General features: G+C 69.1%; 167 protein-coding genes, 8 tRNA genes, 3 rRNA genes, 1 pseudogene and 3 riboswitches (2 of these 182 only partly in view). Of the genes and pseudogenes, 123 read left to right on the forward strand and 56 right to left on the reverse strand.

The genetic code is table 11. From position 1 onward, the window contains the following. The 3 genes in view from serS to HRL51_RS00480 are tightly spaced (at most 6 nt apart) and all read left to right on the forward strand, a layout consistent with a single transcriptional unit that may run on beyond the window. Positions 1–473, forward strand: partial view of a serine--tRNA ligase gene (gene serS / locus HRL51_RS00470; protein WP_172120584.1) — the end only. It extends 802 nt beyond the left edge of the window; only the last 473 of its 1,275 coding nucleotides appear in the window; its start codon lies beyond the left edge, outside the window; it ends in the stop codon at positions 471–473. A 6-nt stretch (positions 474–479) separates the two neighbouring features. After that, positions 480–1,541 carry an HAD family hydrolase gene (locus HRL51_RS00475; protein ID WP_172192869.1) on the forward strand — a complete coding sequence of 354 codons (1,062 nt, stop codon included), beginning with the start codon at positions 480–482 and terminating at the stop codon, positions 1,539–1,541. Next, the gene (locus HRL51_RS00480; protein ID WP_172120582.1) at positions 1,535–2,917 is read left to right on the forward strand and encodes an extracellular solute-binding protein; all 1,383 of its coding nucleotides are present in this window, start codon (positions 1,535–1,537) and stop codon (positions 2,915–2,917) included. Before HRL51_RS00475 ends, HRL51_RS00480 begins: the two co-directional genes overlap by 7 nt. Positions 2,918–3,022: 105 nt before the next feature. Here HRL51_RS00480 and HRL51_RS00485 read toward each other — a convergent pair whose 3' ends face one another. From HRL51_RS00485 to HRL51_RS00505, 5 genes are all read right to left on the reverse strand, one after another. Beyond that, positions 3,023–6,046, reverse strand: coding sequence for an alpha-mannosidase (locus HRL51_RS00485; RefSeq protein ID WP_172192867.1), 3,024 nt, complete (start codon positions 6,044–6,046; stop codon positions 3,023–3,025). Positions 6,047–6,061: 15 nt separating this feature from the next. Then, the gene (locus tag HRL51_RS00490; protein ID WP_235954302.1) at positions 6,062–6,910 is read right to left on the reverse strand and encodes a carbohydrate ABC transporter permease; all 849 of its coding nucleotides are present in this window, start codon (positions 6,908–6,910) and stop codon (positions 6,062–6,064) included. Between the two features lies 1 nt (position 6,911). Next, positions 6,912–7,841, reverse strand: a complete 930-nt coding sequence (locus HRL51_RS00495; protein WP_235954282.1) for a carbohydrate ABC transporter permease — start codon at positions 7,839–7,841, stop codon at positions 6,912–6,914. After that, positions 7,841–9,214 (reverse strand): extracellular solute-binding protein, encoded by a 1,374-nt coding sequence (locus tag HRL51_RS00500; protein WP_235954276.1) that lies wholly within the window; start codon positions 9,212–9,214, stop codon positions 7,841–7,843. The genes HRL51_RS00495 and HRL51_RS00500 overlap by 1 nt, the downstream gene beginning before the upstream one ends. 140 nt (positions 9,215–9,354) lie before the next feature. Next, on the reverse strand, positions 9,355–10,599 hold the full coding sequence (locus HRL51_RS00505; protein ID WP_172120580.1) for an ROK family transcriptional regulator: 1,245 nt from the start codon (positions 10,597–10,599) through the stop codon (positions 9,355–9,357). Between the two features lie 172 nt (positions 10,600–10,771). On the opposite strand from HRL51_RS00505, the gene HRL51_RS00510 reads away from it, so the two are divergent. The 7 genes from HRL51_RS00510 (at position 10,772) to HRL51_RS00540 (ending at position 15,956) form a co-directional block, all read left to right on the forward strand. Beyond that, positions 10,772–12,121 (forward strand): AGE family epimerase/isomerase, encoded by a 1,350-nt coding sequence (locus tag HRL51_RS00510; RefSeq protein ID WP_172120579.1) that lies wholly within the window; start codon positions 10,772–10,774, stop codon positions 12,119–12,121. Positions 12,122–12,286: 165 nt separating this feature from the next. After that, positions 12,287–12,372 (forward strand) — tRNA-Ser (locus HRL51_RS00515). An 83-nt stretch (positions 12,373–12,455) separates the two neighbouring features. After that, entirely contained in the window at positions 12,456–12,659 is a 204-nt protein-coding gene (locus HRL51_RS00520; protein WP_172192729.1) for a hypothetical protein, read from the forward strand. 36 nt (positions 12,660–12,695) lie between these two features. Continuing rightward, positions 12,696–12,782 (forward strand) — tRNA-Ser (locus HRL51_RS00525). A 328-nt stretch (positions 12,783–13,110) separates the two neighbouring features. Further along, positions 13,111–13,518 (forward strand): helix-turn-helix domain-containing protein, encoded by a 408-nt coding sequence (locus tag HRL51_RS00530; RefSeq protein WP_172192865.1) that lies wholly within the window; start codon positions 13,111–13,113, stop codon positions 13,516–13,518. A gap of 512 nt (positions 13,519–14,030) precedes the next feature. Continuing rightward, positions 14,031–14,106: transfer RNA gene (locus tag HRL51_RS00535), tRNA-Arg, on the forward strand. Positions 14,107–14,510: 404 nt separating this feature from the next. After that, positions 14,511–15,956 (forward strand): GuaB1 family IMP dehydrogenase-related protein, encoded by a 1,446-nt coding sequence (locus tag HRL51_RS00540; RefSeq protein ID WP_172192863.1) that lies wholly within the window; start codon positions 14,511–14,513, stop codon positions 15,954–15,956. Between the two features lie 34 nt (positions 15,957–15,990). Here HRL51_RS00540 and HRL51_RS00545 read toward each other — a convergent pair whose 3' ends face one another. Together HRL51_RS00545 and HRL51_RS00550 are read right to left on the reverse strand one after the other, a co-directional pair. Then, positions 15,991–17,199: a PLP-dependent transferase gene (locus HRL51_RS00545; RefSeq protein WP_172120576.1), complete on the reverse strand. Its 1,209-nt coding sequence runs from the start codon at positions 17,197–17,199 to the stop codon at positions 15,991–15,993. A gap of 79 nt (positions 17,200–17,278) precedes the next feature. Continuing rightward, a complete protein-coding gene (locus HRL51_RS00550) occupies positions 17,279–18,604 on the reverse strand; it encodes a MalY/PatB family protein (RefSeq protein WP_172192861.1) in 1,326 nt (441 codons plus the stop codon). Between the two features lie 676 nt (positions 18,605–19,280). Between HRL51_RS00550 and HRL51_RS00555 the strand changes: the two genes are divergently transcribed. Both HRL51_RS00555 and HRL51_RS00560 read left to right on the forward strand, forming a co-directional pair. Beyond that, the gene (locus HRL51_RS00555; protein WP_194256528.1) at positions 19,281–21,224 is read left to right on the forward strand and encodes an ABC transporter transmembrane domain-containing protein; all 1,944 of its coding nucleotides are present in this window, start codon (positions 19,281–19,283) and stop codon (positions 21,222–21,224) included. A gap of 5 nt (positions 21,225–21,229) precedes the next feature. Continuing rightward, positions 21,230–22,984 carry an ABC transporter ATP-binding protein gene (locus HRL51_RS00560; RefSeq protein ID WP_172192927.1) on the forward strand — a complete coding sequence of 585 codons (1,755 nt, stop codon included), beginning with the start codon at positions 21,230–21,232 and terminating at the stop codon, positions 22,982–22,984. Positions 22,985–23,104: 120 nt separating this feature from the next. On the opposite strand, the gene HRL51_RS00565 is transcribed toward HRL51_RS00560, so the two are convergent. Then, positions 23,105–25,876, reverse strand: coding sequence for a YhgE/Pip domain-containing protein (locus tag HRL51_RS00565; protein WP_172192859.1), 2,772 nt, complete (start codon positions 25,874–25,876; stop codon positions 23,105–23,107). A 174-nt stretch (positions 25,877–26,050) separates the two neighbouring features. Between HRL51_RS00565 and HRL51_RS00570 the strand changes: the two genes are divergently transcribed. The 5 genes from HRL51_RS00570 to HRL51_RS00590 all read left to right on the forward strand — a co-directional run bounded on the left by HRL51_RS00570 (position 26,051) and on the right by HRL51_RS00590 (position 33,073). Beyond that, the gene (locus HRL51_RS00570; RefSeq protein WP_172120573.1) at positions 26,051–26,776 is read left to right on the forward strand and encodes a TetR/AcrR family transcriptional regulator; all 726 of its coding nucleotides are present in this window, start codon (positions 26,051–26,053) and stop codon (positions 26,774–26,776) included. Between the two features lie 196 nt (positions 26,777–26,972). Then, the gene (gene pulA / locus HRL51_RS00575) at positions 26,973–29,804 is read left to right on the forward strand and encodes a pullulanase-type alpha-1,6-glucosidase (RefSeq protein ID WP_172192857.1); all 2,832 of its coding nucleotides are present in this window, start codon (positions 26,973–26,975) and stop codon (positions 29,802–29,804) included. 225 nt (positions 29,805–30,029) lie between these two features. Beyond that, positions 30,030–31,412 carry a replication-associated recombination protein A gene (locus HRL51_RS00580; protein WP_172120571.1) on the forward strand — a complete coding sequence of 461 codons (1,383 nt, stop codon included), beginning with the start codon at positions 30,030–30,032 and terminating at the stop codon, positions 31,410–31,412. A 148-nt stretch (positions 31,413–31,560) separates the two neighbouring features. After that, positions 31,561–32,247: a membrane protein YczE gene (gene yczE, locus HRL51_RS00585; RefSeq protein ID WP_172192855.1), complete on the forward strand. Its 687-nt coding sequence runs from the start codon at positions 31,561–31,563 to the stop codon at positions 32,245–32,247. Next, a complete protein-coding gene (locus HRL51_RS00590) occupies positions 32,240–33,073 on the forward strand; it encodes a uracil-DNA glycosylase (protein ID WP_172192853.1) in 834 nt (277 codons plus the stop codon). Before yczE ends, HRL51_RS00590 begins: the two co-directional genes overlap by 8 nt. Before the next feature lie 17 nt (positions 33,074–33,090). Here HRL51_RS00590 and HRL51_RS00595 read toward each other — a convergent pair whose 3' ends face one another. The 3 genes from HRL51_RS00595 to HRL51_RS00605 all read right to left on the reverse strand — a co-directional run bounded on the left by HRL51_RS00595 (position 33,091) and on the right by HRL51_RS00605 (position 37,496). Then, positions 33,091–34,389 (reverse strand): MFS transporter, encoded by a 1,299-nt coding sequence (locus tag HRL51_RS00595; RefSeq protein WP_172120568.1) that lies wholly within the window; start codon positions 34,387–34,389, stop codon positions 33,091–33,093. Between the two features lie 242 nt (positions 34,390–34,631). After that, a complete protein-coding gene (locus HRL51_RS00600; RefSeq protein WP_172192851.1) occupies positions 34,632–37,130 on the reverse strand; it encodes a (Fe-S)-binding protein in 2,499 nt (832 codons plus the stop codon). A gap of 63 nt (positions 37,131–37,193) precedes the next feature. Further along, positions 37,194–37,496 (reverse strand): DUF4235 domain-containing protein, encoded by a 303-nt coding sequence (locus HRL51_RS00605; protein WP_172120566.1) that lies wholly within the window; start codon positions 37,494–37,496, stop codon positions 37,194–37,196. Between the two features lie 218 nt (positions 37,497–37,714). Beyond that, positions 37,715–37,819, forward strand: a riboswitch (TPP riboswitch). 58 nt (positions 37,820–37,877) lie between these two features. On the opposite strand from HRL51_RS00605, the gene HRL51_RS00610 reads away from it, so the two are divergent. The 8 genes from HRL51_RS00610 to HRL51_RS00645 all read left to right on the forward strand — a co-directional run bounded on the left by HRL51_RS00610 (position 37,878) and on the right by HRL51_RS00645 (position 48,686). Continuing rightward, positions 37,878–39,005 carry a thiamine ABC transporter substrate-binding protein gene (locus HRL51_RS00610; protein ID WP_172192849.1) on the forward strand — a complete coding sequence of 376 codons (1,128 nt, stop codon included), beginning with the start codon at positions 37,878–37,880 and terminating at the stop codon, positions 39,003–39,005. Then, a complete protein-coding gene (locus HRL51_RS00615; RefSeq protein WP_218957640.1) occupies positions 39,002–40,810 on the forward strand; it encodes an ABC transporter permease in 1,809 nt (602 codons plus the stop codon). The genes HRL51_RS00610 and HRL51_RS00615 overlap by 4 nt, the downstream gene beginning before the upstream one ends. Beyond that, on the forward strand, positions 40,807–41,619 hold the full coding sequence (locus HRL51_RS00620; RefSeq protein WP_172192847.1) for an ABC transporter ATP-binding protein: 813 nt from the start codon (positions 40,807–40,809) through the stop codon (positions 41,617–41,619). The genes HRL51_RS00615 and HRL51_RS00620 overlap by 4 nt, the downstream gene beginning before the upstream one ends. A gap of 274 nt (positions 41,620–41,893) precedes the next feature. Beyond that, positions 41,894–42,952 (forward strand): ABC transporter permease, encoded by a 1,059-nt coding sequence (locus HRL51_RS00625; protein ID WP_172192845.1) that lies wholly within the window; start codon positions 41,894–41,896, stop codon positions 42,950–42,952. Next, positions 42,949–43,935 (forward strand): ABC transporter permease, encoded by a 987-nt coding sequence (locus tag HRL51_RS00630; protein WP_172192843.1) that lies wholly within the window; start codon positions 42,949–42,951, stop codon positions 43,933–43,935. The genes HRL51_RS00625 and HRL51_RS00630 overlap by 4 nt, the downstream gene beginning before the upstream one ends. A 205-nt stretch (positions 43,936–44,140) precedes the next feature. Then, positions 44,141–45,817, forward strand: coding sequence for an ABC transporter substrate-binding protein (locus tag HRL51_RS00635; protein ID WP_172120561.1), 1,677 nt, complete (start codon positions 44,141–44,143; stop codon positions 45,815–45,817). Continuing rightward, positions 45,817–47,643 (forward strand): dipeptide ABC transporter ATP-binding protein, encoded by a 1,827-nt coding sequence (locus HRL51_RS00640; protein WP_244960193.1) that lies wholly within the window; start codon positions 45,817–45,819, stop codon positions 47,641–47,643. Before HRL51_RS00635 ends, HRL51_RS00640 begins: the two co-directional genes overlap by 1 nt. 167 nt (positions 47,644–47,810) lie before the next feature. Next, positions 47,811–48,686: a glutathione S-transferase C-terminal domain-containing protein gene (locus HRL51_RS00645; RefSeq protein ID WP_172192841.1), complete on the forward strand. Its 876-nt coding sequence runs from the start codon at positions 47,811–47,813 to the stop codon at positions 48,684–48,686. Positions 48,687–48,801: 115 nt separating this feature from the next. Here HRL51_RS00645 and HRL51_RS00650 read toward each other — a convergent pair whose 3' ends face one another. After that, positions 48,802–50,181, reverse strand: coding sequence for a DUF4921 family protein (locus HRL51_RS00650; protein ID WP_235954271.1), 1,380 nt, complete (start codon positions 50,179–50,181; stop codon positions 48,802–48,804). Positions 50,182–50,417: 236 nt separating this feature from the next. Here HRL51_RS00650 and HRL51_RS00655 point away from each other — a divergent pair, with 236 nt between their 5' ends. The 5 genes from HRL51_RS00655 (at position 50,418) to HRL51_RS00675 (ending at position 57,063) form a co-directional block, all read left to right on the forward strand. After that, positions 50,418–52,112, forward strand: a complete 1,695-nt coding sequence (locus tag HRL51_RS00655; RefSeq protein ID WP_172192839.1) for a cation:proton antiporter — start codon at positions 50,418–50,420, stop codon at positions 52,110–52,112. A gap of 29 nt (positions 52,113–52,141) precedes the next feature. Next, positions 52,142–55,714, forward strand: a complete 3,573-nt coding sequence (locus HRL51_RS00660; RefSeq protein ID WP_172192837.1) for a DEAD/DEAH box helicase — start codon at positions 52,142–52,144, stop codon at positions 55,712–55,714. 160 nt (positions 55,715–55,874) lie between these two features. After that, positions 55,875–56,171 carry a DUF4244 domain-containing protein gene (locus tag HRL51_RS00665; RefSeq protein WP_172192835.1) on the forward strand — a complete coding sequence of 99 codons (297 nt, stop codon included), beginning with the start codon at positions 55,875–55,877 and terminating at the stop codon, positions 56,169–56,171. 62 nt (positions 56,172–56,233) lie between these two features. Beyond that, positions 56,234–56,548 carry a TadE family type IV pilus minor pilin gene (locus tag HRL51_RS00670; protein ID WP_172120556.1) on the forward strand — a complete coding sequence of 105 codons (315 nt, stop codon included), beginning with the start codon at positions 56,234–56,236 and terminating at the stop codon, positions 56,546–56,548. Then, positions 56,545–57,063 (forward strand): Rv3654c family TadE-like protein, encoded by a 519-nt coding sequence (locus HRL51_RS00675; protein WP_172192833.1) that lies wholly within the window; start codon positions 56,545–56,547, stop codon positions 57,061–57,063. Before HRL51_RS00670 ends, HRL51_RS00675 begins: the two co-directional genes overlap by 4 nt. Here HRL51_RS00675 and HRL51_RS00680 read toward each other — a convergent pair. Then, positions 57,060–59,687: a DEAD/DEAH box helicase gene (locus tag HRL51_RS00680; RefSeq protein ID WP_172192921.1), complete on the reverse strand. Its 2,628-nt coding sequence runs from the start codon at positions 59,685–59,687 to the stop codon at positions 57,060–57,062. The genes HRL51_RS00675 and HRL51_RS00680 overlap by 4 nt on opposite strands. Before the next feature lie 305 nt (positions 59,688–59,992). On the opposite strand from HRL51_RS00680, the gene HRL51_RS11960 reads away from it, so the two are divergent. From HRL51_RS11960 to HRL51_RS00730, 10 genes are all read left to right on the forward strand, one after another. Beyond that, positions 59,993–61,342 (forward strand): ATP-binding protein, encoded by a 1,350-nt coding sequence (locus HRL51_RS11960; RefSeq protein WP_425321744.1) that lies wholly within the window; start codon positions 59,993–59,995, stop codon positions 61,340–61,342. 623 nt (positions 61,343–61,965) lie between these two features. After that, positions 61,966–63,927, forward strand: a complete 1,962-nt coding sequence (locus HRL51_RS00690) for a ribonucleoside triphosphate reductase (RefSeq protein ID WP_172192829.1) — start codon at positions 61,966–61,968, stop codon at positions 63,925–63,927. Positions 63,928–63,984: 57 nt separating this feature from the next. Next, a complete protein-coding gene (locus HRL51_RS00695; protein WP_172120553.1) occupies positions 63,985–64,761 on the forward strand; it encodes an anaerobic ribonucleoside-triphosphate reductase activating protein in 777 nt (258 codons plus the stop codon). 223 nt (positions 64,762–64,984) lie between these two features. Then, positions 64,985–68,089, forward strand: a complete 3,105-nt coding sequence (locus HRL51_RS00700; protein ID WP_244960251.1) for a family 20 glycosylhydrolase — start codon at positions 64,985–64,987, stop codon at positions 68,087–68,089. Positions 68,090–68,473: 384 nt separating this feature from the next. Further along, on the forward strand, positions 68,474–70,333 hold the full coding sequence (dnaK, locus tag HRL51_RS00705) for a molecular chaperone DnaK (protein ID WP_172192825.1): 1,860 nt from the start codon (positions 68,474–68,476) through the stop codon (positions 70,331–70,333). After that, entirely contained in the window at positions 70,330–70,932 is a 603-nt protein-coding gene (gene grpE, locus HRL51_RS00710; protein WP_172192823.1) for a nucleotide exchange factor GrpE, read from the forward strand. The genes dnaK and grpE overlap by 4 nt, the downstream gene beginning before the upstream one ends. Before the next feature lie 157 nt (positions 70,933–71,089). Further along, positions 71,090–72,112, forward strand: coding sequence for a DnaJ C-terminal domain-containing protein (locus HRL51_RS00715; protein WP_172120549.1), 1,023 nt, complete (start codon positions 71,090–71,092; stop codon positions 72,110–72,112). Further along, a complete protein-coding gene (locus HRL51_RS00720; protein ID WP_280528703.1) occupies positions 72,109–72,537 on the forward strand; it encodes a heat shock protein transcriptional repressor HspR in 429 nt (142 codons plus the stop codon). The genes HRL51_RS00715 and HRL51_RS00720 overlap by 4 nt, the downstream gene beginning before the upstream one ends. A 77-nt stretch (positions 72,538–72,614) precedes the next feature. Continuing rightward, positions 72,615–78,605: an endo-alpha-N-acetylgalactosaminidase family protein gene (locus tag HRL51_RS00725; RefSeq protein WP_194256529.1), complete on the forward strand. Its 5,991-nt coding sequence runs from the start codon at positions 72,615–72,617 to the stop codon at positions 78,603–78,605. Positions 78,606–78,825: 220 nt separating this feature from the next. Further along, positions 78,826–79,608 carry a hypothetical protein gene (locus tag HRL51_RS00730; RefSeq protein ID WP_172120547.1) on the forward strand — a complete coding sequence of 261 codons (783 nt, stop codon included), beginning with the start codon at positions 78,826–78,828 and terminating at the stop codon, positions 79,606–79,608. Positions 79,609–79,665: 57 nt separating this feature from the next. On the opposite strand, the gene HRL51_RS00735 is transcribed toward HRL51_RS00730, so the two are convergent. The 4 genes from HRL51_RS00735 to lysX form a co-directional block, all read right to left on the reverse strand. Further along, positions 79,666–81,957: a prolyl oligopeptidase family serine peptidase gene (locus HRL51_RS00735; protein WP_172192819.1), complete on the reverse strand. Its 2,292-nt coding sequence runs from the start codon at positions 81,955–81,957 to the stop codon at positions 79,666–79,668. A gap of 78 nt (positions 81,958–82,035) precedes the next feature. Beyond that, positions 82,036–82,800: an alpha/beta fold hydrolase gene (locus HRL51_RS00740; RefSeq protein ID WP_172120545.1), complete on the reverse strand. Its 765-nt coding sequence runs from the start codon at positions 82,798–82,800 to the stop codon at positions 82,036–82,038. 107 nt (positions 82,801–82,907) lie between these two features. Further along, positions 82,908–83,519: a DUF998 domain-containing protein gene (locus tag HRL51_RS00745; RefSeq protein WP_172192817.1), complete on the reverse strand. Its 612-nt coding sequence runs from the start codon at positions 83,517–83,519 to the stop codon at positions 82,908–82,910. Positions 83,520–83,653: 134 nt separating this feature from the next. Then, a complete protein-coding gene (gene lysX, locus HRL51_RS00750; RefSeq protein WP_172192815.1) occupies positions 83,654–86,959 on the reverse strand; it encodes a bifunctional lysylphosphatidylglycerol synthetase/lysine--tRNA ligase LysX in 3,306 nt (1,101 codons plus the stop codon). A gap of 527 nt (positions 86,960–87,486) precedes the next feature. On the opposite strand from lysX, the gene HRL51_RS00755 reads away from it, so the two are divergent. From HRL51_RS00755 to HRL51_RS00770, 4 genes are all read left to right on the forward strand, one after another. Next, positions 87,487–88,422, forward strand: a complete 936-nt coding sequence (locus tag HRL51_RS00755; RefSeq protein WP_172192813.1) for a hypothetical protein — start codon at positions 87,487–87,489, stop codon at positions 88,420–88,422. A 523-nt stretch (positions 88,423–88,945) separates the two neighbouring features. Continuing rightward, the gene (locus HRL51_RS00760; protein ID WP_172192811.1) at positions 88,946–91,657 is read left to right on the forward strand and encodes an ATP-dependent Clp protease ATP-binding subunit; all 2,712 of its coding nucleotides are present in this window, start codon (positions 88,946–88,948) and stop codon (positions 91,655–91,657) included. Positions 91,658–91,873: 216 nt separating this feature from the next. Further along, positions 91,874–92,572: a TetR/AcrR family transcriptional regulator gene (locus HRL51_RS00765; RefSeq protein WP_172192809.1), complete on the forward strand. Its 699-nt coding sequence runs from the start codon at positions 91,874–91,876 to the stop codon at positions 92,570–92,572. Between the two features lie 426 nt (positions 92,573–92,998). After that, positions 92,999–97,060 (forward strand): Rib/alpha-like domain-containing protein, encoded by a 4,062-nt coding sequence (locus HRL51_RS00770; RefSeq protein WP_194256530.1) that lies wholly within the window; start codon positions 92,999–93,001, stop codon positions 97,058–97,060. A 391-nt stretch (positions 97,061–97,451) separates the two neighbouring features. Here the strand turns inward: HRL51_RS00770 and HRL51_RS00775 are convergent, their stop codons facing one another. Then, entirely contained in the window at positions 97,452–98,276 is an 825-nt protein-coding gene (locus tag HRL51_RS00775; protein ID WP_172192805.1) for a glycerophosphodiester phosphodiesterase family protein, read from the reverse strand. Between the two features lie 130 nt (positions 98,277–98,406). Between HRL51_RS00775 and HRL51_RS00780 the strand changes: the two genes are divergently transcribed. The 3 genes from HRL51_RS00780 to HRL51_RS00790 are packed head-to-tail and all read left to right on the forward strand — an operon-like array spanning position 98,407 to position 101,634. After that, the gene (locus tag HRL51_RS00780; protein WP_172192803.1) at positions 98,407–100,611 is read left to right on the forward strand and encodes an NAD(+) synthase; all 2,205 of its coding nucleotides are present in this window, start codon (positions 98,407–98,409) and stop codon (positions 100,609–100,611) included. A gap of 7 nt (positions 100,612–100,618) precedes the next feature. Further along, complete coding sequence (locus HRL51_RS00785) at positions 100,619–100,804, forward strand: hypothetical protein (RefSeq protein WP_172192801.1); 186 nt, start codon at positions 100,619–100,621, stop codon at positions 100,802–100,804. After that, a complete protein-coding gene (locus HRL51_RS00790) occupies positions 100,801–101,634 on the forward strand; it encodes an HAD hydrolase family protein (RefSeq protein WP_172120535.1) in 834 nt (277 codons plus the stop codon). Before HRL51_RS00785 ends, HRL51_RS00790 begins: the two co-directional genes overlap by 4 nt. A gap of 57 nt (positions 101,635–101,691) precedes the next feature. Here the strand turns inward: HRL51_RS00790 and HRL51_RS00795 are convergent, their stop codons facing one another. Further along, on the reverse strand, positions 101,692–102,141 hold the full coding sequence (locus tag HRL51_RS00795; protein WP_172192799.1) for a GNAT family N-acetyltransferase: 450 nt from the start codon (positions 102,139–102,141) through the stop codon (positions 101,692–101,694). A gap of 245 nt (positions 102,142–102,386) precedes the next feature. Between HRL51_RS00795 and HRL51_RS00800 the strand changes: the two genes are divergently transcribed. Next, positions 102,387–103,763 carry a PAS domain-containing protein gene (locus HRL51_RS00800; protein WP_172192797.1) on the forward strand — a complete coding sequence of 459 codons (1,377 nt, stop codon included), beginning with the start codon at positions 102,387–102,389 and terminating at the stop codon, positions 103,761–103,763. A 97-nt stretch (positions 103,764–103,860) separates the two neighbouring features. On the opposite strand, the gene HRL51_RS00805 is transcribed toward HRL51_RS00800, so the two are convergent. Then, a complete protein-coding gene (locus HRL51_RS00805) occupies positions 103,861–105,189 on the reverse strand; it encodes a methyltransferase domain-containing protein (RefSeq protein WP_172192795.1) in 1,329 nt (442 codons plus the stop codon). Positions 105,190–105,223: 34 nt separating this feature from the next. On the opposite strand from HRL51_RS00805, the gene ispF reads away from it, so the two are divergent. The 4 genes from ispF to HRL51_RS00825 all read left to right on the forward strand — a co-directional run bounded on the left by ispF (position 105,224) and on the right by HRL51_RS00825 (position 109,779). Beyond that, the gene (ispF, locus tag HRL51_RS00810) at positions 105,224–105,727 is read left to right on the forward strand and encodes a 2-C-methyl-D-erythritol 2,4-cyclodiphosphate synthase (RefSeq protein WP_172120531.1); all 504 of its coding nucleotides are present in this window, start codon (positions 105,224–105,226) and stop codon (positions 105,725–105,727) included. A 93-nt stretch (positions 105,728–105,820) separates the two neighbouring features. Further along, complete coding sequence (gene cysS / locus HRL51_RS00815; protein WP_172192793.1) at positions 105,821–107,311, forward strand: cysteine--tRNA ligase; 1,491 nt, start codon at positions 105,821–105,823, stop codon at positions 107,309–107,311. A gap of 100 nt (positions 107,312–107,411) precedes the next feature. Beyond that, on the forward strand, positions 107,412–108,401 hold the full coding sequence (gene rlmB / locus HRL51_RS00820; protein WP_172120529.1) for a 23S rRNA (guanosine(2251)-2'-O)-methyltransferase RlmB: 990 nt from the start codon (positions 107,412–107,414) through the stop codon (positions 108,399–108,401). Between the two features lie 136 nt (positions 108,402–108,537). Continuing rightward, positions 108,538–109,779 carry a hypothetical protein gene (locus tag HRL51_RS00825; protein ID WP_172120528.1) on the forward strand — a complete coding sequence of 414 codons (1,242 nt, stop codon included), beginning with the start codon at positions 108,538–108,540 and terminating at the stop codon, positions 109,777–109,779. Between the two features lie 19 nt (positions 109,780–109,798). On the opposite strand, the gene HRL51_RS00830 is transcribed toward HRL51_RS00825, so the two are convergent. Both HRL51_RS00830 and HRL51_RS00835 read right to left on the reverse strand, forming a co-directional pair. After that, positions 109,799–111,175, reverse strand: a complete 1,377-nt coding sequence (locus tag HRL51_RS00830) for a DUF4032 domain-containing protein (protein WP_172120527.1) — start codon at positions 111,173–111,175, stop codon at positions 109,799–109,801. A gap of 200 nt (positions 111,176–111,375) precedes the next feature. Continuing rightward, positions 111,376–112,503 (reverse strand): ABC transporter ATP-binding protein, encoded by a 1,128-nt coding sequence (locus tag HRL51_RS00835; RefSeq protein WP_172192791.1) that lies wholly within the window; start codon positions 112,501–112,503, stop codon positions 111,376–111,378. Positions 112,504–112,725: 222 nt separating this feature from the next. Between HRL51_RS00835 and HRL51_RS00840 the strand changes: the two genes are divergently transcribed. The 3 genes from HRL51_RS00840 to HRL51_RS00850 all read left to right on the forward strand — a co-directional run bounded on the left by HRL51_RS00840 (position 112,726) and on the right by HRL51_RS00850 (position 115,712). Next, complete coding sequence (locus HRL51_RS00840; RefSeq protein WP_172192789.1) at positions 112,726–114,573, forward strand: serine/threonine-protein kinase; 1,848 nt, start codon at positions 112,726–112,728, stop codon at positions 114,571–114,573. Between the two features lie 133 nt (positions 114,574–114,706). After that, on the forward strand, positions 114,707–115,534 hold the full coding sequence (locus HRL51_RS00845) for a DsbA family protein (protein WP_244960195.1): 828 nt from the start codon (positions 114,707–114,709) through the stop codon (positions 115,532–115,534). Between the two features lie 102 nt (positions 115,535–115,636). Continuing rightward, positions 115,637–115,712 (forward strand) — tRNA-Thr (locus HRL51_RS00850). A 39-nt stretch (positions 115,713–115,751) separates the two neighbouring features. Here HRL51_RS00850 and HRL51_RS00855 read toward each other — a convergent pair. From HRL51_RS00855 to HRL51_RS11965, 3 genes and pseudogenes are all read right to left on the reverse strand, one after another. After that, the gene (locus HRL51_RS00855; RefSeq protein WP_172192785.1) at positions 115,752–117,083 is read right to left on the reverse strand and encodes a tyrosine-type recombinase/integrase; all 1,332 of its coding nucleotides are present in this window, start codon (positions 117,081–117,083) and stop codon (positions 115,752–115,754) included. A gap of 298 nt (positions 117,084–117,381) precedes the next feature. Next, positions 117,382–117,579, reverse strand: coding sequence for a hypothetical protein (locus HRL51_RS11625; protein WP_244960196.1), 198 nt, complete (start codon positions 117,577–117,579; stop codon positions 117,382–117,384). Positions 117,580–117,681: 102 nt separating this feature from the next. Next, positions 117,682–117,972 (reverse strand): annotated as a pseudogene (locus tag HRL51_RS11965) (helix-turn-helix domain-containing protein); the annotation flags it as partial. Between HRL51_RS11965 and HRL51_RS00865 the strand changes: the two are divergent. The 10 genes from HRL51_RS00865 (at position 117,971) to HRL51_RS00910 (ending at position 124,030) form a co-directional block, all read left to right on the forward strand. Then, positions 117,971–118,228 carry a helix-turn-helix domain-containing protein gene (locus HRL51_RS00865; RefSeq protein ID WP_172192781.1) on the forward strand — a complete coding sequence of 86 codons (258 nt, stop codon included), beginning with the start codon at positions 117,971–117,973 and terminating at the stop codon, positions 118,226–118,228. The pseudogene HRL51_RS11965 and the gene HRL51_RS00865 sit on opposite strands and share 2 nt — an antisense overlap. Positions 118,229–118,397: 169 nt before the next feature. Next, positions 118,398–118,910: a hypothetical protein gene (locus HRL51_RS00870; protein WP_172192779.1), complete on the forward strand. Its 513-nt coding sequence runs from the start codon at positions 118,398–118,400 to the stop codon at positions 118,908–118,910. Then, entirely contained in the window at positions 118,907–119,356 is a 450-nt protein-coding gene (locus tag HRL51_RS00875) for a hypothetical protein (RefSeq protein ID WP_172192777.1), read from the forward strand. Before HRL51_RS00870 ends, HRL51_RS00875 begins: the two co-directional genes overlap by 4 nt. Further along, positions 119,353–119,670, forward strand: a complete 318-nt coding sequence (locus tag HRL51_RS00880) for a hypothetical protein (protein ID WP_172192775.1) — start codon at positions 119,353–119,355, stop codon at positions 119,668–119,670. The genes HRL51_RS00875 and HRL51_RS00880 overlap by 4 nt, the downstream gene beginning before the upstream one ends. 87 nt (positions 119,671–119,757) lie before the next feature. Beyond that, the gene (locus tag HRL51_RS00885; protein ID WP_172192773.1) at positions 119,758–120,255 is read left to right on the forward strand and encodes a hypothetical protein; all 498 of its coding nucleotides are present in this window, start codon (positions 119,758–119,760) and stop codon (positions 120,253–120,255) included. After that, positions 120,252–121,631 (forward strand): AAA family ATPase, encoded by a 1,380-nt coding sequence (locus tag HRL51_RS00890; protein ID WP_172192771.1) that lies wholly within the window; start codon positions 120,252–120,254, stop codon positions 121,629–121,631. The genes HRL51_RS00885 and HRL51_RS00890 overlap by 4 nt, the downstream gene beginning before the upstream one ends. 179 nt (positions 121,632–121,810) lie before the next feature. Beyond that, positions 121,811–121,981, forward strand: coding sequence for a hypothetical protein (locus HRL51_RS00895; RefSeq protein WP_172192769.1), 171 nt, complete (start codon positions 121,811–121,813; stop codon positions 121,979–121,981). Beyond that, complete coding sequence (locus tag HRL51_RS00900; protein ID WP_172192767.1) at positions 121,978–122,418, forward strand: hypothetical protein; 441 nt, start codon at positions 121,978–121,980, stop codon at positions 122,416–122,418. The genes HRL51_RS00895 and HRL51_RS00900 overlap by 4 nt, the downstream gene beginning before the upstream one ends. Positions 122,419–122,534: 116 nt before the next feature. Further along, a complete protein-coding gene (locus HRL51_RS00905) occupies positions 122,535–123,440 on the forward strand; it encodes a phage major capsid protein (RefSeq protein ID WP_280528704.1) in 906 nt (301 codons plus the stop codon). A gap of 521 nt (positions 123,441–123,961) precedes the next feature. After that, positions 123,962–124,030: transfer RNA gene (locus HRL51_RS00910), tRNA-Ser, on the forward strand. Positions 124,031–124,446: 416 nt separating this feature from the next. Here HRL51_RS00910 and HRL51_RS00915 read toward each other — a convergent pair. Continuing rightward, a complete protein-coding gene (locus tag HRL51_RS00915) occupies positions 124,447–125,124 on the reverse strand; it encodes a uracil-DNA glycosylase (protein WP_172192765.1) in 678 nt (225 codons plus the stop codon). 127 nt (positions 125,125–125,251) lie between these two features. On the opposite strand from HRL51_RS00915, the gene HRL51_RS00920 reads away from it, so the two are divergent. After that, positions 125,252–125,881 (forward strand): LytR C-terminal domain-containing protein, encoded by a 630-nt coding sequence (locus HRL51_RS00920; protein ID WP_172192763.1) that lies wholly within the window; start codon positions 125,252–125,254, stop codon positions 125,879–125,881. 334 nt (positions 125,882–126,215) lie between these two features. Continuing rightward, positions 126,216–127,835 (forward strand): chaperonin GroEL, encoded by a 1,620-nt coding sequence (gene groL, locus HRL51_RS00925; RefSeq protein ID WP_172192761.1) that lies wholly within the window; start codon positions 126,216–126,218, stop codon positions 127,833–127,835. Between the two features lie 196 nt (positions 127,836–128,031). Here groL and HRL51_RS00930 read toward each other — a convergent pair whose 3' ends face one another. The 7 genes from HRL51_RS00930 to HRL51_RS00960 form a co-directional block, all read right to left on the reverse strand. Next, positions 128,032–128,325, reverse strand: coding sequence for a WXG100 family type VII secretion target (locus tag HRL51_RS00930; RefSeq protein ID WP_172120520.1), 294 nt, complete (start codon positions 128,323–128,325; stop codon positions 128,032–128,034). 232 nt (positions 128,326–128,557) lie between these two features. After that, on the reverse strand, positions 128,558–129,898 hold the full coding sequence (locus tag HRL51_RS00935; RefSeq protein WP_172192759.1) for a hypothetical protein: 1,341 nt from the start codon (positions 129,896–129,898) through the stop codon (positions 128,558–128,560). A 125-nt stretch (positions 129,899–130,023) separates the two neighbouring features. Further along, the gene (locus HRL51_RS00940; protein ID WP_172120518.1) at positions 130,024–131,565 is read right to left on the reverse strand and encodes a sensor histidine kinase; all 1,542 of its coding nucleotides are present in this window, start codon (positions 131,563–131,565) and stop codon (positions 130,024–130,026) included. 121 nt (positions 131,566–131,686) lie between these two features. Beyond that, positions 131,687–132,433 carry a response regulator transcription factor gene (locus tag HRL51_RS00945; RefSeq protein WP_172120517.1) on the reverse strand — a complete coding sequence of 249 codons (747 nt, stop codon included), beginning with the start codon at positions 132,431–132,433 and terminating at the stop codon, positions 131,687–131,689. A gap of 84 nt (positions 132,434–132,517) precedes the next feature. Continuing rightward, positions 132,518–133,129, reverse strand: coding sequence for an NYN domain-containing protein (locus HRL51_RS00950; RefSeq protein ID WP_172120516.1), 612 nt, complete (start codon positions 133,127–133,129; stop codon positions 132,518–132,520). Positions 133,130–133,282: 153 nt separating this feature from the next. After that, positions 133,283–134,110 carry a PspA/IM30 family protein gene (locus tag HRL51_RS00955; protein WP_172192757.1) on the reverse strand — a complete coding sequence of 276 codons (828 nt, stop codon included), beginning with the start codon at positions 134,108–134,110 and terminating at the stop codon, positions 133,283–133,285. Positions 134,111–134,359: 249 nt separating this feature from the next. Continuing rightward, positions 134,360–136,552: a TPM domain-containing protein gene (locus HRL51_RS00960; protein ID WP_172192755.1), complete on the reverse strand. Its 2,193-nt coding sequence runs from the start codon at positions 136,550–136,552 to the stop codon at positions 134,360–134,362. 182 nt (positions 136,553–136,734) lie between these two features. Between HRL51_RS00960 and HRL51_RS00965 the strand changes: the two genes are divergently transcribed. Next, the gene (locus HRL51_RS00965) at positions 136,735–137,688 is read left to right on the forward strand and encodes a type 1 glutamine amidotransferase (RefSeq protein WP_172192753.1); all 954 of its coding nucleotides are present in this window, start codon (positions 136,735–136,737) and stop codon (positions 137,686–137,688) included. Positions 137,689–137,840: 152 nt separating this feature from the next. Here HRL51_RS00965 and HRL51_RS00970 read toward each other — a convergent pair whose 3' ends face one another. Continuing rightward, complete coding sequence (locus tag HRL51_RS00970) at positions 137,841–139,535, reverse strand: DNA repair helicase XPB (RefSeq protein ID WP_172192751.1); 1,695 nt, start codon at positions 139,533–139,535, stop codon at positions 137,841–137,843. A gap of 127 nt (positions 139,536–139,662) precedes the next feature. On the opposite strand from HRL51_RS00970, the gene HRL51_RS00975 reads away from it, so the two are divergent. Both HRL51_RS00975 and HRL51_RS00980 read left to right on the forward strand, forming a co-directional pair. After that, positions 139,663–141,765: a helicase-associated domain-containing protein gene (locus HRL51_RS00975; protein ID WP_172192749.1), complete on the forward strand. Its 2,103-nt coding sequence runs from the start codon at positions 139,663–139,665 to the stop codon at positions 141,763–141,765. 81 nt (positions 141,766–141,846) lie between these two features. Beyond that, positions 141,847–143,232, forward strand: a complete 1,386-nt coding sequence (locus tag HRL51_RS00980) for a DUF3027 domain-containing protein (RefSeq protein WP_172192747.1) — start codon at positions 141,847–141,849, stop codon at positions 143,230–143,232. Here HRL51_RS00980 and HRL51_RS00985 read toward each other — a convergent pair. Further along, positions 143,229–144,206 (reverse strand): NAD(P)-dependent oxidoreductase, encoded by a 978-nt coding sequence (locus HRL51_RS00985; RefSeq protein ID WP_172192745.1) that lies wholly within the window; start codon positions 144,204–144,206, stop codon positions 143,229–143,231. The two genes, HRL51_RS00980 and HRL51_RS00985, sit on opposite strands and share 4 nt — an antisense overlap. A gap of 110 nt (positions 144,207–144,316) precedes the next feature. On the opposite strand from HRL51_RS00985, the gene HRL51_RS00990 reads away from it, so the two are divergent. From HRL51_RS00990 to HRL51_RS01030, 9 genes are all read left to right on the forward strand, one after another. Further along, entirely contained in the window at positions 144,317–145,780 is a 1,464-nt protein-coding gene (locus HRL51_RS00990) for an NCS2 family permease (protein WP_172192743.1), read from the forward strand. A 240-nt stretch (positions 145,781–146,020) separates the two neighbouring features. After that, positions 146,021–147,409: an MFS transporter gene (locus HRL51_RS00995; RefSeq protein WP_172192741.1), complete on the forward strand. Its 1,389-nt coding sequence runs from the start codon at positions 146,021–146,023 to the stop codon at positions 147,407–147,409. 153 nt (positions 147,410–147,562) lie between these two features. Next, positions 147,563–148,237 carry a metal-dependent transcriptional regulator gene (locus HRL51_RS01000; protein WP_172120507.1) on the forward strand — a complete coding sequence of 225 codons (675 nt, stop codon included), beginning with the start codon at positions 147,563–147,565 and terminating at the stop codon, positions 148,235–148,237. A 167-nt stretch (positions 148,238–148,404) separates the two neighbouring features. Further along, a riboswitch (cyclic di-AMP (ydaO/yuaA leader) is annotated at positions 148,405–148,559 on the forward strand. 2 nt (positions 148,560–148,561) lie between these two features. After that, positions 148,562–149,233: a C40 family peptidase gene (locus HRL51_RS01005; protein WP_172192739.1), complete on the forward strand. Its 672-nt coding sequence runs from the start codon at positions 148,562–148,564 to the stop codon at positions 149,231–149,233. Between the two features lie 254 nt (positions 149,234–149,487). Next, positions 149,488–149,638, forward strand: a riboswitch (cyclic di-AMP (ydaO/yuaA leader). 4 nt (positions 149,639–149,642) lie between these two features. Then, entirely contained in the window at positions 149,643–150,398 is a 756-nt protein-coding gene (locus tag HRL51_RS01010; RefSeq protein WP_172192737.1) for a C40 family peptidase, read from the forward strand. Positions 150,399–150,574: 176 nt separating this feature from the next. Then, positions 150,575–151,516, forward strand: a complete 942-nt coding sequence (locus HRL51_RS01015) for a universal stress protein (RefSeq protein WP_172120504.1) — start codon at positions 150,575–150,577, stop codon at positions 151,514–151,516. 79 nt (positions 151,517–151,595) lie between these two features. Further along, positions 151,596–151,668, forward strand: a tRNA-Arg gene (locus HRL51_RS01020). Positions 151,669–151,811: 143 nt separating this feature from the next. Beyond that, complete coding sequence (locus tag HRL51_RS01025; RefSeq protein WP_172192735.1) at positions 151,812–156,182, forward strand: DNA helicase; 4,371 nt, start codon at positions 151,812–151,814, stop codon at positions 156,180–156,182. After that, entirely contained in the window at positions 156,175–156,399 is a 225-nt protein-coding gene (locus HRL51_RS01030; RefSeq protein WP_216666301.1) for a transcriptional regulator, read from the forward strand. Before HRL51_RS01025 ends, HRL51_RS01030 begins: the two co-directional genes overlap by 8 nt. A 181-nt stretch (positions 156,400–156,580) precedes the next feature. On the opposite strand, the gene mscL is transcribed toward HRL51_RS01030, so the two are convergent. From mscL to HRL51_RS01045, 3 genes are all read right to left on the reverse strand, one after another. Continuing rightward, the gene (mscL, locus tag HRL51_RS01035) at positions 156,581–156,976 is read right to left on the reverse strand and encodes a large conductance mechanosensitive channel protein MscL (protein ID WP_172192733.1); all 396 of its coding nucleotides are present in this window, start codon (positions 156,974–156,976) and stop codon (positions 156,581–156,583) included. 97 nt (positions 156,977–157,073) lie between these two features. Further along, positions 157,074–157,745: an SAF domain-containing protein gene (locus HRL51_RS01040; RefSeq protein ID WP_172192731.1), complete on the reverse strand. Its 672-nt coding sequence runs from the start codon at positions 157,743–157,745 to the stop codon at positions 157,074–157,076. 168 nt (positions 157,746–157,913) lie between these two features. Further along, the gene (locus tag HRL51_RS01045; protein ID WP_172120500.1) at positions 157,914–158,567 is read right to left on the reverse strand and encodes a 5-formyltetrahydrofolate cyclo-ligase; all 654 of its coding nucleotides are present in this window, start codon (positions 158,565–158,567) and stop codon (positions 157,914–157,916) included. Positions 158,568–158,710: 143 nt separating this feature from the next. Here HRL51_RS01045 and HRL51_RS01050 point away from each other — a divergent pair, with 143 nt between their 5' ends. The 6 genes from HRL51_RS01050 (at position 158,711) to rrf (ending at position 167,354) form a co-directional block, all read left to right on the forward strand. Beyond that, on the forward strand, positions 158,711–159,922 hold the full coding sequence (locus HRL51_RS01050) for a molybdopterin molybdotransferase MoeA (RefSeq protein WP_172120499.1): 1,212 nt from the start codon (positions 158,711–158,713) through the stop codon (positions 159,920–159,922). A gap of 212 nt (positions 159,923–160,134) precedes the next feature. After that, complete coding sequence (locus HRL51_RS01055; RefSeq protein WP_172120498.1) at positions 160,135–161,238, forward strand: hypothetical protein; 1,104 nt, start codon at positions 160,135–160,137, stop codon at positions 161,236–161,238. Between the two features lie 107 nt (positions 161,239–161,345). After that, positions 161,346–161,421: transfer RNA gene (locus HRL51_RS01060), tRNA-Ala, on the forward strand. 622 nt (positions 161,422–162,043) lie between these two features. Then, a 16S ribosomal RNA gene (locus HRL51_RS01065) occupies positions 162,044–163,580 on the forward strand. Between the two features lie 345 nt (positions 163,581–163,925). Next, positions 163,926–167,083 (forward strand): 23S ribosomal RNA (locus HRL51_RS01070). A 154-nt stretch (positions 167,084–167,237) separates the two neighbouring features. Then, a 5S ribosomal RNA gene (gene rrf / locus HRL51_RS01075) occupies positions 167,238–167,354 on the forward strand. The 16S, 23S and 5S rRNA genes sit together here, the layout of an rRNA operon. 396 nt (positions 167,355–167,750) lie before the next feature. Here the strand turns inward: rrf and HRL51_RS01080 are convergent. Beyond that, a complete protein-coding gene (locus HRL51_RS01080) occupies positions 167,751–169,784 on the reverse strand; it encodes a dolichyl-phosphate-mannose--protein mannosyltransferase (protein WP_425321739.1) in 2,034 nt (677 codons plus the stop codon). A 34-nt stretch (positions 169,785–169,818) separates the two neighbouring features. Between HRL51_RS01080 and rsmI the strand changes: the two genes are divergently transcribed. Beyond that, positions 169,819–170,733, forward strand: coding sequence for a 16S rRNA (cytidine(1402)-2'-O)-methyltransferase (gene rsmI, locus HRL51_RS01085; protein ID WP_172119940.1), 915 nt, complete (start codon positions 169,819–169,821; stop codon positions 170,731–170,733). A 126-nt stretch (positions 170,734–170,859) separates the two neighbouring features. On the opposite strand, the gene HRL51_RS01090 is transcribed toward rsmI, so the two are convergent. Next, complete coding sequence (locus tag HRL51_RS01090; protein WP_172192058.1) at positions 170,860–171,591, reverse strand: hypothetical protein; 732 nt, start codon at positions 171,589–171,591, stop codon at positions 170,860–170,862. A gap of 161 nt (positions 171,592–171,752) precedes the next feature. Here HRL51_RS01090 and metG point away from each other — a divergent pair, with 161 nt between their 5' ends. The 7 genes from metG to HRL51_RS01125 all read left to right on the forward strand — a co-directional run bounded on the left by metG (position 171,753) and on the right by HRL51_RS01125 (position 180,669). Beyond that, positions 171,753–173,594 (forward strand): methionine--tRNA ligase, encoded by a 1,842-nt coding sequence (metG, locus tag HRL51_RS01095; protein ID WP_172192060.1) that lies wholly within the window; start codon positions 171,753–171,755, stop codon positions 173,592–173,594. A 15-nt stretch (positions 173,595–173,609) separates the two neighbouring features. Beyond that, positions 173,610–174,539, forward strand: coding sequence for a TatD family hydrolase (locus HRL51_RS01100; protein WP_172192062.1), 930 nt, complete (start codon positions 173,610–173,612; stop codon positions 174,537–174,539). Between the two features lie 194 nt (positions 174,540–174,733). After that, complete coding sequence (locus HRL51_RS01105; protein ID WP_172192065.1) at positions 174,734–175,642, forward strand: aggregation-promoting factor C-terminal-like domain-containing protein; 909 nt, start codon at positions 174,734–174,736, stop codon at positions 175,640–175,642. Positions 175,643–175,866: 224 nt separating this feature from the next. Then, entirely contained in the window at positions 175,867–176,751 is an 885-nt protein-coding gene (locus HRL51_RS01110) for a resuscitation-promoting factor (protein ID WP_172192068.1), read from the forward strand. Between the two features lie 38 nt (positions 176,752–176,789). After that, positions 176,790–177,728, forward strand: coding sequence for a 16S rRNA (adenine(1518)-N(6)/adenine(1519)-N(6))-dimethyltransferase RsmA (gene rsmA / locus HRL51_RS01115; protein ID WP_172192070.1), 939 nt, complete (start codon positions 176,790–176,792; stop codon positions 177,726–177,728). Then, a complete protein-coding gene (locus HRL51_RS01120) occupies positions 177,725–178,765 on the forward strand; it encodes a 4-(cytidine 5'-diphospho)-2-C-methyl-D-erythritol kinase (protein ID WP_172192073.1) in 1,041 nt (346 codons plus the stop codon). The genes rsmA and HRL51_RS01120 overlap by 4 nt, the downstream gene beginning before the upstream one ends. Further along, positions 178,765–180,669 (forward strand): ABC-F family ATP-binding cassette domain-containing protein, encoded by a 1,905-nt coding sequence (locus HRL51_RS01125; protein WP_172192075.1) that lies wholly within the window; start codon positions 178,765–178,767, stop codon positions 180,667–180,669. Before HRL51_RS01120 ends, HRL51_RS01125 begins: the two co-directional genes overlap by 1 nt. A 23-nt stretch (positions 180,670–180,692) precedes the next feature. Here HRL51_RS01125 and HRL51_RS01130 read toward each other — a convergent pair whose 3' ends face one another. Then, positions 180,693–181,349, reverse strand: coding sequence for a TetR/AcrR family transcriptional regulator (locus HRL51_RS01130; protein ID WP_172192078.1), 657 nt, complete (start codon positions 181,347–181,349; stop codon positions 180,693–180,695). A 104-nt stretch (positions 181,350–181,453) separates the two neighbouring features. Between HRL51_RS01130 and HRL51_RS01135 the strand changes: the two genes are divergently transcribed. The 13 genes from HRL51_RS01135 to pth all read left to right on the forward strand — a co-directional run bounded on the left by HRL51_RS01135 (position 181,454) and on the right by pth (position 196,325). Beyond that, positions 181,454–181,525, forward strand: a tRNA-Gln gene (locus tag HRL51_RS01135). Between the two features lie 136 nt (positions 181,526–181,661). Continuing rightward, the gene (locus tag HRL51_RS01140; protein WP_172192081.1) at positions 181,662–182,702 is read left to right on the forward strand and encodes a bifunctional UDP-N-acetylglucosamine diphosphorylase/glucosamine-1-phosphate N-acetyltransferase GlmU; all 1,041 of its coding nucleotides are present in this window, start codon (positions 181,662–181,664) and stop codon (positions 182,700–182,702) included. 66 nt (positions 182,703–182,768) lie between these two features. Further along, complete coding sequence (locus HRL51_RS01145) at positions 182,769–183,752, forward strand: ribose-phosphate diphosphokinase (RefSeq protein ID WP_172119929.1); 984 nt, start codon at positions 182,769–182,771, stop codon at positions 183,750–183,752. 231 nt (positions 183,753–183,983) lie between these two features. Then, positions 183,984–185,252, forward strand: coding sequence for a hypothetical protein (locus HRL51_RS11630; RefSeq protein WP_172192083.1), 1,269 nt, complete (start codon positions 183,984–183,986; stop codon positions 185,250–185,252). Positions 185,253–185,386: 134 nt separating this feature from the next. Further along, on the forward strand, positions 185,387–189,136 hold the full coding sequence (mfd, locus tag HRL51_RS01155) for a transcription-repair coupling factor (RefSeq protein WP_172192087.1): 3,750 nt from the start codon (positions 185,387–185,389) through the stop codon (positions 189,134–189,136). Between the two features lie 140 nt (positions 189,137–189,276). Beyond that, positions 189,277–189,822, forward strand: a complete 546-nt coding sequence (locus HRL51_RS01160; RefSeq protein WP_172119926.1) for a hypothetical protein — start codon at positions 189,277–189,279, stop codon at positions 189,820–189,822. A gap of 131 nt (positions 189,823–189,953) precedes the next feature. Beyond that, positions 189,954–191,240 carry a phosphopyruvate hydratase gene (eno, locus tag HRL51_RS01165; RefSeq protein ID WP_172119925.1) on the forward strand — a complete coding sequence of 429 codons (1,287 nt, stop codon included), beginning with the start codon at positions 189,954–189,956 and terminating at the stop codon, positions 191,238–191,240. A gap of 445 nt (positions 191,241–191,685) precedes the next feature. Further along, positions 191,686–192,204: an FtsB family cell division protein gene (locus HRL51_RS01170; protein WP_235954094.1), complete on the forward strand. Its 519-nt coding sequence runs from the start codon at positions 191,686–191,688 to the stop codon at positions 192,202–192,204. Between the two features lie 92 nt (positions 192,205–192,296). Next, on the forward strand, positions 192,297–192,809 hold the full coding sequence (locus HRL51_RS01175) for a DUF501 domain-containing protein (RefSeq protein ID WP_235954107.1): 513 nt from the start codon (positions 192,297–192,299) through the stop codon (positions 192,807–192,809). A gap of 85 nt (positions 192,810–192,894) precedes the next feature. Then, the gene (locus tag HRL51_RS01180; protein WP_172192089.1) at positions 192,895–193,881 is read left to right on the forward strand and encodes a Ppx/GppA phosphatase family protein; all 987 of its coding nucleotides are present in this window, start codon (positions 192,895–192,897) and stop codon (positions 193,879–193,881) included. Then, positions 193,878–194,807: a type I 3-dehydroquinate dehydratase gene (gene aroD, locus HRL51_RS01185; RefSeq protein ID WP_172192091.1), complete on the forward strand. Its 930-nt coding sequence runs from the start codon at positions 193,878–193,880 to the stop codon at positions 194,805–194,807. The genes HRL51_RS01180 and aroD overlap by 4 nt, the downstream gene beginning before the upstream one ends. A gap of 230 nt (positions 194,808–195,037) precedes the next feature. Beyond that, positions 195,038–195,664 carry a 50S ribosomal protein L25/general stress protein Ctc gene (locus HRL51_RS01190; protein ID WP_172119921.1) on the forward strand — a complete coding sequence of 209 codons (627 nt, stop codon included), beginning with the start codon at positions 195,038–195,040 and terminating at the stop codon, positions 195,662–195,664. A 64-nt stretch (positions 195,665–195,728) separates the two neighbouring features. Further along, positions 195,729–196,325, forward strand: a complete 597-nt coding sequence (gene pth, locus HRL51_RS01195; RefSeq protein WP_172192093.1) for an aminoacyl-tRNA hydrolase — start codon at positions 195,729–195,731, stop codon at positions 196,323–196,325. A gap of 132 nt (positions 196,326–196,457) precedes the next feature. Here the strand turns inward: pth and HRL51_RS01200 are convergent, their stop codons facing one another. The 4 genes from HRL51_RS01200 to HRL51_RS01215 all read right to left on the reverse strand — a co-directional run bounded on the left by HRL51_RS01200 (position 196,458) and on the right by HRL51_RS01215 (position 200,629). Then, complete coding sequence (locus HRL51_RS01200; RefSeq protein WP_280528712.1) at positions 196,458–197,174, reverse strand: response regulator; 717 nt, start codon at positions 197,172–197,174, stop codon at positions 196,458–196,460. Then, the gene (locus tag HRL51_RS01205) at positions 197,171–198,697 is read right to left on the reverse strand and encodes a sensor histidine kinase (protein WP_172192097.1); all 1,527 of its coding nucleotides are present in this window, start codon (positions 198,695–198,697) and stop codon (positions 197,171–197,173) included. The genes HRL51_RS01200 and HRL51_RS01205 overlap by 4 nt, the downstream gene beginning before the upstream one ends. A gap of 114 nt (positions 198,698–198,811) precedes the next feature. Further along, positions 198,812–199,651 (reverse strand): ABC transporter permease, encoded by an 840-nt coding sequence (locus HRL51_RS01210; RefSeq protein WP_172192099.1) that lies wholly within the window; start codon positions 199,649–199,651, stop codon positions 198,812–198,814. Between the two features lie 36 nt (positions 199,652–199,687). Next, on the reverse strand, positions 199,688–200,629 hold the full coding sequence (locus HRL51_RS01215; protein ID WP_172192101.1) for an ABC transporter ATP-binding protein: 942 nt from the start codon (positions 200,627–200,629) through the stop codon (positions 199,688–199,690). 324 nt (positions 200,630–200,953) lie between these two features. Here HRL51_RS01215 and HRL51_RS01220 point away from each other — a divergent pair, with 324 nt between their 5' ends. The 5 genes from HRL51_RS01220 (at position 200,954) to HRL51_RS01240 (ending at position 206,859) form a co-directional block, all read left to right on the forward strand. Next, positions 200,954–201,898 (forward strand): Bax inhibitor-1/YccA family protein, encoded by a 945-nt coding sequence (locus tag HRL51_RS01220; RefSeq protein WP_172192103.1) that lies wholly within the window; start codon positions 200,954–200,956, stop codon positions 201,896–201,898. A gap of 29 nt (positions 201,899–201,927) precedes the next feature. Further along, positions 201,928–202,335, forward strand: a complete 408-nt coding sequence (locus HRL51_RS01225; protein ID WP_172119914.1) for an FKBP-type peptidyl-prolyl cis-trans isomerase — start codon at positions 201,928–201,930, stop codon at positions 202,333–202,335. A gap of 208 nt (positions 202,336–202,543) precedes the next feature. Then, entirely contained in the window at positions 202,544–204,430 is a 1,887-nt protein-coding gene (ilvD, locus tag HRL51_RS01230; RefSeq protein ID WP_172192105.1) for a dihydroxy-acid dehydratase, read from the forward strand. Between the two features lie 148 nt (positions 204,431–204,578). After that, positions 204,579–206,144 (forward strand): threonine ammonia-lyase, biosynthetic, encoded by a 1,566-nt coding sequence (gene ilvA, locus HRL51_RS01235; protein WP_172119912.1) that lies wholly within the window; start codon positions 204,579–204,581, stop codon positions 206,142–206,144. A 157-nt stretch (positions 206,145–206,301) separates the two neighbouring features. After that, positions 206,302–206,859 carry an NADPH-dependent FMN reductase gene (locus HRL51_RS01240; RefSeq protein WP_172119911.1) on the forward strand — a complete coding sequence of 186 codons (558 nt, stop codon included), beginning with the start codon at positions 206,302–206,304 and terminating at the stop codon, positions 206,857–206,859. Between the two features lie 242 nt (positions 206,860–207,101). Here HRL51_RS01240 and HRL51_RS01245 read toward each other — a convergent pair whose 3' ends face one another. Both HRL51_RS01245 and msrA read right to left on the reverse strand, forming a co-directional pair. After that, on the reverse strand, positions 207,102–209,036 hold the full coding sequence (locus HRL51_RS01245; RefSeq protein ID WP_172192107.1) for an ABC-ATPase domain-containing protein: 1,935 nt from the start codon (positions 209,034–209,036) through the stop codon (positions 207,102–207,104). A 190-nt stretch (positions 209,037–209,226) separates the two neighbouring features. Beyond that, positions 209,227–209,934: a peptide-methionine (S)-S-oxide reductase MsrA gene (msrA, locus tag HRL51_RS01250; RefSeq protein ID WP_172119957.1), complete on the reverse strand. Its 708-nt coding sequence runs from the start codon at positions 209,932–209,934 to the stop codon at positions 209,227–209,229. Between the two features lie 234 nt (positions 209,935–210,168). On the opposite strand from msrA, the gene HRL51_RS01255 reads away from it, so the two are divergent. Continuing rightward, a complete protein-coding gene (locus HRL51_RS01255) occupies positions 210,169–210,732 on the forward strand; it encodes a GNAT family N-acetyltransferase (RefSeq protein WP_172119909.1) in 564 nt (187 codons plus the stop codon). 83 nt (positions 210,733–210,815) lie between these two features. Beyond that, positions 210,816–211,313, forward strand: coding sequence for a GreA/GreB family elongation factor (locus HRL51_RS01260; protein WP_172119908.1), 498 nt, complete (start codon positions 210,816–210,818; stop codon positions 211,311–211,313). A 144-nt stretch (positions 211,314–211,457) separates the two neighbouring features. Here the strand turns inward: HRL51_RS01260 and trhA are convergent, their stop codons facing one another. Further along, the gene (gene trhA / locus HRL51_RS01265) at positions 211,458–212,141 is read right to left on the reverse strand and encodes a PAQR family membrane homeostasis protein TrhA (protein WP_244960252.1); all 684 of its coding nucleotides are present in this window, start codon (positions 212,139–212,141) and stop codon (positions 211,458–211,460) included. A 290-nt stretch (positions 212,142–212,431) separates the two neighbouring features. Between trhA and HRL51_RS01270 the strand changes: the two genes are divergently transcribed. Then, positions 212,432–213,217 carry an isoprenyl transferase gene (locus HRL51_RS01270; protein WP_172119906.1) on the forward strand — a complete coding sequence of 262 codons (786 nt, stop codon included), beginning with the start codon at positions 212,432–212,434 and terminating at the stop codon, positions 213,215–213,217. Between the two features lie 136 nt (positions 213,218–213,353). Here the strand turns inward: HRL51_RS01270 and HRL51_RS01275 are convergent, their stop codons facing one another. Genes HRL51_RS01275 through xseA form a run of 3 tightly spaced genes read right to left on the reverse strand, consistent with a single transcriptional unit; the run spans position 213,354 to position 215,989 of the window. Continuing rightward, positions 213,354–214,322, reverse strand: a complete 969-nt coding sequence (locus tag HRL51_RS01275) for a carbohydrate kinase family protein (RefSeq protein ID WP_172192111.1) — start codon at positions 214,320–214,322, stop codon at positions 213,354–213,356. Positions 214,323–214,358: 36 nt separating this feature from the next. Next, a complete protein-coding gene (locus HRL51_RS01280; RefSeq protein ID WP_172192113.1) occupies positions 214,359–214,622 on the reverse strand; it encodes an exodeoxyribonuclease VII small subunit in 264 nt (87 codons plus the stop codon). A gap of 35 nt (positions 214,623–214,657) precedes the next feature. After that, entirely contained in the window at positions 214,658–215,989 is a 1,332-nt protein-coding gene (gene xseA / locus HRL51_RS01285; RefSeq protein WP_172192115.1) for an exodeoxyribonuclease VII large subunit, read from the reverse strand. Positions 215,990–216,071: 82 nt separating this feature from the next. Between xseA and HRL51_RS01290 the strand changes: the two genes are divergently transcribed. Further along, on the forward strand, positions 216,072–217,103 hold the full coding sequence (locus tag HRL51_RS01290; protein ID WP_172192440.1) for a 4-hydroxy-3-methylbut-2-enyl diphosphate reductase: 1,032 nt from the start codon (positions 216,072–216,074) through the stop codon (positions 217,101–217,103). Positions 217,104–217,171: 68 nt separating this feature from the next. On the opposite strand, the gene HRL51_RS01295 is transcribed toward HRL51_RS01290, so the two are convergent. Beyond that, entirely contained in the window at positions 217,172–218,416 is a 1,245-nt protein-coding gene (locus HRL51_RS01295; protein ID WP_172192117.1) for a DNA recombination protein RmuC, read from the reverse strand. A gap of 274 nt (positions 218,417–218,690) precedes the next feature. Here HRL51_RS01295 and HRL51_RS01300 point away from each other — a divergent pair, with 274 nt between their 5' ends. From HRL51_RS01300 to HRL51_RS01320, 5 genes are all read left to right on the forward strand, one after another. Next, positions 218,691–220,322, forward strand: a complete 1,632-nt coding sequence (locus HRL51_RS01300) for an alpha/beta hydrolase (RefSeq protein ID WP_172192119.1) — start codon at positions 218,691–218,693, stop codon at positions 220,320–220,322. Between the two features lie 108 nt (positions 220,323–220,430). Then, the gene (gene ychF, locus HRL51_RS01305) at positions 220,431–221,516 is read left to right on the forward strand and encodes a redox-regulated ATPase YchF (RefSeq protein ID WP_172192121.1); all 1,086 of its coding nucleotides are present in this window, start codon (positions 220,431–220,433) and stop codon (positions 221,514–221,516) included. Positions 221,517–221,760: 244 nt separating this feature from the next. Next, on the forward strand, positions 221,761–222,732 hold the full coding sequence (locus HRL51_RS01310; protein WP_172192123.1) for a diaminopimelate dehydrogenase: 972 nt from the start codon (positions 221,761–221,763) through the stop codon (positions 222,730–222,732). Positions 222,733–222,830: 98 nt separating this feature from the next. Then, a complete protein-coding gene (locus HRL51_RS01315) occupies positions 222,831–223,715 on the forward strand; it encodes a patatin-like phospholipase family protein (RefSeq protein ID WP_172119898.1) in 885 nt (294 codons plus the stop codon). Positions 223,716–223,897: 182 nt separating this feature from the next. After that, entirely contained in the window at positions 223,898–224,746 is an 849-nt protein-coding gene (locus HRL51_RS01320; protein ID WP_172119897.1) for a DUF3152 domain-containing protein, read from the forward strand. Here HRL51_RS01320 and HRL51_RS01325 read toward each other — a convergent pair. Further along, entirely contained in the window at positions 224,743–225,630 is an 888-nt protein-coding gene (locus tag HRL51_RS01325; protein WP_172119896.1) for an alpha/beta fold hydrolase, read from the reverse strand. The genes HRL51_RS01320 and HRL51_RS01325 overlap by 4 nt on opposite strands. A 400-nt stretch (positions 225,631–226,030) precedes the next feature. Between HRL51_RS01325 and HRL51_RS01330 the strand changes: the two genes are divergently transcribed. Then, positions 226,031–227,080 carry a hypothetical protein gene (locus HRL51_RS01330; RefSeq protein ID WP_172192125.1) on the forward strand — a complete coding sequence of 350 codons (1,050 nt, stop codon included), beginning with the start codon at positions 226,031–226,033 and terminating at the stop codon, positions 227,078–227,080. A gap of 268 nt (positions 227,081–227,348) precedes the next feature. On the opposite strand, the gene HRL51_RS01335 is transcribed toward HRL51_RS01330, so the two are convergent. After that, positions 227,349–228,482 (reverse strand): M48 family metallopeptidase, encoded by a 1,134-nt coding sequence (locus HRL51_RS01335; RefSeq protein ID WP_244960254.1) that lies wholly within the window; start codon positions 228,480–228,482, stop codon positions 227,349–227,351. Between the two features lie 330 nt (positions 228,483–228,812). Between HRL51_RS01335 and HRL51_RS01340 the strand changes: the two genes are divergently transcribed. Then, positions 228,813–229,538, forward strand: a complete 726-nt coding sequence (locus tag HRL51_RS01340) for an aminoacyl-tRNA hydrolase (protein WP_172192444.1) — start codon at positions 228,813–228,815, stop codon at positions 229,536–229,538. Between the two features lie 49 nt (positions 229,539–229,587). Here HRL51_RS01340 and HRL51_RS01345 read toward each other — a convergent pair whose 3' ends face one another. Together HRL51_RS01345 and HRL51_RS11920 are read right to left on the reverse strand one after the other, a co-directional pair. Next, the gene (locus HRL51_RS01345) at positions 229,588–230,172 is read right to left on the reverse strand and encodes a GtrA family protein (RefSeq protein ID WP_172119894.1); all 585 of its coding nucleotides are present in this window, start codon (positions 230,170–230,172) and stop codon (positions 229,588–229,590) included. Positions 230,173–230,203: 31 nt separating this feature from the next. Beyond that, positions 230,204–230,521: a hypothetical protein gene (locus HRL51_RS11920; RefSeq protein WP_172192127.1), complete on the reverse strand. Its 318-nt coding sequence runs from the start codon at positions 230,519–230,521 to the stop codon at positions 230,204–230,206. Positions 230,522–230,585: 64 nt separating this feature from the next. Between HRL51_RS11920 and HRL51_RS01355 the strand changes: the two genes are divergently transcribed. Continuing rightward, on the forward strand, positions 230,586–230,686 hold the beginning of the coding sequence (locus tag HRL51_RS01355) for a M18 family aminopeptidase (RefSeq protein WP_172192129.1). It continues 1,318 nt past the right edge of the window; 101 of the gene's 1,419 nt are visible here — the first part of the coding sequence; it begins with the start codon at positions 230,586–230,588; its stop codon lies beyond the right edge, outside the window.

The raw sequence follows: 230,686 nt of genomic DNA on the forward strand, positions 1-230,686 counted from the left end.
CAGGAAAGGACACTCGCGGCATCATCCGCGTCCACCAGTTCAACAAGGCGGAGATGTTCGCCTACGTGCGTCCCGAGGACGCCGCGGCCGAGCACGAGCGCCTGCTGGCCATGGAGGAGGAGATGCTCCACCTCGTCGGTCTGCCCTACCGCGTCATCGACACCGCGGCCGGGGACCTGGGGTCCTCTGCGGCCCGCAAGTTCGACTGCGAGGCCTGGCTACCCACACAGAACCGCTGGATGGAGGTCACCTCGACCTCGAACTGCACGACCTACCAGGCGCGCCGCCTGCAGATCCGTGAGCGCCGCGACGGCCGGACCTCACCGGTCGCGACCCTCAACGGGACGCTGGCCACCACTCGCTGGATCGTGGCGCTGCTGGAGAACAACCAGCAGGCTGACGGCACCGTCGTCGTGCCCGAGGGGCTGCGTCCCTACATGGGTGGCCTCGAGGTCATCACCCCGCGCTCCTAAGGGACGATGACCGCAGTGACGGATCATCGGCATCACGAGGAGGACAGCTCCGCCCTGCCGGTGGGGACCTCCCCGGTCTTCAGCGCCCCGGCCCAGCAGGAGCCCGACGGCGAGCAGCCGCTGGGTGGCTCGTGGGAGTACCTGCGTGGGCACGAACGTCCCGTCCCCCTGGGGCATGACGCCTACCACGCCCTGGTGCGTGAGCGCATGGAGGACCTGGACCGGCTAGACCCTGGTCGCGACCGCCTGGTTGCTGACCCCCGGCTCATCGTCGCGCTCGACGTGGACGGCACGATCCTGGACATGGACGGGCGCGTCTCGGAGAGGATGATGACCTCGATCGCCAGGATGCGGCACTACGGCGCCCAGGTGGTCATCTCCACAGGGCGCGGTATCCAGGCCGCGCTGCCCGTGGCGCGCCACGTGGGGCTGACGGACGGCTGGATGGTCTGCGCCAACGGTGCGCTGACTCTTCGCATGGACCCGACCGCACCGGGCGGCTACCGTGTGGTGGACTCGGTGACCTTTGACCCGACACCGGCGATCCGGACGCTGACCCAGGCCGTGCCGGACGGCATCATCGCCGTGGAGGACCTGGACGCCGGGTTCCGCACCACTCGGCTCTTCCCCGAGGGGGAGCTCATTGAGGAGCAGACCCTGGCGACGCTCGACGAGCTGTGCTCACGTCCCGTCACCCGTGTCATCCTGCGGGCGCCGGGGATGGGCGTGGAGGAGTTCAGCGCCCTGGTAGCCGGTTCCGGGCTGCACTCGGTGGAGTACGCCATCGGCTGGACCGCGTGGCTCGACGTCGCCCCGGAGGGCGTGACCAAGGCTTCTGCCCTCCAGACCCTGGCTGAGCGCCTGGGGACGGACTCGGACCACGCTCTGGCCGTAGGCGACGGCACCAACGACATCGAGATGCTCAGCTGGGCTGGCGCCGGAGTGGCGATGGGAAGCGCGCCGCAGGAGGTGGCCCAGGTCGCCGCCATGGGGACCGAGCCGGTGTGGCGTGACGGGTGCGCGGCGGTGCTGGACGCCGTCGTGGAGAGGAAGCGAGCAGCGTGCTGAGCAAGGTCCTGGGACGTCGTCTCCTGGCGGTTGCGACGACGTTTGCTCTCGGCTCGGCCTGTCTGGCGGCCTGCTCCTCCGAGCCGGAGACGCCGCGGGCTCAGGCGAGCGCGACCTCCTCCGTGTGCGCCGAGCTGACTGAGCTGACCAAGGAGTACGGATCCTTTCCCGCAGGGACCGCGGTCATGGTCGCTGTGCAGCGCTCCTGGGTAGGTGCCCAGGCCATGCAGGCCTCCTTGGAGCGGCTCTCACGGTGCACGGGTGTGGACGTGGAGGTGGTCGAGGTTGAGGACGTCGTCAGCGCTCTGGAGCAGGGAGACCTGCAGGCGGACCTGGCGCTCCTGCCTGAGGCCGGGGTCCTGCCCTCTGTGGTGGACCAGGGGCTGGTGCGGCAGGTGCCTCAGGCCGTGGGTGCCAACGTCGAGCTGGGTTGGGACCGGGTGTGGGCCGAGGCCGGAACCGTCGACGGCGTCCTGTACGCCGCACCGCTGACGGCCAGCCTGGACTCTCTGGTCTGGTACCCGCCCCAGACCTTCACCCGGCTGGGTTACGAGGTTCCGCAGACCTGGGAGCAGATGCTCTCTCTGACCACGCAGGTGGTGGACGACTTCCCGGACGGTGACGTGGCACCGTGGTGCCTGAGCCTGGAGGGATCCGAGGCGGAAGGCAGCCAGTTGACTGGATGGCTGGCCGACGCGCTGGTGCAGCTCAGCGGCCCTGTCGCCTATGACCAGTGGACCTCGGGAGAGGAGCCTGTGGACTCCGCTGACGCGGTGGCTGCCCTGGACGCGCTCGGCACGCTGCTGCTGACGGACGGGCACGTCGCCGGTGGGCGGCAGGCTGCGCTCACGACGACGCCGCAGCAGGCGGTTGAGCAGCTCGTGGACGGTCAGTGCCTCATGCTTCACGCGCCGTCCTCTCTTGAGGCCCTGTTGACGGACGGGGTCGTGGCAGACGGCGACCTGTCAGCCTTCCCTACTCCTTCCGGAGGCAGGGGCGAGGAGACAGCCTCGGTAGCCAGTGCTGACTTCCTGGTGATGGTGCGCTCCGGTCAGGGCGCTGACGCGGTGATGAGCTACCTGACGAGCGCACAGTGGGCGCAGGCCTATGCCGCGCTGAGAACGGGAGCCAGTGCCCACCACGGCGTGGACGCGGCTGCGACGGGGTCCGCCGTCGTACAGCGTGCTTCGCAGGTCCTGCAGTCGCGTCAGTCGCTGCTCCGTCTTGACAGCGGCGAGCTCCTCCCGGCTGAGCAGATGAAGGCGCTCCACCAGGCTCTCGCCGCGTGGGCAGCAGGAGACGCCGATGCCGCTACCGCCCTGGGCCGGGCGGAGACCGGTCTAGGCACCGAGCCCGAGGCCGACGGCGAGCAGTAGCGACTCTGCGAAGGTTCACGTGGTGCCGCAGCGGGCTGAGTGGGTGAAGGGGCCGGCTGATCGGAAAGTCAGCCGGCCCCTTCACTCACCGTCTGGTGGTGAGCGTCAGCGAGCGATCCTCAGGGTGATGATCTGGAACGGGCGCATCTGGAAGGTCGTGGACAGGCCGTCCTGCGTCGTGGTGGACAGCGTGACGTCGTCGACCTCGCGTTCGAGCAGGTCCGTGGCGACGACGCCCGTGGCCTCGAAGCCGGCTGTGACGGTGGCCCGGGTACGGGCCCCCAGGGACTCGTACAGACGCACGATGACGTCCCCTGAACGGTCCTCGGCGAGCTTGACGGCCTCGACGACGACGCCCTGCCCGGTGACGTCGACCAGCGGCTCGACGGCGTGGTCGCCCTCCACGGTGCGCACGGGCAGGTTGAAGGCGTAGCCCTCGGTGACCGCGTCGTCGATCGAGGCGCCCGGCCGCAGGGCCACGCGCATCACGTGGCGACCCTGGTCGGCCTCGGGGTCCGGGAAGAGGGGCGCGCGTACCAGGGACAGCCGCACCGTCGTCGAGGGGTTGCCCGCCTCGTCCAGGTCCCTGGTGACGTCGTGGCCGTAGGTCGAGTCATTGAGGACTGCGACGCCGTACCCCTGCTCGCCCACGTGGATCCAGCGGTGGGCGCAGATCTCGTAGCGTGCCGCGTCCCACGAGGTGTTCTGGTGGGTGGGTCGCTCGACGTGACCGAACTGCATCTCCGAGGTGGACACCGCTGCCATGACGTCAACGGGGAAGGCGAGCTTGAGCAGCTTCATTCGCTCGTGCCAGTCGACGTCGAAGCGCAGCTCGACCTGCTTGGAGCCCGGCCGTAGCCGGATCTCCTCGCGCAGCGTCGAGGCCTCCCCGACCGTGCGGGACAGGGTGATGACGGCGTCCGCCCCGTCCTGGGTCAGTGCCAGATCAGAGACGTTGGTGGCGTCCTCCACCGTGTTGCGGTACTCAGGGTCGATGTCCCAGGCGTCCCACTGGCGCGGGGCGTCGTGGTGGAGCTGGAGCAGGCCGCCGGTGGTACCGGGGGTGAGGACCTCGCGCCCGGCCTCCAGGTCGAGCACGGAGGTGAGCAGACCGCGGGAGTCGATGGTCACGCGCAGCCGACCGTTGTCCAGGACCGTGGACTGGCCCTCCTGGGTGGCGCTGACGCTCTCACCGGGAACCTCGGCCGGGGCCACGGCCAGCGAGGCGACGCCGTCAACCGCCGCGGGGGCGGCGTTGAGGAGCAGCGGCGTCGAGCCCTGGCCGACCAGCGTCGTGGCTGCCGTGGCGATGACCTCCTCCAGGTCGGAGGCGACCTGTCGGTACTCCTCCTCAACCCGGTCATAGACCCAGCCGATGCACGAGCCGGGCAGGATGTCGTGGAACTGGTTGCGCAGCACCGTGCGCCAGCAGTCCTTGAGGACCTCATAGGGGTACTCGGCACCCTCGCGAACGGCAGCGGTGGCAGCCCACAGCTCGGCCTCGCGCAGCAGGTGCTCGCTGCGACGGTTGCCCTGCTTGGTGCGCAGCTGGGAGGTGTAGGTACCCCGGTGGAACTCCAGGTACATCTCACCGCTCCACACCGGACGGTGGGTGAGCTCCTCCTCGGTGCGCTGGAAGAAGGCGTTGGGACTGGCGATCTCCACCGTGGGGGAGCCCTCGAGGTTCTCCAGCCGGTGGCCGGCGGCGAGCATTTCGCGGGTCGGGCCCCCGCCGCCGTCCCCCCAGCCGAAGGGGGCGATCGAGGAGCTCGCGACGCCCTTCTCGGCGAAGTTCTCCTCCGCGTGGCGCATCTCAGCGACGGACAGGCGCGAGTTGTAGGTGTCGACTGGTGGGAAGTGCGCCAGGACGCGGGATCCGTCGATGCCCTCCCAGTCGAAGGTGTGGTGGGGCATCTTGTCCGTGTCGTTCCAGGACAGCTTCTGTGACAGGAACCAGCGTGAGCCTGCGGCCCGGATGATCTGGGGCAGGGAGCCGGTGTAGCCGAAGGAGTCGGGCAGCCACACGTCCTGGGTCTCGACGCCGAACTCGTCGATGAAGAACTGCTTGCCCTCGATCATCTGGCGAGCCAGGGCCTCGGAGCCGGGCATGTTGGTGTCCGACTCCAGCCACATGCCGCCCACCGGGATGAAGCGCCCCTCGGCGATACGCTTCTTCATGCGTTCGTAGAGCTCGGGCTGGGTCTGCTTGACCCACAGGTACTGCTGGGCCGAGGAGCAGGCGAAGACGTAGTCCGGGTCCTGGTCCATGAGGTTGAGGACCGAGGAGAAGGTACGCACGCACTTGCGCTTGGTCTCGCGCACCGGCCACAGCCAGGCGGAGTCGATGTGGGCGTGTCCGGTCGCCATGACGTGGTGGGCCGAGGCGTTGGCCGGGGACGCCAGCACCCCCTCCAGCTCGGCGCGGGCAGCACCAGCGGTGGCAGCGATATGACGGGGGTCGAGGGCGTCGATCGCCTTTTCCAGAGCCACGTCGATCTTGGCGCGGCGCGTGGAGGTGGGCGGGAGCTCGTCCGCGAGCTCAAGCAGCACCGTCAGGTCCTGGGCCAGGTCCCACACCGTGAGGTCGCGCAGGGCGACGTCGACTCGGCGCAGGGTGTAGATCGGGTCGGTGCCCGAGGTCTCCATGCGCCCGAGCATGGTCGGGGCGTAGCCGTCTGAGGTGACGGTGGGGTTGGAGGCGGCCTCGATGTAGACGTCGATCTCGTCTGGCTCCTCGGTCCAGCGCACCGCCTGGTTGCGGGGGTGGATACCTTTGACCGCTGAGCCGTCGGTGTGGCGGACCAGTCCCTCGGCCTGGAAGCCGGGGCCGGCGTCGGAGAAGCCCAGGTCGATGACGAGCTCTACCTCGTGGTCGGGGCGTGTGCGCCAGCCCTCAGGGACGGTACCGGTGGCGTGGATCCAGGTGGTTCGCCACGGTAGTCCCCAGGTGTCCCCCACGGCGAAGGGCTGGTAGTCCTGGCTGACGGCCTCCTCGAAGGGGACCGGCTCGTCCGCGACGGACCAGGCCCTCAGGCTCAGCGGCACGGACTCGACGTAGATGGCGTTCTGGATGCGCTCGTCGAGCATACGGCGGGCGCGCTGCTCGGTCAGCAGCGGGTTGCGGTGCATGGTGAACCTTTCGTGTCAGCCCTTGACAGCGCCGGACATGGCGAAGCCGTTGCCGGAGCGCAGCTGAGTGATGACGTAGAGGAGGAGTACGGGCAGTGAGTAGATGATGGAGAAGGCGGCCAGCTTGCCGTAGGCGATGGAACCGTTGGTCCCGAAGAAGTTGTAGATGGCGACGGCTGCCGGCTGGTTCTCCGGGGAGAACAGGAGGATGAAGGGGACGAAGAAGTTCCCCCACGCGCCGGTGAACACGAAGATGAAGACGACGGCGATACCCGGCTTCATCAGGGGCACGACGATGCGCCACAGCGCCTTCATCGAGGACGCGCCGTCCACCCAGGAGGCCTCCTCCAGGGAGACGGGAACGGAGTCCATGAAGTTCTTCATCATCCAGATCGCCATGGGCAGGGACGTGGCCGCCATGAACGCGATCGTTCCCGGCAGGGAGTCCAGCAGCTTGAAGGAGACGAAGAGCGTGTAGACCGGCACCATCATGGCGGTGATGGGCAGACAGGTACCGAAGAGCACGGTGTACATGAAGCCCTTGTTGAACCTCAGGCAGTAGCGCGAAAGAGGGTAGGCGGCCAGGATCGCCACCACCACGGTCAGGGCCGCGGTGCCCAGGGAGATCACCGCAGAGTTCCACAGCGGCCGGAAGGTGTCGGTCGGGTTGAGGATCTCGGTGAAGTTCTCTGCGGTCCATACCTGGGGCAGTCGCACGCTGAGAGTGGCCTTGTCGTCCATGCTGGCCAGGACGATCCACGCCAGCGGCAGGAGGAAGATGATGCCGATCAGCACCATGGTCGTGGTGGCAGCGATCCTGGCCCCTCGCTTGCGCGGCGAGGCCAGGGACATGGAGGCACTCATGTCAGTCCACCTCCGGCTTGAGGACGCGCATGTAGACGATGGAGAAGAGGGCGCCCACCACGAGGGTGACGGTGGCGATGGCGGTGCCGTAGCCGACCTGGGAGAACTTGAAGGCCTCCTGGTAGGCCAGTACCGGCAGCGTCGCCGAGTCCGTGCCGGGGCCGCCGCCGGTCATGACCCAGATCAGGGTGAAGACGCCCAGGGTCTGAAGGGTGGTGAGCATGAGGTTGGTGGCGACCGTCCGGCGGATCATGGGCAGTGAGATGCGGAAGAAGGTCTGGACGGCGTTGGCGCCGTCGATCTGGGCGGACTCCTTGACCTCAGGCGGGACCTCAGCGAGGGCCGCGTCGTAGTTCATCATGGAGAACGCTGTGCCACGCCAGATGTTGGCCAGGATGACGGACAGCATCGGGAAGGTGAGAAGCCACTTCGGGCCGCTGAGCCCTACCGTGGCCAGGATCGAGTTGAGCGTGCCCTTGGAGGAGAAGAAGGCGTAGCAGGCGAAGGCGGCCACGATCTCCGGCATGACCCAGGCGCCCACGATCGTGGCGCCGACGACGGAGGCCACGGGCTTGGGGCAGTGGCGCATGAGCACGGCCACGAACATACCGAGCACGTTCTGCCCTACGAGCGCTGAGGCGAAGAGGAAGAGCGTGGTCAGCAGGACCGACTTGACGAAGTTGGGGTCTGTGAAGAGGGTGACGTAGTTGTCCAGCCCGACGAACTGGGGTGCTGCTGCCCGGTAGCCGCTGATGGTCCGGTTAGTCAGCGAGCCGTAGAGGGCGTAGAGGATCGGCCCGAGCATAAAGAACGCGAGCAGGATGAAGGCGGGGAGGAGCGGAAGCTCCCGGAGCAAGGTTCTGCCGGCATGGCGACGGCGGGGAGCCAGGGTGGTCCCCGCCGTCGGGCCGGCGGTTGCCGGCTGAGTCATCAGGCCTCCTGGGTCATGTCGTCGCCGACGATCTGGACCAGGCCCTCGTCATAGGCCTTGGTGGCCTCCTCCGGTGTGGAGGCCTGGGTAGCGACGTCCTCGCAGGCGATCTGGATGTTGCCCGAGATCTGCGAGTAGTCCGGCGTGGAGGGCCGGAAGTGGGTGAAGTCCACGCAGCCGGAGAAGAACTCGAAGGAGGGGTTGAAGGACAGGTAGGCCTCGTCCTCAGCCACGTCCTTGCGCACGGCGATCTGAGAGTTCTCCGTGTCGTACTTCAGCGAGTTCTCCTTGTTCAGCGCGATCGAGATGAAGTCGAAGGCAGCCTTGGCGTTCTTGGTCTTGGAGCCGATTGCCAGGGTCCATCCACCTGACATCGAGGTGAAGCCGTCGCCCTGGCCGTTCTGGGTCGGCATCTTGGCCAGCCCGATGGTCTCCTCCCACTCGGGCCAGGCGTTCTCCCCGGAGATCCAGCCGCCGGGCATCCAGGAGCCGTCGACGGCCATCGCCAGCTTGCCCTCCGGCAGCAGCTCGGTGGACACGCGGCTGCCGATGTTGACGTCCAGCGCCTGGTCCAGCTCGGGGCCGAGACCCTCGGAGTAGATGGTCTGTAGGAACTCCAGGGAGTCCTTGAAGCCCTGGGAGCCGGTGACCCACTTCTTGGCGTCCGTGTCGTAGAGGGTGTCGTCGGTGCCGTAGAGCAGCATCTCGAAGGACTGCATCGAGGTGCCCTCGCCCACCGCCTTGGCGACATACATGTTGAGGGGGATGACGTCCGGCTTCTTGGCCTTGATGGTGCGAGCCGCCTCAAGGATCTCCTCCCAGGTGGTTGGCTGCCAGTCCTGCGGCAGGCCGACCTCGGCGAAGATCTTCTTGTTGAAGTAGATGGCACGCGTGTCGGTGCCCATGGACACGCCGTAGAGCTTGTCGTCCTCTCCCTTGCCGGCCTCCTTGACGGAGTCCATGAACTGCTCCCAGTCGGCCCAGTCGGCCACGTACTCGTCGATGGGGAGCAGGTAGCCGGCAGCGGCGTCGGTGCGGATCTGGAAGGCGTCCTCGTACATGACGTCAGGCGCGGTGTCGTCCGAGCCGTTCATGAGGGCGAGCTTGGTGAAGTACTGGTCCTGCTCAGCCTCGATCGGCACCAGCTCGATGGTGACGTCGCTGTTGGCGGCCTCGAACTCCTCCTTGGCCTTGGTCATGAGGTCCTCGAGCTGGAAGAAGGCTGCGGTCTTCTGGTAGACGACGCGCAGCCTCGACTCGGAGCGGGAGGACGAGCCTGCGCCGCAGGCGGCGAGCGTGGCACCGAGCGCAGTGACGCCGGCTGCGGTGAGCAGGGTCCTGCGGCTCATCATGAGAGGACGGCGAGTAGTCATATCGGAGCTCCTTTGCGCCTGTGATGTCCGCCAGCGGCGGTACGTGACGCAATTAACTACAGCGCTTTGATAAAATCCTGTCAACCCTTTCACGTGACGTGAGGCAAACTGTCGGACACTCACGGTGGTCGTCGTGAGCCTCAGTGTGCCGGCGGCGGCTGGAGGCGCCGAGCTCCGGCGGAGTAGGTCTCAGCCAGGACCAGGCAGGCGGCTCCGGTCGCGGCGTCGCGTGCTCCCAGAGGGGAGGAGATGGCGTGGATCGGGCGGTGCTCACCGTAGAAGACCCGTTGGGACAAGGGCAGGTTGAGCAGGGGCTCCATCTGCTTCTGCATGACCGGCCAGCGTGGGCCGCCGATGACCAGGGTGTCGAGCTCGAGCAGCTCGGAGAGCACGGTCGTGACGCGGACGATGACGTCCGCGGCCTGGGATAGGACGTGCTGGGCAACGGCTTCGCCTTGCTCAGCGAGTTCGAGCAACCGGGCGAAGATCGCGCGCTTCCCTTCCGGGCTAGGGTCGAGGAGGTCTCCGGGTAGGTGAAGCCCGAGCGTGCGTGCATGCTCGATCATCTCCTTCTCGCCGAGGCTGACGCCAAGGCAGCCGCGCTGGCCGCAGGGGCAGGGCAATCCGCAGGAGCTGCCGGACAGGTGGCCAGCCTCGCCGGCGTTGCCGCTGCGGCCGCGCCACACCTGCCCGTCAAGGACGGCGGTGAGTGCGACTCCGGCCCCGATGTACAGGAACATGAAGCTGTCGGAACCGGTGCCCGGCGTGGTGGGCCGGCGCCACAGGTGGGCCTGGGCGGCAGCGTTGACGTCCTTGTCCAGCAAGGTCGGCGAGCGCGTGAGGTGGGCGAGCCGCGACCTGAGGGGGAAGTCCTGCCAGGAGGGCAGCAGGGGTGGGCGCGTCATGCGCCCGTCCTCGATGGGGCCGGGGGTCGCGATGCCGATTCCCAGCATCCGTTCCCGAGGCTGGTTGGTACGGGCGATCGCCTTCTCGGTCTGTGCGGCGATCTCGGTCAGGGACCGGGAGGGGTTGTCCGGAAAGGGAAGAGGCTGGTAGTGCTCGTACAGAAGGTTCCCGCGCAGGTCGACGGCGACGACCTCGAGTGCCGAGGGGTCGACGTGCACGCCGACGGCGAAGCGTCCGTGCGGGTTGAGCTGGATGGTCGTGCCAGGACGTCCGCGTCCCTCTGGGGCCACGGTCCCGGTCTCCAGGACGAGGTCGTGCTTGAGCAGGTACCGCACCACATTGGAGACCGTCTGTGGTGACAGGTGGGTGAGGCGCACGATATCGGCACGGGTGAGGCTCTCAGCGTGGCGGATCGTGTCCAGAACCAGTGAGCGATTGACCTCCGCCTGACGGGGAGGGCTGTGGGGTTCCCTGGTCATCTTCCTGGCTGCTCCTGGTTACGGGGAGCGATGCGGTGCATCCTCACACCTTGGTGTGGGTCCTATTGTGCCCTGTCTGTCTGAGGTCGAGATCATGCATGGCTGAGTTACTGTTCAGCATGAAGGCGTCGTGTCGGCGACCCCGCGAGCAATGCGAAGTCGAGGAGGACTCATGGGACTGGGATGGTTTGGCGCGCCGGAGCACAACCGCTGGCTGGCTGAGGAGACGCACGCGCTGCTGCGCTACGGGCGCGCTGCGTGCGTGCCGGCAGGATTCGGCTGGATCGGTTCTGACGGCACGCTCGACACGAGCCACCCGGTCGAGCTGTGGATCACTGGTCGCATGACCTTTGCCTTCTCACTCGGTGCCCTCATGGGCGTTCCCGGGTGCCGTCGCTACGCCGACCACGGTGTACGGGCCCTGTCCAAGGTCCTGCGGGACTACGAGCACGGCGGGTGGCACTCGGCCGTACGTCACGAGCTGGACGAGGACGGGCACGGCGTGCCCGTGGACGCGAACCAGCGTAAGGAGTGCTACCAGAACGCCTTCGTCATGCTCGCGGCGGCGACTGCGACCGCGGCTGACCGCCCGGGTGCCCAGGAGCTGCTGCGCGACGCGATGGCGATGCAGGACAAGCGCTGGTGGGACGAGGCCTACCACATGCCGATCGAGTCCTTCGCCGCTGACTTCACTGACCCCGAGCGCTACCGCGGCATCAACGCCGCGATGCACACCGTTGAGGCCTACCTGGCGGCTGCTGACGTGAGCGGCGACGTCAAGTGGCTCAACCGCGCCGTCCAGATCATCGACTTCGCCGTCAACCGTCAGGCGCGCGCTAACGACTGGCGACTGCCTGAGCACTATGACGCCTCGTGGCAGCCGGTGCTGGACTACAACAAGGAGCAGCCGGCTCACCCCTTCCGCCCCTACGGCGTGACGCCTGGCCACGGCCTGGAGTGGTCACGCCTGACTGTCCAGGCCCGCTCGGCACTAATCAACCGCTCGCTGCCGGTGCCCGAGTGGATGCTCGACGCCGCCGAGGAGCTCTTCGAGAGGGCTCGCGTGGACGGCTGGCGCGTGGACGGTGGCCCCGGGTTCGTCTACACCACGGACTTCACCGGTGAGCCGGTGGTGCACGAGCGCATGCACTGGGTCGTGTGCGAGGGCGTGAGCGCGGCTGCGGCGATCCGTCGGGCCCTGCTCGACGACGGGCGCGGTGAGATCGAGGTCGAGCACTACGAGCACTGCTACCGCTCCTGGATTGACTACGCCGAGCAGTACCTCATCGAGGCGCCGGGTGTGTGGACCCACGAGCTGGACCAGTCCAACCAGCCCTCGACCCGTACCTGGGAGGGCCATCCGGACATCTACCACGCGCTGCAGATGACGCTCATGTCCCGTCTGCCTGTGTGGCCGGCGATGGGTCAGGCTCTGGCTGAGGGACGCCTGGACGACCCGGCGACCACCATCCCGGTCAGTGCCCAGAGCGGCCGTCGTCGCGGGCTGTTCAGCAGGGGCTGACGAATGTCTACGGTGGCGGCCTGATTAGCAGGTCCGGCCGCCACCGTCGCCCGTCAGCGGTGGCGGCCTGCGCCGTCGTCCTAGTGCCTTGAGGGCTTCCTGCGTGCCTGTTCGTGGCGGCTGGATCGGCGATGGTAGTGTCGGCACCGGCCTGTCAGGGCCGATGGAGAGATGACAGAGCGGCCGAATGTGGCGGTCTTGAAAACCGCTGTACGCCTGGCGTACCGGGGGTTCGAATCCCCCTCTCTCCGCGAGAACCGAAGGGGTGGCGTCATCTCCGCGAGAGCCTGGGGCTGACGCCGCCCCTTCCGCCTGTCCGGAGGTTCCCGTTCTATTGATCGCCGTTCTCGGCGTGGTCGTCTGTCTCGCCATGCTGGCCGACGCCGTCGACACTGTCCTCGCCATCATCTCGCCCGAGGCGGCGGAGAAGGTGAGTGAGGAAGGGCTGTGCCTCGTGACGGCCCTCCGCCGGGCTGTGGCCTGGTGGGCTGGAGGAAGATCACGCCGGGTGAGGGCAAGGCGCTTTGCTGCTGCCTGACGATCTGGGGTAACCTCATGCTGCCTACCAGGCCTTGGAGATGTCGCATAGTGGCCTAGTGCGCCTTCCTGCTAAGAAGGTTGGGGATAAAACCCCTCGGGAGTTCGAATCTCCCCATCTCCGCCGAGGAATCCGCAGGATTCCAACGATCCGGCATTAATGTCGGACTCCGTTGCTACAGGGGAGGGGCAGCCGCTCCTCTGTAGCAAGGAGAACGCCGTGGCCATCACTCCTAAGCCCCGCCGCCTGAAGAGCGGGCAGGTCGTCTGGGACGTTCAGTTCAGGCCCGTTACCTTGTTGGTGGTCGCGGGCCTCATCCCGCGACCACCAACAAGGTAACGGGCAGCCACAGCAAGGTCCGCATCGGTACCACGCTGCTCATCGTCCCGCGACACAAGGAGATCAACGAGATGACTGCCCGGGCCGTCATCCGTAAGGCGGAGGAGAACCAGTGACCACCATCCAGGCCACCGCCACACGCTCCGGCTCCTGGTGGGCCGTCGAGGTCCCCGTCGCAGGAACCACCCAGTACACCCAGGGACGCACCCTCACTGAGGCCCTGGACATGGCGCGCGGCGTCGTCGCCATCATGGCCGAGGAAGAGGGCGACCCCGCCCTGGCCGACGCCACCGTCGAGCTGCAGGTGGCCGGGCCGCTGCGCGAGGTGGCCGACACCGCCCGCACCGCCCAGGACGTCGCCGAGGCGGCCCGCGTCAGAGCCCGAACCACCCAGGCTCGCGCCGTGACGGACCTGCTTGCCCAGGGGCTGACCATGCAGGACGTGGCCACCCTGATGGGCATCACCAAGGGGCGCGTCTCCCAGATCGCGAAGGCGGCCTGGCTCCTCCCGCCCCCTTGAGGAAACCGTGACCGAATGGCTGCAGTAGACCCCTTTTCGGGGTGCCGTTTGGCGTGATTCTGCGGTTTTACTGGCCTAGTGTGCCTTCCTGCTAAGAAGGTTGGGGATAAAACCCCTCGGGAGTTCGATTCCCCCCATCACCGCCGACAATCCTCGGAATCTCCCGGATTCCGAGGATTTTTGCATCCCGTTGCGGGATGGCGGGACTGGGTGGGGATCGGTTCCCGGTAGCGATGGTCGGGCTGTGTGGGGACGTGCTCGCTCCTGTCACGATTGACACCAATCTTCTCTGGCCTCTCGGCCGGCTTGGCTGACCTCGCTGGGGATCGTTGGAACGAAGGCGTTTCTCAGGACCGTGATGGCGCTCGGAGAACGCGGCGGAAAAATTGGTGTCAATCGTGACAGTCCCGTGCTGTGCCACACTCCGGGCTGGGTTGTGCCGATCCTCACGGGCTGAGGATTTGGCCTCGTGAGGGAGGCTGAGTATCGTTTCTGCCTGTCGGAAACGACATGCGCCAGTAGCTCAACGGATAGAGCATCTGACTACGGATCAGAAGGTTGGGGGTTCGAATCCCTTCTGGCGCACCAAAGCCCCGCCCTCGGCTACCACAGTCGGGCGCGGGGCTTTTTCCATTCCCGGCAGCGCCGGAGCCCACTCATCGCCCGCTGCAGGCTGGGTCAGCGCCCACGGCGTCGTGCCAAGCGCTAGAGCCACCGCGTCCAAGTCCTCTAGCTGCCACTGCTGTGCTCCCCTCCAACGGTGAGAGAGGGAGGAGTCGGCATGCCTAGTCGAAATATGTCCATCAGTGTCATATCCCTGAGAGGTGGGTGATTGACGGCGTGTATGTGGGTGGTGAAGGCGTGCTTGTATCGAGGGGGCGTACCTGAGGACGCTCTCAGGTACGCCTTCACAACACACGCACGCCGCGATGACATGGATACACGCCGCCAATGCAGACAGGCCGGTCCAGCCTGCTGGCTAGACTCCCCTGGTGAAGTTTCTTAACGGCCTCCGGCCGACCTTCGACCTGACCTACGACGACGTCTTCATGGTCCCCTCGCGCTCCAGCGTCGGATCACGTACCGGCGTGGACCTGACGACGGACGACGCCACGGGCACCACGATCCCGCTGGTCGTGGCCAACATGACCGCCGTCGCTGGCAAGCGCATGGCTGAGACCGTCGCCCGCCGTGGCGGACTGACGATCATCCCCCAGGACATCCCTGTTGACGTCGTCGTTGACACTGTTGCCCAGGTCAAGGCCGCCCACCTCGTCTACGACACCCCGGTCACCGTCAAGCCGCACCACACCTGCGGCTACGCACTGGGCCTCATCCCCAAGCGCTCTCACGGTGCGGCGGTCGTCGTCGACCCGGTCACCAACCGCCCTGTCGGCATGGTGGACCTCAACGACGTCTCCGGAGTGGACCGCTTCACGCAGGTTCGTGAGGTCATGGCCACCGAGCTGCTGACCCTGCCGGCAGGGATCGACTCACGTGAGGCCTTTGACCGTCTGCGCGTCGCCCGCCGCAAGCTGGCCCCGGTCGTCGGAGCCGACGGCGAGCTCGTCGGCCTCCTCACGCGCTCAGGTGCTGTGCGCTCGACCATCTACGCCCCTGCCGTCGATGACTCCGGGCGCCTGCGCGTCGGCGCGGCGATCGGCATGAACGGCGACCCGGCGGGCAAGGCGGCTGAGCTCGTCGCGGCAGGTGTGGACGTCATCGTCGTCGACACCGCCCACGGGCACCAGGACCGCATGATGGACGCCGTCGCCGCCGTCCGCTCGGCGCTGCCGACCGGTTTCCCGATCGCTGCCGGCAACGTCGTCTCAGCGGATGGCGTGCGTGACCTGGTTGAGGCCGGCGCCTCGATCGTCAAGGTCGGCGTGGGCCCGGGCGCCATGTGCACCACCCGTATGCAGACCGGCGTCGGCCGACCACAGTTCTCCGCCGTCCTGGAGTGCTCGCAGGCTGCCGCTGCCCTGGGTGCGCACGTGTGGGCCGACGGCGGGGTCCGCCACCCCCGCGACGTCGCCCTGGCCCTGGCCGCCGGTGCCTCCAACGTCATGATTGGCTCCTGGTTCGCAGGCACCTACGAGTCTCCCGGGGACATCCAGCACGACGCCGATGGCCGCGCCTACAAGGAGTCCTTCGGCATGGCCTCCAAGCGGGCCGTCACCACGCGTACCGAGGGGGAGGACCCCTTTGACCGCGCCCGCAAGGCCCTGTTTGAGGAGGGCATCTCCGCCGGCCGCATGTACCTTGATCCCCAGCGCCCGGGGGTGGAGGACCTCATCGACAACATCATCGCCGGCGTGCGGTCCTCCTTCACCTATGCGGGGGCCGGCTCGATCGCTGAGTTCCGTGAGCGGGCCGTCGTCGGGCTGCAGTCGGCCTCCGGCTACCGCGAGGGAGCGCCGGTTCCGGTCAGCTGGTGAGCTCGGCCCGTCAGGCCTTCGAGACCGCCGCTCCTCAGCCGCGTGCGCTGGCCTCGAAGGCCTGACGCAGGTCCTCCACCAGGTCCGAGGGGTCCTCGATCCCCACGCTCAGCCGCAGCAGGCGGTCTGTCAGGCCGTAGCGTGCGCGGGTGGCGGGAGGGACGTCGGCGTGGGTCTGCACGCTCGGACAGGTGACCAGCGACTCCACCCCGCCCAGCGACTCGGCGAAGGTGAAGACCTGGACCGCCCCCAGGAAGGCGGCGATGTCCACGTCCTCGGCGAGGTCGAAGGACACCATGCCTGAGTGCCCCGGGTAGAGCACACGGGTGACGTGCGGTGACTTCTCCAGGAAGGCCACGACCTCCTTGGCGTTGGCCTCGTGCCGTGCCATGCGCAGGGACAGGGTCTTCAGCCCGCGCAGCAGCAGGAAGGAGTCGAAGGGTCCTAGCGTGGCGCCTGTGGTGTTGAGCCGGTACTGCAGGCGCTCACCGAGCGCCGGGTCGGCCACGGAGACCACACCAGCCATGACGTCGTTGTGCCCGCCGAGGTACTTGGTGGCGGAGTAGATCGCCACGTCCGCGCCCTCGTCCAGCGGGCGCAGGACAGCAGGGGTGTAGAAGGTGTTGTCGACGGCGAGCAGGGCCCCGGCCTCGTGGGCGAGCCGGGCGGTAGCGGCGACGTCGTAGCACTCCATCATCGGGTTGGTGGGGGTCTCGATGAGGACCAGGGAGGCTGGGCGGCTCAGCGCCTCGGCCAGCTCCGCCTGCCCGTAGACGAAGTCGACCTCGTAGGCGCCGGCTTCTGCCAGGACCTGGAGGTAGCGGAAGGTCCCGCCGTACAGGTCCTCCAGCGCCACGACGCGTGACCCGAAGGGTGCCAGGGTCTCGACCGCCAGCTGGACGGCGGCCATGCCCGAGGAGGTGACGAAGCTGGCCGCTGCGCCGTCGAGCCGGGCCAGCGCGTCCTGGAGGACGTCGCGGGTGGGCGAGGCGGTCCGCGTGTAGTCGTAGCCCGTGGACTGGCGCAGTCCTGGGTGGCCGAAGGCGGTGGACAGGTGGATCGGGGTCGTGATGGCGCCGGTGGCCGGGTCGGTGCCGGTGCCGACGTGCGCGAGTACGGTGTCCAGGCCCCAGGCCGAGGTGTCCGGGCCCGTCGAGGTGGAGGGGTGGTGGTGGATGGGAACGGCGCGCGTGGCGGAGCGGTCGTCGTAGGCGGGGTTGGAGTCCTCAGGGCGGATGGTCATAGCACGTGCTCTCTTCGTGTCAGGTGGGTGGACGACGGCGGTGCCCGGCGGTGTCCGTGACAGTCGGGCGGGGTGGGGGTCAGGCGGCGCGGGCAGGGGCGAGCGCCTCGGCCCGGGCGCGGTGGGACTGACGGGCGAGCAGGGCGGTGACGCCGGCCTCCAGGCGGTCCAGGGCCTGGTCGAGCGTGGCCCGCGGGCAGGCGATGTTGATGCGGGTAAAGCCTTCGCCTCCTGCGCCGAAGATCGCCCCGTCGTCCAGCCACAGCCCCGCCTCCTCCAGCATGACCTCGTCGAGCTCGCTGGGCTCCAGGCCGGCGAGGTCCAGCAGCCCGTGGCAGTCCAGCCACAGCAGGTAGGTGCCCTCGCAGGGAGCGACGCTGACTCCCGGCACGGCTGCGAGACGCTCAGCCACGTGGTCGCGGGCCGCGGCGAGGTGGCCGCGCAGCTCGTCGAGCCAGGCGTCCCCGCTCTCGTAGGCGGCCTGGCAGGCGGTCAGTCCCAGGGCGTTGGGCTGGGAGTAGCCCACGGCGGCCAGCTCGGCGCGGAAGGCCTTGCGCAGCCGCTCGCTGGGAATGAGGATGTTGGCCACCTGCAGCCCTGCGAGGTTGAAGGACTTCGACGGCGAGGTGCAGGCGATCGTGCGGGCGGCCGCGTCCGGGGACAGCGAGGCGAAGGGGGTAGTCCGGTGCCCGGGAAGGGCGAGGTCGGCGTGGATCTCGTCAGAGACCACCGTGAGGTCGTAGCGCCTGGCGATCTCGGCCAGGTCCTCCAGCTCGGTCCTGCTCCACACCCGCCCCACGGGGTTGTGCGGGTTGCATAGCAGCAGCACCTTGGCGCCGCTGGTGCGCAGCGTGCGCTCCAGGGCCTGCATGTCGCGGCGGTAGGAACCGTCGTCACCGCGTACCAGCGGGGCCGGGGCGACGACTCGACCGTTGTCCTCGATGACCTCCCTGAACGGGTAGTACACGGGCTCCTCGATGACGACGGCGTCGCCGGGAGCGGTCAGAGCCCGTACCGCCAGGGCCAGGGCCGGGACGACGCCGGGGGTGACGACGTTCCACGACGCCTCGACCTGCCAGTCGTAGCGGCGCGCGAACCATGAGGTCACAGCGGCGTCATAGGCGGCGTCGGTCTCGGTGTAACCGAAGATCCCGTGACGCACCCGCCACAGCAGGGCACTGGTGATGCCCGGGGCCACCTGGTGGTCCATGTCTGCTACCCATAGGGGGAGCACTCCGGCAGGACGGCCGCGTTCGGCGGCAAAGTCCCACTTGAGGCTGGAGGTGCCGGTGCGGTCGTGGACGAGGTCGAACTGAGAGAAGGAGGAGCCGGGAAGCGTGGTGCCGATCGGACAGTAGGGGTCGACGACGCTTCCGAGGTCAGAGAAGTCAGTGAGGGCAGGCATGTGCGTAGGTCCTGGGAGTCGGGCAGGCCGGTGGGGCCTGCCTGTCTGCCCGCGAGCGGATACGGGTAGGCGGCGGCGTAGTGGGCCGACGACCCGGCACGTGGGCGGACGGGGTCACGGTGGTCGGTGAACGCGGGCGGTTGGATGGCGGTCCCGCGGAGCCTGCCGGGCTCGACTCAACCCGGCGCTCTAGCCGTTATTCCTGCGACAGCGACGGCTGGCGCTGTCAGCGCATGCACATTCGACGCATCACCAGGGCGCGCACCGGGGCGGTACGGGGCGTGGGCGTCGAAGCGGTCATGGACGCAGGGTAGGTCTGCCACGTAGCCCCCTGTCAAGGTGGGCTCATCTGGCGGTATGCCGGTGATAGTGATGGGACGCTTGCTTCCCTGGCAGCTCGGGTGAGGTGATATCACGGGGGTCGGCACAGCGCACAGCGTTGCTTCCCTTGCTTCCCTTGCTTCCCTTGCCTGCCTGGGTGGCGTGGCCGTAAACTTACGCTCATGTGTGTGACACGCGTTCTCTTTAAGTGACTGGCGCTCCGGCTAGGCCGGAGCCTTGACGTCCACCGCTGGCAGCCGATGGTGGCTGGCCTGGTGGCGCGTCCCCATGAGGTCCCCACGGCTGCTGAGCCTGACTCGCGCCGTCCCCTAAGAGACGATTGTGACCAACGCCCATGAACACTGCTGCTGCGCGTCCTGACGCCTGCGCACCCACCTCTGCCTCCGCCACCTCCACTGCCTCTACCAAGGCGGTCCCCATCGCCTGGGCGCCACGACGCTGGCCTGCCTTCCTCACCATCACCCCGGCCCCGCGCACGCCCCTGAGCGACAGCCCGGGGCGCTACCTCGCTCACGTGCTGTGCGACGCCTGGCTGCCGCTGCTGGTCGGGGCGGTGCTGACGGCCCTGACCTATCTCTCCTCAGGTCTCATCCCCACGGTCCTGGGACGGGTCGTCGACCACGGCCTGTCTGACGGCTTGTCCTCACGCCTGGTGCCAGGCCTCATTGCGCTCGCGGCGCTGGGGGTGGCCGGCGGGCTCGTGGGAGGCGTGACCGAGATCTTCGCCTTCGGCTCGTGGACCAGCGGCTGGCAGCCCTCCGTCCGCGGCGTCGGGTACCGGCTGGGCCTGCGCTCGCGGGCGGTGACCCGCGAGGTGTCCTCCGGCGACGTCGTGTCCACCGCGACCTCGGACGCGGACTCCATCGGCGCCCTCATGTACTTCATCGTGACTGTGGTGGGCTCCGTCATCTCCACAGTGGTGGTTGCTGTCCTCATGCTGCGGATGGACACCGGTCTGGGGCTGCTGGTGCTGCTCGGGCTGCCGGTGGTCCTGCTGGGCGTGGGCACGCTGCTCAAGCCTCTGAACAGGCGCATGTCCGTCCAGCGTGAGGAGCAGGGGCGGCTGACCACGGTGACGGCTGACGTCGTCGCCGGCCTGCGTGTGCTGCGCGGTATCGGGGGCGAGGACGTCTACGCCGCCCGTTACGCCGAGCAGTCGGCCAAGGTGCGTGCTGCGGGGATCAAGGTCGCCTCCACCCAGGCCATGCTCGCCGCGATCCGCGCCGGCGCCCCGATGATCCTGACCGCCCTCGTCGTCGGTGCCAGCGCCACCGCGGCGCTGGAGGGGCGGATCACGGCCGGTGAGTTCGTCACCTTCTACGGCTACACGACCTTCCTCATCTGGCCGCTCGGGGCGCTGGCTGACCTCATGCAGTTCATGACCCGCGCGTGGGTGGGCGCGAAGAAGGTGGCGCGCGTGGCCGCCGTCGAGCCTCTGGTCACTGATGACGCCGTCGACCCGACCGCGGTCCTGGACCCCACCGGCGACCTGGTGGACGAGGCCAGTGGGGTGCGCCTGTCCGGGGGCCGCATGACGGCCCTGGTGTGCGCGCGTCCGGCGGTCAGCGCGGCCCTGGCTGAGCGGCTCGGGCGGCCCGACGACCATGCGGCAGTCACCCTGACGGGTACCGACCTGCGCCGCCTGCCGGTTGCGCAGGTGCGCCGCGCCGTCGTCGTGTCCGGGGCCCATGCTGAGGCCTTCGCCGGCCCGCTGGCCGGGGAGGTCCTGGGCGAGCAGGTGGAGCTGGCTCCCCAGCGCGGGCTGGTGGAGCTCATGACCCTGCACGCCGGCAGGGACCGCCCTGACGCCACTCGCGCGGACGTCCCCCTGACGACGACGCAGGTGGAGTCTGCCCGCCGCGCTCTGGAGGTCGCCGTGGCTGGCGACGTCCTGGACTCGCTGGGAGGGCTGGAAGGACAGCTGACCGAGAAGGCTCGCAACCTCTCCGGAGGCCAGCGCCAGCGCCTGGCACTGGCCCGCGCCGTGGCTCGGCAGGCGCCTGTGCTCGTGCTGGTCGAGCCCACCAGCGCCCTGGACTCCCACACCGAGGACCTGGTGGCCCAGAGGCTGCGGGAGGCCCGCGCCGGGCTGACGACCGTCGTCGTCACCTCCTCGCCCCTGCTGCTCAGCCGCTGTGACGAGGTGGTCCTGCTGGAGGCGGTCGACGCCGCAGCCGGCGAGCCCGTGCGGGTGGGCGAGCGGGCGCGCGGCACCCACCACGAGCTGAGCAGCCTGCCTGCCTATGCCGACGTCGTCGAGAGAGGAGCCGGTGCATGAGCGCCATGCGTCTCCCCGTCGCGGACGGGCGCACCGTCCGCCGTCGTTTCCTCTCCCTGCTGGGCGAGCACAAGCGTGCCTTCGCCGTGGTCACCATCGCTCAGCTCGCCGCCGCGATGGCGAGCGTGGGCATCCCCAAGGTGCTCGGTCTCATGGTGGACGCCGTGCGGGCCGACGCCGGGGCGCAGCACCTGCGCACGCTCATCGCCGTCGTGGTGGTCCTGGCCGTGGTCAACGCCGTGCTGACCGGGGTCGGGGAGTACCTCGCCCGGATCCTGGGGGAGAAGATCTTCGCCGAGCTGCGTGAGCGTCTGGTGGGGGCCGCGATGCACCTGCCGCTGAGCGTGGTGGAGTCCGCGGGCACAGGTGACCTGCTGGGACGCACGAGCCACGACCTGGAGAACATCCGCTTCGTGGTCCAGCGCGGCGTCTCCCAGATCCTCGTCATCGTGCTGACGATCCTCAGCGTGGTTGTCGCGGCCCTGCTGGCCTCGCCGCTGCTGGGCGTGTGCATGCTCGCCTCGGCGGTGATCGCGGTTCCGCTGGCGCGCTGGTACCTGCGCCACGTGGTCCCCGGCTACCAGACGATGAACGCCCTGTGGGCGGAGGTCGACGGCGTCATCGCCGAGACCGCCGACCAGGCTGAGACCGTGGATGCCCAGTACCTGGGGCAGCGTCGCAACCGCGTCCTGGACCGGGCGCTGAGGGAGGCGTGGCAGACCGAGCAGTACACGATGTGGCTACGCGTCGTGCTCATCACGGGCCTGGGGGTCGCCGTCATGCTGCCGCTGCTGGCGGTCCTGGCCTGGGGGGCCTGGCTGCTGGGCCACGGCGTGGTGACGCTTGGTGCCGTCACCACGGTGGCGCTCTACTCCGTCCAGGTGCGCGGCCCCGTCCACGAGATCACCTTCTGGCTGGACACCGTCCAGTCGGCCTCGGCGGCGCTGGCGCGCATCGTCGGGGTGGAGCTGGTCGAGCCCGACCGTGAGGCCACGAGCGACGTGGTGGTCCCCGAGCCGCCGCGCGTGTGCGGGGTCTCCTACGCCTACCGCGCCGGTCACGACGTCCTGCACGACGTCGACCTGGAGATCGTTCCGGGTGAGCGTCTGGTGGTCGTCGGCCCGTCGGGCTCAGGCAAGTCCACGCTGGGGCGCATGCTCGCCGGGATCCACCCGCCCACCCGGGGACGGGTCACGGTGGGCTCAGACGGTCCCGACGATCAGGGCACGGACCTGACGGCGCTGACGGAGCAGGCCCTGCACCGTGAGGTCGCCCTGGTGACCCAGGAGCACCACGTCTTCGCCTGCAGCCTCGCGGACAACCTGCGCATCGCCCGCGCGGACGCCACGGACGTCGAGATCGCTCGCGCGCTCGACGTCGTGGGGGCGAGCGCGTGGGTCGAGGGACTGAGCGACGGCCTGGACACCCTGGTGGGCAACGGCGGGGTGGTCCTCGACCCTGGCCAGGCCCAGCAGGTCGCGCTGGCTCGGATCGTGCTCATGGACCCGGCCACGCTCGTCCTGGACGAGGCGACGAGCCTGCTGGACCCGACCTCGGCGCGCTCTGCCGAGCGCGCGCTGGACGCCGTGCTCGCCGGACGCACCGTCATCGCGATCGCCCACCGCCTGGACACGGCTGCTGCCGCGGACCGGGTCGCCGTCGTCATCGACGGCCGGATCGTCGAGCTCGGTCCCCACGAGGAGCTGGTGGCCGCCGGAGGGGAGTACACCCGGCTGTGGGAGGCGTGGACAAGCGCCTAGCCCCTTCTCCTCCAGCTCGCTCCTCGGGGCACGTGCAGGACGTCGGGGCCGTATGAGACTGCGTCTCTCATACGGCCCCGGCGTCGTCATGCCTGGGGAGCCGCGCTCCTGGCCCAGCGGCTACGCGGCCGTGGGAGCCAGGGCGTTGTCCACTGGCAGGGGCTTGTGACCTCGGCGCAGCTTGGCACCCACCAGCGTGACCGCGACGGCGATCACGGTCCAGATGAGCAGGACCCCCAGGGTCTGCAGGTGGATCCCGTCCAGGCCGCCGCCGGCGATGAGGCGGCGGAAGGACAGCTGGGTGTAGCTCATGGGCAGGAGCGGGTGGATCCACTGGAAGAAGCGCGGGGCCGTCTCGATCGGGAAGGTCGCGCCCATCGAGGTGATCTGCAGGCTCAGCAGCACGATGGAGACGAAGCGTCCACGGAAGGCCAGCGAGGCCACGCAGGCCTGGTTGATCGCCATGAAGCACACCGAGGAGGCGATAGCCATGAGGGTCAGCCCCAGCAGGTTGCTCGCGTGCAGCTCGCCGGCGGCGTTGACCACGACCATCATGATGACGGCCTGGGCCAGGGCCAGGAGCAGGGCCGTGGTGGCCGGGCGGATCGCCGAGGCCCACCAGCGCTCGCCGTGGTCGCGCTTGTCCAGCGCGGGCAGCACCAGGAACAGGGCGATCGCGCCGACCCACAGGGCCAGGCTCATGAACATCGGGGTGAAGCCGGCGCCGTTGTTGACCACGGCGTTGTCCCGTACCGTCTCCACCCTTGCCACGTCGGAGGCGACGGCGGCCATGGAGGAGCGCTGCGCGTGCGAGTAGCTCGGGATCTTGCCCACGCCCTCGGCCAGGCCCCGTGAGAGCGTTGCTGCGCCCTCGTCGAGCTGGTCGGCGCCGTCCTTGAGGTCGTGGGCGCCGGTCGCCAGGCGGGTGGCGCCCACGGACAGCGTCTGCGAGCCGGTCTGGGCGGTGCCCAGCCCGTCGGCCAGGGTCTGCGAGCCGGTCTGGGCCGAGGAGGCGCCCGAGGCCAGGCGGGCGACGCCGTCGGCCAGGGTCTGGGCCGAGGTGGCGGCGGTCCCGGTGCCCTGGTCGAGGGTGACCAGGCCTGAGGCCAGGCTCGTGGCGCCGTCGGACAGCGACGCGGAACCGGAGTCGAGCCGGCTGATGCCAGTGGTCAGAGCCGGGACCTTGTCGTTCATGGTGGCCAGGCCTCCGGCGACGTCAGAGGCGCCCTGCCGCAGGGACGCGGAATTGTCCACGAGATGGCCGTCGACCGTGGAGGTCGTGACCTGGCCCAGGCCGCCGGCGACGGCGTTGATGCCACCCAGCAGGGTCTGTGGGCTGGAAGAGTCGCCTGGGACGGTGACGTCGCTCGGGCTGCCGACGGCGGAGCCCAGACGGTCCACGCCCTCGCGCAGGGTGGTGGTGCCCTGGGACAGGGCTGAGGTGGAGGCCGCGAGCCGGGCGGCGCCGTCGGCGGCCTGGCTCACTCCGTCAGAGACCTGCGTGGCGGCTGAGGAGGCCTCGGACATGCCGGCGTTGAGCGCGGCGGACTGGGAGGAGACCTGCTGCAGGGCGACACAGAGCGCGGGGGCCGCGCCGCTGGCCGAGCACTGGGCGGCGAGCTGGTCGACGGCAGCGGTGTAGCCGGCCACGCCCTGCTGGGCGGTGGTGATTCCCGAGGCGAGCCCGGCTGCGCCGTCCTTGAGCGAGACCCCGCTGGCCTGCGGGCTGTTGAGCCCGGCAGACAGCTGAGCGGCTCCGGCGTCGAGGGCGGCCGCGCCACCAGCCAGGGTGGAGGTGTCCGTGGACCCTGCCTCACCGATGCCGGCCTTGAGCTGGGCGATACCGGCAGCCAGTCCGTCGGCGGGGTCGGTGGCCCTGACCTGGAGGGCGGCAGCGCCCGCAGCGACCTGGTCCACTCCCTGGGTGTAGCGGGTGACGCCGTCGGCCAGGGTGCCCGAACCGGTGGAGAGCCGGCCGACGCCGTCGGCCAGGGTCCCGGCGTTGGCGGCCAGGGTCGAGGTGCCCTCGCTCAGGGTCCTGGCACCGTCAGCCAGGGTAGAGGCCCCGGTCCGGGCCGAGGAAGCGCCCGAGGCCAGGCGGGCGACGCCGTCGGCCAGCTGCTGGGAGCCGTCCGCGGCGTCAGTGGCGCCCTGGGACAGGGTGGTCAGACCACTGGCCAGCGTGACGGAGCCGTCAGCGAGCTGCTTGACACCGACCGTCAAGGAGGAAGCGCCGGAGCTGAGCGAGTCGGTGCCGTCAGCGAGCGTCGTGGCGCCGTCGGACAGCGTGGTGGTGCCGTCCGCCAGGGTGGTTGCACCGTCGGAGGCCGTGACCATGCCCTCGCGGATCGTCGAGACGCTGAGCAGGAGGGAGTCGACCACCTCCTCGGAGCCCTGGGAGGAGAGCTGGTTACTCAGCTCGGAGGCGACAGTGAGGGCCATGGTGCCGGCGAGGTAGTTGATGCCATCATCAGTGAGCAGGTGCAGCTCCTGGGTGGCAGCCTTCGAGGGGTCCTCGGTGCCGACCAGGGAGACCTTCTGGGAGAAGTCGGCCGGGATGAACAGGATGGCGCGGATCTTCTCCTCGCCCATCTGGGCGCGGGCCTCGGACTCGCTCATGGAGGTCCAGGTGAAGCCGACGTCCTGGGAGCCGTCGGGCTCGGTGAGGGCCTCCTCCAGGTCGGCGCCGAGGTCGAGGGTCCTTGTCTCACCAGAGGCGAGGGTCGCCGTGTAGGGCGAGTCCTCGTTGACGACGGCAGCACGGATGTCGTCGAGGCGGTTGGTGGGATCCTGGTAGGTGAGCGTGAGGAGTCCCGCGTACAGCAGCGGGATGATGACGACTGCGGCGACAACTACGAGGTTGCCGATGCGCGAGCCGGTGAGCTTCTTCATGGCGGGCCTTCCGTTATCAGTTCCGGAGCGAGACGATACAGGTCTGTATTTACCGAGACAATACAGACCTGTATCGTGTGGGCAAGGAGACAGGATCGGGGTGACAGGGAGGCGCGTGGCTTGGTAGACAGGACCTGCAGTGAGGACGTGGGCGCGAGCACGGAGGGGAAGCGCGTGGCCGCAAAGATAAACGGGGCGAGAAAGGCCGCTGAGCGGCTGTCCGCCCGACGTGCGGCGGTGCGACGTATCGCCGCGGCTGATCCCTCGGACAAGCGTGCCCAGACCCAGGCCCTGCTGCTGGAGGCCGGGAGGGAGCTGTTTACTGACCAGGGCATCGGGGGCACGAGCGTGGGCGACCTGTGCTCGCGCGCCGGTTTCACGCGCGGTGCCTTCTACTCCAACTTCGCTGACATGGACCACTTCGTGAGCCAGGTGGCTGAGCGCGAGTGGGAGCAGATGACCGACTACGTGCGCAAGGCTGTTGACCAGGCGCTGCCGGAGACCGTGCTCCAGGACTCCTCGACGGAGGAAGGTGTGCTCCATGCGCTGGAGGAGCTGGCGGCGCGCATCCTCCGGGCGATGCCGGTCTCGCGCCAGTTCTATCTCCTCCAGAGCGAGATCGTGGCCTACGTCCTGCGCAACGAGGAGCACGCGGCGGCGCTGCGTGGTGGGTATGAGACCTTCAGGTCCTCGCTGCAGGAGATCGTGGTCTCGGGCCTGGCGGCGATCGGGCGCGAGTGCCTGCTTAGCGCTGACGACACCACCGAGCTTCTCTTCGCGGCCGCTGAGCGCTCGATGCGTACCGCGCTCCTGGCTGGCAACGAGGACGATCTCACCGCGCTGCTCGAGCGCAGCCTCCCCGAGCTCCTCATCCACATGAGCCGGCCCCTGGAGGGGTGAGGGGCTGCTCGTGCGCCTTGCTGTCCGGCGGCAGGGACCCTCAAGGGCTCATCGCCTCTGGCGGGTGGCACCGTGGCGTGAAAGAGTGGGCAGCGTCATCCTCATGAGGTGGCTGCTTCCGAGAGGTGGAGCGTCTGGCCACAGCGTGCCCGCGGAGGTGAGCGGGCTCGGCCAGCGGGTAGGAAAGGTGGTCGTCATGACCAGCGCTCATACGCACCACGAGGCGCCGGTGCACCACGAGGTGCCCGGTGAGGGCCAGATGCGCGCCTACTGGGTCGACGAGTCCACCCTGGCGTGGCCGGCCGACCTGCTGCCGCCAGGCGTCTGTGTGGAGGACTGCCTCGGACCGGACGGGGGTCGCCCGGCCTCGCCGCCGCTCAGCTTCGGCCTGGTCGCCTCGTCTGACGGCGGTGCCGGCCTGGTCAACGGGCTGCTCCAACGGGGAGAGCGTGGTAGCGAGGTACCGCTCGGGCTCATCGGCCGGCTGGACGGCCGGCTTGTGTCCGACCACCCCCAGCTGGAGGGGTACCTCGCCCTGACCACCCTGGACGAGTTCGGGGCTCCTCGGTTCACCGACGACGACGTGGCCGTCCTGCTGACCGGCCAGCTCGTGGTCGTCCAGCGCACCTCAGCAGCCGTGGGCGGCTGGGTGACTGCCTGCACCGGGGTGCAGACCTGGCCGGTAGTCGACCGCTTGTGGGGACGGGCCGCCAGCGCTCGTGACGGCAGCGCGCCGCTCGGTGCCACGTTTGCCGATGGCGGCCAGGCCGCTCCCTCGTTCGCCCTGTGGGCCCCCACCGCCCTCGCCGTCGTCCTGCTCGCGTGGCCGTCCCAGGACCCTACTGGTTCGCAGCCGCTGGTCGACGGCGACCCGGTCCGGATCAAGGCAGGGCGCTACCCGGACGGGCGCTGGGAGGTCGGGTCGGCGAGTGCTGAGGCTGCCGGCGTACGTGGAGGCTCCCAGTACCTGTGGGAGGTCACGGTCTACGTCCCGGGTACCGGGAGGATCGAGACCAACGTTGTGACCGACCCCTACTCGCGCGCCCTGACGGTGGACTCGCGGCGCTCGGTCGCGGTCGACCTGGGGCTTGAGGTCCTTGAGCCCAGCGTGTGGCGCTCGAGCCCCAGCCCGGTGGTCGCCGTCGACGCCGCACGGGCGATCTACGAGCTGCACCTGCGGGACTTCTCCGCGGCGGACCCCACGGTGCCTGCCGGCCTGCGGGGTACCTACGAGGCCTTCAGCATCGACTCGGCCGGGACCAGGCACCTGCGCGAGCTGGCCGGTGCGGGGATCGACACCGTGCACCTCCTGCCGGTCTTCGACTTCTCGACCGTGCCCGAGGACCGTCGTCGTCAGCAGGCGCCTGAGGTGCCGGAAGGGGTCTCACCGGCCTCCCGCAGGCCGCAGGCTGCCGTGGCCGCCGTCGCTGACCGTGACGCCTACAACTGGGGCTACGACCCCTTTCACTGGATGGCTCCTGAGGGCTCCTACGCCACTGAGGGGCACCAGGACGGGGGAGCACGCACGGTGCAGGTGCGCGCGATGGTCGGGAACCTGCACAGCATGGGGCTGCAGGTGGTTCTCGACCAGGTCTACAACCACACGGCAGGAAGCGGGCAGGAGCCCACCAGCGTGCTCGACCGTATCGTGCCGGGCTACTACCACCGCCTTGACGCTGCGGGGAAGGTCGAGAGCTCGACCTGCTGCAACAACGTGGCCACCGAGCGGGCGATGGCGGAGCGGCTCATGATCGACGCCTGCGTGTCCTGGGTCCGTGACTACCACGTCGACGGCTTCCGCTTCGACCTCATGGGCTACCACTCCACCTCCACGATGAAGCGCTTGAGACGGGCCCTGGCGCAGGTGGGCAGGGACGCCGTCGGGCACGAGCCCTATCTCTATGGTGAGGGCTGGAACATGGGAGAGGTCGCGGACAACGCCCTGTTCCGGCAGGCGGTCCAGGGTCAGGTCGGTGCTGAGGAAGGCCTGCACGTGGGGACCTTCAACGACCGGGTCCGCGACGCGCTGCACGGAGGCAGCCTCGGGCCGGACCCGCGCGTCGGTCAGGGACTGGGGACCGGCGCCGCCTCGCACCCGACAGGACGGGGTAGCGAGGCAGAGCAGGCCGGCCGCGAGGAGCTGCGCTGGCGTACGGACCTGGTCCGGCTGTCGATGGCAGGGAACCTGCGTGAGACCGAGCTCCTGGGGGCTGACGGGAGATGGAGAAGGGGGGAGGACCTGCGCTACGGCAGCGCCCCGGCCGCCTACGGCGACGAGCCGGTGGACTCCATCGCCTACGTCGAGGCGCACGACGACGAGACCCTCTTCGACCGCCTGGTCTACAAGCTTCCCCCCGATACCTCGATGGAGGACCGGGGACGCCTGAGCACGCTGTGCCTGGCGGCGGTCACACTCGGGCAGTCACCGTGCTTCTGGGCCGCAGGTACCGAGATGCTGCGTAGCAAGTCCCTGGACCGCGACTCCTACAATTCCGGTGACTACTTCAACGCCATCGACTGGTCCGGGCAGGACAACGGCTGGGGACGCGGCCTGCCTCCGGCAGGACGCAACTTCGAGCGCTGGATCATCCAGGCCGAGATGCTCTCTCGTCCCGGCCTGCGGCCCGGTCCTGACGACGTCGCCGCCGCCTATGCCCGCGCCCTGGACCTGCTGAGGCTGCGGCGCTCGACCCCGCTGCTGACCCTGGGCTCGGCCGAGCTGGTCCGAGAGCGAGTGTCCTTCCCTGACTGCGGGCCTGAGGCCCAGGCCGGTGTCATCATCATGGTGGTCGACGACGGTGCGGGCCAAGCGGATATCGACCCCACCCTGGACGGGGTCATGGTGGCGATCAACGCCACCGCGCACGAGGTCACCCAGCGGGTCGAGCCCCTGGTCGGACGGTTCTTCGGTCTCAGCGAGATCCAGGCCAACGGTGCCGACGAGCGCGTACGGGAGACCAGCTTCGACCCGGAGACCGGGGTGCTCACGGTCCCGGCGCTCACGGCCGCGGTCCTGGTGGAACATTAGGCTTGAGGGGATGGCGGGGCCTGGGAGCTGACGTGCTCGGGCGCAAGGGTGGGGCGGCGCTGGGTCCGCAGCATCCCTGCTGGCGTCCTCTCTGACCACCTGTGCCCAGTCCGACCACGGTATTCACGCTCATACGGAGGTCGGCCGGGGCTTACATGGTCGGCGGGGGATTTTGTGGTCGGCCGGCCACCTTTTCGTGTCGGTACCCCGCCCTAGGCTCAGAACATGACCAGCACACCAAACCTCTTCGATGCTGCTGCGGCTGACGGCTCAGACGTTGACGACCCCACACGCCCGCTGGCTGACCGGCTGCGCCCACGTTCGCTGTCCGAGGTGGTTGGCCAGGACCATCTGTTGGCACCCGACGCACCGCTCGGGCGCATGGTTGAGACCGGCCGGCTGTCCTCGATCATTCTGTGGGGTCCGCCCGGTTGCGGGAAAACTACGATTGCGCGCCTGCTGGCGGAAGGTACGGGACTGGCCTTTGAACAGGTCTCCGCCACCTTCTCGGGGGTTGCCGAGCTGCGCAAGGTCTTTACCGCTGCCACCCAGCGTCGTCAGATCGGCCAGGGAACGCTCCTGTTCGTCGACGAGATCCACCGGTTCAACCGTGCCCAGCAGGACTCCTTCCTACCCTACGTCGAGGACGGCACGGTGGTGCTCGTCGGAGCGACGACGGAGAACCCGTCCTTCGAGCTCAACGGTGCCCTTTTGTCACGTTGCCAGGTCATGGTCCTGCACCGACTGTCTGAGGAGGCCCTCGGCGAGCTGCTGGAGCGTGCCGAGAACCTGACCGGGCGGACCTTGCCGCTCACCGACCAGGCACGTTCCGCCCTCATCGCCATGGCCGACGGCGATGGTCGCTACCTGCTCGGCATGGTTGAGCAGGTCCTGGGTATGGCTCAGCGGCCCGCCGAGAACCTCGACACGCCTGTGGACGTGGACGAGCTCACCGCCGTCATCTCCGCACGAGCACCCCTGTATGACAAATCTAGTGAGGAGCACTACAACCTCATTTCAGCCCTTCACAAGTCCATGCGCGGTTCAGACCCAGATGCTGCCCTGTACTGGCTGGCACGGATGCTGGGTGGCGGTGAGGATCCCCTGTACGTGGCCCGCAGGATCGTGCGTTTTGCCAGTGAGGACATCGGCATGGCGGATCCCGGTGCGCTACAGATGGCCTTGGCGGCCTGGGACACCTACGAGCGTCTGGGCTCACCCGAGGGTGAGCTTGCGATCGCCCAAGCCGTGGTCTACCTGGCCACAGCTCCCAAGTCGATCTCCGTCTATCGGGCCCTGGGACGGGCGCGTCACGCTGCGGCAGCTACTGGTTCACTCATGCCACCCGCTCACATCCTCAACGCCCCTACCCGGCTCATGAAGGAGCTGGGTTATGGCGAGGGCTACCAGTACGATCCGGACACCGTTGAGGGTTTCTCCGGCGCGGATTACATGCCAGCCGGCTACCCGCCACGTGAGGAGCGTGAGCCCTTCTACGAGCCGACCGACCACGGCCATGAGCGCCGTATCCGTGAGCGCCTGGAGTATTGGGACGGTCTGCGTGAGCAGATCCGCCGTCGTCCCCCACAGACTCAGGAGCACGACTAGGCCCACCTAGACCTGGGCCGACCACAAGATCCCCCGCCGACCATGTAAGCCCCGGCCGACCTCCGTATGAGCGTGAATACCGTGGTCGGACTGGGCACAGGTGGTCGGAGCGGGCACAGGCGGGAGGAGCCCTTACTAGGATCCTCATGTGATCCTGGACGACCGAGGCCCGCTCGCACAGCTGCGCGCCGGGCGGCTGCCCCGCCGGCTGTGCCAATTGCTCGTGGGCCAGGTTCTCCTAGGTGCCTCCCAGGGCATGCTTGTGCGCTCATGCCTGGGCAACGCGCCCTGGGATGTCTTCCACCAGGGAGTGTCCCTGCACAGTGGCATGAGTATCGGGACGGTCACGATCATCGTTGGAGTCCTGGTCCTGCTCGCCTGGATCCCACTGCGTATCTGGCCGGGGCTGGGCACCGTACTCAATGCGGTGCTCATTGGCCTTTCCCTGGACGTGACCGTCAGCCTCCTGCCCGTGTGGCAGCACGCGGGAGCACGCACCGCCCTCATGGTTATGGGCGTCCTCCTTAACGGTTTGGCTGGCGGCCTGTACATCGGCGCCCAGTTCGGCCCCGGCCCGCGCGATGGCCTCATGACCGGGCTCCATGCTCGTACGGGAGTCTCCATGAGGCTCGTGCGCACGGGCGTCGAGGTATCTGTGGTGCTCATCGGCTGGGCGCTTGGCGGGATCATCGGTGTGGGAACAGTGGTCTATGCCCTGGCGATAGGCCCGCTCACCCAGTTCTTCCTCGAGCGCTGCATTGTCAGGCTTCCCAGGGCCGGCGCGAACAGGCCCGCTCCTGCCGACCTCGATGAGAACGGAGCTGACCATGCCTGACGCCCATCCCGTGACCTATCAGCTCTTTACCTCTCCCGTTCCGCCGGGCACAGGCTGGCCTGGGGACCCGGCAACACCCACCACACCCGTTGCCCGTACCCTGCAGCAGGTCAAGGATCTTGCTAGGCAGGCCAGTCTGTGTGAGGTGGACGCTCTGGTCTCGGTGTGCCGGGCCTGTCCGCGCCTGGTGTCCTGGCGCGAGGAGGTTGCCACCACTGGGCGGCGGGCCTCCTTCGCCCACCAGCCCTACTGGGGTAGGCCTGTGCCCTCGTTTGGCCCCGGGGACGCGCCGATCTACGTCGTTGGGCTGGCCCCAGCCGCCAACGGAGCCAACCGCACCGGCCGCATGTTCACGGGCGACCGTTCCGGTGACTGGCTGTGGGCAGCGCTCTACCGGGCGGGACTGGCTGAGCAGTCTGACTCCCTCCATGCCGGTGACGGCCAGGGGCTACGCGGGGTCCGGATGGGGGCCGCTGTGCGCTGCGCTCCTCCGGCCAACAAGCCGACGACGGCGGAGCAGGCCACCTGTCTGCCCTGGATCGCCCGGGAGCTGGAGCTCGTGCAACCACGTGTGCTGCTGGCCCTGGGAGGCATCGCCTGGACCACGGTGCTGCGCCTGGCCCGAGGAGCCGGCTGGCAGGTGCCTCGACCAGCCCCTCGCTTTGGCCACGGCGCGGAGAGCCGGCTCCTCCGGCCCGACGGCGATGCCGTGATCCTGCTGGGCTGCTACCACCCCAGTCAGCAGAACACCTTCACCGGGCGGCTGACCGAGGAGATGCTTGACGAGGTCCTCGCCCGGGCGAAGGCGTTGTCCGGGCTGCGGTAGCGAGCCAGACCTGCCTCCTACTGCTCGCCCTCAAGGATCGCCTTGGGCACGGAGGGAAGGGTCGTCGCCTTGCGGATAGGGCGCATCGCGATCAGCCCGATCACGAGCGCAGAGACCGCGAAGCCGGCCAGGCTCAGCATGCCACCGTGGGAGCCGAGCACGTCCACCATGCGCCCGGTGAGGAGGTTGGACGCCGCCATCCCGATGACGAACATGGCGCCGAGCATCGCCATGGCCTCGGTGAACCGTGAGGAGGGCGTCATGGAGATGAGCAGCTGGTTGACGTTGACGACCGTCGGCGCCTGAGCCAGACCGGCGACGAAGAGCACGGCGGAGGCGGAGGCCAGCGAGTGCGTGAACAGCAGTAGGGCCGACCCTGCCGCGACGACGGTCATGCCGACGTAGAAGCGGATCCACAGCGGCGAGGTCCACACGCGTGCTCCGTAGCCGACGGCTCCCAGCATGGAGGCGCCGGAGAAGCATGCGATCACCAGGCCGGCTCGGCCTGGCGTGCCCAGCTCTGCGGACAGGGCCACCACCGAGACGCTGGTGGAGGCGATGAAGGCCCCGTAGGCCACCTGGATGGCGAGCAGCGCCACAAAGCCGATGGTGAACAGCTGCTCCTTACCAGCAGGCGCCGCCTCGGCCACGTCCTCCAGCACCTCGGCGGGGGCGGCACGCCGGCGCGGCCGGCCGGTAGGCGGAGGCTCGATGGCGTCGTCGAGCAGGAAGCCCCAGATCGAGATGAGGATGGCGACGACGGCCGCGGCCATGGGAGAGAGCATCGCCACGGAGGTGGCGAGCACCGTGGCCGTGGGGTTGCCGATGACCCACATCATCTCCTCCAGCGTGCTGGTCAGGGACAACGCGGAGTTGAGCTGGCCGGGCCGCTTGCGTAGCACGTAGGTCCACCGGCCGCGAATCATGGAGGAGTAGGGGACCGAGGTGCCCAGCAGCACGCCACCGGCCACGATCACCCATGAGGGCCAGTGCAGGTGGAGAGCGGCGGACATGAACAGGATCGAGAAGATCCAGAAGCCTGCGAGCGGCAGTCCGACGCGGCGCTGGCCGTAGGTGTCGATCAGGCGCCCGACCACCGGGCCGGTGAAGGCCGAGGTCAGCGCCATGACCGAGGAGACGACGCCGGCCAGCGTGTAGGAGCCGTAGCCGTCACGGATGCCGATAAGAAGCCCCATCCCGAGGAAGGGGAAGGGGAACTGACCGATGACGCCGGAGATGACAGAGCGGGAAGCGTGGGGCAGGCGCAGGAGGGAGACGTAGACACCCAGGCCGCCGTCGTGACCATGGTCAGCCACGGGGACTCCTTGCGAGGTGGCAGGGAAGAATTCAGTAAGCGAGGGACAACGCTAGTGGACCGGGTGGGGCGTGTCAGCACCTCAGGTGGCATGAGTACGCTCACGCAGCAGGAGACGGACCGCGCACCATCCCTGGAGACAAGGCACGGTAGGGACGGCGAGCCCTGTCCCCGGTTCCGGATGGGTGGCGCCGCCAGCGGCTCAGGTCGTGAAGGGAGCGCCCGGGTCAGGACGTGCCCGAGTCAGGCGTCCTGCCCGCGCCGGACGGCCTCCAGCATGAGGGTGGCCACGTCCGTGACCCGCACGTCTGAGCCCTCGCTGGCCACCCCGTCAGAGAGCATGGTGGTGCAGAAGGGGCAGGCGGTGGCGATGACCTGGGCGCCGGTACCAAGCGCCTCGCGTGAGCGCTCCACAGCGATCCGCGTCCCGATCGACTCCTCCATGAAGGCTCGTGCCCCGCCTCCGCCGCAGCAGAAGGAGCGCTCGCGGCTGCGTGGCATCTCCACGGTCTGGGCCCCGGTGGCCTCCACCAGCTCGCGCGGGGGCGAGTAGACCTGGTTGTGCCGGCCCAGGTAGCAGGCGTCGTGGACGGTGACAGTGGGTGGCGGCGTGGCCAGGGCCAGGGAGGTACGTCCCCCAGGCCCAGACGGTTGCAGGGAGGAGCGGCCGGAGCCTGCTGGACCAGCAGACGCGGTTCCTGCGCTGCTCGTGGCCGCCTGCTCCGTGTCCACGGGTGGTGCTGCGGCACCGGCCGGGACCGGGCGCAGCCTGCCCTCACGCACGAGGCGGGACAGCAGCTGGGTGTGGTGGAGGACCTCGTAGTGCCCACCCGCCTGGGGGTACTCACGGGCCAAGGTGTTGAAGCAGTGGGCGCAGGTGACCACGATCCTGTGTGCCTTGACCTCGTTGAGGGTCTCGACGTTCTGTCCCGCCAGCATCTGGAAGAGGATCTCGTTACCGGCGCGCCTGGCCGGATCACCGGTGCAGGACTCAGCGTCTCCCAGGACCGCGAAGGAGACCCCGGCAGTGTGCAGCAGCTCGGCCACGGCGCGGGTGGTCCTCTTGGCGCGGTCCTCGTAGGCGCCGGCGCAGCCGACCCAGAACAGGTAGTCCACCTCGCTGGCGTCCTCAACGTCGACGCCGACCACCGGTACCTCGAAGTCGAGGTCCTTGGCCCACTCCATGCGCTTGCGCGGGGCCAGGCCCCACGGGTTGCCCTTGGACTCCATCTTGCGGAACATCTGCCCCAGCTCCTTGGGGAAGGCAGACTCCATGAGGACCTGCTGACGGCGCAGGTCGATGATGTGGTCGACGTGCTCGATGTCGACCGGACACTGGTCCACGCAGGCCCCGCAGGTGGTGCACGACCACAGGACCTCGGCCGGAATCACCTCACCGGCCAGGGGTGCGGGCTGGGTGGCCACGCCGGAGTCGGTAGGCGCGGCCTTGGCGGCCAGTAGGGTACCGAGCACGTCCTGGGTGTGGGCCGAGCCCTCGGCCAGTCTGCTCCGCGAGCCGCGCAGGATGCCGCCGTGCGCAGCCGCCTGCTCGTCGGTGACCTCCTGGCTGCTGACACCTAGGCGGGCCGCGGCCTGGAGGAAGGGGGCGGCCGCGGCGTGGTGGTCGCGCAGAGCGAGCGTGAAGAGCTTGGGAGACAGGGGCTTGCCGGTGTTCCACGCCGGGCACAGGTCCTGGCAGCGTCCGCACTCGGTGCAGGTGGAGAAGTCCAGCAGCCCCTTCCAGGTGAAGTCCTCAATCCGTCCCACGCCCAGGGTGACTTCGCGGTCCTGGTCCTCGGCGGCCTCCATGGCGGCGTCCAGGTCGTCCAGCGTCTGGGCCGTCAGAGTCGTCGGCTGTCCCTGCGCGTTGTCAAAGACCAGCTCCTTGGCAGGCCCCAGGGCCTTGGCCGTGTCCCGGCGCGCCCAGACGTTGACGACGGCCAGGAAGCGGTGCCAGGCCACGCCCATGGACGGCTGTAGCCCGATCACGACCATCCAGCTCATGGAGACCACGACCTTGACCGTGGCCACGGCGACCGTCGCAGCCTCGACCCCGGCGACGCCGAGACGGCTGAGAGCGGAAGCGGCCCAGACGGTCAGCGGGTAGTGCGACCAGGAGCCGAGCGGTGATCCGGGCTCGGTCAGACGCAGGTGGGTGACCTCCAGCATCCGCAGCACCAGGACGCAGGCGACGACGATGAGGACCACGGCCTCGACGAAGACGGCCTGCCCGGCCGAGGAGCCGGAGAAACGGGGTGATCGGGTGCGCGTACCCGCCTCGCTCGTGGCGTCGAAGGGCGGGCGGGCAGCGCCACCGGCGGTGAGACGACGGCGCACGAGGCTGAGCCCGACGATTCCTGCCAGGCTCAGCCAGGCGATCCCCTCTACGACCCAGCTCCACCAGGCCTGCTGGTCCAGCCACGGCAGGGTGAAGGAAGGGCCGGCCAGCACCTGCCCGTAGCCGGTGACCAGGGTGAGGGCGAGCAGCGGGAAGCTGACCATCACCAGCCAGTGGGCCACCCGGATCCAGGGCCGGCCGCGGAAGGACGTGTGGCCCAGCACCTCACCGAGCATGACGACGGTGCGGTGCCAGGGGCGCTCGTGACGGTCCGGGGCAGGGCGCCCCAGGCGCATCCGGGCGATGATGACGAGGCAGGCGCGTGCGAACAGGACGACGCCGACGACCGTGAAGGCGCAGACGACGGCCGCGCACACCAGGCGCAGGATCATCAAGGAGGTCATGCCGCCAGCCTACTCAGGGGGTACGACGTCCTCGCGTGCGGGGCAGGAGACCCGCGCTGCAGGTCAGTCCTTGATCGTCTCGATGGTCTGGGGGCGCAGCGGGTTGAAGTCCTGCCCGCCGTACCAGGCGGCGGCCTTGCGCAGGCTCAGCTGCTGGACGACGGCGGCGATCGCCCCGGACACCGCAGCGAAGGCGACGACCTGGAAGACCGGGGTGTCCAGCAGGTCCTCGTCGGTGGGGACAGGCTTGCCGCTGCCCTTGCGCCAGGCGGTGCGGATCGCACGGTCAGCCAGGAAGCCTGCGGCCAGGGTGGTCAGCGCGGCAGTCGCCTGCCAGGCGATGCCAGCGGAGGGGGTGCGTGACATAGGTCCTCCCAGAGTCGTCGGTGACGCGCACGGCTGTGCTGACGCGATCCTACCTGGGTCTGCGGGCACCGCAGGGGAGTGGGAAGGCCGACCGGCCACGCACCTGCGTAGCCCGGCTGGTGACAGCTCGGGTGCTGTCGCTCCTGACGGCCAGCCGCGCACTCGCTCACCCGGGATACCCCCGTTTGCCCGCACCACCGTGGTACGGGCTAGACTCTGCCCTACGACAGGGGAGCGCCGTTGGGCGCTGAGAGTGCAGAAGACTGCAGACCCTCGAACCTGCTCCGGTTCGCACCGGCGAAGGAAGTCGAGCTTCTCCCCGCGCTCGCGGAGCCACCGTGTGCGCGGGCCCTCCTGACACCTATCCAGGAGACTCCACACATGCCTCAGGCTACCCACCCCATCACCCACCGTGTCCTCACCCCCACCCGCCGCCAGGTCCTGGGTGCCCTGGGCCTAGGTGCCGTCGGAGCGAGCCTGGCCGCCTGCGGCTCGAAGAAAGCGGGTGGCACCGCCTCCTCCACCTCCAGCCAGGCAGCAGGAGCAGGCTCCGGCAGGAAGGTCACCGTGCTCACCCACGACTCCTTCCACGTCCCCGACGAGCTCGTGGCCGCCTTCGAGAAGGACACCGGGTACACCCTGGAGATCGTCCCCAGCGGCGACGCCGGCGAGCTGGTGAACAAGCTGGTCCTGACCAAGGACGCCCCGCTCGGGGACGCCGTCTTCGGGATCGACAACACCTTCGCCTCCCGTGCCCTGGACGAGGGCGTCATCGACACCTCGGTCACCGTCACCCTGCCGGGAGAGGCGGAGCAGTACGTCGTCGGCTCCACCCCGGCCCTGACCCCTATCGACTTCGGCGAGGTCTGCCTCAACGTCGACACCGCCTGGTTCGCCGACAAGGGACTGACCCCGCCGGCCACCTTCGAGGACCTGACCAAGGAGGACTACAAGGACCTCTTCGTCGCTATCAACCCCTCGACCTCGTCCACGGGCCTGGCCTTCCTCCTGGCCACGATCGGCCACTTCGGTGAGGACGGCTTCGCCGGCTACTGGAAGGATCTGGTGGCCAACGGCGCCAAGATCGACGAGGGCTGGACCGACGCCTACTACACCGACTTCTCCGGCGGCGGCGAGGGCGGCACCTACCCGATCGTCGTGTCCTACTCCTCGTCGCCAGCCGCCACGGTCAGTGAGGACGGCACCTCCTCCTCCACCGCCTCGGTGCTGACCACCGCCTTCCGCCAGGTCGAGTACGCCGGCGCGCTGGCTGGCGGTGCCAACCCCGAGGGCGCCAAGGCGTTTATCGAGTGGATGCTGTCTGCCGACGTCCAGACCTCGATCCCGGACAACATGTACATGTACCCAGTCAACCCCGAGGCTACGCTGAGCAAGGACATCATGGCCTTCGGGCAGGTCTCTGACTCGCCGATCACCGTCGAGGCGGACGCGATCGCAGCCAACCGCGAGGCGTGGCTGGCCACCTGGACGGAGGCTGTCGGCGCGTGAGCGCCTCGCCCGGCTCCGACCGCCGGCCTGCCCGTGTGCCGCAGGCCGGGTCGGCACGGCGCGGTCGGGACCTGTGCCGCGGCCCTCGTCGCCCCCGGCGCGGCCCTCGGACGACGACGGCCCAGCGCCTGGGCTGGACCCTCGCCGTGGTGCTGCCGGTCGTCTTCCTGGCCGTCTTCTTCGCCTGGCCCGTGGCCAGCCTGATGGCCAGAGGGCTGGCGCCCGAGGGCAGCCTGGACCTGTCTGGCTTTGCCGAGGTCCTGGCGCGCCCGCGCACCTGGCGCATCATCCGCCAGACCCTGCTCCAGGCGGGAGCCGCCACCGCGATCTGCGTCCTGCTGGGCGTCCCCGGCGCCTGCGTGCTCTACCGCCGCCGTTTCCCGGGCCGGGACCTGCTGAGGGCGGTGGTGACCGTTCCCTTCGTCCTGCCGAGCGTCGTCGTCGGCATCGCCTTCCACGCGATGGTCACCCGTGGTGGCCCGCTCGGAGGCGTGGCCGACGGTGCCCTGGACGGCTCGGTCATCACCGTCGTCGCCGCGCTGGTCTTCTTCAACTACGGGCTCGTGGTGCGCACGGTGGGGACCATGTGGTCCCGGCTCGACCCGCGCGCCGTGGAGGCGGCGCGCACGCTGGGTGCCTCCCCCTGGCGCGCCTTCCGCACCGTCACCCTGCCCAGCCTCGTCCCCACGATCGCGGCTGCCGCCTGCCTGACCTTCCTCTTCTGCGCCACGGCCTACGGGGTGGTCCTGGTCCTGGGGGGCACCGGCATCGGTACCATCGAGACTGAGATCTACGTCCTGACCGCCCAGTACCTCGACCTGCGTGCGGCGGCCGTCCTCTCAGTCGTCCAGCTGCTCGTCATCGCGGCCGTGCTGTGGCTGGCCGAGCGGGCTCGTGCTGCCTCTCAGGCCTCGTTGCGGCTCCACCTGGACGTGCCGGCCACGCGCCTGCGCCCTGGTGACCTGCCGGCCCTCGCCCTGACCCTGGCCGTGGTGGCCGGGCTGCTCGTCGGCCCCGTCGTCGTCCTCCTGGCACGCTCCCTGCGGCGGGCCGGGCGCTGGACCCTGGCCAACTACACCGACCTGTCCACGACAGGAGGCCGCAACGCCCTGCTCGTCACCGTGTGGGAGGCAGCCGGCAACTCGCTGCGGGTGGCGCTGGCCGCCGCGGCGATCGCCCTCGCAGTCGGCACGGCGGTCAGCCTCGTGGTCTCCCGGCGGCCACGCTCGCCCTGGCTCAGGCGTGGCGTCGTCGTCCTCGACTCGGTCTTCATGCTGCCGCTGGGGGTCTCTGCGGTGACGGTCGGCTTCGGCTTCCTCATCACGCTGACCCGCCCGCCCCTGGCCCTGACCCGTAGCTGGTGGGTCCTGCCGCTGGCCCAGGCCGTGGTGGCGGTGCCGCTGGTGGTGCGGACGCTGCTGCCGGCCCTGCGAGCGATCGACCCGCGCCAGCGCGAGGCTGCTGCCGCCCTGGGTGCCGGACCCGGACGGGTGCTGGCCACGGTGGACGGCCCGCACCTGCTGCGGGCCGCGGGGCTCGCTGCAGGTTTCGCGCTGGCCACGAGCCTGGGTGAGTTCGGGGCGACGTCGTTCCTGGCACGGCCCCAGACCCCTACCCTGCCCGTGGTCCTCTACCGGCTCATCGGGTCCCCGGGGGCCCAGAACCAGGGGATGGGCCTGGCGGCCGGCGTCGTGCTGGCCGCGGGGACGGCCGCGATCATGCTCGCCTGCGAGCGGGCGCAGACCACGCACCTGCGGCGCAGCCGTGAGGCGGTCACGGTGCGCAGCGAGAAGGAGACCGTATGAGCTCGACCGTGGGTGCCCCTGACGGACGGGTACCGCAGGCAGCCGCCGCAGGCGCCGGCCTGGAGGTACGTGACCTGGACGTCGTCTACCCGGCTCCGGCCGGTCGGCGACGGTCCGGGCCCGTCGACGGCCCGGTCCGCGCCGTCGACGGCGTCAGCCTCACGGTGTCCCGCGGGGAGGTGGTGGCGCTGCTCGGCCCCTCAGGCTGTGGGAAGTCCTCCCTGCTGCGGGCCGTGGCCGGGCTGGAGGACCTGGCCGGTGGCGAGATCTGCTGGGACGGCGACGACGTCGTCGCCCTACCGGTCCACAGGCGCGGCTTCGGACTCATGTTCCAGGACGGTCAGCTCTTCCCCTTCCGGGACGTGGCCGGCAACGTCGCCTACGGGCTGGCCGGGGTGCCACGCGCCCAGCGACGTGAGCGGGTGGAGGAGGTGCTGGCCCTGGTGGGGCTGTCCGGCTACGGCGCGCGGGAGGTCACGACCCTGTCCGGAGGCCAGGCCCAGCGCGTCGCCCTGGCCAGGGCCCTGGCCCCGCGTCCGCGCCTGCTGCTGCTGGACGAGCCGCTCAGCGCCCTGGACCGCACCATGCGCGAGCAGCTGGCCCAGGATCTGCGACGTATCCTGACAGGACAGGGCACCACCGCCCTCTACGTCACTCACGACCACGCCGAGGCCGCCACGGTCGCTGACCGCGTGGGCGTGATGGAGGCGGGGCGCCTCCTGGCGACCGGGACGATGGCCGAGCTGCGCCGTCATCCCGGCTCTGCGCAGGTCGCCCGCTTCCTCGGGGTCCCGGCGGACGGCGAGTGAGTCCCCTGAGACCGGGCGCTGCCTGCGCGAGCGTTGCCAGCAGGAGGCGTCTGGCTGAGACGCTTGTCTCTAAATGAGTACATGACTCGTCAACCACTTCTGGCGCTGCTAACGTTTCGCCAGTCATCACGACGCCGCAACCGGCGTCGCCCGCCACGGAGAGGTCCAGGTCGCATGACCAAGCGAATGTGTTGTTGTCGCTGTCGCTGACGGCAGCTTGACACCCATTCGCCAGAGCGTGGTGACGCTCGTAAGACCCCCGTGAGGTGCCCTCGTGCCCCTGTCCTCCCAGGACGCCCAGGACAACGCCACACCCGGTGAGCAGACCGCCCCGGGTGCCTCGGTGACGCTGTCTGGGGACCAGGCTCCTGCCCCCGTGCACGGTGGCCAGGCTGGCACCGCAGCACCGACGGCGGACCGGGACCGTGTCGGCGAGCGCCCCACCGGCTGGCGCCACGTGCTGCGTCGGCTGCGCCGTGACAAGGGAGCCGTCTTCGGCGCCGTCGTGGTGGTACTGACTACCGTGGTGGCGCTCTTCGCACCGCTCATCACCCGGCTCGTCGGCGTGGACCCCTACACCTACGACCTGGAGGCGCTGGACTCCTCCGGCCTGCCGCTGGGCAGCCTCGGTGGTGTGAGTGCCGCCCACCCCTTCGGCGTCGAGCCCCAGACCGGGCGCGACCTGTTCGCCGTCGTGGTCGAGGGCACCCGGACCTCCTTCTCCATCGGCATGGGGGCCACGGTCCTGTCCATGGTCATCGCCATCGCGCTGGGGCTCAGCGCCGGCTACTTCGGTGGCTGGTGGGACGCCCTGGTCTCCCGTCTGACCGACGTGACCCTGGGATTTCCGCACCTGGTCTTCATGATCGCGATCTCGGCGATCATCCCGGCCACCGCCCCGCGGGTGCCTGTCATGATCCTCATCATCGGGATCCTGGGATGGCCCTCCACCGCGAGAGTCCTGCGCAGCCGCACACTCGCCCTGCGCGGACGCACCTTCGTCGGCGCCTCGCGCGCCATGGGAGCCTCCCAGGGGCACGTCCTGCTCACCCAGGTCCTGCCCAACCTCGTGGCCACGATCATCGTCTTCACCACGATCTCGATCCCCGGCAAGATCACCGCCGAGGCCGCCCTGTCCTTCCTGGGTGTGGGTGTGGCCCCACCGACCCCCTCATGGGGCCGGTCCATCGGCAACGCCGTGACCTGGGTGAGCACCGACCCGTGGTACCTCCTCTTCCCCGGCGCCGCCCTGTTCCTGGTCACCCTGGCCTTCAACCTCTTCGGTGACGGCCTGCGTGACGCCCTCGACCCCAGGACCGGTGAGAACCGATGAACCGACTGCGCTTCCTCGCCTCGCGCCTGGCCCAGACCCTCCTGGTCCTGGTCGCCATCGCCTTCATCACCTTCGCGATCTTCTCCCTGTGGCCCTCGGACCCGGCAGGACTGGCGTGCGGCAAGCCCTGCACCCCGGACAACCTCCAGCGGGCGCGTGAGTTCATGGGGTATGACCAGCCCTGGTACACCCAGTTCTGGCACTACCTCGTGGGTATCGTCCAGGGCCGGACCTTTGGCCAGGGCGCCAGCGCCGTGGTCTGCTCGGCCCCCTGCCTGGGCTACTCCTTCCGCCTGTCCACCCCGGTCACCGAGCTCGTGGCCTCCCGGCTCCCGGTGACCGCCTCCATCGCGGTCGGCGCCGCCGTCCTGTGGCTCGTCGTGGGCGTGGGCGCGGGCGTCATCTCAGCACTGCGCCGAGGCTCGCGCCTGGACCGCTTCATCATGACGGGGACGGTCTTCGGGGTCTCAGCCCCCTCCTACCTCCTGGGCCTGCTGGGCATCCTGCTGTTCGGCTTCACCTTGGACATGGTCCCGGTCTCCGGCTACGTGCCGCTGAGCCAGAGCCCGGTGGACTGGGCCTGGCACCTCATCCTGCCCTGGACGGTGCTGGCGCTGATCTCCGCTGCGGTCTACGCCCGCATGGTGCGTGGCGAGATGCTGGAGAACATGGGCGAGGACTACGTGCGCACCGCCCGGGCCGTGGGGCTGCCTGAGAAGCGGGTCATCGGCCGCCACGTCATGCGCAACATCTCCCTGCCGGTGGTCACCTACTTCGCCCTGGACCTGGGCTCCATGCTGGGTGGCGCCGTCATCACCGAGCGGGTCTTCTCCATGCAGGGCCTGGGCGCCCTGCTCATGGACGCCGTGGGCACGGTCGACGTGCCCGTGGTCATGGGGGTCACGCTCGTGGCCGCCACCTTCGTCATCATCGCCAACCTCCTCGTCGACGCCTTCGCCGCTCTCATTGACCCACGGGTCTGAGAACGACGACGCAGCTGGCCTGCGCCGTCGGCCTACCGGCCGCGGCCGGGCAGCGGCCGGACCAACCGGTCCCGGCCACGGGCTGACCTGAGCCCGCTGCCGACGGCGGCCCTCGCCGTCGGACCACAAGCCCCCGGCCTGCGGGCCGGGACCACAAAGAACACGCAGCCAAGGGCTGCGTCCCCTGTAGGAAAAGAGCACCACCATGGCACGAACCTTCACCCTCAGCCGTCGCAACCTCCTTGCCGGCGCGGGCATGTCCGCCCTCGCCCTGACGCTCGCCGCCTGCGGGGCCAACCAGCGCTCCGCCTCCAGCCCGGCAGCCAGCACCGAGGCTACGGCCAGTGCGGGCGGCACCCTGAAGATCCTCACCTCCTCCACCGACATCAACTGGGACCCCGCCAAGAGCCAGTCGATGCCGATGACCTCCCTAGCCCTGGTCCACCGCCGCCTGACCACGTGGAGGCTCACCGAGGGTGCGGACGTCGAGGTGGTGCCGGACCTGGCTACCGACACCGGTACGGTCAGCGAGAACGGTCTGGCGTGGACCTACACGCTCAAGGAGGGGCTGACCTTCGAGGACGGCAGCGCCATCACCAGCGCAGACATCAAGTACGGCCTGGAGCGTTCCTTCGCCGCCTCCCTGGCCGGGGGCCTGACCTACCACAAGACCCTGCTGGCCGGTGCTGAGGGGTACCAGGGCCCCTACGAGGGCTCGCACCTGGACTCCGTCGAGACCCCGGACGACAAGACGATCGTCTTCCACCTCAAGCAGGCCTACGGTGACTGGCCCTGGATCGTGGCTCAGCCGGCCTTCTCCCCGGTTCCCCAGGACAAGGACGACCCCTCCTCCTACGCCCGCAAGCCTGTGGCCTCCGGCCCCTACCGGGTGGCCGAGTACTCCACCGGTGTCTCAGCGGTCCTGGAGCGCAACGAGAAGTGGTCTGCTGACACCGATGACATCCGCCTGGCCCTGCCTGACACCATCGTCTTCGAGCTGGGCCAGGACGAGTCCACAGCCACCCAGCGCCTCATCGCCTCCTCCGGTGAGGACGCCAACGCCTTCGGCGCGGACCTGGTGGCGGCGGCCCAGCTCGCCCAGATCTCTGGCAACCCGGACGCCAAGGCCCGCCTGGCCACCACCCCTGAGGGCGGCCCGCTGCTGTACCTGGCGATCAACACCGAGCGTGTCAGTGACCTGGAGGTGCGTACGGCGATCGCCCAGGCTGTCGACAAGGCCACCGTGGTCTCCGCCCTGGGCGGTGAGCTGGGTGCTGAGGCGGCCACGACCCTCATCGCCCCCGGTATCCCCGGGCGTGAGGACTACGAGGGTATTACTAGTGACGTTGAGGCGGCTCAGGCCACCTTCGCCTCCAAGGACGTTCCCCCTCTGGTCCTGCTGACAGCCAACTCGGCGGCCTACCAGGCCGTGGCCGAGGCCGTGGCGCAGTCCCTGACCGAGGCGGGCCTCAAGGTCACCATCGACCCGGTGGAGTCCGAGACCTACTCCGAGCGGGCCTCTCGTGGCGATGGCTCGACCTATGACCTCGTCATCGGCTCGTGGAACGCTGACTTCCCCTCGGCCGGCGCCTACATCCAGCCGCTCTTCGCCTCCTCGGAGATCGGCAACGGCGGCTACAACCTGGGTCGCTACTCCAACCCGGAGGTGGACGCGGCGATCGAGAAGGCCCTGGGGACCCTGGACACCGCGCAGGCCCAGGCCCAGTGGGTGGAGCTGGACAAGAAGATCGCGGCTGACGTGCCGGTCGTGCCCCTGGCCAACCGTCGCAACTCCTTCCTGGCGGGCTCGGGCGTGGTCGGGTTCTCCGTCGAGTCCTACCCGGCCTACCCGAGCTACCTCACCGTCGGGGTGAGCGCCTGATGAGCCAGGAGGAGACCCAGGGCGCCGGGACCGTCCGGGACGCTGCGCACGGCTCGACAGGCGCGGGTGAGCCGGACGGCCAGGCCGGTGCGTCGTCGTCGGCGCTCCTGGGCGGCGGCGCCTCGGCCGCGGCGACGGGGTTCGGCCAGGTGCCGGCCCTGTCCCTGCGGGGGCTCGGCGTGAGCTTTGCTGGCAGCCCTGTGCCCTCCAGCGCCGACGTCGACCTTGACCTCCTGCCTGGACGCGTGCTCGCCCTGGTGGGCGAGTCCGGATCGGGCAAGTCGGTCACGGCCATGGGCGCCCTGGGTCTCCTCCCCTCAACCGCTACCGTCAGCGGCAGCGCCCTGCTGCGTGACGGCGAGCAGCGCACCGAGCTGGTGGGAGCCGGGCGCGGCGTCCTGGACGACGTGCGCGGCCGGCTCGCCGGCATGATCTTCCAGGAGCCGACCACGGCTCTGGACCCGCTGGAGACCATCGCTTCCCAGGTGGGTGAGGCGGTGCGTACCCACGAGCCTCGCCGGGGGCGCCTGTCCAGGCGTGACCTGCACGCCCGGGTCCTGGGCCTGCTGGCGCTGGCGGGTCTGGGCGAGGGCGAGCAGGCTGAGCGCATCGCCCGCTCCTACCCCCACCAGCTCTCCGGCGGTCAGCTCCAGCGCGCCTGCATCGCCCTGGCCATGGCCTGCGACCCGCCGGTCCTCATCGCTGACGAGCCCACGACCGCTCTGGACGTCACGGTCCAGGCCGGCATCCTGGACCTGCTGCGCTCGCTGACGGAGCGCGGCGTCGCCGTCCTGCTCATCACCCATGACATGGCGGTGGTCGCCGACGTGGCTGACGACGTCGCCGTCATGCGCCAGGGGCGGATCGTCGAGCGCGGGAGCGTGCGCGAGATCTTCCACGCCCCGTCCCACCCCTACACGCGCGAGCTGCTGGCAGCGGTCCCGCGCCTGGACTCCCTGCGCCAGGAGAACCCCTTCGAGGCGGTGGCGTGCGAGAGCGCGCCGCAGCAGAGGGACGAGGGAGAGGACGTCGTCGTCATCAAGGACCTCGACGTGGTCTACCGCAACGGCCGGCGGTCGGTCCACGCGGTACGCGGGGTGAGCCTCAGTATCGGCGCCGGGGAGGTCCTGGGCCTCGTGGGAGAGTCCGGCTCGGGCAAGTCCACCATCGCCGGGACCCTGACGGGGCTGGTGCCGGTGGCTTCGGGGTCGGTGCGTGTGTGCGGCGTCGAGGTCGCGGGGGCCGGGCGGCGGGCCCTGCTGCCGGCGCGGCGTGCGACCGGGGTCGTCTACCAGAACCCGGCCTCCTCCCTGAACCCGCGGCGCACGGTGGGGTCCTCCGTCGCTGAGCCGCTGGTGGTCCACGGTGGGTACGACTCTGCGGCGCGCCGGGCACGGGTGGCTGAGCTGCTCGACGCCGTGCGCCTGCCCGCGTCCATGGCTGACCGTTACCCGCACGAGATGAGTGGTGGTCAGCGTCAGCGTGTGGCGATCGCCCGGGCGCTCGCGCTCGACCCGCGCCTGGTGATCGCCGACGAGCCGACCAGCGCCCTGGACGTCAGCGTCCAGGCCGTGGTCCTCGACCTGCTGCGTGACCTGCAGGCCGAGCTGGGATTCGCCTGCCTCTTCGTCTCGCACGACCTGGCTGTGGTCGACGCGGTGGCCAGGCGCACCGTGGTGCTCTCGGCCGGGCGCGTGGTCGAGGAGGGAGTGACCGAGCAGGTGCTGGCTCGGCCGTGTGAGGAATACACACGCCGGCTCGTCGCTGCGGTGCCGGTGCCTGACCCTGACGTGCAGGCGAGGCGTCGCGAGCTGCGAGCCGCCTGACTGCCGGGGCTGACGACGGTGTGGTCTCACGCCCGGTGCTTTCGCCTCCGGGGGAATCTCGGGTCACGGGCGACCAGGTCGGGGACCATGGAGGACAAGCGGGCTGGTCCCTGGCAGGATCTGCCGGACTGCCTGCGCTGAACCTGACCTGAGCTGAGAGGACCGCCATGGGCATCGCTACCTCCTACCGCTTCTCAGACAAGGGGATTGAGGGCACCCTGCGGCCGGAGGCTGGTCGTTACCGGCTGGTGGCCTCCGGGGCGTGCCCGTGGTGCCGGCGTGTGCTCATCGCCCGGCGCCTGCTCGGCCTGAGCGAGGCCGTCGCAGTCTCCTGGTCCTACGGCCGCGGCGAGGACGGCTTCTGGGAGCTGACCGACGCCAGCGGCGAGCCCGGTACCGACCCGGCCCTCCACGCCCGCTCCCTGGCCGAGGTCTACGCCACCACCCCTGGCTACACGCCGCCGCCCACCGTCCCGGCTCTTGTGGACATGACCACGGGCCAGGTCGTGTGCGACGACTCCGGCAACCTCCTGTTCGACCTCGCCACCTCCTGGTGGCAGCTGCACCGCCCAGGCGCACCAGACCTCTACCCGATCAACCGCCGCAACTCCACCGACGCCTGGGACGAGTGGGTGGGGGACCACGTCAACCGCGGTCACGGCGTGGCCACGCACTCCACGGACCCGGAGGAGGCCGAGGCTGCGGCCCACGGGGTGCTTGTCGCCTTCGACGTCATCGACACCCTGCTGGCACGCGCCACGCACATGGAGGCCTCCCGCGAGGCGGCCCTGACCATGCAGGACGGGCCGGCGCTGTCCGCCGTCGTCGCGGTGGGGCAGTACCTGTGCGGCGACCAGCCCACCGGCAGCGACATCCGCCTGTTCACCACCGTCCAGGCCTATGAGTACGGCGGTCGCCAGGCCTACCCCGGCGGCGAGGCGCCGTCGATCGCCTTCTGGCCGGCACTGGCCCGCTGGTTCCGTGCCCTGGAGAGCCGCTCAGGCTGGGTGGGCACCGAGGAGCGCAGCGCGCTCGGGCTCTAGCCCCCCATCTGAATCGTGGTTTCACGCTCAGGAACGCCCTGTGGGATGCGGCCTGGCACCGTTTCTAAGCGTGAAACCACGATTGTGATGGGTGAATGCAGTCTGCGCCGCCGTCTCAGCGTGTGAGGACCGGGTTGTACAGCAGCCGGTTGGGTGTGGTCGGGCACTCCTCACCCACAGCCATCGGCGCGATGAGCCGGTCAGCACGCAGGTCCTCCAGGCGCGCCACCACACGGTCGCGCAGGCTCCACGGGTCGATGGTGTTGAGGTAGATCTTCGTCCCGCCCTCAAAGCCGGCCAGCGTCGACACCCTCCACTTCAGCGTGATGTGCCAGGGCATGGGCTGGTCCACGTCCAGCGGTTTGTGGTGCCACTCCTCGTTGCTCGGCACGTCTGCGCCCGTGGCGGCGTGCAGGGCGTGGACGAGGTCGGAGACGGCGTCGACCTCCTCACGTCCCATGAGCCAGGGCTCACAGGTCGGCGAGGTGGAGTAGACCTCCAGGCTCGGGTAGCGGTGGCCGAAGCCGGCGAAGGCCACCGCGTGCTCGTTGGAGGCCACGAGCAGGCCGTGGTAGGCGGCGTAGTCCACGCCCATCTCGTTGTAGATGTTGGGGTTGGCTCGTACCCGCGCCAGCTCCAGCTCGCTGGCGACCCCGCGCTCGTCGATCCCCACCAGCTGCTTGTGCAGGTGGTCGAAGGACGCCCCAGCGGGTCTCAGCCAGTTCTGGAAGACGGCGACGTAACGCACCCAGCGGTTGGCCTCGTACAGCGACTGGGCGGACTGCACCGCCAGACGCGTGTAGGCGCGGTGCTCAACCGGGGTCAGCGTGCCCGAGCCGGCCAGTCCGGAGGTGTCGGTGGCGTCGTCGGTGAAGTGCCGGCGGGCGATGATGACGTCGTGACCGCCGGCGAAGAAGGGGGCGAGGTAGCCGCGCTGCTCGGCCGGGCTCATGGCCTCCCAGCGCTGCGGGTCGTCCCCGGAGGCGCGCAGCCTGGTCCGGGCGACGCAGGCCACGTGCGAGGCGCCCTCGGGGTCGGCGAGGTAGGCCTCCATGCGCTCGCGGGCGGCGTCGGGCAGCTCGTAGCCGTGGTTGGCGTGCCAGTAGTCGAAGGTGAGGATCTCGAAGAGGTTGGGGACACGGCGGAACTCGGCCACCGTGTCGAACAGCTCGCTGGCTGCCACTGCGTCCAGCCTCTCAAAGGCCGACGGCGACCCAGCGCCTGAGGTCGTGCTCTCACCACCTCGACGGGCCACCACCCGCGCCTTCTCCGGCGGGGTCTCCAGGTAGCGGTCGGAGCAGAAGGCGCAGGTCGCGGTGCGGTCGTGCTCGTCCAGCGGGTGGACCTCGTCAGCAGGGTGGGAGATCGGCCGGTTGCCGCGTCCGGGCACGGTCCACACCTGTGTCCCCGTGAAGGGGCTGATCTGCTTGATCGTCCCGTCCGCCAGCCGGGTCAGCGGAGCAGGGCCGGGGGAGTAGGGCATGAGCTGGGCCATGGCCCTATTGTGACGCTCAGTCCACGGTTCGGATGCGCAGCACGCAGACCGCTCCCAGCAGGCAGACGACGGCGGCCATGACGTACAGGGTCGTGTAGCCGCCCGGGTGGGTCACCACCGGTGCCGGTCAGCACGAGGCCGGCCTGGTGACCCAGGCCCTTGCCGTCGGGGCTGTTGTCACTACGCTCAGGGGCGCACCCGCTGCCGCTGGTGCAACGGTCAGGAAAGGAACCCAGGTGGGAACGACGTTCTTGTCCCTCTTCAGCATCGTGGTCGTCGCCTTCATCGCGCCCCTGCTGTCCTGGGTCGTGCCCAGGCGCATCGTGCCCGAGACCGTCCTGCTCATCCTGGGCGGGCTGGTCATCGGCCCCAGCCTGCTGAGGATCGCCTCGCAGACGACGTCGATCGAGTTCCTGCGGGAGCTGGGCCTGGCCTTCCTCTTCCTCATGGCCGGCTACGAGATCGACGTCAACGAGCTGCGCGGCTCGGGAGGCCGTCACGCGATGGTGGCGTGGCTGGGATCGCTAGGCCTGGCCTTCGCCGCGGTGTGGCTGATCGGTGTCAGCGGCGGGCCGCTGAGCGTGAACGGCATCGCTATCGCCATCGCCATGACCTCCACGGCGATCGGCACGATCCTGCCGATCCTGCGTGAGCGCGGCCTGCTCTCGACGGCGGTGGGCGCGGCGATCCTCAACCACGGCGCGGTGGGTGAGGTCGGTCCGGTCATCCTCATGGCCCTGCTGCTCGGCTCGCGCTCGACCTGGGCCTCGCTGGCCATCCTGCTGGCCTTCGTGGCCATCACCCTGCTCATCGTCCGGTTCACGGACAACGTCAAGCGGGCCGGTCGTCGTCTGGTTGAGGCGATCCACCTCGGCGGAACGACGACGGCGCAGACCACGATCCGCCTGACGGTCCTGCTGCTGGTGGGGCTGTGCACGCTGGCGGCGATCTTTGACCTGGACGTGGTGCTGGGCGCCTTCGCCGCCGGCTTCATCCTGCGCTACGCCGTGCCTGGTGGCTCGCGGGAGCTGGAGGACAAGCTGGACGGGCTCGCCTACGGGTTCTTCGTGCCGATCTTCTTCGTCACCTCGGGGATGGCGATCGAGCTGGAGCTGAGCGCCTCGGCCCTGGCAGACCTGGCTGCCTTCCTCGTGCTGCTCGTGGCCGTGCGCGGCGTCCCGGTGTGGCTGGCCTCTCGCCTGGAGCGCCGTCGCGACGGCTCACCGGCCTACTCGATGCGCCAGTCGCTCCAGGTCGCGGTCTACTCCACGACGGCGCTGCCGATCATCGTCGCGGTGACCCAGGCGGCGGTGAGCTCGGGCGCTATGACTCAGTCCTTCGCCTCGACCCTGGTGCTGGCCGGTGCGGCCAGCGTCCTCATCATGCCGGCTGCCGGTCTTGCGCTCGGGTCGCGCGCGGACCACGCCCCTGCGGTCGAGGCCCTGGCCGTGGCCCAGGGGCCTGTGGACGCCGAGGGGCGCGGTGCGCAGATCGCGGACTCGGCCGGGGTCGACGAGGTACCCGAGAGGCTGCCGGCCAGCGAGCCGCGTCGACCTGCAGGCCTGGGGCCGACGACGACTCAGCCGGAGTCTCGTACACGGGTGCCTGAGCACGCGGGCCTGGGAGGGCGCCGCCTGTCCGAGGAGGAGGCCCGGCACCTGGCCGCGCGCCTGGCCCAGATCGAGGCGGACCGGGTGCACTGGCGCACGCAGATGCGCCTGCAGCGCAGCCTGGACCGTGAGGAGGCTCAGCAGCGTCGCGCGGTGCGGCGCGCGCTGGCACGTGAGCGCAGGCGTGAGGAACGTGACCAGGTGCGTCAGCTGCGGGCGGAGGCCATCGAGATCCGCCGCCAGGCGCGTCAGCAGGACCGTGAGCAGGCGGGTGCCGGTGACAGGCCCTCGTGGCGCGAGCGGCTCCGACGTCGTCGATAAGTGTCACAACCCCTCCGTACGCTGACTCCATGGCACGCGACCTGAGCCCTACGGACTGGCCCGCGGACGTCAGCGATGAGCAGGTCATCGCGGTCGTCGGCGGGAGGACCTTCCTGCGTGGCCAGCGCTGTGCCGAGGAGGGTGCTGTCCGCACGGTCTCGGTAGCGGGAGCCGGCGGGGAGATCGTCTCCGGCAGCGTGAGCGGCTCCGGGTCGCGGGTCTACCAGACCATGGTCTACGCCCCGCAGGCCAGTGAGCGCAGCACGTGGTCCGGCACCTGTACCTGTCCGGTGGCGAGGAGCTGTCAGCACTGCGTGGCGCTGCTCCTGAGGGCCAGGGCCCTGGCGCTCAGGCTGCGGGACGAGGGCGGAGGCTGGGAAGAGGACCTGGCGAGCCTGCTGGCGGTGCGCCGTCACACCTACCGTGGCATGGCGCTGGAGGTGGCCCCGGACTACCACGGCAGGCTGAGCCTGCTCCCGCTCGTCGAGGGCAGGAGGGGATGGAACCGTCAGGGGGCCGCGTGGACGCAGGTGCTCGGTGGCGGGCTGGCTGATGAGGTCGACCCACGGGTCCTGGAGGTCGTCCAGGAGGTCGCCGGGATGTCCGGCCGTGGCTTCTACTACGCCGACGACCGTGCCTGCCTCAGTCAGATGCCGGCTCGGATCTGGCCGGTGCTGCGGCGCGGGACCGAGGTGGGGCTGGGCCTGACCACGGCACAGAGCAACGGCTCGGCGGTCCTGGTCGCCTCTGGGCTCCGGGCGGGTGCGAGCGTCCTGAGGCAGCCCGACGGCGCCGTCAGGATCTCTCCGGTGCTCAGCACCGAGCATGTCGCCGAGCTTGAGGCGAGCGAGGTCGCGCACGAGCCGGGGGCGGTGGGCGAGGCTCGCGGTGGCCTCCAGCCGATCGGTGCGCCTGGGGTCCATGCCTTCTACACCTACAGGCCCTCTGGGGAGCTGGTCCTCATGCCGATCGAGCCGGTGCCCTCGGAGGCCGTCTCCCGCCTGCTCGCCGACCCTTCCTACCGGATCATCGTCCCAGCCCCGGACGTCGCCCGTTTCGAGGCCGAGCACCTGGAGCGGCTCATGAGGGCCGTGCCGGTCCTGGTGCTCGACGACGCCGTGTCGGTCCCGGAGCCGACACGGCTGAGCGCTGTGCTGCAGGTTCGTTGTGACGGGAGCACCCACTCGGCCTCCACCCGGTGGCTGGTGCGCTACGTGGACGAGATGGGCGTGGTGCGCCGTGAGGAGCCACTGGGAGACCTCACGCCTGAGAGCCGTGACGGCGGTCCTGCAGCCAGGGGTGGCGAAGGTGCGGACGCCGGGGAGGCGTGGGCCGCACCGGTCCTGGACGGTTCCGCTCCCGCCCCGGTCCGTGTGCCGCAGCCGGGTGCGCCCGCGCGAGACGGAGAGGGAGTGCCGGTCGCGGAGCCGGTCGGACCTCGGAGGGTCCCGCGTGACCCGCAGGCGGAGCGCCTCCTGGCCCGGGAGGTCTTCAGCGCGCTCATCCCGCTGGTACGTGACCACGGCGTGCTGTGGCGCCGCAGACGGATGCGTGGGATCGAGACGGCACGGTTCATCACCCGGACCGTGCCGGTGCTGCGGAAGCTGGACGACGTCCAGGTAGAGCTGGTCGGTGAGGTCCCGGACTACCGCCAGGCAGGTGAGGACCTGGTCATCGCCACCTCCGTCACCGAGGACGAGGACCGCCCGGACTGGTTCTCCCTGCGGGTGCGCGTGCGCGTCGGGGAGGAGGAGGTTCCCCTGGAGCGGCTCATGGCCGCGGTGGCCGCAGGCGAGGCGGAGGTGCTCCTTGACTCAGGGACCTGGGTGGAGACCGACCGTCCTGAGGTCCACCGCCTGGCAGCGCTGATGGAGGAGGGGCGGGACCTGGCAGAGCCTCATGCCAAGGACCCGGGCCAGATGAGAGTGACGGCCTTCCAGGCCGGCTTCTACTCCGAGCTGGTCTCCCTGGGCGTCGTGGACGAGGCCGCCGTGCGATGGCAGGAGGGCGTAGGAAGGCTGCTCGGCACCTCTCCCTCGCAGCTCGTGGACGCCGAGGTGCCGTCCGGCTTCCGGGCCGAGCTGCGGCCCTACCAGCTGGAGGGCTATCGCTGGCTGCACCTGCTGCGAGGAGCGGGGCTGGGAGGAGTACTGGCTGATGACATGGGCCTGGGCAAGACGGTCCAGGTCCTTGCCGAGATCCAGAAGATGGCCGAGGAACCGGGCGGGCTCGCGGCGCCGGTTCTCGTCGTCGCCCCGACCTCCGTCATCGGAGCCTGGGCCGAGCAGGCGGAGCGCTTCTGCCCGGGTCTGCGAGTGCGGGAGGTCCGGCGTACAGCCGCCAAGCGCGGCACCACCATGGCTCAGGAGGCGGCCCGGGCGGACGTCGTCGTCACCAGCTACACCCTCATGCGCCTGGACGAGGAGGACCTGGCGCAGGTCGAGTGGTCCTGGGCGGTGCTGGACGAGGCCCAGTTCATCAAGAACCATGCTTCCGCCACCTACAAGGCAGCACGCCGGCTGCGTTCTCCCTCGACCGTGGCGATCACGGGTACCCCGCTGGAGAACTCGCTCATGGACCTGTGGAGCCTGCTGAGCGTGTGCGCACCGGGCCTGCTACCCGGGCCGGAGCGCTTTCGGCAGACCTACAAGTGCCCGATCGACCGGGGCGGGGAGAAAGGACACCAGCGGCTACAGCTCCTCAGGAGCCGGATACATCCCTTCATGCTGCGTCGCACCAAGGAGGAAGTGGCCCACGACCTGCCGGACAAGACTGACCAGGTCCTGCGGGTCGAGCTCACCCCGGCCCACCGCCGCGCCTACGAGGCCCGGCTCATCCGCGAGCGTCAGAAGGTCATGGGCCTGCTGGAGGACGACACTGCCCAGGCGCGATTCTCCGCCCTGCGGTCCCTGACCATCCTGCGCCAGATGGCTCTGGACCCGGCGCTGGTGCCCTATGAGGAGGTGACGGACCAGGAGGAGCAGACGGTCCGCGGTGGCCCGGACCCGGTCTCCGGCAGGACTGCGCGCCGCCCCCGGGCCACAGCCAAGGTGGAGCTGCTGCGGGACACCCTGGTGCCGATCGTGGCAGAAGGCCACCGGGCGCTGGTCTTCAGCCAGTTCACCCGCTATCTCAGCTCGGTGCGCGAGGAGCTGGAGGCTGCGGGACTGCGCACCCTCTACCTGGACGGCGCCACCAGCGACCGACAGGCCGTCGTCAGCCAGTTCCGCGAAGGTCAGGCGGAGGTCTTCCTCATCTCCCTCAAGGCTGGTGGCTTCGGCCTGACCCTGACCGAGGCGGACTACGTCTTTGTCCTGGACCCGTGGTGGAACCCGCAGGCTGAGGAGCAGGCGGTGGACCGTGCGCACCGCATCGGCCAGGACAAGCCGGTCATGGTCTACCGTATGGTCGCGGCGGACACCATCGAGGACAAGGTCATGGCGCTGAAGGAGAAGAAGGCCGGGCTGTTTGCCAAGGTGGTCGAGGGAACCACGGCGGAGCAGCTGGAGGAGCAGGCCCGGGACGGTGCCGGGACAGCCGCAGGCGCCGGCCTGAGCCGGGCCCGCCTCACGGCCCGGGAGATCCAGGAGCTGCTGGGCTGAGCCGGCTGCGTACCGCAGACCGGAGTCCGCTCGGGCTCCACAGGCGGGTGCCGTGACACCCTCGTCCACAGGGCTCACGAGGGCCGGGTGCACGTCGCCGCCTCCGTCCTCCAGGCTGGTGCGAGCGGACAGGATGTCCGCACCAACCCAAGGAGGAGACATGCAGCGCACCATCATTCACACCCTTGCGCGGGTCCTGGACCTGCGCCGGACACTGACGGCGAGGACGGCAGGCAGCGGGCCTGGCACAGCGGGTGCGTGCCCTGGTTCGGGCCTGACGCTGGCGGCGTCGTCTGGGGTAGACCCTGACCCTGAGGCAGGGATGGCCACGGCTGAGTACGCCGTAGGTACCTTGGCAGCCGCTGCCTTCGCGGGTCTGCTGCTGGCCGTGATGCGCTCAGGGTCCCTGCAGGGAGTCCTGCAGGGCCTGATCGAGTCGGCCCTGTCAGTGGGCTGAGTACCGTGCGACGACGACGTCGAGGAAGCCGGTCCCGGGGCTCCTGCGAGGGTGAGGACGGCATGGTGACTGCCGAGACCGCTGTCGTCCTGCCCTCGGTGGTGCTGGTTCTCGTGCTCGTCCTGTCAGCGGTCAGCGCAGGAGTGACTCAGCTGCGCGTGACCGACGCCGCCCGGGTGGCAGCGCGTGCCGCGGCCGTCGGGCGCACGGACCTCGACGCCGTCGTCGCAGCGGCTGCGGGACGCTCACACCTGGAGATCGAGCACGGGGCGCTGACGTGCGTCACCGTCTCCCGACAGGTACCTGGTCCTGCGGGGCTCCTGGGGGTCGCCGCGCACAGCCGGGCGTGCGCCTGGACCGAGCCGGTGCAGCCATGAGACGACGTCGAGCTGCTCGGAGCAGCAGGAGAGAGGCCGCCGGTAGGCCTGCGGGTGCAGCGGTCAGCACGGTAGCCGCAGGACGAACAGCCTGCGGGACGTGTGGTGAGAGTGGTTCAGGGACCGTGCTGGGCCTGGGCGTCATCGCCGTGCTGCTTGCGCTCGCGGTAGGACTGACCGGACTGGTCCAGGCGCAGGCCGGCGCGGGGCGAGCCCGGCTGGCTGCTGACCTCGCCGCCCTGGGAGGGGCGACGGCGCTGGCATCGGTGGTCGCCCCGGCCGCCCCCTGCGTGGTGGCGCAGGAGGTGGCCGAGGCCAACGCGGCACGGGTGGAGGGCTGTGAGGTCCAGGGTGAGGACGTCGTCGTGCAGGTGGGCGTGGGGCTCACGGTGCTGGGTGCTCCGAGGCTCGCTCGGGCGAGTGCACGAGCCGGGCCGGTTGACGCGGACTGGCCGGTGGACGCGGACTGGCCGGGCCAGCCGGCTGATGGCTGGAGAGGACCTGGACGGGGCTAACCGGCAGGAGCCGCGGCCAGTAGCAGGCGCAGCAGCGTGACGGCTCCGGTCTTGTCCAGCGGCTCGTTGTTGTTGCCGCACTTGGGTGACTGCACGCATGAGGGGCAGCCCGAGGTACAGCCGCACTGCTCGATGACCTCGAGCGTGGCCTCCAGCCAGTGACGTCCGGCCCGGTAGCCGCGCTCGGCGAAGCCTGCGCCGCCGGCGTGCCCGTCGTGGACGAAGACCGTGGGGGTCATGGTCTGGGGGTGCAGCGCTATCGACAGCCCACCGATGTCCCACCGGTCGCAGGTGGCCAGGAGAGGCAGCATCCCGATCGAGGCGTGCTCGGCAGCGTGCAGCGCCCCAGGCAGGTCGGCACTGGTCAGGCCTGCATGCTCGGTGAGATCGACGGGCACCGTCCACCACACGGCCGCGGTGGGTAGTACGTGCTCGGGCATGGACAGGGCGTGCTGAGAGACCACCTCCATACCGGGCAGCGCGTGCTTGGTGTACCCCACGACCTGGCTCGTGACCTCCACGGAGCCGAAGCACCAGGTGATCCCGTCCTTCCAGTCCTGTCGCTCCCGCTCGGCGATGATGCGGACGCTGGAGGCCTCCTTGGCTCTGGTTCGGTAGCCCACCGCAGCCTTCTGGGTGACAAGGGCTGCCTCATCGCTCAGCTCCTCCACGACGTAGGTGCGCCCCTGGTGGATGTAGACCGCGCCCTCGTGGACGGTGGAGTCGGCCGAGGCGCCAGGCACGGTGCCCACCACGGTGCCCGTGGCGGCGTCGACCACGGGCGTGTCCGGTGGCCCGTCCCCGCGCAGGGAGGTCAGGTCCTGGGCGCGTCCAGGGAGGCTCGTGTTCCAGAACCAGCCGCTGGGACGACGACGGAGCGCGCCACGGGCGGCGAGGTCAGCGAGGAAGGTGTCGTCGCTCAGGCCGAAGAGCGCGAGGTCGTCCTCGCGCAGGGGTGACTCCGAGGCTGCCGCGCACAGGTGCGGGGCGAGCACGTAGGGGTTGGCCGGGTCGAAGACGGTGGCCTCGGGCCCGGCGAAGACCTCCTCGGGGTGGTGCACCAGGTAGGCGTCCAGCGGGTTGTCGCTGGCGATGAGGACCGCGAGCCCGCGGCTGCCGGCTCGTCCTGCGCGCCCGGCCTGCTGTCCCAGGCTCACGCGTGTCCCCGGCCACCCGGCGATGATGACGGCATCCAGGCCGGTGACGTCGATGCCCAGCTCCAGGGCGTTGGTGGTCGCCAGGGCACGCAGGCGTCCGCGACGTAGGTCGTTCTCCAGCTCGCGACGCTCCTCAGGCAGGTACCCGCCTCGGTATGCCCTCACGCTTCCCACCAGCTCGGGCAGGGACAGGCTGAGAGTGTGACGCGCGTGCTCGGCGACCACCTCGGCGCTGCGTCTGGAACGTACGAAGACGAGAGCGCGCGCCCCCACGCTCATGAGGTCCGTGAGCAGCTCAGCGGCCTCGACCACGGCCGACCTGCGGGCCGAGGGGTAGTCGGTGGGGTCGCCGGTGTCCGGCCCGGCTGCCGCAGCAGCGTGCGGGGCCTGGAGGCTCTGTGGCTGACCGGGCGAGGGCTGGTTGAGCGGCGGGTCGGCAGCGGGGACGTCAGCGGCCTGGGCCAGTGCGGAGACAGAGGCCTCCCACGCGGTCCACGGGTCACGCAGGGCTGGTTGCCACAGGGCCAGGGTCCGCTCCCCGGCAGGGGCGTCGTCCTTGGTCACGGCGGTGACGGACTCGGGGTCCACGCCGATGAGGCGGGCAGCCGTCAGCGCTGGCTCAGCAGCCGTCGCCGAGGCGCACAGGACCACCGGGCCGGTTCCCTCCGGCTGTAGCCGACGCACCAGCCGCAGCAGGCGCCGCAGGACCAGGGCCACGTGGGCGCCCAGCAGGCCGCGGTAGGCGTGGCACTCGTCGACGACGACGTAGCGCAGCGAGCGCAGGAACCTCGTCCAACGCTCGTGGCCGGGCAGGAGGGAGAAGTGCAGGAAGTCAGGGTTGGTCAGGACCACGTCGGCGTGGGCCCGGGCCCAGTCACGCTCGGGCAGCGGGGTGTCGCCGTCGCAGGTCCCCACGCGTACCGTGCGCAGGGGAGCGCGAGCGCCGGAAGCGGTCGGCGCCGCGGGTCCGGCGGCCGATGGCGCGGATGACGGTGGTTCGCGGGAGGCGCCGCTGGCAGGCTCGGCCGCGCCGTCGTCGCCCGAGGAGGAGGGCGACGTGCGCTGGACGGCCTCCAGCTCGGTGACCAGTCGCGTCAGCGCGGCGGCCTGGTCGGCGGACAGCGCCTTGGTGGGGGACAGGTAGAGCACGCTCGGCCGGTGGCCGTAGGAGGAGATCCGGGACTCCTTCCCGGCCTCGGGCCGCTGGGCCGCCAGGACGTCGGACAGCGCTGGCAGCCAGGCGGCCAGGGACTTGCCGGACCCGGTGCCGGTGGCGATGACCGTGTGGTGGCCGGCGTGCAGGGACTCGGCTGCCTGGCACTGGTGCGTCCAGGGCTGGCTCACGCCCAGGCGCTGGTAGGCGGCGACGAGGTCAGGATCGGCCCAGTCCGGCCAGCGGCCGTGGTGGCCTGGGCGGGCAGGGGTGCGCTCCAGGTGGACCAGGCGGCCGTCGCGCTCACCCACCATCTGCAGGACCTCGGTGAGGTCGCGTGAGGGGGCGTGCTGCTGCGGAGTGGTCACGCGGGACAGTGTGCCTCAGGGCCGCAACGGGGTGAGCGTGGCCGAGTGCGGCCAGGTGTGACGGGTGTGGTGGGCGGCGGGCTGGGCACGGGCGTGCCCGGAAGATCTAGCCAGGCGCCGGCGACGTGGGAGAGCTGGTTCGCGATGACGTGCCTGCTCTCACGAGCTCTTAACTACTCTAACAATGTTAGAGTTAGAGTGTGGATACGGCAGCAGTTGACCATGCTCTCACTCTGACCCCCGATGAGGCGGTGACACGATTGCTGTCACTGCCTGAGAGTCAGTGGTTTGAGCGTAAGTCCGGGGCGATTCGACCGCAGGACCTAGCGATTCCCATGGTCGCCATGGCGAACTCGGAGGGGGGTGTGATCGTGGCTGGCCTGCACGCGGGTGAGGTTGTCGGCGTGGATGCGCGTGCTGACAACGCCTTGCGTCAGGCTGCGATCGACTTTACGGCGCCCCCGGTTCGTGTAAGAGTCACGGCTCTTGACGCCAGTGATGGACGTGTGCTGGTTTTTCGAGTCTCGCCGGGTGAGCTCGTTCATGAGACACATAAGGGGGAGTGCTACCTGCGGGTTGGCGATGAGTCTCGCAGGCTGAGTTTTGTCCAGCGTCAGGAGCTGGAGTGGGACCGGGGGTCGGCGAGCTTTGAGGGGACTGCGGTTCCTGGGGCGCGGGTTGATGACCTTGCGGGATCAGTACTTCAAGACTTTCAGGCGCGGCTCGGGTCCTCGTCGGCAGACCTGGCGCTAGGAGCGCGTGATCTACTGACTCGTGACGGAGGTGTGACCGTAGCAGGGTATCTCCTCCTGTCCGAACGGCCTCAGGTGACGTACCCCAATGCGCATGTCAGGGTGCTCAAGTACGGCAGCGTGGATCGAGGAGTTGGACGTTCTCTCGCCCTTGAGGAGGGGGGAGACGTGCGTTGCGAGGGTCCGATTGTGCAGCAGATTGACGAGGCTGCGCGAGCTATTGATCGCCTTCTGCCGCGCCGTCAGGCCTTGACTGATAGCGGTCGCTTTGAGGCGACGCCTGTGATCCCACGAGACGCGTGGCTTGAGGGGCTCGTTAATGCTGTCGTACATCGCTCTTACAGCATGAGTGGTGACCATGTACGTGTCGAGATCTTCCCTAACCGCATCGAGATTACAAGTCCGGGACGGTTTCCAGGTATTGCTGATCCCACTCGTGCGAAGGTGATCAGCCGCAACGCACGAAACCCGCGGATCGCGCGAGTGTGTGCGGATCTGGGGGTGACGCGTGAGCTTGGTGAGGGGATTCGGCGTATTTATGCCGAGATGAGGCGTGTGGGACTGTCAGAGCCGATGTATGTGCAGTCGTCGGAGGCGGTCAGGTTGACGTTGCTTGCGGCTCATGCGGTGTCCGATGACGTGGCTGAGCGTCTTGGGGGGACCGCGATACGGATCCTGGACGCGATGCGGCTTGCCCAGCGTCCGTTGGGTACGGGTCAGATCGTTGATCTTGTGGGTCTTGCTCGGCCGACCGTGATCCGCCACCTGGGCAGGCTGCGAGCGGCTGGGCTGGTGGTCTGGGAGGGGAGTCAGGCGCGTGATCCTCGTGCGACGTGGCGCGTGGTCTGAGGGGGCGGGTGAGTGCTCAGGTAGGCGCCGGCGGCGTGGGAGGGCTGGTTCGCGATGACGTGCCTGCCCTCACGAGCTCTTAACTACTCTCACAATGTAAGAGTGAGAGTTGAGAGCTCGCGAGGGTTGGCGCGAGTTAGTTGGTCAGAACCTGAGGTGCGGTCTGACTGCGGTGCAGGATCTTAGCGAGCTCCTCGGCGGCAGCAAGATCGTCGCTGTCTGCCGTGCAGCCTATCCGTCCTTGTGGCAGGGGCGGCCGGGGTGTGGGGCGGATGGCTGTCGCGAGGGCGGCACCAGTCCCGCGTGAGGTGTCTGGCACGCGTGCGCCGGGCCGGACGCAACACGCCGACGCGCCCGCAGGAAAGTGATGTCACTCACCCCAAGGTTGCGCGTGAGGGGAGGTGGGAATATCGCCGATTACTCACCCTTATAGGACTCCGGTCCTGAGGGTGAACCACAATATCTTGTGGTCTGGAGCGTTGGAAACCACCGGATGATGTGTTGCATGACTGTGATTCAGGGGTACGGTCTGGCCTTGTCGCCGTCGCGTACGGCTGGCCGCCCCGCTGAATGGGGCGGCCAGCCGTACGCGAGGGACAGCGCCCCGCCGACCTCACGAATCGATGGAGAAGACCGTGTCTGACGCCCCCCAGACCCCCACTGCCGCTCACCTGGCTGAGGCCCACCCCGAGCTCATCGCCCGGGGCTCGGCCGACTCCGCCGTCGCCCACGGCTCGCGTCCCCAGATTGACGCCGTCTCCACCATCACCGAGTACCTTGACCGCTCCGACTGGCGCGTCAACGCTAACGCCAACCAGGGGTACTCCCTGGGCGGGATGATCCTCAACACCTCTGGCAAGGTCATCGCCAACTACTGGCTCTCCCAGATCTACTCCCAGGAGGCCGGTGACGCCCACCGCGACGGCGACCTGCACATCCACGACCTGGACATGTTCTCCGGCTACTGCGCTGGCTGGTCGCTCAAGTCGCTCCTCCAGCAGGGCTTCAACGGCATCCCCGGCAAGATCGCCTGCAACCCGCCGCGCCACTTCTCCTCCGCCGTCGGCCAGATCGTCAACTTCCTGGGCACCTTGCAGAACGAGTGGGCTGGGGCCCAGGCATTCAGCTCCTTTGACACCTACATGGCTCCCTTCGTCCGCCTGGACTCGATGACCTACGAGCAGGTGCGCCAGTGCATGCAGGAGCTCATCTTCAACCTCAACGTCCCCTCCCGCTGGGGAACCCAGACCCCCTTCACCAACCTCACCTTCGACTGGACCTGCCCGGCGGACCTGGCTGACGAGCACCCGCTGGTGGGTGACGAGCTGTGTGACTTCACCTACGGGGACCTGGCCGAGGAGATGGCCGTGGTCAACCGCGCCTTCATGGAGGTCATGACCGAGGGTGACGCCGACGGACGTGTCTTCACCTTCCCCATCCCCACCTACAACATCACCAAGGACTTCGACTGGGAGTCCGAGAACGCCGACCGCCTGTTCGCCATGACGGCGAAGTACGGTCTGCCCTACTTCCAGAACTTCATCAACTCCGAGCTCGACCCCGGCATGATCCGCTCCATGTGCTGCCGCCTCCAGCTCGACCTGCGCGAGCTGCTCAAGCGTGGCAACGGACTGTTCGGCTCTGCCGAGCAGACCGGCAGCGTCGGCGTGGTCACCATCAACATGGCTCGCCTGGGCTACGCCCACGCAGGTGACGAGGCTGGTCTCCTTGCTGCCCTCGACCGTCTGCTGGCCATCGCCCGTGACACGCTGGAGCTCAAGCGCACCGTCATCCAGCACCACATCGACACCGGCCTGTTCCCCTTCACCAAGCGGTGGCTGGGCACCCTGGACAACCACTTCTCGACCATCGGCGTCAACGGCATGAACGAGATGGTCCGCAACTTCACCGCCGACACCTACGACATCACCGACCCGCGCGGGCACGACATGTGCGTGCGCGTCCTCGACCACGTGCGCTCGGCGATGGTGGAGTTCCAGGAGGCCACCGGTCACCTCTACAACCTGGAGGCCACCCCGGCCGAGGGCACCACCTACCGCTTCGCCAAGGAGGACCGCCGCCGCTTCCCGGACATCCTCCAGGCTGGCACCGAGTCCAACCCCTACTACACCAACTCCTCCCAGCTTCCTGTGGGCTACACCGACGACCCCTTCGAGGCCCAGGAGCTGCAGGAGGAGCTGCAGACCAAGTACACCGGCGGCACCGTGCTGCACCTGTACATGAATGAGCGCATCTCCTCCCCCCAGGTCTGCAAGGAGCTGGTGCGTCGGAGCCTGACCGCCTTCCGCACTCCTTACATCACCATCACGCCCACCTTCTCCATCTGCCCCACACACGGCTATCTCGCAGGAGAGCACACCACGTGCGGGAAGTGCGCCGAGCTCCACCCGGAGGCTGAGCCGGTGGCGTGTGAGGTGTGGACCCGCGTCATGGGCTACTTCCGCCCGGTCCAGTCCTTCAACATCGGCAAGAAGGGCGAGTATGCCGAGCGCACCATGTTCACCGAGTCCGCGGCAGCCGGTCACGGCCCGGCGACCTCGCGGCTGTCGGCGGTATCGGCCTGAGGCCGGATCCGGCCGGGAGCGCCCTCTCTCGCCTCCGGCTGGTCCGACGACGACGCCATGACTGACGCTGCTACCTCACCCGACGCCGTTCCCGGTCCCGGGACGACGACGGCGCACGGGCGCCCGGCTGATGGTCTCCAGGTCGCGGGGCTCGTACCCATGTCCACCGTTGACTGGCCTGACCACCTGACTGCCACGGTCTTCACCCAGGGCTGCCCGTGGAACTGCTTCTACTGCCACAACCGGGACCTCATCCCGGTCCGGACGCCCGGGGCCGTGGCCTGGGACGAGGTGCGCCGGCTGCTGCGCCGCCGTCGCGGGCTGCTCGACGGCGTCGTGCTCACCGGCGGTGAGGCCCTGCGCCAGGACGCCCTGGCCGATGCTGCCGCCGAGGTACGTGAGCTGGGCTTCGCCGTCGGGCTCCACACGGCAGGGGCGTACCCGCGGCGCCTGGCTGACCTGCTGGCAGCCGGCCTCGTGGACTGGGTCGGCCTGGACGTCAAGGCGGCGCCGGGGAGCTACGAGCAGGTCGTCGGGCGGCCGAACGCGGCCTCAAAGGTATGGGCGAGCCTGGAGGTGCTGGTCGCTGCCGAGGCTGACGTCGAGGTACGTACCACCGTCGTGCCTGGTGACGTCACGGCTGAGGACGCCTACGACGTCGCCAGGGACGTGCACGAGCGAGGGGTGCGGGTCTACGCCCTCCAGCAGGCGCGGAGTGAGGGCACGAGCGGCGACTTCCCCGTCACCGCAGCCGGGTGGGACGCGCAGTGCCAGCGCCTGGCCGAGCGCATCGAGGCTCTGGGCTGGGAGCGTTTCACCTACCGTCCGGCCTGAGAGGCTGGAACGCGCGCCGGGGCGTGCTACTAGGCGCCTGCATCGGTGACGTCACCTGTGATGGTGCCGCTGGAATCTGGAATAAGGTCGGAGTAATTCATTCAGTGAGGAAACGACCGACGCTTAGTTTCTTCGCCGTGCTAACTTAAGCTGCCAACGCAGCGACGATGACGTCCTGCGGTGCTACGACACAGGGAGCGACGCGTCAATGTCGATCAAGCATATGTGGAGGAGGCTCATCGCGATCTTGACCGCCGCTATTGTCGTCGGCGTGTACGGGGTCGCGGTTGCCGAGCCGGCTGCGAACACAACGAACCTGGCTCTTACATCCGTGGTGACAGCCTCTGGCCAGGAGGTGTCAGGACAATGGGGTCCAGAATTGACCGCTGACGGTCATGGGATCCCCCACGACGGTAACCTGCCAGCTGTCCACAACCAGCCCGGGGCCTCACGATGGAGTGCAGACAAGCAGGACAACGTCTGGATCGTCTACGACCTTCAGGCTCGAGCAGCACTGAGTTCGGTCGCTGTCTCCTGGGGAAATACTTTTGCACCCCGCTACCGGCTCCAGGTCTCTGACGATGCTGTCACCTGGAGCGATGTCGCGACTGATCTGGTGGGTAAGCGGGCTTCCACCGTCACTCACACGCTGCCTGCGGGGACGCAAGGACGCTACGTCAGGCTGGAGACCTTCTCCCGCTCCTCACAGTGGTCACTCTCGATCTGGGAGGTCGGCATCGACGGTAGCTACCTAGAACCCGAGGCCACCTCAGCCGCTGACCTCATCCTGCCCAGGCCCGTGTCAGTGGTCAAGGGCAGTGGGCAAGATCTGGTGCTGGAGGAGGACACCTGTCTGACCCTTGGAGACAAGGATGCCGGTGCAGCCGCAGACTTGCTACGTGCCACACTGTCGCGCTCCTACGGGATGGCCCTGGCTGACGGTTCTCCGGGTCAGGACTGTCAGGTCTCCCTCAATGTTGACACCTCCATGGCTGCCGAGGAGTACGAGCTGGCGGTGAGCGAGGAGGGCGTGAGCATCGTTGGTGGCTCGGGCCAGGGCGTGCTGTGGGGGGCGCAGACCCTCCTCCAGATGGCAGGCCCCTGGGCGCATGCTCCCCAGAGGGTGGCAGGGCGCGTCGTGCTTCCTGAGGTCACCGTCCGGGACAAGCCGCGTTATGAGTGGCGCGGTCTCCTGCTTGACCCGGCGCGCTCCTTTTACGAGGTGGCGGAGGTCGAGCGCCTGATTGACATCATGTCCAGCGTCAAGATGAATGTGTTGCATCTTCACCTGACTGAGGACGAGGGGTGGAGGATCGCCGTCGATACCCCCGCAGATAACCCGTCCGGGATTGACTACTCCCAGCTGACTGCTGTCTCAGGTGCGACATCGATGGCTGCCGGACGCTCCAAGTGGGCTCCGAGCAGTGATGGCCGGACGGGCTACTACACACGCGAGGACTACGTCAGGATCGTCAGCTATGCCGCCTCCCGGGGAATCGCCGTGGTGCCTGAGGTTGATGGCCCTGGACACACCCTGGGGGCGTTGCAGGCTATTGCGCAGCTCAACACGGGCAACTCCAACCCCAAGCCTGAGGCGGGATCGATGACGGCTCCCGCCATGAGGGATGAGTTCTATTACCACACGACCCTGGCCACCGACTCGGAGGTGACCTATGAGTTCCTGGGGACGGTTCTCAAGCAGCTGGCTGCTGACACTGCCAGGGGTACACAACAGTCTGCCCTGCCGCAGGTGGGCAAGACGTACCTGCATGTGGGCGGTGATGAGGCTAATTCCCCGACCGTGACGGCCAAGGACTACGCGCACTACATGGAAAGGGTGACAGGGATCGTCACGGGGCTTGATGCCACGCCGATCGTGTGGAACGAGGCTGCCACAACAGCCTGGTCCTCCTTGCCGCAGGGAACCGTAGGGCAGTACTGGCACGGTTCGGCCGAGGGCGTGCGCAAGCTCGTCAATGAGCGTGGTGGCAAGGTGATTGTCTCGAATGCCGCCAATGCCTACTTCCCGCAACGACCAGGAAGCGAGCTGGGCGGACCCAGTTGGGCCTGCGCCTCGGGAGCCTGCTCGACCACGGCTTTCTACAACTGGGACCCGACCAAAGTGGTGCAAGTCCCTGAGACTGCTGTCCTAGGTATTGAGGGTGCGATCTGGAGTGAGCACCTCCGCACGGAAAACGACATGCAGTTCCTCGCTCTTCCGCGGCTCTTCGCTCTGGCAGAGGTCGGTTGGACGCCGCAGAACCAGCGTGCGTACACGAACTTCAAGGCCCGGGTGCCCCACCGGGGCCTAGAGCTGATGATGCGGGATGCGACTTTCCACCTGGCCTCAGAAATCGGTGGATGGCAGGGGTCCTATGCGCCGACGGCGCTGACGGACGTCGGTGCCATGGAGCGGGAGTACGAGATCGGTCTGCTCGCTGTGCCTGGACTGACTGAGGACGAGCTTGGTGACCTGGCTTTGACAGCGACCCTGACTGACGCCAGTGGAGCAAGCCACGAGCTACCCGTGACCTACACGATGGCACGTTCTTTCCACTACACGGATGAGAACGTCATGACTGGGCGGGTGATGAACTCACTCGTGCATGTCACAGCAACTCTTCCGGCAGATCTGCCTGAGGGTGAGGGCAGCCTTCATGTAGAGGGCTCCGTCAACCCCTCAGGCCTGGTTGCGGGCACGGCAAGAACGGCAATGACCTCGGTGTCCGCTACCTCACCGGTGATGGTCAGGGCTGCTGACGCGGGAGGCGTGGTTGACCCCGGCCCGGAGCCGACGACGCCGGAGCCGTCTCCATCGGCTACGGAGGGTGGCAACGCTGGTGGTAGCGCTGCGCCGGTGCCGGGTGAGGTGGAGCCTTCTGCTGATCCTGGTCCGACGCCGGAGCCGTCGCCGTCAGCGTCGGCTACGGAGGGTGGCAGCGCTGGTGGTAGCGCTGCGCCGGTGCCGGGTGAGGTGGAGCCCTCCGCTGAGCCCAGTCCGGAGCCGACGACGCCGGCTACGGAGGGTGACAACGCTGGTGGTAGCGCTGCGCCGGTGCCAGGTGAGGTGAAGCCCTCCGCTGAGCCCAGCCCGGAGCCGACGTCGCCGTCGCCGTCAGCGTCGGCTACGGAGGGTGGCAACGCTGGTGGTAGCGCTGCGCCGGTGCCAGGTGAGGTGAAGCCCTCTGCTCGTCCGACCTCTGCGGAACGTGCCCAGGTAGCTCGTGGTGGGCGGCTAGCCAGGACTGGTGCGCCGGTACTGGTCGGAGTGTGGCTGGGCGTGTGCCTCGTGTCTGCCGGTGCGGCCCTGCGCCGTCAGCGCCCATGACATGCTCAGTGCCGGCTCCGGTGTGTGCGGCCCTGGCGGCGCCATGAGTGGGCACTGACATGGCTCCATGCGTGGATGGATCACCAGCCGGTGATCCATCCACGCATGTCCGGTGCTGTCACGGGTCCTCTTGTGGCTGCCGCGCTGGATGAGGCTTCGTGGCGGACTGCTTCGCAGTGAGTACCGCATGTGGATCACCCGTGTGATGAGTCTCATCCGCTGAGACTTCCGGCTCGGGAATGCTGGCGTTCGGTTCGAGGTTGAGCCATACAGACTCAAGAATTTGGTACTTAAAGTTGACAAGCCTCGACTCAACCACAATCCTGAGTGCATCACGCTTAACGTCATCAACCCGCTCCACCACGGAGCAGCAAGGAGCCAGACATGGCACGCGCCGTCGGCATCGACCTCGGAACCACCAACTCTGCTATCGCCGTCCTCGAGGGTGGCGAGCCCACCATCATCGCTAACGCCGAGGGTGGCCGTACCACCCCCTCGGTCGTGGCCTTCTCCAAGTCCGGCGAGGTCCTCGTCGGTGAGGTCGCCAAGCGTCAGGCGGTCACCAACGTCGACCGCACCATCTCCTCGGTCAAGCGCCACATGGGGACCGACTGGTCCGTTGAGATCGACGACAAGAAGTACACAGCCCAGGAGATCAGCGCCCGCATCCTGGCCAAGCTCAAGGCCGACGCCGAGGCCTACCTGGGCGAGCCCGTCACCAACGCGGTCATCACCGTCCCCGCCTACTTCAACGACGCCGAGCGCCAGGCCACCAAGGAGGCCGGCACCATCGCGGGCCTGACAGTGGACCGCATCGTCAACGAGCCGACCGCCGCGGCCCTGGCCTACGGCCTGGACAAGGGCAAGGAGGACGAGCTCATCCTCGTCTTCGACCTGGGTGGCGGCACCTTCGACGTCTCCCTGCTGGAGGTCGGTAAGGACGACGACGGCTTCTCCACGATCCAGGTGCGTGCCACCAACGGTGACAACCGCCTGGGCGGTGATGACTGGGACGCCCGCATCGTCGACTGGCTGGTCAAGCAGGTCAAGGACTCCTCCGGCGTGGACCTGTCCAAGGACAAGATCGCCATGCAGCGTCTCAAGGACGCCGCGGAGCAGGCCAAGAAGGAGCTGTCCAGCGCGACCAGCACCAACATCAACCTGCAGTACCTGTCCATGAGCGAGTCCGGCCCCATCCACCTCGACGAGCGCCTCACGCGCTCCCACTTCGAGGAGATGACCGCTGACCTGATCGAGCGCACCAAGGTGCCCTTCCACAACGTCATCAAGGACGCCGGCGTGAGCCTGTCCGACATCGACCACGTGGTCCTCGTGGGCGGCTCGACCCGTATGCCTGCCGTCTCCGACGTCGTGCGTGAGCTGACCGGTGGTAAGGAGCCCAACAAGGGAGTCAACCCCGACGAGGTCGTGGCCCTGGGCGCGAGCCTGCAGGCCGGCGTCATCCAGGGTGACCGCAAGGACGTCCTCCTCATCGACGTCACCCCCCTGAGCCTCGGTATCGAGACCAAGGGCGGTGTCATGACCAAGCTCATCGAGCGCAACACGGCCATCCCGACCAAGCGCAGCGAGGTCTTCTCCACCGCTGAGGACAACCAGCCCTCCGTGCTCATCCAGGTCTACCAGGGTGAGCGTGAGTTCGCCCGCGACAACAAGCCGCTGGGCACCTTCGAGCTGACCGGGATCGCCCCGGCCCCCCGCGGCGTGCCGCAGATCGAGGTCTCCTTCGACATCGACGCCAACGGCATCGTCCATGTCTCCGCCAAGGACCGTGGCACCGGCAAGGAGCAGTCGATGACCATCTCCGGTGGCTCCGCGCTGCCCAAGGAGGACATCGACCGCATGGTCAAGGAGGCCGAGGCTCACGCCGAGGAGGACAAGAAGCGCCGCGAGGACGCCGAGACCCGCAACTCCGCCGAGCAGCAGGCCTACTCCATCGACAAGCTCCTCAAGGACAACAAGGACAAGCTGCCCGAGGACGTCTCCAGCGAGGTCCAGGGCGCGGTCGACGAGCTGAAGAAGGCTCTTGAGGGCGAGGACATCGAGCCTGTCAAGGCCGCCCAGGAGAAGCTCAACGGCGTCGCCCAGAAGATCGGTGAGGCCCTCTACGCCTCCGAGCAGGCCGAGGCTGCCGCGGCTGACTCCGCCCCGGCCGGCGAGGGCGCCTCCTCTGAGGACGAGGACATCGTGGATGCCGAGATCGTGGACGACGAGGACACCAAGTGAGCGAGCAGACCCCTACGCCTGACGGTGGCCAGGGCATCGACCCGGAGCTGGCCGAGGCCGTCGAGTCCGCCTTCGAGGGTGTCGAGGCCGAGGTCGACGAGGTTGGCCAGGCCGACGCCGAGCAGCCGGCGGAGGAGCCGCTGAGCGAGCTCGACCAGGCCAAGGCCGAGGCTGCCAAGGCAGCCGACGACCTCGCCCGGGTACGCGCGGACCTGTACAACCTCCAGCAGGAGTACCAGGGTTTCGTGCGTCGCTCCCGCGAGGGCGCCGCCGGTCACCGCGAGAGCGGTCAGGCCAGCGTCGTCGAGGCGCTCATCCCGGTCCTGGACGAGGTCGAGCTGGCCCGTCAGCACGGGGACCTCACCGGCACCTTCGCCACCATGGCAGGCAAGCTGGAGTCGATCCTCGGAGAGAAGTTCGGCCTGGTGCGCTTCGGTGAGAAGGGTGAGGCCTTCGACCCCACCCTCCACGAGGCCCTCATGGCCGTGGAGTCGACAGAGGTCACCGAGCCCACCATCGAGCTCGTCCTCCAGCCCGGCTACCGGTTGGGAGAGCGTGTGGTGCGTGCCGCCCGTGTCCAGGTCGCCAACCCGGCCTGATCCGCTCTCCTCACGACGACGTCGGAGGCGGCCTGCGAGCGCACGGTCGCCTCCGCCGTCGGAAACCACCGCGCTCCCGACGGCGGAGCGCACACTGACTCACGAGAGAACACTGACGATTACCACGACGAGAACCACCAGCAGGAGGCGGTGAACCATGGCCAGCCAGGACTGGATGAGCAAGGACTTCTACGCGGTCCTCGGCGTCGCCAAGGACGCTGACGCCGCCACCATCAAGAAGGCCTATCGCACGCTCGCCAAGAAGTACCACCCGGACCGCAACCCTGACGACGCGGCAGCGGCAGAGAAGTTCAAGGAGATCGGCGAGGCCTACGCGGTCCTGTCCGACGAGAAGGACCGCCAGCAGTACGACGCGATCCGCGCTATGGCCGGCGGTGGCCCGCGCTTTACCTCCGGCGGTGCCGGGGGCGGCGCAGGCTTCGAGGACATCTTCTCCTCGATGTTCGGAGGCGGAGGCAACGTCCGCTTCTCGACCTCCGGCGGTGGGGCGAGCCAGGGCGACTACGAGGACATCCTGCGGATGTTCGGAGGCGCCCAGGGCGGAGCCTTCGGGGGTGGACGCTCGCGCGGACCCTTCGGCTTCGGCGGCTTCCAGTCCCAGCCCGAGCCTGTCAAGGGGCCGGACGTGCTGACCAATGCCACCCTCAGCTTCCGCCAGGCCGTGGCTGGGGACGAAGTTGAGCTACGCGCGGATGGGCGGACGATGCGGGTGCGTATTCCAGCTGGCGTCCACAACGGGCAGAAGATCCGCCTGCGCGGCAAGGGACGCCCGGGAACCAACGGCGCCCCGAACGGGGACATGGTCGTGACCGTGAGCGTGGAGAGCCACCCGGTCTACTCCATCGACGGCGCCAACCTGCGCATGGACCTACCGGTTACCCTCAAGGAGGCCGCGCTGGGGGCCACGGTGGAGGTGCCGCTGCTGGACGGCGGGGTCTCCAAGGTCAAGATCAAGGGCGGTACGCAGTCGGGCACCGTGCTGCGCCTGCGTGGCAAGGGCATCAAGACCGCCAAGACCACCGGAGACCTGCTGGTGACCGTCGAGGTCGCGGTCCCGCGCAAGCTGTCCAAGGACGCCAAGAGCGCGCTGGAGGCCTTCGACGCGGCGATGGGGGACACCGACCCCCGTCAGGTGCTGCGTGAGGAGGCTGGCACGTGAGCCGCCGCCGGACAGGTCAGGGCCTGGCCTTCCTGGCCGAGGACGCCGCGGAGCGGGCGGTCTACGTCATCTCCGTGGCCGCCGACCTGGCCGGCATGCACCCCCAGACCCTGCGTCAGTACGATCGCCTGGGTCTGGTCTCCCCGGCCCGCACATCAGGCCGGGGACGGCGCTACTCCTACCGAGACGTTGAGCGTCTGCGCCGCGTCCAGGCGCTGAGCCAGGAGGGAGTCAACCTGGAGGGTATCCGCCGCATCCTCGAGCTGGAGCGCCAGGTCGAGCGCCTGGAGCAGGACAACCGTCGGCTGCGGGCCCGCCAGGCGGTGGTGGAGCGTGTGTTCGCGGCCGCGGCCGACGGTGAGGTCCAGGTTGTCCCCTCGGCCCGGCGTAGGCTGAGGAGTGGTGATGAGAGAAAGTGGTACTAGTTTGTTCGGGGTCTAGCCAAATTTGATTTTCTCCGGCATGCTTGGACATGTCCCGTCCCGCATGCAAAGGAGCATCGATGAGGCTGCCACGTTGGGTGCGCCCAGTTTCCCTGGCGCTCGCCACGGTTCTCGCCCTACCGGCCACCACGTTGGTGGCCAACGCGGTGGAGACCCCGTTAGCCGGTCCCGCCGTCATCACAGCGAACGGACTGACCGTTCGCGTCTCTGACGCCTTCCCCCAGGTTCTGGGGTATACCTACGCTGGAAAGACCTTCGGAGCCAACGAGGACCCGGTGACCAGCGTCCTCATTGACGGTGCTGAGCGCCCGGTCAAGGAAGTCTCCGCATTTCAGAAGGATGGCGCCCAGGTTGACTACACGGTGCGCTTCGAAGGCACCGATGTGGTCATGAAGGCCACTCTTGTGGCTGAGAATGTCACCTCCCAGCAGGCTGGGACCAAGGGCGCGCTGCGCCCGTCCCTGACCTTCAGGATCACCGAGCTCAGCGGAGCCCACACGGTTGAGATCCCTGGCCTGGGGCTGGCCTCAATCTCCTCAGCGTCCGCTGACAACCAGTTCGCCAAGGCCACCACCAGTACCACGCGAGATACCAGGAGCTCGGCGGACTCCATCGGATCCCTGACGGCTCAGACCCCGGCCGGTCGTACGGGCAGTGCCTACACCTTCCTCTCAGCTGATGGGATCGCCGTTGGTCTGGAGACCAACGCCACCGCCTACAGCCCGGACGGTAAGACGGCTGGGACTACCGGGAACTTCAACGGCCGGTGGACCAACGACGTCGTCGCCAAGGACGGTGCCACGGTCATGTCCGTCCAGCCCGGCCAGTGGACCTATCGGGGAGCGGCTGCCACCGACGCGATAGGAGACGATCCGCGCCCCTACGCCACAGTCGTCTTTGCGGCGGACGCCAACAACGATGGTGCCGTCAACTGGCAGGACGGTGCTATCGCCTACGCGGACATCGCCGAGGAGATCCGTGGCACTGAGTCCAACCACAACTGGGTCATCACCCATATTCCCTTCAACTTTGCCTCCCAGGCGACGCACCCCTTCCAGCGCACGGCCGACGACGTCAAACGCGTCTCCCTGGCCACTGACGGACTGGGGCAGCGGGTCATGCTCAAGGGCTACGGCGCTGAGGGCCACGACTCTGCACATGTCGACTACGCCAACAACATCAACAACCGCGCTGGTGGTGAGGGCGGCCTGAAGGCGATGCTTGACGCCACCGAGGATGTCAACGCCATCTACGGCGTGCACGTCAACGCCACCGAGGCCTACGGTGAGTCACAGGACTTTGGCACCCTGCCCTTCACCGGGGGTCGCGGCTGGAACTGGCTGGGACAGTCCTACTATGTCGATCTCCACCAGGATCTTGGCAGCGGCGCGATTGTCAAGCGCTTCCAGGACTTCCGTGACGAGTTCCCACTCCAGGAGTACCCGAGCTTCCGCTGGATCTACCTCGACGTCTACTACGGCTCGGGATGGACGGCTGACCGCCTAGGCCATGAGCTCAATGAGATGGGTTGGGAGATTGGCTCGGAGTGGAGCGAGAAGTTTGAGCGCTACTCCACCTGGTCCCACTGGTCCAATGACGAGAACTACGGTGGTCACACCCTCAAGGGGATGAGCTCGGAGATCATCCGCTTCATCGACAATGCCCACAAGGACACCTGGAACCCGAACGTGGTCCTGGGCTACCCCCAGATCGTGGACTTCGAGGGGTGGACCGGGCACCAGGACCAGGTCGCTTTCTACCGCAACCTGTGGGGGAATAACCTGCCTGCCAAGTTCCTTCAGGCTAGCCGCATCATGAGCCAGACCTCCGAGGATGTCGACGGCGGCAGGAGACTGACGTACACCTTCGCCAATGGCACTGTGGGAACGGGTGTGACCACTGTCAACAGCGAGACCGCTGGTAACCAGGTCAAGACCGTCACTGACGCCGACATGGCTGCCTCGCGCTCCCTGACCTACGACGGCGCCCAGGTCCTCAACGGCACCTCCTACCTGCTGCCCTGGACTGACAACGGCACCGAGGCCGGTGCGCCGCGCCTGTACTACTACAATCCGGACGGCACCGAGAGCACCTGGACGCTGACCAACGCCTATAAGGACCAGGGTTCCCTCGCCCTGTACCGGCTCACTGACGCCGGCAAGGTCAAGGTTGCTGACCTCCCTGTCACCCATGGGCAGGTGACTATTCCGGCCTCGGCCTACGCGGACGTCCCGGCCTCGGAGTACTCGGCCACCGCTTTCGTGCTCTACCCGGCCTCCACGCCGTCGGCGGTCACTGCCCCCAGCTGGGGCGAGGGCAGCTTCCTGGTCAACCCAGGCCTTGACGGTGGGCTGGAGGGCTATGCCACCACTGGTGACGTCGTGGCCACCACGGACGCCCAGCGTGACCCGATTGCACGTCTGGGTGCAGGGGAGTCCTCGCTCAGCCAGCAGGTCATGGACCTGGCGGCCGGCACCTACCAGGCCAGCGCCTGGGTCGAGGTCGGTGGTGGGACCGGGACGCGCCCGGTGGACGTGAGCGTGTCTGGTCAGGGGATAGCTCCGGCACTGTCACAGCAGCTAGGGGCCTGGCAGGAGGCCACCGTTGACCAGCCCGTGACGACGGTCTTCGAGAACTTCGAGAACGTCACTCAAGGCTGGGGCATCTTCGTCAAGGGGAACGCGGGCGGATCTACTGACCCGCGTACCGTGATGGCTCCGCTCAACGCCCCGTGGACCCAGAAGGGCGCGACGATGCCTGATGGCAGGACCAAGCCGACTGATGACGTCATTGGTGGGCACTGGTCGCTACGCTCCCACGAGGAGAACAACGGGCTGATTTACCGCACCGTCCCCCAGACGGTCAGCTTCGCTCCAGGCCACCGCTACCGCGTGTCCTTCGACTACGAGAACGCGTACAACGGTTCCTACAACTGGATCACCGGCTACACCCGTACCGGTTCCCAGGGGGCGAGCGACTACGTCGTGGACCGGACGGTTATGCCACAGCGCACCACCGCCACCCGCTTCGAGTCGGAGTTCACGGCTGGAGCCTGTGGCTCCTACTACGTTGGTCTTGAGCGGGGGAACGCGAACGGCCCCTTTGACGATTTCACGATCGACAACGTGCGCGTGGAGGACCTGGGCGAGGTTGACAACGTCCCCGGTTGCCTTCTGCCGTCGGTCTCCTTCGCTCAGGCACCGCAGGCAGGTCAGGCCGTCACGGTCAGCGCCGTGCTGACCAATAACGGTGACTCCGAAGCCACCAACCTGACCGGATCCCTGAGCCTGCCTGCGGGCTGGAGCGTCCAACCCGCCTCTGTCACGGCCGCCTCCCTGGCTCCCGGAGCCCAGACGCGTATGACCTGGACGCTCACCGCTCCTCAGGACAGCGCTGGCCAGATGGTCCGTGCGGCACTGACCGTGGGATACACCGCGGACGGGCAGGAGCATGCTGTCGTTGGCAGCGCCCAGGCACAGGTCCTGCGCTCGGTTCACCCCAACGGCATGACCTATCTGTCTGACCTGCCCTTCTCCACGGTCTACCAGGTGAGTAACGGGTGGGGCCCGGTTGAGCGAGACACCTCCAATGGTGAGAACCAGGCCGGTGACGGAGCGACCATGACCCTGCGCGGTACGGAGTACGACAAGGGCTTGGGTGCCCATGCCTACTCCCGGGTAGCCTTTGACCTCAACGGTCAGTGCCACACCTTCGCCGCCACCGTTGGCGTTCAGGATGGCAGGGCTGGGTCGGTCTCCTTCAAGGTCAGCGCCGTCACCGGCGTCGCTAGCGGTACGCCGCAGCTACGTACCCTCCAGGAGACTGGGGTCCTCAGGCAGCAGAGCGACCCGGTTGAGCTCTCGGGTGATGTCACCGGTGCTGACGCCGTCCTGCTTGAGGTCTTTGACGGTGGGGACGGCAACGGTTCCGACCATGCCAACTGGGCCAATGCTCGCGTGGCGTGCGGCACTGGATCGATCGATGGTCCGGCCGGTGGCCAGGAACCGGTAGCGACCGTGGACTACGATGGCCCGCTCACACTCGTGGCGGCTCCGGCTGCCTACTCCGCCAACCCGACCGATCTGATGTTCGATAAGAACCCGGCAACCTTCTATGACAAGAACTGGGCCGGCAGCGTGGCACCGCACCCCTCGGACATTGACCTGGCGCTCCTGCCCAGTGCTGAGGCCACGAGCGGTGAGGCTCAGACCGTCCAGGGGATCTCAGTGCTCAGTCGTGCGGGCCAGGCCAACGGCCGGATCGCCCGTTACGAGGTCTACGCCGGCCAGGACGCTGGCAACATCACCACTCTGGTAGCCAAGGGGACGCTGCCCAACCAGGAAGCCGCTCAGAAGATTGTCTTCGATAAGCCGGTGGAGACCAAGTTCCTACGTCTGCGGGTCCTCAGCTCCTACCGGACCAAGGAGACTGAGCCTGAGGGCCTGCTCGCCGTCGCCGAGCTGGGTCTGCTCGCCCCGGACCTGAACGCCCCTGAGCCGAAGGATCCGGAGACCAGCGACGGTGAGGGCTCACACGAGCCGGACGCCGGGGAGACGGACACTGCGGCACACACTGGCCCGGTGACGGTACGCACCGACGCCGGACCCGCCCTGGGCCAGGATGACGCCGTCGTGACTGCCGCGACCACGGCCGGTGCCACGGGTACGGTGACCACCTCGATCAACCGCTCGACGGCACGCAACTATGTGGCCGCAGACCAGAAGCACGGTTCTTACTTCCAGCGGGTGCCGGTGACCTTCACTGTCCCCGAGGGAGGTGCCACCGTGACGCTGATGGTCAAGGCAGGTCAGGGCGACGCCCAGGTTCTCGTCGACGACCTGCGCCTGGTGTCAATCACGCCCGCGGTCAACGACCTGTCCGGAGTGGACTGCTCCGTCTCGCCAGTACCTGAGCAGTGCACCTCTAGATGGGCTAACGCCACGCTTGCTGAGCGACTGGTGACGGTCTCTGCCCGGGAGATCGCCAGCGAAAGTGTCCTCCAGCCCGGTGCCTTCGACCCGCTGCAGGCTGGCGTGCGTAACACGGCAGGTGTAGGCGTACGTGACGTAGTTGAGGACGAGCCCGCCTATGACGGTGCGCTCGATGTGACCGCGGCCAAGCCCGGGGAGACGATCACCGTCACCGGACAGGGCTGGCGCGCTGGCGAGCAGGTCACCTTGCTGCTGGATGGCACCCCCGTCCCGCGTGCCGCGGATGACGCTGCGGTGGTCTCCCAGGTCGCAGGTGATGATGGCACTGTCCGTTTTGAGTGGACCGTGCCTGAGGGCCTGGCTGGTGGCTCCCACCTGCTGAGCCTGCGAGGTGGTGAGAACAGTCGGATCAAGGACCTGCTGTTCGTTGTTGTGAAGCCTGCTGGTGTGCTCAGCGCCACCGAGGCACAGCCTGGTACCACGGTGAACGTGGTGGGTACTGGCTGGCAGCCTGGTGCCACGGTGACGCTGGCGGTTGGCGAAGACAAGGTCGAGGGCGCCTCGGCGGTGGTAGACAAGAACGGCTCGGTCACTGTCCCATGGACGGTACCGGCGGATGCGACGCCCGGTTCGGTGACACTGACCATCAGTGATGGAAACACGAGCATCGATCTGGCACTGACCGTTCTGGAGAAGACTGAGGAGCCTGGTGGTTCGGATGAGCCGGGTACTCCTGGTGAGCCTGGTGGTTCGGATGAGCCGGGTACTCCTGGTGAGCCTGGTGGTTCGGATGAGCCGGGTACTCCTGGTGAGCCTGGTGGTTCGGATGAGCCGGGTACTCCTGGTGAGCCTGGTGGTTCGGATGAGCCAGGTACTCCCGGCGAGCCCGGTGGCGCGGGTGAACCCGGTACCTCTGATGGGTCCAGCGGTTCGGGTGAGGCCGGAGCTACCAGCCAGCACCCCAGTGACGGCAGAACTGAAAGCGGTACGCCTACCAGGCCCGTCAAACGGGGCGGGTTCTCGCTGGCCAAGACCGGTGTGGCAGGCCTGGGCCTGCTCGCCGTGTCGCTGATGGTCGGCAGTGCGGGTGTGCTTCTCACCCGTCAGCGTGAGGACTGACTGGTTCACGATCCAGTCCCCCTGCGCCTGATCGGTGGGATGGTGGACTCGGCCTCTGGACTGAGACTGAGGCTGAGTCCACCATTCCTGCCTGTTGAGTGTCCGCGTCCTGCACCGGGGTATTCGAGCCGCTGGGATGATCCAGGTAGGCTTCACACAGGCCGAGCCGTGAGGGGCTTTGGCACAGTGAGACGAGAAGTCACCAGCGTGATGAGGACCTATGGCACAGCGAAACATGGACGACGACGGCCAGCCTCGCTACGGCCAGCGGGTGACCCCGGAGGAGCTGGAGCAGATCCGACGCGAGCAGGGGCTTGAGCCTCCGCCAGCCCGTGCCCCCCAGGGGGACGACGAGCAGAGGTGGAGCGCGCAGGCGTCCTCCCCGATGCAGCCGGGCTGGGGCAGTGAGGCCAACCCCTACGGCTACACAGGACAGCGTCCTGCTGCCGTGGGCGGGGCGCCGGGTGCCCCGGCGCCAGGCCAGCAGCCACCGGCCGGTGGCTGGTCCTGGCAGCAGGAAGCCGACCGCCAGCCCCGCAGACGTCGGTGGGGCATGCTCGTCACCGGCCTGGTCATGCTCATCGTCCTCCCGATCGCGCTGGGGGTGGGGGCCGTGCTGACGGTGGTCAGCGGGTCCTTGTCCACCGGTTCCGTGCTCACCGAGTCCGGCGAGGTCTACCTCGACCAGGGGCAGGCTGTGGGTCTGTACAGCTCGGACGCCTCGGTCTCCACGGAGCAGTGCTCCGTCACGGCTCCCTCCGGTGAGGCGGTGGAGGTGACGGCCATCGGCCAGGACCTGCCCTACGCGAGCCTCACGGCGCCTGAGTCGGGGAGCTACACGGTCTCCTGCCCGGCCGGGACGCAGGGCGTCATCGTCGGACCGGCGCTCAACACCGACCGGATCGTGCCGGCCGGGGCCATGCTGCTGGGCGCAGGAGTCTGCGCTGTCATCGGGCTGGGCCTGACGATTGCCGGCCTGGTGCGCCTGACCCGACGCCGGTAGAGGCTGGCTCGGCCAGCCAGATGGCCGGCTACGCGAGCAGGAACGTAGCGGGCCTGATCAGCCCAGCCGCCTCCAGGCAAAGGTGTGGATGAGGGCACCCACCCAGGCGCGCTGGGCGTTGGTCGAGGCGCGGCCGTGCCCACCCTCCGAGTTCTCGAAGTAGGTGACGTCCTGTCCCATGGCGAGCATCCGGTAGGCCATGGTGCGTGCGTGCGCCGGATGGACACGGTCGTCCCGCGTCGAGGTCACCAGCAGGACCGGCGGGTAGCCCACGCCCTCGCGCAGCAGGTGGAAGGGCGAGAAGGTACGGATGAACTCCCACTGGTCCGGGTCGTCCGGGTCCCCGTACTCGGCCTCCCAGGAGGCCCCTGCCAGCAGGTGGGTGTAGCGCTGCATGTCCAGCAGCGGGACCTCGCAGACCACCGCTCCCACGAGCTCGGGGTACTGGGTGAGCATGTTGCCCACCAGCAGCCCGCCGTTGGAGCCGCCGTGGACGGCCAGGCGTTCGGGGATTGTCACTCCGCGCTTAACCAGGGCACGGGCGACCGCAGCAAAGTCTTCGTACACCCGGTGCCGGTTCTCCTTGAGACCGGCACGGTGCCAGGCCGGACCGTACTCGCCTCCGCCACGGATGCCTGCGATGACGTAGGTGCCGCCGCGCTCCAACCAGGCCTTACCGGTCACGGCCAGGTAGCCCACGCCCATGGGGATCTCGAAGCCGCCGTAGCCATAGAGGATCGTGGGCGCCGGACCGTTCGTGGGGCGGCCGACCTGGAAGTACGGGACCCGCGTGCCGTCCGTGGAGATGGCCACGTGCTGGGTGGCGACCACGCCGGTGGCGTCATAGCGGCTGGGGGCCTGCCGCAGTACCTCGGTTGAGGCCAGGCGGCCGTCCGGGCCGAGCGAGCCCAGAGCCAGGGTGGTCGGCTGGGTGAAGGAGGAGATCGTCATCCACAGATCGTCGGACTCCAGGGAGTCGACGGCGCCCGCGGCCAGGTCCACCAGCGCACGTCCCGGGCGCAGCAGCGTGGGATCAGGGTCCCCGCCGGCGGCACCGTCCGGGGCAGGCGCCGGCGTCGAGGGCGTGAGGGCGGTGGGGTCCAGGTCCTGCCGGTCCCACGGCCCGTCTGTCGCTGCGCCCGGCTGTGGGGGAGTGAGCACCTGGAGGGAGGCGACGACGTCGTCGAGCAGGGACAGGACCAGGTGGTGGGCGGTGTGTGTCCAGCCCTGGAGGAAGGCGGAGGCGGTCGGCGTGAACAGCGTGGTCAGGTGGCGGTCGCCGTCGAGCCAGGCGGCTAGCGGCGCGGCCAGCAGGCTGCCGGTCGGGTAGGTCTGCTCCGGGGTGGTCCAGGGCTCGCGCAGGTGGATGAGCAGGTAGTCCCACGCTGCCGAGACCTCGGCTGACTCGGGGACCTCGATGAGGCGGGCGCCCTCGGCGCTGACGGTCGAGGCGCCGTCGGGCGTCCTAGACGCCTCCTCGGCCGCGAACCTGGTTGCGTCGTCGGGCAGCAGCCAGGTGCGAGAGGTGTAGAAGGTTATCTGCTCGCTCAGCCACGTGCGTCCCTGACGGTCGCGGGCGGCGCCGGCCACCATGGAGGTGGGCGGGACGCAGAGCAGGACCTCGGCCTCGGCCAGGTCCTGACCCCGGCGCGCCCGGCGCACCTGGCGGGGGTAGCCGGAGGTCGTCAGGCTGCCCGGTCCCCAGTCGGCGGTCACGAGTACGCTCTGGCCCTCGTCGTCCGCCCAGGTCATCGAGCCCTTGGAGGAGGAGCGGTAGAAGCCGCCGTCCGCGGGGTCGATGAAGGTCAAGGTGTCCAGGTCGAGCTCGCGTGTGACGTCGGTGTCTGAGCCGCCGTCGGACAGGTCAATGAGCGCGCGGTGGCCGGCCAGGGGACCTGTGCGCAGGACGCTGGCGCCGTGCCACACCCAGGTCACGCCCTCGGCCTGTCCCAGCGCGTCCAGGTCCAGCAGGATCTCCCACTGGGTGGTGCCACCTGCCTGCGGGCCGCCGGCACGGTAGGAGTCCCAGGTCGTGCGACGCCACAGACCGCGAGGATGCTCAGCGTCAGTCCAGAAGTTATAGAGGTAACCGGCAGCCAGGCTAACACCAGGGATCTTGTCGGTGGAGTCGAGGATCTCCTCAATGCCCTCGCGCAGCTGCTCGAAGATGGGGTCAGTCTCGTAGACGGCGCGGGTGGTGTTGTTACGCACATCGACCCACGCCAGGGCCTGCTCACCCTCGACCTCGTCGAGCCAGGCGGGGACCTCCGGCAGGCAAGGGGCGGGCGAGGAGGCGGCTGCCCCGGCGGAGGCCTCTGCCTGGGCGGGCTGGTGCGGCGTCGTCGTCATGGGGGAAGTCCACCACGGGGCCGCCCGCTTGGCGAGCGGATAGCCCCGCCTGTGAGCATGTAGCCCGCAGGCGCGCACTCAAGGGCATTCCTCCATGATTGGCCCCCGGTCGATCTGTCTGATCGCCGCCACGATCTGTGCGGGCGCGTCCAGCATCATGAGGTGGCGTGAGTCCGGCACCTCGTGCAACGTGACGTGGACGAAGGCCTGGCGTAGCGCCTCCTTCTGCGCCCTGCTCGCATAAGGCGGGGCCTGGAGGACGACGGCGCAGGTTGCCGCAGGAGCATCCTGGCGCCGACGCAACCGGTCCAGGTCGTCAGCCTGCTGACCGTAGGACAGCCACTCACCGGCTCCGGCCGCCAGTGCGGCACGCGAGTCCCACGCACCCGCCCACTCCTCTGCCACCACCTCGTGAGGGCGATGGGTCTGGGCGCGCAGGCCAGCCTGAAATCCCCTCCGCGCCAGGTGGCGTACCGGCCGCAGCGACAGCCCGTGACGGGCTGCCTGCCACAGGGGACCGGTCAACCCGGGCCGTCGGTTGGAGGAGACCAGCAACGAGGGGTCAACCAGGACGACGCCGTGGACGAGTCCCGGGCGTAGGCGTGCCAGGACCTCGGCCTGGAAGGCAGCCATCGAGTGGGCCACGACCGTCACCGGGCCCAGAGCGAGCCGGTCCAGGGCCGTCGTGAGCACCCGGACCTCGCCCGGCAGCGTAGGTAGATCGTGCCGGATGGTGCCGTGGTAGCCGGGGCGGTCAACGGTGACGATCTCACGCTCTGGTAGCGCCTGCCAGACCCTCCGCCACCCGCCGGAGACCAGGCCCGCACCGTTGAGCAACAGCACAGGTGCGGGACGCTCAGACCCCACTGGCGACGCCACGCCATCGCACTGCGCAGGACGGCGATACCTGAGGATGTGCTCCTCAGCTTTCCAGATTGCCCAGCACTGGCTCATAGGGACCCATCATCCAGTTGCCAGGCCAGCCACGCCACCCACGCCGAGCACAGAAAGACCTGGATGGCCTGCACCACCCCATGGGTGCCCAGTGCAACCCAGGGAGCGATGGCGCTGGTGAGCATGAGCAGTCCACACGCGGCGCCGACGCCCGCGACCACCAGGGCGGTGCGCGACCAACCTCCGCTCTCCACAAGAGCGGCCAGCACCAGGAGAAAGGTCGCTAGGAAGGCCAGACCGACGCACGTCGAGGTCACCGCATGCAGATCCCGGGCCAGGCTCGGCGTCGCCTTGCACACCGCATCGTGGCTCTCGGCGCAGGGCAGGGCAGCCACACAGTCCAGGGCGGTGGACACGGACGCCACCCCCAGGGCGCCGGCTGTACGGGGTGCCCAGCGTCCGAGCCAGGGCCACCAGGCCCATTGACCACTCCAGGCGACGACGGCGAAGAGCAGCGCGCTGACCAGATCCCCGCCACGGAAGAACCAGAAATAAGGTTGGTCAGAGGCGGCGAGCTCGGACAGGTACCCGGTCATCGCCCGGGGGTTGCCGTTCAGTGGCCAGGCCAGCCACGTGTTGTAGGCCAGGATCACGCCGATGGCGAGCATGCGTGCCTGAAGCCGCCTAGGACGCCGCAGACCGTGCGGGTTGGGCGGTTGAGAAGACTCAGCGGGTCCAGAGGTCTCAGTGGGGTTGGCGGGCGGAGTGGGCTCAGTGGGCCCGGTGCCGGACCATGACTCGCTCACTGGCCCGGCCTGACCAGCGGGAAGGTGATGGTCTCGCGGATCGAGGTACCGGTCAGCATCATGACGAGGCGGTCCAGCCCCACGCCCAGGCCTCCGGTTGGGGGCATCCCCTGCTCCAGGGCCTGGAGGAAGGCCTCGTCGAGCTCCATCGCCTCCGCGTCCCCACCAGCGGCCGCCAACGACTGCGCCGTCAACCGCTCGCGCTGGAGGACGGGGTCCACCAGCTCGGAGTAGGCAGTGCCTACCTCTGAGCCAAAGATGATGAGATCCCAGCGCTCGGCGAGCCGCGGCAGGCTGCGGTGCGGGCGCGTCAGCGGTGAGGTCTCGGCGGGGAAGTCAGTGAAGAAGGTGGGCTGCGCCGTCGTCCCCTCAGCCAGGTGCTCATAGAGGTGCTGGACCATCGTGCCCCAGCCCCAGGAGGGGGCATAAGCCAGACCCAGGCGGTCAGCAAAGGCCCGGAGCGTCTCCAGCGGCGTGCCCACATCCACCGGCTCGCCCAGGTGCTCGGCCACGGCGTCGCACACGCTCACCGTGCGCCAGGGGGCAGCCAGATCGATCTCATGCTCAACCCCGCCCACGGTGCCGTGGATGAGCGTGGTCCCCAACGCCGCCTTTGCGGCACGGACGGTCAGATCCTGGACGACCTCCTTCATCACGGTGTAGTCGGCGTAGGACTGGTAGGCCTCGAGCATCGTGAACTCCGGGTTGTGGGTGGCATCGGCACCCTCGTTGCGGAAAGAGCGGCCGATCTCGAAGACGCGGTCAGCCCCGGCCACCATGAGCCGCTTGAGATAGAGCTCGGGAGCGATACGTAGGTAGAGGTCGAGGTCGTAGGCATTGATATGGGTGCGGAAAGGACGCGCATTGGCCCCGCCGTGGACCGGGTGGAGCATCGGGGTCTCCACCTCCAGGTAGCCGCGGTCTAGCAGCGTGGAGCGCACGGCCTGGATGGCGTGGGAGCGAGCCATGAGCATCTGGCGGTCACGGGGTGAGGTGATAAGGGCCAGATGGCGCTGGCGTACCCGGGTCTCCGGGTCCTGTAGGCCACGGTGCTTGTCCGGAAGCGGACGCAGGGCCTTGGAGGTCATGGTCCAGGAGGAGACTAGGAGACTGGGTGTGCCATTGCGCGAGGCTCCAGGACGCCCGGTGATGGCTACCTGGTCCCCGATGCGCACCAGGCGGCGGAAGGAGTTCAGGGGCTCCTGACCAGTACCGGCGGCGTCAATGAGGAGCTGGAGGTCGGCGCTCCAGTCACGCACAGAGGCGAAGATGACCCCGCCATGGTCACGCAGTGACATGACCCGACCAGCCACCGTCATCGGTGGGCTGGGCCGGGAGGCCGGGGCGTCGTCGTCGGGTATGGTGCCGACGGCGGGCTGCTCTGCGCAGGCTGCGAGCGCGGCGGCACAACTGGCCGTTACGGTGACCGAGGCAGGATAGGGGTCGACGCCGTCGGACAGCATGCGCGTGCGGGCCGCCAGGCGCTCACGGACCTCGGTGGGCACGCGTGGTGGGCGGCGGTGCCCTACGGCTCCGGCAGTGACAGTGAGCAAACGCTCGGAGTCCACGTCGCTGCGGCGCGGCTGCGCACCTGTGTCTCCTCCCAGGCCGGCCGGGAGGCTGACGAAGCCCTCAGCCACGCCCATGGCCAGGGAGGCACGAGGCAGGTCCCCGGCGTCGGCGTAGCAGATCAGGCGTGGGAACCAGTCGGGGCTGTACTTCTGGTTGGAGCGGTAGAGCGACTCCAACTGCCACCAGCGTGAGGCGAAGAGCAGGATCTTGCGCCACAGGCTGAGTACGGCACTGGCGCCAATCTTCGCCCCCTGCTCGAAGGCGGAACGGAAGACGACGAAGTTGAGTGAGACCTGGTGGATGGACAGCTCGGAGCCGGCGGCCATGAGTGAGGAGACCATGAGCTCGGTGACACCGTTGTCAGCCAAGGGGTGGCGGCGCATGACGTCCAGGCTCAGACCGTCGGCGCCCCAGGGTACGAAGGAGAGCAAGGCAGCGACCTCGCCGCGCTCGTCGCCGTCGGGGAAAAGCGCCTCGACCATGACGCACTGGCCGTCGGAGGGGTCGCCCAGGCGGGACAAGGCCATGGAGAAGCCGCGCTCCGACGCGCCGCCAAGCCACTGATCGGCCAGGAAGGTCAGGTGCGCGAGCTCCTCAGCCGGGATCTGGCGGTGGCGTCGGATACGGACGGTGTAGCCCAGGCTGGTGACGTGCCGTGCCGCGCGGCGTACCTCGGGCAGCTCCGCCAGTCGGAAGGACGCGGGACGCAAGATCGCCTCGTCACCGATGCGCATGGCCTTGAGCCCTGCCCGGACGTAGGCCCGGGCGCCGGCCTCCGAGGCGCCGATGACGGCTGGCGCCAGGCCGTAGTCGGAGGCGTGGGCCACGAAGGAGCGGGCGGCGGCAGGCCATACCGAGGGATCCCCGAGGGGGTCGCCGGAGGCTAGGGCGACGCCCATCGCCGAGCGGTAGACGACGCCGCCATGCTCGGTGAAGATCGCCGATTTGTCTCGGCGAGTGGCGAAGTAACCCAAGGAGTCGGTGGGGCTGTCCGCGAGTAGTGAGCGGATGCGCCTCTCCTCCTCGGCACTGATCTGGGTGGCTTTGTGCTGGGCCTGCATCATGAGCCACAGTGCGGCCAGCGCGCACAGGGCCCAGCCCAGACCCATGGCGCTAAAGAGCCAGTCGGGATCGTGGCGGCCGGTGAAGAGACGCAGGACCTGGTGGAGGCCGACCCCGTTCAAGATGAAGACCACGTTGATGCCGATGACAGCGACTGCGGTGGAGCCGAGGATGAAGACGCTCAGTGCGCGCTTGTAGTCACCAGGCTGGGAGCGCACCGTGTAGTAGCGGCGGTGGCGCAGTAGTGCGGCCAGGATGATGAGGAGGATGAGGACATTAACGGTCAACGCGCACAGGAGCCACGTGGGCACCGTGTAGTGGGCTGAGAGTGCGGAGCTCGGTTCAAGAGAGACGGAGTCAGGGACGGTCAGCGCGAAGACAAGGAGCAGTGCGTAGAGGGCGAGGAGGACGGTGGCGATGACCGTGGTGACGATCCAGGCCAGGCGCTTGCGTCGTCCTAGTCCGGCAGCGAGCAGGATCGTGACGATGGCGGAGAACCAGTCGATGATCGGCAGGGGGATGAGCCAGGTGAAGATGATGTCGAGAGGGCGATCCACCCAGGAGACGGAGCCGAGGACGGTCTCGATGATCGCCAGGGCAGCCGCGATGTACAGGCCTGTGGGCAGCAGCCTGCAGGCCAGTGGGGGTTTGTGGCGGGCAGGGCTCATCTTTTCCTTCTCCAGTGGTCGATCATCGGCTGCCGTGGGCGGCTTGAGGTCGCGCTCCGATTGCCGGTCAGTGGCAGACTGGCGAGCGTCTGGGCCTTGACGGGGTGCTGATATGCGGTCCCTGCGGGCTCGTGAGGTGCTCTTATGAGGCGTTGGCAGCTGGTGCCTGCGTATGACGACAGGCAGGCTATCGGCACGCTGATGCGCTGTCCTCGTGCCGAGGGATGAGGCGGCCGTGGGTGGGAGCCTCCGCCTCAGGGAGGAGCAGTGTCCCAGCCGACCGCCAACGCCCGGATCGACCACGTATGCCTGGGCCGACTGCGGTATTCGCGTGAATATAGTGGTCGGCCCAGGCGTGGGTGGTCTGTGGAGGTTTTGGTGGTCCGTGGGGACGGCCCCGTGATGAACCAGGTGATGGGACCGACAGGCCATTGCCCGGGCTCCACAGGTCGCCCTCGCGACACCCTCGGAAGGGTCTGTCCACAGGGGGCGAGCGGGATAGGAGCCTTAACCGTCACGCTTGGAGCATGGTGAGTACACCGATCTCAATTGAGCTGACTCGAGAGCTCTTGGACAATGGCCTGAGCCGTTATGCTCTGGCGCAATCGGCTCGCGAGGGCACTGCTGACCTGATGCGCCTGTGCCAGGGGGCGTATGTGCGGCGAGTTGATTTTCGGGAGTTGAACGGCAGCCAACAGCATCGTGTGCGCGTATGTGCTCTGCATCTAACCGGTCGTCTCCGCCCTGGTGCGGTGCTCGCGCGGGAGTCAGCCGCCGTCGTCTACGGCATCCCGTTGATCGGTCCTCTTCCTGAGCGGGTTCAGTTGGTCAGAGTCGGGCGCACGGGTGGGAGGCGGACGACGGCGACGCGCACCTTGCCTGCCCCTGATGACTATGAGGTGACCGAGAAAGATGGCCTGCCGATAGCCAGTGTTGCCCAGACCCTTGTTGATCTGGGTCGACGCCGCTGCCTCGCCTCGAACCTGACCAGCCTGGACCATGCGTTGAGGCAGGGATGGGTCACGAAGGAGCACCTGCTGGAACTCATTGACCGCCATCCCGGTACCAGGGGCAACGGCCCTGCGCGCCGGTGGATTGAACTGGCAGATCCGCAGTCAGAGTCTCCGGGGGAGAGTCTGAGTCGGGCGGTGATGATTGAGAACCATCTGCCACTGCCTGAGCTTCAGCACAAGGTGGTTGATGAGCGGGGAGCGTTCCTCGGTCGGGTGGACTTCATCTGGCCCGAGCTTGGCGTGATCGGCGAGTTCGACGGGAGGGTGAAGTATGGCCGGGAGCTGTCGAGAGGAAAGATCGAGGATGTGATCGAACGGGAGCGACGGCGAGAGATTGCGATCGAGCAGACCACGGGGATGCGGCTGGTTCGGTGGATGTGGGGCGACATATGGGGCAGCCAGCATATGCTCCAGCTTCTCGCGGATGCGGGTGTCCGGCCAACGCATTGACCTTGCGGCAGAATTACCTGTGCCTGTACCGACCACTAATGCCTGGACCGACCGTGTAAATTGCGTGAATACCGTGGTCGGCCCGGGCAATGGTGGTCGGTGGAAGCATTGGTGGTCGATCGCGTCCTGTGCTGCACCATCCCCAGTGTGGCTCAGGTCGACTCATGTATGCGGGGCGGCGGCACCGCGAACACATGGAGGCAAACGGTGGAGGCGTAGATGGCGCCTCAGCGCTGGCGGCATCACGCGCACGTCGAGGGAGCAGAGAAGGCCTGGGTGGCACCCACGGGAACGGAGGACGTCACGCCCGCTCCAGGAGAGAACATGAAGTTGAGTGGAATAGACTCAACCTTGCTTCGGTTGGACTGATCGGAGACCCGCGAGACCCCACTGGGGACCGGGACCTCACCGCCACCGGTCGACGGCGCTGCCACCACGCAGCGGCTGCCGACGGCACGCGGAAACCCAGCCCGGCTCCCTCGCCAGGACCCGCGAGCCTGATCAACGTGAAGGAGATCCACATATGGACACGAACTACACCACCCGATCACAGGAGGCCATCAGCGGTGCCATGCAGGCCGCCGCGGCCGCCGGCAACCCGCAGGTCGACACCGCGCACCTGCTCAATGAGCTCCTGGGGCAGGAGGACGGCGTCGCACTCGGCCTGCTCGCCGCTGTCGCCCCCGACTCTTCCCAGGCAGCCACCATCCGCACCACCGTGGGCCAGCAGGTCCGCCGCGTGCTAGCTCAGCTGCCGGCCTCGTCCGGCTCCTCGGTCAGCCAGCCCCAGCCCTCGCGCGCCCTGCTCGCGGCGCTGGAGGCCGCCTCGACCGAGGCCAGGCACCTCAAGGACGAGTACATCTCGACCGAGCACCTGCTCATCGCTCTGGCCTCAGGCAGCCCGTCCAACGATCCAGTCGCCCGCATCCTCGCCGAGGCTGGCGCCACGGCCGCCGCCCTCCGTGACGCTCTGCCCAAGGTCCGCGGCAGCGCCCGCGTCACCTCGCCCAACCCCGAGGGCACCTACAAGACCCTGGAGAAGTACGGCACGGACCTGACCGAGGCCGCCCGCGAGGGCAAGCTCGATCCGGTGATCGGCCGCGACTCCGAGATCCGCCGCGTGGTCCAGGTCCTCTCCCGGCGCACCAAGAACAACCCGGTGCTGATCGGTGAGCCGGGTGTGGGCAAGACGGCGGTTGTCGAGGGCCTGGCCCAGCGCATCGTCGCCGGGGACGTCCCCACCTCGCTGCGCGGCAAGCGCCTCATCGCGCTGGACCTGGCCGGCATGGTGGCGGGAGCGAAGTACCGCGGTGAGTTCGAGGAGCGGCTCAAGGCCGTCCTGCAGGAGATCAAGGACTCCGACGGCGAGGTCGTCACCTTCATCGACGAGCTCCACACGGTGGTCGGTGCCGGGGGTGGCTCCGAGGGCGCCATGGACGCGGGCAACATGCTCAAGCCCATGCTGGCGCGTGGTGAGCTCCGGCTGGTCGGCGCCACCACCCTGGACGAGTACCGCGAGCGGATCGAGAAGGACCCGGCGCTGGAGCGTCGTTTCCAGCAGGTCTTCGTCGGCGAGCCCTCGGTGGCGGACACGGTCGCCATCCTGCGTGGCATCGCCCCCAAGTACGAGGCGCACCACCAGGTGACGATCTCCGACGGTGCCCTGGTGGCTGCTGCCCAGCTCTCCGACCGTTACATCACCGCCCGGCAGCTGCCGGACAAGGCGATCGACCTGATCGATGAGGCGGCCTCGCGCCTGCGTATGGAGCTGGACTCCTCGCCGGTGGAGATTGACGAGCTGCGTCGACGCGTGGACCGCATGACCATGGAGGAGTCCTACCTGGCTGACTCCTTGGAGGAGCCGGGTGAGAGCGACCCGGCCTCCCTCGAGCGCCTGGAGAAGCTGCGGGCTGAGCTGGCTGATGCCACGGAGAGGCTCACTTCCCTCAACGCCCGTTGGGAGGCGGAGAAGGCGGGGCACAACCGCGTCGGTGAGCTGCGGGCCCACCTCGATGAGCTGCGCACCAAGGCTGACCTGGCCGAGCGCAACGGTGACTTCGAGGAGGCCGGGCGTCTGCGCTACGGCGAGATGCCGGCCCTGGAGAAGCAGATCCGTGACGTCGAGGCCTCCGAGGCCGCGGCCGAGACGGTGGTCGGCCCGGACGGCGTGGAGCGCGCTGCCAACGAGCCGATGATCGCCGAGAAGGTCGGCCCGCTGGAGATCGCTGAGGTGGTCGGCTCGTGGACCGGGATCCCGGTCGGCAAGCTGATGCAGGGTGAGCAGGCCAAGCTCCTGCAGATGGAGCAGGTCATCGGTGAGCGCCTCATCGGCCAGAGGAAGGCGGTGGCGGCTGTGGCCGATGCGGTGCGTCGTTCGCGCGCCGGCGTGGCCGACCCGGACCGCCCGACCGGCTCCTTCCTCTTCCTGGGCCCCACGGGCGTGGGCAAGACCGAGCTGGCCAAGTCTCTGGCGGACTTCCTCTTCGACGACGAGCGCGCCATGGTGCGTATCGACATGTCGGAGTACTCCGAGAAGCACTCGGTGGCGCGTCTGGTCGGAGCCCCTCCGGGGTACGTGGGCTACGAGGAGGGCGGCCAGCTGACCGAGGCCGTGCGGCGTCGTCCCTACTCGGTGGTGCTGCTGGACGAGGTGGAGAAGGCCCACCCTGAGGTCTTCGACATCCTCCTGCAGGTCCTCGACGACGGACGCCTTACGGACGGCCAGGGCCGCACGGTGGACTTCCGTAACGTCATCCTGGTGCTCACCTCCAACCTGGGCTCGCAGTTCCTCATTGACCCGATCATGAGCCCGCAGGAGAAGGAGCACGAGGTGATGACCCAGGTGCGTGCCTCCTTCAAGCCGGAGTTCCTGAACCGCCTGGATGACATCCTCATCTTCGACGCGCTGAGCAAGGAGGAGCTGGGCCGCATCGTCCAGATCCAGCTGGACAAGATGCAGGGGCGCCTGGCGGACCACCGCCTCACGCTCACCGTCACTGACGCGGCACGCTCCTGGCTGGCGGACGAGGGCTACGACCCTGCCTACGGGGCGCGCCCGCTGCGTCGCCTGGTCCAGCGCGAGATCGGCGACCAGCTGGCTCGCATGATCCTGGGGGGCCAGGTGCTTGACGGCCAGGAGGTCGTCGTGGACGTCAGTCCCGAGGGTGCCTCGGCCGGGCTCGTGCTCTCGGCCCGTGGCGAGGCCTGGGCCCCGAGCGCGGCCAGCGCCGTGTGACGGCGCCTGTCAGGGCCTGAGCGACGATGGCGAAGCCGGGTCCCCGGTCCGTAGCAGTCCGTACCGCTGTGGGCAGGGAGGGGCTGGCTGGTCGCTGACCGGCCAGCCCCTCCCTGCTGGCCGGTGGGCGGCGCCGGTGCGTCGAGGCCAGGTGTCGGGGCGGCGCGCAGGGCGTGCTCACAGAGGGGCTGCCGGGTGAGATGGGACAATGCTGTCATGACAGCCTCGCAGTCCTCAGGTCCCGTCTCTGCCTCCCAGCCTCGACGTCGAGGGCCAGGACGGCCGCCGGCGGGCAGCGAGGACAAGCGTGAGCGGGTGCTGGCCGAGGCGGTACGGCTGTTCGGGGCGCACGGCTACGCCGGCACCTCGCTGGCGGACATCGCGGAGGCGGCGCAGATCTCGAAGGCGGGGCTGCTGCACCACTTCTCCTCCAAGGAGGAGCTGTTCACCCGGGTGCTGGAGCGGCGCGACGAGGAGAGCAACGAGGCCTTCCTCGGTGCCGTGGACTCAGGTGACCCGTGGAAGGTGCTGGACGCCTTCGTACGGCTCGTGGAGCACAACACCCGTCACCGTGAGCTGGTGGCGATCTACACGGCGACGGCGGCGTCGGTCATGGATACCGACCATCCCGCCCACGCCTGGTTCGCCGGGCACCTGGAGGCCTCGGTGACAAGCATTGAGAAGGCGTTTGAGCTGGGGAAGGAACGGGGACTGGTGCGGCCAGACGCGCCGTCGCTGCTGATCGCCCGGACCCTGACTGCGCTCAGCGATGGCCTGCAGATCCAGTGGCTGTGCTCGACGACGGCGGGCAGTGCGGCGAGCAGGGCCCTGGCTACGCGGATGGTGGAGGAGATCCAGCTGTACGTTGATGGGCTCAAGGAGCGATGGAGGGGGAGATCAGGAACGAGGTCCTAGGCGGGGGAAAGCGGGGGGGGGTGCTTCATCGTTGGAATTACAGGGATTTCTATGAGGCTTGTGTCACAACGTGGGCTGAAGGTCTCATGTTTGGCGTCGATAAGCTACCCTTCTAGCTAGCCGTAGCATCCCTGCTGCGGCAGGTGAATGAGGTGACTCGTCCCAACGGTTGACTGCGGCTCGTAGTCTGACCTGCATTCCCTTCCCGAACACGAATGGTTGATCGAATGAGAACTTCCTTTTCTGCTCTGCCGCAGCCAACGCTTCTGCTGCGCCGTGGCAAGTCCTTCGCAGCGGTCGGGGGGGGGGGTTGCTCTAGCCCTGTCCTTGGCGGCCGGCACTAGTGTCGCGCTCCCCGCGCTGATCGACCCTCCAACGGCTGCGGCGGCGGTAACGCCTCCTACGGTCGACGAAACTAACGCCCGTGTGATCGAGGCCGACGCGATCGCGAATGGCTACATCTCGAGTGGCACTGACGCCACGAACGCCAAGTCTGTGCTCTCTGGTGGTGCATGGATCGTTGACGAGGGAACGCCTGCATCATTTTCCAACGGTCTGACCGCTGTTCCTGAGGGAACGGTCGTCTATATGCAATGGATGGATGCTGACGGGTCCGTTTCCCCCATCTATAAGACCGTGACTCATGACAACGTGGATACCAACGGTGATGGTGATCCCACCGGCTCCTATGCCTTTGACCTGCGCACGCCGTGGAAGGATGCTGCTGGGAAGAGCCACACCTATACGGCCAAAGATGGACAGTACTATCGGCTGTGGATCCAGGACTTCAAGACCGCTCAAGGTAATACTGCCACGATGTTCCGGCAGGCTGGCGGCTTCTTCCCGGGTTCCTATGTTAACTCTGTGACGGGTTCCAACCTGGGTCAGTTCCCGCTCATCGGCACGAACATGCAGAAGACTGGTGTCTACATGTATGTCGAGGACACCGGTGGCTACATGACTCGTCCGACCGACGAGTGGACGGATGGCACCTGGACCGGGGGCTTGACCGGTAACCGGGCTATTGAAGGCACTGTCTGGTTGGAGACCGGCGCAGGTGACTACGCCAACTCAGCAACAGGGCCGAACAACAACCCCAAGGATCCTGCGGCTGTTGGCTACAAGGTGGTCTTCTCGGCACTCACCTCTGAGGGAGCCGTAGCCTACGAGGCGGAAGTTGCTTCGCTTCCGGTTTCCGAGCAGGCCGACGCCGCTAAGAAGCTCCTGACTGACCACCCGGAGTACATCTCAGCCACCGTCTACACGACGACGGACGCAGAGGGTAATTACAAGCTCAATTTCCCTGAGGGTACCTATAACCATAACTACCTCTATGGTTTTGTCATGAACCCGGCGGGGGAGATCGTCCAGGGGTACTCCTCGTACACGAGTCCGCTCTTCCGCGAGCCGAACGACAACCTGTCGTGGACTCCGCAGACTGCCCCCAGCGCTCTCATTAGCTCCTGGTTCAACGTCAACTTCGCCCTCGTTCCTAGCACACAGGTGAACCTGGACGTGACGAACTACGACGTCACGGATAACCCGGCGACCAATGGGGACACAGCGAAGCTAAACGTCACGGGACGGACGCTGTCTCCGCTCTACAACAAGATTGAGTGGGTTGACTCCAATGGTCAGGTCCTCGCCACGTGTGATGGTGACGGAGCTGGGCTGAAGACTCTGACCGAGGCGAATGCGTGCACGTTCACGGTGCCCGATGAGGTGAAAGACAAGACCGTCATCACGGCACGTCTCGTGGCGGGCGACAACATCGTGGCAGCCGATTCTTTCATTGTTCTCAAGGACACTGACAAGGACGGTATTCCTGACGCAACGGATTCTGATAAGAACAACGACGGCAAAACCGACAATGACGATACGACCGGCGACGGTCCTGATGACGGAGCGGTGACGGCTAGGACCCAGTATGTGACGCACGGCGTCAAGATCGATGGCGTTGCCGTCAACTCCAACGGCAACAACAGCGACAATGGCGCGGAGCTTCCTGAGGGGCTTCGGGACCTCGTTGTCACGCTGACGGCCAAGACCGACATGGTCTACACCGATTCGATCGGCAACGAGATCAAGGTTCCAGCTGGAACCGTCTTCACCTCGGGCAAGAACTCAACCTGGGTAGGTACGAAGGACTTCCCGCTCGTCCAGAACTTTGGTCGAGCAGTTTTCCCCGAGGGTGAGTACGAGGTCGGTATCTCCGGTATCGCTGAGGGTTCTGGATACTCCGTTAACCCGAAGACGAGCGACCTGATCGATGGCGGCACTGTGACCATTACCGGTAGCACCCCGAACCTTTTCGTCGATCTCGTCGCGCCGACTGATGCTGATCAGAATGATCCGTCGTACAAGCCTGGTTCTGGTAAGCCGGGTGAGACGGTGACGGTCGAGCAGACTGGTGACAAGGACCTGCCTGAGGGGACGAAGTTCACCTCTGATGACCCGAAGGTCTCTGTTGATGAGAAGACCGGCAAGGTCACGGTGACGGTTCCTGATGACGCCACTCCTGGTGACACGATTGAGTCGACGATCACGGTGACGTACCCGGACGGCTCCAAGGACACCACGAAGGTGACCGTCACGGTTACCGCACCTGATCAGACTGATGCTGATCAGAATGATCCGTCGTACAAGCCTGGTTCTGGTAAGCCGGGTGAGACGGTGACGGTCGAGCAGACTGGTGACAAGGACCTGCCTGAGGGGACGAAGTTCACCTCTGATGACCCGAAGGTCTCTGTTGATGAGAAGACCGGCAAGGTCACGGTGACGGTTCCTGATGACGCCACTCCTGGTGACACGATTGAGTCGACGATCACGGTGACGTACCCGGACGGCTCCAAGGACACCACGAAGGTGACCGTCACGGTTACCGCACCTGATCAGACTGATGCTGATCAGAATGATCCGTCGTACAAGCCTGGTTCTGGTAAGCCGGGTGAGACGGTGACGGTCGAGCAGACTGGTGACAAGGACCTGCCTGAGGGGACGAAGTTCACCTCTGATGACCCGAAGGTCTCTGTTGATGAGAAGACCGGCAAGGTCACGGTGACGGTTCCTGATGACGCCACTCCTGGTGACACGATTGAGTCGACGATCACGGTGACGTACCCGGACGGCTCCAAGGACACCACGAAGGTGACCGTCACGGTCGAGGACCCGGAGCACCCGGCGACGCTCGACCCGAAGCCCGCGTACCCCGAGACCGTCGCCCCGGCCGGCAAGACCACCACGGTCACGCCGACCAACGAGGGTGACGAGTACCCGGAGGGCACCCGCTTCGAGATCGACCGGAGCTTCGAGGCTCCGAAGGGCTACACCATCTTGGTCGACCCGAGCACCGGTGTCCTGACGGTGACCGTCGCCCCGGCCGGCAAGGACGGTGCGGACGCTGAGTCCGTGACGGTTCCTGTCAAGGTCACCTACCCGGACGGCTCCGGCGCGATCAACGACTCCGTCAACGCCGTGATCAAGCTCGACACCGATAACGACGGCATCCCGGACGAGACCGACGATGACGACGACAACGACGGCGTCACGGACGAGCAGGAGAAGAAGGACGGCACCGACCCGAAGAACCCCGACACCGATGGCGATGGCGTCAACGATGGTCAGGAGAAGAAGGACGGTACCGATCCGCTTAACCCTGACACTGATGGTGACGGCTTGAGCGACGGTGAGGAGAAGGAGCTCGGGACTGACCCGAAGAACCCCGACACCGATGGCGATGGCATCAACGATGGCGACGAAGTCTCCGGTGAGAAGAACAAGGACTGGGACGGTGACGGTAAGGGCGACCCGACTGACCCGACCAAGGCTGATTCTGACGGTGATGGAGTCAACGACGGTGACGAGGTGAAGAACGGTACCGACCCGAACAACCCTGACACCGATGGTGACGGCCTGACCGACGGCAAGGAGAAGGAGCTCGGGACTGACCCGAAGAACCCCGACACCGACGGTGACGGCCTGACCGACGGTCAGGAGGTCAACGGCGGGGACCACAACCCGTTCGACAACGACGGTGACGGTAAGGGCGACCCGACCGACCCGCTCAACCCTGACACCGATGGTGACGGCATCAGCGACGGTGACGAGGTCTCTGGCAAGGGCAACAGTTATGACGGAAAGCCCACTGACCCGAACAAGGCCGACACTGACGGTGACGGTCTGAGCGACGGTGACGAGGTTCACCGGACGGACGGAGAGGGCAAACCCGCTCCGACTGACCCGAACAAGGCCGACACCGATGGCGACGGCATCAGCGACGGTGACGAGGTCAAGAACGGAACCGACCCGCTTGTGCCGAACGTGGATTCCGCACAGCCGACTGATAAGCCGACCTCCGGTAAGAAGGTATCGGCGAAGAAGTCGCTGGCGAAGACCGGTGCTGCTGCGGGCCTGACCGCTGTGGTTGCCGCCGGCCTGGCTGGTCTGGGTGGTGTCCTGGTGCGCCGTCGTCGCACCGAGGAGGACTGATCCTGACGCGGCTGGCTAGCTGCCTCAGCTAGTCCTGAGCCTTCACGGGTGGCCCCGGGAGCACACGCTCCCGGGGCCACCCGCCGTTTTGCCGGAGGACGAAGCGTGCAGGACGAGACGCGCCCCCACGTGCCGGGGACCCTCGTGGCGGCGCGCGGCCGGCAGAAGACGCGGCTGAAGGGCCTGCCTGTACCCCGCGCGGCTCGGCGGCGGACGCGACGCGGCTAGGCCGTACAGACAAGGGCGTGGCCCAGCGCAAGCGCTGGGCCACGGTCGGCCTCGGAGTCGCGGTCCCTGAAACGCGTCATCTCCGAACGCTCTGGCAGGTCATCGGGGTCCCTGATCCCCTCGTGCCAGCAGCGTTCCGACATTCCTATGATACAGGTAAGAATTACCTTGATCGGGCCAGTGACCCCAGGATATGGACCTGGTCGGTGAAGATCCCGCTCACGCCCCAGGAGAAGAGCTCCTCAGCCCGCTTGCGGGTGTTGACCGTCCACACGTTGACCCCGTACCCCAGGGACCGGATCTCCTCTACGCGGGCTCGCTCCAGCCCCTTGTCACCGGGGTTGACCGCCACGGCACCCAGGTTCTCCGTGTAGGAGCGCCAGTCGTCACCCAGCATGTGGCTGTCGGTCAGCAGCGCCAGGTCCGTGCCCTCGCGCCGCACCCGCATCCGCTCCAGCAGCAGCGGGTTGAAGGAGGAGACCAGGACCTGCTTCCCGCCCTGCTCGATGTGCGCGTCCAGCAGCGCTGCCACGCCGTCGACCAGCCTCCGGCAGGCCTCGGCACCGGCCTCGCAGGACTTGAGCTCGACGTTGACGTTGATTCCAGCCTGCGCGACCACCTCAAGAGCCGCCTGGAGCGTTGGAAGGCTCTCCCCCGCGTAGGGACGTGAGCCCACGGGGTCCTCGAACCAGGAACCGGCGTCGATCTGCGAGAGGTCCGTGGCGGTCAGGTCGTAGTAGGAGCCGGAGCGGTCCGTCGTACGGTCCAGGCGTGAGTCGTGGATGACGATCACCGTCCCGTCGCTGATGACGTCCACGTCCAGCTCGATCCACTGGGCGCCCTCAGTGGCTGCGCGACGAAACGCCGCCAGCGTGTTCTCCGGGGCCAGCGCGGACGCGCCGCGGTGGGCGAAGACCGTGCGTGAGCCCTCCGGGACGGGGGACGGGGGACGCAGCGGGGGGAAAGCGGGTGACACTGGTGCAGACATGCGGCGATTGTCCCACTGCACGGTGTCTGGGACGTGACCGGTACCCGAGGCCCAGGTGATGAGAGGACGTGCCTGCCTGGACCCGGGTGAGGACTGCCGTGCCCGGCCCGCCTCGTGGAAGGATCGGGGTATGCCGAGCAACCAGGCCACCGCCTCCCAGCCACCTGCCCCCACGACCGAGGCTGACGGGAGCCTCGAGCCCACACTCGTCTTCCGCTCTGCCTACGACCAGGGTTTCGCACGTGTGGCCGCCGTGACCGTGCCCGTCCACCTGGCTGACCCTGCGGCCAACGCGCGCACCGTGATCGAGCAGGCGCGTGTGCTGGACCGCGAGGGCGTCTGCCTGGCCGCCTTCCCGGAGCTGGGGCTCACCGGGTACTCCGTGGACGACCTCTTCCTCTCCGAGGTCCTGCTCACCTCGGTCCTGGAAGCCGTCGAGGAGATCCGCGCCGCCAGCGCCGAGCTGCTGCCGGTCCTGGTGGTCGGCGCCCCGCTGCGGGTGGGGACCCGGTTGTACAACTGCGCCGTCGTCATCCAGGGCGGCCGCGTCCTCGGCGTCGCACCGAAGTCCTACCTGCCTACCTACCGCGAGTTCTACGAGGCGCGGTACTTCGCCTCTGGGGCCGAGATCGGCGTCGGGCACATCGACCTGCCCGGGGTGGGGGACGACGGCGAGGCCGTCTCCGCCCCGCAGCCCACCTTGGGAGGGGTGGGGGATCATCCGGCTACACGCGGCGCACGGGTGCCCTTCGGCACGGACCTGCTCTTTGAGGTCTCCGACGTACCGGGCCTGACCTTCCACGTCGAGGTTTGTGAGGACATGTGGGTCCCGGTCCCGCCCTCCTCGCTGGCCGCGCTGGCTGGTGCCAGCGTCCTGGTCAACGTCTCGGGCTCGCCGATCACCGTCGGCCGTGCGGAGGACCGCGAGCTGCTGGCCCGGGCCTCCTCCGCCCGGAACCTGGCCGCCTACGTCTACGCCGCCGCCGGGCAGGGGGAGTCCTCCACGGACCTGTCCTGGGACGGGCAGACCTTCGTCTACGAGTGCGGCGAGCTGCTGGGCTCCACCGAGCGCTTCCCGGACGGCCCGTGTGCCACGGTGGTTGATGTGGACGTGGAGTCCCTGGTCGCCGAGCGCCTGCGCCAGGGCACCTTCGAGGACAACCGTGTCGCGTTGCTCACGGATGACTCCTTCCGGCGGATCCGGGTCACGGGCCTGCACGCCCCCCGTACCGATATCGGGCTGCGCCGCGCCGTTGACCGCTTCCCCTTTGTGCCTGACGACCCTGCACGGCTGTCCCAGGACTGCTACGAGGCCTACAACATCCAGGTCGCGGGCCTGGTCCAGCGTATGCAGGCCATCGGCCTGCCCAGGATCGTCATCGGCGTCTCCGGTGGCCTGGACTCCACCCACGCCCTCATCGTCGCCGCCCGGGCGGTGGACCGCCTGGGGCTGGGCCGTGAGCATATCCACGCCATCACGATGCCGGGCTTCGCCACCTCTGAGCACACCAAGGCCAACGCTCTGGCGCTAGCCCGGGCGCTGGGCTGCCACGTCGAGGAGCTTGACATCCGCCCCACCGCCACCCAGATGCTGACCGAGATGGGCCACCCCTACGGCCTCGGTGAGCGAGGGCGGGAGGTCTACGACGTCACCTTTGAGAACGTCCAGGCGGGCCTGCGTACTGACTTCCTCTTCCGGATCGCCAACCAGCGCGGCGGGATCGTGCTGGGCACCGGAGACCTGTCTGAGCTGGCCCTGGGATGGTGCACCTTTGGCGTGGGAGACCAGATGAGCCACTACAACGTCAACGCAGGCATCCCCAAGACCCTCATCCAGCACCTCATCCGCTGGGTGGTCCGCGAGCAGCTCTTCAGCCAGGAGGCGGGAGAGGTCCTGCTGTCCATCCTGGACACCGAGATCAGCCCCGAGCTCGTCCCAGCCACTGAGGGCGAGCCGATCCAGTCCACACAGGCCATGATCGGCCCCTACGCGCTGCAGGACTTCACCCTGTGGCACGTGCTGCGCCGCGGGGCACGCCCCTCCAAGATCGCCTTCCTGGCGGACAAGGCCTGGGCGGACGCCTCGACCGGTCTGTGGCCCGCAGGCCTGCCCGAGCAGGACAAGGTCTCCTACGACCTGGCGACCATCCGCCGCTGGGAGCTGCTCTTCTTCCGCCGTTTCTTCGCCAACCAGTTCAAGCGTTCCACCCTGCCCAACGGCCCGAAGGTGGTGGCCGGCGGCTCGCTGTCCCCGCGCGGGGACTGGCGCATGCCCTCGGACGCCTCGGCCGCAGCCTGGATTGCTGAGCTGACCCGCAATGTCCCCGAGGAGTGAGAAGCCCATGGTGATGCGAGACCACGCCGCAACCCCCTGGCAGCCTGAGCGGGCTCCCGGCACCGGTCAGCCTCCGGGCACGGTGCTCTCCACGGACCTGGCTGGTTGCCCCGTGGCCGGTATCCCTCTGCACCTGGGCCGCCCGGAGGCGGGGGAGAGCACCTGGCCGATCGACCTGGGAGCCCGCCGGTGAGCGCTCACCCGATGCTGCTGGTCACCGACCTGGACGGCACGCTCGTACGCGAGCGGGACGTCGACCCTCGTGACGCGCGGGCCCTGCTGCGCTGGCAGGAGGAGGGACACCTCCTGGCCGTGGCCACGGGCCGCTCGGTCTCGCTGGCGCGCCTGGCGGTGGCCGACGCCTCCGCCGCGGCTGAGGTGGCGCTGCGTCCTGACTTCGTCGTCTGCGCCTCAGGGACCACCCTCCTGGACGCTGACGGCCAGGTGCTGCGCAGCGAGACGATCCCGCCCCAGGAGGTGGACAGGGCGGTGGCGTACCTGTCAGCGCGACAGGACTGCGCCGTCGTCGCCACGACGCTGGAGGGCGACTACCTCCTGCACAACCCCTTCGCAGGGCGCGATGACTCCTTCAACCGCTTCGCCTCCGGCTTCTACACCGTCCTTCCTCCCGAGCAGGCGGGACGGCTCCAGGTGACCTCGATGCCCGTGCGCGTGCCGGATGACACCCTCGCCGGGCCCCTGGCCGAGGAGCTGGTGCGGCGCAGCGGCGGGGCGATCGCCGTGCCCCGGTCCATCCAGTACCTGGACCTCGTTCCTGCCGGCCAGGACAAGGGCTCCGCGGTGCTCCACCTGCACCAGGTCCTGGCCGAGCGCGGGGTCACGCTGGCCCGGACGGTCGCGGTGGGCGACTCCTGGAACGACATCCCCATGTTCGCCGTTGCCGACCGTGCCTACGCCATGGCTGACGGCGCGGCGGACGCCCGACAGGCTGCTGTGGAGGAGGGTGGCGCGCTGACGCAGGGGCTGGCTGACGTCGTCGAGCGAGAGCTGGCCAGCCACTGACCGGCCAGCCGGGTACCCAGCCGGTCGGGTCCGGACCGCCTGAGGCGGGCGGGAGGCCTACTTGCCGGTGAAGCGGTAGACGTTGGTCTCACGCAGCTCGAAGCCGGCTCGGCGGTAGAGACGGTTCGCCGCCTCGCGCGAGGGTCGGGAAGTCAGGTCCACGGTGCGTGCACCCAGCTCGCCGGCGTGGGCGACGGCGGCCTCCACCAGCGCTCGCCCGGCACCCTGGCCCCGGGCCTGGGAGTCGACGACGACGTCCTCCACCCAGGCGCGCAGGCCGGTGGGGATGGTGAAGGTGGCGAGCGTCAGCATGCCCAGGATCGGGTAGGTCCCGTCCTCGGCGTGCCTGGCCGGGCGGAAGACGAAGAGGTAGACGCCCTCCTGGGCGATGAGCGCCTCGCACTGCTCCGCGGTCAGTGGCGCGGCGGAGCGCGAGAGCTGGGGGAGGAGGTGCGCCATGGCCTCGACGACCTCGGGGCTGGACTCGGTGACGATCTCGACGGTCATGGCTTCTCTCCTCCTGCGGCCCTGAGGTCAGGTGCGAGTCATCGGGCTGGCTTGAGGACGAGCCTAGCCTCCGCCCGTCAATTCTCGGCACACCGAGCCGAGTGCGAGTAACCTCGACCACAGGTCCAACGTCCTACGGCGCCTGCGTGGCGCTGCTGCTGGTGGATGCCGTGCGGCCAAGGCTCCGGCCGCCACGTCGCACGCGCCCCGCGGGACGACCCACTCCTGCTACCGGAAGGCCCGTGATGACTGAGACTGCCGCCCTGAACCCCGCAGGGACCGAGCGCACCTACGCCGCTGAGGAGCTGTTCTTCTCCACCACGGACGCTGCAGGTCGCATCCGCCGGGCCAACTCGACCTTCATGCGCCTGGCGGGCTACCCGCGCGGGGCGCTGGTGGGCAGGCCCCACAACGTGGTGCGCCACGAGGCGATGCCGGCAGGCCTGTTCCGCTCGGTGTGGGGCGCCATCCAGGACGGCAAGGCGGCCAGTGCCTACATCACGAACAAGGCCTCAGACGGCAGCTGCTACCGCGTCTTCGCCACGATCGTGCCCTCAGGGGACGGCTACCTGTCCGTGCGCACCCTGCCGATGCTCACTGAGCTGCGGGACCAGGTCGAGGCTGCCTACGCCCGGGTGCGTGAGGTCGAGCAGGCCTCGGCGCAGGCAGGCTCGCCCGCGCGCGAGGTCGCGGCGGCGGGCGAGGCCGCGCTGCTGGCTGAGCTGCAGGCGCTGGGCTACGCTGACGCCGCCGAGTTCACCCGCCAGACGCTGACCGCCGAGGTGACCGCGCTGGTGGCCAGCGGCGTCGACATCCCCGAGCGCCTCGACGCCGAGGGCGCGGTCGCCACGGTCCTGGCGCAGATGAACGCCATCGAGGCCGCGACGGGCGGGCTGGTGGGCCTGCTCGACGAGTGCGCCCGCCTGGTCGCCCTCCTGGGACGGCGGGCGGAGGAGATCGGTGCGCTGTCCACGCGCCTGGGACAGCTGCGCGACGAGCTGCGCCAGGCGGCGGACGACGTCGACCGCCTGGGCGTGGGCCAGGAGGCGGACGAGGTGCGTGAGCGCTACCAGGAGGTCGACGCCTTGGTCCTGGAGTGCTTCGAGCAGCTGCGGCCCCTGGGCGGCCAGGTCGAGGAGCTCAGGCGCGACACGGACTCGGTGCGCTTCGCCATCGCGCTGCTGCGCCTGCACAACCTCGCGGCCGGTTTCTTCGCCCTCCAGCTGCTCGACGGCGAGGACGAGCTGGCCGCCAACGACGCCGTCGGCGCCCTGCACGAGCTGACCCAGGCCCTGCACGAGGGCGCGGCCTCCCTGGCTGAGCGCCTGTCCCTGTACCGGGCGCGTGCGGACCTCGTGGGCGGCGAGCTCGACGTCGTCGCCCAGGCCCTGACGGACACCCACTGTCCTCTCATCGACCTGCTCGGTGCTGCCTCGGACGCGGGAGCAGCCAACGAGACCTCGGTGCGGCAGGCACGCTCGCTGGTACGTGACGGCTTCCCGGAGGCGCGTCACCTGGCTGACCTGGCTGGTGCGGTGCGTGACCTGGAGGTTCCCGACCTCACGGACACGATCGACGCCTGCCTGGAGAAGGTGCGCCAGGCGCTGTCCGAGCTGTCGTGACAGCCGTCCCTTATCCCTGGGCGGACAACTCTTTCGTAAAGTGGACAACTTAAAAGCGCGGTAAAGCGTTGTCTGGCTTACGGAAGGGTTGTCCGCCCTATGAAAGGGTTGTCCGGCTTGAGGGGGTAGGGGAGCGGCGCAGCTCCACGAGGACCTCAGCGTGGTCGGTGTGGGGGAACATGTCGAACAGCTGGGCGCGTGTGGCCGTGTAGGAGCCCATCGCCTCCAGGTCGCGGGCCAGAGACACCGGGTTGCACGAGGAGTACAGCACCCGGTCGACGCCGGCGGCCTCGATCCTCGCGGCCAGGTCCTGCCCGATCCCGCGCCGGGGAGGATTGACCACGAGCAGGTCCGGGACCGACCCGGCCCCGGGGTCGAGCACCCGCGCGTCACCAGCCTCGAAGCGCACCTCGTCCTCTCCCAGGCCCATGAGCCGGGATGCTTCCCGGGCGCCGTCGATGGCAGGGGCGGAGACCTCCACCCCCAGCACCTGACGGCCAGGACCGGCCAGGGCCAGCGCGAAGCCGCCGACGCCGCAGAAAAGGTCCCAGATCCGGGCCTGTCGCCCGGGGGTGGTCAGGTCCCCGGCCCAGCGGGCGGCGACGGAGTAGAGCTGCTGGGCCACGCCGGTGTTGGTCTGGAAGAAGGACCGGGTGGGCAGCAGGAGCGACAGCTCCCGGGGGCCGGCGGCTGCGGGGGCCATAGCGCCACCGTAACCGGTTGCCCTGCCGCGACCGGCACCTGCCTGGTCCCCGACCGGTCCCTCGGCGCAGGGCGGCCCAGGCAGCTCCAGGCGCATGAGGAGGCGGTCCCCACCGGCTTCCTCGGTCAGGACGATCTCCTCCTCGCCCTCGATGATCGCCTGGTGCACGGGCTGGATGTTGACACTCATCACCGCCAGGGTGCCCAGCTCGCTGCGCAGCCGCGGCAGCGCCCGTCGCAGCACCTCGACGTGCCGGTGCGAGCGCAGGACCCAACGCACCATGAGGTCACCGTCCGGAGAGGCGGTGACAAGCAGGTGCTTGAGCTCACCGCGGCGAGCGGCGACGTCGTAAGGCACCAGGCCCAGCCGCGTGATCGTGTGCGCAAGCACCGCCAGCGCCTGCTCGATCGTCTCCACGTGGAGCGGGCAGGCGCGCAGATCGACTCCGTGCCCGTCAGACCCCAGGATCCCCAGGCTCGGTGCCTGGACGGTCCCGCTGACCACCATCTTGGCCTTGTTGCGGAAGCGCGCGGGGGCGCTGGCCACCGGTTCCAGCCAGGCGGAAGGGCTGAGCGGAGCGGCGCCGTCGGCCAGCAGAGCAGCCACTCGTGCCTGCTTGGCCACGAGCTGTCCCGCCAGGGGCTGGTCCTGGTGCGGGCACGAGCGGCAGGTGCCTGCGCGGTGCAGCTGGCAGAAGGCGGCGCTCGGCCCGGTGGTCGTCATAGGGCCATTGTGCTGCCTCGGGCACACTAGGCCTATGACGCACGCTCCCGCTCTCCTGCCCCGCACCGGCATCGGTACCGACGTCCACGCCTTCGCCCCGGCCGGCTCAGGCACCCCGATGCGCCTGGCCTGCCTGGACTGGCCTGGCCAGACGGGCCTTGAGGGGCACTCCGACGGCGACGTCGTCGCCCACGCCTGCTGCGACGCCCTGTTCTCGGCGGCGGGACTGGGAGACCTGGGGTCGAACTTCGGCACGGCCGAGCCGCGGTGGAAGGGCGCTGCGGGAGCCGTGCTGCTGGCTGAGGCGGCCCGACGCGTGCGAGCAGCCGGCTTCGAGATCGGCAACGTCGCCGTCCAGCTCGTCGGCGCCCGCCCGCGAGTGGCAGGCCGGGTGGAGGAGGCGAGCCAGGCCCTGAGCCAGGCGGCGGGGGCGGCAGTATCCTTCTCCGCCACCACCACCGACCACCTCGGTTTCCTAGGGCGTGAGGAGGGGCTCCTGGCGGTGGCGACCGCGCTGGTCTACCCGGTCCAGGACTAGAGGCGCCCTGACGGCGGGTGCGCCACCGCCAGCGCCGCCCCGCGTGGTGGGACGGCGAGGGAGGGGCCTTGCCTGGACCGATACCCTGGTGCGGTGACTACTGACACCGCCCCCGCCCTGCGCCTGTACGACTCTGCGGCGCGCGCCGTCGTCCCGCTGGCGCCCACCGTCACGCCTGGTACGGTGGCGATCTACCTGTGTGGTGCCACTGTCCAGGGGTCCCCGCACATCGGTCACATGCGCTCGGGCATCGCCTTCGACGTGCTGCGCCGCTGGCTCGAGCGCTGCGGGCAGCGCGTGCTCCTGGTCCGTAACGTCACGGACATCGACGACAAGATCCTGGCCAAGTCCGCTGCGGCCACGCCCCCGGTGCCGTGGTGGGCCTGGGCCCAGCGCTTCGAGCGGGAGTTCGACGCCGCCTACCGTGCCCTGGGGGTGGTCCCGCCCACCTACGAGCCGCGCGCGACCGGCCACGTGCCGCAGATGATCGATCTCATCCAGCGTCTGCTGGATGCCGGCCATGCCTACGTGGGCGAGGCCGGTAACGTCTACTTCGACGTCCGTTCCCTCCCGGACTACGGCTCACTGACCAACCAGCGCGTGGACGACCTGGCCACCACCGAGGACGAGTCCCAGCTGGACGACGACGTCGAGGCCGACAAGCGCGACCCGCGCGACTTCGCCCTGTGGAAGAAGGCCAAGCCCGGCGAGCCCGCTGACGCCGCCTGGGACACCCCCTGGGGCCGTGGCCGCCCGGGGTGGCACCTGGAGTGCTCGGCGATGAGCCGGCGCTACCTGGGGGAGTCCTTCGACATCCACGCAGGCGGCATCGATCTGCGCTTCCCCCACCACGAGAACGAGCAGGCCCAGTCCCACGGTGCGGGCTGGGGCTTCGCCCGGCACTGGGTCCACAATGCCTGGGTCACGGTCAAGGGCGAGAAGATGAGCAAGTCGCTGGGGAACTCCCTGGTTGTTGCTGAGCTGCTCAAGACCTACGACCCCGCCGTCCTGCGCCTGGCGCTGGGCACGGTCCACTACCGCTCGACCGTCGAGTTCTCCAAGGAGACCCTCGACTCCGCCGCCGCCCTGTGGGAGCGCCTGGCCGGGGCCGTCACCCGCGCCGCGGAGGTGAGCGACGACGTCGACGCCCCCGCTGAGCAGCTACGCGAGCGCGAGCTGCCGGCCGAGTACGTCGCCGCGATGGACGACGACCTCAACCTGGCCGGCGCCATGGCGGTGGTGCACGCCACCCTCAAGCGTCTCAACACCGCGCTCGCGGCAGGCGCCGTCGACGCGGCCGAGGTTCGGGAGGCGGCGCTGAGCCTGCGTGCCCAGCTCGACGTCATGGGGCTGGACCCGCTGGCCGAGCCCTGGCGCTCGCGGGTCCTGGGCGTGGGGGCCGCTGGCGGCTCGGACGCGGCTGTCTCCGCGCTCGACCACCTCGTGACCGCGATGATCAAGGGCCGTGCCGCTGCGCGTGCCGCCAAGGACTGGGCGCGAGCGGACGCGCTGCGCGACCAGCTCGCGGAGGCCGGCGTCGTCGTCGAGGACGGTGCCGACGGCGCCCGCTGGCACCTGTCCTGACCCCTGCTGCGCCACCCTGGCACCGCCGCCGCGGGACGAGCTGTCCCGTAGCATCACAGCTTCAGCCGGAACGACGACCGGCACAGAGAGGACCGAGACCATGCCTGGAAACGAGCAGTACCCCGGAGCCCGGCGCCGCCCCGGCTCCAAGAAGGGCCCGACCAAGGGCTCGGGCGGCAAGCGTCGTCAGGGTCTGGAGGGGCGTGGCCCCACCCCCAAGGCCGAGGACAGGGTCGGTCACCCCAAGGCCCGCGCCAAGGCTCGGGCGGAGGCTCGCGCCGCCCAGCCTACGCGTGCCAGGCAGCTGGAGAAGATCCGCCGGCACTTCAACGTGCCCGAGGGCTACGAGATCGTGTGCGGGCGTAACGCCGTGGCTGAGGCCGCGCGTGCCGGTGTCCCGATCAGCCGTGTCTTCATGGCGGTGTCGGCGGAGTCGGACGACCGTCTGGGCGCGGTGGTGCGTCGCGCGGCCCTCATCGGCTGCCCTGTGCTGGAGACCACTAAGCTCGACCTGGAGGCGCTGACGGACGGCGCCGTCCACCAGGGGGTCGCCATCGAGGTCCCCGCCTACGAGTACACCAGCGCCCTGGAGCTGCTGGACCGTGCTCGGGCCGTGGGGCACACCCCGCTGCTCGTGGCGCTGGACCAGGTTACTGACCCCCACAACCTCGGTGCCGTGCTGCGTTCGGCCGGGGCCTTCGGTGGTGACGGCGTCATCATCCCCGAGCGGCGCTCGGTGGGCGTCAACGCCACCGTCTGGAAGGTCTCGGCAGGGGCTGCGGCTCGTGTGCCCGTGGCCCGTGAGACCAACCTCGTGCGGACTCTGGAGAGGCTGAAGAAGGAGGGATGCTTCGTCGTCGGGCTCGACGGCGGAGGCGAGAGCCTCATGGAGGACCTCACCCTGGCTGACTCACCCCTCGTGCTGGTTACCGGGGCTGAGGGTACCGGCCTGTCCCGGCTCGTGCGTGAGACCTGCGACGTCATCGCCTCGATCCCGATCTCGCAGGCCGTGGAGTCCCTCAACGCGGCGGTGGCCACAGGCATCAGCCTCTACGAGGTCGACCGCCTGCGCCGCGCAGCGCAGGCCTGAGGCGGTACCCACCCGCCACCCGCCGTCGGTCCAGACGGTGCCGGGGCTGCCAGCTGCGCCCCGATGCTGACACAATGGGCCTGTTGACGCGCCGGCCCACTGGCTGGGCGCACCGCCACCGACAGGAGGCCAGCTCATGGCACAGGACACCGCTCAACGCTGGAACCGCACCGAGGGCGTACTCATCGCTCCGCAGGCCACGCCGCAGGACGTGGAGGAGCGCCTGAGGGAGCACGGTGTCGTGGCGCGTGTGGAGTGGTACCCCTCCACCGCGCACCTGCTGAGCCTGACCCTCCTGTCCGACGCCGAGGGGCGGGTCGCCGTGACGCCTCCCTCGCGTGGCGGGGTCGTGCCCGGGATCAAGGTCTCTGAGCTGGCGGAGGACCTCGCGCGTGAGCTGGCCGCGGACGCCAGCATCGGCCCGGCCTCCTTCGATGCGCTGCCTCAGGACGTCACGCTGCCGCAGATCAGCTCCGGAGGCTCGGCGACGAGCCGCACGGTCGTGATCTCCCCGCTGAGCGCTTACACCGTCCCGTTGCAGGCCACGCTGCTTGAGCGTCCTCTCGCGGTCGCCTCCGCCCCGGGAATCGACCGTCGCATCGTCATGTACAGCGGCGACGGCCCCTCCCTGGGTGCCTTCGGCTGGGACGAGGAGTCCCTGCCGGCCCTCATCCTCAGCGCTGACGAGCACGACCTGTCCGTGCGCGCCGTGCCCACCGGCGAGAGCGAGGACGACGCCGTCTACTCCTGGTCCATGACCTCGCGCTACGTGTGGGGCTCGGTGGACGAGCCTGGCCCGGCGCTGCGGTCCCTCGTGGACGAGATGCTGACGGACTCCACGGACGCCTCCGTCATCGCCGCGGCGGTCCCTGGGGCTGACGCCGAGGCCGCCGCCCGTGCCCTGGCTGAGCCTGGCGCGCAGGGCCTGGCGGCGATGATCACGGCGCTCGCACTGCCCTCCTGGATCGAGGAGGTGCTCACCGGCCGCCTCGCCCCCGCAGAGGTACCCGGCGCCGTCGTCCACGAGCCGCGAGGGCTGTCCAACGCCGTCAGCCGCTCGGTGGGCATGATGCTGCGTGACCCGCAGGTCCCGGGAGCCGCCTACTGGCAGCGCTACGTCCAGGCTGTCACCGAGATGCCGTGGCTCATCCGGGCAGGCGCGGCGATCCAGGCCGGTGCGGGTGGCGCGCTGATCGGCGCGGCGCTCCGACGCCGTCGCCGCACCGGCGACCTGCCGGGTGGCTTCGTGGCGGTGGGGACCTTCCTGCTCCTGGACGCCGTGGCCGAGACCTCGTTGGCCTCATGGACGCGCCACCGTGAGCTGCGTCGTCGCGCGGACGAGGAGACGGCTCTGGTGGCGGAGGAGCTGGAGGCCTGAGCCTCGCTCCAGCGCCCTGCTACTCCTCGCCCTTGAACTTCATCCCCGCGGTGAAGCCCATGGGGTTGAGGGCGTACTGGTTGGCGGTCTCCTCGTCACGGGCGGCGAACTCGGCGTCGTCCTCGGGGACGTCCTCGTCGTCGGCGAAGATCGCCTCCATCTCCTGGGTGTCACCCAGGGAGAGGTAGGACTGCTCGTCCCAGTGCTGAGGCAGGACCGTGGTTACGTAGTCCGCCACAGCCTCCTCAGTGCTGACGTCACGCTGCTGCTGCTCCGACATGTACCAGCGGTGCTCCAGGACCTCGTGGAAGATCTCGGCCGGCTCGATCTTGCGTCGTAGCTCCAGCGGGACGGCGGCGATCGTGGGCTCGAAGACCTCGGCCAGCCAGGTGTGCGCGACCAGCTCGATCGGCTGGTCCTCGCGGCCGGCGTAGGTGCGGTAGGCCTCCAGGTCATTGAGCATGCGCTGACCCTGGCGCTCCTGGACGTCCAGGCCCGTCAGGCGCATGACCTGGCGGTGGTAGTGGCCGGCGTCGACCACCTTGGGCTGGATGACCACACGGGATCCCGAGCCGTCCGCCTCGGTCTTCATCGACAGCTCGCCGACGTCGAAGCCGAGCTCGTTGAGCCGCTCCACACGCTGACGTACGCGCCAGCGCTCGCTCATCGGGAAGCTCTCCTTCGCGGTGAGCACGCGCCACAGGTCGGCGTAGCGCGAGACGATCCTGTCCCCGACCTCGATGGTGTCCACGCTGGGCTCCAGGAGGGCGCCCGCCTGCAGGTCCATGAGCTCGCCGATGATGTTGGTGCGGGCGACGTCAATGTCGTACAGGCGCTTGCCCTCCGTCAGTCCCTCGGGGTAGAGCTCGCCGGTCTCAGCGTCCACGAGGTAGGCGGCGAAGGCACCGGCGTCGCGACGGAAGAGCGTGTTGGACAGGGAGACGTCTCCCCAGTAGAAGCCCAGCAGGTGCAGACGCACCAGGAGCACGGCGAGGGCGTCGATGAGGCGGGTCGCGGTCTCGGGGCGCATGTACTGGCTGAACAGCGCGCGGTAGGGCAGGGAGTAGGACAGGTGCTCGGTGACGAGCACGGAGTTGAGGGACTCACCGTCCAGATCGCTACGGCCGGTGATGACGGCGGTCGGCGTCACGCAAGGGGCGCCCAGGCGTACGAGGTCACGCAGGAGCTCGTACTCGCGGTAGGCGACGGACTCGCCGATCTCCTTGACGGCGATGACACGCTCGGAGAGGTTGACGAAGCGGACGACGTGGCGGGACAGGCCGCGAGGGAGGGCCGCCAGGACGTCGGTCGGCCACTGGTCGAGCGGAAGCTCCCACGGCAGGTCGAGCAGCGCGGGGTCAATGGTCGCTGCGGTGATCTGCATGGACTGTGGCATGGGCTCATCCTCTCAGAGATCGATGACCTTGGCCTACTTCGGAGCACGGCGCATGAAGCACGGCGCCGGTGCTGTGCCGTGCGGGCGGGGCGGCGGCAGGGCGTGTCCGGCGTCGTCGTCTGCGACAGCGAGCCCCGCGCCTCACGAGGAGGAGCGGGGCTCGCCGTCGTTATCCGGTCAGGCGACCGGGCCTCAGCCGCTCAGGCGGGCAGGCGCTTTCCGGTGGAAGCGGAGAAGATGTGCTCCTGACCAGGGCGGATGCGCACGTGGATCGTGTCGCCCGGCTGCGGGGCGGTGCGCGGAGGAACGCGGACGATCACCTGGCTGGAGTCCTCACCGGAGCCCAGCTTCTCCTCCGAGCTCTCGGCGCCGACCAGCTCGCCGTAGATGTAGGCGTCCGAGCCCAGCTCCTCGACGAAGGACAGGCGCACCGGGATGGAGTGCTCGTCCGTCTCGGAGACGACGTCGAGGGACTCGGGGCGGAAGCCGATGACGATCTTGCCGCCGTCCTCCGGAGTCATGGCGTCCAGGGTGGTCTTGGAGAGCTTGACCTTGGCCGAGCCGAGAGTGGCGACGTCGCCCTGGACGCTGAAGCGGCCCAGGTTCATGGCCGGGGAGCCGATGAAGCCGGCGACGAACTCGTTGGCCGGGTGCTCGTACATGTCACGCGGGGTGCCAACCTGCTGCAGGACACCGTCCTTGAGGACCGCGATGCGGTCACCCATGGTGAGGGCCTCGGTCTGGTCGTGGGTGACGTAGACCGTGGTGACGCCGAGCGAGCGCTGCAGCGAGGCGATCTGGGTGCGAGTCTGGACACGCAGCTTGGCGTCCAGGTTGGACAGCGGCTCGTCCATGAGGAAGACCTTGGGCTTACGCACGATGGCGCGGCCCATGGCCACACGCTGGCGCTGACCACCGGACAGGGCCTTGGGCTTGCGGTCCAGGTACTCGGTCAGGCCCAGGATCTTGGCGGCCTCCTTGACTCGCTGCTCGATCTCGGCCTTGGGGGTGCCGGCGATCTTGAGCGCGAAGCCCATGTTGTCCGCGACCGACATGTGCGGGTACAGGGCGTAGTTCTGGAAGACCATGGCGATGTCACGGTCCTTCGGCTGGACGTCGGTCACGTCCTTGTCGCCGATGAGGATGCGGCCGGAGTTGACGTCCTCCAGGCCGGCGAGCATGCGCAGGGAGGTCGACTTACCGCAGCCGGAGGGGCCGACCAGGACGAGGAACTCGCCGTCCGCGATCTCGAGGTTGAGCTCGTCCACCGAGGGGCGGTCGTTGCCCGGGTAGATACGAGTGGCGTGGTCAAAGGTGACTGTTGCCATGGTTGCTTCCCTTCACCGGCAGGTACGTGCCGGACGATCCGTTGTGAAAGGTGCCTATGCGTGTCCGCATTGACACGTGCTGGTGGCAGGGTGCCGCCGGCTGGCCCATCGTGTCACAGTTCGGGGGCTGGTGGGTGGTCGCGTCGGCAGAGATCATGCCACAAGGTGTGTTGATTAGGTCACACGTGAGTTCCTGTCAGAGGGCGCCGGTACTGTGGCGGCATGTCGTTACCCCCGCAGGAACCAGCCACCGTGCGCATGGCGAGCGTCTGCGCCGGGGCACAGGTCGGCGGGTACCGGCTGCTGCGGCGCCTGGGGGCGGGCGGTATGGGCGTGGTGTGGGAGGCCCAGGACGCTGACGGCCTGCACGTGGCGATGAAGATCCTTCACCCGCAGGTGGCTGCCGACCCTGTGGCGCGAAAGCGCCTGGACCGGGAGGCCGGGGTCCTGGCGAGGGTGCACGGGCCTCGTGTCTCACGCGTGCTGGACATCGAGTCGGGGGACGAGTCGGCTGACGGCCTGACCTTCGTCGTCACCGAGCTCGTGGACGGGCCGAGCCTGCACGCCGAGGTCGAGCGTGAGGGCCCGTACGAGCTGCCGCGTGACGCCGCGGACCTGGCTGACCTCGCCCACGGCCTGACCGAGGCTCTGCAGACCGTGCACGAGGCCGGTGTGGTCCATCGAGACCTCAAGCCCTCCAACGTCATGCTCGGCCCGGACGGTCCGGTGCTCATCGACTTTGGGATCGCCCAGGTGGCTGACGACACCCGGCTGACCCAGACCGGACAGGTCACGGGTACCCCGGGCTTTATCGCCCCGGAGATGCTCGACGGCGCTCGCCCGGACCTGGAGGTCGACTGGTACGCCTGCGCCGGGGTCCTGCTCTTCGCCGTCACCGGGCGGCCCCCGTTTGGCACAGGGCCGTGGCAGACGGTCTTCCATCGTGTCTACGAGGGGCGCGTCGAGCTAGGGCAGCTGCCAGAGTGCTGGCCGGCGCTAGCGCAAGCCTTCAGGGCAGCGCTGGCGCCCGTGCGGGAGCGGCGCCTGGAGATCGAGGACCTGCTGGCCGTCATCGACGACGTGGCGGAGGGCGGGGACGGGAGCGCGGTCCTCGCTGGCCCGGAGGTCCTGGCTGACGATGCTCACAAGCCCTACGGGATCATGCCGGAGGCTGTGCCGGGGCAGGGTGAGCCGACGACCTGGCTGGAGCCGTCGTCGTCGCCCGAGACCGCCGTGCTGCCGCCGTCCTACGGGATGTCCCCTCGGTCTGCGGGGCCTGAGAGCACGGTACAGCCGCTGTCGGCTGAGCCTGTCCCGGTGCGGGAGCCGCCTTGGCGGCCGCGCACTGCCGTGACAGGGCAGGCCGTGGAGCCGCAGCCTCCTGCAGGCCTGGCTCCTCAGCCTGTGCCTGCCGGGGCGGGCTGGCAGCCAGGACCGGGTGGTGTGCCGGACTGGGCGAGGGAGCCGTCGTCTCACGGCGGCGTCGTGGCCTGTCTCGGGCTGTTCCTGGTTGCGCTGGGAGCCTGGGCGCCGTTGTGGGTGTGTGTCCTGCTGGTGGTGCTGACTGTCGTGGCCGGGACCGTCGGACGTGCTGGTGAGGCGCTGCGCTGGAGGCGGCTGCAGCGGGGGCAGGTGGTACGCGGGGATGTCGCACGGATGTGGGCGCTGAGTCCCTTCTACCTCCTGCGCTCGGTGCTGGTCACCACCGTCTCGCTAGCGGTGGCGGTGGTGGTGCTGTACGCAGCAGCTTATCTCCTGGGGCTGCTGCCGGGGGCGGTCTCGCCGTCGGGCTACGTGCTGGGCGCCCGCCTTGGCCAGACGCAGCAGGAGGGGGTCTCGGGTCTGGTGCAGGTCGCCGTCGTCGCCCTGGGCCTGTGGTGGCTGCCTGGGGCGAGGCTGGCAAGGCGTGGGGCCGGGATGACGGTCGAGGCCCTGGCCAGGCCGCTGGCGGTGCGGGTCGTGCTCGCTCTGCTTCTCGTGGCGGCGACGGCGGCGCTGCTCGCCTCGCTGGTCTCGGGCACCCTGGCCACGGTGCCGGGAACGTCGCTCCTGGCGCTCATCGCTGGATGAGTGGGCGCCGCTGGGGTGGAATGGGTCTCAGCCGTGGTGATGACTGGCGAGCGTGATGTGTCTGCGCCTATCGTGACCACGCAGAGTGAGTGATGATTCACTCGTCACTGTCACCGATGCTGAGGAGACCCGCGTGGCGAGCAACAGCCCCCGTCCGACCAAGGCTGAGCGGCGCTCGGCCGCTCGCGCCCAGGCCCAGGCTCTGCGTGAGGAGCAGGAGCGCAAGGAGCGGCGCGCCAAGATCACCCGTCGCTCCCTGCTGGGAGTCGGGGCGCTGGCTGTGGTGGGTATCGGCGCGGGCCTGGCCTACTCCGCCCGTGATGACGGCTCCCAGGGGGCTGCTGCGGTCGCTACGGACAAGGCGGACAAGAAGGGTGTGCCCTCCGTCGTCATGTCTGACGGGTCGTGGACCTACGGCAAGGGCATGGTCGCTGGCACCGCCAACGAGGGCGCCACGGTGCTTGACGTCTACTTCGACTACTCCTGCCACTTCTGCGCCACCTTCGAGACCCTGCACGCTGACGAGATCGCTGACCTCGTCAACGCGGGCACGGTCACCCTCGTGCTGCACCCCTGCAAGATCCTGGGGATGGACTGGACGGACATGGTGATGAACGCCCAGGGCCTGGTCCTGGATGAGGACCCCGAGCACGCCCTGGAGTTCCACAACACTGCCTCCGCCCTGTTCACCAAGATCTACAGCGCGCAGGACACCTCCATGATGACCGTGGACAACCTCGTCGCCGCTGCGGACGAGGCCGGGGTCAAGGAGGAGGTCAGCGCGAAGTTCGCGGACGCCATCAAGGCCAACACCTACAGCGCGTGGACCGAGCTGGGTAACGAGACCTTCCAGGACAAGGGGCTCACCGGTACGCCGACGATCCAGCTCGACGGTGAGAGCGTGGACCTGGGATCGATCGGCACGTCCACGGGCCTGACTGACCTCATCAAGAAGGGCTGACACTCCTCACGCCCGCCACGCCTGTGGGGACTGACCGGTCTGGCGCGGGTACCTGCGGCGGGTTGGTCAACATCGCCGTCGGCCAGGTAGGCTGACGCGCGCGCCGTCTTAGCTCAGTTGGTAGAGCAGCTGTCTTGTAAACAGCAGGTCATCGGTTCGAGCCCGATAGACGGCTCCACACTTTCCCCCGGAATCTCAACGGTTCCGGGGGATCGTCTTATCTGGCCTCAGTGGCCTTTGAACACATTTTGAGCACATTTCTTTTCGTCGCCGCGGCTCCCAGACGGTCCAGGGCCCCGGCCACGGCGTCCAGGTCGTCGGGGAAAAGGTCCGCGTAAGTGTCCAGCGTCATAGCCGCTGAGGCGTGGCCCAACATGTTCTGCACCGCCTTCACATTGGCACCCGCGCTGATGGCCAGGGACGCCGCCGTGTGCCTCAGGTCGTGGACGGTGGGCCTCTTAAAGTCCCGGTCCCCCGCCCACAGGGGCGCGTCAGCTAGCGGGTCGCCGTCCCGGGCTCCAAGGAGGTTCCAGACGGCGGGCGTGGCCACCGGGTCACCCTCGCTCAGCGTCCGGCCCGTCAGGGCCTCTACGGCCTTCACGGTGGCCTTGTCGACAACCTCTGTCACTGGGACGCCTAGACGCTCTTGGAGGGCCCTCACGGCCCCTCCTACGGTCTCCCAGGCAGGCGTGAGCGCGTGGTCCTGGAGGTAGCTGCCTCTCAGCCTGCCTCCACGGGCCCCAACGAACAAAGGTTCGTCGCCGGGGCGACCGTTCGCCCGCTCCTCGATGATGTCAGCGAGGAAGAGAGGGTAGGCGACGGCTCTCCTGCCCTTACTGGTCTTAGGTTCGCCCTCGATGAGGGTTCCGCCTACGTCTGAGACGGTACGGACCACTCTTAGGCGGTGGGTGGTGGTGTCTGCGTCCTCCACGTTGAGGCCGGACATCTCTCCGATGCGTAGCCCGGTCCATCCGAGGGTCAGGATGTGGTCACTCCACGGGGTGCACGCGGCGGCTAGGCGTGCGAGCTGGGAGGGGTCCAGGTAGACGCGGGGCCGCTGCTTCATCTTGGGCAGGCTGGTGCCGGTGGCCGGGTTGGAGACGATCATGTGGTCACGCACGGCGGTGGCGAGGACCTTCGACAGGGCCCCGTGGGCCTGTCTGACGGTGGAGGCGGACAGGCCGCGCTCTGACAGCGCGCTCACCCACTCCTGGACGGCGGCGGGCTTGACCTGTGAGACCTGGACGCTGCCCCACCTGGGTAGGACGTAGGTGCGTGCCACGGAGTCGTCTTGGTGGAAGGTCTTGGGGCGTACGACGGCCTTGCGTGCTGTGAGCCAGTTGGTGGTGAGGTCTGCGACGGTGGTTCTTCCGGCTGCTACGGGGGTGAAGGCTCCGCGTCTCTTGGCGGCCTCCATCTCCTCGCCCCACACGGTGGCGTCGTGCTTGCGTCTGAAGCCGCGCTTCATGGTCTGGCGGCCTTCGGGGGTGCGGTAGCGGACCATGTACCGCTTCTCGCCCTTGCTGGTGGTGTAGGCGACGATGTTCACGGGGCTATGGGTCCGTCCTCGAAGGTGGCAAAGGTGGCACGGTTATAGAGGGCTGCCACCTTCTGCCACCTTCGGGTTCCAGGGCAGCGCCAACCGCTGTTCGCGAAGGTGCCGAAGGTGCCAAAGGTGCCAGGACTATAGAGAGGCGACACCTTCTGCCACCTTCAGGGTTGGAAGTGGTCCCGGTCACTACCTGCGAAGGTCCCGAAGGTCCCGAAGGTCCCGTGGGTTTAGAGAGGGAGGACCTTCCGGGACCTTCGAGAGAGAAATCGACCGCCGTCATAGGTGGCGTCATAGGTCATTCGTCCTCGTCGTCCCTGACCTGTGTCTCCTCACCGACCTGGTCCCACTGGTGTGTGGCTTCCCACTCGGGGCGGTGGCTGACCTGGCGGGCTGCTGCTAGGCCGACGGGTGGTGGGGGCGGCGGGGTGGTTGGGAAGCGGCCGGTGACGACCACGCCGTCATTGTTGACTCGGGGCACTGCAACGAGCCCCAAAGCGAGCGCCTCCCATGGCAGGCGCTCACGTTCTTCGACGGCCGATACAGCATCGGCCATTACTCGGTCCGGTCGAGTCTGAGCACACAGGGCAATAGCCCCCAGTTCGTCAATCGTCATCGGGCGCTGACCTAGCAACAACTGCGATAGGCGGCTACGGGAGATTCCAGACCTGTCGCTAACCGCAATCTGCGTCAGGCCTTGTGACGCAAGTCTCTCGGCCAGTATGCGGGCACACTCGCGCCCAACTTCACCAATGATGAGCGGTCCGCTTGGCATAAGCCAATCTTCACATGAATCTGCGTATGCGGATAGCCGCACTTGCGGATCCTCATATGGGGATGTAACTTCAAGGTGTCCGCATTTGCGGAACGACCGAGAGGAACCGACCATGCACTCACCGTCCCCCACCCACCCCACCGTGAGCGTGATGCTCACCCCCGACGAGGCCGCGAAGCACCTTGGCGTCAAGGTCAGCACGCTCTCCTCGTGGCGCTACACCGGCGTAGGCCCCGCCTACTACCGGGTAGGCAACGGGCGCGGCTCAAACGTCCGCTACTACCTCGACGACCTCGACGACTGGCTCCGGGCCCGCCGCGTGGAGCCGGAGGCGGTGACCGAGAGTGCCGCCGCTGTCCGTACCGCCTGACGACGGCACCGCCGCCGCCCTGCTCGTCCTGGCCTTCTTCGTCCTCCCACTCTCCATTGAGCGGCTCCGTGGGCTAGTGGCCAGGCAAAAGCGAACCGCCGGAACGAAGCAGGTTCCGGCGGCTCAAACCCCCACCAACACGAACAAGTACTGAAGGAGTGCTTCAACAATGATCGACAACCAGACCGCCAACGTCAACCCCGACGACCTTGACGACCTCGAAGAGGAAGAGATCTTCGACGAGCTCGCCAAGGGCAACCGCCCGCTCGTGACCTGGCAGCGGCCCGGTGACGGCACCGTAGACCACATCGACGTCTTCGCCTCCCCGCTGAGCCTTGAGGAGGTCCGATCCGTCGTCCGCACCCTGACGTGGCTCGCGGAGGAGCTGGCCGGTGAGCTGAGGGAGTGCGAGCCGTGGTGCACGCGTACCCACGCCACCGGTGCCCCGTGCTCCCGTGTCTACGGCTACGCATGCACCGAGCAGGACCCGGAGGCCCGTATCGCCCGGGAGGCCTTCGACGACGGCGTGCTGCACCTGGTAGGCCCCACCTATCAGCAGGTGGAAGCGCTCCAAGGCGATGAGCTGCGAGCCGCCGCCAGGGCATTCATGCGGGCCGCCTACGACCTTGACAGCTACGCCCGGACCCTTGAGGACGAGCAGCGGGCGGGTGAGGCGGCGTGAGCCTGATCTACTGCCTCCCGGTCCCCGACGGCGAGGTCAGCCCGCGTCATCTGGCGGCCCTGACCACCTCAGGGATCACGACAGCGGTTCGCACGGCGGGCGTGTCCCCCTTCGAGAACGCGCTGAGGCCGGGCGAGTACCTGTTCGACCTGGCCACCGCCCACGTCCGGGGCGGGAAGGTCATCCGGGCTGCTGTACCGAAGGACCTGTCCCTGAGGGAGATGGCTCGCGTAGCCACGGGCCTTCTGCAGCTCGACACCTACCCCGATGTGGTCGGGCCGCTCATTGAGAGGTCCGAGGCGTGCAGCCGTCACGACGGCTGCACGCTAGTGACTATCGGGGTCCCGGCGGGGGACCTGCTGGCCTCCGAGGCCGAGCGCCTGTGCGCTGAGGCCGACCACGGCTGCGTCATGGCCACCACTGCCAGCACGGAGGTGACGGCATGACGACGGCGGCACTGACCCCCGCTCAGCGCGACGCCCTGGCAGAACGCACCCTGCATTCAATGCCGCACCCGCCGTGGTGCGACGGGGAGAGGGTGTGCTGGGTTGACGTTGAACCAGACGGGCAGGTGCTGACCTACCACCGCCGCCGTTTCCCCGCTGTCACTGTTGAAGAGCGCTTCGACGGGAGCGTGGCTGCCTGCCCGGACTACATGGACGAGATGACCAGCGTCGCCGACATGCTGGCCTGTGCGTGGGACTTCGTGAGGGCCGCGGCCCTGACGTGGTGGCTGAGCCGTGGCCCGGCCCGGCACTGACCGTCAGGTCGGCGCCCTCCCCCGGCCCCTTGGGCTGCGCGCCCCAGGGGCCGGGGCCCCACCCCTCACGGCTGGGGGTGAGCGGGCGTGGGAGAGCAGCGGTTCGCTGACCTGAACCTCCGCGACCTCGCCGACACCGCCGAGAAGCACCTGCGTCAGGCCCTGGCCCGTACGGAGGCCGTCATGGCGTCCCAGCTGCGTCAGGCCCTGGCCCACAGTGCCAGCGGGCCCCTACCGGAGTGGATGGGGCGGGTCGACACCCTGACCCCGGAAGGGATGAAGGCGGTCACCGACACCGTGGCCATGGGGGAGCGCACCGGGTACCTGGCTGGCTGGCAGGCCGGGGCGTCCCAGGCCGGGGCCCTGCAACGACACCTGGGACGGGCCGAGGGGCAGGCGATGGCCCTACGGGCCCTGGCCGACGGCAGCACCCGCTACCTGACCGCCCACGCCCGAGCGCTCGGTGCCGACCTGGCGCGGGGCCGGGAGGCGGTACCTGACTACCCGGCCCTGTGCGAGCTGCGCGGCGAGGCCGAGCGCGCCGCCCGAGCACGAAGGACCCTGCAAGAAAGGAGGATCGCGTGAGCGACCAACAAGACCAGGACGACGTACGCCGCATCGTCCTGACCCCCGCGTCCCGGATCACCCCCAGGAAGGTCCGGTGGGCGTGGAAGTGGGAGGGTGACGGGCGCATCCCGTCCGGGTCCCTGGCCCTGGCCGCCGGACGTGAGGGGACCGGCAAGTCCTCGTTCGGCATGTGGCTGGCCGCTCAGGTCACCGCCGGGACCCTGCCCGGCACCTACGAGGGCGAGCCCAGGAACGTGCTGTACGTGGCCGTTGAGGACTCCTGGGAGTACACGCTGGTTCCCCGCCTCATGGCCGCCGGCGCGGACCTGGACAAGGTGTTCCGGGTACAGGCCACCGGCGTGCTCGACGAGGAGGTGGCCCTGACCCTGCCTCTGGACAACGCCAAGCTTGAGCAGGCCATCACGGACACGAGCGCGGCGATGGTCGTGTACGACCCGCTGATGAGCCTGCTCGGGGAGAGGCTGTCAGCATCCAGGTCCCGTGAGGTCCGCCTGATGCTTGACCCGCTGGTCCGTATCGCACAGGCGACCGACTGCATCATGCTGGGTATCGCCCACCACAACAAGGGCAGCCACTCAGACCCCATCATGGCGGTCTCGGAGTCCAAGGCGTGGACGGACGTGCCTCGCAGCGTGTTCGCCTTCGCCCGGGACGAGGAGAACCAGTGCCGGGTTATGTCCCAGACGAAGAACAGCCTTGGCCGCGACCCCTCCTCCCTGCCCTCCCTCCGCTACCAGATCGAGCCCGCCGCCGTGCAGCTGTCCGACGGGACCGGGGACGTCGGCCGCTTCGTGGTCACAGGCGTGTCTGACAAGAGCGTGGCGGACCTGACCCGCGAACAGGCCCTCGGAGACGACGCGGAGGACCGTAACGCGGCACAGGCCTTCGTCTTCGACTACCTGGCCCGCAACGGGGGCGAGGCTGAGGCCGGGGACGTGATCAAGGCCGGACGGGCCGCGGGCTTCAACGAGCAGACCATCAAGGACGCGCGCCGTCGGATGACCTCACCCAAGGTTGACAGCCGCAAGGCATCCATGGGGTCTGCCTGGGTATGGGCCTTCCGGGAGGAGACCTCAGCCTCCGAGGAAGGTGGCACGAAGGTGGCGAAGGTGGCAAAGGTGGCAGAACTTAAGGACGTTGCCACCTTGGTGCCACCTTCGGACCCGGAACCCGAAGGTGGCAGAAGGTGGCAGCCCTCTATAACCGTGCCACCTTTGCCACCTTTGCCACCTTCGCCACCTTCGGGGCGACCCGTTCAGGGAGGGTTCATGCCCTTCGACGCCACCGGCTCGCAGGACGTCTACTGCCCTCACGGTGGCCCTGTCGGCATGTGGTGCACTGAGTGCCCGGGGGGTGTGGCCACAGCAGCATGAGAACCGTCCCCAACAGCGCGGGTGTGCCCTGCGTCCCAGACCCGACAGACTCCCGGGACCTCACCCGGCTGGTGACCCTCACCGGGGCGTGGTGCACCGTCTGCCACCTGCCCCGGACCCCCTACCCCGGAAGCCCGGGCTACCACCCCACCTGCCAACCACACACCTAGGAGGACCTGATGGCACACAGGCACGGCGCGGGACGCACCCGCAAGGCCAGGCAGTCCACCCGCTACCCGATGACAGGCCCCGGCTACCTGCACCACCACCGGGACCTGGCCGGCCCTGACCTGGCCCGCTACCGGCGGGACCTCAGCACCTACCAAGACAAGATCAAGGAGGAAGCATGACCACCACCGACACACTCACCCCCGAACCCCTCCCAGACGAACCGCAAGACCTCGACGCCACAGACACGCAGCCAGAGCCGTCAGAGCGCGCTAGAGGCAACGCCGAAGCAGCTAAATACCGGGTACGCGCACGCGAAGCAGAAACCGCCCTAGAAGAGCTCCAAGGCCGCTACGGGGCGCTACTACGATCCAACGTTGAGGCAGCCCTCCCCAACTGGATGCCTAAGGCCGTCTTCAGCAAGTTCGAAACCGACCCCACCCGCTTTCTGTCCGAAGACGGGGAAGTCAACACCGCCGCCGTACGCGACAGGGCAACCAGCCTCGCCAAGGAGATCGGACTACCCGCACACCCCCCACTCAAGCCCGACCCGGCACAGTCACCCACCCCCGCAGGTATTGACACACCATCCTGGCTTGACGTTCTACGCAGACGGTAGAATGACAGTCAGGAACCCCACCCACGGCCCGGAGTCGTGAAGGGGAGAATCCAGCAGCCCCAGCAGGGGCAGCATGGGACGGCCAGAGGCCACCACGCACAGCACATGCTCACGTGGTGGCCTCTATCTGTACCAACGGCCACCACCCTCACAGGAAGACAACCACGATGGCCGAAACCATGACCACCAACGGACAGCCCTTCGCCTGGATGCCACAGAGCATCGAAGAGCTAGTCGTCCAGCCCGTCACCCGCGAGTCCGTCGCCCTGACCGCCGCCGGAAGCACCCGGCTACAACAGGACTGCGACGGCTTCCGCGTCCCAGTCGTCACCAAGGACCCCGTAGCCGCATGGGTCAAGGAGGGCGAAGAAATCCCCCTGTCCGGCTCCAAGGTCGCCGAGGTCGCAGACCGCTTCCACAAGGTCGCAGGCCTGAGCGTCCTTAGCCGCGAGCTCATCCTCGACTCCTCCCCCGACATCGCCAAGCATGTAGGCGAGGGCCTAGCCCGCGACATTGCCCGCAATGTTGATGCCGCCTTCTTCGGCAAGCGTCAGGACGGCGACACCACCGCCCCAATCGGCATCGCTGAGGTCCCCGGGATCGGCACCGTCTCAGCAGGAGGAGAGTGGACGAACACAGACGTGTTCATCACCGCCGCCTTCCAGGCACAGCTAGAAGGAGCCACCCTGTCCTCCTTCGTCGCCAACCCCGCTGACGCAATGACCCTGGCACAGATCAAGGAGCAGGCAGGTTCCCAGCGCCTCCTCCTCAACCCCACTCCCACCGCCGTCGCACCGCTGACCCTGGCAGGTGTCCCTCTGTACGTCTCACCCACCGTCGAGGAGGGAACCATCTGGGGGCTGCCCCAAAACCGGATCAAGATCGGCGTACGCGAGGATGTCGAACTCACTCGCGACGAGTCCGCGTTCTTCACCTCAGATCGCATCGCCATCCGCGCCACCATGCGCGTAGCGTTCCTCTACCCGCACCCCGCCGCGATCCAGAAGATCACCAAGGCCTGATATGCAGCTCACTGCATAAACCCCCGGGAGAAACCCCTCCCCAAGGCCTCCTGATCGCTCCGCGTTTAGGCGCTCCGATCCTGTACGGGTTTTCAGGTCGACTTGAGCCCCGGTCCTGCATATTCATACCCGGGTTTCCAGGGTACGCACCGCGAGGATGAGACAAGAAAAGCGGGACTAGACCACCGCGTTCATAGCAGCCCGAAGGCTGCGGCCCGTTATCTCAGGGCTGGCGACGGATTCATCCCGCTCACCATCAGCCTACCGCGAGCAAAGAGAAGCGCCCCGGATGACAACCATCATCCAGGGCGCTTCCCTGCTCCGAAAAGGCACCCATGCCGGAACGCACCCCCACCCTAGACACCCCCACCGACACAAACCAGAGGCCCGTGAAATCCCTTGACGTGTCAGCGCTTAACCAGAGACTCCGTGAACACATTTTGAGCACAATCTCTCTCAGAACACCCGCATTCTGACATGCTCACAGGACGCCGATTCGGCGGATTCTCAACGATTCTGGCGCCATTGCAACGGCCTATATCTGTCTTGTAAACAGCAGGTCATCGGTTCGAGCCCGATAGACGGCTCCACACTTTCCCCCGGAATCTCAACGATCCCGGGGGATCGTGCTATCTGGCCCTGGTCGTCTTTGGGCATGTTGTGGGCGTGGTCCTGGACGGGGTGCGTAACTCCGTCGTCGACGTTCCTTGCGGTACCGGTGGCGGCGTGCCTTCCAGGTGTGGTGGCGTGCGTCCCTGGGATCGCGGCGTGCGTTTCTGTGGTGAGGGCGTGCCCCTGTTCTGAAGGCGTACCTGGCGACGTCTGTGCGCACGCCGCCATGACGCAGGCGCGCCCCGGTGCGGCTGATACACGCCGCGACGAGACGAATACACGCCGCGACGAGACGAATACACGCCGCGACAAGACGAATACACGCCGCGACCAGGCGAACACACGCCGCGACGAGACGAATACACGCCGCGACGAGACGGGGGGGGGGCGCTCGTTAGGGCAGCCGCCAGTCCACAGGTGTGGTGCCCTGCTGCACGAGCAGCTCGTTGGCGCGGCTGAAGGGGCGCGAGCCGAAGAAGCCTCGTGAGGCGCTCAGCGGTGAGGGGTGCGGTGAGGCGACGATCGGCGTCGTCCCCAGCATCGGGGTCAGGGACTGGGCCGGCCGGCCCCACAGGATCGCTACCAAAGGGGTCTGCCGCGCCACCAGCGCCTCGATCGCGCGCTGAGTGACAGCCTCCCAGCCCCAGCCACGGTGAGACGCCGGAGAGCCTGGACGGACGGTGAGCACGCGGTTGAGCAGCATGACGCCCTGCCGCGACCAGGGCGTGAGGTCGCCGGAGGTCGGACGGGCCACGCCCAGGTCGCTGACCATCTCGGTGAAGATGTTCTCCAGGCTGCGGGGCGGGCGGACCCCGGGCTGGACCGAGAAGCTGAGGCCCATCGGGTGCCCGGGGGTGGGATAGGGGTCCTGGCCGACGATGAGGACCTTGACGTCCTGCATGGGGTAGGTGAAAGCACGCAGGACGTCGGTGCCGGCGGGCAGGTACCCGCGGCCGGCAGCCACCTCCTGGCGTAGACGGTTGCCGATCTCGTGAATCGTCTGCTCCACGGGTGCCAGGGCCTGGGCCCAGGACGGATCGACCAGCTCGGACAGGGGGCGTGCGTGACTCACGGCATGAGCCTAGAGCGTGTGCGGGCGTCTGTGTCGCGAGCCGGCGCGGCTGGTCCCGCTGGCGGTACCGCTGCGTGGGCCCGGGGTGTCTGTCTCGGAAAAGTGCTGCAGCGACTATTCTCACGACGTGTCTCCTTACGAGTATCCCGAGGACGAGTTCGACGCCCGCAACGACGAGGCGCACGAGCCGGTCGGTGTCCACCGCGCCCCGGTGCCGGCCTGGCGAGGCTGGGTGTCCCTGCTTGCCGTGATCGTCATCGTCCCCCTGCTGGCCTGGGCCGCCGTCACCCTGCTGGGCAGGATGGGCTACACCGCGCCCTCGGCGCAGGAGTCCGCCTCCAGCGCGGCTAAGGAGCTGACGGGCGAGGAGACGGCTGAGACCACGGAACCCGCAGAGGCTGCTGAGGTGGAGGAGCCGGCCGCGGCGGAGCCGGAGCAGGCTGAGGCTCAGACCCCTGAGCAGAGCGCGGACCTGACCACGGGCGTGACCATTCACAACGGCAGCTCCGTCAATGGCCTGGCGGGCCGCACCGGCGACCGCCTGACCAACGTCGGCTACACGGACGTCCACGTCCAGCAGGGCGTGTACCGCCAGTCCGCACCGGAGACGACGACGATCTACTACGCCTCGGCTGACAACGAGGCCACGGCCCGTGCGATCGGTGAGGCCCTGGGGATCGCCAACGTGGTCGAGTCCGCTGAGGTCGCTCAGTCCAACCCCGTCGTCATCGTCCTGCGCTCCGACTTCACCGAGTAGGTAGGGAGCCCGGCGAGCCGCCTCGTGCCGGCCCTGATGGGATCGGTACGAGGCGGCTCACGTGCTGTACGACGACGGCGCAGCGGCCTGGGCGTTTCGCCTCCAGCCGATGCTGCGCCCGCCTCTTGCACTCGAGGGGTGAGAGTGCCAGAGTTGTGGTTAGCACTCGGGGCCGCCGAGTGACAGACCGGTCTCCGGTCGTCATCGTGGCAGCCTCCAGTGAGCACACCAGGTCGAGAGGTGAGGGCCGGGAAGGCGCGTGACAAGAACGCGCTGCCTCGACCCGTCCGTCGCGGGCACCGGTCGGCCGTCCAACCCAAGTGGAGGAACCCACATGGCCAAGATCATTGCTTTTGACGAGGAGGCCCGCCGCGGCATGGAGCGGGGTCTGAACACCCTCGCTGACACCGTCAAGGTCACCCTCGGCCCCAAGGGCCGCAACGTCGTGCTCGACAAGAAGTGGGGCGCCCCGAGCATCACCAACGACGGTGTCACCATCGCCAAGGAGATCGAGCTCGAGGACCCCTACGAGAAGATCGGTGCCGAGCTCGTCAAGGAGGTCGCCAAGAAGACCGACGACGTCGCCGGTGACGGTACGACCACCGCGACCGTGCTCGCCCAGGCCCTGGTCCGTGAGGGCCTGCGCAACGTGGCTGCCGGCGCCAACCCGATCGCCGTGCGTCGCGGTATCGACAAGGCCGTGGCCACGGTCGTCGAGCGCCTGCTGGCCGATGCCAAGGAGGTCGAGACCCAGGACGAGATCGCGGCCACCGCGTCCATCTCCGCTGCCGACGAGCAGATCGGTGCCCTCATCGCCGAGGCCCTGGAGAAGGTCGGCCACGACGGTGTCATCACCGTCGAGGAGTCCAACACCTTCGGCCTGGAGCTTGAGGTCACCGAGGGCATGCGCTTCGACAAGGGCTTCATCTCCCCCTACTTCGTCACCGACGCGGACCGTCAGGAGGCCGTCCTGGAGGACGCCTACGTCCTGCTGGTCGAGTCCAAGATCTCCAACGTCAAGGACCTGCTGCCGCTGCTGGAGAAGGTCATGCAGTCCGGCAAGCCCCTGGCGATCATCGCTGAGGACGTCGAGGCCGAGGCCCTGGCCACCCTCGTGGTCAACCGCATCCGCGGCACCTTCAAGTCCGTGGCCGTCAAGGCTCCCGGCTTCGGTGACCGTCGCAAGGCGATGCTGCAGGACATGGCCATCCTCACCGGCGGCACCGTCATCTCCGAGACCGTGGGTCTGAAGCTGGAGAACGCCACGCTGGAGGACCTGGGCCAGGCCCGCAAGGTCGTCGTCACCAAGGACGAGACCACGATCGTCGAGGGTGCCGGGGACAAGGACGCCATCGAGGCTCGTGTCCAGCAGATCCGCAACGAGATCGAGAACTCCGACTCCGAGTACGACAAGGAGAAGCTCTCCGAGCGCCTGGCCAAGCTGGCTGGCGGCGTCGCCGTCCTGAAGTCCGGTGCGGCCACCGAGGTGGAGCTCAAGGAGCGCAAGCACCGCATCGAGGACGCCGTGCGTAACGCCAAGGCCGCCGTCGAGGAGGGCATCGTCGCCGGTGGTGGCGTCGCCCTCATCCAGGCTGCTGAGGCCCTGAGCGCCCTCGAGCTCGAGGGTGACGAGGCCACGGGTGCCTCGATCGTCAAGGTCGCTGTGGAGGCTCCGCTCAAGCAGATCGCCATCAACGCCGGTCTTGAGGGCGGCGTCGTCGTCGACCGCGTGCGCAACCTGCCCACCGGTGAGGGCCTGAACGCCGCCACCGGCGAGTACGTCAACCTCCTGTCCGCCGGTATCGCCGACCCGGTCAAGGTCACCCGTTCTGCTCTCCAGAACGCCGCGTCCATTGCGGGCCTGTTCCTGACCACCGAGGCCGTCGTGGCTGACAAGCCGGAGCCCCCGGCCCCGGCCCCGGCTGGCGGAGACGACATGGGCGGCATGTACTGATCCGCTGACCCGCTGCGGTGCTGACCAGACCTGATCAGCACTGACACGACACGGACGGGCCGCTCTCCCACCAGGGAGGGCGGCCCGTCCTGGTGCTGGCGGAGGCCTTCCGGAACCGGACGTCCTGACACCACCTCCTGCCTGGTGAGACCTCCGCTGCCCGGGCCCGGCGGCGCTGCGGTGGCTCGGTGCAGCCTCACTGGGCACCGAAGCGACTGACGTTGGTGGACTCGGCCTCGTCGTAGGCCAGCGCGGAGGCGTCCAGCGCCTGGCTGATCGCGTCCAGGCTGGTCTGGACCTGTACCTGTGTCAGGTGCCAGTCCGCGGCGCAGGAGGCCATGGAGGCGGAGGCACCGCCGGTCCAGGAGGCCTGGAGAGTAGCGATGTCGCCGTTCATCGCGTCCACCTCCGCCTGGATCGTGGCGACTCGGGCACGGGCGCGCGCTGCGGTGTCTGCTACGGCCTGGGTGTCAACGGAGAAGAGGGGCATGAGGGGCCTTTCGCACGGGGCGTCGCTGGTCGGCGCCGGTGCGTCCAGGCTAGGGAGGCAGCGCTGCGCAGCGCCGGGCCCCTGTGGACGGTCGCTCGCGCCCCTGCCGCGGTGCAGACCTGTGGAGCCCGGGCGAGCTGTCAGGCCCCGCAGCTGTCGCTCTCGCCCGCTGTCTTCCTCGCGCCCCTGCCTCGTACGCCTCCGCGCTGCAACGGGTCCGCGGGGGAGGGTCCTAACCCAGCCGCGAGGCTCCGCCGTCGGCAGTCTCCTCGGTGACGGGGTGGAACTCCCCTGTGCGCGCCTCACGCAGGGTCTTGGCCTCCTCGACCTTGGCGCGCAGCTTCTCCGCCAGCCGCACACGCGCGGCCTCAGCCATCGACTGACGGTCGACCACGGGCACGCCACCGGCGGGCGTGAGCGAGGCTGCGTCGCCGGCTGCCGGAGCTGTGCGCGGAGTGCTCATGAGGCGATCGATGTCCGCGACGCAGGACTCCATGGAGGTCGTGTGGGACAGGCCCTCGTGACCAGGGACCGCAGGTGTGGACGCGACGGCTGGCGCAGCGGCGCCGGCCGCACGGGGAACCCCGACCGCGGGCGTCGCGGGGGACGGCACCACCGGCGCTCCGCGTGGGGCGGTGACCGGACGCGTCGGCGTGACCGGCTCGGACGGCGGTGCCGGGACGCTGGAGGCCATCGCCACCAGCGGCGCGGAGGGCAGAGGCTCAGCTGGGCCGGCTGGGACCGAGGTAGCCTCATCATCCTGAGCGGCCCAGGCGGCTGCGACCTGCTCGCCCTCGGTGGCTGCCTGCTCGACACGGGCAGCGAGATGGGCCAGGGCGGCATCGGCGGCCGTGCAGGTGGCCTCGCCCTGCTCCTCCTTGGCGGCGAGCTTTGCCAGGCCGTCCTCAAGAAGCTGCTTCTCAGCCTCCAGGTTCTGGCGTGCGGCCAGCTCCCAGCGTGCACCGAGGGGCGAGGAGAAGAGAGTCTCGCGGGACAGCAGCTTGGAGACGATGGTCAGGCGCGCACTCAGGTAGTGCTTGGCCGGGATGTGGGCGTACTCCTCGCGCACCAGCTCGCGGTAGCGCTTGTACTGCTGCGGCCCGACTGCCAGTGCCCCGAGGTCGGCGTCGTTGAGGGCCAGGGCGTCGATGTCCTCGCGTGCCAGGTTGTGACGCTTGAGGTTGAGGATGAGTGCGCAGATGCGGTCAGTGACCTTGTCCGGGACCCCCAGGGCGTGCAGGTCCTCAGCAGCGTATGCGGCCGAGGCGACCTCGTCCTCCCCGCCGTTGCGCCTGTAGGTCTCCTCGGTGGCCGAGGAGAACACACAGCCGTGGTACCACACCGCCAGGCGCATGACGTCAGGGTTGTGGGACTCGTCAGCCAGCTCGTCCACGCGCGCCAGCATGTCGATGGCGTGCTTGAGGTTGTGGAAACGCCGGTCCGGGCTCAGCCACATGCCCACCAGGCGCTCGCCGACCTCCTGGATCTGCTCGGCACCCGCCGTCGCGCCGACCGCCTTGACAGAGCGGACGTACGCCGGCAGCAGCCACTGAGGTGCGTCCAAGACGCCCATGCACAGCCTCCGAGGTCGGGAGAGGAAACGCTGGCCATCGTATGCTCGTGCCGCACGGAAGTCGAAGGGAACGCCTGTTCGTCCCGCCACCTTTCGGGCTGACGGGTGGCGGCTGGAGGGGCTGGTTAGCGCAGGACGGGCCCTTGGTCAGGGGCCGCAGGGATCTCAATGCGTACCGTGGCGCCGCCGCCGGGGGTCTGCAGCATCTGGACCGTGCCGCCGTGACGGGCGACGATCGCCGAGACGATCGCCAGGCCCAGGCCGGAGCCGCCGGTCTCTCGGTTGCGTGAGGTGTCCGCCCGGTAGAAGCGCTGGAAGACCTTCTGCGCCTCGTTCTGGGGTACGCCGGGCCCGTGGTCGCGTACCTCGACCACGGTGGTGAGCGGAGTGGGGGCCGGTGCCCCGGCAGCCCGGTCCTGGCCGGCAGGGTCGGGGACGACCACTGGACCTGCCACCACGCCGACGGCGATCTCCACTGGTGAGCCGGCAGGAGTGTGGCGGGCGACGTTGCCCAGCAGGTTGGTGACCACCTGGCTGAGCCGGTCGCGGTCCCCGGTGACGACGACGGGGCCTGGCTCGGCGTCGTCGTCGACGAGGGAGATCAGCGCGCACTCGCGGTCCGGGGCCAGGACGGACATGTCCGACAGCGCCCCGCGGCTGACCTCAGTGAGGTCCACCCTCTCCATGTTCATCTTGCGGCCCTCGTCCATACGCGCGAGCTGGAGGAGGTCGTCCACCAGCCGGCCCATGCGTGAGGCCTCGGTCTCGATGCGTCCCATGACCTCGCTCTGGCGCTCGGCGGGGACTCCCCCCATGCGGTAGAGCTCGCCGTAGCCGCGGATCGCGGCCAGCGGCGTGCGCAGCTCGTGGGAGGCGTCGGAGACGAAGCGGGTCATGCGTTCCTGGGCCACGACCTGGACGGAGAAGGCCTGCTCGTTCTGCTGGAGCATCGTGTTCAGCGCCCGCTGGAGGGAGCCGACCTCGGTGGTGGCGGGCTCGCTGACGGGCACGCGCGCGGACAGGTCGCCCTTGGCGATCCGTCCGGCCACCGCCTCGATCTGGCGCAGCGAGCGGAAGGAACGGGTCACGAGGTAGGCCGCTGCCAAGGTGCCCAGGAGGATGACGGCGACGTCGGCCATGGACACGATCAGGCGCGTGCGGGCCACGGTATCCATCATGCCGCTCAAGGGCAGGGCGATCGCGACGACGCCGCGGTACTCCTGGGTCTCGGCGTCCTTGATCGGCAGGGCGATCACGCGCCACTGACGGCCCGGGATGTCGGAGTCGACTGTGAACAGGTCCGGGGAGTCCTTCTGGGAGATCGCCTCCTCGAGCGAGAGCCAGCCGATCTGGGGAGTGCCGTACTCAGCAGCGGTGTCTGCCGAGATCATGGCCCCGTCCTGGCCGTCGATGTACTGGGCCTCGACGTAGTAGGTCGAGAGCATGAGCGAGGAGCTGCCGGTACGGATCTGTGTCAGCGCCTGCGAGCCGATGGCGCGCGAGGTCACGCTCAGCTGGTCGTCGACCTGCCCGAGCAGGTGGGTGTGCAGCAGCGAGGTCACCGCCAGCGAGGCGATGAGCAGGCCCAGGGTGAGCAGGGCGGTGGTGATGAGGACCAGCCGCTTGCTCAGCGGCAGGCTGTGCCAGCCTCGCCGCGCGGAGGTCATCGGGTGCCACCGCCCCTTCTTGACAGGGCGGTGCTGCTTGCCTTGCGGCGGGCTTGAGGCGTGTGCCGTCGCCGCCTCGTAGATCCTCAGGCCGGGCCGTCTGGTCCCGCGCGGCCGCACGCTACTCGCCCTTGGGCTCACGAAGCATGTAGCCCACGCCGCGACGGGTCTGGATCAGGGGCGCCACGGCCTGGCCGTCAGCAGTCTCGATCTGGTCGATCTTGCGGCGTAGGTAGGAGATGTAGGACTCCACGATGGCGGCGTCGCCGTTCCAGTCGTACTCCCAGACGTGGTCGAGGATCTGGGCTTTGGAGACCACGCGGCCGGCGTTGAGCATGAGGTAGCGCAGCAGCTTGAACTCGGTGGGGGACAGGTCCACCTCGACACCGCTGCGGTGGACCTCGTGGGCGTCCTCGTCCAGGACCAGGTCCGCCACGCGCACGATGCCGTCGTCCTCGGCCTGGTTGGCGTGGGTACGGCGCAGGATGGCGCGGATGCGGGCGACGACCTCCTCCAGGCCGAAGGGCTTGGTGACGTAGTCGTCCCCACCCACGGTCAGGCCCTGGACCTTGTCGGACATGTCGTCGCGCGCGGTCAGGAAGAGGATCGGGGTGGTGACGTCGCGCTCGCGCAGGCGCCGGGCGACGGTGAAGCCGTCCATGTCCGGGAGCATGACGTCCAGGACCATCAGGTCCGGCTCCTCCTGGTCGATCGCACGCAGCGCCCCGTTGCCGTCGGCCGCCGTGGTGACCTCGAAGCCTGCGAAGCGCAGGGAGGAGGCGAGCAGGTCGCGGATGTTGGGCTCGTCGTCGACGACGAGAAGACGAGCCTCGTGCCGTTGCTGTGCGGAGTCCTGAGAGCGGGCCATACCGACACTGTGCTCCCGAAGGCTGAATGTTGCCTGAACGGAGAGTAGGTGGCCGGTACGAGGTGCCCGGCTGGGACGGTTGGCCTAGATGAAGGCGGTCGGGTCGAACTCGTCCAGGGAGATGATCCGCACGCGGGGCAGCGCGATGGTGAAGGCCCGCACGTCCGACTCCAGGTCGTGGACCACCAGGCCGCGCGACTCCAGGCCCGCGAGCTGGGTGTTGAGGAACTCCCGGAAGCACAGGACCCCGACGCTCGCGCCGGCCTCCAGCAGGCGCTCGATCTGCGGGATGTAGTCGCCGTCGTGCGAGCCGAGCAGGACCTGGGCGCGCTGACCGGACTCGACGCGGTCAGCCAGCGCGTCCAGGGTGCGCTGGATACCGATGTCGACGACCTTCTCCTCCGGGCTCCCCGAGCCGGCCAGGGGGATGGGCCGGTAGTCCATGGCCAGCAGGGCCTGGACGAAGCTCATCGGCATGTGCCCGGAGGTGGCGTTGAGGAAGAACAGGGCGTGGGTGTCCTCGCCCTCACCGCCGGCCTGCTGGTCGGACAGGGTGTCGCAGAAGGACAGGACGCGGTCCCAGCGCGGGCGCTCCTCGGGCTCAGGGCGCCGCCCCAGGACACTCATGCCTAAGGTGGCGTCAATGTTCTCCCCGTCGACGAGCAGGTAGGTGGGCGTGGCTGAGGTGGCGGTCATAGGGCCATCGTATCGGCGGCCGCTCGCGCGGCGCACCTCATGGCCGGAGCAGGCGCGTACGAGGCTGCAGGCTCCGGTCGATGACGACGGCGTAGCCGCACCACGGTGGTCGTGGTGCGGCTGCGCTCGTGGTCGGGAGGCGTCAGTGAGGCCTCAGTAGGAGGAGGCCTCCTCCTCGGCGTCCTGCGTCTTGAGAGCGGCGAAGGCCGCGTCCACCTCGCCGTCAGTGATCTGGGCGGGGGCCTGGGCCGCAGGCAGGGAGCTGTTGCCGCCGGCCTTGAGTGCCGCCAGGCGGGCCTCAGCCTCTGTCATGGCGGTGGCGGACTCCAGCTCAGCGAACTGGGCCTCCAGCGAGGTACCTGCCAGCTCGGCCTGGCCCTCGGCCTGGGCCTCGATGCGACGGACCTGGTCCTCGTAGCGGGCCAGCTCGCTGGTGGGGTCCATGACGTTGATCGAGCGGATCGCGCCCTGGACCTTGACCTGGGCCTGTGCCGACTTCTGACGTGCGACCAGCGCGTCCCGGCGAGACTTAAGGTCCTCCAGACGGGCCTCCATCTGTGTGAGACCCGTCTTGAGCTGCTCAACGACCTGACGCTGGGACTCGATCATCGGCTCAGCCGACGTGGCCTCGTTCTCCGCCGAGATCTGCTTGGTGATAGCGATCTTGGCCAGGGAGTCCCACTTGTCCGCTCCAGCGGCGTCGCCAGCGGTACGCAGCTGGTCAGCCTTGGTGGAGGCGGCCAGGGCCTTGTTGCCCCAGTCCCTGGCCTCAGCAAGGTCAGCGTCATGGTCCTTCTCCGCCAGACGCAGGTTCCCGATGGTCTGGGCCACGGCCTCGCGGGCCTCGGCGATAGAGGAGGTGTAATCGCGCACGAGCTGGTCGAGCATCTTCTCGGGGTCCTCGGCACGGTCGAGCAGAGCGTTGACGTTGGCGCGGGTCAGCTGGGCGATGCGGCCCAGGATCGACTGCTTCTCAGCCATGGGTTGTCCCTTTCGTGGATCGTGTCAGTGGTGCGCGGTGGTGGAGAGGTTCTCGCGGTGCGACACTGGTCGCCGCCTGCTGGTTCGGATGCTTCCATGGATCGGCGTAGTACAGAGCGGCGCATGCAACGGTATCGCAATGGGCGTGAGCATGGGCACATGAGATCACGCGGGCCTCCTCACAGACGTGACTCTCCTGGCGTTCCAGACCAGTACGGGACGGGGCCCAGAGGGCTGGAGGAGGCGTGTCTAGAAGCGGCCTCCGCCACCTCCAAAACCGCCACCTCCGCCTGAGCCGAAGCTGCTCCCGCCCCCTCCGAAGCTGCCGCCAGGACGGTGACCGCCCCACCCGCCATAGCTGCGGTTGCGGTGCCCACCGCCTAGGTCGCCCAGCAGGATGCCTCCCAGGACCAGCGAGCCCAGGTCCAGGCCGCTGGAGCCGGATCTGCCCGACCCGCCGAAGGAGTCGCCGCCGTCGCGCACGTCAGCCTCGGCGATCGCCTGGGCCTGGGCCACGAGCGGCTCACCGGCCGTGACCTCGGCCAGCGCCGCCGTCGGGTCGCTGCTCTGCAGTGAGGTGGCTGCCGCGGCGTGGCGGGCGGCCTCGGACAGGGCTGTGCGGGCCGAGGAGCCCACAGCCCCGCGGTGGGTGGAGATGTAGGAGGTGACGGCGTCGATCTGCGAGGTCAGACGAGCCAGGCGCGAGCCGAGTGAGGCGCGGGCGCGCGAGTCGTTCTCCTCCTTGGCGCGAGCCGGTGCCAGCGCGGCGTCCAGCGCGGCCTCGGCCCGTGCCAGACGGTCCAGGGCGGCCAGCGGGTCCTCGCCCCCGCTGCCCAGGGGCTCTGGGCCTGCCGAGGTGGTGGCTGGCGAGCTGGCCAGCATCACTCCCTTGGCAGCAGGTAGAGCCGCGCGTGCCTGGGCCACGGCAGCCTCGCCCTCTGTGACCAGCGGAGCGAGGGTGGAGGAGGGCACCTGGGCTGTCAGGCGCTGGGCGTCCATGAGGTCAGAGGAAAGTGAGGAGATGGCCGTCTCCAGGTCTTGTGCAGCCCGCTCCAGGCGCTCGCGGGCACCGCGTACCTGGGCTGCGAGCTCCCCGGCCTGGGCGACCGCCCCCTGGGCGATACGCACTTGCTCCACCGCCGTGGCCTGCTGCCCGGAGTCTGCCGAGGCCTGTGCCTGCTCCAGGGCGCTGCGGCCGGCGGCCAGCAGCCTCAGCCCCTGGCCGGGAGCATGGTCCACTGAGCTGAGCGCGGCTGGTGGATAGGTGGCGTGGAGCGTGACGAGGAGGGTCTGGGCGGCGTGCAGGGCCTGCTCGGTCTCGGCGGCCCGCTGACGCGTCTCCGCAATCGCGGTGGGGACGTTGGCCTCGATGCCGCGCCGCTCGTGGAAGGCCTTCTCCTGGGCGGCAATGACCGTGGTGGCCTGCTGGCAGCGCTGAAGCATCTCGCCGTACATCTGGCGCTGCTGGGCCTCAGTCTCCGGGATATCGTCATCGAGCAGCTTGCGCAGCTCGAAGGCGCGCTCCATGTGCTCGCGGGCCTCGGCCAGGGCCTGGGTGAAGGCGTCGGTGGCGGACAACCCGAACTGTGCCTGAGCGTAGGACAGCTCCTCGTCAGCGGCGCGCACGGCGTCGTCGGAGGCCAGGAGCGTGGACGAGGCGTGGGTGCGCAGGGCCTCAAGCGGCAGGGTGCGGGCCGGATCGGTGCCCACGTGATCGCTTCGCGTCGGGACCTCCTTGCCTCCGAGCCGCCGTCCTGCGCCCCGCCGGCGGCGCGCAGAGGCGAGGAGGGCGCCGATCATGACGACGATCATGGCGATCAACGCAAGGAGTACCCAGGGTGCGCGGCCGCTGTGAGCTGATTCCTCCGCTGTCGGCTGGTCCTCCACGATCGTCGTGACGGCCCCGTCCCAGTCCTCCTGGCTCAGGTGCTCCTGGACACGCTGGCGGACCTCGCCCAGGCGGGCCTGGGACCACACCGACCCCCTGGAATCACCATCGAAGGCGTAGCTGCGCCCGGAGGGATCGGCGGTGGAGATATTGATGACCAGCAGCACGTCGTCCCTGCCCATCCCGGTTCTGGACCAGGCTTTGGCGGCGAAGTCTGTGGCGAGCACTGACGGATCGTCATATGTGACCACCCACAGGTGGACATTGCTGGCCTCGGCTGTGGCCACAGCGTCTCGGGCTGTGGAGGAGGTCAGGATGCCTGCGGCGTCCGTGACCTGCTCGGACAGGGTGGTGGAGGGGGCGTCGGAGGTCCTGGTGCTGAGCAAGGCCGAGCTGGCGGCCTGGACTACCTGGGCGCTGGCCGAGGAGGCGGGAGCCTGTGACCGGGCCGGCGCGGCTGCCACGACGGGGGTCACGAGGAGGGAGGACAGGATGAGGCCGCAGCCGGCCAGGACGGCGAGGGCCGGGCGCCGCGGCGAGGGTGTCGTGTACATCACGGCCTATGGTGCTGGGTGGTCTGGCTCCTAGCAACTCCTTTCTTCGCCAGCACGCCAGGAGCGGCGCAGCTGGGCGACGGTTCTCGGCCTGAAGGCGGAACGGCGCCCGGGCCTGCGTCTGACGGCGAACGTGGCACGCTCGGCTTGCGTGACCGCGGCACCTTGGAGTCAATAGACCCATGACTCAGCCCAGCGACATGACGTCATCATCTCCCGCCGGTTCCGGCGCCACGGCTCAGCCTCCGTCGGAGCCGACCCTGCCGGCGTCCGCGCCCCGGCCTGCTGGCCCCCTCATCACGGTGATCGAGCCCGACGCCGTCGCTCCCCTGGACCGGCTGGGCGAGTGGCTCTTCGCCTCCGGGGCCCGGCTGCGCACCGTGCGCCTGTGGAAGGGGGAGAGCCTGCCTGCTGCTGACGATCTGGGCGATGCCCTGGTGATCTTGGGTGGGCAGATGAGCGCTCACGATGACCAGGCCCACCCGTGGCTGGAGGGCCTGCGCGCGATGATCCGCACCGCGGTGGCCCAGGAGCTGCCGACCCTGGCCGTCTGTCTGGGTGCGCAGGTCGCGGCTGAGGCGTTGGGCGGGGCGACAGCCGTGCCGTCGCCCGACGGTGGTGAGTACGGGGTGGTCACCGTGGAGCTGACTGAGGCGGCCCTGGCTGACCGGGTGCTTGGGCCGGTGATTGACGAGGCTGTGCGCGCTGCCGTGCGTGCCGGGATCTCGACCCAGGACGGTACGCGTCTACCGGCCGTCGTCTCCCACGACGACGCCGTGGTCGGCCTTCCGCAGGGAGCCACGCTCCTGGCGTCCTCCGAGCGCTGCCCGGTCCACACCTGGCGTGTGGGCCGGATGCTGGCCTTCCAGCACCACCCTGAGGCCAGCCCCGCTCGGCTCGGCTCGTGGGCCGAGCGTGAGGCCGCTGAGGAGATGGGGGTGGCGCTGCCGGTCGTCACTGACAGTGCCGTGTCCTCGGGCCAGGACCTACCGGTTGAGGCGGTGGCTGCTGGCAAGCAGGCTCGCGCCACGGCTGAGGAGGCCGACCCGGTGGCTCAGGCCTACGGACGGGCCCTCGCCCGCGAGCTGGTCCGGCACGCTCGCGCCCACGCGGCCAGGCACGGCGTCCAGGGCTGAGCCCTCCGCCTCCCCGGGTCTCCTGCCAGCACCCGCGACGCGCTTCCCTCGCTGGTCCGAGCCACGTCGCTCTCGAGCGTGAACAGTCGGTTTCCACGTTGCCCGATACGGAACCGACTGTTCACGCTCGAAAGCGACGGTGTGGGACGGGCCTAGGCCTCGGTGCCGCCCAGGTCCGAGGCGTCCACGACCTCGTAGGCGTAGCCCTGCTCAGCCAGGAAGCGCTGACGGTGGGCCGCGAGCTCCTGGTCCACGGTGTCCCGGGTGACCACCGTGTAGAAGTGGGCCTGACGTCCGTCCCCCTTGGGGCGGACGATCCGTCCCAGCCGCTGGGCCTCCTCCTGGCGTGAGCCGAAGGACCCCGAGACCTGGATGGCCACCGAGGCGCCGGGCAGGTCGATGGAGAAGTTGGCGACCCTGGACACCACGAGCGTGCCCACCTCCCCGTCCCGGAAGGCCTGGTAGAGCCGCTGGCGCTCGCGCACCGTGGTCGACCCGGTGATGACCGGGGCGCCCAGGTGCTCAGCCATCTCCTCCAGCTGGTCGACGTACTGGCCGATCACGAGCGCCGACTCCCCGGCGTGACGCGCCAGCAGGCTGTCCACCACGCCTACCTTCGCTGGCGTGGTGGCAGCCAGGCGGTAGCGGTCCTCGCTCTCAGCGGTGGCGTAGGTCATGCGCTCATCCACCTCCAGGTCCAGACGTACCTCGGTGCACACGGCCGGAGCGATCCAGCCCTGGTTCTCCAGGTCCTTCCACGGTGCGTCGTAGCGCTTGGGACCGATGAGGCTGAAGACCTCGTCCTCACGGCCGTCCTCACGCACGAGCGTGGCCGTCAGGCCCAGACGTCGCCTGGCCTGCAGGTCGGCCGTCATACGGAAGATCGGGGCGGGCAGGAGGTGGACCTCGTCGTAGACGATGAGGCCCCAGTCGTGGGCGTCGAGCAGGTCCAGGTGGGGGTAGACGCCCTTCCGCCTGGTGGTGAGCACCTGGTAGGTGGCGATGGTGACCGGACGGACCTCCTTGCGAGAGCCGGAGTACTCCCCGATCTCGTCCTCGGTCAGGGAGGTGAAGCGGATGAGCTCCTCCTTCCACTGGCGGGCCGAGACGGCGTTGGTGACCAGGATGAGGGTCGTTGTCGAGCTGCGGGCCATGGAGGCGGCGCCCACCAGGGTCTTACCGGCCCCGCAGGGCAGGACGACGACGCCGCTGCCACCCGCCCAGAAGGCGTCGACCGCCTCGGCCTGGTAAGGGCGCAGCGCGAAGGCTCCGGCCTGGCCGGCTGCAGCCGCCTGCGGGTCGTCGCGCAGGGCGATGGGGTGGGCCTCGCCGTCGACGTAGCCGGCCAGGTCCTCAGCCGGCCAGCCCAGCGTGATGAGCACCTGCTTGAGGTGTCCTCGCTCAGAGGGGTGGACGACGACGTCCTCGGTGCTCAGCCTCTCGCCCAGCAGCCCCTTGGTCCTCCTGGAGCGCATGACCTCCTCCAGCACGGGCACGTCCGTGGCGTGCAGGACGAGCCCGTGGGCGGGGTCGGTCACCAGCTGCAGACGGCCGTAGCGACCCATGGTCTCAGCGACCTCGGTCAGCAGCGAGTGCGGGACCGGGAACCGCGAGTAGGTGATGAGCACGTGGATGACGGTCTCGGCGTCCAGGCCGGCGGCGCGGGCGTTCCACAGCGCCAGGGGCGTGATGCGGTAGGTGTGGACGTGCTCGGGGGCCCGCTCCAGCTCGGCGAAGGGCGCGATCGCGCGGCGGGCGTCGGTGGAGGCCGGGTGAGAGACCTCCAGCAGGACGGTCTTGTCGCTCTGGACGATGAGGGGGCCGTCGGGCGGTGCAGAGGCAGGCATGGGGGGAGTATGGCGTGGCAGGGGCCCGCACGGCCGTGACGCAGGCGACGCCTTCACCGGCGGCGGAGCGCGGGAGCTGGCGGTGGCCCGCGCCACGGGTGGGGGCCGGAACGGTAGTGTGACAAGGATGAGCACCCCAGGTACCTCCCGCTCCGCCCGCCCGCGCGCAGGCGCCGCCCCCGGGCAGGACACGGCGTGGCCGGACCATCCCTCAGGCGCCGTCGCGAGCACCGACGACCTCGCCGCCCACCTGACCGCCCGCTCTGACTCCGAGGTCGCCGAGCTCCTCCAGGCCCGCCGCGACCTCATCTCCCCGCCGTCGTCCTCCTTCACCGCCCTGGCCGCTCGCGCCGGCGGGCGCCCCAGCGTCGAGGTCGCGCTCGCGGACATGGGGTCTGTGCCCCTGGCCGTGGCTCAGGCCGTGGTGTCGCTGGGGACCCAGGAGCCCGCGGCTGTCGCCAGTGCCACGGGTATCGGGACTGACGACGTCGGTGCGGCGCTGGGGCGGCTGCGCCGCCTGGCGCTGGTGGTCGAGGCCGGACCGGTGGTCGGCCTGGCCGAGTCCTTCGGGCCCCGGCCCGAGGTGCCGCAGGCTCCCGTCGCGCCGAGGGCCGAGGACCTGGAGACCCAGGACGCGGCCGCGGTGGCGGACCAGGCCTCGCGTGCTGCTGAGGAGATCGTCCGTCTGGTGACCGTCCTGCTGGAGGAGTGGGGTCGCGAGGGCGGCGCCATCCTGCGCACCGGTGGCGTGGGCGTCAGGGTGCTGAGCAGGACCGCGCAGGCGCTGGACCTGACGCCGGAGGCGACCGCGACCGTCATCGAGCTCGCCGCGGGCGCCGGCCTGCTGGGGCTGGACGAGGACGGGGCGAGCTGGGTCCCCTCGGCCCAGGCCGCGGCGTGGCGTGCGGCTGGGCTTCCCGAGCGCTGGGCGCCGTTGGTGCTGGCCTGGGCCACCAGCGCCCGCACCCCCTGGCTGGTTGGTACCCGGGAAGATGACGGCACACTGCGGCCGGTCCTGGGTGAGGACGTCGAGGCCGGCTGGGCCCGGGCGCTGCGCGCCCGCGTGCTCGCGCTCATGGCGTCGCTGCCGATCGGGACGGTGCTGACCCCGACCTGGGTGCGTCAGGCACTGACCTATGCCCGGCCGCGCCGCGTCGTGCCTGAGGGCGCCGTCACTGCCGTCCTGGCCGAGGCGGAGGTCCTGGGACTGACCGGGGGAGGCACGCCGTCGGATGCTGCTGCGCGTCTGGCCCGAGGCCTGCGAGAGGCCGGTACTGCCGTTGACGAGGAGCCGCAGGTGCGTGACCGCGTCCTGGGCGAGCTGGAGGAGGCGCTGGCGGCCGACCTGTCCACGCCCGTGGACGTGCTCCTGGTCCAGTCCGACCTCACTGCGATCGTGCCGGGGCGGCCGGAGCCGGCGCTCGGAGAGCTGCTGGAGCGCTCCAGCGTGGTCGAGTCGCGAGGCGGGGCCCTGACCGTGCGCTTCACCCCGCAGTCTGTCCGGGGAGCCCTGGACGTGGGGATGAGCGCGGAGGAGCTGACGGCAGCCTTGGAGCGCTACTCTCCCTCGCCCCTGCCCAGCGCGCTCACGGTCCTGGTCCAGGACGCTGCCCGCCACCACGGCGCAGTACGTGTGCGTGAGGTCGCCTCGGTCCTGCGGGTGGCGGACCCGGCGGCTGCCGCCGGCCTGGTGGCGGACGCGCGCCTGGCCGAGCTGGAGCTCGACGAGCTAGCCCCCGGGGTGCTGACCTCCAGCGCCCCGGCCGGGCAGGTGCTGAGGCTGATCCGGAGCACGGGCGGTGCGCCGGTGCTGGAGGACGCTCACGGTGCGCTGCTGCTGGCGACGTCGCAGGCTCCCTCCCGCCGAGGGGGCCAGGCCCCTGAGGCGGCACGGCCCGGAGCGGGCGGACCGGTGCGACGACGTCGTCCCTCGGCGCGCGACCTGGCCGTGCTCGTGGGGCGGATGCGGGCGGGGGAGCAGGCCCGGACCGACGCCGGCCTGGGCAGGGGAGCGGCGACGGACCCGGTCCACGCCCTCGCCCTGCTGCGCCAGGCGCGGGCCTCGCGCTCGCGGCTGCGGCTGAGGCTGGCGGGACAGGACGGCAGCGTGCAGGAGCGACGCGTGCGGGTCCTGGCCGTCGAGCCCGGGCGAGTACGTCTGGCTGACGTCGTGCGTGAGACCGAGCTGACGGTGGCGGTCCACCGCATCGTCGGTGTCGAGGAGGAGTAGGTCTGCGGGGCAGCCACCCAGACGGCCCGGCGGCGGGCTGGTCGGTGCGGGACCTGTGGACCTGCCCCCTACACTGGTCGGGTGACACGTACCGCGACTGAGCCCGAGACAGCCACCGCCACCGAGACCGGACACCCGGCTCCCGGCCAGGTCGGTACCCTCGCGGACCCCGCGACGGCCTCCCTCGACCGCCCGGGCAGCCTGCCGACCAAGCAGCAGGCCGCAGCCGCGGCCAAGGACAAGGTCCTCAGCTCCCCGGCCGCCGTCGAGCTGGCGCACGAGTTCCTGGGACAGATCACCGAGCCCCTGAGCGTGGGTGCCCACATGGGTGCCCGTCGCGAGGGCGAGCGCGTGGTCACCCACCTGTTTGAGTGCAACCTCGCCGGGTACCGAGGCTGGCGCTGGGCCGTGACGCTGACGCGCCCTCCGCGTGCCCGCAGCGCCACGGTGTGCGAGATGGAGCTGCTCCCCGGTGAGGAGGCGATCCTCGCCCCGGCGTGGATCCCGTGGGCGGACCGTCTCCAGCCCGGGGACGTCTCGCGCTCCGACCGGCTGCCGCGTCGTGAGACCGACGAGCGCCTGGAGCCCGGGTGGGAGGCGACCGGTGAGGAGGAGGGCGACGTCGTCGGCACTGACGCCCTGGACTTCGGCCGCGCACGCGTGCTCTCTGCCGAGGGCGTGCAGCGTGCCGCCCAGCGCTGGTACGACGGCGACCACGGTCCTGAGGCGGACGGTGTGCGCAAGGCCCACGCCGCCTGCGCCACCTGCGGCTTCCTCGTCCCGCTGGCCGGGCCGCTGCGCAACGTCTTCGGCATCTGTGCCAACGAGTGGGCGGCCGACGACGGACGCGTGGTCTCTCTGGACCACGGCTGCGGCGCCCACTCGGAGACCGACCTTCCTGACCAGGGACCGGAGTGGCCGGTGACGCCCTCACGTCTGGACGAGGCGGCGATGGAGCCGCTGGGTACGGACGGCACCTCGATCCGCGGCGGGCGCAACCAGGCCGAGGAGGTTGAGGCCTCCTCCACGCAGGAGCAGACCCAGGCCAACGCCGGGGACGGGCAGGCCGAGGGGGCACGAGACAGCGTCACGCAGTCCCAGGAGGCCGATCAGGACCGTGACGACGCCGACAACGCCGACGACGCGGCAGCTCCCGCGCAGCAGGAGCCCGCTGGGCGATCCAAGCGGTCGGCGCGCCCTGCCGGTCGGAGCACGCGCACGAGCCGGGCGCGCAGCAGCCGGGCAGCGGGGTCCCGCAGCCGCAAGCCTGAGGCTGAGACGGCCAGCGCCACGCACGAGGCCGAGCAGGACGAGGTCGAGGACAGCTCCTCGCGCCAGCGGCACGCCTCGGCGCTGGACGCCGTCGCTGAGCTTGCGGCAGCCACGGCGCACGAGCACGAGGACGCTCCCCGCACGGTTCCCACGACCCTGGACGAGCTGGAGGCCCAGCTGCCCTTCGGTGGCTAGCGGGTGACCAGCGCCTCCAGGCCAGTCAGCGGCTCACCTACCGGTGTCGCCTCCACGACGGCGGCGTTAGCGATGATGCGCTCCGTGGCGCCCACCACCCTGCCACCAGCAGCGTGAGGGGTCAGGAGCAGGTTCGGTGCGCTCCACAGCGAGGAGCTAGCGGGCAGAGGCTCCGGGTCGGTCACGTCCAGGCCGGCCGCGGCGATCCGGCCCTCGCGCAGTGCCTCCTCCAGCGCCTCCTGGTCCACCGTCGTGCCGCGACCGACGTTGACCACGACGGCACGCGAGGGCAGCAGGGCCAGTCGCTCGCGGGACAGGGCGCCGGCGGTGTCCGAGGCAGAGGGAAGCACCATGACCAGCAGGTCGGTGGCAGGCAGGGCCTGCTCGATCTGGTCGACGGCGAGCACCTCGAATCCCGCGCGCTCGCCCGCGCTGTGTGCCACGCCGCGCACCTGCGCCCCGAAGGCGCTCAGCAGCCTCGCCGTCGCCTGCCCGATGGCGCCGAAGCCCCACACCAGGGCGCGGGCGCCGAGCAGGGTGGTCAGGCGCTCCGGGTCGTGGACCGGCTTGGCCCCGCCCAGCTCGCGGTCCCACTCGCCGCGCTCGGCCGCGCGTACCGCCTGCGGGAGGCGGCGCAGGCAGCCCAGCGTGAGGGCCAGCGCGTGCTCGGAGACAGTGGCGTCGTGGAAGTGGCGCCCTGAGGTGATGGCCACCGAGGGCGGGAACCCGGCTGCCAGGACGTTGTCCGGGCCTGCGGCCAGGGTCTGGATCCAGCGCAGGTGGGTGAGGTAGCCGGGCATCTCGCGCAGCACGGCACCGTGCCCGCTCCCGCCCCCTCCCCACAGGACCATCGCCTCGGCGTCCCGGTGGTCGGGCGGGACGGGACTACTCTCGTCAAAGAGGACCACCTCGTGGCCGGCGTCACGGATCGGAGCAGGGTCGATGTAGCCCGAGGAGGTCAGCAGGATCTTCATGCCACCAGGGTGTCACGCCATCTCCCGGCGCGGTGGGCAGACGGGAGGGAGAGTCGTGACGCGGCGCTGCGATTGCTGTCGGCGGCTTCGCTCTGCGAGAATCCGGACACGTGAGTGCACGAACCACATCCCCCCGTCCCAGCGCCGCGGCTGCCCCGACCGGCGCGCTTGACCGTTTCTTCCACATCACCGAGCGCGGTTCCACCGTGGCTCGTGAGGTACGAGGCGGGCTCGTCACCTTCTTCACGATGAGCTACATCCTCGTCCTCAACCCCCTCATCCTCTCCACCCCCCACGACGGCATCGCGCCGCTGGGCACCACTGAGCAGATTGCCGCCGGCACCGCGTTCATCGCCGGCATCATGACGATCCTCATGGGCGTGGTGGCCAACTTCCCGATGGCCCTGGCCGCAGGACTGGGCATCAACGCGATGATCGCCTACACGCTGGTAGGCATGAACGGCATGACCTACGCCGACGCCATGGGCCTGGTGGTCATCGAGGGCGTCATCATCCTCGTCCTGGTCCTCACCGGCTTCCGTGAGGCCGTCTTCAAGGCGGTACCCGCGCACCTGAAGACGGCGATCAGCGTGGGGATCGGCCTGTTCATCGCGCTCATCGGCCTGGTGGACGCCAAGGTCGTGCGTGCTGGCGGCACCCCGCTGGAGCTGGGCCTGGGCGGCTCGCTGCAGGGCTGGCCCGTGCTGGTCTTCCTCTTCGGCCTCTTCCTCATCCTCGTGCTGCACGTGCGCAAGGTGAAGGGCGCCATCCTCATCGGCATCATCGCCTCCACCGTCCTGGCGGCCGTTATCGAGGCAGTCGCCCGCCTGGGCGCCTTCGACGCCGAGGCCAACCCCACGGGCTGGTCGCTGTCCGTGCCCGCTCTGGAGGGCTCGCCGGTGGGGCTGCCCTCCCTGGCTACGCTGGGCCACTTCAGCCTGCTGGGCTCGATCGAGAAGGTCGGCATCGTCTCCGTCGTGCTGCTCGTCTTCTCCCTCATGCTCGCTGACTTCTTCGACACCATGGGCACGATGGTGGCCATCGGTGCCGAGGGCGACCTGCTGGACGACAAGGGCAACCCGCCGCGCACCCGCGAGATCCTCGTGGTCGACTCTGTGGCTGCCATCACCGGTGGTATGGGTGGTGTCTCCTCCAACACCTCCTACGTCGAGTCCGCCGCGGGCGTGGGAGAGGGCGCGCGCACCGGCCTGGCCTCCGTGGTCACCGGTATCGCCTTCCTGGCGAGCATGTTCATCGCGCCGATCGTCTCGATGGTGCCCTACGAGGCTGCCACCCCGGCGCTGGTGGTGGTCGGCTTCCTCATGATGACCCAGGTGACGGACATCGACTGGAAGTCCCCGGAGGTCGCCCTACCGGCCTTCATCACGATCATCATGATGCCCTTCTCCTACTCCATCACCAACGGCATCGGCGCCGGCTTCATCGCCTACCTCGTGGTGCAGCTGGCGCGCGGCAAGGCCAAGCACCTCCACCCGCTGATGTGGCTGGCCTGCGTCCTGTTCGTCATCTACTTCACGCTGACCCCGATCAAGGCGATCCTCGGTATCGCCTGACCGGCATGGGCGGCTGGCTGGTGCCGGCGCCCGTGTGAGACGCCAAGGCCCGGCCTTGCTGCGAGTGAGCACACTGCTCATCCGTCTCGCAGCGAGGCCGGGGTTTCGGCACTGCGAGGGCGGCGATACGATGACGTGTCGCGCCTGCTCGCTCAGGCGCCGGACGCCCGGACGCCCGGACGCCTGCCTTCCACGCACGAAACGCATCCCACCATCACGAAACCGAGGCTTCCGCACGCCGTGTCCGCCACCTTTGAGTCACTGAAGTTCCACAACTACCGCATCTGGTTCTTTGCAGCCCTGGTGGCCAATACCGGTTCATGGATGCAGCGAGTGGCTCAGGACTGGCTGGTGCTACGAGTCCTGACGGACGACTCAGCCTCGGCCACGGGCCTCACCACGGCCCTGCAGTTCCTGCCGGCCCTGCTCTTCTCAGCCCATGCGGGCCTGCTGGCTGACCGTGTGGACCAGCGCAGGTTCCTCATCCTCACCCAGCTCTCCATGGGACTGGTCTCCCTGGTGCTGGGGGTGGACGTCATCCTCGGTCACGCCGAGCTCTGGCACGTCTACCTTGCCGCCTTCGTCTCAGGGGTGGCTGGCGCCTACGACTCCCCGGCCCGCCAGATCTTCGTGGCGCGCATGGTCCCTGGCGACTACCTGTCCAACGCAGTGGGACTGAACTCCGCCTCCTTCAACGCTGCCAGGCTCATCGGCCCTGCGGTCTCGGGGCTGGCGATCGCCTGGGTCGGCCCGGGGTGGGTCTTCATCGTCAACGCCCTGACCTTCCTCTTCCCCACCCTGGCGCTGGCGACCATGCGGGTGCGCGACCTCTACACGGTCCCGCGCGCAGCCCGGGCCAAGGGACAGCTGCGTGAGGGACTGGCCTACGTGCTGCGCCGCAGCGACATCGTGGTCATCATCGTGGTCATCTCGGTGGTCTCGATGCTCACCCTGAACTTCCAGGTGACTATGGCGGCGATGGTGCGCAGCGCCTTCAACCTGGAGTCCGACGCCTACGGCAACATCTCCTCGATCTTCGCCGTGGGCTCGCTGGCCGGCGCGCTGTGGGCCGCGCGTCGCAAGGCTCCTCGCGTACGCACGCTCATCGTGGCGACCTTCTTCCTGGGCGTGTTCACCCTGCTCATGGCCGTGGCACCGAGCTATCCGCTGTTCGCCCTGTCCTCGATCCCGGTGGGCCTGTGCGTGCTCACGGTGCTCACCAGCGCCAACCAGACGGTGCAGCTGACGACCGACCCGGCGATGCGCGGACGGGTCATGAGCATCTACATGATGTTCTTCCTGGGGACCACGCCGATCGGATCGCCGCTGATCGGCTGGGTCTCGGACCAGTGGGGGCCGCGTTCGGCTGTCGCCGTGGGTGGCGTGGCAGCCGTGGTCATCGCGCTGCTGGCCTCCCTGTGGGCCCGTCGCCACTGGCACGTGAACCTGTCCTACTCCTCCACCCGCCCCTTCCTGTCCACGGTCGGGCCGCGTGAGCGTGCCAGCCTCACCCACCCCGGCCCGCTGGCGGGCGAGGAGGTCGAGGGTGCAGGAGCCGAGCTGCTCACCGAGGCCGAGGCCGCGCGTGAGCACGACGGGGACGACGCCGCCGCCGGCACCGGGCGCTGAGGGCGTCAGCGGGGCAGGGGGCTGGCTGCGGGAGGCTGGTAGCCCCCGCGTGACTGGCGGTGCCGATATCCTGGACCAGCCCGTGGACGGGTCCTCCCTGTCTGTGGTCAGGCACTGTCCGCTGGACGCAGTTCTTCCCAGGAGGTCTTAGGCATGAGTGAGCTGATCGACACCACCGAGATGTACCTCAAGACCGTCTACGAGCTTGAGGAGGACGGCGTCCTGCCGCTGCGCGCACGCATCGTGGAGCGCCTGGACCACTCCGGGCCGACTGTCTCCCAGACGGTGGCACGCATGGAGCGTGACGGCCTGATGAAGGTGGCGGAGGACCGCTCGCTGGAGCTGACCGAGGAGGGACGACGTCGGGCTACCGAGGTGATCCGCAAGCACCGACTTGCTGAAAGGCTGCTTCTGGACGTCATCGGTCTCGACAGGCGGCTGGTTCACGAGGAGGCCTGCCGCTGGGAGCACGTGATGAGCGAGCAGGTCGAGGAGCGGCTGCTCCAGATCCTGGGTGACGTGGCGACTGACCCTTTCGGCAACCCGATTCCCGAGCTGATGACCGAGCACCCTCGGCCGGCCTCGGACGAGGTCAGCTCGGACCGTGCCGTGCGCGCAGGGCGTCAGGACGGCGTCGTCGTGCGGGTCGGCGAGCCGATCCAGGCGGAGGCGGAGGTCATCGCTCGCCTCGAGGACGCCGGCGTCGTCGCGGGTGCGCAGGTCAGTCTGCGTGCCTCCTCCAGCGGAGGGGTGCGCGTGGTGTGCTGCGAGGGTGAGCCGGTCGTTCTTCCGGGCGACCTCGCTCGCCACCTGTTCCTGGCTGTCTGAGCGCCAACGGGCCCTGCTCGCGGGCTGAGGACGGCGCGGTGGCCAATTGCACGAGAATGCTGTGAACGGATCCTTCTCGAGGAGTATCACGGTCGTATAACGTGTGCGCTGCACCCGGTCCTCCGGGCGCGGGGAGCCGGGCGGGGCCCAGGCCTGCTGGCGTCAGGCTCCTCTTCCAGACAACGCACCAGCAGGCGCGGGGGAACCACTTCCTCGGCTCGGCGTCACGCCGCAGCCTCGGGGTGAAGCCCGCGTGACGCGGGCCGAGCTCCTCTGGCTCGAACCCGACAGCTAACTCCGTAGGCTCATCAGGAGAGAACTGACGTGACCACACCTGTCCAGGCGCGCCACCGTAAGGCCTCGCGGCCTCTGACCCCGCTCAGTGACGTCGCTCCGGCCGTCCGCCGCGGCTTCGCCGTCGTCGCGTCCTCCGGTCTCGCGCTGACCATGATCGCCTCTGGCGCCAACGCTGCAGGGCAGGACGCCGAGAACCTGCGCAGCTCGGCCGGCACGCTCAAGGTGGGGCCGGCCGCCCAGGTGGAGAGCCTGGCGACGAGCAACGCCCCGATCAAGGTCTCTGAGCAGGTTGCTGCTGACGACTCTGCGGTCGTGACCGAGGTCCTAACCGTCACGGCCGAGGTCGCCCAGGCCCAGGACGTCGTCTCTGTGGGCCAGGGGCTGATCGACTACGGCATGCAGTTCCTCGGGGTCCCCTACGTCTGGGGCTCGTCCAGCCCCGACGGCTTCGACTGCTCCGGCTTCGTCTCCTACGTCTACGCCTCGATCGGTGTGGCCGTCCCCCACCAGTCCAGCGCCATTCGCAGCATGGCGGGCGCGAGCGTCGTCTCGGCCGCTGAGGCCCAGGCCGGGGACATCATGTGGTGGCCGGGGCACGTGGGGCTGTACGCCGGTGACGGCATGGTCCTGGAGTCTGTTCCCGGTGGGGTCACCTACCGCGCTGTGTGGGGCAGCCCGACCTACCTGCGAGTCCTCTGACCCCTGGCGGGTGGCGGTGACCGGGCCGGTATCAGGCGCTTGGACACCGTTCCTGCTGTGGTGGCAGATACTGAGTGAGCCGTCTCCTCCGCGCGGAGGAGACGGCTCACTCATACGGGGTATGGACAGTAAGTGGTGGGCATCACGCGGATGTTCGTGATCTTGCCGTGACACAACGTGCCCGCTCCGGTAGCGTCTGCGTCGTTACCTGGTTGAGACCAGTGACACCTCATCGCGGGGCCCAGTCCTGCCGCCTGCGCTGAGGGCCATGACCATGACGGCAGGAACGGGGGAACCAGTTCCGGTCTCGGTGACGAGGCCTTGGGGTGAAGTCCGCACCACGCGGGCCGGGCGTCTCCAGCTCGAACCCGACAGCTCACCTCGTCGGCACACAGGAGAATCAACCCATATGACCACTCGCACCTCGGCCCGTCACCGCAAGGCGGCACGACCCCTGACCCCGATCGCGACCGTCGCTCCGGCTGCTCGCCGCGGCATGGCGGTGGCGGCCTCCTCCGGTCTGGCCCTGACCATGCTGGCTTCCGGGGCCAACGCCGCCGGAGCCGCTGAGGCTGCTGCCTCCGCCGGCTCCCTGGAGGCTGCTGGCGTCGGCGCGATCGCCGCCCAGGCGCGTGACGCCCTGGCCACCAACGAGGCCATCACCGCCGGTCAGGTGGCCACCCTGGCAGACGTCGAGTCCGTCCCCGAGGTGTCCGTGGCCGCCCCGCAGGCGGCTGCTGTCGAGGCTGAGACCGAGACCGGGACAGAGGCTGCGGAGGCTGGCGCCGCTGCGCCTGCCCCGGCTGTGGCCGTGGCTGCTCCCGAGAACGCCTCCGCCTCCTCGATCGTCGCGATCGCCTTGCAGTACCAGGGCGTTCCCTACGTCTCCGGCGGCACGACGCCGTCGGGCTGGGACTGCTCCGGGTTCGTCCAGTACGTCTACGCCCAGGCTGGCATCTCCCTGCCCCGCACCTCCTACGCCCAGGGCGCTGCGGGCACGCTCGTCTCGGCTGCTGAGGCTCAGCCCGGTGACATCGTCTACTACGGCTACCACGTGGGGATCTACGTGGGCAACGGCATGATGATCGACGCCGGCACCCCCTCCACCGGCACCGTCTACCGCGCGGTCTTCGGCTCTCCGATCGGCTACGTCCGTATCGGCTGAGGCCCACGCCTAGCGCGCTGATCTCCTCTGTGACGACGGCGCCCCGTCGCCTGCTCGCAGGCTGGCGGGGCGCCGTCGTCGCTTCGCGGCACGCGCAGTGGTTTGAACCACATGGCGCCGAGGGGTGACAATGGGGACAGTCGGTTTCCCGACACCCGAAGAAAGGGGCAGAAGCCATGGCCGAAGACAGAGTCGTCCTCGTCGGAGTGGACGGATCACCTGAGTCGCTAGGGGCGGTGGACTGGGCTGTGGCCCGTGCTGCCCGCGAGGGGTGGCGCGTCCACATCCTGTGTGCCTACTCGCTGCCGTCCTTCACGACTGCGTCCCTCGACGGCGGGTACGCGGCCCTTGACGACACCGCTATCCGTTCCGGCGCGCAGGCGGTCGTCGACGAGGCTGTCAGTCGTGTCCAGGGACGTGGCGTGACCGTGACCAGCTCGCTGGAGACCGGCGACCCTGCTGGGGTCTTGGTGGACCTGTCGAGCGAAGCCGTCCTGTCCGTCGTCGGTACCCGTGGTGGTGGCGGCTTCGCTGACCGCCTGCTGGGGACGGTCTCCTCGGCGCTGCCGGCTCATGCCCACTGCCCGACCGTCGTCGTCCCGCGCCACACCGAGGGTGCCGAGTACACGCCGGTCAAGCGCATCGTCGTCGGTGTCGATGGCTCGGACTCGGCCCGCAAGGCCCTGAAGTGCGCTGTTATCGAGGCGGAGGCCTGGGGTGCTGAGCTCACGGCCGTGGCTGCGGTGCCGATGGCCTCCGGCGCGGGTGCGCTGGCCTGGCTGCCGGCTGCTGTAGACCGCGACCAGGTCCTGGCTGACGTGCGCAGCGGCCTGGACCGGGCGGTTGCGGAGGCCGTTGAGGATCACCCGGGGGTGACCGTGCGTCGGCACGCGCTTGACGGCAACGCCGCTCAGCTCATGAGTGAGTTCTCCACGGCGGTGGACCTCGTCGTCGTCGGTTCCCGCGGCCGTGGCGGCTTCTCCGGCCTGCTGCTGGGATCGACCAGTCAGGGTGTGCTCTCGCACGCCGCGTGCCCCGTGATGGTGGTTCCCTCGCGCACCCGCGACGACCGCTTCGAGTCAGCCCGCAACGCTGGAACCCCGTGGGGCCGCGCCTGAGACCGTGACCCTGGTGCGTGGGGTGTCCGGGACGCTGTTCCGGGCACCCCGCGCCTGCTGGTAGGGTGAGGCCCTGCAAGCCCTCGTAGCTCAGGGGATAGAGCACCGCTCTCCTAAAGCGGGTGTCGGACGTTCGAATCGTCTCGGGGGCACGAGTAGTCCCTCGTATCTCAAGGAAAAGCGCTTCTTGAGTGCGAGGGCTTCCCCGTCCTGGCGCCCAGGATGAGGCGTTTAACGGTCCGGATTGCCGGGGAGTCGACCGCTCAGGACGCGCGGGGGCCGTTATGTTGGTGATATGACGCCTTCACTCTTCTCATTCGGCCGTCACCGTGGCCAGACGCAGGCCCGTGCGGCGGAGCAGAAGGATCCTGGTGCCGTGAGCCTGCCGGCAGACGCCGACGCCGCCGATGTCGCTGACAGGCCGCGGACGCGGGGCGTCTGGGACGGCGGGGACCAGGACGTGGTGCCTGCGGGCGGCGCTGAGGACTTCTCGCCACGGGTTGATCCTGCGTCCGGTGCGGCAGGTGGTGACGAGCCGGAGCCCGGACAGCCGTCGGCTCCGACCAGCCACGCCCATCCTTCCGGCCGCCCCGGTGAGGCGGCTCTGGAGGAGGCCCTCGCTCGGTGGCGTGAGGAGCTGGTGGACCTGGGCGGGGTTGCGAGCCTGGACGACATCACCCTCCTGGACGGCGTCGTCGACCTGACGGCTGCCCACCCCTCCGGCCTGGCCCAGCTCTACGCCGGCCGCCCGACCCACCTGTCCAGCCTCGTGCGCGAGCGCAGCGCCCTCGGCGTAGCGCGCCAGTCCCTGCGTGAGGTCGCTGGCCGCACGGACCTGCTGGCGCGCCAGTTTGGCGTCGCCCCGGTCTACCTGGCCCTCGGCGTCGCCTCCTGGAGCGAGACGGTCCCCTCCGCGACCGATGACGACGGCGAGCCGGCTGAGCCCATGCCGCAGGCCGCGCGCTCCGGCTCGGACGAGCCGGCTGACGGCGTGGCGGCGACGGACGAGGTCACGCACGCCTCCGAGCCGGAGGGCCTGACCCGCACGATCAATGCCCCGGTCCTGCTGCGGCCGGTGCGCCTGGCCTCGACCGGAGGCGACGCTGCGCTGACCCTGGGCCCCTCCATCGAGGTTAACCCCGTGGTCACCCGCGCGCTGCGCTCGGCTGGGTGCCGGACCGACGTCGACGCCGTCGCCCGCGCCTCCCTGTCCGACCTGGGCTTCACCCCGCGCGCGGCGCTGACGCGCCTGGGCTCGCTGGGACGCCAGCTCCTGCCGGACTTCGAGATCCACGAGCGGCTCGTCGTGGGTGCCTTCGTCCACCCCGGGCAGGCGCTGGTCGAGGACTTTGACGCCACGGTCGAGCGTGCACGGGCGTCCGCACTCGTCGCTGCCCTGGCTGGTGACCCTGACGCCCAGGCGGCCCTGGCCATGCCGCTGGAGGAGCCTGACGGCGTCGACCGCGACCCGGCGCTGGAGCGCGGGGTCGGGGACCTGGACACGGCCCAGCTCGACGCCATCGAGGCGGTGAGCACCGGCGCCTCGCTCCTGCTGGACGCCCCGCCTGGCTCTGACGTCGCCGAGACGCTGGCTGCCGTGCTGGCCGACGCCGCCGCCTCGGGGCGCACGGTCCTGCACGTGCCTGCCACCGGGGCGGACGGGCACGCCGTCGCCCAGGCGCTGCGGGAGCAGGGACTGGGCGACCTCGTGGTGGACCTGACCGAGGACGCGGGCTGGCGCCTGCACGCTGCGGAGTCGATCAAGGAGTCTCTGGGAGTCGAGCCGCCTGCGCTTGACGTCGCCGGCATCCTCGCCACGCGTGAGGAGCTGGGTCAGGTGCGCGAGCGCATGACGTCGGCCCTCCAGGCGCTTCACGTCCCGCGAGAGCCCTGGGGGGTGTCCGCCTACGAGGCTCTTCAGCACCTGGCGGAGCTCACCACCGGGCGCGCGCGCAGCCGCACCGGGGCGCGGGTGGAGCGGGGGATGCTGGACCGCCTGGATGAGCACGGCCTGGACCGGGCGCGCTCCCTGCTTCACCGTGCCCACGACCTGGAGCTGCTCACCCCGCAGACGGCGAGCTCGGCGTGGAACGGCATCACGGTCGCTGACATCGACCAGGCCACTGACGCCCTGAGCCGGCTCGCTGAGCTGGCTGACGAGCTGCTACCCGCTATCGAGGACGACGCCGCCCAGGTGGCTGAGCAGTGCGGTATCTCCCGTGCGCTCACGCTCACGCAGTGGTGGGCCCAGCTAGAGCTTCTTGACGGGCTGCGGGACTCCCTGGACGTGTTCGTCCCGGCCGTCTTCGAGCGCTCGGCCGCGGACATGGTCATCGCCACCGCGACCCGCCAGTGGCGCGAGGAGCGCTCTATCGAGATGTCCGGGACGACGCGCCGTCGCTTCATCAAGCAGGCCAAGGACCTCGTGCGACCTGGCCGCCCCGTGGAGGACCTTCACAGCGAGCTGGTCAAGGTCCAGCACCGTCGCGAGGCCTGGCGCCTGTACGAGCCCAGAAGCGGCTGGCCGGAGCTTCCGACCGGCCTGGACGGTATGCAGGCGCGTGCCCGGCGCGCACGGCAGGCGGTTGACGAGCTCCAGCCCCTGCTGGCCACGGCCGAGGAGGTCCCTGACCTCATGGGGATGGGGCTGCCGGCGCTGCTCACTCGTGTACGTTCCCTGGCTGACGACGACGTCACGGCGCAGAAGCTGCCGGAGATCAACCGCGTCATGGGGCAGCTCGGCGAGCTGGGTCTGGGTGAGCTGGTGGCGGACCTTGCCGCGCGTGGCGTGGAGGAGGACGAGCTCGATACCGAGCTGGAGTACTGCTGGTGGACCTCGTTGCTCGCGCACCTGCTGGGCTCGGACCCCGATCTGGCGGGGCTCGACTCCGGCGTGCTGGCTGAGCGGCAGGGGCGCTTGCGCGAGCTGGACGCCGCGCAGTCCGCGTTCTTGGCTGCTCCTGTGGCCCAGGCCTGCGCCCGCCGGGTGCGGGCAGCGGTCGAGGAGGACAAGGAGGCGGCACGGGCGCTGTACGTGGCGCTCTCGCGTGACGACGGCGTGCCGCTGCGCGAGATCCTGGCTGAGCACCCGCTGGCGATGGTGGTCAAGCCGGTGTGGATCGTGCCCCCCACCCTCGTGCCCCAGGTGCTCGACCCCCAGGCCCTGGTGGGACTGGCTGTTCTTGACGCCAGCGCGCACATGCCGGTGTGCCAGGTGCTGCCGGCCTTCGTACGTGCTGAGCAGGTCATCGTCGTCGGCGATCCTCGCCGCGAGCCCACAGGTCTGGCCGCTGAGCTCGGGGCGTTGCTGCCCTCGGTGACCCTGCCGACCACGCGCAACAGCCTGGACGCCCAGATCGCCTCCTTCCTGGCAACCCACGGTTACAGCGACGTCGTTGAGGCCATCCCCTCCCCGCCGGGAGCCGCTCCGCTGTCCCTGGAGCTGGTGGACGGGCGTGGTATGCCGGCACCCGGGCAGACGGCGGTGGAGTCCGTGCCGGCCGAGGTGGACCGCGTGGTGGACCTCGTCATCGACCACGCCCTGGCCCGTCCGGAGCAGTCGCTGGGCGTGGTGGCGCTCAACGCCCGCCACGCTGAGCAGGTCCGGCGCGCGACCACCGCGGCGGTGGTCGGCTCCCCGGCCCTGGAGGAGTTCTTCGCCGGGGGGATCGCTGAGCCCTTCGTCGTCGTCGACCTGTCCGAGGCGCGGTCGCTGCGCCGTGACCACGTCATCCTGAGCGTGGGCTACGCCAAGACCCCGCACGGCAGGACGATCCACAGCTTCGGCTCCGTCTCGGAGCCCAGCGGCATGGTGAGCCTGGTCGAGGCGCTGTGCGCCTCACGCGGCACAACCCAGGTGGTCTCCTGCCTGGCCCCGCAGGACATTGACCCCGAGCGCCTTCACGCCCCCGGGGCCCAGCTGCTCCGCCAGCTCCTTGTGCGGGCCGCGGGCCGGGCGGAGGACGACGCCCAGGGCAGCTCGGACTACCCGGACCCGCTGCTGGTCGACCTTGCCGAGCGCCTGTGGCGCAAGGGTCTGACGGTGGTGCCTCGGTACGGCCTGGAGGGTGGCACGCGCATCCCGCTGGCGATCGGGCACCCGGACTACCCAGGTGAGCTGTTGGTGGCGGTGCTGACCGACGACGCCGAGTACGTGGCGGAGAAGAGCCTGCGTCGCCGTGACCGGCACTGGGTCGAGCGCCTGGAGCGTCGTGGGTGGCGGGTGTACACCGCCTTCTCCGTCTCGGTCTTCATCGATCCTGAGGCGGAGGCCGCCGCGATCGAGAACGAGGTGCTCGCGGTGCTTAGCGAGCGTGAGGCTGAGAGGCGGCGCGCCGAGCAGGTAGCGGCTGCGCCGCTGACCGGGCTTGACACGGATGCGGCTCAGTCAGGCTCTGACCCTGGCGAGGTGGACCAGGACCAGCGGGAGCGTGAGCCGGTGCGTGGCCTACGGCCGCCGATCGCCCAGGGTCTGCCGCTACAGGCCTACTCCGACGACCAGCTGGACGACCTCGTGGCCTGGATCCGTTCCGACGGCGTCGAGCGCAGCATCGAGGCCGAGGTCGAGGAGCTGCGCGCGACACTGGCGCTGCTGCGCCGAGGCTCGGGCGTGGACGCGGTGCTGACGCACGCGGTGACTCGCACGCGGGCGCAGGCTGATGACTGAGCCGGCTCGGACGGCCAGGAGCCACCGCAGGGTGGTGGCCCTGTCCCAGGCGGACCGGGCCCGGGTGGCGCGAGGCGAGCTGCCGGAGGCGGCCGCTGAGGAGGAACGGCGTCGTCACGTCGACGCGCTCACTGACGCGCTGGCGCGTGCCGACGGCGGCGGTGAGCACGCCAACGACGCTCGCCTGCTGCGTGAGGTGCCCCCGCACTGGGGGTGACAACGGCGGGGCGTGCCTCGCGTCAGCCTGACGCGAGGCACGCCCCGCGATGTTGGGACGACGTCTCCCACCGGGCCGTTACGCGCTCGTCTGCCGGTCCTGGCAGGCCGACGCCCCCGCTGACGATCACGGTCGTCGGCGGGGGCGTCGTCAGTGGGCAGCGGCCAAGCGGCCGCCGGGCTCACTTCTTGTCAGCGAGCAGGTCGCGGATCTGGACGAGCAGCTCGGTCTCGGAGGGAGCCGGGACCTCGTCCGCGGCCTCGATCTCCTGGGCCTTGCGGGTGCGCTCCTTGAGCTTGTTCATCGGCAGGACCACGCAGAAGTAGATCGCGGCGGCCACCAGCAGGAAGTTGATGCCGGTGGTGAGGATGGTGCCAGGCTGGATCGGGTCGGAGCCGTTGATCGAGAACTGGCCGACCGAGTTGAAGTTCGGCGAGCCGACCAGGGCGCCGATGATGTTGAGGATGACGTCGGTGACGGCCTGGACGATCGGGGAGAAGGCACCGCCGATGATGACGGCGACGGCCAGGTCAATGACGTTGCCCTGGGCGATGAAGTCGCGGAAACCCTTAAGCATAGGGAGGCCTTTCAGTGGTCGCACCGGCGCCAGGGCCGGTGCGGAAGTGTCTGCGGGACAGCGCCGTGGCTGGTGCCTTCCGGGCTGCGGGACTGGCTCAGGGACTGAGCACGAGCCCGAGCGCGCCGTGAGTGGCGGCTCCTGCTACCAGGCTAGCGGTGCTGGCAGGAACGGCAAGAGTAATAAGTGTGACTGTGCTCCCAGCACTCCATCGATCACCACTTCCTTCGTGTTGTGTCAGGAGAACTCGAGCACCTTTACAGATGACGGTGGGACCCTCGGCCGCAGTGCCGGTGCCGGTGACGTCACCTGCCTGTGGCGCCTCAGCCACGAGGTCGACGACGGTGCCGGGCCTGGCCAGGTCGGCGCCTACCTCGACCGGTACCTGGACCACCCGCTCCTGCGCAGTGAGGCCGGTGGTCAGGGCCTGGCTGGTCATCGAGGTCGTCAGCACCGTCCCTTCCTCCAGGGTGACGGCTGCCCGCGTGCCGACGACGCCGCCGTCGGCCAGGCCGGCACGTGGCAGGGCCGTGGTCGGCAGCCGGCTCCAGGCCACGTCCGTCTCCTGGATCACCTCTCCGGCGCCGACCTGGCGCGTGACCACAAGGGCCTCGGTCAGGTCTCCCGGACCTGGCCTCAGGACCGTCAGCGCAACCAGCGCGGCAGCCCCGACGCACAGGCCGACGACAAGGTGGCGCCAGCGCCACAGCACGACGGAAGGCACGGGTCTTGGCGGGGGCTGGGCAGAACGGCGGTGCAGCAGGTCCATGACCCCAGGGTGAGCAGTCGCCGTCGCGCGACGCCACCGCGCCCGGGGACTCCTGTGGACGAGGGTGTCACGGCGAGCACCTGTGGAGCCCGGGCGCTGGTGACTGGTGCCGTCCCTTGCTACCGGCCGGATCTGGCAGGTCGACAGACGGCGCGGGCTGCGCCGTCGTCAGTAGGAACCGGCCTGGAAAGCGGAGCCCTCCAGCAGGAACCACTGCTCCGGGGTGATGACGGCGTCAACCAGCTCGTCGTGGGACTCGGTGGGCAGGGGGCCGGTGACCAGCTCGTCGGAGTGGACCATCGCGAAGACCTGCACGCCCTGGGCGCGCAGCGGGAGCATGCGGTCGTACCAGCCGCCGCCCTGGCCCAGGCGTCGCCCGGCGCGGTCGACGGCGAGCGCCGGGACGATGAGAGCCTCGACCTTGCTGATCTCCTCAGGGGGCAGCGTCTGTCCACTGGGCTCGGGAGGACGTCCGGGCGCCCTCTCAGCCAGGTCGTCTGAGCCCTTGAAGTAGCCCCAGGAACGCGCCAGGTGCGGGCCGAGGACAGGCAGGAGCACGCGGGTGCCGCGCTCGTGCAGGTGGTCCAGCAGCAGACGGGTGCACGGTTCGTGAGAGACGGAGACGTAGGCGGCTACCGAGCCCAGGGACCCGACGGCCTGCAGCGCGTGCTCGGTCAGCGCCTCGCACACGGCGTCGTGCCCGTGCTCGGGGTGGCGGTGGTGCTTGCGCCGGTCGCGTCGTAGCAGCCTGCGCAGGCCGTCCTTCGCGTCGTCGACCTCCTGTCCCTCGGTGGTGGGAAGGTCACGCGCGTCGGAGCTCATACCCCTATCCTCGCAGGTCTGCTCCCGCTCACCGAGGGGACATGCCCGGCCGGTACGGACCCGGTGGCAGCCAGGGCCCGCCGGGTACGCTGGGCGCGGTGGGACGTCTTCGCCCCACTACCGGTTGTCACACGGAGGCCATGATGAGAACGGTCGCGGAGCACCTGGCTGCCTGCCTGGACATCGCACAGGCGGCTGCGCCGCTCGACGTCGTCCTGCTTGACGCGGTGGGATGCGTCCTGGCTGAGGACGTGGTGGCGGACCTGGATCTTCCCGCAGTGGACCTGGCCGGGATCGACGGCTACGCGGTCGCCGTGGCGGACCTGGCCGGTGCCGGGACGTCCAGCCCGGTGGTGCTGGAGGTCATGGACGCGGTGCGAGCCGGGGACATGCGGCCCACCCGCCTGGTGCCGGGCACGGCCATCCTCATCGACTCTGGTGCGCCGCTGCCGCTGGGGGCGGACGCCGTCGTGGCCTGGCAGGACACCGACCGAGGGACCTCGCGCGTCCAGGTGCGGGCGCAGGTCGAGGCTGGTGCCAACGTGCGCCCGCGCGCGGAGGACGTGCGTGCCGGTGAGACGGTCCTGACCGAGGGGACGAGGGTCTCTGCGCGGCACGTCGCGCTGGCGGCCGGGCTGGGGCGTCACCGCCTCAAGGTGCACCCCGCCCCGCGCGTGGTCATCGTCTCCATCGGAGACGAGATCGTGGAGCCGGGAGCGGCTCGCGAGCCCGGGGACGTGTTCGACGCCAACGGGCACGCGCTGGCCTCCGCCGTGGCGGACGCCGGTGGCCAGGCCTTCCGCGTGGCGGCGGTTCCTGACGAGCTGAGGGCGCTGAGCGAGACGATCGAGGACCAGCTGGTCCGGGCCGACGTCCTCATCACCACCGGCGGACTGTCCGTGGGACAGGGTGACACGGTCAAGGAGGTCCTGGCTCCGCTCGGCTCGGTGCGCTTCGACGCCGTCGCCATGTCCCCGGGCCGTCAGCTGGGGGTCGGGACCGTGGACGGCACCCCGATCTTCTGTCTGCCTGGTGACCCGGTCAGCGCACAGATCGCCTTTGAGACCTTTGTCCGGCCGGTGCTGCGGCAGATCGCGGGCCGCTCCTCCCTGCACCGTTCCTCCCTGCCGGCCAAGGTAGCCGCCGGCTGGCACTCTCCGGCCCACCAGCGTCAGTTCGTGCCGGTGCACCTGGCTGGATCGCCGAGCAAGGGCTATCTCGCGGAGCCGACGGCGGAGCCGGGCCGTGCCCAGCTGTCCGGGCTGGCACGGGCGAACGCCATCGCGGTAGTTCCTGAGGAGACCCGGACGGTCGTGGCCGGGGACGTGCTGCACTGCCTGCTGCTTGACGCCTGAGTGCGGGACGGGGCGACCTGGTCGGTGTGCCACGGGCGCGGGTGCGCCGGTGGGGTCGTCGGTGCCCGTCGTGGTGGCGCGCGTGGCGTGTGAGACGGGTGTGGCTGACGGTACGGGCGCGTGAGACCTGCCCGTTGTGACGGTGTGCGCGGTGTCCTCAACACGCCGTGCTCCTGCAGCCGTGGGACCAGCAGCCCGCATACGGTAGGCGCGTGGGAATCGAGATCTGGGCACTCATTGCTCTCGTCGTGGTTCTCACCGTGTACCTGCTCCCGATCCTGGTCGGGCGCCGGGAGGTCCTGGGTCACTCTCGTGTGGAGGACCGCTACTCCTCGCAGCTGCGGCTGCTGGCAGTAGGACCCGAGACCCGCTCCGGAGGCGAGACCTGTCCCGAGAGCGGACACGCCGAGATCTTTCGACGACGACCGGAGGTCAGGGCGATGAACAGGCCTGCAGTCAGGAACGTGCGAGCCCTGCGGGCTGAGCGGGAGCTCGTACGCGCCAAGCGGGCGCACGCACAGGCGCGTGAGCGCCGGCGGGTCGCTGCCACGCACCGTTCCGTCGTCGCCTGTGCCCTGGTGGGTGTGCTGCTGGGTGTCGGGATCGTCGCCGCACTGACGGTCCTGCCGTGGTGGCTGACCCTGGTGCCGGCCGCGCTCGTGGCGGTCTCGATGGCAGCCGGACGGCGTGCCGCCGTGGCTGGACGTGATGCCGAGCGTCGTGAGCGTCGGCGTATCGCTGAGCTGGAGGCAGAGCTGGAGCGCCTGACTGGGCACGCTCCGGCACCGGCTGCGCCGGTCGCCCATGAGGAGCGCCCGGTGCTGGCGTCCGCCGTGGCAGACCAGGCAGAGCCTGACACTGCTCCGTCCTCTTTCGCACAGCCGACGGCGGAGCGTGAGCTGGACGTGGAAGCAGACGAGCCTGTGGCTCAGAGGGCTGCGCAGACGGTTGAGGCGACGGGGTCGGACCTGAAGCGGGGGGCGGACCTGAAGCGCCCGCAGGAGATGACCGCTCCTGGCGCCCAGGTGCGTGCCGCCCAGAGGCCGGAGGAGCCGCGCAAGGCGGTCGAGGCATCTACCCAGACTCCGCCCCAGGGCTGGCACCCGGTGCGAGTGCCAGCACCGACCTACACACTGGTCGCTAGCGCTCCTCAGCGGGCCGTGGAGGAGCTGGAGGTGCCGATGGCTCCCTCCGCCCCGGTACCCATGCGGCCCAAGGCGGTGCGCCAGATCGCTACTGGTGAGGTCGGGGAAGAGCTGCGCCAGCCGATTGACCTGGATGCGGTGCTACAGCGACGCCGTGCGGCCGGTGCCTGAGAGGTTGGCCTCGCGGCTGCGGCACGCGGAGCGCTGGCCGTGGCTGGCCTCACGGTGCGTGAGGTTGCGGGCTTGGACCCAGACGGTGCTACGATCGTCCAGCACCTGGGGCTATGGCGCAGTTGGTAGCGCGTCTCGTTCGCAATGAGAAGGTCGGGGGTTCGAATCCCCCTAGCTCCACCATCCCGATGCCCGGACCTTGCGGTCCGGGCATCGTCATGCTCGGGGGCCTTGGGGGAGAAGACGGGAGACATAGGTGCGAGCCGGGTGCGCGTGAGGTGACGATACTCGTCCGTTGTCTTGAGCCTGCCGAAGACCCCCAAAAAGGGTGTCTGGCGTCACGCGGCATCAAGTTGACCAGCGCCCCGGGAGGATGGTTAAAGTACTCCTCGCTGCCGCACGGAGCTAACGGTTCCAAGGCAGTGAACTGGATAAGGGTGTGGTTCGAAATCAGAACCGAAGAGATCGGGATCACGAATTCCGAACTTGACGGAGATGAAATCTTCCAACTAATCTAGTCCAGTCGCCTTGAGGGGCGGAACGAAAGGCCAAAGGCCTTCGGAAAGAACCTCATGGGTGTGTTGTTTGAGAACTCGATAGTGTGTCATGTTTTTTATGCCATAGTGGGGATGGCTGGGCTCTTGTTTTGGGGTCTGGTTGTTCTTGTTTTGTTTTTGGTTTGCCTGCCTTTGGTCCTGTTTTTGGGGTCTGGGGTGGGTTGGGCCTGGTCTGGTTTTCTGGGCTTTTGTGCTTTCTGTGGGCTGGTCCTGGTTTTGTGTTGGGGCTGGTTTATGGTTTGTGTTTTTGTTTGGAGAGTTTGATCCTGGCTCAGGACGAACGCTGGCGGCGTGCTTAACACATGCAAGTCGAACGGTGATCCTCAAGCTTGCTTGGGGTGATGAGTGGCGAACGGGTGAGTAACACGTGAGTAACCTGCCCCCTTCTTCTGGATAACTGCTTGAAAGGGTAGCTAATACGGGATATTCTGGCCTGCTCGCATGGGTGGGTTTGGAAAGGGTTTTCTGGTGGGGGATGGGCTCGCGGCCTATCAGCTTGTTGGTGGGGTGATGGCCTACCAAGGCGGTGACGGGTAGCCGGCCTGAGAGGGTGGACGGCCACACTGGGACTGAGACACGGCCCAGACTCCTACGGGAGGCAGCAGTGGGGAATATTGCACAATGGGCGCAAGCCTGATGCAGCGACGCCGCGTGAGGGATGGAGGCCTTCGGGTTGTGAACCTCTTTCGCCAGTGAAGCAGGCCATCTCCTTGGGGGGTGGTTGACGGTAGCTGGATAAGAAGCGCCGGCTAACTACGTGCCAGCAGCCGCGGTAATACGTAGGGCGCGAGCGTTGTCCGGAATTATTGGGCGTAAAGAGCTCGTAGGCGGCTGGTCGCGTCTGTCGTGAAATCCTCTGGCTTAACTGGGGGCTTGCGGTGGGTACGGGCCGGCTTGAGTGCGGTAGGGGAGACTGGAATTCCTGGTGTAGCGGTGGAATGCGCAGATATCAGGAGGAACACCGGTGGCGAAGGCGGGTCTCTGGGCCGTTACTGACGCTGAGGAGCGAAAGCGTGGGGAGCGAACAGGATTAGATACCCTGGTAGTCCACGCCGTAAACGTTGGGCACTAGGTGTGGGGGCTCTTTCCGGGGTGTCCGCGCCGTAGCTAACGCATTAAGTGCCCCGCCTGGGGAGTACGGCCGCAAGGCTAAAACTCAAAGGAATTGACGGGGGCCCGCACAAGCGGCGGAGCATGCGGATTAATTCGATGCAACGCGAAGAACCTTACCAAGGCTTGACATGTGAGCGTCTGCCTCAGAGATGGGGCTTCCTCCTTGTGGGGCGCTCTCACAGGTGGTGCATGGTTGTCGTCAGCTCGTGTCGTGAGATGTTGGGTTAAGTCCCGCAACGAGCGCAACCCTTGTCCCGTGTTGCCAGCACGTCGTGGTGGGGACTCGCGGGAGACTGCCGGGGTCAACTCGGAGGAAGGTGGGGATGACGTCAAATCATCATGCCCCTTATGTCTTGGGCTTCACGCATGCTACAATGGCCGGTACAGTGGGTTGCGATGTCGTGAGGCGGAGCGAATCCCTTAAAGCCGGTCTCAGTTCGGATCGGTGTCTGCAACTCGACACCGTGAAGCTGGAGTCGCTAGTAATCGCAGATCAGCAACGCTGCGGTGAATACGTTCTCGGGCCTTGTACACACCGCCCGTCACGTCATGAAAGTCGGCGACACCCGAAGCCCGTGGCCCTACGGGGAGCGGTCGAAGGTGGGGCTGGTGATTGGGACGAAGTCGTAACAAGGTAGCCGTACCGGAAGGTGCGGCTGGATCACCTCCTTTCTAAGGGGAGTGTGGCAGGTGCGTGGTGCTGGTGACGGTCCCCCTTTTGTGGTGGGGGGCGGCTGGTGGTCGTGCCTGTCTCGGAGCGCTGTGGTGTAGGGGACCGTCGGGGTGCCTTCCTCTTGGGGGGTGCCTGGGCGTCCTGGCCGGCCCTGTTGGGGGCTGGTCCGGGGGTGGCACGCTGTCGGGGTCTGGGGCAGTGCGCCCTAGGGGGCCTGGCTGCGGGTCCGGTTGCGCGTGGTGCGTGGCTGGGGCCTGTGGTGTGGGTGGGTTGGTTGTGAACTGTATAGTGGACGCGAGCATCTTTGATCTTTGCGCACGCACGCGTGTTGCGTGTGTGTTGTTTTGTTTGTTTTTTTGAGCGTTCGGTGGATGCCTTGGCATCAGGGGCCGATGAAGGACGTGGTGGCCTGCGATAAGCCTCGGGGAGCCGGCTGACGGGCTGTGATCCGAGGGTGTCCGAATGGGGGGACCCGGCACGAGCTATGTCGTGTCACTCGTGCCTGAATTCATAGGGTGCGGGGGGTGACGCGGGGAAGTGAAACATCTCAGTACCCGTAGGAGAAGATATTCCGTGAGTAGTGGCGAGCGAAAGCGGAGGATGGTGAAACCGTGTGCGTGTGATACCCGGCAGGGGTTGCGTGGGCGGTGTTGTGGGGCGTGCTCTTCCACCTTCTGCCGGGGGTGGGCGCAGTAAGAAACTGGTGTGGTAGCTGAACCTCCTGGGAAGGGGGGCCGGAGCGGGTGACAGCCCCGTAGGCGAAACCGTGCTGGCTGCGTGGGCGTGTTCCCTAGTAGCACGGGGCTCGTGGAATCCTGTGTGAATCTGCCAAGACCACTTGGCTGCCTGAATACCTCCTGATGACCGATAGCGGATGAGTACCGTGAGGGAATGGTGAAAAGTACCCCGGGAGGGGAGTGAAACAGTACCTGAAACCGGGCGCTTGCAAGCCGTCAGAGCCTCTCCTTGGGGGTGATGGCGTGCCTATTGAAGAATGAGCCTGCGAGTTAGTGCCGTGTCGCGAGGTTAACCCTTGGGGGGTAGCCGTAGCGAGAGCGAGTCTGAAAGGGCGTCTGTAGTGGCACGGTCTAGACCCGAAGCGGGGTGATCTACCCATGGCCAGGTTGAAGCACGTGTAAGAGCGTGTGGAGGACCGAACCCACCTAGGTTGAAAACTGGGGGGATGAGCTGTGGGTAGGGGTGAAAGGCCAATCAAACTCCGTGATAGCTGGTTCTCCCCGAAATGCATTTAGGTGCAGCGTCTCGTGGTCCCCGGCGGAGGTAGAGCTACTGGGTGGCTGATGGGCCCCACAGGGTTACTGACGTCAACCAAACTCCGAATGCCGTCCGGGTGCAGCGGGGCAGTGAGACAGCGGGGGATAAGCTCCGTTGTCGAGAGGGAAACAGCCCAGATCGCCGGCTAAGGCCCCTAAGCGTGTGCTAAGTGGGAAAGGATGTGCGGTCGCGCAGACAACCAGGAGGTTGGCTCAGAAGCAGCCATCCTTGAAAGAGTGCGTAATAGCTCACTGGTCAAGTGATCGTGCGCCGACAATGTAGCGGGGCTCAAGCACACCGCCGAAGCCGCGGACCTGCCACGTGTTCCCTACCGGGTGTTGTGCCTGGTCAGGGGTGGTGGGTGGTAGGGGAGCGTCCTGCACCGGGTGAAGCCGTGGAGTGATCCAGCGGTGGACGGTGCGGGAGTGAGAATGCAGGCATGAGTAGCGATACTAGGGTGGGAAACCCTAGCGCCGAATGACCAAGGGTTCCAGGGCCAGGCTAGTCCGCCCTGGGTGAGTCGGGACCTAAGGCGAGGCCGACAGGCGTAGTCGATGGATGACGGGTTGATATTCCCGTACCGGCGAAGCACCGCCCATGCTGACGCGCGGGTGCTGACCCACGCCCGGTGCCACGTTTCTTCCTTGTGGGGGGCTTCGGTTCCTCACGGGGTCGGTGGTGCGGGGTCTGGGGACCCTCCGTGCAGGTAGGCAAGCGTGTTAACAGGGGTGACGCACAGTGGTAGCCTCCGCGGGCCTGATGGCTTGGCCCGTTCAAGCGAGCAGCCCGACAGCCAGGTAAATCCGGTTGTCTTCCTTTGATGGTGAGGGTGAGACGTGATGGTGACCCGCCTTCGGGTGGGGATAGCAGGGTGATCCTGGGGTGCCGAGAAAAGCCTCGACGCGATGGTGCCAGCCGCCCGTACCCTAAACCGACACAGGTGGTCGGGCAGAGTATGCCTAGGCGCACGAGTGAATCATGGTGAAGGAACTCGGCAAAATGCCCCCGTAACTTCGGGAGAAGGGGGGCCCGAGCCCTGAGGCCCCGTCTGCGGGCTGGGGGTGAGGGTCGCAGAGACCAGGGAGAAGCGACTGTTTACTAAAAACACAGGTCCGTGCGAAGCCGCAAGGCGATGTATACGGACTGACGCCTGCCCGGTGCTGGAAGGTTAAGAGGAACCGTCAGCCCCCTTTGGGGGTGAAGCGGTGAATTTAAGCCCCAGTAAACGGCGGTGGTAACTATAACCATCCTAAGGTAGCGAAATTCCTTGTCGGGTAAGTTCCGACCTGCACGAATGGCGTAACGACTTCTCCGCTGTCTCCACCATGAGCTCGGCGAAATTGCACTACGAGTAAAGATGCTCGTTACGCGCAGAAGGACGGAAAGACCCCGGGACCTTTACTACAGCTTGGTATTGGCGCCCGCTATGGCTTGTGCAGGATAGGTGGGAGACCGTGAGGCAGCCACGCCAGTGGCTGCGGAGTCGTCGTTGAAATACCACTCTGGCTATGGCGTGCGCCTGAACCTCGGCCCGTGATCCGGGTCAGGGACAGTGCCTGGTGGGTAGTTTAACTGGGGCGGTTGCCTCCTAAAGAGTAACGGAGGCGCTCAAAGGTTCCCTCAGCCTGGTCGGCAACCAGGTGTTGAGTGCAAGTGCACAAGGGGGCTTGACTGCGAGACCGACGGGTCGAGCAGGTACGAAAGTAGGAACTAGTGATCCGGCGATCCCGAGTGGGTGGGTCGTCGCTCAACGGATAAAAGGTACCCCGGGGATAACAGGCTGATCCTGCCCAAGAGTCCATATCGACGGCATGGTTTGGCACCTCGATGTCGGCTCGTCGCATCCTGGGGCTGGAGCAGGTCCCAAGGGTTGGGCTGTTCGCCCATTAAAGCGGTACGCGAGCTGGGTTTAGAACGTCGTGAGACAGTTCGGTCCCTATCCTCTGCGCGCGCAGGATACTTGAGAAGGCCTGTCCCTAGTACGAGAGGACCGGGACGGACGAACCTCTGGTGTGCCAGTTGTCCCGCCCGGGGCACGGCTGGTTGGCTACGTTCGGGAAGGGTAACCGCTGAAAGCATCTAAGCGGGAAACCATCTTCAAGATGAGGTATCCGCACCACCTTCGGGTGGTGGCAGGCCCCCAGCAGACTACTGGGTTGATAGGCCGGACGTGGAAGACCTGTAAGGGTTGGAGCTGACCGGTACTAATGGGCCGACACAAACACAAACACCCACCCCCCTGTTTGGGGGTGGGGGGCAGGCCACGGCTGCTGCGCGTCCACTATACGGTCCAGGACCAACCCAACCACCGGGTCCCGTACCACGACCAGGCCAGAGCCTGAGGTCAGTGGGACAGGACCAGCACTGCCTGAGCAGACTGTCTCGGTGGTCATAGCGGGGGAGCCACGCCCGGTCCCATTCCGAACCCGGAAGCTAAGACCCCCAGCGCCGATGGTACTGCACCCGCCAGGGTGTGGGAGAGTAGGACACCGCCGAGCACACAACCACACAGATCGGGACCCAGGCCCCGCACCCCCACCCCCGCACCCCGCGGGCGGCCCCCGGGGGCGCGGGGCCAACCCACACCCCCACAACACACACAACCCGGCGCTGGTTGGGTGGACGCCTCCTGGGGGGAATAACGAGACGTCCCTGTTCAATGACCTGTGAGCGCGGTGGGGTGGGAAGACCTCCAGCAGGATGCCAGGCAGGTTCCTGGGTAGGTGATCCCCAGATGCCGGCCTACTGACGATCGGCGTGGGCCCACCGCGCGCATGCAGGTCAGGTGCCGAGAGGGACGGCGTCTTTCCGCCAGTCCCGGCGCTTTCTGGGTACAGCTGCTCGTGAGCTCTGGGCCCTGGCCGAGAGGGCGTGAGTCCAGAGGGATGTGGGGCTCAGATCCAGGAACCGAGCCACATATGCATGCGCCAGAAGCTGTAGCTCACGGTCTGTCCCGTCCAGATCGGCCACCACAGCGCAGCAAAGACCAGTGCTGCGACGACCACGGCCCCCACCAGCCACATGCCCTCGGTTCGCGTGCGCCACACCGGTACCCCGGTCCAGGCCTCAGGCAGGCTGCGCTGCGTCGGGCGCATCCCGAATCCCACCTGGGTCGCGAGCCAGCCGCGAGGCGCGGGACGCTCGGGGCCGATCGTGCCGTCCGCCATCGCGTCCTCCTCAGCCCGGGCCAGGCGTGAGCCGGGAACGGGCTTGAGCCAGCCGGTCATCACCCCGAGCGCCAGGGTGAGTACCAGGACCACGAAGGGCACGAAGGCCACCGTGTAGAAGGTGAAGATCGTGCGGTCACCGTAGAGGAACCACGGCAGGTACAGGCCTACGTACCCGATGAGCGCTGCCCACACGCGCCAGTCCCGCCGTCGCCACGCCAGCACGACCAGGCAGAAGGCGAGCGCCACCACGGCGCACCACCACACGGGGATGTTCCCGATCGAGGTCACGGCCTGGACGCACTGGTCTGAGCCGCAGCCCGCTCCAGCCATCTCCTCGGTTCCCCGCCAGTAGAAGGAGGTCGGGCGCCACTGCACCAGCCAGCCGATCGGCTTGGACATATACGGATGGGTGGAGTCCAGGCTGACGTGGAACTGGTACATGGACAGGTGGTACTCCAGCAGGTCGTTGAGGGGGTCGGGCAGCCAGGACCGTACGGGCGTGCCCGCCTGGCGCATCTGCTCGGCCCACCCGTGCTTGTAGGCGCCCGCGTGGGTCAGCCAGGAGCCCCATCCCACGACGACGTAGACCACGAAGGCCGTCGGCACCAGGTGGAGGAAGTCCAGGCCCCCGCGGTGCAGGACGCCGTCAGCCTGCCAGTGACGCGCCTCAAGCCGCCGCAGGGCCGCGAGGTCCCAGATCACGACGAGGATCCCCACCGCGGCCAGCAGGTAGGCGCCGGACCACTTGATCGAGCAGGTCAGTCCAGCGCTCAGCCCTGCTGCCAGCAGCCAGGGCCGCAGCAGCGGAAGCGGGGCCCAGGCGCCAGGCAGGCTCCCGTCGAGCCCGGCTGCGAGCCGGGAGCGGAACCACTCACGGTCACGGACCAGGCAGTAGACGGTGAGCAGCCCGAACAGCCCGATGAACACGTCCAGCAGGCCGATGCGTGACTCGGTGATCCCGACGCCGTCGATCGCCAGCAGCAGCCCAGCCACTCCCGCCAGTGCGGGCGAGCGGGTGAGTCGGAGCGTGAGCCGGGCCAGCAGTGCCACGGTGAGGATCCCGGCCACAGCGGGCATGAAGCGCCAGCCGAAGGACGAGTCCGCCCCGAAGATCTCCATCCCGAGCCCGATGAGCCACTTGCCCAGCTGCGGGTGGACCACATAGGACGGCTCTGTGGTCAGGGCAGAGAAGTCACCCTTGGCGAACAGGGCGTCCGCCCCGTCCTTCCAGGTCGACTCGTAGCCGTTGTGCCACAGGGCGTAGGCGTCCTTGACGTAGTAGATCTCGTCGAACATGAGCGAATGGGGGTGGCCGAGGCCGATCAGGCGCGTCATCGCCGCCACCACCGTCACCACGGCCGTCACCGCCCAGCCTCGCAGGCGTACGGCGGGTGCCAGCGTCCAGCCCGAAGGGTCCAGTCCCAGACGCTCGCGCAGGAAGACCTCGCTGCGGGGCTGGGTCTCGGTGTCCTCCAGGCTGTCCTCCTCGGCGGCCGCCTCAACGGCGGCTGTCGAGTCCTCGGCGGGGCTCGATGACGTCGGCGCGGACCCACTCGGCCTCTCGTCGCCCGTGAGGGCTGGGTCCGCGACGTCCCTCGCCAGGGCCTGCTCTGTGCCAGTGGCTGACTGGGCCTCCTCGCCGGCGTCAGCGGTCGACGCCTCTCGCGCCTGCGGAGGGACGGTCTGCGCCGTCGGCTCAGGCGCAGCGCCCTCCGAAGGACTCGGGGCGGAAGTGGGCGCAGCTGCTGGCTCGTTCACGCTGCGAGTCTAGAGAACCAGCCATACTGAGCCTATGACTGAGGCCTCCAACCCCGATCGCACCGGCTCTGTTCCTGCGACGCAGGAGGCACCAGCCTCTCCTCGCGCCGGCGCCATCACCCTGGCCGCCACGCCGATCGGCAACGTCGCGGACGCCTCACAGCGGCTGCGTGCGGGTCTCGCCCAGGCCGATCTCGTCGCGGCCGAGGACACGCGCCGGCTGCTGGGCCTCGCTCAGCGTCTGGGCATCCACGTGGCCGGGCGCGTCATCGCCTTCCATGAGCACAACGAGCGCGAGCGCGCCGGCGAGCTGATCGAGGCGGCTCGCGCCGGCCAGCGCGTCCTCATGGTCTCCGACGCCGGGATGCCCTCCGTCTCCGACCCTGGCTACCGGCTCGTCACTGCGGCGGCGCAGGCGGGTGTCCCTGTCACCGTGGCCCCTGGTCCCTCCGCGGTCCTCACCGCCCTCACCCTGTCCGGCCTTGCGTCGGACCGCTTCTGCTTCGAGGGCTTCCTGCCTCGCAAGCCCGGTGAGCAGCGCCGCGCCCTGGAGCAGCTGGCTGGCGAGGAGCGCACGATGGTCTTCTTCGAGTCGCCCCGCCGCGTCCACGCCACCCTGGAGCTCATGGCCGAGGTCCTGGGAGCCGGACGGCAGGCGGCGATGTGCCGTGAGCTCACCAAGACCTATGAGGAGGTGCGTCGCGCCACGCTGGGGGATCTTGCCGAGGCGACGGCGGAGGGCGCCCTGGGCGAGATCGTCCTGGTGGTGGCCGGAGGACAGCCGGTGCAGGCTGATCCTCGCGACGCCGCCCGCCAGGCCCTGGCTCTGGCCGATACCGGACAGCGGCTCAAGACGGCCGCCGCTGAGGTGGCTCGCCAGTCGGGGCTGCGTCCGAACGAGGTCTACCGGGCCGCGCTCGCTCTACGTGACGAGCGGGCCCAGGACTGATCCTGGGCCCACTCTCAGGCCAGGTGCGGGGCCCGGGCTGCCCGCGCCGTCGGCGCAGGTGCGTTGGCCGGGCCTGGCTGGCCTGAGGCCCTCAGCCCGCGCCGTCGGGGCAAGCGGGGGCGGGGCTCAGGGGCGGAACCACTTACCGTTCTGGTCGGGGGCGGCGCCCGGCTGCGGCACGGACTGGGGACAGCCGGGCTGCGAGTAGGCTGGCCCCATGGTCTGAGCCTGGAGGATCCGGCGGTTGCGTGAACGGCGCACGAGGAGCCAGGCGAGGCCGCCGACGAGCAGGCTGGCCCCCAGGAGACCGCCCAGCACCGATCCGATGGCGCCGACGGCCATCCAGCCGATCTCCTTGGCGTTGGTGGCCTCGCCGAGGAAGATCGGCTCGTTACCGGAGGTCGTGCAGGTGACCGTGTAGGAGCCGGAGACGGTGGGGATGAAGGTGGCCACGAGGGCGTGGTCGTTGACCTCGATCGAGGAACGGACCTCGATGAGCGGCACCTCGGCGCCGTCGGGGGCGGTCACGGCGCACGCGGTGGCGGACAGGCCGTCGGAGTAGATGCCGTAGACGTTGCCGGTCCTGAGCTCGGCTGCGACCGCGCTGCCGGACGGGACCTGGGACAGGGGCGAGGAGACTCTGGCGACGGAGACGACCGAGCCGATGAGAACGGCAGCCGCCACCACCAGGAGGACCACGCCGACGATGATGAGGGCGAGCGGGCCCTTCCTTCCCTTGATACCGGGGACGGCGGCAGGCGGCGCCGCAGCGTAGGCGGGTGCCGACGTCGTGCAGGGGCCGGGTGGTGTCTGCGGTGCGGAGGCGTAGGGCGATCCGGAGGCGGGAGGAGTGGACATCGTCAGGCCTTTGGTCGGGGTGCGGGTGGGGCGCAGGGCGTCGCTCGTAGCGCCCAGGGTAGGGGCCAGGTCGCCGCACGGCCTCCTCCCGTGGAATGAGGGCGCCGTAAGTGGCAAGGAGGAGAAACGGGGCCGGCGCTGGGCAGGATAGGCTTTGCCCCATGAGCCACATCCTGTCCGCGGTCGCCTGGCCCTACGCCAACGGCCCCCGCCACATCGGTCACGTCGCCGGCTTCGGAGTCCCCTCCGACGTCTTCTCCCGCTACATGCGCATGGCCGGCCACGACGTCCTCATGGTCTCGGGCACGGATGAGCACGGCACCCCGATCCTCGTGGCCGCGGACGAGGAGGGCGTCAGCGCCCGCGAGCTGGCTGACCGTAACAACCGCCTCATCGTCGAGGACCTGGTCGCCCTGGGACTGTCCTACGACCTGTTCACCCGCACCACCGCCGGCAACCACTACCGGGTGGTGCAGGAGATGTTCCGCACCGTGCGCGACAACGGCTACATGGTGGAGCAGGTGACGCGCTCGGCCATCAGCCCGTCGACCGGTCGCACCCTGCCCGACCGCTACATCGAGGGCACCTGCCCCATCTGCGCCACCCCCGGCGCCCGCGGCGACCAGTGCGACGCCTGCGGCAACCAGCTCGACCCCACCGACCTCATCGACCCCCGCTCGCGGATCAACGGCGAGGTACCTGAGTTCGTCGAGTCCAACCACTGGTTCCTCGACCTGCCGGCGCTGGCCGAGGCGCTGGGGGCCTGGCTGGACGAGCGCGAGGCCTCAGGCACCTGGCGCCCCAACGTCATCCGCTTCTCCAAGAACATCCTGGAGGAGATCCGTCCGCGTGCCATGACCCGCGACATCGACTGGGGGATCCCGGTCCCCGGCTGGGAGGACCAGCCCACCAAGCGCCTGTACGTGTGGTTCGACGCCGTCATCGGATACCTCTCCGCCTCCGTCGAGTGGGCCCGGCGCACCGGGGACCCCGAGGCCTGGCGCCAGTGGTGGAACGACCCGCAGGCCCTGTCCTACTACTTCATGGGCAAGGACAACATCGTCTTCCACTCCCAGATCTGGCCCGCCGAGCTCCTGGGCTACAACGGCCAGGGGGACAAAGGCGGCGAAAGCGGCGAGCTGGGTGTGCTCAACCTGCCCACTGAGGTGGTCTCCAGCGAGTTCCTCACCATGGAGGGACGCAAGTTCTCCTCCTCCCACGGCATCGTCATCTACGTGCGCGACTTCCTGGCCCGCTACCAGGCCGACGCCCTGCGCTACTTCATCTCCGCCGCCGGCCCTGAGACGGCGGACGCCGACTTCACCTGGGCCGAGTTCGTGCGCCGGACCAACGGTGAGCTCGTGGCCGGCTGGGGCAACCTGGTCAACCGCACTGCCTCGATGATCCACAAGCGCTTCGGCGAGGTTCCCGAGCCCGGCGAGCTGGAGGAGATCGACCGGACCCTGCTGGCCTCGATCGAGGCCGGCTTCACCACGGTCGGCGACCTCATCCGCCACCACCGCCAGAAGGCGGCTCTGGCTGAGGCCATGCGCCTGGTGGGCGAGGCCAACAAGTACGTGGCGGACACCGAGCCCTTCAAGCTCAAGAGCGAGGAGCAGCTGCCGCGCCTGGCCACGATCCTCCACACCCTGGCTCAGGCGGTAGCGGACCTCAACCTCATGCTCTCGCCTTTCCTGCCCCACGCGGCCAACGACGTCGACCGCATCCTGGGAGGCACGGGCGAGATCGCCCCGATGCCGCGTATCGAGGAGGTGGCCGAGCTCGATCCTGAGGTCCTGCCCGCTGCCTTCGACGGCCGCGACGGCTACCCGATCATCACCGGTGACTACACCTCGGTCCCCACCTGGGGCCGCCACGAGGTGGGGGTCGGTACGCCGATCGCCAAGCCCTCGCCGGTCTTCGTCAAGCTGGACGAGGCCATCGTGGAGGAGGAGCTGGCCCGCTACGCCGACTCCCGCCCCGACGACGTCACCGGCGCCTGAGGGTCTGCGTCGCAGATGAGCCGCAAGCACCGCGACCGGTCCTGGCCGCCGGCCGACGCCGTCGCCCCCCTGACGGGTGAGGTGACGGACAACCACGCGCACCTGCCTGTCCCCGGGCTGCCAGCCAGCGGTCCTGGCAGCGAGGCTCCTGTCTCGGCCGCCGAGCTCGTGGCGCGGGCGGCTGAGGCAGGCGTGACGCGAGTGGTCACCTCGGCGTGCGAGACGCCGACCTGGGCGGGCTCGGTCGAGCTCGCCAGGACCGTCACGGGGGTACGCGTGGCGCTGGCCGTCCACCCCAACGAGGCCGTGCTCCACGCGGGCGTGCGTGAGGTCGGGCCGGACGGGCTGGAGCCTGTGGCGGCCCCTCACCACGACGAGACGCTCGAGGCTGCCTTGTCGCGCCTGGAGGCGACGATCCGGGAGTGCCGGGACGTCGTCGTCGCCGTGGGGGAGAGCGGGCTGGACTACTTCCGCACCGGTGAGCGCGGCCGCCAGGTCCAGCGTGAGGCCTTCCGGGCGCACGTCGCCCTGGCCAAGGAGCTGGACCTGCCGCTGCAGATCCACGACCGTGACGCGCACGAGGACTGTGTCGAGGTCCTGCTGGCTGACGGCGCCCCCGAGCGCACCGTGTTCCACTGCTTCTCCGGCGGGGTGGGGCTTGCCCGCGCCTGCGCCGAGCACGGCTGGTACGCCTCGGTGGCCGGGCCGGTGACCTACCCGGCCAACGAGGAGCTGCGCGCCGCGCTCGCCCTGGTGCCTGCCGAGCTGCTGCTCGTGGAGACCGACGCCCCCTACCTGCCGCCCCAGGCGTGGCGTGGTCGGCCTAACGCCTCCTACCTCATGGGGGACACGGTCCGCTTCCTGGCTGCCTCACGCGGGGTGGAGGAGGCGGCGTTCTGTGAGCTGCTGGCGCGCAGTACCGAAGAGGTCTACGGCCGCTGGTGAGCGGCGCCGTCGGGGGTGAGCCTGCGGTGACGGCCTGCGCCCTCAGGTGGTGCTCGGGGTGCAGTGGCCGCCTGGGTGCGGCGAGGAGGGGTGAGGACACGCCGCGTGTGATCAATTCGTAATCAAACTTATTGCAGGAGCCTGACGCATCGACTACCGTCGTTGCCGGTCCCCTAAGGTGAGGAAGTTCAATCGTGGGTCGTCACTCTCAGAGCAGCTCTGTCACCACGACGCTCGTCGGTCTCGGAGCGCTGGCTCAGCGGAGCCTGACACCGGGTTCTCGTGACAACGGCCGCCGTCGTGCCGAGGGTCCTGTGCGTACCTCGATGACTCCCGTCGTGATGCGTGCGGGCGGCACCGCCGCCACCCTGGCGCTGGCGGTCTGCGGCGGCGCCTACGCCGCGGTCAGCGTCTCTGGCACGGACGTCAGGCCCCTGGGGGAGACGCAGACGCAGATGCGTGCCATCGGCGAGGTCTCTGAGGGGACGACGGCACAGGCGGACAGCCTCAGGGTTCCCGGCGCACAGGCCTCGGTCTCGACTGTCACCGAGGACGTCGAGCAGCCCTACGAGACCGTCGAGGAGCGTACTGACACGCTTCTGGAGGGTGAGTCCCAGGTCAAGACCGCGGGCGTCAACGGACTCGTCCGCACCACCTACCAGGTGACCACCGAGGACGGCACGGAGACCCTGCGCGAGGTCCTGTCCCAGGTCACCGTGACCGAGAAGGTGGACGAGGTCGTCCTCGTCGGCACCGGAACGGCTGCGACGACGGCGGGTCTGGCGGCTGCGGGGACGGACGCCGCCTCCGCCCAGGCGATCGCCCGGTCCATGCTCTCCTCCTACGGCTGGGGGGACGAGCAGTTCTCCTGCCTGGTCAACCTGTGGAACCGCGAGTCCAACTGGAACTACCGGGCGCAGAACCCCTCCTCCGGCGCCTATGGCATTCCGCAGTCGCTGCCCGGCTCGAAGATGGCCTCGGCGGGTTCCGACTGGTCCACCAACCCCGCCACGCAGATCACCTGGGGACTGGGCTACATCTCCGGACGCTACGGCAACCCGTGCGGGGCGTGGGCCCACTCCCAGAGCGTCGGCTGGTACTGAGTCCTCTGCTCCTGGGTGCCGGCGAGCGGGGCTCAGCGGTCCCGGGCTCGGGCTGACCTCACGCGGCGAGCTCGCAGGTAGGTGCATGGGTGCGCGCCCTGGGACTGCACGCTCAAGGCCGTACCGCACACTCGCGACGCAGGACGAGGGGGCGAGTACAGCCAGAGGCCGGGGCTGAGCGTGAGAAGCCTCATTGTGCGCGCCGTGATCTTTTCGTTACCGTGATGGCTCCCGACGAAAGGACGGTTCTCATCGTGGGACACCGCACCTCAGCTGAGAGCATGGACGCCCACCGTGCCGAGCAGGATCACCTGGGCGCCCACGGTCGTGGCGAGGCCAGTGACCGTCACGTGCTGCGCCGCTCCCTCGTGCGAGCAGGTGCGGTCGCCAGCGCGCTCGCGATCGCGGTCAGCGGTGGTGCCTACGCGGCCGTCCAGGCCGCCGGCCCCGACGTCCCTCCCCTGGAGGCCGCACGAGCCAGCATCGTCGGGATCGGGGCCGCGCCAGGCAGCGCCGACGACGGTCAGGAGACCACCGCCCCGGTCGGCCTCATGGTGCCAGGCGCCCGGACCACGGTGTCGACCGTGACCGAGGACTCGGAGCAGGCCTACGAGACCGTCCGCCAGGAGACCGATTCTCTTCCTCAGGGCGAGACGCAGGTCAGGACCGCCGGCACCAACGGCGTGGTCCGCACGACCTACCAGGTCACGGCGGTGGGCGGGCAGGAGGCGTCCCGTGAGGTCCTGTCCCAGGTGACGGTCACGCCCGCCACCCAGGAGGTCGTCCTCGTGGGCACCGGATCGGCCGCCTCAGTCGCCGCCTCGGCCCTCTCAGGCTCGGCTGTCTCAGGCTCGGGCGACGCCGCCGTCTCCGGCGACGTGTGGGCGGCCCTGGCCCGGTGCGAGTCCGGCGGAAACCCTGCCATCAACACCGGCAACGGCTACTACGGCATGTACCAGTTCTCCCTGGGGACCTGGCAGTCCCTGGGCGGAACCGGCCTGCCCTCCGAGGCCAGCGCCGAGGAGCAGACCGCCATGGCCCAGAAGCTCCAGGCGCGTTCCGGCTGGGGCCAGTGGCCCGCCTGCACCTCACGCCTGGGTCTGCGCTGAGGCCGCAGGCCTGCGGGCGGGGCCGTTACGCTGGCCCCATGCCCGAACCCACCGTACCTGAGCCCGACGGCGCTGCCTCCGGTCTTCTCGGGCCTGCCGACGTCCGTGCGCTGAGCCAGGCCCTCGGGGTGCGCCCCACCAAGACCCTGGGACAGAACTTCGTCCACGACGCCGGGACCGTGCGCCGCATCGTGCGCGCCGCCGGTGTACGCAGCGGTGAGACGGTCCTGGAGGTCGGCCCGGGCCTGGGCTCGCTCACGCTGGCGATCCTGGAGGCCGGAGCCAGCGTCGTCGCCGTCGAGATCGACCCGCCGCTCGCCCAGGCCCTGCCCGTCACCGTCGGCCAGCGCATGCCGGAGGCGGCTGCGCGCCTGCGGGTCGTGGGTGCGGACGCCCTGACCATTGACGGCCCTGCCGCGCTCGGACTGGCCGACGGCGACCCGATGCCTACGCGACTGGTGGCCAACCTGCCCTACAACGTCGCCGTCCCCGTCCTGCTCACCCTGCTGGCCGCCCTGCCGAGCCTGGAGCTGGTCACCGTCATGGTGCAGGCTGAGGTCGCCGACCGTCTGGCTGCAGGCCCTGGCTCCAAGGTCTACGGCGTGCCCTCGGTCAAGGCCGCCTGGTACGCCTCCGCCCGCCGGACCATCACCATCGGCCGTACCGTCTTCTGGCCGGTTCCTAACGTCGACTCCGCGCTGGTCGAGCTCGTCCGCCGTGAGCCGCCGAGCACCCGTGCCAGCCGGGAGGCGGTCTTCGCCGTCGTCGACGCCGCCTTCGCCCAGCGTCGCAAGACCCTGCGTCAGGCTCTGGCCGCTCTCGCCGGGAGCCCCCAGGCGGCTGAGGCCGCCGTCCGGGCGGCCGGCATCGACCCGACCCGACGCGGCGAGACGCTCGACGTCCAGGACTTCGCCGCCCTCGCCGAGGCCCTTGAGGACCACGGCGCTGTCAGCCCCCACGAGGAGGCCACCCGATGAGCCACCTGCGCGTCGTCCCTGGCGGCGCCCCGCGCGTTGCCGGGCCCAAGGCCGGATCAGCCGCGTCGGTGCGCGTCGAGGCCCCTGGCAAGGTCAATCTCTTCCTGTCCTGCGGCGCCCCGGGCGCAGACGGCTACCACCCGCTGACCACGGTCTTCCAGGCAGTCCGGCTCATCGAGACCGTCACCGCCCGCCGCCAGGCCGCCGACGCCCGCGGCGCGGTCACGCTCAGTCTGGCCGAGCCTGACGACGCCGTCCCTACCGACGAGCGCAACCTCGCCGTGCGCGCGGCCCGGCTCCTGGCCGAGGAGACCGGGGTCGAGGAGGGCGTGGACCTGCTCGTGCGCAAGCGCGTGCCGGTCGCCGGAGGGATGGCAGGAGGCTCTGCCGACGCCGCAGCCACCCTGCTGGCCTGCAACCACCTGTGGGGCACGGGCCTCGGCCTGGGCGCCCTCACGGAGCTCGCCTCCCGGCTCGGGGCGGACTGCGCCTTCCCCCTCATCGGGTCCGCCGCCGTCGGACACGGCCGGGGAGACCGGCTGAGCCCTCTCATGACGCGCGGGACGTACCACTGGGTCTTCGCCGTCGCCCGCCAGGGACTGTCCACGCCTGAGGTCTTTGCCCGGCTGGACCAGATGCGCTCGCAGCACGAGGCCGCCGAGCCCGTTCCCACGCAGGAGGCAGAGGCCGTCGGGCACGGGACCAAGGAGGGCGGACGGACCACCCCTGCCCCGGTCCCGGAGGAGCTCACAGCCGCCCTGCGCAGCGGTGACGCCCGGGCACTGGCGGCCACCATGCACAACGACCTGCAGGCAGCAGCACTCGACCTGCGTCCCGAGCTCGCCGAGGTGATCGAGGTGGCGCAGGACGCCGGCGCGCTGCGCGCCATCGTCTCCGGCTCCGGCCCGACCGTCGCCGCCCTGGTCGAGGACACGGGCACCGCGATGCGTGTGTCCCGTGCGCTGACCGCGTGCGGGCTGGTGGCCGGCACCGTGCGGGCTGATGCCCCGGTGGCGGGCGCGAGGGTGGTGGGCTGATGGCGCACCTGCTCGGTCTGGAGTCCATCAGCGTCATGGTGGGCTCACGCGTCCTTCTTGACGACGTCACCCTCGGCATCGAGGACGGCACCCGTGTGGGCGTGCTCGGCCCCAACGGCGCGGGCAAGTCCACGCTGCTGTCGGTGCTGGCCGGTACCCGACCGGTCGACGGCGGACGCGTCACCCGCGCCGGCGACACCCGCGTGGCGATGCTCACCCAGGCTGACGACTTCGCCCCCGGTGCCACGGTGCGTCAGGCGGTCCACGGCCACGTGCCGGAGCACGTGTGGGCCTCGGACCCCGCCGTTCGCGACGTGCACGCCGGGCTGCTGGCCGACCTCGACCTGGACGCCGAGGTCGCGCGCCTCTCCGGCGGCCAGCGCCGCCGGGTCGCGCTCGCGGCCGTGCTCACCGCTCCCAGCGACGTCATCATCCTGGACGAGCCGACCAACCACCTCGACGTCGAGGGCGTGGACTGGCTGGCCCGGCACCTGGGCGCGCGCTTCTCCGGGCGCCGCACCTCCACCGGCGCCCTGGTGACCGTCACCCACGACCGCTGGTTCCTCGACGCCATCTGCACCAACGTGTGGGAGGTCGTGCCGGGGGTCGATCCGGGGTACGGCCGCGCGCAGGTGCCTGGTCGCATCGAGACCTACGACGGCGGGTACGCCGCCTACGTCCTGGCGCGCGCCGAGCGAGCCAGGCAGGCCGCCGTCGCCGCGGAGAAGCGTGAGAACCTCCTGCGCAAGGAGCTGGCCTGGCTGCGCCGGGGCGCGCCCGCGCGCACCTCCAAGCCTCGGTTCCGTATCAACGCCGCCGAGGCGCTGATCGCCGACGTCCCGCCGCCGCGCGACAGCGTCGAGCTCATGGCCATGGCGACCGCGCGCCTGGGCAAGAAGGTGGTCGACCTGGAGGACGTCACCGTGCGCTACCCGCTGGAGGGTGGCGGCGAGCGTGAGGTCCTGCGCAAGGTCACCTGGCGCCTGGCTCCCGGGGAGCGCGTGGGCGTCGTCGGCGTCAACGGGGCCGGGAAGACCACGCTGCTGCGTCTGCTTGAGGGGGTCCAGGAGCCGGCCGAGGGGCGCGTCGTGCGCGGCAAGACCGTCAAGGTCGCCACGCTGTCCCAGTCCACCCACGAGCTCGACCCCCTGGCGGACATGCGCGTGGTCGAGGCGGTGGCGATGGTGGGCGAGCACGTGAGCGTGGGCGGCAAGGAGATGACCGCAGCACAGCTGGTTGAGCGCCTGGGCTTCACCCGCCAGCGGGCCTGGACGCGTGTAGGCGAGGTCTCCGGCGGCGAGCGCCGACGCCTGCAGCTGCTGCGCCTGCTCATGACCGAGCCCAACGTGCTGCTGCTGGACGAGCCCACCAACGACCTGGACACTGACACCCTCGCCGCGGTGGAGGACATCCTTGACTCCTTCCCCGGCACGCTCGTCGTGGTGTCCCACGACCGCTACCTTCTGGAGCGTGTCACCGACCACCAGGTCGCCCTCCTGGGGGACGGTGCGGTCCGTGACCTGCCCGGCGGCGTCGAGCAGTACCTCCATCTGCGCCGCGAGGCCGAGGGCTCCGCGGGTGCCGGTGCCCGCTCGGTCTCGGCCGCCGCGGGGGACGACGGCGTAGCGGACGGCTCCGGTGGGTCCGGGGCGAGCGGGCTGACGGGTGCTGAGCGCCGCGAGGCCCAGAAGAACCTGGCTCGTATCGAGCGCAAGATGGACAAGGCCGCCCAGGCGGTGGAGTCGCTGCACGCCAGGATGGAGCAGGTCTCCGCCGACCCTGCACGCGTGGGCGAGCTCGCCGGGCTCGGCCGCGAGCTGGCAGCCGCCGAGGCTGAGCAGGCCGAGCTGGAGGCGCAGTGGCTGGAGGCTGCCGAGGTGCTGGAGCAGGAAGCGGCGGGTTGAGGCTCTGGGCGAGGCTGGGGCGGCTACTGACCGGCGCTGGCGTCCTCGTCGGTGCCCTTCGCGCGCTCGCGCAGGTGGGGGCGAGGCTCCATGGCCTTCAGCCCGTTCCAGGCGAGGTTGACCATGTGCGCCGCCACCTCCTCCTTGCTCATGCGCTGGTTCTCCAGCCACCACCAGGCTGGTGAGGAGACGATGCCCACAAGCATCTGCGCGTACAGCGGTGCGGTGCGCGGGTCGAGGTCGTGGGCGGAGAACTGCTCGGCCAGGATCCCCGAGACCTGGATCGCGACGTCGGCCAGCAGCGTCGAGTAGGTCCCTGCCGCCCGGTCAGTGGAGGAGGACAGCAGCCGGAAGCCGTCGGGGGAGTCCTCGATGTAGGTCAGCAGCGCCAGTGCGGCGCGCTCGACCACGGCTGACGGCGGGGCCGGGGAGGACAGGGCCGCGGTGATGGTGGCGGAGATCATGCTCAGCTCACGGTCCACGATGACGGCGTACAGGCCCTCCTTGCCGCCGAAGTGCTCGTAGACCACGGGCTTGGAGACCTTGGCGCGGCTGGCGACCTCCTCGATGGAGGTACCGTCGAAGCCCTTCTCCGCAAACAGCCCGCGGGCGACGTCAATCAGCTGCTCACGCCTCTCGCTGGCACTCATCCGGGTCCGCTTGCTCGCCTTGGTCGACATAGCACCATCATGCCGTCTCCTGGGCGCGCTGCCGGCAGCGCGGGCATGAGAGGATGTGACGGCCTTGCCGTCCCGCGCCCGTACAGGCAGGATGGCGAGGTTGATCCGCCCTGGTGTAGTGGCAGCACGCAGGCCTTTGGAGCCTTGAGGCCCGGGTTCGAACCCTGGGGGCGGAGCGAGTACGGAGCCCAGGAGGGCGTCGTGGGCGGCATCCGCCCCGGCGTCGTAGAATGGCCCTGCACCGCGCCCCGACACGTCCGTGTCGATTCCCACACGCGTGGGGAGGCACGCTCACCAGCGAGAAGAGGATCCGTGGCACCCACTGCCCCCGCTGCCGTCATCGTCATGGCCGCCGGTCAGGGAACCCGCATGCGCTCAGCCACCCCGAAGGTCCTGCACCGCATCGGTGGGCGCAGCCTCGTGGACCACGCGGTCAGCGCCGCACGCGGTCTGGCGTCCGAGCGCCTCGTCGTGGTCGTACGTCACCAGCGTGACGCCGTCGTCGCCCACCTCGCCCAGGTCGCCCCGGACGCCGTCCCCGCGGACCAGGACGAGGTCCCCGGGACCGGACGTGCCGTGGCCTGCGCGCTGGCGGTGCTCCCGGCGGACCTGAGCGGCGCCGTCGTCGTGACCTCAGGGGACGTGCCGCTGCTGGACACCGCCACCTTGGAGGAGCTCGTCAGCCAGCACGTCAGCCGCGGTGACGCCGTGACCCTGCTGACCACCGAGCTGGAGGACCCCACCGGCTACGGCCGCGTCATCAGGGCCGCTGCCACCCGCTCGGACGCGGACCCGCTGGCCGTGGCCGCCGTCGTCGAGCACCGGGACGCCAGCCCGGAGCAGCGAGCCGTGCGTGAGATCAACGCCGGTGTCTACGTCTTCGACGCTGGCTTCCTGCGCCGCACCCTTGCCAGCCTCGGCACGGACAACGACCAGGGCGAGGTCTACCTCACCGACGTCGTCGCCGCTGCCTGGCAGGAGGGACGCTCCACCTCCGCGCTCACCGTGACCGACCACTGGCTCATCGAGGGCTGCAACGACCGCGCTCAGCTCGCCAGCCTCGGTGCGGAGCTCAACCGGCGCGTGCTGGCGCGGTGGATGGCTCAGGGGGTAGGTGTGGTGGACCCGTCCTCGACGTGGGTGGACGTGGACGCCACGCTGGCCCAGGACGTCGTTCTGGAGCCCGGCGTGCTCGTGCGAGGACGCACCCGCGTCGGCCAGGGCACCGTGGTCGGGGCATACTCCGTCCTTCAGGACGCCGACGTCCCGGCAGGCGCCGTCGTCGCGCCCCACAGCCAGCTTGACGGCAAGGAACCACAGACCTCAGCCGCCGTGGACCAGGCACGGCACTGATCGCGTGACAGGACACACCGCACGCAGGAACCAGGTCCCCAAGGGACTCGAGAGGGGTACTCGCTCATGACGGGCATCATCACCAGCGGCGAGAAGCGACTCGTCATCGTCTCGGGGCGCGCGCACCCCCAGCTGGCGGCTGACGTCGCGGCTGAGCTGGGGACGCAGGTGCTGTCCTCAACCTCCTACGACTTCGCCAACGGCGAGACCTACGTCCGCTTCAACGAGTCCGTGCGCGGCTGCGACGTCTTCGTCATGCAGTCCCACGGTGACCGCGTCAACGACTGGCTCATGGAACAGCTCATTATGGTCGATGCGCTCAAGCGCGCCTCGGCCAAGCGGATCAGCGTGGTGGCGCCCTTCTTCCCCTACGCCCGCCAGGACAAGAAGCACCTGGGGCGCGAGCCCATCAGCGCGCGACTGGTCGCGGACCTGTACAAGCAGGCCGGCGCAGACCGCCTCATGAGCGTGGACCTGCACACCAGCCAGGAGCAGGGCTTCTTCGACGGCCCCTGGGACCACCTGTGGGCCCAGCCGGTCCTCGTGGACTACATCCGTGGCCGGGTCGATCCCGCCAACACCACCGTGGTCTCCCCGGACGCCGGCCGTATCCGCGTGGCCGAGCGCTGGGCGAGCTCGCTGGGTGGCACCCCGCTGGCCTTCGTCCACAAGACGCGTGACATCACCCGCCCCAACGAGTCGGTGGCCAACCGTGTCGTCGGTGAGGTCGCGGGCCGCTCCTGCGTCCTGGTCGACGACATGATCGACACCGGTGGCACGATCGCCAAGGCGGTCAAGGTCCTGCTGGACTCCGGCGCTAAGGACGTCATCGTCGCGGCCACGCACGGTGTGCTCTCAGGCCCGGCTGTGGACCGCCTGTCGACCTCGGGGGCGCGCGAGGTCGTCATCACCGACACCCTGCCCATCGCGGAGGCCAAGCGCTTCAAGCAGCTGACGATCCTGCCGATCGCCCCGCTGCTGGCCCGCGCGATCCGGGCTGTCTTCGACGACGGATCGGTGACCTCCCTGTTCGACACCGCCGGGGTCTGAGGCATCGGACCTTTTCCGCTTGCTGCAGTGGGCACGCCTTGGGTCAGAGGGCCTCAGGCGTGCCCACCGGTGTCCCTTGTGCTCGGGGTGAGGGACTGTCCCCTCTGCGGCACCGATTAATCAAGATATCTTGCATATGTCATAAGTTCTTTCGGGTATGACCTATGAGACAGACGGGGACTAGAGTCCTATGCTGAGAGGGCATCATCCCTCCGTGAGATTGGTGAGACAATGACTCGTCTTAGCCGTCCTGTTGCTGTGCTCGGTGCAGCCCTGCTCACTGCCGTGTTCGCAGCACCCGCCGCCGCACAGACCACCGTGGACACCTACCCGGAAACTCCGTTGACCAATGCCGTTCTCCCGATTGTCCACACCTATCACCGCTCTGACCACATCAAGCCCAACATCCTGAACCCGCGTCCGGTGTGCAACTCTGCTGAGGACTATCGCACCACCGTCTACAAGGCTGCGCGCTCTTTCACTCCAGCGGGTACCGTCTCAACGACGAATGACACCGCAGCCACGATCCCGCTGACGCAGAACACCTCAAAGACTCACTCGGTCACCCTCACAGTCTCGGGAGACCTCACCCACTCCTCCTCGATCAACCTTGGTAGTGGCGGCTCTCAGACCCAGGATGGTCAGGCTATGAACGTCTCGGCCGGCATCACCTCCACGCTGACCAAGCGACTGGGGGCGTCCATGTCTGCCTCGCTGTCCTGGAGCGCTGGCCAGCAGATCGGTCCGTACGACGTACCTGCTGGTCACACCGGTGAGGCTACGTATGGCTTTGAAACTCTGAGTCTGACTGGCACGCAGCAGTACTGCCGTCCCAATGGCACCTGGTCCACTCCGACCGCCTGGCGTGCCTTCACCCCGATCCGCAACGAGGTCAAGGTCAAGCTCTACGACAACGCCACCGGTGCTTCCTCCTCGCTGGGTAGCTCGACCTCCTCCAACATGCCGATCTACACCCAGATCCCCGTGGATGAGGCTCAACCCGTTGACGGCGTGGCTGAGGGTGACTTCGACTTGCGTCCTTCCTTCACGGTGTCGGCTCTCAAGGCCAAGGGCTACGCTGGATCTGTGGCTCTGCGTGTCACCAATGACGGCGCAAAGTCCTACGAGGCCACGCCCGAGCACCCCGTGCGTTTCAAGGTTGAGGTGAAGACTGCTGAAGGGCCTGAAGGCGTCGACCGCCTTATCACGACGTCGAACTTCAACGGTGCCTACGTGCGTGACCTCGGTTTTGACCGTGGTAGCTCCACTCGCACCTTCGAAGTGACGCTCTCTAACCCCGTCGAGCCGGGGGAGACCACCCTGGTGAGTGCTTTCTCCTTCGGTGACGGTTTGACAAAGCTCGGGCGCGTGGTCAACTACATGGAAGTGACCCAGACCGGTCGTGTGGCAGGAGATGTCTCCACCGCCAACGATCTTCAGCAGGACTCACGTAAGGTGACCCTCACCGATGGTGGACGTAGCAATCCTGGCTTGTTCTGATCTCTAGTCTTGCCTTGAGGTGATTCCCACAGTGGGGCTCGGCGATACAGCACGATCATGCTGTATCGCCGAGCCCCACTAGTGGCTCTTCCTCATAGCGCTGCCCCGCTTGTCACAGTGCCTAGACTGCTGCGGTGCGACTCAACGCCCTGCTGCCAGTCCTGCTTGACGATCCCGAGACCGCCTCACTTGTACGTGCAGCTCGTTCGGCCTCGCGTACGGACCGCACCGCCGTCGTCGCGCGCGGGGCCCGACCGGCTGTCCTGGCGGCCATGGCCCTGGGCGAGAACGGGGTCGCCCGCGCCGTCGGCTCCGTCCACGCCCCGACCGCCGCGCGCTCCGACACCGCAGCAGCGTCGGAGGGCACGCCCCTGCTGGTCCTCACCCCCACCACCCGTGAGGCGGAGGAGACCGCCGCCGCGCTCGCCTGCTACCTGCCCGAGACGGACGTCGCCGTCTTCCCCGCATGGGAGACCCTGCCGCACGAGCGGCTCTCCCCGAGAGCGGACACCGTGGCCACCCGCCTGTCCGTCCTGCGCCGCCTGGCCCATCCCGAGGACGGCGACGCCGGCGCGGACGGCCCGGGCCGCCCTGGCGACCCTTCGCGCGGCCCCATCCGGGTCCTGGTCGTCCCCGTGCGCGCGCTGCTGGCTCCCGTGGTCGACGGGCTGGGAGACCTGGAGCCCGTCCACCTGGCCCCGGGCCTGGAGCTGGGTCTGGAGGCTACGGCCCAGCGCCTGGCTGACGCCGCCTACACGCGGGTGGACATGGTCGAGAACCGCGGCGAGTTCGCGGTGCGCGGCGGCATCCTCGACGTCTTTCCCCCGACCCAGCCCCGCCCGGTGCGCGTGGACTTCTTCGGGGACGAGATCGACTCCGTCTCCTCCTTCGCCGTGGCTGACCAGCGCACGATCGAGGAGGTCGGTGCCGTCACGGCGACCGCCTGCCGGGAGATCCTGCTGACCGAGGCCGTGCGCGAGCGGGCCAGGCACCTCATGGGAGTCATCCCCTCCGCGGCCGACATGCTGGAGAAGATCGCTGCCGGCATCCCCGTGGAGGGCATGGAGTCCCTCGCACCCGTCCTCGTGCCCAGGATGGTGCCCCTGCTCAACCTCGTCGGTGACAGGCTCGTCGTCGGCCTGGAGCCTGAGCGCCTGCGCAAGCGGGCCGAGGACCTGACCGCCACCACCCAGGAGTTCCTTGCCGCCGCCTGGACCTCGGCCGCCTCGGGAGGCCAGGCGCCGGTGGACCTGTCGGCCGCAGCCTTTGCCCACCTGGCCGAGGCCCGCGGCCTGGCGCTGTCCACGAACCGCGGCTGGTGGTCCTTCTCCTCCCTCAAGGCCAGCCCGGACACGACCGAGCTCAACCTGCGCGACCCACGTGGCTACGCCGGGAGCCTGGACGAGGCGGTCACGGACCTGGGCCGCCTCGCGCGCGAGGGCTGGAGCGTCGTCGTCGCCACCGACGGCCCCGGCCCCGGCCGGCGTATGGCCCAGCTGCTGGGAGACGCCGGGGTACCGGCCCGTATCGTCACCCATCTGGACGAGCCCGGTGACCTCGGAACGGCTCGTGACGACGGCAGCCTGGAGGGCGACGGCGTCGTGCGCGTCACGCAGGCCAGCGCCGGCCACGGCTTCGTCGCCGAGGGCCTGCGCCTGGCCCTTGTCGCGGAGTCTGACCTGACTGGGCGGGCCTCGGCCGGGCCGCGCTCGCGCAAGGTCATGCCTGCCCGGCGCTCGCGGCGCAGCGTCGACCCGCTCTCCCTGCACCCGGGTGACCTCGTGGTCCACGCCCAGCACGGTGTGGGACGCTTCGTCAAGCTCATGCGCCGCAACGTGGGGACCGGCAGGAACGCGGCCACCCGCGAGTACGTGGTCATCGAGTACGCCCCCTCCAAGCGGGGGCAGCCCGGCGACCGGCTGCTCGTGCCCACCGACGCCCTTGACCAGGTGAGCAAGTACGTAGGCGGGGACAACCCCACCCTGAACAAGATGGGCGGGGCCGACTGGGCCAGGACCAAGTCCAAGGCCCGCAAGGCCGTGCGCGAGATCGCCGGGGAGCTGGTGCGCCTGTACGCCGCGCGCTCGGCCACCTCCGGGCACGCCTTCGCCCCGGACACCCCCTGGCAGTCCGAGCTGGAGGAGTCCTTCCCCTACACCGAGACCGCTGACCAGCTCGCCACCATCGACGAGGTCAAGTCGGACATGGAGAAGGCCCAGCCGATGGACCGCCTCGTCTGCGGCGACGTCGGCTACGGCAAGACCGAGATCGCGGTGCGCGCCGCCTTCAAGGCCGTCCAGGACGGCAAGCAGGTGGCGGTGCTCGTGCCCACCACGCTGCTGGTCTCCCAGCACGCCGAGACCTTCACCGAGCGCTACGCCGGCTTCCCGGTGCGCGTGGCCCAGCTCTCGCGCTTCCAGTCGGCCAGCGAGTCCGAGGAGGTCCTCAAGGGCCTGGCCTCCGGGGCGATCGACGTCGTCATCGGCACCCACCGCCTTATCACCGGGCAGGTGCGTTTCAAGGACCTGGGCCTGGTCATCATCGACGAGGAGCAGCGCTTCGGGGTCGAGCACAAGGAGACCCTCAAGGCGCTGCGCACGGACGTGGATGTGCTGTCCATGTCCGCCACCCCGATCCCGCGCACCCTGGAGATGGCGGTGACCGGCCTGCGCGAGATGTCGACGCTCGCCACCCCGCCAGAGGACCGCCACCCGATCCTCACCTACGTGGGCGCCTACGAGAACAAGCAGGTCTCGGCCGCGATCCGCCGTGAGCTGCTGCGCGACGGCCAGGTCTTCTACGTCCACAACCGCGTGGAGGACATCGACCGCGTGGCCGCGCGCGTCCAGGAGATGGTGCCGGAGGCGCGCGTGGCCACCGCCCACGGGCAGATGGGGGAGGTGCGCCTGGAGCAGGTCATCGACGACTTCTGGCACAAGGAGATCGACGTCCTGGTGTGCACGACCATCGTGGAGACCGGCCTGGACGTGTCCAACGCCAACACCCTCATCGTCGACCGGGCTGACCGCATGGGCCTGTCACAGCTCCACCAGCTGCGCGGACGCGTGGGACGCGGCCGCGAGCGGGCCTACGCCTACTTCCTCTACCCCGCGGACAAGCCGCTGACCGAGACCGCGCTGGAGAGGCTGCGCACCATCGCCACGAACACGGACCTGGGCGCCGGGATGCAGGTGGCGATGAAGGACCTGGAGATCCGCGGCGCCGGCAACCTCCTGGGGGGCGAGCAGTCCGGGCACATCGCCGGGGTCGGCTTCGACCTGTACGTGCGCATGGTCTCCGAGGCCGTGGCCGCCTACAAGAAGGCTCTCAAGATCAACCCGCAGGCCGCTGGCGACGCCGCTGAGGCCGAGGCGGAGATCGACCAGGACCTGCGTGTGGAGCTGCCGGTGGACGCCACGATCCCCGAGGACTACGTCCCTCACGAGCGCCTGCGCCTGGAGGCCTACACCAAGTTCGCCGCCGCCCGCAGCGACGACGACGTCGCCGACGTCCTGGACGAGCTCACCGACCGCTACGGCCCGGTCCCCGAGCCCACCCAGCGCCTGGCCGCGCTGGCCAGGCTACGTGCGCTCGCGGCGCGTCTGGGTGTGCGCGAGATCGTGGCTCAGGGGAAGTCGATCCGCTTCGCTCCGCTGGACCTTGCCGAGTCGGCGCGCATGCGGCTGACCCGCCTGTACCCGGGCACCACTCTCAAGCCTGCGACCCGCACGATCGTGGTCCCGGCCCCGGGCACGGCCCGGATGGGCGGCGGGCCGGTCGAGGGTGAGGCCCTGCTGCGCTGGGCCGAGGTGCTGCTGCGTGCGGTGGTCGAGGGGGACAAGGACTACGAGGTCGAGGCCACGACCTACCGGCGCCGCCGGTAGCCCTGCTCCGGGTGGGCGAGCGTGAGCCTCTGCCTCCGGCGCGCCCGGCTGGGGCGCGCCGGGGCGACGGCGGGCGGCGACGTCGTCGGCGAGCGGGCTACCATGTGCCTGTCCTGACGCACTGTCACAAGGAGATCCTCGTGCTCACCACTGCCTCGCGCCGCGTGCGCGTCCTCGCCGCCGGCGTCCTTCTGGTCGCGTCCGGGGCCCTGACGGCCTGCTCGGCGCACCCGGGCCAGGCTGCTGTGGCGCAGTTCATCGGGCTGGACGGTACGCAGCAGGAGATCAGCGTCTCCGAGAAGGACCTGGACGGGGCGACCAGCGACCTGGTTGCGCTGGGATGGACTCGTGACCGCGTCCTGAACGGGCTGCTTCAGGCGCCGGTCTACTTCGAGCTGGCGGAGAAGTACGGACTGTCCGTGCCTGACACGGACGTGGACACCATCCTCTCCCAGATCAACCCCGAGGCCTCGTCCTTCTCCGAGGGCGCCCGCACGATCGCCCGCCTGTCGTCCGTCAGCGCGCAGCTCCAGGGCCTTGGTACCCAGGAGGCCGGCCAGGTTCGGACTGACTTCGCCGCCATGGCCGAGTCCTTCCGCTCCACGCCCTCGCCGCGCTACACCTCCGAGCGCCCGTGGGAGATCCAGGACGCCTCGGCCCTCTCGCTCGGTGGCCTGCGGAAGTGACCCGGAAGCGGGATACGTCACGCCCGGCGTGAACATGGGAATCACAGGGGACCTCCGCCCTCGTGCCTGAGGGACGGGGCCGGTAGTCTAGGTACTGCATCCTGATATCAATCCAACAAGGAGCACCCACAGTGGCCCTCATCGAGAACGTTCACGCACGCGAGATCCTCGACTCCCGTGGCAACCCGACCCTCGAGGTCGAGATCCTGCTTGAGGACGGCGCCTCCGCCCGCGCTGCCGTCCCCTCCGGCGCCTCCACCGGTGCCTTCGAGGCCGTTGAGCTGCGCGACGGCGACAAGTCCCGTTACCTGGGCAAGGGCGTCGAGAAGGCCGTTGCCAACGTCAACGACGTCATCGCCCCCGAGATCATCGGCTACGACGCCGCTGACCAGCGTGGCCTGGACCGCCTCATGATCGACCTTGACGGCACCCCCAACAAGGGCAAGCTCGGCGCCAACGCCATCCTGGGCGTCTCCCTGGCCGCCGCGCAGGCCTCTGCCGAGTCCGCTGGCCTGGACCTGTTCCAGTACGTCGGTGGCCCCAACGCCCACGTCCTGCCTGTGCCGATGATGAACATCCTCAACGGTGGCTCCCACGCTGACTCCAACGTGGACATCCAGGAGTTCATGATCGCCCCGATCGGCGCCACGACCTTCCGTGAGGCCCTGCGCATGGGCGCTGAGGTCTACCACTCCCTCAAGGCCGTCGTGAAGGAGAAGGGCCTGTCCACCGGCCTGGGTGACGAGGGTGGTTTCGCCCCCAACCTCGAGTCCAACCGCGAGGCCCTGGAGCTCATCTGCACCGCCATCGAGAACGCCGGCTACAAGCCGGGCGCTGACGTGGCCCTGGCGATGGACGTGGCCTCCACCGAGTTCTTCGACGAGAAGACCAAGACCTACAACTTTGAGGGCGAGGCCCGCGACAACGCCTTCATGGTGGCCTACTACAAGAAGCTTGTGGAGGACTTCCCGATCGTCTCCATCGAGGACCCGCTGTCCGAGGACGAGTGGGAGGACTGGAAGCACCTGACCGACGAGATCGGTGACAAGGTCCAGCTCGTGGGTGACGACTTCTTCGTCACCAACCCCGAGCGCCTGGCCAAGGGCATCGAGCTCGGCGCCGCCAACGCCCTCCTGGTCAAGGTCAACCAGATCGGCTCGCTCACGGAGACCCTTGAGGCTGTGGAGATGGCGCACCGCGCCGGCTACAAGTCGATGACCTCCCACCGCTCCGGTGAGACCGAGGACGTCACCATCGCCGATCTCGCCGTGGCCACCAACTCCGGCCAGATCAAGACCGGAGCCCCCGCCCGTGGCGAGCGCATCAACAAGTACAACCAGCTCCTGCGCATTGAGGAGGCCCTGGGCGAGGACGCCGTCTACGCCGGTCGCTCCGCCTTCCCGCGCTTCAAGGGCTGAGTCCCTGCGCTGCTGACGCAGCACCCGGCGCAGGGCGAGCCCTGTGCCACCGTACGCACCGGCGGGGTGCGACCCGGGTACCCGGGTCGCACCCCGCCGGTGCGTACGGATGACAGCGGACCACGGGTCGTGAGCAACGCACCGACCGGACGTCGTGCCACTTCCCAGCCAGGTGAGGCAGGATCGGCTCATGACGCCGCGCCGACCCTCACCCGCCCGACCGGGCGCCCGCCCTGGGGCGCGTCCCGGTTCACGTGGTGCCGGCCGACAGACCTCCTCCCGCCAGGGCAGCGCGCGAGAAGGCCCCTCCGCTCCAGGGCGCGCAGCCTCCTCGGGATCGCGCGAGCCACAGGCCTCCCAGGCGTCGCGCACGTCTGAGATCAGGCAGAGCGGGGACAGCGGTCAGGCGTCTCGTCCCTCGTCCCGCACGACGCCGGAGTACACGATGCTCCGCCTCGGCGGCCCGGACGGAATCGCCGTCCCAGCCCGGGTGCTCATCCTGGCCCTGGTGCTTCTCTTCGCCTTCGTCATTACCTTCCCGGCGCTGCGTGGGTACCTGTCCCAGCAGGCGCAGTACGACGCTGTCATCAAGCAGCTGACGCAGGCCCGCGCCACCTCCACGGCGCTGGAGTCAGAGCTGGCACAGTGGGACGACGAGGCCTACGTACGGGCTCAGGCACGTGAGCGCCTGTCCTACGTCATGCCGGGGGAGACCACCTACGTCGTCGTCGGAGCGGACCGGCTCGAGGACCGCTCTGAGCAGGAGGCCAGGGCCGCGGCTGAGGCCGAGGCTGGCGGCCCCTGGTACACGGTGCTGCGCGAGTCGGCTGAGGTTGCTGGCGCTACCGGTGAGAAGGCGCCACCGGAGGAGTCTCAGCGGGGCTGGTCGACCTCGGTCCCCACGATCCCGACCCCGACCTCTGAATCTGCTGACCAGCCTGCCGTCGAGTCCGGCGCGCAGTAACGACCCCGTCAGGAAGGAGCTTCATGAGCACGCTGCCTGAGCACGCCAGTGCCCCGACGCCCCAGGACCCCGGTCTCGCACCGGCGGCCGGGCTGTCAGCGACCTGCCGTACCGGGGAGGTCAGCGAGGCGGACCTGGAGGCGCTGGGCGAGCAGCTGGGCCGGGTCCCTCGCGGCGTCGTCGGCATCGCCGCGCGCTGCGTGTGCGGTCGCCCGACCGTCGTGCGCACGGCTCCGCGCCTGCCTGACGGCTCGCCCTTCCCTACCAGCTACTACCTCACTCACCCGGCCGCGGTGAAGGGCTGCTCGACCCTGGAGGCCGAGCACCTCATGGAGGACTACAACGCCCGGCTGGGTGAGGACCCCGAGCTGGCAGCGGCCTACGCCCGCGCCCACGAGGACTACCTCGCCCGTCGCGCCGAGCTGGGAAGCGTCGAGGAGATCGACGGTGTCTCGGCCGGCGGCATGCCGACCCGGGTCAAGTGCCTGCACGCCCTGCTCGGCCACGCCCTGGCGGCCGGCCCTGGCGTCAACCCTGTTGGTGACCTCACCCTGGAGACGCTGCGCGAGCGCGGGATGTGGGACCCGCAGCGCTGCAGCTGCTGAGGCCTGCCGGCCACCCTGGCAGTGCCGGGCGCCCACGTCTGTCCGCTGCCTCCTGACCTGCTGTGACGTACCAAGGAGAATCAGCATGACCCGAGTCGCCGCTATCGACTGCGGCACCAACACCATCCGCCTGCTGGTGGCCGATCTTGCCTCGTACGAGGACGGGACGAGGCTGGTCCAGCTGGTACGCGAGAACGAGATCGTGCGCCTGGGCCAGGGTGTTGACCGAACCGGCCGTCTGGACGAGGAGGCTCTGGAGCGCACCCTCGCCGTCGTGGCCTCCTACGCAGCGACCTGTCGCGCCCAGGGGGTGGAGCGTGTGCGATTCGTGGCGACCTCAGCCACGCGCGACGCCTCCAACCGGTCAGTGTTCGTCGACGGGGTGAGAGAGCGTCTGGGCGTCGAGCCCGAGGTCGTGACCGGTCAGGAGGAGGCGCGCCTGTCCTTCGCCGGCTCCTCCCTCTGCCTGGACCGCCTCACGGGCGACGTACCGGCAGGCCCCCACCTCGTCGTCGACCTCGGTGGTGGTTCCACCGAGCTCGTCCTGGGGCAGCGTGGTCCGCAGGCCGCGTTCTCCATGGACACCGGCTCGGTGCGTGTCACCGAGCGCTACCTGGCCGACGGGGTCACGCCCGCCTCCGAGGCGTCGGCGCGCGCCCACGTGCGCGAGCTGCTGGACCGGGCCGGCGACGTCGTCGACCTGTCCGCAGCCACCCGCCTCGTGGGCCTGGCGGGTACCATCACGACGGTCACCGCCCACGCCCTGGGGCTGACGGACTTCGATCCTGACGCCCTGGACGGAGCCGAGGTCCCGGTCGAGACGATGCTGGCCTCCGCGGAGGAGGTCGTGCACTCGACCGCGGCCGAGCGGGAGTCCTGGGCCTACCTGCGGCCGGGACGCCGCGACGTCATCGCGGCCGGGGCACTGGTGTGGTCCGAGGTCATCACGCGCGTCATGGCCGAGACCGCAGCGGGACCGTCCCCGGTGACCTCCTCGATCACCTCCCTGTCTGACATCCTGGACGGGATCGCCCTGTCCATGGCTGACGGCGCGGCGGCGGTCAGCGCATGAACAGGGCGGCTCCTGACGACCTCGCGGCGCAGCTGGAGCGGATGACCGCCTCGGCCAGGGCGGCCGGGCTCGCTGTGCCCGGGTCCCCGGGCTGCCCGCGCCCGAGCACCTGGCGCGGTGCACAGCTGGGAGGGCGCCGCCCGGTCATCGCCGTGGCGACGACCGGGCGCACACCCGCCCAGGCCGCCTCCCAGGCCGCGGCGGCCCGCGACCACGGGGCTGACGTCGTCGAGCTGCGCCTGGACCTGCTTCAGCCCGCCACCGGGGCGGGGCTGGTCGAGGGGGCCAGCGCCGGACAGTCGCTGGCGGAGCGGCTCTGGCCCGCCGTCGGGCAGGTGGGGGCCGAGCTGGTGGCGACGGACCTGCCGCTGCTACTCACTGTACGCACCTCGGCCGAGGGTGGAGGGGTCCAGGTGGACGACGCAGCCTACCGGGCGCTGCTTGCCGCCCTGGTCGAGGCCTGCGGCCGGGACGAGACCGCACGACAGGTGGTCGCGGCCGTGGACGTCGAGCTGGCACGTGGCTGCGTGGGAGATATCGCGGACCTGGGCGGGACCACGGCTGGGATCGACGTGGTCGCCTCGGCACACTTCTTTACCTCCACGCCGGCCGAGGACGAGATCGTGGGACTCCTGGAGAGGATGGAGGTCGAGGGGGCACAGGTCGCCAAGGTCGCGGTCATGCCCGTGAGTGACGACGACGTCGCCCGCCTCCTGCGTGCCGCCCTGCGGGCACGCTCTCACCTTCAGGGGCCGCTGGTCGCGATCGCGATGGGGGAGCGCGGCGCCGTCACTCGCCTGGCTGGAGGGCTGTTCGGCTCAAGCCTGACCTTTGCGACCGCCGGCGCCGCGGCCTCTGCCCCGGGGCAGCTGCCCGTGGCACAGGTACGCCGCGCCCTGGAGAGGCTGGGCCGATCACCCGCCTGAGGCCGGCGCGGGGTGCAGGCGGACGGTGAGTCCTGTCTCACCGTTGCCCGGTCTGGGCCTGCTGCTGGACGAGCAGGTAGGGTTGACGACGTTGCCCCGGCGAGGGACACGTGCTGCGCACGTGCATCCGTGATCGACGTGGTGGTACCAGGAGGTACTGCGCGTCGTCGCGCCCTCCCGGACCACCAGACCTGCGGGGCCCGGCCCCGCCTGAGAAGAGGAGAACCCTCATGGCGAACAAGGCCATCACCCTCAAGGGCTCTGCCCGCACCGACTTCGGCAAGGGCTCCGCCCGCCAGGCCCGTCGCAACGGCCAGGTCCCGGTCGTCGTCTACGGTCACGGCACCGAGCCGCGTCACTTCCTCCTGGAGGAGCACGCCACCCGCCTCGCCCTGCGCGGCAACGAGAACGCCCTGGTCGAGCTGGCCGTGGACGGTGAGACCATCCTGGTCCTGACCAAGGACGTCCAGCGCCACCCCATCCGCCCGGGTGTGCAGCACGTCGACTTCCAGCTGGTCAACCGCAACGAGCGCGTCGAGGTCGAGGTCCCCGTCACCGTCATCGGTGAGCCGGCCCCCGCCACCGTCCACACCGTCGAGGCGGCTCACCTGCTCGTCTCCGCCCCGGTCGTCTCCATCCCCGAGGTCATCGAGATCGACATCACCGGCGTCGAGGCCGGCACCACCATCCGCGTCTCCGACGTCACCCTGCCCGAGGGCGTCGAGGCTGTCACCGACGCTGAGGCGGATGTCGTCAACGTCGTGGACGAGGCCGCCATCGCCGTCGACATCCCGGAGCCTGAGGAGGGCGCGGAGGCCGCTGGCGAGGCGGAGGTTCCCGCCGCCGAGGCTGAGTGAGTCCGGTCTGACGTCAGTGCCTCAGGGGCGAGGACTCCTGAGGTGCGAGCACGAAGGAGCTCCTATGAGCAGCCCCTGGCTCATCGTCGGGCTGGGGAACCCCGAGTCCCGGTACGCCCGCAACCGCCACAACGTCGGCCACATGGTGATCGACGTCCTGGCTGGGCGTGCCGGGTCTCGGCTCTCCAGGCACAAGGCTCGTGCGCAGGTGGCCGAGGTACGTATGGGCGTCATGCCCGGTGGCGCCCCGGGGCCGCGCGCCATCCTGGCTGAGCCCGCCACCTTCATGAACCTGTCGGGCGGCCCGACGGCGGCGCTGGCGAAGTTCTACGGCATCGAGCCGACGACGAACCTGCTCGTCATCCACGACGAGCTCGACCTCCCGGCCCACACGCTGCGCCTCAAGCGCGGCGGTGGCGAGGGCGGGCACAACGGGCTGCGCTCCATCAGCCAGGCGGTTGGCAGCCGGGACTACGCGCGCCTGCGCGTGGGGATCGGTCGGCCGCCGGGGCGTCAGGACCCGGCGGACTTCGTCCTGTCCGACTTCCCGGCCCGTGAGCGCGCCGAGCTGGACGTCACCCTGCAGCTGGCTGCGGACGCCGTCGAGGCCGTGGTGACTGAGGGCTTCGAGGCAGTCCAGCGGCAGCTGAACTCGCGGTAGCGGCTGAGAGTGGCGCGGCGGGAGGACAAGAGGATCTGTGCCCCTCACGCACCCCTGTCATGGCACGCAAAGCTCTAGGGAACCAGTAAGCCGTTCTGCCCTTGTCCTCCCGCCGCGCCAGGTGAGGCGGCCTTAGACAGACATAAGACCAGTCTCATAGGCGACCACCACAGCCTGGACCCGGTCGCGCACGTCCAGCTTGGCCAGGACGTTGCCCACGTGAGTCTTGACGGTCGTGGCCGAGACGACGAGCTTGTCCGCGATCTCTGAGTTGGACATGCCCTGCGCGATGAGCACCAGGATCTCGCGCTCACGCGGGGTCAGCGAGGCGATCCGCAGGTCCTCGGCAGCGTCCTGGGAGCCGTCCTGCGGCAGGTGGGAGGCGAACATCTCCAGCATGCGGCGCGTCACGCGCGGAGAGACCACGGCCTCGCCACTGGCCACGGTGCGGATCGCCTCAGCCAGCTCAGCAGGCCTGGTGTCCTTGAGCAGGAATCCGCTGGCCCCGGCGCGCAGCCCTGCGAAGGCGTACTCGTCCAGGTCGAAGGTGGTCAGGATGAGGATCTTGGTGCCCGGGCACTGCTGGGTGATGGCCTGCGTGGCCTCGATCCCGTTCATCCCCGGCATACGCACGTCCATGAGGATGACGTCAGGGTGCAGTGCGCGTGCCTGGGCCAGGGCGGAGGAGCCGTCGGAGGCCTCACCGACGACCTCGATGCCCTCCTCGGCGTCCAGGACCATCCGGAAGCCCATACGCATCAGGGCCTGGTCGTCAGCCAGGACGACGGTGACCGGGTGCGAGGCGGTGGCCTCGTCCGCTGGCTCCTGGGCCGGCTCGTTCTCGTTCAGAGCGGCAGCTGCCACGGTGAAGTCCCTTCGTCGTCCTCGTCCCAGCGCAGCACGGCACGAACCTGCCAGCCGGTGGGTGTTGGTCCAGCGTCAACGGTCCCACCATAGACGGAGGCGCGCTCGCGCATACCGATCAGCCCCTTGCCCGAGCCGTGCATCGGCGTGGCGCCGGGGGCGGCCTCGTTGGTGACGGTGAGGACCACCGTTCCCGTGTGGCGCTGCACGGTGACCTGGACGTCCTTGGTGGTGGGGGCGTAGCGCAGGATGTTCGTCATCGACTCCTGGGCGATGCGGAAGAGCGTGAGCTGCAGGCCCTTGTCCTCGGGCAGGGCGGCACCGGTCCAGGTGTAGGACACCGGGACCCCGGCGGCCTGGAAGCGCTCGACCAGGGTCTCCAGGTCGCCGGTCTCCGGCGCCGGGGCCAGCGGGATCTCGCCGGTCGAGCGGTCGGCCGTGGCGTTGGTGGCGTGACGGCGCAGGTCGGCGATCGGCTCGCTCGGCTCACTGGGTGCCACGGTGCCGGGTGGGGCGAACTCGGGCACCGGCAGCTCTCGCACGACAGGCAGTGACCCGGTTGACGGCGGCTGGACAGACACAGGCTCCTCGCCGCGTCCGTGTCTTCCGCGGGGCTGGCGCGTCGTGGCGTCGTCCGTGTGGTCCTCGGCGCAGGCGCTGGCCTGCGGCGCGGAGGAGGCGCCGGGGTCGTCGCGCAGGACACCGACCAGACGGCGGGTGTCAGCCAGGGCCGAGCGCCCGGTGTCGCCCAGGACCGTAAGCGCCTGCTTGGCCATCTCAGGGTTGCGGTCCACGGCGGCGGCTGCGCCGTCGGCCATCGTGATCATGACGGCGAGGGAGTGGGCGACGATGTCGTGCATCTCGCGGGCGATACGGCTGCGCTCGTTGGCGGCGGCCAGCATCATCGTCTGCTCGCGGGCCAGGGACAGGCGGGCTGAGCGCTTGCGGACCTGGATGAGCTGGGCGTGCTGAATTCGCAGGATGATGCCGACCAGGGTTCCAATGACGTTGATGAGAGCCAGCGGCAGCAGGCTGGAGCTGACTGCGGCACAGGCCAGCGTCGAGACCACGCAGGCCGCCCAGGCCCAGCCCATGCGGTAACGGATGGCTAACGTCGCCAGGCTCAGCGGGGTCCCGAGCACGACGACGGCGGTCAGCGCCTGGCTGGCCAAGGAGACGTCGGTGCCCTGGAGGTGGAAGACTACTCTGCTGGCGGCAAGGTGCGCAGGCGGGGCGAAGGTCACCACGGCCCAGGTCAGCACTGGCAGCCGGCGGCGCAGCGCCAGCCCCAGACTGCACACCGCCCAGACCATGTAGGTCACGGCGAGCCACGTGCTGTGGGTGGCGGTCAGCTCCCGATGAGCGGTCAGCATCCCCATGGGCAGGCCCAGAGCGAGGATGACGAGCGCGAGCAGCGCGTCCGCGAGCGCGGCGTGGTACTCCTGCCAGAGCATCAGGCGCGTGGCGGCGGGGGAGACGGTCATCGGTACGTCCTGGCTGGGCGGCATGAGGCCATTGTGGCCCCGATGGGGTCCGGCGGCGGGCGGTGCCTGGTGGCGCCGCCCGCCGCAGCTGATGGTGCTGGCAGAGCCAGCCAGTGGTGGCTCAAGCCGGTCCTGGTCTCAGGCGTCGCGCTTGGCGAAGGTGAACCAGCCGGCTAGCAGCGGGAACACGAACCAGGCCACGGTGACGATGATGGAGCCGGTGTGGTTGATCGGGGCGTCGGGCATCTCACCCGTCGTCAGGGCCAGAGGGTCGACCACGTGGGTGATGGTCTGGGCCAGGGTGAAGTAGCTGAGGGTCTCAGCCCACTTCCAGAAAGGCCCGGCGATCCCCAGCGGGATGTTGATGACAAACAAGACGACCGTGACAACGGTGATGGCGCCGGCGGTTGAGCGCAGCAGGAACCCCAGCCCTAGGGACATCAGACCGATGCCTGCGAAGGCCAGGCCGGTGCCCCACACATAGGACAGGAAGTCCGTGCTGACCAGGCTCACGCGCATCGTGGACTCAATGAAGGGGGCGGAGATGATCCACGCCAGCAGGATCGATGCGGCCCCCAGCAGGAAGGACCACACCGCCACGACCAGGGCCTTGGCCCAGAAAGCGCGGCTTCGGCGCGGGACCGCAGCCAGGGTGGAACGGACCTGACCTGAGGAGTACTCCCCGGTCACGACCAGCGCGCCGAGGACCGCCACGACGATCTGCCCAAAAGTGGTGCCCACAATGATGTAGTACCAAGAGTTAGTGCTGCCCTCGTCGGCGCCGTAGGCGGTGACCGTGGCACCGATGCCAGCGGTGATGAGGATCGAGATGAAGGCCGTCACCCAGGTGGAACGCAGGGTGCGCAGCTTGACCCACTCGGCGTGCACCGCACGCCAGAAGGTCTGCTTGCCGGTGATATGGGGGGTGCGGGACACCATGCGGTGGGAGGTCGGAGCGGCAGTAGCAGGGCTCGTCATTGTCTCTTCTCCAAAATTCTCTAGGTCCGGGCCCGCTCAGGCCTGCTGGGAGGGGGTGGGCATGCTGCCGTGTGCGCCTGAGCCGGTGGTGTACTCGACCTCTCCGGCGGTCAGCTCCAGGTAGGCCTCCTCCAGTGAGGCGTGCTCGGTGTGCAGCTCGTGCAGCACCAGCCCGTGGGAGGCGGCGACCTCACCCACGTGGGTGGCGGGCGCCGTCGTCGTCAACGAGTGCTCGTCGCTCATACGGGCGTCCAGGCCCTCTCGCGTGAGGAGCTCGGCGAGCGTGCGGGCCGAGGGGCTGATGACTTTCACCGTGTCCGAGGTGGCCGAGGCGATGACGTCCGCTACGGGACCCTGGGTGAGGATCTTGCCGCGGCCGATGACGATGAGGTGGTCTGCGGTCAGAGCCATCTCGCTCATGAGGTGGGAGGAGATGAAGACCGTCCGACCGTCGGCGGCGAGGTTGCGGCAGGTCTCTCGTACCCACTTCACGCCCTCGGGGTCCAGGCCGTTGACCGGCTCGTCGAAGATGAGGACCTGGGGGTCGCCCAGCATCGCGGCGGCGATGCCCAGGCGCTGGCCCATGCCCAGGCTGAAGCCCTTGACCCGTTTCCTGGCTACGGATGTCAGTCCTGTGAGCTCGAGGACCTCGTCCACGCGTGTGGTGGGGATGCCGTTGGACACGGCGAGCTGGGTCAGGTGCGCACGGGCTGAGCGTGAGCCGTGCAGGCCCTTGGCGTCCAGCAGGGCGCCGACCTCGCACAGGGGTGCGGCAAGGTCACGGTAAGAGCGGCCGTTGACCGTGACAGTGCCGGAGGTGGGCTTGTCCAGGCCCATGATCATGCGCATGGTGGTGGACTTGCCAGCGCCGTTGGGGCCGAGGAAGCCCGTGACGGTTCCGGGCTCCACGGTGAAGGAGATGTTGTTGACGGCGGTCTTGTGCCCGTACCGCTTGGTCAGGCCGGTGGCTTCGATCATGGTGGTCCGATCGTCTCTCGGGGTTGGCAGGTACTGGCGAGGACTGCGACGGGCGGGGCGGCCGCTACGGCCGCAGGCCCAGTGTCCTCGGAACGGCTCCAGCCTAGGAACGTTGCTGCGTCCGGCCATCGACCGGGGTGACGAACCCTGGCGGGAGAGACCCCGCTCACCAGGTGGAGGCCTGCTCCTCCTTCAGGAGGAGCGCCGTCGGTATCAGCACCCTTTCAGGAATCTTCGGGAGGATGAGGACGTTGACACACGTGCAGCGGGTGTTCCCTGCTGCCCCGACGACGTCCGTGCCCGTACGTGAGAGGACACGCCCAGATGAGCAACCCCTACTTCGACCGGAGTCCCGCCTTCAAGGAAGGCGGCACCGCCGTCGTCGAGCGCACTCCGAACGGTTACCCGGCCATGCCCGGCTACCAGCCCGGCAGCGCAGGCTCGACGACGGCTGCTGGCCGGTACGGTGCCGGCACCGACCAGCAGGCTCCTGGCTACGGGCAGGTGAGTCCTGAGCAGGTCAGCGGCCTGGAGCAGCAGTACGCGGCGCCGTCGGCCACCAACGTGGACCGTGGCCGTATGACCTACGACGACGTCATCGTGCGCACCGGCGCCATGTTCGCCGTCATCCTCGCCCTTGGCGCGGTCTCATGGAACCTGGCCACCAGCCCGGCGACCTCCGCGGCTGGCATGATGGCGATGGTGGCTGGTGCGCTGGGTGCGCTCGTGCTGGGGCTGGTCAACAGCTTCAAGCGTGAGCCCAGCCCCGTCCTCATCCTGGCCTATGCCGCCTGCGAGGGCGTCATGCTCGGCGCCTTCTCCGGCGTCATGGAGCTCGCCTACCCCGGCATCGTGCTGCAGGCGGTCCTTGGCACGCTTGCTGTCTTCGCCGTCATGCTGGCGGCGTACAAGGTCGGCGGCTTCAGGGTCAGCGGCAAGGCAGCGCGGATCCTCGTGCTGGCCATGGGTGGCTACCTCGTCTTCAGCCTGGTCAACTTCCTGCTCATGGTGACCGGTACGGTCACTGACCCCTGGGGTCTGCGAGGGATGACGGTGGCTGGCATCCCCCTGGGGCTGATCGTCGGCGCGCTCGCGGTGGTGATGGCTGCCTTCAGCCTGGCCATGGACTTTGAGTCCATCCAGCGCGGGGTCGAGCGGGGCCTGCCCACGCGCTACGCCTGGGCCGGGGCCTTCGGACTCACGGTGACCCTCGTGTGGCTGTACGTGGAGATCCTGCGGATCCTGGTGATCTTGCGCGGGGATGACTGACGGGGCCCGCGGTCCCGTAGGCTGAGACCATGATCAACACGCACATGCCCGCCGTCGACGGCGCCAAGGGCACCAAGCCGGTTCTTACCTTCCCCTCCGACGAGGCTCCTGAGGGCCTGCAGATCCAGGTCCTCGACGCCGGAGACGGTCAGGTCGTTGAGGCTGGCGACCACATCGTCTGCCACTACCTGGGCCAGAGCTGGAACGGCGACGTCTTTGACAGCTCCTACGACCGCGGCGCACCGCTGGACTTCCAGATCGGGGTCGGCATGGTCATCCGCGGCTGGGACGACGGCCTGGTCGGTCAGCGCGTGGGCTCTCGCGTCCTGCTGTCCATCCCCTCCGAGCTCGGCTACGGCGAGCGCGGTGTGCCGCAGGCCGGCATCAAGGGTGGGGACACCCTCGTCTTCGTCACGGAGATCCTCGGGGTCATGTGATCCGCTGGCCTCGCAGGCGACCTTCTGCGTGTACTCGGTCCTGAGCGCATGCGTCGGGCACGGGCGAGAACAGGAGACCCCGAAGGCAGCGGGTGGGGTGGCGCAGTGGGAGGGCCGCCACGGTCCGGGTGGTGACCCCGGCTCATCCCGTCCGTTGGAATCGCACTACGCTGAGGCCAGCGTTCAGTACACCTTGTCAGGAGCACTCATGCCTCGCTATCGCAGCGCCACCTCCACCTCCGGACGGAACATGGCTGGCGCCCGCGCCCTGTGGCGCGCCACCGGCGTCAAGGACTCGGACTTTGGCAAGCCGATCATCGCCATCGCCAACTCCTTCACCGAGTTCGTTCCTGGCCACGTCGGCCTGCGGGACGTCGGCAAGGTGGTGGCTGAGCAGGTTGAGGCCGCCGGTGGTATCGCCAAGGAATTCAACACCATTGCCGTCGACGACGGTATCGCCATGGGCCACGACGGCATGCTCTACTCCCTGCCCAGCCGCGACCTCATCGCGGACTCGGTGGAGTACATGGTCCAGGCCCACTGCGCTGACGCCCTGGTGTGCATCTCCAACTGCGACAAGATCACCCCCGGCATGCTCATGGCTAGCCTGCGCCTCAACATCCCCACGATCTTCGTCTCTGGCGGCCCGATGGAGTCGGGCAAGATGACCGCCGCAGATGGCACCACGCGCAAGCTGGACCTTATTGACGCCATGATGGACGCCGCCGATCCCACGGTCGATGACCAGACCATCTCTGCCATCGAGCGTCTGGCCTGCCCCACCTGCGGCTCGTGCTCGGGCATGTTCACCGCGAACTCGATGAACTGCCTCACCGAGGCCCTGGGGCTGGCGCTGCCCATGAATGGCACCCTGCTGGCCACGCACGCTGACCGTGGCGAGCTCTTCGCACGTGTGGGCCGCCAGATCGTAGAGATCACCAAGGCCTACTACGACGGCGAGGACACCTCTGTCCTCCCACGCTCGATCGCGACCAAGGCGGCCTTCGAGAACGCCATGAGCCTGGACATCGCCATGGGTGGCTCCACCAACACGGTGCTGCACCTGCTGGCCGCCGCCCAGGAGGCCGAGGTCGACTTCACCATGGCAGACATTGACCGCCTGTCACGTCACGTCCCGCACCTGTGCAAGGTGGCGCCGTCGACGAACCTCTACCACATCGAGGACGTCCATCGCGCCGGCGGCATCATGGGCATCCTCGGGGAGCTCGACCGTGGCGGCCTGCTGGACACCGCGACCTTCAACGTCCTGGGCTCCACACTCGCTGACGCGCTGGCCGCCTACGACATCGCCCGCCCCGGTGCTGACGGCGTGCCCGGCTCTCAGGTCAGCGAGGAGGTCCGCACCCGCTACCTGGCGGCTCCGGCTGGCGTGCGCACGACCCAGATGTTCTCCCAGTCCTCACGCTGGGAGTCCCTGGACACTGACCGCGCGAACGGCTGCATCCGCGACATCGAGCACGCCTACTCCGCCGACGGCGGCCTGGCGGTCCTGTTCGGCAACATCGCTGAGAAGGGCTGCATCGTCAAGACAGCGGGAGTGGACGCCTCGATCCTCACCTTCGCTGGTCCTGCGGTGGTCTTCGAGTCCCAGGAGGACGCCGTCGAGGGGATCCTGGGGGGCAAGGTCAAGAGCGGGGACATCGTGGTCATCAACCACGAGGGCCCGCGCGGAGGCCCGGGCATGCAGGAGATGCTCTACCCGACCACCTACATCAAGTCCATGCACCTGGGTAAGGAGTGCGCGCTGCTGACCGACGGTCGCTTCTCCGGAGGTACCTCAGGCCTGTCTATCGGCCACGTCTCCCCGGAGGCTGCTGCTGGCGGCCTGATCGGCCTGGTGCGCGACGGCGACCGCATCGAGATCGACATCCCCGCTCGCCGCATCGAGCTCATGGTCGACGAGGCCGAGATCACCCGGCGTCGCCAGGCCGAGGAGGCTCGTGGAGAGGCTGCCTGGTCCCCGCACGCCCCACGCTCGCGTGCAGTCTCCACGGCGTTGCGCGCCTACGCCATGCTGGCCACGAGCGCTGACCTGGGCGCGGTGCGTGACAGGTCCAGGCTGCCGCGCTACTGACACCGCGAGGTGGGACCGGTAACGGCGGAGCCCGCCGCCGTGCCTGCGCTCACCCCGGCAGACCGACGCGGTCTGGACCCAAGCACGCTGTACGCCGTCGTGCAAGACGCGCGGGCGCCGTCGTCGCCGGCGGATCTAAGGTGAGGGCGTGAACGAACTGGCAAGCAACGGCACGCTCTGGGACTCGGCCCGCTACCTGCGCGAGGTGCTGCGGGCGCCCGTCTACGAGGCGGCTGAGCACACGCCGCTGCAGGTCATGGCGGGGCTGAGCGCGAGACTGGGTAACACGGTCGAGGCCAAGCGCGAGGACCTTCAGGCCGTCCACTCCTTCAAGATCCGTGGCGCCTACAACGCGATGCGCTCACTCAGCGAGGCCGAGCGCTCTCGCGGCGTCGTGACCGCCTCAGCCGGTAACCACGCGCAGGGGGTGGCGCGCTCGGCGGCTCTGCTCGGCGTGAGCGCCACGATCGTCATGCCGGTGGTGACCCCGCGGATCAAGGTCGACGCCGTGCGTGCTCTCGGTGGCCAGGTGCTGCTGTTCGGGGACAACTTCGACGCTGCCCAGGCTGAGGCCCGGAGGCTGTCCGAGTCGGAGGGCCGCACCTTCATCCCTCCCTTCGACGACCCCCGCGTCATCGCGGGACAGGGCACGATCGGGCTGGAGATGATCCAGCAGGATGCCGAGCTGGACCGGGTCTTCGTCCCTGTGGGCGGAGGCGGACTGGTCTCGGGCGTGGCCGTGCTCGTCAAGCAGCTCATGCCCGAAGTCAAGGTCATCGGTGTTGAGCACGAGGAGTCGGCCTGCCTGAGTGCCGCCTTGGAGGCCGGCGAGCCGGTGACCCTGGACCGGGTGGGCCTGTTCGCGGAGGGCGTCGCCGTGCGTCGCGTGGGCGAGGAGACCTTCCGGATGTGCGCGGCCCTGCTCGACGACGTCGTCACTGTCTCCTCCGACGAGGTGTCCGCGGCCGTGCGCGACCTGTTCGAGGACCTGCGCGCCGTGCCCGAGCCGAGTGGCGCCGTCGCCCTGGCGGGCCTGAAGAAGTACGTGGCTGTCCATGGGATCCGTGGTGAGAGGCTGGCCTGCGTGCTCTCGGGAGCCAACCTCAACTTCCACCAGCTGCGCTACATCTGTGAGCGCAGTGAGATCGGTGAGCAGCGCGAGGCGATCCTCGGTGTCCACATCCCGGAGGCACAGGGAGAGTTCCTTCGATTCGCCTCGGTGCTGGGTGGGCGCGCGGTCACCGAGTTCAATTACCGGGTCTCCGCGTCGGCTGCGCCGGGCGAGCCTGCGCGCATCTTCGTCGGTGTGAGGCTCACGCGTGGCCGCGAGGAGCGTGCCGAGATCGTGGCCGACGTGGAGAGGGCGGGCTACGACGTCGTCGACCTGACCGATGACGAGCTGGCGAAGGTGCACGTGCGCTCCATGATTGGGGGCCGGGCTCCGGCGGGGCTGAGTGAGCGGCTGTTCTCCTTTGAGTTCCCGGAGGCTCCGGGTGCGCTCGTGAGATTCCTTGAGGTGCTGGGCACGCGGTGGAACGTCACCCTCTTCCACTACCGTACCGACGGCGCTGACTACGGGCGGATCCTGTGTGCCTTCGAGCTCGGGCAGGGGGCGGGTGAGCTGGAGGATCTCGTCGCGCATATGGACCAGCTCGGCTACGCCTACCGCGATGAGACCGAGGATCCCTCGGCGCGCTTCTTTCTGGCGCGGTAGGTGCCTGGGCTGGGTGCTGAGGCTCTGCCTGCGTCGGCCGGGCTGAGGCGCGTGGGCCTGCGCGGCCCATTGGGGAAGTTGATCACTTGCGCTGAGATTCATTGACGCCTAAAGTAGTTCACGAATCAACTAATTCTTTGTTCTCAAGGAGTGCTTCATGGCCAAGATCGCCGTCGTCATCGGTTCTGTCCGTCCCAACCGCATTGGTGCTCAGGTGGCCGAGTGGGTTACCCAGAAGGCCTCCACCGTTGAGGGCGTGGAGGCGCAGGTCATTGACCTACGTGAGCTTGATCTGCCGATGTTTGCCGAGGAGCTGCCCACTGCCATGGCGGCCCCCAAGGAGCCCAAGGCCCAGCCCTGGCTACAGGCGGTCAACGAGGCCGACGGCGTCATCATCGTCACCCCCGAGTACAACCACTCCCTCCCGGGTGCGCTAAAGAATGCCATCGACTTCCTCACCCCGGCCTCGCTGGCCCACAAGGGGGTTGGCATCGTCTCCTACGGCTTCACTGGTGGCGTGCGTGCTGCTGAGCAGCTGCGCCTCATCCTGGCTAACTTTGAGGCAGCTACGGTCAATGCCCAGGTTGTTCTGTCCATCCCGACTGACTTTGAGAACATGAGTGTGTTCAAGCCTGCCGCCTACCATGACGGTGAGGTTGAGAAGCAGGTGGGTGAGGTTGTGACCCGCAGCCAGGCGCTGGCTAGCCTGCGCTGAGCCCCGGCCGGGGCATCCGGCCACGGTGATGCGGCCCCAGATGGACCACGTATGCCCCGACAGACCGCAAAAAGCCCGATCGACCGCGTATGCCTTGGCTGACCACCATATTCGCGCGAATATGGTGGTCAGCCAAGGCATACGCGGTCCGTCAGGGTGTTGGTGGTCGGCGGGGGCGTTGGTGGTCGGTGCCGGGCAGGCCAGGTGCCGGGCAGGCCAGGTGGAGGCCAGGCTGGGACGGGTCAGACCAGCTCCAGGGACCGGTAGCGGTTGACGGCAGCAGCAACGTCCACCATGCGTGGCCGGGCGAAGAAGGCTGGCCGGTGCCCAGGAGCAGCGATGGCGTCAAGACCCTCGTCATCCAGCAGCGCCTCCAGATCCTCCAGGCACTGGGCCAGGCAGGAACTGCCGTCAAAGCGTTGCTCCAGCAGGGCGCGCAGGGCGAAGGCGATCGCCTCCGCCTGGCCTGGGTCGATGATGCCAGCGACGTCGGAGACGTCGATGTCCTCGCGGTCGAGCGTCAGGACGTCGGTGCCGCGCGAGCGCGTGCGCACCGGCCCACGGCGTGAGCGCTCAGGAGCCGGCAGCGGAACCCGGGCAGCAGGCTCGGCGAAGTCTGCCAGCGCCGTCGTCTCACGCGGCTGGGAGGCGACGACGCGGGCGGCGGCCTCGGTGGCGTCGCGCAGCTGGTAGGAGTCCAGCAGCAGGACTCGGTCGGCGACGTCGAGGTAGTCACCGCTGCCGCCCATGACCAGGACCGTGGAGACGCCTCGCTGCTCGGCCAGGGCGCTGACGCGATCGACCAGCGGGGTGATGGGCTCGCGCTCGTCGGCCACGAGGGCCCGCATGCGGCGATCACGGATGAGCAGGTTTGTCGCCGAGGTGTCCTCGTCCAGCAGCAGGGCGCTGGCGCCAGCCTCAACCGCCTCAATGAGTGAGGCTGCCTGGGAGGTCGAGCCCGAGGCGTTCTTCGTGGTGAAGCTGGAGGTGTCACGCTCCCCAGGCAAGTGGGAGATAAAGGGCGTGAGGTCCACGCCGGTGACGGCCCGCCCGTCCGCGGCCCGGACCTTGACGGCGTCGGGCACGGTAGCCACGAGCTCGCGGCCGTCGCCGGGCACGTGCGGGTAGACGCCCCGCTCGATCGCTGACAGCAGGGTCGACTTTCCGTGGTAGCCCCCGCCCACGACGAGCGTGACGCCGGCGCCGACCGCGGTACCTCGCACCGTGCCCGCGTGCGGGAGCGTCACTGTCACGGCCAAGGAGTCAGGGGCGGTCAAAGGCAGGCCGCCGGAACGCATGGGTTCATCACTAACTCCGGAGCGGCGGGGGAGCAGCGAGCCGTCGGCCAGGAAGGACACCCAGCCGTTGGTCATGACCGCCTCGGTCAGGGCCCGGTGGTCCTCCAGGGCAGCCACGTGAGCCAGCAGCCGCTCGGCTCGCTGCCCGGTGAGGTCCAGCGCAGCGTCTACCTCACGGGTCAGGTCTCGGCCAAAGATACGGGAGGCCTCGTGGCCCTGGATGGAGCGGCCGCGAGCCGGCAGCGCGACCCGTGCACGGATCTCGATGGTCCATGCGCTGGCCCCGGCGGCCTGCTGCGTCGCATCGTCCTGGGTGCTCCGGCTCGGACGGTTCTCGTCGTCCTGGCTCATCGCCAGGATGACGCTGGTGCGCTGGAGGATCTCCTGGCCGGGCGCGGCGATGGACAGGCTGGTGCCCTTGAAGCCGGCGTGGAGCTCACGAGTGAGGAAGTCGGCCAGGGCCAGCCGGCGGTCAGCGGTGGCCAGGAGGTCGTGCGCGGTCAGCAGGGCGAGGCTCGGCAGGTCGGCAGGTGCCAGGACGCGGATCTGGGTCGGTGGCGCGTAGGGGTCAGGCTGGACCCGGTCGACGTACAGGGTCCACCCCTCCGGCACGGTGTAGCGACCGACGATCGCCTTGTACGCGGCGTAGGACCGGTTGTCCAGGGCGTGGAGGTGTCCGACCAGGTCTGCCAGCACGCCGTCGCGCGGCTCGTCGTCATAACGACGGCGTGACTCCCCGGAGCGGGAGCCGCGGCGGTCACGGCCCTCGCCGCGCAGGTTGTCGCGGCTGCTGCGGCGCCCGCCAGGACCACCTCGGTACCCGCGATCACCCCGACCGCGATGCCCGCTTCCTCCAGAGGTAGGTCCGTACTCACTCATAGCACGATCCTGGCACAACGGCGCGCGTGGGTGCCTCACGCCAGGTCGTGCCGGGCCGTTGTGTCCGCGTGGCAGCACAACCGCGAGACATGACTGACGCCCTCAGCCAGAGCCTGTCTGAGCGCGCTGGGCGGAGCCTGGAGGAGGTGGCCCCGGTCGTCCTGCCGTGCCGGTGGAGCCCGGGCCTGGCTCAGGCCTCCAGGGCGTCGGGTGCGAGGATGTCCGTCTGAGCCGGCATGCTGGCGATACCGACCGGGCAGGTCACGCCGTTGGGGCCGTGGTTGCAGTAGCCGTCCGGGTTCTTCTCCAGGTAGCCCTGGTGGTACTCCTCAGCCAGGTAGAAGGGACCGCCGAAGTCGCGATAGAGCGAGACGGCGTCGTCGATCGTGGTGACGCACTGCCCCATCCCGAGCCGGGTGAGCTCGCCCTGGAAGAGGTCGCGGATCTCGTGGGCGGCTGCGGCCTGCTGTGGGGTCGTGGTCCATACCGCGGAGCGGTACTGGGTACCGATGTCGTTGCCGTGGCGGTTGAGACGGGTGGAGTCGTGGTTCTCCCAGAAGGTGCGCAGCAGCACCTGCGCGCCCTCGCCGACGACGGCCGGGTCGTAGGCGACGCGCACCGTCTCGGCGTGGCCGGTCTCGCCCGTGCAGACCTCGCGGTAGGTCGCGTTCGGGGTGGTGCCGCCCATGTAGCCCACCGCTGTGGCGAGGACGCCGGGCTGGCGCCACAGGAAGCGCTCCACGCCCCAGAAGCATCCGCCTGCCAGGTAGATGACCTCTGTGCCCTCCGGCCACGGGCCGGACAGGGGCGTGCCGAGGACGACGTGCTCGCCGGGCTCGGGGAGCAGCGTCTCCTCGCGGCCAGGGATCAGGGTGTTGCGTGCGGGCTGGCTCGTCATGAGAGCCACGCTACCGGTCGGGCGCATGGCTGGGAGTGTGAGGAAGACCAGGATCCGACGACGGCGGAGCCGGGTGGTGCGAGCGCGGCAGGCGTCGCGAGGCGCCGACGGCGTCAGTGCGGGAGGTGGACCGGACGGGACATATGTCGCGGCGTGAGGCTCTACAGTGGCGGCTTAGCCCGTGGATCATGGCAACGGGCTCGCACGGACGGGTGACGAGCGAGGAGGGCAGGTATGGAGACGGGACGCGAGTCAGAGGTCCAGGTGCGGCGCTGCACGGTCCAGGACGCAGCCGTGCTGGCACAGGTCTGCGCCGAGACCTTCAGGGACACCTTTGCCGCAGACAACACGCCGGAGGACATGGAGGCCTTCCTCGCCGAGTCCTACAGCCCGCAGGTCCTTGCCGCCGAGCTTGCGGACCCGGAGAGCGCCTACTGGCTGGCCACCGTGGACGGGCAGGTGGCCGCCTACCTCAAGACCAACGTCGGCAAGGCGCAGACCGAGCCGGTGGAGGGCCGCATCCCGCAGCCGTCCCTGGAGGTGCAGCGGATCTACGTCCGCCTGCCCTACAAGCGCCGAGGGCTGGGAGCCAGGTTGATGAGGGTGGCGTTGGACGAGGCCCGAGCGCACTCAGCCGCCTCGATCTGGCTGGGAGTGTGGGAGCGCAATACTGCTGCCCTGGCCTTCTACGAGCGCATGGGGTTCACCCGCTTCGGTGAGCACGTCTTCGAGGTGGGCTCTGACGCGCAGACGGACTACCTCATGGTCTGCTCGACGGACCGGCTCCCTGCACGGTGAGCCTGCGCGGCGACGCCGTCGTCATGCGGGACGGTGGGCTACAGTGAGGAGTTCCATCTCATCGTCGACTTCAAGGAGGGGTCATGGCCCAGGACACGGAGGCCACCAGCCAGGGCACCTGGCTCACCAAGGACGCCTACGACCGGCTCACCGCTGAGCTGGCTCGGCGCCAGGAGGTGGACCGTAAGGAGATCGCCCAGCGTGTTGAGGCTGCCCGCCAGGAGGGTGACCTGCGCGAGAACGCCGGCTACCACGCCGCGCGTGAGGAGGCGGCGCTCAACGAGGCGCGAATCGTGCAGCTCACCGAGCTGCTGGAGAAGGCGGAGATCGGCGAGGTCGCCGATGACGGCACGGTCTCTGCCGGCACGATCGTCACTGCCAAGATCGGTGCCAAGGAGCAGGTGTTTGCTCTTGGCGGACAGGAGATCACCGCGGACGTGCCCGAGGGTGTCAAGGTCTTCTCGCCGGACGCCCCGCTGGGCAGGGCGCTCATGGGGCACAAGGCCGGGGAGACTGTCTCCTACCAGGCTCCGAACGGCAAGGAGATCAAGGCGGAGATCATCGACGTCAAGGTCCTGTGAGACCTGAGGCTGCTTGAGGTCGCCTCGGGCTCTCGGACTGGGCTCGTGGGGCGGAGGCGTGGGATCGCGGGTACGGTGTGGTCTCGCTCGGTGTCGACCCGATCTCACGCCAGAGGCGCGTAGAGGCGGGGGAGCGGTGCGATCTCAGCCCAGCACCGCGAGGTAGCAGGCCACGCAGTGGCAGATCCAGGCGACCACGGTGCACACGTGAAAGATCTCGTGGAAGCCGAACCAGCGAGGGAAGGGATCCGGCCTCTTGCGGGCGTAGATGACCCCGCCGATGGTGTAGGCGATGCCGCCGGCCAGCACCAGCCATACGATCGCCGGCCCGCCGGAGGCCCAGAGCTGTGGCAGGAACCAGACGGCGACCCAGCCCAGCAGGATGTAGAGGAGCGTGGCGAACCAGCGTGGCGCTGTCGGCCAGGCCAGCGAGGTGAGGATGCCGGCGGCCGCTCCTCCCCACACGATCCCGAGGACGACCAGCGCGGTACGTGGGCTGAGCAGGGCCACGGACAGGGGTGTGTAGGTGCCGGCGATGAGGAGGAAGATGTTGGCGTGGTCGAACCGTTGCAGAGCGGTGGAGACCCTGGTCGGCCAGTAACCGTTGGACAGGTGGTAGATCCCCGAGCTGCCGAACAGCAGCAACGAGCACACCAGGTAGGCGGCGCAGGCCCAGGTGCGTGCAGCGCCAGGGGCGAGGACTGTGAGCACGATGCAGGCGGCCAGCGCCAACGGGGTCGTGCAGGCGTGGATCCACCCGCGCAGACGGGGCTTGACCAGGCGTACCGCTGCGGTGGCGGCGTCCCTGACCGTGCTGACGGTGCTGATGCCACCTCTGGTCGCGGTGCTCGCTGGCTGTGGAGCGGGGGGCGTGTCGGGCACCGTGGCCTCCTCGGAGTCTGTTGCCGCAGGACGACGGCGGGGCGGCCTCCGGCGAACCTACGGATACGTAGGTTACGCTCCCGTAGGTTACTCGTTGCCGGCTGTTGGCGGTAGGTAGGCGAGCGTGTCGGCTACGGGCGGGCTCTGGCTGGCGGGTGGACGCGCTACCGTTGCGGCAGGTCCAGGCTGCTGGGCCGCCCGCCACAGCGCGGGCCGACGTGAAAGGCTGGTGGGTCGTGGCTGGAGACAACCTCGTCTACGAGATCTACGAGCGCCGCCTGGCTGCCCAGGTTGACCCGCAGCAGGTGCCCAGGCACGTGGGCGTCATCCTTGACGGTAACCGCCGGTGGGCCAAGCAGATGGGGTTCGGTACCTCGCAGGGCCACAAGCGTGGCGCTGACAAGATCGAGGAGTTCCTGGGCTGGGCCGAGGACGCCGGTGTGCGTGTCGTGACCCTGTGGCTGCTGTCTACCGACAACCTCTCTCGCGACCCGGCGGAGCTCTCGCCGCTGCTCGACATCATCGCCCACGCCGTCGAGGCTCTGGCGGACTCGGGGCGCTGGGGGCTGCGTCTGGTCGGCGCGGTGGACCTCCTGCCGGATCCGCTGGTGGGGCGCCTGCAGGAGGCTGTCGCCTCGACACGAGTGGCGGGTGGTGAGCGGGAGGCTGGTGACGAGCGGGTCCAGGTCAACATCGCCGTCGGCTACGGCGGGCGTCAGGAGATCGCTGACGCCGTGCGCGAGCTCCTGCGGGAGCGGGCCGAGGCCGGAGCGACCTTGGAGGAGGTGGCTCGGACCCTGTCCGAGGAGGACATCACTGAGCACCTTTACACCAAGGGCCAGCCTGACCCGGACCTCGTCATCCGCACCTCGGGCGAGCAGCGTCTGTCGGGCTTCCTGCTGTGGCAGTCGGTGCACTCGGAGTACTACTTCTGTGAGGTCTACTGGCCGGACTTCCGGCGTATCGACTTCCTGCGTGCACTGCGTGACTACTCGCGCCGCGAGCGCCGCCTGGGGCGTTAGCTTCTCCCGTGGGAGTCGGCCGGCTGCGCACGCTCGCGCCCACGAGCGCACCACGGACCTCTATCAGGAGGGCCCTGCCGGAACACTTCCGGCAGGGCCCTCCTGACGTCCTGGTTCGGGACTCATACCAAGGCGGTCAGGCCTCAGCGAGCTCGGCACGAGTGGGCGGGTTGGCCCCGGCCCGCGAGACCGTGATGTCCGCGATGGCAGCCGCGTGTCGTACCACGCGCTCCAGGGTCTCGGCGTCGATAGCGCGCAGTGCCTCGCGCTGCTCGGCTCCGACGAGCCCTTCGCTCCACAGCCCGTCCTCCAGGCCACCCATGAAGGAGTCGCCGGCGCCCACCGTGTCGGCCACGACGACGCTGGGGTCAGCAGGAACCTCGATCCGGGCTCCCGAGGCAGACAGTGCGAGGGCTCCCCGCTTGCCACGGGTGACGACGACGAGCGCCGCGCCCAGCTCCAGCCAGGTCTGTAGGACCTTCTCCAGGGCCTCGTCCGAGCGGGAGTCCACTCCGTAGAGCCATGCGATGTCCTCGTCAGAGCACTTGACCAGGTCCGCCAGAGCGACCAGGTCCTCAACCGTGCGTCGAGCGTGCTCCGGCTCTCCCATGAGCTGCGGCCGGGCGTTGGGGTCGTAGCAGATGGTGGAGGTGGCGCGGTAGGCCTCCAGCGTGCGGCGGACAGTGTCCGTGCCGGGGGCGAGGATCGCTGCGATAGAGCCGGTGTGGACGAGCAGCGGGGCCTGGTCGCTGGTCAGCTCCGGGAAGGGAGGGTCCCAGTCCAGGTCGAAGAGGTAGGTGGCGGCGCCGTCGGCCCCGATCGAGGCCTGGGCGGTGGAGGTCCGTTCCGCCGCGTCAGATCCGGGGGTCAGTCGCACGCCGGATGACTCCAGGTGAGCCCGCACGGCGAGCCCTCGCCGGTCCTTGCCGATCCAGCAGTCGAGCTCGGTGTCACGGCCGAGCCGTGCCAGGCCCAGAGCGACGTTGGCCGGCGAGCCGCCCGGAATCTCCTGGGGATCGGCTCCTTCCTTGAGGACGACGTCGACCAGGGCCTCGCCGATGACGAGTGCGGTACCGCTAGGGCCGGGAGTGGCGTGAGTGGTCATGGGCAGAGGCGTCCCTTCGGTGAGGTGAGAGGGGTTTTAGTGGTCGGCTCCGGAGTGGGAGTCCTCGCGTTGAGCCACGGCGTCCAGACGACGACGGGCCTCGTCCAGCCAGGCCTGGCAGCGTGCAGCGAGTGCCTCGCCGCGCTCCCACAGGCTCAGCGCGTCCTCCAGGGGGACCTGCCCCGCCTCAAGACGCTGGACGACGCCGACCAGCTCCTCGCGCGCCTGCTCGTAGGACAGGGAAGCGACGTCAGCACTGGCGTCACCGGTGGCGAGGAAGCTGTCTGGAGTCAGGCTCATGGGCTCGATTCTTGCACGGGCGGGGCGGACGGGTCTCAGACCTTCGGCGCGGCGGACGCCGGCTTGGTGGTCCCGACGACCTGGGCCACCAAGCGTCCGTGGGCCAGGAAGCCCTCAATGAGGTCGCCCTTCCTCAGGTCCTCGCTGGAGGTGACGACGCCGACGCCCGGCTTGCGCAGGATCGCGTAGCCCCGGTTGAGCACCCCCTGGGGGGACAGGGCAGTCAGCCGGGCGGTCTCGGCACGAAGATCAGCGCCGGCCAGGTCCAGCGCCGTGGCGAGTGCCCGCCGTAGGCGCTCACGTCCCTGGGACAGGTCGGTCTCCTTGTCCCGGACGATGACGGTGGGATCGGTCATGACCGGGCGCTCGCGCACGCGGTCCAGGTGCGTCTGCTCCTCGCTGACCCTGCGAGCCAGCACGGCGCGGATGCGGGTGCGGGCCTGGTCCAGGCCGACAGTCTCCTCAGCAAGGTCCGGCACGATACGGCGTGCGGCGTCGGTGGGGGTGGAGGCACGGAAGTCAGCGACGTCGTCGAGCAGGGGGCGATCGGTCTCGTGACCGATGGCGGAGACCAGTGGGGTACGGCACATCGCTGCGGCACGGACAAGACCCTCGTCGCTGAAGGGGAGGAGGTCCTCGACGCTCCCGCCGCCTCGGGCGACGACGATGACGTCGACCTCAGGCCGGGCATCCAGCTCAGCGATCGCCGCGCCGACCTGGCTGACGGCGTGGACACCTTGCACAGCGACCTCACGCACCTCGAAGGGCAGGCCCGGCCAGCGCAGGCGAGCGTTGGTGATGACGTCGTCACGAGCCTTCGCGTCTCGTCCGCACACCAGTCCGACCACGCGGGGCAGGAAGGGGAGGGAACGCTTGCGCTCCGGGGCGAAGAGCCCCTCGGCGGCCAGAACGTGCCGCAGCTGCTCGATGCGTGCCAGCAGGTCTCCGGTGCCGACGAGACGGATCTGGTCCACCTGGAGCTGGAAGGAGCCGGACCGGGTCCAGAAGGTCGGACGGCCGTGGACCACCACCCGCATGCCGTCGCTGAGCCCGGTGCCCATCGCCTGCTCGCTGGCGACAAGGTCACGGCGGTACATCGAGGCGCGCAGTGAGATCTCGGCGGACAGGTCTCGCAGCGTCAGGAAGGACATGCCGGCACGCCGGTTGAGCTGAACAACCTGGGCCTCCACCCACACCGGCGTCATCTTGGCGACGTAGCTGTCGATCTTGGTCGACAGCAGAGCCAGGGGCCACGGGTTGTCTGCCGTGGTCTCACGTGCGAGGCGAGCAGGGACGCGGGCCGTGGCCGGGTTGGCGCGTTGGGCGTCGGCCCGAGCCTGCTGGAGGGCGGAGGGCTGGTCTGTCACGTGTACCACTGTGCCACGTGATCTCTAGGAGCCTTGACCTGGCTGTGGCACAGTGGGGGACGTGACGACACCGACGCAGACCATGACTGAGCCGGCGCAGACCTCCGGCGAGGGCAAGCGCATCCTGCTGGCCGCCCCGCGTGGCTACTGCGCTGGCGTGGACCGTGCTGTGGACGCCGTCGAGCAGGCTCTGGCGCACTACGGCACACCGATCTACGTGCGCAAGGAGATCGTGCACAACAAGTACGTGGTCGAGGCGCTGTCCAAGCGGGGAGCGGTCTTCGTCTCGGAGACGGATGAGGTGCCCGAGGGCGCGCGCGTGGTCTTCTCGGCCCACGGGGTCTCCCCGGCGGTGCACGCCCAGGCCCAGGCACGTCACCTGCAGACCATTGACGCCACCTGCCCTCTGGTGACCAAGGTGCACAAGCAGGCGGTGCGTTTCGCTCAGGACGACTACGACATCATTCTCGTCGGCCACACCGGCCACGAGGAGGTCGAGGGCACCCAGGGGGAGGCCCCGGAGCACATCCAGGTGGTCAACGGCCCTCACGAGGTGGACCAGGTAGAGGTCCGCGACCCCCAGAAGGTGGTGTGGATCAGCCAGACCACGCTCAGCGTGGACGAGACGATGGAGACCGTCCGCCTCCTGCGTGAGCGCTTCCCGCACATGATCGACCCGCCGAGCGACGACATCTGCTACGCCACTCAGAACCGTCAGGTCGCGGTCAAGACGATCGCGCCGCAGGTTGACGTCATGATCGTGGTGGGCTCTGGCAACTCCTCCAACTCGGTGCGCCTCAAGGAGGTCGCGCTGGAGGCCGGTGCCCCGGCGGCCTACCGGGTGGACGACGCCAGCGAGATCGACCCCGCCTGGCTGGAGCACGCGCAGGCCGTGGGCCTGACCAGTGGGGCGAGCGTGCCGGAGATCCTGGTGCGCGACGTCGTCTCGCGCCTGGGAGATCTCGGGTTTGACGACGTCGAGCAGGTGCGCACGGCCACGGAGAAGATCGCTTTCTCCCTGCCCAAGAACCTGCGTGCGGATCTCAAGGCGGCAGCCGGTCAGGCCCCTGAGCGACACGGGCGCCGTGAGCCCGCGGCCGACCACACCTGCTGAAGCCTGTGCCCACCGTGTAGCGCCCGCAGACTTCAGGGGCACGTGACCGAGGTGGCGGGACCTGACCGTCAACCGTCGTTCTCATCTCGTGCCCGTGTCCCTGGCTCAGTGGTGAGCTCTGGCGTCGCGAAGGAACGCACCTGTGCGTCATCGGGGGCGATGCTTCGCGGTGACGGCACAGAGGCGGCCAGGGTCTCAAAGGACCGGGCGGTCACAAGCAGACGAGACTCCATCGAGGCCACGGAGCGGTTGTAGGCGTTGACGCTACGGGTCAGGGAGCTGCCCAGGGCGTCGAGGTGACCGGCAACCGTCCCAAGGCGCTCGTACAAGGTGCGCCCAAGCTCAAGAAGCTCACGGGCGTCCTCGGTGACAGCCGTACGAGCCCAGGCCGTTGCGCACACGCGCAGCAGAGAGAGCAAGGACGCGGGAGAGGTCAGGGCGACCCCCTGCCCCAGGGCGTGGTCCAGGAGCAGAGGGTCCGCCTCTAGGGCCGCGGCCAGTACAGGTTCAGCGGGGACAAAGAGGACCACGAGCTCGGGTGAGGAACCCAGGGCGCGGTCGTACCTACGCGCCGCAAGCTGGTCCACGTGGGAACGCAGCGCCTTGGCGTGCTCCTTCATGAGCGCTTGACGCTCTGTCTCAGCGCTGGCCGGCTCACCGTCCACGCCGCAGGCGCGCAGATAGGCATCCATCGGCGCCTTGGAGTCAAGAGCCAGGTAGCCACCACCGGGAAGGTGGATGACGACGTCAGGACGCGACGCCGTCGTCTCGGAGGAGGATCTGGCACTGGTGCGGGAGGCGAGGACCGACCCGACCGAGCGCTGTTCGCTGAAGTCGACGTGCGGCATCATCCCGCTGATCTCCAGGACGCGGGCCAGCTCAACCTCGCCCCACATCCCGCGGCTGGAACGCGAGCGCAGGGCGGAGGCGAGGGAGGTCGTCGTCCGTAGGAGCTCACGCTCAGCCTCGGCACGAGCACGCAGCTGCTCCGCCAGCGAGGCGTGCTGCCCAGCACGCTGGCGCTCCATCTGCTCCACCCGTGTGCCGACCTGCTCCAGCTGGCTGCGCACCGGTGCCAGCGCACGCAGGACCGATCCGTCCCGGTCCGCTCGCTCCTCAGCCAGCTGGGCCCGCGCAGACAGCTCCTCGGCGCGAGCACGCCACTGAGCGGCCTCCGCCTGGGCACGGGCGGCGCCGTCGCGGCCGGAGGTGCGAGCCGAGGCGTGGCGGGCCACGGCCAGGGCGTAACCGAGGACGCTGCCCGCCAGGAGACCGATGACCAGCAGCAGGATGGTGGAAACGGAAGAGCTCATGGCTCCACCGTGCCACGACCCACCGACACAAATTCTGTCCCTTCCGTGGAAGGGGGAGAGGACAGGGCGCGATAGCCCTGACCAGATCGGCATGGGAGCGGGAACCTGGGTGCCTTAGAGCCTGCCCTGTGATGGGAGCGTGACCGCGTCGTCGTAGGGAGGCCTTGTCTCCTCCTGGGAAGAGTCGGGGAAAACCTGGGGCCTCCTGGCAGGGATGGTGCCCGGGGTGGCGGCGAGGTCTACAGTCCCGGTCGTGCGGGAGATACTGATCGCGATGCTGAGCGGAACGCCTCATACGTTGGCACCCGGAGCCCTGACACATGTCTCACTGGTCTCCCCGTCCCTTGTGCGCACGGTGCTCCTGGTGGCCGTTAGCGCCGTCGTCCTGACAGGGCTCCTCGCTGCTGCGCGCGTGCGGCCTGGGCGACGCCGTGCCCCACGTCTCCTCCTGGCCGCCACCGTGGTCTCGCTCCTACTGAGTCAGGTCCTGGTGCTGGGGGCCGTGGGCCTGAAGGTCAACGCCTCCCTGGGATTCGTACAGACCGTTGGAGACCTTGAGGCGCTCGCCTCCTCTGAGGATGCCCAGGGTGGGGTACGGCTCGCGCCCGTCGGTGGCCCGTCCTCCCAGGATGACTCTGCCCGCCTTCCTGCGGACTTCGTCCCGCAGGAAGGCGGTTTCTCCAAGGCGTCTGTCACCGGGGCCCGCAGCGGTGTCACCCAGGACGTGTGGGTGTGGACCCCTCGTGGCTACTCCGCCTCGGATCAGCGTTCCTACCCCGTCGTGTTCTTTCTCCACGGCGTCCCAGGCAGTTCCTGGGGGACGGTCAGTACTCTCAAGGCCGGCCAGGCGATGCAGGAAGCGATCGACTCGGGTGCGCTTCCCCCGTCCCTGTTCGTCATTCCAGACCTCAACGCCGACGCGCAGCAGCAGTCCAACCCCGACTGCGCTGACATCGTTGGCCACGCTAAGGTCGGCACCTGGATCCAGGACGACGTCCCCGCAGTAGTGCGTGCCAGTTTCCCCAATGTCAGCAAGGAGCGTACCCAGTGGGCGATCGCTGGACTGTCCTCGGGCGGGTACTGCGCCGGATGGACAGCGATCATGCGCTCCGACGTCTTCGGCTCCGCCATGGTGATGAGTGGTTACGACGTTCCTGTGGTCGGGGGTATGAGCACCTCCACCGAGCTGCGCCTGGCCAACACCTTGTCCACACTCGTCTCCCAGCACCACCACCAGCCCCTGAACCTGTGGGTGCTGGGAGCGGAGGATGACCACGACGCCGTGGAGGCCGCGCGCGCCCTGAGGGAGACCGTGCCCCGGAGCGACTCGGTCGAGACCGTGACGCCTTCCACAGGTGGCCACTCCTGGACGCTGTGGTCCTCCTACCTCCCACGAGCGCTGGCCTGGTGGGGGCAGACCATGGGCGACGCACAGGCAGACTCTTCCACCGTGGCGCCGGGGCCGGCTGCGCCAGGGGCCCCGGATTCCAGCCGGGGAGGACTGGCGCGACTGGCGGACACGATTGTCCCGGTGGACGCCGTGTGGACCGTCGTGCTGGCATGGGCGGCGGCATTGGCCGTCTCAGTGATCGCCGTGCGTCGTCCTTCCAGGCGGTGGACCGGACACGGCCACCCGTCGCGTGATGGAGGAACGACGACGCAGCGCGTGCCGGCCAACAGGCTCGCACCGTTCCGCAGCGCCCTGGGCCTCATGACAGGTGCGGTGATACGGACGGTACTGGTAGCGCTGGCCTGCATGCTGTCGGCGATCGCGGTCGGCCTGCTGGGCAATCACACGGGCGAGTTCTACTCCACCTGGGGCGATGCGACGTCGGACATATGCCATGCACTGGAGATCAGCCGAGGCCTGGGCGTGGTGCTGGGCGGTGGCGCGCTGTCCGGTTGAAGCCGCTGAGCCTGCCAGGGCAAGCTCGGCGGAGGCCTGGGGCGGGGCTGGCGTGCGCCGTCGTCGTCATGGGGCGGGCACGGTCGCGCCTGACCTAGACTCTGCCCCGTGGCTCTTACCATCGGAATCGTCGGGCTGCCGAACGTCGGCAAGTCCACCCTGTTCAACGCCCTGACGCGGGCGACCGTCCTCGCGGCGAACTACCCCTTCGCTACCATCGAGCCGAACGTGGGCATCGTCCCGTTGCCGGACGAGCGCCTGGACCGCCTGGCCGAGGTGTTCCACTCGGTCAAGACCGTGCCCGCGACGGTGTCCTTCGTGGACATCGCCGGCATCGTGCGCGGCGCGAGCGAGGGTGAGGGACTGGGCAACCAGTTCCTGGCCAACATCCGTGAGGCCGACGCCATCTGCATGGTGACCCGCGCCTTCGACGACCCGGACGTCGTCCACGTGGACGGCAAGATAGAACCGGCCAGCGACATCGAGACCATCGCTACTGAGCTGGTGCTCGCTGACATCCAGACCCTGGAGAAGGCGATCCCGCGCCTGGAGAAGGAGGTGCGCGGGAAGAAGACCGACGCCTCCGTCCTGGACACGGCGCAGGCGGCGCTGAAGATCCTGGAGGAGGGCACGCTGCTGTCCGCCGCGGCTGAGAAGGCGGGTCTGGACGCCGAGGTGCTGCGCTCCTTCCAGCTCATGACCACCAAGCCCTTCATCTACGTGTTCAACATGGATGACGAGGGCATGCACGACGAGGCCAAGCAGGCCCAGCTGCGCGAGCTGGTAGCTCCGGCTGAGGCCATCTTCCTCGACGCCCAGTTTGAGGCCGAGCTGGTGGAGCTTGAGCCCGACGAGGCGGCGGAGATGCTGCACGACAACGGCCAGGAGGAGTCCGGTCTGGACAAGCTGGCGCGTGTCGGCTTCGACACGCTGGGGCTGCAGACCTACCTCACCGCTGGTGAGAAGGAGTCGCGGGCCTGGACGATCCGCAAGGGGTGGACGGCCCCGCAGGCTGCCGGCGTCATCCACACCGACTTCGAGCGCGGCTTCATCAAGGCCGAGATCATCTCCTTCGACGAGCTCATGGAGCTGGGCTCGATCGCGCAGGCCCGCGCCCACGGCAAGATGCGCATGGAGGGCAAGGACTACGTGATGCAGGACGGGGACGTGGTCGAGTTCCGGTTCAACGTGTGACCGCCGCTCCGGCATCGCTTTCGCCCCGGAACAGTCGGTTCCATTGCGGTCCGCATAGGAAGCGACTGTTCCGGGGCGAAAGCGACGGCAATGTGGGGCTGGGACAGCGGCGAGGCGGGGACAGAGCCCGGGGAGGAATCTGCGACGACGGCGCTGCTCGCCACGTTCTGGACTGTCACCTGCCGGCAACACCGGACTTACCTAGAGTGGGCGCTGTACCGGCTCCCAGACACCAGGAGAAGACATGATCCGCGTCGCCATCAACGGGTACGGCAACCTCGGCCGAGGAGCTGAGCGCGCCGTCGCCAAGAACGAGGACATGGAGCTCGTCGTCGTCTTCACCCGTCGCGACCCCGCCACGGTGACCACCGCCGGCGCCCCGGTTGCCCGGCTGGAGGACATGCCTGACTGGGTGGACAAGGTCGACGTGTGTCTTAACTGCGGCGGCTCCGCCACGGACCTGGCCGAGCAGACCCCGGCCGCCGCCACCTTCTTTGACGTCGTTGACTCCTTCGACACCCACGCCCGCATTCCCGAGCACTTCGCCACCGTCGATGCTGCCGCCCGCCAGGCCGGTCACCTCGCCGTCATCTCGGCCGGCTGGGACCCGGGACTGTTCTCCGTGCTGCGGGTCCTGGGCGAGGCCGTGCTGCCCGACGGCGCCTCCACCACCTTCTGGGGACCCGGCGTCTCGCAGGGACACTCGGACGCCCTGCGCCGCATCGACGGCGTGGCGGACGCCAAGCAGTACACCCTCCCGGTCCCAGCCACGGTTGAAGCGGTCAAGGCGGGTGAGCCGGTCGAGGTGACCACCCGATCCATGCACACCCGCGACTGCTACGTGGTGGCCGAGCCCGGTGCGGACCGCTCGCGCATCGAGGCCGAGATCAAGGCGATGCCCAACTACTTCGCCGACTACGACACCACCGTCACCTTCGTGACCGCCGAGGAGCTGGCGACCCGGTACGCGGGAATCCCGCACGGGGGCCAGGTGATCCGCCGAGGTGAGACCTCCGACGGGGTGGCGGCCACGGTCGGCTTCGACCTCGCCCTGGGCTCGAACCCCGAGTTCACCGGAAGCGTGCTGGTGGCGGTCGCGCGCGCCGTCGTCGCCATGTCCCGGCGCGGGGAGCGGGGTGCGCGCACAGTCTTCGACCTCACCCTCTCGGACCTGTCCGCCCGTAACGCCGAGGACCTGCGCGCCCACTACCTGTGAGCTGAGGGCGGGCCGCGGAGAAGGACGACGTCCGCATGTGACGCGCAGGCCTGGCCTTGCCGTCTCCGCCGGGTGATACTGGCGGGGAAGGGAGGGCCATGAAGATCGCACTCGTCCTGGGCTCCGGCGGGGCTCGTGGTTACGCCCACATCGGCGTCATCGAGGAGCTGACGGCGCGCGGGCACGAGATCGTGGCCGTCTCGGGCGCGTCGATGGGGGCGCTCGTCGGTGGCCTGTACGCCGCTGGTGCCATGGAGCGCTTGACCGACGTCGTTCGTGGCATGTCCCGTACGGAGGTCCTGCGCTTCGCTGACCTCACCCTGACCCAGCCCGGGCTGCTGCGAGCGACCAAGATCGTGGGCCTGCTGGAGGACCTGGTCGGGGACCAGCGCATCGAGGACCTACCGATCCCCTACACCGCAGTAGCCACTGACATCGAGCGCCGGCGCGAGGTCTGGTTCCACGAGGGTCTGCTCGTGCCCGCCATCCGCGCCTCGATCTCCATCCCGACCGTCTTCACCCCGGTCCGTCTGGACGGGCGACTGCTGGTTGACGGCGGAGTACTCAACCCTCTGCCGATCGAGCCCTCGCTCAGTGAGGACGCTGACCTCATCGTGGGAGTCTCTCTGTTCGGTCGGCGCCTGGGTCTGGACCGCAGCTCGCCAGACCGTGAGGCGGCCGCCACGGAGTCCGAGCGCTGGATCGACCGCCTTCCCGAGAGCCTGCGCCAGCTGATCCCGGGACGGGCCGCCAGCGAGAACAAGCCGGCGACGCCGTCGGTCACCCTGGCGGACATGCTCTCGACCACCCTGGACATCATGCAGGGGCAGATCGAGCTGGGACGCTCGGCGATGAGCCGCCCTGACGTCATGATCTCGGTGCCGATCGAGACCTGCCGGGTCACTGACTTCCAGGAGGCGGACCGGGTCATCGAGATCGGCAGGGACCTGGCGCGGGCGGCCTTCGACGCCGCAGGTCTGTGAGGGGCGGCGTGGCTCCTTCCTCGCGTCCCCCGTCGTCTCATCGCGGCACTGCCAGGACCCGCCCGCCCCGAGCGCGACGCGCTGTCGGTCCGACAGCGCGTCCGGTGGGGGTGCATCGTCGGCCTGGTCCCTCGCACCGGTCCGGTGCGCCCACCCGTGCGCGAGCCGGCTCGCGTGACCTGGTGCGATGGCGGTTGCACCCGCTAGGGCGGGGCGGAGCCGTCAGGCTCAGCGTCCTCCTGCTCATCGGGGTGCTGGCCGGTGCGCTCGTGCTCCTGCGCCCGGTGCTGGCTCTCTACGAGGCTCAGGCAGCCCTCGGAGTTGGGACGGCGCAGAGCACGGCGCCGAGCGCGGCAACCACGTTCCCCTCTCCTGCTGCCCGGGAGGTCGCCAGCCCTGCGAGGGACGATCCCCAGGCCGCTGACCCGCAGCCCCAGCAGCTCGATGTCCCCCCAGTCGCACGGACGGACGAGCTGGGGATCGCCCGCTCGGACACCACTGGCGACGGGACGTGGAACGTCGCAGGACCGATCGCGCCACCTGCGTCACCTCGCTCGGGCACCCACCGCTACCTGCTGCAGGTTGAGGGTGGTACCGGTCTCAGCGCTGACGAGATCGCCCCCTTCGTCAACGCCGTCCTCAACGACGACCGCGGCTGGGCAGGTACGGACGACGTCAGCTTCGAGCAGGTCCAGGACCCGACCCAGGCGGACTTCGTCCTCAGTATCGCCACCCCCGGTACGACAGATCAGCGGTGCGCCCCACTGGATACCGAGGGCCGGTGGAGCTGCCGGCAGGGAGCCACGGTCAACATCAACGCCGACCGCTGGAGCTATCTCGTCCCCTGGTTCCCCGACGCCGAGACCTACCGGGCCTACCTCGTCAACCACGAGGTAGGACACTGGCTGGGCCGTGGGCACCTGCGCTGCCCGGGCGCCGGGGTCAAGGCGCCGACGATGATGCAGCAGAGCGGTGGCCTGGACCGCTGCCTGGCGAACCCCTGGCCCGCGCAGGACGGACAGGCGGGCTAGGTGAGCCGGTCTGCGGCTGCCAGCGCGGCCTCGACCACGACCTGGGCGTGGTTGATGACGACCTGGTGCGAGGCGCCGTCGGCGACACGGACCGACCCGACGGCGCCGCTCGCCTCCAGCAGCTCCTCGGCCCAGGACTGCGGGCAGAGCCGGTCGTAGGTGCCGCGCACGATCTCCAGTCTCCCGCCGATACCGGCCAGGCGCTCGGCAAAGGGGTAGCGCAGGAGGGAGGGCAGCGTCCGCGCGGGCCAGATGAGACCAGCGTGGAGGAAGCCTGAGACCGAGACGAGCCCGGGCCCGAGGCTCTCACGCAAGCAGGAGCGCAGGAAGGCGTTCGCGGCGCCGCGCAGGTGCTGGGTGCCCGGCCCCATGACCGGGGCGACGAGGACCAGGCGACCGGCGAGGTCGGGCGCGCGGCGAGCCAGCTCCAGGGCCACCTGCGTCCCCATGGAGTGGCCGATGAGGACGGGGTTGTCGACATCGAGCTCCTGGGACAGGTTGATGTTGTCCACCAGGGTCTCGACGCTGGAGGCGAACTCCTCCATCGACATGGGCCTGCGTGGGCGCGGCAGGTGCGAGAAGCCAGGGAGGTCGACGACGAGGACGCGCCCGTGGTGGCGCAGGCTCTCGATGACCTCCCGGAAGAGCAGGGCCCCTGCGCCCAGGCCGTGCAGGAGGATGAAGACCGGGCCGCCCTCGCCGTCGAGCTGGGAGACGTCCCAGGCCCTGACGCGTCGGTCGCCGACGGCGCGGACCAGGACGTGGGCGTCGGGGGCGGGCGGCTCGTCAAAGTCCAGGTAGTTGTGGCCGACACGGGCCTGGATGCGGCGGGCGACGGCCGAGTCCTGAGAGCTGAGGTGATGGGGGCGGGCGGCAGGTGGCATGGGTGGTCCTGGTCGGGGCAGAGGGGCTGTGATTGTCCCACGGCGTGGAAGTGGCCGCTTGGGCGTCACCTGGCGTCTGAGGTCGAGGTGACCTTCGGTGAGGTGAGTCATGTCTGGGTGTGTATGGAAGAGAGGTGGCGTCGAGGACTGCCTGCCCGGTGGGGCTGGTATCCGGTCGTCGACCTCTCTCGCTGCTCGTGTGGTCCGGCACTGCTTCTCCTGGGTCTCGCGCGAAGACCTAGACCGGCCTTGAATTCATCGGTCGATGAATTCTATGCTTGAGGACATGAGGCCTTCGGACGTCTCGCAAGGGAGCCTGTGCGGCGACGCTGACCTCTCGACCGCGAGTCCTTCGACTCTCCGTGTCATCGCAATCACCTGAGCCAGGAGCTGCACCGTCATGTCCACACCCACTGTTGCGCCCCGCACCGGTTGGTCGCGCGCCATCCTGATTGGAGTCCTCGGTTCCATCGTCGTCGGTACCGTCGTGCTCGCCTTCCTGTGGCCGGCCAAGACGAGCACACCGCAGCATCTGCCCATCAGCATCAGCGGCCCCTCTGAGGCGGTGTCCACGCTGGAGCACGCTCTTGCCGAGAAGGCGCCCAGCACCTTCAGCTTCGTTGAAGCGGATGACCGGGACGATGCGGTTTCTCAGATCGAGCAGCGTGAAACTTATGGTGCGATCGTTCTCGCTGAAGGTCCCGGCACGGCTCCCGAGGTACTCACCGCCCCCGCGGGCAGCGCCGTGGCTACGCAGATGCTCGGACAGGTTGCTGCACAGCTCCAGGCGCAGCTTGCCCAGGCTGCTACCACGGCAGGCGGCGACCCGGCGACAGCGGTCGTCGACGTCACACCGGTCGTGCCGCTGTCTGACAGTGACCCGACCGGTACCGGGCTCGCTGCGGCATCCTTCCCGCTCACCATCGGAGGCGTGCTCGGTGGTGTCCTCATCGCGCTGGGTGTGTCTGGTGAGATCCGCCGTCTTCTTGCCCTGATCGGGTTCGGCGCGGGCGGCGGGCTTGTCCTGACGCTCGTCCTCCAGTCCTGGTTCGAGTACATTCCGGGTGACTTCTGGCTCAACGCGCTTGCGATCTGCTTGTCGGTCACCGCGACCGCAGCACTCATCGTTGGATGCACGTCACTGCTCGGTCGGTCGGGAACTGGTATCGCCGTTGTCCTCACGATCCTCCTTGGCAATCCGCTGTCAGCGGCTGCGACACCCTGGCAGTTCCTGCCCGAACCATGGGGAGTCATCGGACAGCTCCTTGTCCCTGGTGCCTCAAGCTCGCTGATCCGGACGGTGAGCTACTTCCCAGAAGCTGATGCCAGCGTGCAGTGGTGGATCCTCATCAGCTGGACAGTCCTCGGCGTGATCCTCATCCTTACCGGTTACTACCGCTCGTACAAGGCTGAGTGCACCCGCGCCGAGCTGCCTGCCCTCGCTGTCTGACCTCGCGCACACTGACCGAACGGGTCCCCGCGACCGCGACAGCACGTGCCCCGCAGCATCTCAGGAACGGGCCAGGTGCGCAGTCGTGGGAGGGCGGGCCCGTCGGGACGGTGCTCAGCCTCCTCGTCGCCCGAGCAGGTGCCGCAGTCACGATCCTTGAGAAACACGTCGACGTTCGAGGAGCTGACGGCAGGCTCCAGCCCGCCTCTGCGTGGACACCGAGGGCGCGAGAGAGGAGGCGGGCCAGAGACGTGAAGCGGGGCCGAGGCTACTGGGCCGGTGACGGGTGCTGCGGGGCGTTCCTGGGGCGTGGCCTCGGGTCGGCCAGGCGCAGCGCGTCGCGCGGGACCTCGTAGCGCACGCCCGGGTAGCGTCCGAACTGCTCCTCGTCGCTGCCCTGGGGCTCAGTGGTGTCCAGCACCGCCAGGACCTGCGCGGGGGTCGGCCACGTCTGCGAAGACAGGGACCCTGCTGGCTGGACCGGCGGGAACCACGCGGTGGTCTCCTGGGGGCGGAACATGATCCGGCCGGGACGGCGCCGGTCACGTAGGGCGTGCGCGCGCCAGGTCGTCACCGGGTGGGACGCCAACCAGACGCTCAGGTGGAGCCAGAAACCCTTCTCGCGCGTGGCACGGTCGGCCAGGGCGTGGAGGTTGACCTGGGAGCCCAGGTACTTGCCGGCGGCCAGCAGCCCCATGACCCCGGGTACGCCGCGTGCGGCCAGGGCGTAGCCGTGGTTGTCTGCGGTGTACTCCTGGGCGCGCGAGAGCGCCGGCCCGAGCACCGGGACCTGGGCCGCCAGCTGAGTGAGCAGGAGACGGACGTACCCCACGTGCCCGGCGGCCAGGTGCCCGACCTCGTGGGAGATGACGAAGCGTAGGGCCTCAGGGTCACGCGCGGCCCCGCCGACCTCGAACAGGTCGGAGTAGACCACCACGAAGCGACGGAACCCGTGGCCGGCGGCAAAGGCGTTGACCTGGCCGTTGCCCAGCACCACGTAGGCGTCGGGCACGCGCCGCATACCGAAGGCCGCGGCGGCCTCCACCACCATCCGGTAGCCCTCGGGGAACTGGGACGGGCTCATCTGCACGCCCTGGCCACGCAGCTGGGCGTACAGCACGGCTCGCATCACCCAGATCGCGATCGGCATCACGGGTAGGAGCATGAGTACCTGGGAGACGACGCCGCCGTCGGTGAGCAGGTTGTGCAGGTCGGTCGTGAGCTCACCTGCGGTTCCCTCCTCGACGGCGCTCCCGGTCAGAGCCAGCCACACGAGCGTGACGAGCCACAGCAGGTACCCGAGAACCGTGACCGCTGCGCTGAGCCAGACCAGCGGCATCTCCGCCGGGTGGCGCAGCCCTGGTACCCCGCCTAGCCCGTGGACGGTCGCTCCGTTGAGCAACGACGGCGGCTGAGGCGGCTGTGGAACGCCTGCGGCCTGGTGGACAGGTGGCTGGTAGCTGGTCGGCCGGGCAGAGGAGGTCGCAGGGCCGGCTGCACCTCCGGGGCCGGGGCCGCGGCCAGCTGGTGGGCCAGCCTCGGGGCCAGGGGCGGGAGACGGCGGCTGGAAGGGTCCATCGGTCATGGCGCCACGCTAGCGGCCTGTCACGTGAGCCGGCTGCAAGGCTCAGCGCGGTACCGTCTCGCTGTGCCTGTTTCTGCTCCTGACCGTGCTCCCTCCTCGCCCCTGACGCCTGGTGCGCAGCCTGTTGAGGCGGCCGTACCGTGGGGCATGCAGATCGCCGTGCGTTACGACAAGGTCCACCCGCCGCGGCGCGTCGACGTCGCCGAGGCCACGGCCCGAGCCGTCGTCGCCCTCCTCGCCTCGCCCGAGGCCGCGCCGGCAGGAGCGTGGCACGAGGCAGTGGGCTACTGGCGCGACGGGCGGATCCGCAAGCTCGTGCGACGCGCTCGTGGGGCGCGGTGGGACGAGGTCCAGGAGCTGCCGGGCGTGACGGTCAGCCAGGACGGACCCCGCGGCTGGGGGCAGGCCCTGGCGCGGGCCTTCGTCCCGGCGCCGGTGCGTCCTCTGCCGACGGCGCTGGCCAGGACCCAGGTCGAGGGCACGCACTTTCCCCACGGCGACGAGCTGCCGCCGCTGCCTGCTGCGGTGACTGCGACGGCGCGGCGCGATCAGCACCAGCGCGTTGAGGACCTGATCGAGCTGGGCGCGGGGTCCTGCTCCGAGGGGGCGCGCGTCACCGTCGGGGTCACGCCCCTGGAGCAGATGACCAGCGGCAAGCTGTGTGCCCAGGTCGCCCACGCGGCGCAGCTGGCCTGGCAGAGCCCGCAGATGCCGACGGACCTTCGTCAGGCCTGGGCGCAGGACGGGTACCGCGTACGAGTCGTCTTTCCCTCGCCACAGGAGTGGGAGGCTGCTCATGGCTCGGTGAGCGTCGTCGACGCCGGCTTCACTGAGCTGGACGGGCCGACGGAGACGACCCGCGCCTGGTGGTGAGACGCAGGGGGCCGGCGTGCGACGTCGTCGGAGGGGCGCCGGCCTCGGTTCAGGCGACGACCTTGACGTCGGCCGGGGTCTCCTCGGCCTCCTCCACCGGCTCGGGCGTGCCGCGGAAGACCCACAGACGCATGAGGGTGTAGAGATAGAGCCCCTCGCAGCAGGCTGAGACGAAGCGAGCGAGCTCGGCGTTGACCCCTAGCCAGTGCAGCAGGCTGGACAGCCCGAGGATGAAGATGACGTACTGGCTGACCAGCCCCACCAGGTAGCGCGATCCCTGCGTCGCCAGGTGCCCGCGGACCTGGAAGTTCAGCCACCGGTTGAGCAGCAGCGAGTAGGCCCCGGCCACCGCGTAGCCGATCGTGACGGCCAGCGGGTAGAACAGGTGCAGGTGCTCGTAGAGCCCCCACAGGATGGACACGTCCAGGACGAAGGCTGAGCCGTTGATGAGGGCGTAACCCACGAAAGTCACCGGGACCACCCGGCGGACGAAGGAGGGCAGCAGCCGGTGGATCCGGCTGATGACGCGGAGGAAGACCCGGGGAGCGCGGCGAGAAGGGTCGTTGAGCCGCTCTGCCAGCCGCTGCCGGGAAGAGGGCGCTGGCACGCTCGCCTGAGCGGTCTGCTGCGTCACCGCGCCTCCTGCCGGCCAATTGTGCTGTCTTTCAGGGACGAGTCTGTCTCCTCCGTCGAGGGTCCCACAAGGCCTCAGGGATGAGACGTCGCGGTGTTCGGGCTCCTCCTTGAGGAGGAGCGGAGACTGAGGCGACTGGCACGGTGGGTGCGGCCTCCTGGTCCTGGAGCGCGTCGGTCTCCTCCCGCGCCAGCGCCTCACTGAGCTGCCGCCCGCCTCCCTCGGTCAGGGCCTGGCGCCAGGGTGTCGTGACGAGCTGCAGGGCGCCGTCGGCGTCGAGCAGGACCGCGCGCACGCTGGTGGTGCTGGCAGGAGGGGCGGGAACGGGTGGAACGACGGGCTCGCTCACAGCCCGATCATGCCCTGAGCCCGGTGCCACCGTCTGCCGGGGCATCGGTGACACACTTGAGGACATGTCAGCGCGTACCTACAGCCAGACCCTGCACGACGTCGACGCCTACACGATCTCGCTCACGGACCTCGTCGTCTCCTCCCCGACCTCCTACCACGCCGT

This window comes from Actinomyces faecalis (genome assembly GCF_013184985.2).
Taxonomy (GTDB): Bacteria; Actinomycetota; Actinomycetes; order Actinomycetales; family Actinomycetaceae; genus Actinomyces; species Actinomyces faecalis.

What these genes read in the sequence shown, in the direction of transcription:
- HRL51_RS01130 (WP_172192078.1), bottom strand. Translation starts at nt 181,349, where the DNA reads ATGTCGACCAAGGCGAGCAAGCGGACCCGGATGAGTGCCAGCGAGAGG.
- HRL51_RS01015 (WP_172120504.1), top strand. Translation starts at nt 150,575, where the DNA reads ATGGCCGAAGACAGAGTCGTCCTCGTCGGAGTGGACGGATCACCTGAG.
- HRL51_RS00760 (WP_172192811.1), top strand. Translation starts at nt 88,946, where the DNA reads ATGGACACGAACTACACCACCCGATCACAGGAGGCCATCAGCGGTGCC.
- HRL51_RS01290 (WP_172192440.1), top strand. Translation starts at nt 216,072, where the DNA reads ATGACTGAGCCGGCGCAGACCTCCGGCGAGGGCAAGCGCATCCTGCTG.
- HRL51_RS00940 (WP_172120518.1), bottom strand. Translation starts at nt 131,565, where the DNA reads ATGACCTCCGCGCGGCGAGGCTGGCACAGCCTGCCGCTGAGCAAGCGG.
- HRL51_RS01040 (WP_172192731.1), bottom strand. Translation starts at nt 157,745, where the DNA reads ATGGACCTGCTGCACCGCCGTTCTGCCCAGCCCCCGCCAAGACCCGTG.
- HRL51_RS01100 (WP_172192062.1), top strand. Translation starts at nt 173,610, where the DNA reads ATGAGCCGCAAGCACCGCGACCGGTCCTGGCCGCCGGCCGACGCCGTC.
- HRL51_RS00485 (WP_172192867.1), bottom strand. Translation starts at nt 6,046, where the DNA reads ATGCACCGCAACCCGCTGCTGACCGAGCAGCGCGCCCGCCGTATGCTC.
- HRL51_RS01045 (WP_172120500.1), bottom strand. Translation starts at nt 158,567, where the DNA reads ATGAGCTCCGACGCGCGTGACCTTCCCACCACCGAGGGACAGGAGGTC.
- HRL51_RS00680 (WP_172192921.1), bottom strand. Translation starts at nt 59,687, where the DNA reads ATGGTGGGTGAGCGCGACGGCCGCCTGGTCCACCTGGAGCGCACCCCT.
- HRL51_RS00565 (WP_172192859.1), bottom strand. Translation starts at nt 25,876, where the DNA reads ATGAAGAAGCTCACCGGCTCGCGCATCGGCAACCTCGTAGTTGTCGCC.
- HRL51_RS00560 (WP_172192927.1), top strand. Translation starts at nt 21,230, where the DNA reads ATGCGTCTCCCCGTCGCGGACGGGCGCACCGTCCGCCGTCGTTTCCTC.
- HRL51_RS00505 (WP_172120580.1), bottom strand. Translation starts at nt 10,599, where the DNA reads ATGACCAGGGAACCCCACAGCCCTCCCCGTCAGGCGGAGGTCAATCGC.
- HRL51_RS01255 (WP_172119909.1), top strand. Translation starts at nt 210,169, where the DNA reads ATGGAGACGGGACGCGAGTCAGAGGTCCAGGTGCGGCGCTGCACGGTC.
- HRL51_RS00960 (WP_172192755.1), bottom strand. Translation starts at nt 136,552, where the DNA reads ATGTACACGACACCCTCGCCGCGGCGCCCGGCCCTCGCCGTCCTGGCC.
- HRL51_RS01125 (WP_172192075.1), top strand. Translation starts at nt 178,765, where the DNA reads ATGGCGCACCTGCTCGGTCTGGAGTCCATCAGCGTCATGGTGGGCTCA.
- HRL51_RS00545 (WP_172120576.1), bottom strand. Translation starts at nt 17,199, where the DNA reads ATGACCATCCGCCCTGAGGACTCCAACCCCGCCTACGACGACCGCTCC.
- HRL51_RS01330 (WP_172192125.1), top strand. Translation starts at nt 226,031, where the DNA reads ATGTCCACACCCACTGTTGCGCCCCGCACCGGTTGGTCGCGCGCCATC.
- HRL51_RS00935 (WP_172192759.1), bottom strand. Translation starts at nt 129,898, where the DNA reads ATGGGCGTCTTGGACGCACCTCAGTGGCTGCTGCCGGCGTACGTCCGC.
- HRL51_RS00775 (WP_172192805.1), bottom strand. Translation starts at nt 98,276, where the DNA reads ATGTCTGCACCAGTGTCACCCGCTTTCCCCCCGCTGCGTCCCCCGTCC.
- HRL51_RS00610 (WP_172192849.1), top strand. Translation starts at nt 37,878, where the DNA reads ATGCCTCAGGCTACCCACCCCATCACCCACCGTGTCCTCACCCCCACC.
- HRL51_RS01210 (WP_172192099.1), bottom strand. Translation starts at nt 199,651, where the DNA reads ATGACGAGCCCTGCTACTGCCGCTCCGACCTCCCACCGCATGGTGTCC.
- HRL51_RS00975 (WP_172192749.1), top strand. Translation starts at nt 139,663, where the DNA reads ATGAGCACCCCAGGTACCTCCCGCTCCGCCCGCCCGCGCGCAGGCGCC.
- HRL51_RS01025 (WP_172192735.1), top strand. Translation starts at nt 151,812, where the DNA reads ATGACGCCTTCACTCTTCTCATTCGGCCGTCACCGTGGCCAGACGCAG.
- HRL51_RS00725 (WP_194256529.1), top strand. Translation starts at nt 72,615, where the DNA reads ATGAGGCTGCCACGTTGGGTGCGCCCAGTTTCCCTGGCGCTCGCCACG.
- HRL51_RS00665 (WP_172192835.1), top strand. Translation starts at nt 55,875, where the DNA reads ATGCAGCGCACCATCATTCACACCCTTGCGCGGGTCCTGGACCTGCGC.
- pulA (WP_172192857.1), top strand. Translation starts at nt 26,973, where the DNA reads ATGACCAGCGCTCATACGCACCACGAGGCGCCGGTGCACCACGAGGTG.
- HRL51_RS00830 (WP_172120527.1), bottom strand. Translation starts at nt 111,175, where the DNA reads ATGCCACAGTCCATGCAGATCACCGCAGCGACCATTGACCCCGCGCTG.
- HRL51_RS01225 (WP_172119914.1), top strand. Translation starts at nt 201,928, where the DNA reads ATGATCAACACGCACATGCCCGCCGTCGACGGCGCCAAGGGCACCAAG.
- HRL51_RS01170 (WP_235954094.1), top strand. Translation starts at nt 191,686, where the DNA reads ATGCTCCGCCTCGGCGGCCCGGACGGAATCGCCGTCCCAGCCCGGGTG.
- HRL51_RS00955 (WP_172192757.1), bottom strand. Translation starts at nt 134,110, where the DNA reads ATGGCTGAGAAGCAGTCGATCCTGGGCCGCATCGCCCAGCTGACCCGC.
- HRL51_RS00755 (WP_172192813.1), top strand. Translation starts at nt 87,487, where the DNA reads ATGGTGAGTACACCGATCTCAATTGAGCTGACTCGAGAGCTCTTGGAC.
- HRL51_RS00600 (WP_172192851.1), bottom strand. Translation starts at nt 37,130, where the DNA reads ATGACCTCCTTGATGATCCTGCGCCTGGTGTGCGCGGCCGTCGTCTGC.
- HRL51_RS00970 (WP_172192751.1), bottom strand. Translation starts at nt 139,535, where the DNA reads ATGCCTGCCTCTGCACCGCCCGACGGCCCCCTCATCGTCCAGAGCGAC.
- HRL51_RS01340 (WP_172192444.1), top strand. Translation starts at nt 228,813, where the DNA reads ATGCAGATCGCCGTGCGTTACGACAAGGTCCACCCGCCGCGGCGCGTC.
- HRL51_RS00640 (WP_244960193.1), top strand. Translation starts at nt 45,817, where the DNA reads ATGAGCCAGGAGGAGACCCAGGGCGCCGGGACCGTCCGGGACGCTGCG.
- HRL51_RS00495 (WP_235954282.1), bottom strand. Translation starts at nt 7,841, where the DNA reads ATGACTCAGCCGGCAACCGCCGGCCCGACGGCGGGGACCACCCTGGCT.
- HRL51_RS00630 (WP_172192843.1), top strand. Translation starts at nt 42,949, where the DNA reads ATGAACCGACTGCGCTTCCTCGCCTCGCGCCTGGCCCAGACCCTCCTG.
- HRL51_RS01260 (WP_172119908.1), top strand. Translation starts at nt 210,816, where the DNA reads ATGGCCCAGGACACGGAGGCCACCAGCCAGGGCACCTGGCTCACCAAG.
- HRL51_RS01315 (WP_172119898.1), top strand. Translation starts at nt 222,831, where the DNA reads ATGAAGATCGCACTCGTCCTGGGCTCCGGCGGGGCTCGTGGTTACGCC.
- HRL51_RS00870 (WP_172192779.1), top strand. Translation starts at nt 118,398, where the DNA reads ATGATCGACAACCAGACCGCCAACGTCAACCCCGACGACCTTGACGAC.
- HRL51_RS00900 (WP_172192767.1), top strand. Translation starts at nt 121,978, where the DNA reads ATGACCACCACCGACACACTCACCCCCGAACCCCTCCCAGACGAACCG.
- HRL51_RS01110 (WP_172192068.1), top strand. Translation starts at nt 175,867, where the DNA reads ATGGCTCCCGACGAAAGGACGGTTCTCATCGTGGGACACCGCACCTCA.
- HRL51_RS00700 (WP_244960251.1), top strand. Translation starts at nt 64,985, where the DNA reads ATGTGGAGGAGGCTCATCGCGATCTTGACCGCCGCTATTGTCGTCGGC.
- HRL51_RS00475 (WP_172192869.1), top strand. Translation starts at nt 480, where the DNA reads ATGACCGCAGTGACGGATCATCGGCATCACGAGGAGGACAGCTCCGCC.
- HRL51_RS00745 (WP_172192817.1), bottom strand. Translation starts at nt 83,519, where the DNA reads ATGCTCGCCATCGGCGTGATCCTGGCCTACAACACGTGGCTGGCCTGG.
- HRL51_RS01280 (WP_172192113.1), bottom strand. Translation starts at nt 214,622, where the DNA reads ATGAGCCTGACTCCAGACAGCTTCCTCGCCACCGGTGACGCCAGTGCT.
- HRL51_RS00670 (WP_172120556.1), top strand. Translation starts at nt 56,234, where the DNA reads ATGGTGACTGCCGAGACCGCTGTCGTCCTGCCCTCGGTGGTGCTGGTT.
- HRL51_RS00730 (WP_172120547.1), top strand. Translation starts at nt 78,826, where the DNA reads ATGGCACAGCGAAACATGGACGACGACGGCCAGCCTCGCTACGGCCAG.
- HRL51_RS01220 (WP_172192103.1), top strand. Translation starts at nt 200,954, where the DNA reads ATGAGCAACCCCTACTTCGACCGGAGTCCCGCCTTCAAGGAAGGCGGC.
- rsmI (WP_172119940.1), top strand. Translation starts at nt 169,819, where the DNA reads ATGACTGAGGCCTCCAACCCCGATCGCACCGGCTCTGTTCCTGCGACG.
- HRL51_RS01190 (WP_172119921.1), top strand. Translation starts at nt 195,038, where the DNA reads ATGGCGAACAAGGCCATCACCCTCAAGGGCTCTGCCCGCACCGACTTC.
- HRL51_RS00550 (WP_172192861.1), bottom strand. Translation starts at nt 18,604, where the DNA reads ATGCCTGCCCTCACTGACTTCTCTGACCTCGGAAGCGTCGTCGACCCC.
- HRL51_RS01120 (WP_172192073.1), top strand. Translation starts at nt 177,725, where the DNA reads ATGAGCCACCTGCGCGTCGTCCCTGGCGGCGCCCCGCGCGTTGCCGGG.
- ilvD (WP_172192105.1), top strand. Translation starts at nt 202,544, where the DNA reads ATGCCTCGCTATCGCAGCGCCACCTCCACCTCCGGACGGAACATGGCT.
- HRL51_RS00765 (WP_172192809.1), top strand. Translation starts at nt 91,874, where the DNA reads ATGACAGCCTCGCAGTCCTCAGGTCCCGTCTCTGCCTCCCAGCCTCGA.
- HRL51_RS00580 (WP_172120571.1), top strand. Translation starts at nt 30,030, where the DNA reads ATGACCAGCACACCAAACCTCTTCGATGCTGCTGCGGCTGACGGCTCA.
- HRL51_RS01300 (WP_172192119.1), top strand. Translation starts at nt 218,691, where the DNA reads ATGCTGAGCGGAACGCCTCATACGTTGGCACCCGGAGCCCTGACACAT.
- HRL51_RS11630 (WP_172192083.1), top strand. Translation starts at nt 183,984, where the DNA reads ATGACTCGTCTTAGCCGTCCTGTTGCTGTGCTCGGTGCAGCCCTGCTC.
- rsmA (WP_172192070.1), top strand. Translation starts at nt 176,790, where the DNA reads ATGCCCGAACCCACCGTACCTGAGCCCGACGGCGCTGCCTCCGGTCTT.
- HRL51_RS01205 (WP_172192097.1), bottom strand. Translation starts at nt 198,697, where the DNA reads ATGCCGCCCAGCCAGGACGTACCGATGACCGTCTCCCCCGCCGCCACG.
- HRL51_RS00895 (WP_172192769.1), top strand. Translation starts at nt 121,811, where the DNA reads ATGGCACACAGGCACGGCGCGGGACGCACCCGCAAGGCCAGGCAGTCC.
- HRL51_RS01050 (WP_172120499.1), top strand. Translation starts at nt 158,711, where the DNA reads ATGAGAACGGTCGCGGAGCACCTGGCTGCCTGCCTGGACATCGCACAG.
- HRL51_RS00695 (WP_172120553.1), top strand. Translation starts at nt 63,985, where the DNA reads ATGACTGACGCTGCTACCTCACCCGACGCCGTTCCCGGTCCCGGGACG.
- HRL51_RS00510 (WP_172120579.1), top strand. Translation starts at nt 10,772, where the DNA reads ATGGGACTGGGATGGTTTGGCGCGCCGGAGCACAACCGCTGGCTGGCT.
- pth (WP_172192093.1), top strand. Translation starts at nt 195,729, where the DNA reads ATGAGCAGCCCCTGGCTCATCGTCGGGCTGGGGAACCCCGAGTCCCGG.
- HRL51_RS00620 (WP_172192847.1), top strand. Translation starts at nt 40,807, where the DNA reads ATGAGCTCGACCGTGGGTGCCCCTGACGGACGGGTACCGCAGGCAGCC.
- groL (WP_172192761.1), top strand. Translation starts at nt 126,216, where the DNA reads ATGGCCAAGATCATTGCTTTTGACGAGGAGGCCCGCCGCGGCATGGAG.
- HRL51_RS01310 (WP_172192123.1), top strand. Translation starts at nt 221,761, where the DNA reads ATGATCCGCGTCGCCATCAACGGGTACGGCAACCTCGGCCGAGGAGCT.
- HRL51_RS01090 (WP_172192058.1), bottom strand. Translation starts at nt 171,591, where the DNA reads ATGTCCACTCCTCCCGCCTCCGGATCGCCCTACGCCTCCGCACCGCAG.
- HRL51_RS00865 (WP_172192781.1), top strand. Translation starts at nt 117,971, where the DNA reads ATGCACTCACCGTCCCCCACCCACCCCACCGTGAGCGTGATGCTCACC.
- HRL51_RS00985 (WP_172192745.1), bottom strand. Translation starts at nt 144,206, where the DNA reads ATGAAGATCCTGCTGACCTCCTCGGGCTACATCGACCCTGCTCCGATC.
- HRL51_RS00880 (WP_172192775.1), top strand. Translation starts at nt 119,353, where the DNA reads ATGACGACGGCGGCACTGACCCCCGCTCAGCGCGACGCCCTGGCAGAA.
- HRL51_RS01215 (WP_172192101.1), bottom strand. Translation starts at nt 200,629, where the DNA reads ATGATCGAAGCCACCGGCCTGACCAAGCGGTACGGGCACAAGACCGCC.
- HRL51_RS00715 (WP_172120549.1), top strand. Translation starts at nt 71,090, where the DNA reads ATGGCCAGCCAGGACTGGATGAGCAAGGACTTCTACGCGGTCCTCGGC.
- HRL51_RS00780 (WP_172192803.1), top strand. Translation starts at nt 98,407, where the DNA reads ATGCCGAGCAACCAGGCCACCGCCTCCCAGCCACCTGCCCCCACGACC.
- HRL51_RS01000 (WP_172120507.1), top strand. Translation starts at nt 147,563, where the DNA reads ATGAGTGAGCTGATCGACACCACCGAGATGTACCTCAAGACCGTCTAC.
- HRL51_RS00490 (WP_235954302.1), bottom strand. Translation starts at nt 6,910, where the DNA reads ATGAGTGCCTCCATGTCCCTGGCCTCGCCGCGCAAGCGAGGGGCCAGG.
- HRL51_RS00930 (WP_172120520.1), bottom strand. Translation starts at nt 128,325, where the DNA reads ATGCCCCTCTTCTCCGTTGACACCCAGGCCGTAGCAGACACCGCAGCG.
- HRL51_RS00690 (WP_172192829.1), top strand. Translation starts at nt 61,966, where the DNA reads ATGGAGAAGACCGTGTCTGACGCCCCCCAGACCCCCACTGCCGCTCAC.
- HRL51_RS00605 (WP_172120566.1), bottom strand. Translation starts at nt 37,496, where the DNA reads ATGTCACGCACCCCCTCCGCTGGCATCGCCTGGCAGGCGACTGCCGCG.
- rlmB (WP_172120529.1), top strand. Translation starts at nt 107,412, where the DNA reads ATGCCTGGAAACGAGCAGTACCCCGGAGCCCGGCGCCGCCCCGGCTCC.
- HRL51_RS01180 (WP_172192089.1), top strand. Translation starts at nt 192,895, where the DNA reads ATGACCCGAGTCGCCGCTATCGACTGCGGCACCAACACCATCCGCCTG.
- HRL51_RS00835 (WP_172192791.1), bottom strand. Translation starts at nt 112,503, where the DNA reads ATGGCAACAGTCACCTTTGACCACGCCACTCGTATCTACCCGGGCAAC.
- HRL51_RS00675 (WP_172192833.1), top strand. Translation starts at nt 56,545, where the DNA reads ATGAGACGACGTCGAGCTGCTCGGAGCAGCAGGAGAGAGGCCGCCGGT.
- lysX (WP_172192815.1), bottom strand. Translation starts at nt 86,959, where the DNA reads ATGAGCCCTGCCCGCCACAAACCCCCACTGGCCTGCAGGCTGCTGCCC.
- HRL51_RS00635 (WP_172120561.1), top strand. Translation starts at nt 44,141, where the DNA reads ATGGCACGAACCTTCACCCTCAGCCGTCGCAACCTCCTTGCCGGCGCG.
- HRL51_RS00555 (WP_194256528.1), top strand. Translation starts at nt 19,281, where the DNA reads ATGAACACTGCTGCTGCGCGTCCTGACGCCTGCGCACCCACCTCTGCC.
- HRL51_RS00965 (WP_172192753.1), top strand. Translation starts at nt 136,735, where the DNA reads ATGACTCAGCCCAGCGACATGACGTCATCATCTCCCGCCGGTTCCGGC.
- HRL51_RS00795 (WP_172192799.1), bottom strand. Translation starts at nt 102,141, where the DNA reads ATGACCGTCGAGATCGTCACCGAGTCCAGCCCCGAGGTCGTCGAGGCC.
- HRL51_RS00950 (WP_172120516.1), bottom strand. Translation starts at nt 133,129, where the DNA reads ATGACCGCCACCTCAGCCACGCCCACCTACCTGCTCGTCGACGGGGAG.
- HRL51_RS01325 (WP_172119896.1), bottom strand. Translation starts at nt 225,630, where the DNA reads ATGCCACCTGCCGCCCGCCCCCATCACCTCAGCTCTCAGGACTCGGCC.
- HRL51_RS01295 (WP_172192117.1), bottom strand. Translation starts at nt 218,416, where the DNA reads ATGAGCTCTTCCGTTTCCACCATCCTGCTGCTGGTCATCGGTCTCCTG.
- aroD (WP_172192091.1), top strand. Translation starts at nt 193,878, where the DNA reads ATGAACAGGGCGGCTCCTGACGACCTCGCGGCGCAGCTGGAGCGGATG.
- dnaK (WP_172192825.1), top strand. Translation starts at nt 68,474, where the DNA reads ATGGCACGCGCCGTCGGCATCGACCTCGGAACCACCAACTCTGCTATC.
- ispF (WP_172120531.1), top strand. Translation starts at nt 105,224, where the DNA reads ATGACGCACGCTCCCGCTCTCCTGCCCCGCACCGGCATCGGTACCGAC.
- metG (WP_172192060.1), top strand. Translation starts at nt 171,753, where the DNA reads ATGAGCCACATCCTGTCCGCGGTCGCCTGGCCCTACGCCAACGGCCCC.
- HRL51_RS00785 (WP_172192801.1), top strand. Translation starts at nt 100,619, where the DNA reads ATGGTGATGCGAGACCACGCCGCAACCCCCTGGCAGCCTGAGCGGGCT.
- HRL51_RS00945 (WP_172120517.1), bottom strand. Translation starts at nt 132,433, where the DNA reads ATGGCCCGCTCTCAGGACTCCGCACAGCAACGGCACGAGGCTCGTCTT.
- HRL51_RS00840 (WP_172192789.1), top strand. Translation starts at nt 112,726, where the DNA reads ATGTCGTTACCCCCGCAGGAACCAGCCACCGTGCGCATGGCGAGCGTC.
- HRL51_RS00590 (WP_172192853.1), top strand. Translation starts at nt 32,240, where the DNA reads ATGCCTGACGCCCATCCCGTGACCTATCAGCTCTTTACCTCTCCCGTT.
- HRL51_RS00805 (WP_172192795.1), bottom strand. Translation starts at nt 105,189, where the DNA reads ATGACGACCACCGGGCCGAGCGCCGCCTTCTGCCAGCTGCACCGCGCA.
- HRL51_RS01275 (WP_172192111.1), bottom strand. Translation starts at nt 214,322, where the DNA reads ATGACCACTCACGCCACTCCCGGCCCTAGCGGTACCGCACTCGTCATC.
- HRL51_RS01010 (WP_172192737.1), top strand. Translation starts at nt 149,643, where the DNA reads ATGACCACTCGCACCTCGGCCCGTCACCGCAAGGCGGCACGACCCCTG.
- HRL51_RS00645 (WP_172192841.1), top strand. Translation starts at nt 47,811, where the DNA reads ATGGGCATCGCTACCTCCTACCGCTTCTCAGACAAGGGGATTGAGGGC.
- HRL51_RS01240 (WP_172119911.1), top strand. Translation starts at nt 206,302, where the DNA reads ATGGCCAAGATCGCCGTCGTCATCGGTTCTGTCCGTCCCAACCGCATT.
- HRL51_RS00650 (WP_235954271.1), bottom strand. Translation starts at nt 50,181, where the DNA reads ATGGCCCAGCTCATGCCCTACTCCCCCGGCCCTGCTCCGCTGACCCGG.
- mscL (WP_172192733.1), bottom strand. Translation starts at nt 156,976, where the DNA reads ATGCTTAAGGGTTTCCGCGACTTCATCGCCCAGGGCAACGTCATTGAC.
- HRL51_RS01145 (WP_172119929.1), top strand. Translation starts at nt 182,769, where the DNA reads ATGACGGGCATCATCACCAGCGGCGAGAAGCGACTCGTCATCGTCTCG.
- HRL51_RS00660 (WP_172192837.1), top strand. Translation starts at nt 52,142, where the DNA reads ATGGCACGCGACCTGAGCCCTACGGACTGGCCCGCGGACGTCAGCGAT.
- HRL51_RS00825 (WP_172120528.1), top strand. Translation starts at nt 108,538, where the DNA reads ATGGCACAGGACACCGCTCAACGCTGGAACCGCACCGAGGGCGTACTC.
- HRL51_RS01245 (WP_172192107.1), bottom strand. Translation starts at nt 209,036, where the DNA reads ATGAGTGAGTACGGACCTACCTCTGGAGGAAGCGGGCATCGCGGTCGG.
- HRL51_RS00500 (WP_235954276.1), bottom strand. Translation starts at nt 9,214, where the DNA reads ATGACTACTCGCCGTCCTCTCATGATGAGCCGCAGGACCCTGCTCACC.
- HRL51_RS01030 (WP_216666301.1), top strand. Translation starts at nt 156,175, where the DNA reads ATGACTGAGCCGGCTCGGACGGCCAGGAGCCACCGCAGGGTGGTGGCC.
- HRL51_RS00735 (WP_172192819.1), bottom strand. Translation starts at nt 81,957, where the DNA reads ATGACGACGACGCCGCACCAGCCCGCCCAGGCAGAGGCCTCCGCCGGG.
- HRL51_RS00800 (WP_172192797.1), top strand. Translation starts at nt 102,387, where the DNA reads ATGACTGAGACTGCCGCCCTGAACCCCGCAGGGACCGAGCGCACCTAC.
- msrA (WP_172119957.1), bottom strand. Translation starts at nt 209,934, where the DNA reads ATGACGAGCCAGCCCGCACGCAACACCCTGATCCCTGGCCGCGAGGAG.